The organism is Rhizobium sp. PAMB 3174, from assembly GCF_052908375.1.
On record NZ_CM128608.1, the window covers coordinates 2,578,396 to 2,803,940 of the forward strand.

Consider the following 225,545-nt stretch of genomic DNA (forward strand, 5'->3'; position numbering starts at 1 on the left):
AACTCACCTACTACAACGGCTATCTCTACAAGGAGATCGCCGAAATCCTCGGCTGCCCGGTCGGCACCGTGAAAACGCGAATGATGACCGCGCGGCAGCGCCTGCACGACATGCTGTCCGACGATCTGCCCACCTATTCGGAGAACGCAGTTGCTTGACCTTCGAAACCAGACACCCACTGACGGCCACGACGGCATCATGGAGCTGATCCCGTGGTATGTGAACGGCTCGCTGCCGAAAGACGAGATGGACGCCGTCAGGCGGCACGCGCTGACCTGCCGCGACTGCGCCGAGGAAATCGCCCGGCAACGCAAGCTCGCCGGCCACGTTGCCGCAGCAGAAACGTTTGAAGCGCCCGTTTCGCGCAGCTGGGAGACCTTGCGCGAACGGATCTCGTCCGAACGGCGTGCCACCAAGCCGGCCTTCAATCTCTGGACCTGGCTCAGGCAGCACCAGGGGGGCATGATGCTTTCCGGCATCGGCGCGGCGGCCTGCGTCATGGTCGCCGTGATGACGCTTCCGACCGATGGCGACTTCCAAACCTTGACGGCAAGCAACACAGCCGCCCACGATGTCATCAAGTTCCAGACGACACCCGGCGTCAGCACCGACGAACTGCAGACCATTCTCGGCAAATACGGCCTAGCACTCGATGGCGGCCCCTCGAAGGCAGGCGTCTACACGACGAAGGCCAAGAGCGGGGCCGATCTGGCGGCGCTTTCCAAGGCGCTGATGTCCACCCCCGAAATCATCTTTGCGGCGCCCGTCGAATGACCATGATCCGCACCACGATTGCCGCACTTCTCACCGTGACCTCCGCTTTCGGGGCGGCAGCCCAGTCGGCGCCTCCCGAGCCGCCCTATCGGCTGGTGCCGGCCAACTCGATCGTGGCGAACACGCATCTGATCCTCACCGTGCCGCTTGCCGACCGCAGCGGCATCGATGCCCTGGCGGACGCGCTCGAAGCGCAGTTCCACGTCACTCTGACGGCGGAGTGGCCGTTGTCCTCCATCGGCGTCCACTGCCTGGTGATGGATATCGACCGCAATACGGATGTCGACCGGCTGATGGCCGACCTTAGCGCCGATCCAAGGATCAGGACCGTGCAGCGCGTCCAGGATTTCGACACGTTCGAGACGCCCTATTCCGACCCGTATTTTCCCGCCCAGTACGCGCTTACCGAGATCAATGCCGCGCCCGCGCAACGCATATCGAAAGGCGCCGGCGTAAAGGTCGCGGTGGTGGATTCGGCCATCGACGGCACCCATCCGGACCTTGCCGGGCGGCTTGCCTCGTTCCACAATTTCGTCGACGCACAGCAGGCCGACGGACTGGCCGAGGCGCACGGCACGGCGATGGCCGGGATCATCGCGGCCGATGCGGCCAACGCCACCGGCATTGTCGGCGTCGCTCCGGAGGCGCAGCTCAGCGCTTTCAGGGCCTGCTGGCAATCGCAGGGCAGTCCGGGCCACTGCAACAGCTTCTCGCTGGCCCGGGCGCTGAACTTCGCGATCGTCAATGATTTCGACATCATCAACATGAGCCTCGGCGGGCCGGCCGATCCGCTTCTGGAGGAACTCGTTCAGTCGGCGATCGGCAAGGGGCTCGTTGTGGTCGCCGCCTGGGGAGACGGCAAGACGCCGGCCTTCCCGGCGTCAGGTCCCGGCGTCATCGCCGCGGGCAAATCCGCCCGCGAGGGCATCCCCGCCCCCGCTGTCGATGTCATCTCGACAGCCCCGCACGACGAATACCGCTATGTGTCCGGCTCCTCCGTGGCGACCGCGCATGTGACCGGCGTCGCCGCCCTGCTGCTCGCCGCAAATCCGGGCCTCAGCCCACAGGCGGTCAAGCAAGCGCTCGAGGCCGGCGTGACGACACGCGACGGAGCGCCGATGCTGGACGCGTGCAAGGTTCTAGCCTCGGTCATGACTGAAGCACCCGCGTGCGAGTGAACGGGCGACGGCAGGCATGGCCTGCCGCTTCCTCCTCCCATCCCGAACGGTCGATTCGCTCCGTGGCCGTCTTTCATGTACTTTTTCTTGCCCGGCAATGAACCATTCCCGGCGTAACGGGTACCTAGCTGCAGATGACGACAGCAAGGGGCGGTCGTCAGTCCATTTCCAGCGCAGGCACGGGAGGACGTTTGGTCTCGGTAGACCGGCGCCTGGGGGAAACACTGGAGGGCAGAGTGCTCAACACCATTGAAACAGAGGCGCATGAAGGCGTCAGAGGTCCGACGCAGGCATGGATCCGCGTCGAGCGCCATCCATCAACGACACGCATCCTCCACTGGGCGATCGCCGGACTGGTTCTCCTGACATGGCCCCTCGGCTTCGTCATCCAATTCATCAAGAACGAGTCCTCCCTGACCTTCTACATGGTGCATGAGAGCTTCGGCTTCCTGATCCTGTGGCTGATGCTGATCCGGGTCGGCAACAAGCTCGTGACCCGCAGCCCGGAGCACGAAGGCCCGGCCATCGAGAAATTTGCCGCGAATGCCGTACACGGTCTGCTCTATGCCTTCCTGATCATCATGCCGGTCACCGGCTTCCTGGCGACCAACGCCCACGGCTTTCCGCTGGAATGGTTCGGCCTCGTCGAAATCTGGAGCCCGATCGGCAAGACGCCGAGCATCGCCTGGACGCTTTCAGGCATTCATTACTGGAGCTCATGGATCCTGCTGGCACTTTTCGCGTTACATATCGGAGCGGTGCTGATGCACCATGTCATCAAGCGCGACGTGACGCTCTATCGGATCCTGTAGGAAAGCACCTTGGCGATGCAGTCCATCGACATGACAGACGAGACCTGGGACCGGCTCCTTGCCATGAGGCAAGGGGCCGCCATTGGTTCGCCGTCACACGATCCGGCCTTTGCCGTCTATGGCCCGATCGCCGAGGCCAAGGGTCGCTTCGTGCTGGCCCAGGTCGGCCAGTCGCTCGACGGCCGCGTCGCAACACCTTCGGGAGACGCCCGCGACATTTCCGGGCCGGACGGGCTCATGCACCTGCACCGCTGCCGGGCGCTGGTGGATGCCGTCATCGTCGGCGAGCACACGGTTACCGCGGACGATCCGCGGCTGTCCGTGCGCCTCGTTCCCGGCCCCAGTCCGGTGCGCGTGGTGATCGACTGTCACGGCCGGCTGACGGGCTCGGAGGGCTTATTTTCCGACGGCGGGGCGCCGGTGATCGTGTTTCGCAGCGCCCATGCCGAAGGCAAGCCGCTCGGCAATGCCGAGGTGATCCGCCTCTCGCCTTGCGAAAACGGGCTCGCGACCCACGACATCCTGAACGAACTTGGCAAACGCGGTCTCGACCGGATCCTCGTCGAAGGCGGCGCCAGGACGATTGCCCGCTTCATCGAGGCGGGGCTCGTCGACCGCCTGCATGTCGCCGTGTCGCCGATCATTATCGGCTCGGGACCGAGCGGCATCAGCCTGCCGCCGATCGAGCGCCTGTCCAGCGCGCATCGACCGGCAACCAGCGTCTACAGCCTCGGCAGCGACATCCTGTTCGACTGTCAGCTGAAGCCGGAAAACCCCTCAGCCCGGAAAGGCGATCAGGTCGAGGTGACCGACTTCGCATAGGCTGCCGGGCCTGCCAATCGCCTCGATGCGGAAGGACAGCCAGTCCTCGATCTCGGCGGTCGACTTGCCGGACATTTCCGTGAGCGGCTGGTGGAAGCCGAGTAGGAAGGCCTCCTGCAATGCCGCCGACGATGCGTCCATCCGCCAGGGGCTCGGTCGCGTGAAAGCCGCGTAGCCGCTTGCGCCGAGATGCTTTTCCAGACACGCCGTCGCCCCTGGCCCCAAAGCCGGACCAAAGCCCTTGTCGGTCTGCTGGTGCCGGTTGAAGGCGGCGACCATGTCGGCATCGAGCGGATGGGCATGCGACCAGGAAACGACGCCATCATAATTCAACGCCGCGTAGAGACCGCAGCCGTGACCGGCCAGACGCTCCACGAAGGCCGCGCAAAAATCATCCGACACCAGGTCGAACAGGGCCGAGGCGGTGACGACTGAAATGCCTTCCAGAGGCAGTCCGTCGAGATCGGTGAGGTCGAACTGCCGGTAGCCAACGGTCCCGTCCACGCCGATCCGGCGCTGCGCTTCGTCCAGCAGCAGCGGATCGTGGTCGAGCAGGAGCCAGCGGGTGCCGGCCGGCAGGTGCTCATTGAGGCTGCGCCATGTGGACCCCGTGCCGCAGCCGATATCGAGAATGGCCGGGTCTTCGGCCTCGTGCAGGCGACCGGCGAGCATGCCGATCAGCACCGGGTCGCGGGCGGCCATGTCCACCGGCTCGCGCAGGGCGAGCCAATCCTTGTCGAAGCCGCTCATATCTGCGCCTCCAGTGTTTGGGAGATGATCCGCGCCGTCTCCGGCCAATCGGGCAGTTTCTCACCGGTCCGCCAGGCGGCATCGGCCATACGACGGCGCAACGCGCCATCGGACAGCAGCGTGCGGAGAGAGCCGGCGAAAGCTTCGACGTCGTCGGCAGAGGTGAGGAAGCCCGCCTCCTCCGGCACGACCTCGGGAATGGCGCCGGCACGGCAGGCGACGATCGGCAGGCCCTGCGACAGGGCTTCGGCGAACACCATGCCGTAACCTTCATAGCGGCTCGCCAGCGCGAAGATGTCGCCGGTCGCCATCAACTGGCGAATGTCGTCGCGTTCGCCGACGAGCGAGACGCGATCCAACAGGCCAAGTCTTTCAATCTGCGCGGCAAGCGCATCTGCCGTCTTGGGATGTAGCGTCTTGTTGCCGGCGATCGTCGCCCACCATGGCAGGTCTTCCACCCTCTTCAACGCGTCGATGAGCACGTCATGCGCCTTGCGCGGCGTCAGCGTGCCAACGCAAACGATGTGCGGCGGCTCACCATTTCCCGAGGCGATCGTGGCCGGCCTGGTACCGGGCGGCGCGACGGTGATCCGCTCCGGCTCGACACCGAAATTGGCGACGAGTTCGCGAGCCGTGCCGTTGGAGGTGACAACGACATGGCGGACGAAGGAGAGCGCCCGCCGCTCGCTTTCATGCAGGCGTGCCTGCGTTTGCGCATCGATACCGCTTTCAAGCGCCAGCGGATGGTGAACCAGGGCGACGATGTTCAGCCGGCCGGTTTCGCGCTCGGCCCACTCGTCGAGGACCCCGAAGGCGAGACCGTCGATCAGCACCAATGCGCCATCGTCCAGGGACGACAGCCGGCTTTCGGCTTCACTCTTTGCCTCAGGCGACGGTGACGGAAACCCTTCGCCGAGCGCAAGCAGCGTCACGGACCAGCCGAGCGCCTGCAACCCGGCGATCATTTCCCGGTCATAGCCATAGCCGCCGGTCTTCAATTGCAGGTCGCCGGGATAGGCGAAGACGAGCGTCCGGCTCAAAGCTCGGCCTCGTACCAGCCGCGGGCGACATGGGATTCATGCAGGGTGACGCGGATCTTGGCGATGCGGTGGCTGCCGGGGCCGAGGCGCTTTTCGCCAACCGCCTTCTTGAGCTCGTCGAAGATGTGCTTGGCGATCACTTCCGTCGTGGACACCTTTCCCTTGAAGGCCTCGACATTGTCGAGGTTCTGGTAGTTGAGCGGCTTCACCACCTCGCCCAGCACCGTCGTCGCCGCGCCGATGTCGACGGCAAGCCCGTCCTCGTCGACGTCAGCTGTGAAGAAGGCGGCGTCGACGACGAAGGTGGCGCCGTGGGTTGCCTGGGCGGGGCCGAATACGGGACGGGGAAGGCTGTGGGCGATCATGATGTGATCACGAACTTCAACTGCAAACATGTCTCTTCTTTCTTCAATAGCGGATGCGATGGCACAGCGTGCCGGGGTCGGACAGGATCTTGGGGTAGGCTTCGGCGATGTCCGCGAAGGCGGTTTCGCCGGAAACGAGGGCGTCGAGGCGGTTGTCCTGCAGCAGCTCCAGCGCCTTGGAAAGCCGCCTTGCGAAAGTCCAGCGGCCGCGCCTTGCCGGCGGCACGGCGCCGACCTGCGAACTGACGAGCGACAGCCGTTTGGAGTGGAAAGCACCGCCGAGCGGCAGCGACACCTGCGCATCGCCATGCCAGCTCGCCTCGACGATGCGCGCCTCGAAGGCCGCATGCTCCAGCGCCTGGGCGAGTGCGGCGGCGGAGGCCGATGCGTTGACCAGGACGTCAAAATCGCCGTCCAGCGCGGCGCCTTCAACGAAGGTGAGGCCAAGCTTTTCGGCAAGATCGCGCCGCGCCGGATTGCGGTCGACCAACACGATCTCTGTGCCGATGATGCGGCTTGCCAGATACGCGACCAGCGATCCGACGACGCCGGTGCCGAAGACCGCCACGCGGTCGCCGGGCAGAATGCCGGCGTCCCAGACGATGTTCAGCGCGGTTTCCATGTTGGCAGCCAGAACGACGCGCTCGGCGGGCAGATTGTCCGGAAGCGTCACGACCATATCCGCGTTGGTGACGAATGCCGATTGATGCGGATGCAGGCAGAAGACGGTCCGGCCCAGGAGATCGCTTTCTCCCTCCTCCACGCGGCCGACGAGGCAGTAGCCGTATTTGATCGGAAAGGAGAAATCGCCGGCCATATGCGGCCCGCGCATCCGCTCTTTTTCCGCTTCCGGCACCTTGCCGGCGAAGACGAGGGATTCCGTGCCGCGGCTGATACCGCTGAACAGGGCGCGCACCAGCACTTCGCCGCTTTGCGGCGGGCGGAGCGCTTCCGGGCGCAGCTCGCACGTGCCGGCTGACGGGAGCCAAAGGGCCTCGGCCTGATCTTCAATGATGCGTGCTGACAAAGTCTGTCTGTCCAACTCTGAGCCTCTCCCAATCTGATCCGTCATTGCTTTCACGTCGTAAGTACGCTTGGAGCTGAAAAAAGGTTCGGTGCAGCCGACATTTATTTGCCGGACGCGTCAAGGCGGCCCGCAAATATGCCCCGTCGCCCGGGCCGTCATCTTTTTTCGCCGACGAATGAACCTTTGGCTGGCGTACGGGCACCTATGCACGACACTATCCGCAAGACAGGATCGACATATCATGGCAATGGCTGAAAACTCTCCGTTTCAATTTTCGACTTCCGCAATGGACGTGGAGCGGGCCGTTGCGGAACTCCGGTTCGGCCGCCCGGTGATCTTGAAGGACGGCAAGCGCAGGCTGGCCGCGCTGGCGCTCGACAGCGTGGCTCCAGGTATCTACGACCAGTTCGCGGTTGCCGTCGGAAAGACGCACAGCCTTTATCTGACCGCTGAGCGCGCCGCCAAGCTGGGCGTTACCGGAGAGGGCGGCATCGCCGTGCCGCTGAAGGATGTATCCTTTGCCGATGCGTCGCGGCTGGCCTACGCACTGGATGCGAAGAAGCCGCTTTTCCATGAGGCCGGCAACGCGGCCATGGAAGCCGCGGCGGAGCTCGCCCGCACCGCGCTGCTGCTGCCGGCCGTCATCTGCGCCGACGTCACCGGGATCGAGGACCGCTTCGCCGCCTGTTGCTCTCTGGACCATAAGGCGCTCGCCGGCTCCGGCACGGCGCGCCAGCATTTCGAGATCGTCGTACGCACGCCTGTGCCACTGAAGGATCTGGGCCGAGCGGATTTCGTCGTCTTCCGCGGTGGGCTGGCGCAGAAGGACCAGGTCGCCATCGTGGTCGGCAAGCCCGACACCACCCGGCCCGTTCCGGTGCGTATCCACTCCTCCTGCCTGACGGGCGACCTCTGCGGCTCGCTCAAATGCGACTGCGGCGACCAACTGCGCAACGGCCTGCGGCAACTGAAGGAGGCCGGCGGCGGCGTTCTGCTCTATCTCGACCAGGAAGGCCGGGGCACCGGCATCGGCGCCAAGATGCGCGCCTACGGCTATCAGCATCTCGGCCTCGACACGATCGACGCCGATGCCATGCTCGGTTTTAGCGAAGACCATCGCCGCTACGAGGCGGCGATTGCCATGCTGCGGCTTCTCGGTATCGCAAAGGTCGTGCTGCACACCAACAATCCGAGCAAGATCGCCGCCTTGAAGGCCGGCGGCATCACCGTCGAGGCACGCGTCGCCGTCACCGGCGCCGTCAACGACGAGAATGTCCGCTATCTGGAGACGAAGCGGCTTCGCGCCGGCCACATGATCGACCTCCGGGCGATGATTGCGGCGGAATAGGCGGGCGGCGATGGACCAGACCTTCCCCCCTCCCCCGAATGACGGACGGCCGCCCGGCGGCGCGGCGGCGTCAGGCCTTTTCAACAACGCCGTGCTGATCCTCGCCGGCGTCTTTGCTTCCGCAATCGGGCTCTATTGCCTGCTGCAGCCGCATCTGGCGCTCGGAACCGGAGCGCTGGCCTTTGCCGGCGTGCTGACGCTTGTCATCTTCGCGCTTGTCGTGCGCGGCCTGCCACATCACCGGCACAGGGTCTTCGGCGCCGCCAATGCGGTGACCGCCGTTCGCACCGCCATCGTCAGCCTCGTCGCCGCCACCGTATTCTTTGCGATCGACATGCACGCGCCCGCCTCGGTGCTGTGGCTGCTCATCGGGCTCGTGCTGCTGGCACTCATTCTCGACGGCTTCGACGGCTATCTGGCCCGCGCGCTGGCGCAGGAGTCCGATCTCGGCGCTCGTTTCGACATGGAAGTGGACGCCCTTCTCATTCTCGTCCTGTCGGCGGCGGCGCTGTTTCTCGACAAGGCAGGTGCCTGGGTGCTGGCGATCGGGCTGATGCGATACGGCTTCATCGCCGCGCAATACGCGCTGCCGGCGCTTGGCGCGCCGCTGCCGCCATCCACCCGCCGCAAGCTGATCTGCGTCGTGCAGGTGGCAGCCCTCTGCGTCATCCTCATTCCCATCGTCCAGCCGCCGGTCTCAAGCGCCATTGCCGCCGCCGCGCTGGCTCTGCTCGCCTATTCCTTCGCGGTCGACACCAAATTCCTGCTTTCCAAGGGGGCATCACGGCCATGGAATTGAAATCGCGCCTCGATACGGCGGCCGGCCTCGCCCGGTCGCTTGCCATCTATTACGGCCAGCCCTGGCGGCGGCAGGCGCTGAAGCGCTTCTACAGCGAGCTCGTCTCGCCGCGCGACCTCGTCTTCGACATCGGCGCCCATGCCGGCAGCCGCAGCAAGACGCTCCTGTCGCTCGGCGCGCAGGTGGTAGCGGTCGAGCCGCAGCCGGTCTTCGCCGACCTGATCGAGAAGCATTTCGCCGGCCGACTGGCGGGCTTCGAGCGCGTCGCCGTCGGCGCGGAAGTCGGAGAGATATCGCTGCGGATATCCAGCCGCCATCCGACGGTCACCAGCACCTCGCGCCACTTCATCGACAGCGTGCGCGATGCCGACGGTTTCCGGCAGGTCAGATGGGACCGGGAAATCACCGTGCCGATGACCACGCTCGACCTGCTGATCGAGCGCTACGGCCGGCCGGATTTCTGCAAGATCGATTGCGAAGGCGCCGAGGCGGATATCCTTCGGGGCCTTTCCACCCCGGTCAGACTGATCGCCTTCGAATACATCCCGGCCATGCCGTCGGTGACGCGCGAGGCGATCGCCCGGCTGACGGCGCTTGGCGACTACCGCTTCAACCGCGTCGTCGGCGAGAAGCACCAGTTCGTCAACAGCGGCTGGAAGGATGCCATCGCCATGCTGAAGGAACTCGCCCAAGCGCCTCCGGCAAGCCCGTCGGGCGACATCTACGCCCGGCTGGAATCCTGATGCCGAGGCATTCCTTAAGCCTTTCCGATGCGGCCCTGCCAGATCGAGACCGCCACCGAGATCAATCCCGGTATGGTGGCACCGGTGAGCGAGAGAAGGCCGTAAGCAAGGCTTGCGGCAAGGCCATCGACGTTCGCATAGCCGAACAACGGCCAGAGCGCGGCCGCCGCCGTTTCGCGCGTACCCCAGCCGCCGATGCCGGCCGGTATCAGCATTGTCAGGAGGCACAGCGGAATGATGGTGAAGGCGGCGATCAGCGGCAGTGGCGCGCCGACGGCATCGGAGGCGATCATGAAGGCCGCTATATATCCACCGACGATCAGCACGCCGAGACCCGCCTGTACCAGCCACGCACCATCCTTCCAGAACACGGCGGCAAGGTCTGGGCCGAGACCGCGAAACCGGGCCGGCAGCCAGGCGTTCCGCATGGCAATGCCGAGGCCCAGCCCGACGACGAGGATGGCGGCGACAATCCACAGCACGATGTCGAGATTTTCCGGCAGCCGGCCACCGAGAAACAGCGGCCAGGCGATGAGGCCACCGCAGCTCATGGCAAAGAACACCAGTTGTCCGGACAGCCTCTCCAGAAAGACGGCGGCCGCCGGACGCTTCCAGCCACCCGCACCGTCGGCGCGGCTGCGATAGGCGCGCACCGCATCGCCGGCCATGCCGCCCGGCAGGACGAGGTTGAGAGCGCTGCTGACGTAATATTCGCGGATCGCCATCGACAGGCCGATCTCCTGCCCGAGCCGTCCCGCAGTGAACCGCCAGCGCCAGGCCGAAGCGACGATCTGCACCTGCACGACGACAAGCGCGGCGAGGATATGGCCGGGCGGCATGCTCCGCAAGGCGTCGATCAGCTTGGTGGTGTCGGTCGCCCAGATCAGGGCGGCCAGCAGCGCCAGACAGAGAAGGGCCGAGATGACGGCGAACTTGCGCAAATGTCTACCTTCCCCGGACTGTCGCGTGACGATGATACCGCCGACCGTCTTGCAGTCGGCCCAGCATTTGAAAGATCATGTCGATGACAAGAAATGACGCGCCGGGCAAGAGCGGCGATGCATCCATGACCAGATTGCTGTTCGCGGGCCTGTTCTTCCTCATCGTCAGCTTTGCCGCGCTGACGCTGCCGGATCATCCCGGTGCCTTCTCGCTTAGCGCCTTTCAGCGCCTGCCGCTGGAAATCCCGCTGCTGCTGCTCGCGCTGCTGCTGCTTCCCCGGCGCCTGGCGCTTGTGGTCGCTGCGGTATCTTCCATCGCCGTCTTCACCCTGCTCTTCCTGAAGATCGCCGACATCGGCGTGCAATCTGCCTTCCAGCGCCGCTTCAACCCCTATCTCGACATCAAGATGCTCGGCGACGGCTGGAATATTTTTTCCGGCTCTATCGGCAGATTACCGGCCGCCTTCGCGATCGGCGTGGTGATTGTGCTCTTCTGCCTTTTCCTTTTCCTGTTCTACCGCTCGCAATGCCGGATTGCCGGCCTGGCCGGATCCGTGAGGCGCAGCGCGATCGTCGGCGCGGCGGGCCTGCTCGTTCTCGGCACGGCGCTCTGGCTCACCGGGCCGTTGGCCGGCATCCGGGCTGATCTCAGGGCTGGTTCCTATCTCGGCAACCGGCTGGTGCTGGTACAAACGTCCATCGCCGACATGCGCCAGTACGAACGCGATCTCGTCGCCGACGATCCGGCCGCCGCTGGAACCAACCTGTTTGCCGGCATCAAGGGCCGCGACGTGGTGGTGATCTTCGTCGAATCCTATGGCCGCAGTGCGGTCGAGGATCCACGCTACAGTCCATTGATCAAACCGCGGCTGGCAGCATCCGAAGCGCAGCTGAAAGCCGCAGGCTTTGCCTCCGCGTCCGGCTGGTCGCGCTCGCCGACCATGGGCGGGCTCAGCTGGCTGGCGCACGGGACATTCCTGTCAGGGCTCTGGACCGATAACCAGGCGCGCTACGACCGGCTGATGATCAGCAAGCGGGCGAGCCTCAACAGCCTGTTCCGCCAGGCCGGATGGCGGACGGCGGCCGTCATGCCGGCCATCACCATGGACTGGCCGGAAGCGGATTATTTCGGCTATGACGACATCTTCGCCGCTAAGGACCTCGGCTACAAGGGCAAGCCCTTCAACTGGATCACCATGCCGGACCAGTACACGCTGTCGGCCTTCCAGCGTCTGGTGCGCGATCCGGCCCGCGCCAAGGGTCAGCCGGTGATGACGGAAATGGCGCTGATTTCCAGCCATGCGCCGTGGACCCCGGTCGCCAAGCTCATCGACTGGAACGACGTCGGCGACGGCACGGCGTTCAACGAACAGGCCGAGAGCGACGAGAGCCCCCGCACCGTCTGGTCGGACGGCGACAATGTCCGCCGCCATTACATCGCGACCATCGATTATTCGCTGCAGACGCTCAGCGACTACATTTCCCGCTTCGGCGACGATGCCATCTTCGTCATTCTCGGCGACCATCAGCCGGCGCCGATCGTGACCGGCCCGGATGCCTCGCGGGCCGTTCCCGTGCACGTCATCAGCCGCGATGCGGCGCTGGTCGCGCGCTTCGAAAAGGAAGGCTTCGTCGACGGCATGCTGCCCTCGCCCGAGGCGCCGGAACTGCCGATGGACACGATGCGCGACCGGCTGATCCGGGTGTTCTCGCAGACAGGTCCCTGATCAGGTCAGGAACGGCTTGCGTGTCATGCTTTCCGGCACCGGCACGCCGAGACGCGTGAGGATTGTCGGCGCGACCTGCAACTGGTCGAGGAGCGTATCGGGCGAAGGTCCCTCGCCGCCACCGAACCAGTAGAAGGCAAAGTCCTGCATCTCCTCGTCATGGCCGCCATGATGGCCGCGGTCCGTCTGGCCGTGATCGGCCGTGACGATCACCTCGTAGCCGTTGCTGCGCCAGCGCGGCAGGAAGGCGGCAAGTTGCGCGTCGATCGTGAAGCAGGCCTGATCCATCTGCGTGCAATCGTGGCCGTAGCGGTGGCCCATGCTGTCGAGCGTGCAGGTGTGCAGGATGCCGTAGTCGATCTTGTGCCGCTCCGTCAGCATGGTGAGCGTTGCAAACAGGTCGAGGTCGCTCGGCGTCATCTGGTTCTGGTGATTGTAGCCCGCCATGGTGTGGAAACGACCGTGATGAATGGGCCCTTCCGCCTCGTCGTATTCTATGTCGCGGGCCATGTCGAAGGGCGCGCGCTGGAAGAAGGTCGACCAGAAGGAATGGGTGACGGCGCCTGTCTTCCCGCCGGCCATGGCCACTTCGGAGAAGACATCCGGCTGGGAGACGCGAAACAGCGTCTCGTTCGACAGGACGCCGTGCACCTGCGGCGGCACGCCGGTGTGAATCGATGCGTAGCAGGAGGCCGAGGTGGACGGCAGGACGGAGCGCATTTTCCAGACGCGCGCTTCGCCGGCCTCGACCCAGCCCTCCAGATTGCCCATCAGCCGGCGCGCATTGCGCCAGGGCTGGCCGTCGAGGATGATCAGCAGAAGTCTGTTTTGAAGCGGCATGGTCCCGTCCTCCTGGCGGAAAGCAAGCGCGCCGGGGCAAAGCCTGGCGCGCCTTTCCGGTTGTCGATCGATGGTCGCAATCAGGCGCTGAGCCAGCAGCGCAGCGGCGCATCGGCATTCATCAGTTCGCCGGCGGGATTGTCCACCCAGCCCTGAACGCTTTCGCTGACGCCATCGATGAAATCGTTGAACATCGGGGCGATCAGGCCGCCCTCGTCACGCATGATCTCGGACATGTCGCGGTACATGGCCCGGCGCTTGGTCTCGTCCAGTTCGGCACGCGCGGCGACGACCATCTTGTCGAAGGCCTCGTTCTTGAAGCGCGTGTCGTTCCAGTCCGCCGACGAGATGTAGCCGGTCGAATACATCTGGTCCTGCGTGGGACGGCCGCCCCAATAGGAGGTTGAGAAGGGCTGGACGTTCCAGACGTTCGACCAATAGCCGTCGCCAGGCTCGCGCTTGACCTCGATCTCGATCCCGGCCTTCTTCGCGCTCTGCTGGTAGAGGACCGCCGCGTCGACCGCGCCGGGAAACGCCACTTCCGAGGTGCGCAGCAGAATGCTGCCGGTGTGGCCCGACTTTTTGAAATGGAAGGCCGCCTTCTCCGGATCGTAGGCCCGCTGCTCGATCTCCTCGAAGAGCGGATAGGCCTTGTTGATCGGCGTGTCGTTGCCAACCGAGCCGTAGCCGGCCAGAACGTGGTCGATCATCGACTCGCGGTCCATGGCGAATTTCAGCGCCAGCCGCAGGTCGTTGTTGTCGAAGGGCGCCGTATCGCAGAACATGTTGAACGGATAGAAGCCGCGGCCGGACACGTTGCGGATCTTCACCCGCGGCATGCGCTTGAGCAAGGAGACGGTCTTCGGGTCGATGCGGTTGATCATGTGGACCTGGCCGCTCTGCAGGGCGGCGATGCGCGCCGTGGCGTCGTTGATGACGACGACCTCCACCTGATCAGCGAAGCCGACATTCGCGCCGTTCCAGTAATTTTCAAAGCGGGTCGCATTGTAACGTACACCCGCATCGGCGGCGGCGATCTTGTAGGGGCCGGTGCCGATCGCGGCCTCGGGATTATCCTTGCCGCCGTTCGGCTGGATGACGAGGTGATAGTCGATCATCAGGAAGGGCATGTCGGCATTGGCTTCAGCAAGCGTGAAGACCACCGTGTCGCCGTCCGCCTTGACCGTTTCGATGCCCTTGAGGATGCCGAGAGCGCCCGACTTCGCAGCCTTGTCCGAATGCCGCTCGATGGTCGCGACCACGTCGGCCGGCGTCAGCGTGCTGCCGTCGTGGAACTGCACGCCCTTGCGAATCTTGAAGGTCCAGGTCTTGGCATCGGGAGAGGCGCTCCATTCCTCGGCGAGGACGGGCGTGGGCGTGCCGTCGGGCGCGAGCCATACCAGTGTTTCGCCCCAGAGATGGTTGACCATCGCGGTCACCTGGTTGGTGGCAAGGCCCGGATCGAGGCTGTCGGTCGAGGCTCCCCCCTGCATGCCGAGCTTGATCGTGCCGCCGCGAACCGGTCCCTCGGCCCTCGCGCTGTCGGTCAGCAGCGTTCCGGCGGCAACGAGGCCGACCCCCAGCGCGGCACTGCGCCCAAGAAAATCGCGACGTGACAGGCGGCCCTTTGCAACAAGGCCGGAGAGATAGCGCAGTTCATCCATCGAAAGTCCCCCGATAGGGCCGGAACGGCCGGGCCTGCGGCCCACCCGCCGGCTCCGTTGATTGATCGGGGATGGTTATCAGTCCGAAAGAATGCTTTATACATGTCCAGAAATCGTAAAAATGACCAGTCCACTTGTCATGGTGGAGACACACCGGATGGAGGCATGCCATCGCCCGCACGATCGACGGCGCCAGCCTGGATGGCCTGATCCTCGATGCCGAGAGCACGCGGCCGCTCTACCTGCAGCTTTATGACGGCCTGCGGGAGATGATCCTGTCAGGAGCGATCCCAGGCGGCATGCGCATTCCCTCCTCCCGCGTCCTGTCACAAAGCCTCGGCGTGTCACGCTTCACGGTGGTGACGGCGCTCGACCAGCTGGTCGCGGAAGGCTATCTCAACTCCGCGCGCGGCAGCGGCACCTATGTCGAAACCGTGCCGCGTCGCCAGGCGGGCAAGCCCGGCCCGGTCCCGAAGAGCAAGGAGGACGGATCCGACCGGTTCGACAGGCTCTTGTCGCGACGCGGGCAGGCGCTGACCTGGCGGAACTCGCTGACGCTCAACGACGGTTCGCAGCACCTGCACATGGCGACGCCGGATCACCGGCTGTTTCCGGTCAACATCTGGTCACGCCTGACGAAGGAGGTTTTCGCGGAAGGCGACTTCCGCATCGTCAACTACCGCGAGATCTCGCAACCGACATTGCTGGAAGAGCAGATCGCCCGCCGCATCGCCGTCAGCCGTGGCATTCACTGCGAGCCGGAAGAGGTGGTGACGACGCTCGGCGGCCACCACGCCGTGACACTTCTGGTCGAACTGCTGCTCAATCCCGGCGACACCGTCGCCTTCGAGGAGCCTGGAATGGCGGCGATCCGCTCCGTCTTCCAGTCGTCCGGCTGCAAGATCGAGCCAATGCATGTCGACGCCTCCGGGCCGGACCCGCACACCGTCGCCAGCCGCGACGTCAAGCTCGCCTTCGTCACGGCCGCCAAGCAGCAGCCGATGACTATCGCCATGCCGCTGAAGCGCAAGCTCGAAATGCTGCACTGGGCGGCCGACCGGGACACGCTGATCATTGAGGACGATCTCGGCAGCGAGTTCCGCTATCGCGGCGGCCCCATTCCGCCGCTCAAAGCGCTCGACCAGGCCGGCCAGGTCATCTATGTCGGGGCCTTCAGCATGACGCTGCTGCAGTCGCTGCGGGTCGGCTACATGATCATGCCGCGGCCGCTTGCGGAAAAATGCCGGCGGCTGATCCAGGTCCGCTACCGGGCGCTGCCGCAATTCACGGAGCAGATCGTCGGGCGCATGATCGAGGACGGACACTACGTCCGCCACCTTCACCGGATGCGCCGCATCTACGCCAAGCGGCAGAACCGGCTTCTGCAGATCCTCAAGTCCGACTTTGCCGACATCTTCGAACCGCCGGAGTTCGCCTCCGGCTTCTACAATCTCTGCTACTACCGGGATCAGTCGATCGATGAAGACGCGGTATTGAACCGCTGCCGGGAGGCAAATCTCGGCGTCGAGCAGCTGTCCTATTACCATGCCGACCGGAAATCTCCGCGAAAGGCCCTGCTCGTCGGCTTCGCCGCCTCCAACGAGGACGAAATCGACCTCGGGACCCGGCTGCTGAAACGCTGCATCGAGCAGCGGTAGGCGGCCGTTCGCCGATCAGAAGCGGGTTCAAGCCTCCGTGACGGCGATCTGCGGATTGCCGTCGATCATCAGCCGGATCTGCCCGCGTTCGGGGCGCTCGATGCGCACCGGACCCCCGCGCTCTTCCAGCCGGCGGCGGAGCAGGATGAGACGCGTTTCCAGATTGTCCTTGAAATCGGGGAGATTGAAGGTGCGGTCGCGGCGGATTTCGCGGTTCGAAAACTCGGCCCGTCCCGTCTCCACATAGCTGCGGACGAAATGGTAGAGTAGCCGGCCCGGCACGCCGCGGATGACATAGTCGTTGTCGATGAAGACGCCGCCGTCGCGCGGGAAGTACTGGAAGCTGAACGCCTGCCCGGGACCGGCGCTTTCCGCCGGCGCCGCGCCGCGCCCGGCCGCTTCGCTGGCGGCATCGGAAAGCTCGAAGATCGCCAGGCCGGCGGCAATCTGGCGGGCGATGATTTCGAGCGCGGCCTCATGGGCGTGGGAAAAGGCGAAGCTCTCTTCGGACTCGGCGAAGACCACGCCCGAAAGCCGGCCGTTGGCAATCATCGGCACGGCGATCTGGCATTGCGCCTGTGCGATGGCCGGCATGGGAATGTCGTCCCTGTTCAACCCCGCGGCCAGGGCGACGGCCGAGACATAGCGCTGGCTGCGGCGCATGTCGGCGATGCGCACCGTCAGGCCGCGCTCGGCGGCCACCCCGATGATGCCGTCCCCGAAGGCGATTTCCGCGCCGAAGCCATAATGCGGATAGCCGCGGCTGGCGACGGTGGACAACTTGCGCCCTTCGCCGTCGGCAACCAGGATCATCGAGTGGCGAAAGCCGCAGCGCTCCTCGAGGATTTCCAGGCTGCGGTCGAGCAGCGTTTCGGGGTCAGCGATGGCCGAAAGCTCGGCGGTGGCGGCGGCCGCATGGGCCAGCCAGTCCCGGTCGGCGGCCGGCTTCTCCGGCGCGGTTTCAAGCGGGGCGACCGGATCGATGCGCCGGCAGCGTTCGACCCGATAGATGTCGACGGCGCGCAGCTTCAGCATGTGCGACTTGCCCTGCAGGCTCGCCATCACATCGAGCTGGGCGGAGATGCGGTCAAAAATCGGGCCCGACTGCGACGAACTGACGAAGACGAGATCGAGCACGTGCTGCAGGCCCATGCGGCCGTCGAGCACGACGACGGTCGCCCGGCCATTGGCCGCCACATTGGCGGCCGTCTTGGAGAAGAACTGGTTCGAAAGCGCCACATGCTCGCTGTCCACGTAGTAGACATGCGACAGGTAGGAAAGGTTCGGAATGCCGCTCGCATCCGTCGTGGCGATGACGGACGGCATGATGCCTTCGAAACTGTCGCGGATGGCTTCGAGCGGCACGCCGGTCATGACTGGCTCCGCTGCACCCGTTCGCCGGCCTCCGGACCGGGTGTCTGGATGAAGAGATCGACCGGCCAGAAGCGGATGGCGGCGAGATCGGCGTTCGAAAAGACGGTGGAAAGTTGCAATCGGCTCACCCCGAGCCCGGCCATGATCGCCAGCATCCGGTCGAGATAATCGCCGGCATGCGCCACCTGCCGTGCCGTCGCCATCTCCACGCCGGAGATGTTTCCCTTGACCTGCATGGAACGGTAATTGTCCGGCTGACAGACGGTCATGGCGATCGGGGCGCCCTTTTTCGCGTTGGCGAAAAAGTCCGGCCACTGGCTGGAGGACACGAGCAGCACGAGGTCGCCGGCGTCCGCGTCGAAATAGGCGCCGCAGCCGCGGCCGACATGGGCGCGCAGCGCCTCGTCGCGCGTGGCGGCGATCATCATCACATTGCCGGAAATGAACGCGGCGACATCTTCCTCAAGCATCGATCCCAAAGCCCTGCCCGATCCCCGAGCACCTGTTTACCACGGTTGCATCTCTCCGGCACGCACCACCCCCGGCGATAGGAAATATTTAGGAAGGTGCGGGCGCGCTTAGCAAGCTTTTAGGAAGCCCGGACGGGCAGCCACGGCTATCTGGTTGTTCCGCCGCACCGGCAGTCGGCGCGGCCCGAAACACACCTTCAAGGAACAGATCATGACCCATGCAGACACCATGGCGCACATCCCTGCGCTCAACGGACGCTACGATATCTACGGCAACATCCACAAGGGCCTTCGCCGCACGCAATGCCTGCTGCTCGCCCGGCTGGGCGCCAACGACTTCGGCAATGCCGAGACAACCGAAAAGCTGCTGGCCGACATGCGCCGGCTTCTCTCCATGGCCGCCGCCCATGTGAAGCACGAGGACACGGAAATCCATGCCGCACTCCACCGCCGCGGCGTCGAGACCGGCCTCGTCGACGAGCAGCATGACGATCACCGCGCCGCCTTCCAGGTGCTCGAAGACAAGATCGTCGCCGTCGAGACCGCCTCCGGCGCGGCGCGGGCGGAAGCCGGACGCGGACTCTATCTCGCCATGGCCGCCTATATCGCCGACGACTTCGCCCACATGCACGAGGAAGAGACCGTGCTCTGCCCGATCCTCTGGCAGACCTTTTCCGACGACGAGCTGCTCGGCATCGAGATGCGCATCATCAGCGCCCTGCCGCCGGAGGAAAACATGGCTTTCACGCGCATGATGCTGCCGGCGATGAACCCCGCGCAGCGGCGCATGATGGTCGGCGGTATGCAGCAGAGCCTGCCGCCGGAAATCTTCAACGCCATCGTCGAGTTCGCCATCCGCCCGGCGCTGACCGATGCGGATTTCCAGGCGCTGCGCACCGATGTCGGGCTTGCCGCATGAGCGCGCCGGCAGCCGCGAGACCCCTGTCCAACGGCTGCGACGCCGACCGTTGCCGGGATTGCGCCCGGCGCGGTCGAGCTTGCCGCAGCCTCTTTCCACTTACCTTCAAGGAGAATGACCATGACCATCAAATCCCTACTGAGCGCGATCCTGATCGCCTGCCCGGCCGCGGCCTTCGCCGCCGACGCCGCCCCGAGCGGACACTATGAACAGGACAGCCCGCATACCAGCGTGACCTGGCGGATCGACCATTTCGGCCTGTCGCATTTCACCGCCCGTTTCATCGATTCCAAGGCACGGCTCGACTGGAACAGCGAGAAGCCCGAACAATCGCGGCTGACCGTCGAAATCGACCCGATGCAGGTGCGGACGGACTTTCCGTTCCCCGAGGTCGAGGACTTCGACGCCAAGATCGGCGGCGATGCGGATTTCCTCGCCGGCTCCAAGATCCGCTTCGTCTCGACGAAGGTCGTCATCGATGGCGAGAAGACCGGTCGCGTCTTCGGCGACCTGACGCTGCGCGGGGAGACTCACCCGGCGGTGATGGACGTCACCTTCAACGGCTCGATGGCCGAACATCCGATCGAGAAGATCGCCAAGCTCGGCTTTTCCGGCCATCTCGTCGTCAAGCGCTCGCAATGGGGGCTGAACTTTGCAATTCCGGCGCTTGGCGACGACATCGACGTCGCGATCGAAACCGAATTCAAGCCGGCAAAACCGAAGCGTCAGGCCTTCCTGCCGGAGGTTGTGCGCCGCAAAAGCGTCATTGACTAGGTCGGGGACGATAACGGGAAAATGCGCGCGCCGCTGGCCTTCGCGAGATGGCCGGCGGCCGGACATGAAAAAAGCCCGCTTTCGCGGGCTTTTCGGCTGGTCGGAGTGGAGTGATTCGAACACTCGACCCCCTCGTCCCGAACGAGGTGCGCTACCAGGCTGCGCTACACTCCGTGACCAGCGGCGCCTCTATAGACCAGCAATTTTGATTGCACAAGCGCCCTGACGACATTTTTGCGAAGGAATTTCAAAGCGGCCGAAACGGGGCGTTTTCGTGTCACAAATTTTTCCTGTGTGCCGTCAACCACACAAACACGCTCCGCAAAACCTGCTAAGGGACACATCACCGATTGAACCGGACTTCAAACCACAGGACCATATTCCATGCGCGTTCGCATCCTTGCCGCCGCTCTGATGACTGCAACCCTTTCCGCCTGCGCCACCACGGGGGCGGCCACCCCGATCGAAGCCGCCTGGAACGGCAAGGAAGCCGGCAAGTTCTTCGCCGCCTACGGCCCGCCCTCCTCCGACCGTTCCGAAGCAGGCCTGACCGTCTACAACTGGACCGGCGGCTACAAGACCGTGAAGGGCCGTTCCTACCGCTGCTCGGCCGTCATCAGTGTCGACAAGAGCTACACCATCCGCTCGATCCGTGTCCTCGGCGACCGCCCCGGCGTCAACGGCCCGTCCTACTGCGAGGAACTGCTGGTCGGTTCGAACTGAGGAAGCGGGCTGAGAGGCCTGTCTGATTTGATACTGGCCCGCCGGGGAAGCTCGGCGGGATCATGGATCGCCCCACAGGACGCAAGGCGCGCCTGCATGTGAGCCGACGCTGGAAACCGATACGTAAAAGTCTGAAAAACGGTGGCTGGGGTGCCTGGATTCGAACCAGGGAATGGCGGTACCAAAAACCGCTGCCTTACCGCTTGGCTACACCCCAACAGATCCGTGACGCGCACATGACTGCGAAGCGGTGACGGGCTATTAGCAAGAAGCGGCGACGGCGGCAACGGTTGATGACGGCTGCTTCCGCATTTTCTTTTCAACAGAATTCATTGGTCTATCAGCGGCGCGCTTGCTACGCCTTCGGGAGCAAGATCAGCCCACACCGGAGCCTCCCATGTCGACATTCCGCGCCAGACCGCCTGCCGTTCCGACCGTCCTTCTCGACGATGCCGTCGTGCGCGTGACGCGCTGGGACTTCGAGCCGGGGGCCGATACCGGCCATCACGTGCACGGCATGGGCTATGTGGTGGTGCCGATGACCGACTGCCATTTCCTGATCGAGGACAAGGACGGCGAACGGCGCGTCTCCTCGAAGGCCGGCGAAGTCTACCGGCGTGAAGCGGGCGTCGAGCACAATGTCGTCAATGGCGGCGAGAGCCCGATGTCCTTCATCGAGATCGAGTACAAGTAGCGGATCATAGAGGGACAATGGCAAGCGACGACATCTCCTTCGACCGCGCCTTCGAGCCTGCCTATGGCCGGGCGGTCGATGTCGCGCCCGGCGTCCAGCGGCTGACGGTCAACAATCCGAGCCCGTTCACCTTCCACGGCACGAACAGCTATATCGTCGGCGAGAAGTCGGTGGCGGTGATCGATCCGGGCCCGGAGGACGAGGCGCATTTTGAGGCGCTGATGGCGGCGCTTTCCGGCCGCGAGGTGACCCATATTTTCGTCAGCCATACCCATCGCGACCACTCGCCGCTGACACGGCGGCTGAAAGCGGCGACCGGAGCGCAGGTGGTGGCGGAGGGACCGCACCGCCCTGCCCGGCCGCTTTATGCCGGCGAAACGAACCCGTTTGCCGAAAGCTCGGACACCGATTTCGTCCCCGACCGGGCGCTTGCCGACGGCGAGACGGTGACGGGCGACGGCTGGAGCCTGACCGCCGTCCTGACGCCCGGCCATACCGCCAACCACGCGGCCTTCGCGCTCGACGGCACCGGCATCCTGTTTTCCGCCGACCACGTGATGGCCTGGGCGACCTCCATCGTCGCGCCGCCGGACGGCAGCATGGCCGACTACATGGCCTCGCTCGAGACGCTTCTGGCCCGCGACGACGCGCTCTACCTGCCCGGCCATGGCGGGCCGGTGCGCGAGCCGAGAAGCTTCGTGCGCGGCATGAGGACTCACCGCCGCATGCGCGAGCGCGCCATCCTGGAGCGGCTGAAGGCCGGCGACAGGCAGATCGCCGAGATGGTGAAGGTCATCTACCGTGAGACCGATCCGCGCCTGCATGGCGCCGCGGCGCTGTCGGTGCTGTCGCATCTGGAAGAGATGATCGAAAAGGGCGCAGTCACCACGGACGGCCCGCCACGGCTGACGGGCGTCTACCATCCCGCCTGAGGCTCGGACTATTTCGCGGCGATACCCAAGAGATCGGCGTCGAGGGCGCGCAGGAAACTGTCGGTGATGCGCGCGCCGTAGCCGAGGTCGTGCGGCCCGTAGCGCGACATGGTGCGCACATCGACGATGGTGGTGTCGAAATCCTCGCGCAGGCGGATCATCACATCGAAGGGAAAGCCGAAGACCAGCGTGCGCACGGAGCCCTGCAGCAGCACGTCCGGCGGGCGCAGCGCGGCGATGCCGGCGTCATCGCCGGAGGGCTCGGGGCGCGGCGACGGAATGGGCACGGCCGGCGTTTCCGGCTGGTCCGATGATGGCGGCGCGAAATCGGTGCCCTTGGTGGCGACGATCTCGATGCGCTCGGCGCTGGCGACCCGCATCACCGCTTCCTGGACACGGTCGAGCGCGCCTTCGTAGCGGCGGCCGTTGAGGCCGGGATAGGCGGCGATCTGCAACGTGCGGTCGCGGACGAAATCCTCCGGCGGGCGCGGCAGGGTCAGCTGGTTGGCCTCAGGCGGCTTCAGCCAGGGGATTTCCTCGACCAGCTCGGTCTGCACGTCGTAGATCGGCGGCAGCGTCACATAGGCGTAGCTTGCAGCACCTGCAGCAGCCAGCGGCAGGGCGGCATAGAGAAGCGCCTTGGCCGAGGCGACGCCGCCCTTGGCGCCCCAGTACCACAGCCGCACGAAGCCGATGGCGGCGAGCAGCACGGCGATCAGCGCCGCGGCCGCGCTCAGCATGGCGAGGAAGACGAAGTTCGGTGTCAGGATGAAGCCGAAGCGATGCAGCACGGCGACGACGACGAACAGCAGCAGGGCGAAACGGGCGACGCGCAGCGCGAGGCGCGCCGAATAGGATTGTGGCCGGTCGAAGCGGACTGTCTTCAAAGAATTCCCTGCCTTTTCCCCATTCCAAGCCGAACCGGCTTCAACCCCTGCTCCCGCAAAGTCTTAGAATTTCAACGGCAAACAGGCAAGCGCGACGGGCGACGGATCACTCCTCCGGCGCGATGTCATCCGCAGCGGACGGATCGAGCGGCACCTGCAGCGTCTGGAAGGCCGGATTTTCCACGTCACCCGGCGTCGGCAGCTGCGGCGCCGGCAGCTTGGCGCCGAGTTCCGGGGCGTACATGGCGGCAAGCTCGATGATGCCGATGACGATCAGCCAGCTGCCGATGATGCGGCCGGCAATGCGGATCCACGGGCCGGGAAACTGCCGCAGGAGAAAGGCGGGCGCGAGGATCATCCACAGGGCGGTCAGCACCGCGCCCATGGCGAACTGGAAGACGCTGGTGCCGAAATCATCGAGCCCGATGAACAGCGACAGGGAAAAGGCGATGATGGCGGCAGACGCGACGGCGAACGGAAAGCGCCGCTCGCTCGGCAGCCACATCACCGCGCCGGAAATCATCAGGGCCAAGGGTGCTACGAGAAACAGATAGCCGGATGCGCCCGTCGACTGGATCAGACTGAAGATCGGCGGGAAGAAGCTCAGCATGACGACAAGCACGCCGAAGAAGGTGAGCGCGATGCGGGCGAACTGCCGCGTCGTTGCCTGCGCGCAGACGACGGCAAGGCCGATCATCGCCAGGACGAGGTCGTAGACGGAGAAGGTGAAGAGGAAGCCGAGCTCGGTGAAGCCGTATTCGTGCGGGAAAACCTGCGAGAAGAACAGCAGTACGAAGCCGATGCCGAGGAAGCCGGCGGAGAAGCGGAAGCCGTCGCGCTGGTGCCAGGCCTTTTGCGGAATGGCGGGCATGGGCGCGGAGAGCTTCGGCCTAGGTTTCTTCGCCGGCCGGTTCTGGCTGCCCTTGCTGGTTCGTCGTGCACTCATGCGAGAAGATAATAGATGCCGGCGAGCGCGATCAAGGCACCGCCGAGACGGATGATGAGGCCGTCATAATACCGGCCGAGCAGCAGACCGATGCCGACGCCGGCGACGTGGATGAGGCCGGTCGAGACCACGAAGCCGACCGCGTAGGCCGCGGGATCGGCGGCGGCCGGCAGGAAACGGCCGTGGGCATAGCCGTGGAAGATGGCGAAGAAGGCGATGATGATGATGGCGACCGCTTCCGGCGCCTTCCAGCGTAGCGCGATGACACCACCGAGCACGATCAGCGAAATGGCGATCGCCATGACGACGATGTTGTCCGGCACGAGGCCCATCATGCCGAGCACGCCGCCGACGCACATGATCATCGGGAAGGTCGCCGGCAGGGTCCAGACCGAACGTCCGCCCATCTGCGCGCCCCAGAGGCCGACGGCCAGCATCGCCAGGAAATGGTCGCCGCCAAGTAGCGGATGTTCGAAGCCGCTGCCGAAACCGCCCATCGGCCCACCAAGCTGGTGGGCGGAGGCGGTCGTCGCCAGGGTCATGAGGACGACTAGCGGGAAAGCGCCTTGGCTGACCAGTCTTCGAAAATTCATGAGATCGGCAATTCCTCGATTCGCTCGGGGCATCATAGCGACATGGATACGCAATCAAAGGCCGGTTTCAACCGGTCACTTTTCATGACGCATCCCTCACCCCCGCTTCACCCGGATCGCCGCCTGCGCTGCGGCGAGCCTTGCGATCGGCACGCGGAAGGGCGAGCAGGAGACGTAATCGAGGCCGATCGTCTCGCAGAAATGGATCGAGACCGGGTCGCCGCCATGCTCGCCGCAGATGCCGAGCTTCATGTCGGGTCTCGTCTTGCGGCCGCGCTCGGAGGCGAGCTTCATCAGTTCGCCGACGCCGTCGAGGTCGATCGAGATGAACGGATCGTGGTCGATCACGCCCTTGCGCTGGTAGGTATTCAAGAAGGCGGCGGCATCGTCGCGGGATATGCCGAAGGTCGTCTGCGTCAGGTCGTTGGTGCCGAAAGAGAAGAATTCGGCGGCCTCGGCGATCTCATGGGCGCGAAGCGCGGCGCGCGGCAGCTCGATCATGGTGCCGACGAGATAGGAAAGCTCGGTGCCGCTTTCGGTGATGACGGCACGGGCGATCGCATCGATGCGGTCCTTGACGTAGTCGAGTTCGGCGCGAAGGCCGACCAGCGGCACCATGATTTCCGGCACGACCGGCGCGCCGGTCTCGACGGCGGCGACGACGGCGGCCTCGAAGATGGCGCGGGCCTGCATCTCGACGATTTCCGGGTGCGAGATCGCCAGACGGCAGCCGCGATGGCCGAGCATCGGGTTGAACTCGTGCAGGGCGTCGATGCGCTCGCGCATGGTGATGGCATCCATGCCCATGGCGGCGGCGACCTCTGCCACCTCCTCGTCGTTCTTCGGCAGGAACTCGTGCAAAGGCGGATCGAGCAGGCGGATCGTGACCGGCATGCCGTGCATGATGGTGAAAAGCTCGGTGAAGTCGGAGCGCTGCATCGGCAGGAGCTTGTCGAGCGCGGCCTGCCGGCCCTCGACGCTTTCGGCGAGGATCATCTCGCGCATGGCGTGGATGCGGTCGCCTTCGAAGAACATGTGTTCGGTGCGGCAGAGGCCGATGCCCTCGGCGCCGAAGGAACGGGCAGAGTGGGCGTCGGTCGGGGTGTCGGCATTGGTGCGCACCGTCATGCGGCGCACGCTGTCGGCCCAGCCCATGATGCGGCCGAAATCGCCGGAGAGTTCCGGCTGCAGCGTCGGCACGGAGCCGCGCATGACATGGCCGGACGAACCGTCGATGGTGATCACGTCGCCGCGCTTCAGGACGACGCCGAGCCCGAGCAGCACCTCGTTGCGCATGTCGACGCGCATGGTGCCGGCGCCGGTGACGCAGGGAATGCCCATGCCGCGGGCAACCACCGCCGCATGGCTGGTCATGCCGCCACGCGTCGTCAGGATGCCTTCGGCGACATGCATGCCGTGAATGTCTTCCGGGCTGGTCTCGACCCGCACAAGAATGACCTTGCGGCCCTCGTTCTGGGCGGCGACGGCTTCCTCGGCGGAGAAGACGATCTCGCCCGTTGCAGCCCCCGGAGACGCGGGGAGACCGGAGCCGATCACCGGCGCGTTGGCGCGCGGATCGACGGTCGGGTGCAGCAGCTGGTCGAGCGACGACGGTTCGACGCGCATGATCGCTTCGTCGAGGTCGATCACGCCTTCGTCGACCATGTCGACGGCGATCTTCATGCCGGCCTTGGCGGTGCGCTTGCCGGAGCGGGTCTGCAGCATCCACAGCTTGCCGCGCTCGATGGTGAATTCCAGGTCCTGCATGTCGCAGTAGTGTTCCTCGAGCCGGGTGGCGATGGCGCTCAGCTCCGCGAACGCCTCTGGCATCAGCTTTTCGAGCGACGGCTTGTCCATGCCGGAGGCGATGCGGCCGGCCTCGGTGATGCTCTGCGGGGTGCGGATGCCGGCCACAACATCCTCGCCCTGGGCATTCACCAGGAACTCGCCATAGAGCATCTTTTCGCCGGTCGAGGGATTGCGGGTGAAGGCGACGCCGGTCGCCGACGCATTGCCAAGATTGCCGAACACCATCGACTGGACGTTGACCGCCGTGCCCCAGGCTTCCGGAATGTCGTGCAGATGCCGGTAGGTGACGGCGCGCGGGTTCATCCAGCTCTTGAAGACGGCGGCGACGGCGCCCCAGAGCTGCTCCACCGGGTCCTGCGGAAAGGGTTCGCCGAGCTCGTCCTCGATCAGCGTCTTGTAGCGCGCCACGATGGTCTGCCATTCGACGGCGGTGATATCCGTGTCGTTCTCGATGCCGAGCCGGCCCTTTTCCTCTTCGAGGATGTCCTCGAAGAAGTCGTGATCGAGGCCCATCACCACGTCGGCATACATCTGGATGAAGCGGCGGTAGCTGTCCCAGGCGAAACGGGCGTCGCCGGCGTCGTGGCCGAGCGCCTGCACGGTCTCGTCATTCAGGCCGAGGTTGAGGACGGTGTCCATCATGCCGGGCATGGAGACCCGCGCGCCGGAGCGCACCGAAAGCAGAAGCGGACGCTCGGAGCCTGCGAACTTGCGGCCCGTGTCGGCCTCTATGGCGGCGAGCGCCTCGAGAACCTGGCCGGCGAGTGCTTCCGGCAGCGTATGACCGTTTTCGTAGAACCAGGCACAGGCGTCCGCGACGATCGTCATGCCGGGCGGCACCGGCAATCCCAGACTTGCCATCTCTGCCAGATTGGCGCCCTTGCCCCCCAGCAGATCGCGATCAGACGCTCCCCCCTCGGCCTTTCCGTTCCCGAACGTGTAGACCCACTTCGTCATTCCCATTTGCCTTTTGTCATTTTAAGCCGGAGCCTAATGCATTCGACTCCAAATGAAAAATCAAAACTGTGGCACAATGGTGCATCGCACAAAAAATGTTTCAGCGGTGCGACAGAAAGGTCCGCGGGCGATCAGTCCTTCGGCTTTATGGCGAGGATGGCATAGCGGTGCTGGGTGCTACGCTCGAGGCCTTTCAGGAACGAGAAATTGGCGGCCTGGGCGCGGTGGATGGGCCGCATCCCATGATCGGCCTTGACCGGGGAAAACCCGGCTTCGGCGAGCAGGGCGGCGACGGCATCAGCTCTCGCGCCTTCGGAAAAATGGACGCGCGACAGGATGCTGCGATGGGTCTTCATCATCTCGGCGCTGCGCACCGCGCCGTGGCCGTCCTGCGGACCGTTGAGCTTCGTCGCCAGCCATGAGGCGAAGCGTGCGACCAGGCCCTTGTTGACGAAGTCGCCATCGATGACGAGCAGCTTGCCGCCGGGTTTGAGCACGCGGAACCACTCGCGGAACGCTGCCTGGGGATCGACAAGCGTCCAGACGAGGTGGCGGTTGATGATGACATCGTAGCTTGCATCCTGCTCCATCGTGTTCTCGGCATCGCCGACAACGAAACGGATGCGGCGCTTGCGGCTTGCGGCCTTGGCGCGGGCCTTCTCCAGCATCGTTTCCGACCAGTCCATGCCGGTGACCTCGAAGCCAAGATCGTCCATCAGATGCGAGACGACGGCTGTGCCACAGGCAAGGTCGAGGGCCTTGCGGCCACGGCCCTCGCCGAGATGTCTGCGGATCAGGTTGTGCCAGGCGGCGCGCTCGGCCTCGGAGAAAATCTCATGGCCTGGCTGGTCATCGAAGGTCGCCGCCCGTTCGGACCAGTAAGCCTTTATTTCATCACGCAAATCGAAGTTTGCAAGCGCGTCCGTCATCGTCTCTTCCAGTGGCTGCAAGCGGCAGTTTAGAACCGCTCCAAAAGATATTTCTTGACCAAATTTATCATCTTAAATATGGCGAAACTTGAGCCTGATTATCAGCATTGATTTTTAAGGTCCAGCACAATTCCGGAGAGGAAATGATGAAATTATTGAGCCGCTCGGCGCTTGCCGCGACCCTCTACGCCACGCTTTCCACGAGCTTCGCCTTTGCCGGCGACATGACGACCCTCACAGACATCACCGGCCGCAAGGTCGAGGTCTCCGTTCCGGTGGAGCGGGTCATTCTGGGCGAAGGCCGGCAGATCTATTTCACCGCGGCACTCGACACGGACGCCCCGTTCAAGCGCGTCGTCGGCTGGCGTGACGATTTCAAGAAGGCCGATCTCGACGGCTACAACGAATACCTCCGCCAGTATCCGGAGATGGACAAGCTGCCGACCTTCGGCGGCATCAAGGACGGCACGTTCGACATTGAACAGGCCGTGGCGCTGCGTCCCGATGTCATCATCATGAACATCGACGCGAAGGCAGCCACCGAGGAAGCCGGCTACATCGAAAAGCTCGCCAAGGTCGGCATTCCGGTCGTCTACGTCGACTTCCGCGAGAAGCCGATGGAAAACACCGAGCCGAGCATGCGCCTGATCGGCAAGCTCTACGGCAAGGAAGACCGCGCCGAGGACTTCATCAAGTTCCGCGAAGAAGAAATCGCCAAGGTGACCGACGTTCTCGCCGCCCATCCGGACGAGAAGAAGCCGGTGGTCTTCATGGAACGCGCCGGCGGCTATTCCGACGATTGCTGCATGTCCTTCGGCGACGAGAATTTCGGCAAGATGGTCGAGATCGCCGGTGGCATCAACATGGCGAAGGACATCATTCCCGGCACGTTCGGCACGGTCAATCCGGAGCAGATCATCGCATCCGATCCCGACCAGGTGATCGTCACCGGCGCCAACTGGGAACTCTACGTTCCGGGCGGCAACTGGGTCGGCCTCGGCGCCGGCGCGGACCAGAAGGAAGCGGCACGAAAGCTTTCCGCCCTGATGGACCGCCCGGGCTTCACCGGCATCAAGGCGGTGAAGGAAGGCAATGTCCACGCCATCTGGCACCAGTTCTACAACAATCCCTATCAGTTCGTGGCCATCCAGCAGATCGCCAAGTGGCTGCATCCGGACCTCTTCAAGGACCTCGACCCGGACGCGACCTTCTCCGAACTGCACAAGCGTTTCCTGCCCGTCCCGTATGAGAGCGGATACTTCGTGTCCGTGAACTACGGCGGCTGACAAGACGATCACCCGGCGGGAACCCCATCCCGCCGGGTTCATTTTCTGGAGCATGACATGACATTGATCCGTTTTCTGCCGGCTGCCGCTCTGGCGGCTTTTGCGTTTCTGGCCCCCCAGTTCGCGTCGGCCAAGACCGTCACCATCGAAGATGCCGCCGGCCGCACCGTCGAAATCGATGCGCCGGCCAAGCGCGTGCTGCTTGGCGAGGCACGGCAGGTGAGCGTGGTTGCGGCGATCAAGGGCCTGCAGACCTTCGACACGATCGTCGGCTGGCGTGACGACCTGATCAGCAAGGACCTCGACACCTACAACAGCTACCTCGAAAAATTCCCGCAGATCGCCGATCTGCCGCGCTTCGGCTATGTCGGCGACGGAACCTTCAATCTGGAAGCGGCGATCGCGCTCAAACCGGATGTCATGACGCTCAATCTCGAATCCGAGAAGGCGGCGGAGGAAAGCGGCCTTGAAGAGAAGCTGGCCGCCGCCGGCATCAAGCTCGTCTACATCGATTTCCGCGCCGATCCCGACGCCAACATGGAACGCTCGATCCGCGCGCTCGGCGACATCTTCGGAAACGAGGAGCGGGCCGAGAAGCTGATCGACTTCCGCCGCGAACAGCTGGCCGTCGTCGCAGACCGCCTGAAGCAGCATCCCGACCTCAAGCAACCGTCCGTCTATCTCGAACGCGCGCCCGGCATCTACGGGACCATTGGCTGCTGCCGCACCTTCGGTCCGCTGAACTTCGGCAAGATGATCGCGCTGGCCGGTGGGCACAATGTCGGCTCCGACTATTTCAAGACCATCTTCGGCGACCTCAACCCGGAACAGCTGATTACCGCCAATCCCGACATCGTCATGGTGACCGGCGCCAACTGGACCGGCTCCTCCGACATCAACCGCTTCGTCAGCCTCGGCCCGGGCGCCGATCTCGCCAAGGCGCGGGTACGGCTTGAAGGCCTGATGGAAGACCAGCCTTTCGCGAGCCTCGATGCGGTGAAGAAGGGACATGTCTATGCCATCTGGCACCAGTTCTACGGCACGCCCTACGATTTCGTCGCCGTCCAGCAGTTTGCCAAGTGGTTCCACCCGGACCTGTTTGCCGACCTCGATCCGGACCAGACGCTGCGCACGCTGCACGAGACGTTCCTGCCGGTCGACTACAAGCCCGGCTACGCGGTTGCCCTGAAGGAAGGAACAAACGGATGACCCTTGCCAACGCAGAGGCAGATACGGCGAGCGAAAGCCGCATCCTCTATCGCGGTCTCGTCACGCGCCGGCTGCTGATCCTTGCCGGCCTGACGATCGCCCTCATCCTCTCGGTCGCCACCGACATGGCGCTGGGACCGGCGCGCTACACGCTGACCCAGGTCTTCTCGGCACTTCTCGACCCCGCCGGGTCCGACGTGCAGCTGCGCGTTGTCATCTGGGACATCCGCATGCCGGTGGCGCTGATGGCGATCACCGTCGGCGCGGCACTGTCGGCGTCGGGCGCGCAGATGCAGACGATCCTTGCCAATCCGCTCGCAAGCCCGTTCACCCTCGGCATTTCGGCGGCCGCCGGCTTCGGCGCCTCGCTGGCGCTCGTCGCCGGTGTTGCCTTCGTGCCGGGCGCGGTGGAATACATGATCCCGCTCAACGCCTTCCTGATGGCGATGGTGGCGGCGCTGTTCATCCACTTCGCCTCGTCGATGCGCGGCGTGACTGTCGAAACCATGGTCCTGCTCGGCATTGCGCTGGTCTTCACCTTCAATGCGCTGCTGGCGCTGATGCAGTATCTGGCCTCGGAACAGGCGCTTGCCGCCGTCGTCTTCTGGACCATGGGATCGCTGACCAAGGCGACATGGCCGAAGGTCTACATCACCGCCGCCGTGCTCATCGTCACCATTCCGCTGTTCATCCGCAATTCCTGGGCGCTGACGGCGCTGCGTCTCGGTGACGACAAGGCGGCAAGCTTCGGCATCAATGTGCGCCGGCTGCGGCTGCAGACAATGCTGACGGTCAGCCTGCTCGCCGCCATTCCGGTGGCCTTCGTCGGCACGATCGGTTTCGTCGGCCTCGTCGGCCCGCATATCGCCCGCATGATCGTCGGCGAGGACCAGCGCTTCTTCCTGCCCGCCTCGCTGCTCTCCGGCGCGCTCATGCTGTCGCTGACCTCGATCCTGTCGAAGATGCTGATCCCCGGCGCCGTGCTGCCGATCGGCGTCATCACCGCGCTTGTCGGCGTGCCCTTCTTCTTCTCGCTGATCTTCACCAACAGGAGACGCGCATGGTAACCCTCACCCTTACCGAAGTCGGCGCCCGCTACGGCAGGCGCGAGATCGTCTCCGGCGTGTCCGCCGACCTGCTGAAGGGCGGCGAACTGACGGCGGTCATCGGCCCCAACGCCGCCGGCAAGTCGACGCTCTTCAAGCGCATCGCCGGGCTGCTGCCCGGCGCCGGCACGGTGACGATCACCGGCGCTGCCGATCCGGACGAGGCTGCCTGCTACATGCCGCAGGACACCAGCGCCAATGCCGTGCTGACGGTCTACGAATCCATCCTTCTCGCCGCCAAGCAGAAGACCGGCGGCTGGCGCGTGGCCGACAGCGAGCTGAAGCTGATCGACATGATCCTGAAGGCGCTGCGCATCAACGACCTCGCCTTCCGCAATCTCGGCGAACTGTCGGGCGGCCAGCGGCAGCTTGCGGCCATCGCTCAGGCGCTGGTGCGCAAGCCGGAGATCCTGCTGATGGACGAGCCGACCTCCGCGCTCGACCTGTCGCGGCAGATCGAGGTGCTGACCTTCATGCGCCGTCTGGCGGCGACCGAAGGCATGGCGGTGATGATCGCACTGCACGACATCAACCACGCGCTGCGCTACTGTCACAATGCCATCGTGATTGCCAATGGCACCATGATCGTTTCCGGCCCGGTGGAGGACGTCATCACGGAACAGCTGCTGCGCGACGTCTACCGCGTCGAGGCCCGCATCGAGCGGTGCTCGCAGAACCGGCCGGTGATCATCGTCGACGGTTCGCTCGCCGCCTGACGCTTTGCGGTTGCCTCCGCACCGCTCTTGCCTATGTTGATGGTCAACGACCAGCGCCGCCCGAAGATCCCCGATCGACGGGCGGCGCGGCATCATCGCAAGGAGGAACCCACCGTGAGCCACCCCGCCATCGTTTCCGGCCAGACGGCCGTCATCACCGGCGCCGCATCCGGCATCGGTCTTGCCGCAGCCAAGGCGCTTGCCGCAAAGGGCATGGCGATCGCCATGCTCGACCTGCCCGGCGAAACGCTGGAGAAGTCCGCAGCAGCACTTTCGGCCTCCGGCGCACGCGTTCTGGCGCTCGGCGTCGATGTCTCCAACCGCAAGACGCTGGAACAGGCGGCCGAGACGATCGCCGCCGAGCTGCCGCCGGTCTCCGTGCTGATGAACAATGCCGGGATCGGCCCGGCATCCGCCTGCCTCGGCGAGGCAGGCCCGTTCGAAAGCATTCTCGGCGTCAATCTCTGGGGCGTGATCAATGGCACGCAGGTCTTCGGTCCGGCGATGAAGGCGCATGGCAAGCCCGCCATCGTCATCAACACCGGCTCCAAGCAGGGCATCACCACGCCGCCCGGCAACCCGGCCTACAACGTCTCCAAGGCCGGCGTGAAGGCATTCACCGAGGCGCTTGCCCACGAGCTGCGCAACCTGCCGGACAGCGCCATGCAGGCCCATCTGCTGATCCCCGGCTGGGTGCATACGGGGCTGACCGCCGCCAATGGCGGCCCGAAGCCCGACGGCGCCTGGACGGCCGAGCAGACCGTCGACTTCATGCTGGAAAGCCTGGAACGCGGCGACTTCTACATCCTTTGCCCCGACAACGACACGCCGCGCGTGCTTGACGAAAAGCGCATGGGCTGGGCGATCGGCGACATCATCGAAAACCGCCCTGCCCTGTCGCGCTGGCACAAGGACTGGGCGGACAAGTTCAAGGCGTTTATTGGGGGGTGACGGCTGTTTTGGGGCCGTGAGCGGGCTGTCCGATGTTTGAGTACCGAACCGCGATAGCGGACATCCGGCGATTTGGTCCGAGTTCGGCGCGAAGCGGACAAGCGAGACCGACCGTCAACGACCACTTGTTCCACGCAAAGGCGTACAAAGAGCCGACGCGTTCGAAGCCATCATTCGCGCGGACGGCCACCGGTAGCGTACAAAAGTGACTTCCGGATAGCGGCTCATGACGTTCTGCTTCTCTTCAATCAAGTTGCCATCGAGTCGGTCGTAAAGTCTGCGCGCCTGATAGTTCTCGCGTAGCGTGAGGAGATGAACAGGCATTTCCCGGCGTTCTGATGAAAAGCGACTAATGCTTTCGATGAGGAGCCTTGGGCCAAGCCTGTTTCCTTGAAAGGATCGGTCAACATACAGGTTGTGCAGGTAGGTCCCGAAATGCGTCTCCTCATCAAAAACAAAACATGTAAATCCCACCAGATCGGTGTGTACCTCTGCTAAGGTGATCGAGATCTTCTCGAACTGGATAGGAGAAGCCAGGCGTCGCTCCCAAAGCTTGGCCTTCTCATCCGGCATAACATTGGCCAAGTAGTCTGGGGGGAGAATGCCTGCATAAGCCTCACCACTTACACGAACGTGAAGGTCGGTGATGGACGAGTAGTCATTTGAAGAGGCGGTCCGGAAACCTACAGGAGCCACGACAAGTCCTCACGCTTCAGTCATTCTGGTGGCAAAACACCGCGTAGGCCATACTTTGTCAATGTCTGGTGTTGGCGCTTCTGCGACATGACGACCGTCGGCCCGTTGCGGTCATTGCAGGACGAGGCCGGATTTGATTGAAATCTCTTCATCTCTGGGGTCCACCGACACTGGTTTTAACAGGAAGGCTAATATCCCACGGCAATGAACCCGGCTCGCCTGCATCACTGCAGTGGACATTTACGCGCCGGACATGGTCAGCATCATTCCGCCAAGTGGCTTTGAGGGGGACTGCACATTCAGTCAAGACCACTTTTCTATTGACCGGCATAGCGACCAGATTGCTGCCATTCTCCACGTTTGCTGAATTTACGAATGCTTCAACGACAGTGTCGATAGCTTCCAAAGACTGCATTTCGCTACGAATCTGTCGCTGCCCCTCGGCAAATATTGCGTGACAGGCGCGCAGATTGTGCAGGCCGAAACGCGCACTGCAAAATTCGCGCATCTCATCAATGCGTTCTGCCGGTTCCATTTCAAAAATCTCAACATCGCACTCGCCACAGGCGAATGGATTTCTGACCATGATCTGAAGGGAAGGAGTTCGTTTGATAAAGGGTATCATCCTAGTTTCATGCTCGCGACGATCCAGTTCAACGCCAACGAAAAAGACGGTGAGCATCAGCAATCCAGCCGCCGCCGCGATCACTTTCAGCATGCGAGCATTGTCTCCTCAGGCGAAACCCCGGCGGGCGTCCCGGCCAAGTCGTTCCGCATTCTTTTTTCCTGAGGTTTTACAGGCGGTCTATGGTTGCCAGACAAAATTGGCATCAACGCTACTCTGTGTGGAAACGAGGCTGACTTTCCTGCCGCTACTCCTGTGGTGTTAGCTAAACGCCGCGGTGATTGGGCGTGTGCTTTGCCGCTTGAGTGACGTGGACCAGCAAGGTTCGCAGATGGGTGTTGGCGATAGAGACGCATCGATACTCCTACTTTGCTGTTCGCCCGCGAGCAAGATGATCGAGGCAGCCGGGCGCTCTGTATCTGGCCTACGGGACAGGATCGGACAACGCACCGAATCCGTCGAGCAACAAGGAGCGCGAAACTTCTTCAACTCTTGGGAATATGATCCAATATAAAAGGGAAATGCCCTAAACGGTATATCTCGAGGTCGAATTTGTCCGGAATCTGGTCGGGAGCGGGCCTGCGTGGGACGCTTGGATATGTGCCCCCTTGGCGCAAAGGCGACGAGCCTTCACTGCGAAAAATGACCGCCTTCAGAAACGGCAAGCGACCGCGCGTACCGCCGACTTGAAGACGCAAAGCACCCTCGGCCGCCCCTTAATCCACACTCGCTCAAAGCCCGTCCTTCTCCAACAACGCCTTCTTCTGCCCCTCATGCGGCTCTCCGAGGAAAATGTCGGGCTTGCCCTTCTCAAAGAGCCGCATCCAGGCTTCCTTGCCGTCGGCGGAAAACAGGATGTGCATCTGCATGCCGGAGCAATTGCCGGGCTGGCAGGTGTGGAAGAGCTGGTATTTCGTCCCGCCGATCTCGACCTCCTCCGACGGTGTGGAGACATAGTCGTTGCGGCGGATGAAATAGCGCGCCCAGCTCGGCAGGCCTGGAACACCGTAGCGCAATTTCTCCACCACCTTGCGACGGGCTTCGGACTTGTCCAGCACCTCGCCCAGGTTCTGGCCGGCGAGCGGTACCGGCTTCTCCTCAGCGAAGACCGCCCCCTGAATCATCAGCAGGCACGACACGGCGAATACGGTCTTCTTCAAAGGCCCTCTCCCGGGTGTGTTGGATGAATGCAGGATCAGGCCGGCTCGCGCAGGCGCTCGGCGGTCTGCAGGTCGACGGAGACGAGCTGGGACACGCCCTGCTCGGCCATGGTGACGCCGAACAGGCGGTTCATGCGGGCCATGGTGATCGGATTGTGGGTCACCACGATGAAGCGGGTGTCGGTCGAGCGGGTCATCTCGTCCATCAGGTTGCAGTAGCGCTCGACATTGTGGTCGTCGAGCGGCGCGTCCACTTCGTCGAGCACGCAGATCGGCGCCGGATTGGTCAGGAAGACCGCGAAGATCAGCGCCATCGCCGTCAGCGCCTGTTCGCCGCCCGACAGCAGCGTCATCGTCTGCGGCTTCTTGCCGGGCGGGCGGGCGAGGATTTCGAGGCCGGCTTCCAGCGGATCCTCGGATTCGATCAGCTGCAGTTCGGCCGTGCCGCCGCCGAAGAGGTGGGTGAAGAGACGGCGGAACTGCTCGTTGACGACGTCGAAGGCCGCCAGCAGCCGTTCACGGCCCTCGCGGTTCAGGCTCTGGATCGCACCGCGCAGCTTGCGGATCGCATCGATGATGTCGTCGCGCTCCTTGATGAGCGCCGCGAGCTTTTCGGAGAGCTCCTTCTGCTCTTCCTCGGCGCGCAGGTTGACGGCGCCCAAGCGTTCGCGCTCGATCTTCAGCCGCTCCAGTTCGCGCTCCACCTCGCGCGGGTCGGGGATCTCATCCATCACTTTGAGGCCCGTCAGGCGGAAGGCCTCGTGCGGGGCGCATTGCAGCGCCTCGCGGATCAGGTTTTCGCTGTCCTGGCGACGCTCGCGGGCGGACACCAGCCGCTCCTCGGCGCGGCCCCGCTTCTCGCGCGCTTCGGCGAGTTCGGAGAGAGCGCGCGCGGCGGACTGGTCGGCCTGGCGCTGCATGGCTTCGGCTTCGGCGAGGCGATCGGCGGCGTCGCGGCGGTTTGCCTCCGCCTTCTGCAACTCCGTCATCAGCGCCCGGCGCTTCTCTTCCATTTCCTCCGGCGCGACGTCGAGATCGGCGGCCTCCTCACGGGCCTCCTCCTCGCGGTCGCGCAGCGTCTGAATGTGCTCCTCGGCATTGGCCGCCCGCGCCTTCCAGGCGGCGCGTTCTTCGGCGATGGCGGCGATGCGCCGTTCGCGCGCCTCGTTTTCGCGGTTCAGGCTCTCGTGCCGGGCACGGGCCTCGGCAAGCACGCTGCGGCCGTTGGCGACGTCGAGTTGCTGGGCGCGCAGGGCCTCGTCCAGATCGGTGAGATCCGGGGCGCTCTCCATCTCGATGCGGGCGTCCTCCTCGCGGATGACGACCTCTTCCAGCTGCGCACGGATCTGCCCCAACGCCTCATTCAAGACGTCGCGGCGGCGGATCAGGTCGCCGGAGGCGCGTTCGGCGGCCGCCAGCGCCTCGCGGGCTTCGGCCACCCTCCGGGTCGCCAGCCGCACCGTGTCGCGGGCCGCGTTGAGCTGGCCTTCCTCGGCGCGAATACGGTCGCCGGCGGCGCGGAGAGCGATCTCCGCATCCTCGAGCACGATGCGGGCCTCGTCGCTCTCGGCTTCCAGTTCGGCAAGCCGGTTTTTCTGGGAAAGACGCAGGGCGGCGGCGCTCGGCGCATCGGCGCCGGTCACATGGCCATCCCAGCGCCAGACGGCACCGGCCTTCGTCACCAGCTTCTGGCCGGGCTGCAGAAGAGCGGCAAGCCGGGCGGCATCAACATCGGCGACCAGACCGATCTGGCGCAGGCTGCGGGTCAGCGCCGCCGGTCCCTCGACATGCTTCAAGAGCGGTTCAGCGCCCGCCGGCAGGACCGGATCGGTCTGCCCGTCGCCGTTCTCATACCAGTAGGAGGGAGCTTCGGGATCAAGCGCGGACTCAAGGTCGTCGCCAAGGGCGGCACCGAGCGCCGTCTCGTAGCCCTTGGTCACTGTCAGCGCATCGGCAACGGGTGTGAACTCGCCGGCGGCCTCGCCGGCCGACAGCATGCGGGCAATCGTGCGGGCTTCCGTTTCCAGCGCATTGACCCGCGAGCGCGCCGCCTCCACGGGCTGGCGGCTTTCCGCCTCGTGGCGGCGGGCGTCGGCAAGGCGGCTCTCGGCGTCCTGCACGGCAATGCCGGCATCTTCCAGGGCAATCTCGGCGGCTTCGACCAGTTCCTGCTTCTCGGCCGGATCAGGAAGCGCCGACATGCGCTCGGCAATCGCCGCGACTTCGGCATTCGTTTCCTGCATCTGCCGGTCGAGACGCAGCTTGCGGTCGGCGAGATCACGGATGGCGCGCTCCAGCTGATGGCGCAGCGCCGCCGCCTCGGCGCGTTCGGCCGTCAGCGAGGCAAGCGTCTTTTCCGAAGCGGCCAGCGTGTCGGACGCGGCAACGAAGGCATCCTTGACCTCCTGCGACATGCGGCCGGAATCGGCAAGCACCGCCTTCAGCTCCGCCTCTTCGGCATCAAGCCTCGCCAGGATGGCGGCATTGTCTGCGACAAGCCGGCTTTCGCGCTCGATATCCTGGGCAAGCTGCGCCAGGCGGCGGGTCAGTTCCTCGCGCCGGCGCAGGACGCGGTTGGCATCCTCCTCAAGCTGCGTGCGGGCGATCTGCAGGCGCTGCAGGGCGGCGGCCATCGCCGCCTCGTTCTCGCGCAACTCCGGCAGTTTCAGGCTCGCGACGCCTTGCGACTTGGCGGCCTCCATCTGGGCCTGCGCGCGCTCCGCGACGACCGCCGTCGTCTGATTGAGTTCGCTGGTCGCTTCCCCCTCGGCGTCCTTTGCCTGCACCCAGCGGATATGCAAGAGCATGGCTTCGCGGGCGCGGATATCGGCCGACAGAGACTTGAAGCGCGACGCCTGGCGGGCCTGGCGCTTGAGGCTCTCGATCTGGCTTTCGAGCTGCGAAGTCACGTCGTCCAGACGTTCGAGATTGGATTCGGCGGCACGCAGCCGGAGCTCCGCCTCGTGGCGGCGGGAATGCAGGCCGGAAATGCCGGCCGCCTCTTCGAGCAGCTGGCGGCGGGCCTGGGGCTTCGCCTGGATCAGCTCGCCGATGCGTCCCTGCCCGACCATGGAGGGCGAACGCGCGCCGGTGGAGGCATCGGCGAAGAGCAACTGCACGTCCTTGGCGCGCGCCTCCTTGCCGTTGATGCGGTAGACGGAGCCCTGCTCGCGCTCGATGCGGCGGGTCACCTGGATCTCGTCGGCGTCATTGAAGGCGGCGGGTGCCGTGCGATCCGAGTTGTCGAGATAGAGGCCGACTTCCGCCGTGTTGCGCGCCGGACGGTTGCCGGAGCCGGAGAAGATGACGTCGTCCATGCCGGAGGCGCGCATGTTCTTGTAGGAGTTTTCCCCCATGACCCAGCGCAGCGCTTCGACCAGATTGGACTTGCCGCAGCCGTTCGGCCCGACGACGCCGGTCAGCCCCTCCTCGATGAAGAATTCGGAGGGTTCCACAAAGGATTTGAAACCGACGAGGCGCAGCTTGTTGAACTTCATGGGGCCGGGGCTCCATGGATCAATCGAGCATGCTTGGAATAAAGACCCCCTCTGGCCTGCCGGCCATCTCCCCCACAAGGGGGGAGAACACTCGTGGCCGCGTCCCGCACAAATCGCAAATCGAGCATTCGCGTCGGGTTAAGCCCCTCCCCCTTGTGGGGAGGGGTTGGGGAGGGGTACGCGCCAAGACGCAAAAAAACGGGCGCACGGCGGTGGCCGTGGCCCGTCTTTGTCAAGACATCGGACGGATCAAAGCAGCGGGTCGATGAGCGCTGACATCTGTTCAACCGACATTTCTCCAGAATAGCGCTTCCCGTCGATGAAGAAGGTCGGGGTGCCGTTGACGCCAAACTCCGTCGCAGCCCGGTTTTTCACTGCCGTCACATCATCGAGAAGTTTCTGGTTCGTCAAGCAGGCCTGGAAGCTCTCCTGTGTAAAACCGGCGAGTTTCGACATCTGCAGCAGCGCCGCGCTCTTGTCGTCGGCGGTCGCCCAGGTGATCTGCTGCTTGAACAGCACTTCGACGAAGGGGAAATACTGGCCTTCCGGGGCGCAGCGCGCCAGCATGATGGCGGCGGCGGCGAGGTTGTCGAGCGGGAATTCGCGCAGGATGAAGCGCACCTTGCCGGTGTCGATATACTTCTTCTTGATCTCTTCGAAGACGTTGTTGGAGAAGCGCGCGCAATGCGGGCAGGTCATCGACATGTATTCGACGATGGTGACAGGCGCGTCGGCCTTGCCGACGGATTCTTCCGGCAGCGGGCCGGGCTCCATCAGCTTGGCGACGTCGACGGAGCCTTCGGCTTCGGGCACGTCCACCTTTGCCTCGGTCGCCGGCTTGTCGGTGGAAGCGGTCTCGGTCGGATCGGTCTTGGCCTGAGCCGGATCGCTGGATTTCTGCGCGCTTTCGTCCTTGCTATCCGAGCAGGCGGCGAGCGCCAGTGCTACCGCACCGACGGCGATGCCCCCGAGCAGGCGGCGCTTCGAAATTTCAAGTTCGGCTTTCGGCATATAGTCACCTATCGTGTAATCGAATTCGCGAAAAAACTGTCGGCACCCGGATATCGCGGCGACCGGCAGCTTACAAGGTTTGTTTGACCGGACTATCTTCAAACAATTGTGACCGCAACACGACCAGCACTTCATCCACGGCCAGAAGAAATATCAGCGACCGCGTTTTGCTGCCAGCACGCCGCGGCCGAGCCGCTCGATCGCCTGGCGCAGCTTGTCGTCCTCGATGCCTTCCATCATGCCGTCAAGCTTGCGGGCGGCCTCCCCACGCAGCGCCGGCAGCGGACGCCTCACCGGCGCGACGGATACCGGCTTCTGGACGATACGGATCTGGCGGATCGCCGGAAAGCCGAAGAAGCTGTTGATGCGGCCGATCAGTTCGCCCTGCGCATGGGTGAGAAACAGCGCGCGGGCGCCTTCGCAGGCGATGATCAGCGTTCCCGGCTGATAGCCGCCGCCCGTTCCGCTCTCGGAAACGCGGCGGTCCCAGGAGATCTTTTCCGGCCGGGTACAATCGGCAAACTCGTCGCCGACGATGCCGTCCCAACCAGCCAGAAGCGCGGACGAAATGCCGGCGCGCTTGGCCAGCAGCGGATCGATGATGCCGTTGGCGGCCTCGGCGATCTGTCTGGCTCCGTATTTGGCACCTTGTTTCGGCGGTCGCATCTTGCCTCGTTCGGCGTCTTTGCCTTGATCGGCGACGCACGTTCGGCCACAAGTATCGCACTTTCGCGAATCCGCCGCAAACAATGACGCCCAGGAACACCAAAATCCCCAGTTCTCCGAGATCTTCCGACCTTCTCGCCTGGTACGACCGGCACCATCGCGACCTGCCCTGGCGGGTCTCGCCGCCGATGGCGGCGCGCGGCATCAAGCCGGATCCGTACCGCGTCTGGCTGTCGGAGGTCATGCTGCAGCAGACCACCGTGCAGGCGGTGAAGGCCTATTTCGAGGTCTTCACCTCGCGCTGGCCGACCGTCACCGACCTCGCCGACGCCGACACCGCCGATGTGATGGCGGCCTGGGCCGGCCTCGGCTACTACGCCCGTGCCCGCAACCTGAAGAAATGCGCGGAAGCCGTCGCCCGCGAGCATGGCGGCCGGTTTCCCGACACGGAGGACGGGCTGAAGGCACTGCCCGGCATCGGCGACTACACGTCGGCGGCCGTGGCGGCGATTGCGTTCGACCGGCCGGCGGCGGTGATGGACGGCAATGTCGAGCGGGTAATTTCCAGGCTCTACGCCAATTCCGATCCCCTGCCCGGCGCCAAGCCGCAGATGAAGGCGAAGGTGGCGGCGCTGACGCCTTCGGACCGCCCCGGCGATTTTGCCCAGGCGATGATGGATCTCGGCGCCACCACCTGCACGCCGAAGCGGCCAAGTTGCATCCTCTGTCCCTTCAAGGAGAGCTGCCTTGCGCTCGCCGACGGCGATCCCGAGCGCTATCCAGTGAAGGCGGCGAAGAAGGCGAAACCGCTGCGGCGCGGCGCGGCGTTTGTTGCCGTAGCCGGCGACGGCACCGTCTTTCTCAAGCGCCGCGAGGATCGCGGTCTGCTCGGCGGCATGACGGAGGTACCGACGACCGAGTGGACCTCAAGGCAGGACGGCGAGACCGGCACCGACGCCGCCCCCTTTGCCGCGGACTGGCGGGCGGCCGGCGACATCAGCCATGTCTTCACCCATTTCGAGCTCAGGCTTTCGGTCTTCCGGGCCGACGTCACGCGCCGGGAGCGCAATGACGGATGGTGGGCGCCGGTTACAAATCTTGATGCCGAGGCGCTGCCGACAGTCATGAAAAAAGCAGTCGCCGCCGCTATACCGGACGCTTTCAAGGCAAAAGGATAGGACGACAGCATGACTGCAGACATTCGCCACATCGTCTTCGACATCGGCCGTGTGCTCATTCATTATGATGCCGAGTTGCCCTTCTCGCGGATCATCCCCGATCCACAAGAGCGGGCATGGTTCTTCGCCAATGTCTGCACGCACGAGTGGAACGTCGAACAGGACCGGGGCCGAACATGGGAAGAGGCTGAGGATGCCCTGATCGCGGTCTATCCGGATCATGAAGACAGCATCCGCGCGTTCCGCAAGCATTGGCACGAGATGGTGCCGCATGCCTATGACGGCAGCGTCGCCATCATGACCGGCTTTATCGACGAAGGCCGCGACGTGACGATGCTGACGAACTTCGCCTCCGACACGTTCCGGCAGGCGCAGGAGATTTTCCCCTTCCTGAAGTTGCCGCGCGGCGTCACCGTGTCCGGCGACATCGGGCTGATCAAGCCCGACCCGGCGATCTACGACCGGCACACGAAGGACTTCGGGCTGACGCCATCGGCGACACTATTCATCGACGATTCCGCCGCCAACATCGCGGCCGCGAAGGCCTACGGATGGAACGCCATCCACTTCACCGGCGCTGACAATCTCAAGGAAGAATTGGGCAAATACGGCCTTTCGGCCTGACCATCCATGATGGTTTGTGACGGAGGAAGGGAAGGCGGTTCCCTTCCTCCGTCATGCCGACCAATTGCGAGGTGGCCGGTATTCTTGTCGACGGAAATGCAAGTATTCCCGGTAACTTGCCTCAAGCTGACGTTACGTCAGCCAGTACGCCCATAAGGCAATTTTCGAAGTCCCGTGTAAAGGAAATCGTGTCGAAAAGCGGGGCCGACTTGCGGCAATTCACAAGATGTTTTTTGAGCTCGGTCCGGCGCGTCTCGTTTTCTGCCAGTTCGACTGCGATTTGCACGAATCCGTCCAGATTCGGGGCAACAAGTTCGCGCAGGCCGACAGCGGCCAGCAGGCTTTCCGTTACCCGGCCGGCGAAGTTGGTGCCCTTCCAGCCGACCACCGGCACGCCGGCCCACAGCGCGTCCGACGTCGTGGTGTGGCCGTTATAGGGGCCGGTGTCGAGCGCGATATCCGCCATGGCGATGCGCTGCAGATGGTCCGCCATCGCCACCTTCGGCGCGAAAACGATGCGCGAACGGGCGACACCCTCCGCTTCGGCGGCCCGGCACAGGAACTCCTCCGCCATCGGCGTCTGCGCCGCCAGCCAGAGAACCGAGCCCTCGACCTGCCGCAGGATCCGCATCCAGGCGCGGAAGACGGAACCGCGGATCTTCTGCGATTGGTTGAAAGAGCAGAAGACGATCACATGCTCGGGAAGGCCGTGGTCGGCGCGCGCGCCCTTTCGGACAATCTGCGGCCGGGTCGCATCGTTTGCCTGGTAGCTTCCCGGCATGCGCAGGAGCTTTTCCTGGTAGAAGGCGGCGCTCAAGTCCGGCGTGACGATCCGGTCGGTGATGGCGTAATCGATGCCGGCGCCGGCAACGCTGCCGGGAAAGCCGAGATAGGTGACCTGCACCGGCGCGGGCCGACGGCAGAAGATAGCGATCCGGCTTCCCTGCGTGTAGCCCTTGAGGTCGACGAGGATATCGAGCTCGCAATCGCGGATGGCGACGGCTGCCGCATCGTCGTCCATGTCGAGGATGTCGATGTAGTAGTCGACGCTGTCGAGGAAGCGCAAATGCATCTTCTCGTGCCGGCGGCTGCGGGCGGTGTGGCAGATGCCGTAGACCTCGAAGCGTTCGCGGTCGTGGCGATCGAGCACCCCGGCAAACAGCGCCATGGTCGCATGGTCGTGGAAGTCGCAGGAGAGATAGCCGATCCGCACCGGCTCGTCCGGTGCGCGCTGCCGCGTCGATTTCCATTTCGGCGCGACCGGCGGCAGCAGCACTTCCGCCGTGCGGCGGCTGGTGCGGGCATTGATCTCTTCATCGCCGCACCAGGTCAGATTGCGGAAGGCGTTTTCACGGATGTCGGCGACGGCCCCTTCGGCGGCATAGGCGGCTTCCAGTTCCGTCTGCAGCCGGTCGGCCATGCCGAAATCGCACAGGCAGCTGGCGCACCAGAAGGCTTCGCTCAGTGCCAGCCGTTCCGACGGATTGGCGCCGTAGGCCTTCAGGAGCAACGGATAGGCCTGGTCGTAGCGGCCAAGGCCGGAGAGGACGATGCCGGCATTCAGCCAGCCGTTGAAGTCCATGGCACGCGGCGCGACAAAGTCGGCATAGGGCAGCGCCTCGTCATAACGCCCGGCCTCGCGCAACAGGGCGCACAGCGTGTAGGCGACATCATAGTCATCCGGCCGCCTGTCGCCGGCGGACTTCAGTAGCGAGACGGCCTCATTCTGCCTTGACGCGGAGAGCAGGTTTTCCACGGCCTTGAAGATCAGCGGCTTGTAGCGGCCGGCATCGAGATCGGCGGCGCGGGCGAAGTGGCGCGCGGCGGCTTCGCCATGCCCACGCTTCTCCTCGATAAGACCCGTCAGGATCAGCGCCTGCGCATTGTCCTCTTCGGTCGCCAGCACCGTCTTCAGGGTCTGAAACGCGGAATTGTGGTCTCCGCTTTCATATTCCCGCCGCGCTTTGGCCAGAAGCATCGTCATACTGGTCATCCCATTCCAAGATCGGCCCGGCATAGATCACCGGTCTTGCCCGAGCCTGTTTTGCAAACGGGAACAAAGTGGTGCCGCTTGCGGTTGCCGATCAGGACGCCCGCCGAGATGGGGGTAATCCGGCCTTGGGAGTGGCCGGAACGCACAGGCCTCGCGATAGCAGCGCAGGCCGGCGTCAATGACAATCAAACGCGGAAAGAGCCATGAAATACAATCCAGCGCTGGACGGACTGCGTGCCATTTCGGTGCTTCTCGTCGTCGCCTTCCACAGCAACCTGCCCTTCGTTCCAGGCGGCATGATCGGCGTCGACATCTTCTTCGTCCTCAGCGGTTTCCTGATCACCGCCATTCTCCGGCAGGAGATCGAAAGGAAGGACACGCTGTCCCTGACAACGTTCTATGGCCGACGCCTGCTGCGGCTCTGGCCGCCGCTAATCGCCTTCCTTGTGGCCTTCTATCTGGCGGCGCCCTTCCTCTTCCCCAAGGACGACGCCAATCTCGAGGTGCTGCTGGCCGGCCTCTATCTTTCGGACTATTCCCATATCCTGTTTGGCATGCCTTCAGCGGTGTCGCACACCTGGTCGCTGGCGGTCGAGCAGCAATTCTACCTGCTCTGGCCCCTCGCCCTGCTCGCCTTGCGGAAGGTCTCCGTCGGGACCGCGATCGCCCTGCTGGCGGCAAGCTTTCTCTTCGCCACCTGCTGGCGCATGGCCGACCGGCTGATCTGGGACGACTGGTATCGGACCTATTTCCGCTTCGACACGCGGCTGAGCGGCCTGATCCTCGGCAGCCTCATGGCCTTCGTCGACTGGAAGCCGCGAGCGCCGCTTGCCGGCGCCATCGGCGCCCTGTCGATCTGCGTGCTGGTCGCGCTCAGCGTGTCGCTGCAATTCGGCACGACGGACTCGATGACATGGGGCAGCCTGACCGCGGATTTCGCCGCGGCCGGCCTCATCCTGTCGCTGACCGCCACGCAGGAGACGCGCCACTACCGCCTGCTCTCGCATCCGGCGCTCGTCTATATCGGCGTGATCTCCTACTCGATCTATCTCTGGCACTATCCGGTCGCGAAGGCGCTGAGAGCAGAGACCTCGCCGCTCGTGACATTCGTCGTTACCTCGGCCTTTGCGATCCTCGCCGCGATGCTCTCCTACCGGCTGATCGAACGGCCGGTGCAGGCGCTGAGACAGCGCCATGCGGTCGCGAGCCCAAGGTGAGCTCCCGCGCGGTGCATCGGCATTCGACGCATCCGCAAAAGAATGATGCCCGGGGCCTTCTCCTTCCCCGGGCATCATCAGAAAGCTCTTTCCGCAACTGGAGGTACAAAAACCGGAAAGAGCCTATGTCGCAATCTCTTGTCAGCCGGCGGCGGCAAGCTCCCGCCTGACAATTGCGCGCAACTCGTCGATCGGCTTCAGTTCGCCGCCATCCTCATAATGCCAGAACGTCCAGCCGTTGCAGGCGTCGAAGCCCTGCACCTTTGCACCGAGACGGTGGATGGAGCCGGCCTCGCCGCCGGCGGCCAATGTGCCGTCGGCGCGCACGATCGCCGAATGGCGGCGGCGGGCGTCGGTCAGCACCTGGCCGGGCTTGATCAGTCCGCTTTCGATCAGCACGTTGAAGGCGACCCGGACTTCGGCCTTCTTGCCGGTCATGACCGTCAGTTCGGCCTTGCCGAGCGGCTCGACTGCGGCGATGCGAGCGGAAGCAGCGTCGATATAGTCCTGCTCGCGCTCGATACCGACGAAGTTGCGGCCGAGGCGCTTGGCGACGGCGCCGGTGGTGCCGGTGCCGAAGAACGGATCGAGGATGATATCGCCGGGCTTTGTCGACGACATGATGACACGAGCGAGGAGCGATTCCGGCTTCTGGGTCGGATGCACCTTCTTGCCCTCGTCGTCCTTCAGGCGTTCGCCGCCATTGCAGATCGGGAACAGCCAGTCGGAGCGCATCTGCACGTCGTCATTGGCGGCCTTCATCGCATCGTAATTGAAGGTGTAGCCCTTGCCATTCTGGTCGCGCGAGGCCCAGATCATCGTCTCGTGGGCATTCTGGAAGCGACGACCCTTGAAGTTCGGCATCGGGTTGGTCTTGCGCCAGACGATGTCGTTGAGGATCCAGAAGTTGAGATCCTGCATCATCGCGCCGACGCGGAAGATGTTGTGATAGGAGCCGATGACCCAGATGGTGCCGGTCGGCTTCAGAACGCGGCGGCAGGCGAGCAGCCAGGCGCGGGTGAAGGCGTCATAGGCCTGGAAGGAGGCGAACTGGTCCCAGTGATCGTCGCAGGCGTCGACCGCCGACTGATCGGGACGGGTCAGCGCACCGCCAAGCTGGAGATTGTAGGGCGGATCGGCGAAAATGACGTCGACCGAATGATCGGGAAGAGCCTCGAGGGCCGCCACGCAGTCACCCTTGATGATGGTGTTGATCCAGGCCTTGGTGCCTTCGGCACGCTTCAGCTCGGCAAGCGGAAATACTGATGCCATCTGATACTCACTGATACGCTTACTCGGTACGGACAGCCAAGCACACCGAAAGGAGACACGCTTAACTGAGCATTAGGGTTACTGATCTTGGTTACCAAATGCTGAAAGGGGCCGGCAAAATCGCAAAATAAAAGTCGCCGGTGCCGAAACGGCAAAATGCATCCCACCGTCATTGATTGCGTTTCGAGCCGGGATCATATACGGACTGCCCCTTCCCAAGACGTTCGAAAGACCCCTATCCATGAACGGATTCGATCTCATCATTTTTGATTGCGACGGCGTGCTCGTCGATTCCGAAATCATCGCGGCCCAAGTTGAGTCGAAGCTCCTGACGGAAGCCGGCTACCCGATCAGCGTCGAGGAGATGGGCGAGCGCTTTTCCGGCATGACCTGGAAGCACATTCTTCTGGCCATCGAAAGCGAAGCCAGCATCCCGCTCTCCGCGTCGCTGCTCGACAAGTCCGAGAAGCTGCTGGACGACCGGCTGGCCCGCGATGTCCGCGTAATCGAAGGCGTCGGCCAGGCGATCATGCGGCTCAGCGGTCCTCGCTGCATCTGCTCGAATTCCAGCAGCCACCGCCTCGACATGATGCTGACCAAGACGGGCCTGAAGCCGCTGTTCGCGCCGCATATCTTCTCCGCCAAGGACCTCGGCGCGGACCGCGTGAAGCCGAAGCCGGACATCTTCCTGCACGGCGCATCGCAGTTCGACGCCAAGCCGGAAAACACGCTGGTCATCGAGGATTCGGTGCACGGCATTCACGGTGCCCGCGCCGCCGGCATGCGCGTCATCGGCTTTACCGGCGGTTCGCACACCTTTCCGTCGCATGCCGACCGGCTGATGGACGCAGGCGCCGAAACGGTGATCTCGCGGATGAGCGACCTGCCGGGCGTTGCCGAAGCGCTGGTCGGCTGGGCCGGTCTCGTCTGAGCTTCAGACCTTCAGTGCAAGCGCCGCAGGCAGTATCACGAATTCGACCGGCACGACGCCGGTCGCCTCGCCATCCGCCTCTGTCGGAATTCCGGCCGATGTGCCGTCGGCCGGTTCGACACGTACGCTTCCGGCGCGCACGATCCGGACGGCCGGATCGGTCAGATGACGACCGGCGCGGATCTGCCCGAGCAGCGAAACCAGCTTGATCCGGTTTCCCGCCGTCAGGATCACCACGTCGAAGAAGCCATCGGCAAGCTCCGCTTCGGGCGCGACATGCATGCCGCCGCCGAAATAAGCGCCGTTGCAGACCGCGACGAGATCCGCCCGCATGCGTTCCGGCACCCCGCCATCGAGGGACACCAGCAGATCCTTCGAGCTCCAGGCGAGAATGTTGGTCACCGAATGCAGGGTGAAGAGATGCCGGCCAGGGAGAATGGCCCGCAGCGCGCTGCCGTTGACCGAGCACACGACCTCGCCTGAAATGCCGGCCGTCGCCTCGTTGACGAAATGGCTTGTCGACAGCGCACCCTGAGGGCTGACGCAGGTCATCCGCCCGACATCGATCCTGCGCTCCGGGGCGTCGAGAATGTGGGCCGCGAGCCTTTCCGGGTCCGTCGGCATGGCAAACTGGCGGGCAAAGTCACACCCCGTGCCGGCGGCAGCCAGCGAGAAGGCAACGCCGGGATTTTCGGAGGTCATCAGCCCATCGACCGCACCGCCGACAGTGCCGTCGCCGCCGACGGCCACGATCAGATCGACGCCGGAATCGGCAAACGCGCGGGCAAGCCGGGCGGCATCGCTGACACCTTCCGTTTCCCGGATCTCCACCGCAGGCCCGCGGGCGCGAAAATACGCGTCAAGCCTTTCGGCAAGCGGACGCGCCGCGCCCCTGCCCGCCTTCGGATTGACGACTATGCCGATGCGCTCCAACGGATGCTTCCGGCGTCTTTACTTGGTGTTGTACGGGCCTTCGTCGAAGCCGACGTAAATCTTGGCCAGATTGCCGGCGCCGCCGGGAATGGTCACGTCGGTCTTGGTGAAGATGAACTGGGTCGTCAGCGTCGAGGGAAGCTCGACTTCGAACTTCGTCAGCTCCGAATAGAGCGTCGTCTCGCCATCGGAGGCGGCAACGCGGATCGGAAGGACGATCTTGCCGGGCTTGGCGAGCGGTCCGCCGACAAGGCGTCCCTGGGCGACGACGGTCACCGTCATGCTGTTCTGGCCAAGCGTGCACTGGCGCGTCGTGGCAGCGATCGAGGCCTGGTAGACGATCTTCGACGGATCGTCCTTGCCGCCATTGGCGTATTTGTCGAGCGAGGCGGTGCCGTCCCGCAGATAGACCTGTGGGCAGGACCCCTGAATGACGGCCGGCTGTGCCGTCTGGGCCTGATCGCCGGAGGGCTTCAGACCGTTGACATCCGTGGAGTTGCACCCTGCGATCGCCGCAAAGGCCACAACCGAGAACAATCCGCGCGAAACATTCTTGAACACGGAACTTCCCTCCCCTTCATCTGCTCGTCTTACACATGACGCCCCTTGGGGCTCAAAACGCAGCTTCAAACTGTCATTTGGGCCTTTTCATGCCCATGCCGGCTGGTCTATATCAGCCGCGCAAGAAAAAATCGATCAGGTATCTTACGTTACGTCAGATTTTCCTCCGGAAAACTGAGGATTGATAGGGCCGCCGGCGTCCTTGGCACCAAGGCGGCGATGCAAATGCTAAAGACCGCGGGCCACCCACGGTCAAAGTCAGGATTGGTGACACGTGAAGTACATCTCGACCCGGGGCGAAGCCCCTTCGCTCGGTTTCTGCGATGCCCTGATGGCCGGACTGGCCAGCGACGGCGGCCTTTATGTACCGGAGAGCTGGCCGACGTTCACCAAGAAGGAGATCAAGGCGCTTCGCGGCAAGACCTACCAGGAAATCGCCTTTGCGGTGACCTCGCGGTTCGTCGACGGTGAAATTCCGGAAGCCGACCTCAAGACGATGATCGACGAGGCCTATGCGACCTTCCGCCATCCCGCCGTCACGCCGATCGTGCAGACCGGTTCGAACGCCTTCATCCTCGAGCTTTTCCACGGCACCACGCTTGCCTTCAAGGACGTGGCGATGCAGCTGCTGGCACGGCTGATGGACCACGTCATGGGCCTTCGCGGCGAGCGCGCGACCATCGTCGGCGCGACCTCGGGCGATACCGGCGGCGCGGCCATCGACGCCTTTGCCGGCCGTGACCGCACCGACATCTTCATCCTGTTCCCGCACGGCAAGGTCTCGCCGGTGCAGCAGCGCCAGATGACGACCTCGACCGCCTCCAACGTCCACGCGATCGCCATCGAGGGCAATTTCGACGACTGCCAGAACCTCGTCAAGGCGCTCTTCAATGATGCGAAGTTCCGCAAGTCGGTGAAGCTCTCCGGCGTCAACTCGATCAACTGGGGCCGCATCATGGCGCAGGTGGTCTACTACTTCACCACCGCGATTTCGCTCGGCGGGCCGGACCGTAAGATCTCCTTCACCGTGCCGACCGGCAATTTCGGCGACATCTTCGCCGGCTACGTCGCCAAGCGCATGGGCCTGCCGATCGACAAGCTGGTGGTCGCGACCAACGAGAACGACATCCTGGCGCGGACGCTGAAGACCGGCCGCTACGAGATGCGCTCGGTTTCGGCAACGACCTCGCCGTCGATGGATATCCAGATTTCCTCGAACTTCGAGCGCCTGCTGTTCGAAGCCTATGACCGCAACGCCGCCGACGTGCGTTCGGCGATGAACGGACTGAAACAGTCCGGCGCCTTCGAGATCGCGCCATCCGCTCTCAAGGCGATCCGCAAGGAATTCCGGGCGGGCAAGGCGACCAAGGCGCAGGTCGCCAAGACCATCCGCGACACGCTGTCCGAGACGGGCTATCTCGCCGATCCGCACACCGCCGTCGGCATGCATGTTGCAAAGAAGCATGAAAAGTCCAATAGTCCCATGGTCACGCTGTCCACGGCGCATCCCGCCAAATTCCCCGCGGCCGTTAAATCCGCCTGCGGGCTTGACCCGGCGCTACCGGCGTGGCTTGCTGATCTGATGGACAGGGAGGAGCGCTTCGAAATTCTTGCCGCCGACCTTAAAGGCCTCCAGACCTTTATTGAGAAACGGGCCAGGGCAAAGGACTGAGGCGCAGAAAGAGCGAAGTATGAAAGTTGAGTGCACCCGCCTTGCGTCGGGTCTTACCGTCGTCACCGAGAAAATGCCGCATCTGGAAAGTGTTGCGCTCGGTGTCTGGATCAAGTCGGGTTCCCGCAATGAACTGGAACACGAGCACGGCATAGCCCACCTACTCGAGCACATGGCGTTCAAGGGCACGCGCAGCCGTTCGGCGCGCCAGATCGCCGAGCAGATCGAGGACGTGGGCGGCGAGGTCAATGCCGCCACCTCGACCGAGACCACGTCCTATTATGCCCGTGTCCTGAAGGACCATGTGCCGCTGGCCGTCGATATCCTCGCCGATATCCTGACCGATTCCGTGTTCGACGAAGACGAGCTCGCCCGCGAAAAGAACGTCATCCTGCAGGAACTCGGCGCTGCCGACGACATGCCGGACGACGTCGTGTTCGACAAGTTTTCCGCCGCCGCCTATCGCGACCAGACGATCGGCCGCTCGATCCTCGGCACGCCGGATACGGTAATGTCATTCACCCCGGCCGATATCCGCGAGTATCTGTCGCGCAATTACACGACGGACCGGATGTTCGTGGTCGCCGCCGGCGCGGTTGATCATGAGGCGTTCGTCCGCCAGGTCGAAGAGCGTTTTGCCGGCCTGCCGCAGAAGCCCTCCTCCACCCCGCAGATGGCCAAGGCCATCTACAGCGGCGGCGAGGTGCGCGAGACGCGCAAGCTGATGGATTCGCAGGTACTGCTCGGTTTCGAGGGCCGCGCCTATCATGTGCGCGACTTCTACTGTTCACAGATCCTGGCCAACGTGCTCGGCGGCGGCATGTCGTCGCGGCTGTTCCAGGAAGTGCGCGAGCACCACGGTCTCTGCTACTCGATCTATTCGTTCCACTGGGGCTTTTCCGACACCGGCATCTTCGGCATCCATGCCGCGACGGGCGACGAGCAGCTCCCGCAGCTCGTGCCGCTGATCCTCCAGGAACTGCGCCGGGTGGCGGAATCGGTCGACCAGAAGGAAATCGAACGCGCCCGGGCGCAGATCCGCGCGCAACTGCTGATGGGACAGGAAAGTCCCGCCGCCCGCGCCGGCCAGATGGCCCGGCAGATGATGCTCTACGGCCACCTGATCACCAATCAGGAGCTGATGGACCGGCTGTCCAACATCACCACCGACCGGCTGACCGATCTCGCCGGGCGGCTGTTCTTCGATACGGTTCCGACGCTCTCGGCGGTCGGACAGCTCACCAGCCTTGCATCGCTCGACGAGATCGCGGCCTCACTATCCACCTCGGCTCCGGTTTCAGCCGGGGCAGTCGGCTAGGCCGCCTACGCCGGTGGGTACGCCGGGGAGCACCAAGGTTTCGGCATTCGTCCGATCGATCCTGCGACCGGAACGACGGCCACTGGTCGAGAATGATACCTACCTGCTCCGCCTGCCGGAACGGAAGGACTTTGGTCAATGGGCGGCACTGAGGACCATCAGCCGCAATTTTCTCGAGCCGTGGGAGCCGGCCTGGAACAATGCCGACTTTACGGAGCGGTCCTTTCATTCGCGGGTCGACCGCAACATGGCCGAATTTACCAACGGACAAGCTATCGCTTTATTCATCTTCCGGAAAAGTGATATGGCATTGCTCGGTGGTATCACGATCGGGTTGATCCGGCGCGGCGTCGCGCAAAACTGCATGATCGGATACTGGATGGGCGAGAAGCATGCGGGGCAAGGACATATGTTCGCCGCACTTGGTATGGTTATTCAATATATCTTTTCCGAGCTGCGGTTGCACCGAATTGAGGCGGCATGTATTCCGGAAAATCATCGTAGCATCCGGCTGCTTGAAAAGTCCGGCTTCAAACGGGAAGGCCTCTTGCGCGCTTATCTGAAAATCAATGGCCGGTGGCAGGACCACGTGATGTTCTCGCTGCTGGAAAGCGATCGGCGCACCGCAGAGGCGACGTCGACATCATGATGCGCGCAATCAAAGCATCGATGCCCGGCGGTTTCAGCCCGGCCGCCCTGATGGCCGCGTTGATGGCAATCATCATGGCGGCCGCAAGCCTTCCGGCGCTTGCCGCCGAGCCCGTCAAGATTTCACGCGACGACACCGCGCTCGACCTGACCGCGACGACCGAGATCTATTCCGACCAGGGCGAAGCCTTCCAGGTATCGACCGCGGCCGGTGCCGACGGCATCCGCAGGCGCATCGAGGTGCGGTCCTCCTCGCCTGACCATCACGGCGACTGGGCCGTCTTCGCGCTCGCCAACGTGTCGGACGAACAGCTCGACCGGCTGATCGTCGCGCCGCATTTCCGGCTGGTCAATTCCGGCCTGTTCTGGCCGGACCTCGGCTCGCAGCGAATCATCTCGATCACGCCGAGCGAAGGCTTTGCGCTGGACCGGCAGCAGAGCACGGAAGCCGACGTCTTCCGCATCACGCTCGATCCGGGCGCCGTCATCACCTTCGTGGCCGAACTCACCTCGCCGGAGCTGCCGCAGCTCTATCTGTGGGAGCCGGACGCCTACAAGGACACGGTCAACGCCTTCACGCTCTACCGCGGCATCATGCTCGGCATTGCAGGCCTTCTGGCGGTGTTCCTGACCATTCTCTTCGTCGTCAAGGGCACGTCCATGCTGCCGGCGACGGCGACGCTCGGCTGGGCGGTGCTCGCCTATATCTGCGTCGACTTCGGCTTCCTGGAAAAGCTGATCAGCATCACCGCCTCCGACCAGCGAATATGGCGCGCCTGTGCGGAGGTGGCGCTCGCATCGAGCCTCGTCATCTTCCTGTTCACCTATCTGAACCTCAACCGCTGGCACATCCACCTGGCGCATGCGACCTTCGCCTGGATTCTCGGCCTCGTGCTGTTGTTCGGCGTCGCGATCTACGATCCGTCGGTGGCAGCCGGCATTGCCCGCTTCTCCTTCGCGCTGACCGCGGTCGCCGGCACCGGGCTGATCATCTATCTCGGCTTCAACCGGTTCGACCGCGCCATCCTTCTGGTGCCCGCCTGGGCGGTCATTCTCGTCTGGCTTGCCGGCGGCTGGCTGACGGTCACCGGCCGATTGAACAACGACATCATCCAGTCGGCGCTCGGGGGCGGCCTCGTACTGTTCGTGCTGCTGATCGCCTTTACCGTCATGCTGCACGCGTTTTCCGGCGGCGCCTACCAGCTGGGACTGTTCTCCGATCTCGAGCGGCAGGCGCTGGCGCTGATCGGCGGCGGCGACACCGTGTGGGACTGGGATGTCGCGCGCGACCGGGTGACCACCATCCCCGACATTTCCGACAAGCTGGGCCTTGCGCCCGGCGCGATGCATGGACCGGTCAGAAACTGGCTACCGCGACTACACGCGGAAGACCGGGACCGTTTCCGGGCCTCGCTCGACGTCCTGGTCGAACACAGGCGCGGGCGTCTCAGCCATGAATTCCGCATCCGTGCCGAGGACGGCCATTATCACTGGCTGCAGATCCGCGCCCGGCCCGTGCTCGGCGCCAATGGCGAGATCATCCGCTGCGTCGGTACCGCCGAGGACATTACCGAACAGCGCAACTCGATGGAGCGGCTGCTCAACGATCCGCTGTTCGACAATCTGACCGGTCTTCCGAACCGCAAGATCTTCCTCGACCGGCTGGAAACCGCGCTGACGCTTGCCGCGCCGAATTCGACCGTGCAGCCGACTGTCATCGTCATCGACATCGACCGTTACGCGCTGGTCAACGAGAAGCTCGGCATCGCCGCCGGCGACAATGTACTGATCGCGCTCACGCGCCGCCTGCGCCGGCTCCTGCATCCGCAGGACACCCTGGCGCGCATCTCCGGCGACATGTTCGGCCTAATTCTGCTGTCACAGCGCGACCCGGCCAAGATCGCCGAGTTCGCCGAGCGACTCAGCCACGCGATCAGCGCGCCGATTGGCTTCTCCGGCAACGACATCAACCTGAACGCCTCGATCGGCCTCGTCTCGTGGACCGACCAGAAGGAAAGCGCAAACGATCTGCTGAACGACGCCGAGCTCGCCATGTATCGCGCCAAGCGCGCCGGCGGCAATCGCGTCGAGCCGTTCCGTCCGGCCTTCCGCAACGCCAATTACGACCGCCGCCTGACCGACGCCGACCTGAAGCGTGCGCTCGAGCGCAAGGAGCTTTCGCTGGTCTATCAGCCGATCGTCCGGCTGGAAGATGGCGAGATCGCCGGATTCGAGGCGCTGATGCGCTGGGATCACCCCAAGCGCGGCAAGGTGCCGCCGTCGGAATTCATCCAGCTCGCCGAGAAGACAGGCCTGATCGAACAGCTCGGCCTGTTTGCCCTGCAACGGGCGACGACCGACCTGATGGACTGGGAATCGCGGACCACGAAGCTGCCGATCTTCATGTCGATCAACCTGTCGAGCTCCCAGCTGATCGGCAACACCTTCTTCAACGACGTCCGCAACCTGCTCGCCAAGACGCATTGCGAGCCGTCGCGCATCAAGCTCGAGCTGACGGAATCGACGATGCTCGAAAATCCGGAACAATCGCGGATCATCTTCGACAAGCTGAAAGCGCTGGGCCTCAGTCTCGCGATCGACGATTTCGGCACCGGATACTCATCGCTGTCCTACCTGATGGACCTGCCTTTCGACACGCTGAAGATCGACCGTACGCTGATTGCCGGCAATACGACGAAGCACGAAGTGCTGCTGAAATCCGTGCTCGCCATGGCGCAGGAACTCGGAATGACGGTGGTCGCCGAAGGTGTTCAGGACGAGGAACAGGCGATCCATCTTGCCGAACTCGGCTGCCAGCTGGGCCAGGCCAACATCTTCGGACCGCCGATCGGATCCGATTCGGTGCTGAAGCTCTTGAAGGAACGGTTCGTCACGGAGCGCCGCCGCGGCATCAACAAGGAACCGAATTTCTCCTGAGCCTTCGAGACGCCGCGCCTCAGGCGTGGCCGGCCTCACGGGAAAGCGCAACCGGATTGACGCCCATCAGCGCCAGCGCGCGCTCGTATTTCGTGTCGAAATTGGCGTCGAAGATCAGCTCCTCGCAGGCCGGGCAATTGAGCCAGCCATTGTTGGCGATCTCGTCTTCGAGCTGGCCCGGCGACCACCCGGCATAGCCGAGCAGCAGGGCCGCCCGCTTCGGCCCCTCGCCCTGGCTGATCGCCCGGATGATGTCGAGGGTGGCCGTCAGCGAGATCTCGTCACTGATCGGAATGCTCGACCCGCAGGAAAAGTCGTCGGAGTGGAGCACGAACCCCCTGCCCGTCTCGACGGGGCCGCCTGTATGGATCGGCAGATCGCGCACGGGCTTGGGCAGCATCAGGCGCGCAGTCTCGTCCATGATGTTAAGATGGGCGAGAATATCGGGAAAGGCCAGGTCCTGGGTCCGATTGATGATGAAGCCCATGGCGCCCGCGGGCGAATGGGCGCAGATGTAGACCACCGACCGGGCGAAGTTCGTATCAGCCATGCCGGGCATGGCGATCAGAAACTGCCCATCGAGGAAACCGCGTTCGCGGTCACTGCTCAGCGCCGAAATAGTCATGCATCCTCCTCACTCGCGCCATTGTCCTCGGGGCGGGGAAATGACGGTATCGGATTTGAGTTGACCACAGACAGGATGGGCCAATGTCACGTATCAATCAACCGGAAATGAAGACGATCAGGAAAGCGTGACTGGAAAATCGCTCCTTGTCCAACTAGATCTCAATGTATGAAAATCAAGCGCTTCCTACAGCAACCCGCTCTTCTTGCTTGCCTTCTCGCCATTTCTCTATCGGCGGGTGCAAAGGCGCAGGCCGCTGAAACCGAATGGGCAACCAGCGAAGGCGGCCGCATGCGGATCGTCACCCTTGCCCCCGGCGACAAGGGCATCGTCCAGGCCGCACTGCAGGTCGACCTCAATCCCGGATGGATAACCTACTGGCGGGAGCCCGGCGGCAGCGGCATTCCTCCGCAGATCACGCCGGCGGCAGGCAGCAAGACGGAGGTCACAGGCATTGATTTTCCCGTACCCAAGCACATCAAGCTGGGAGACATCGACGACATCGCCTATGACACGCCGGTGACCCTGCCCTTCAAGATCGCGCTCAACGGAGAGAAGGGCACCATCGACCTCAGCGCCTTCATCGGGGTCTGCCGCGAAATCTGCGTGCCGTTCCAGTCGGAATTCCCGGTCGCCATCCCGGCGTCGGGCGATGACACGTCGGACGCGGAAGGCATCATCCGGGAGGCCGACGCGAAGATGCCGGGCGCACCTGGTCCCGACTTCGACATCAAGAGCCATGCGCTGTCGGCCGACGGCAAGTCGCTGCACCTCAGCATCACCCTGCCTGCCGCGACCACGGACGCCCCGGAGATCATCGCGACCGGGCCCGCCGGCTACGTCTTTGCCGACGTCCGCAACGGCCACCACGACGGTAAAACCTATACAGGCGACCTGAACCTCGACTACCTGCCCGACGGATACGAGTTCAAGGGCAGCCAATGGCGCGTGCTGATCAAGTCCGGCGACCGCGCCATCGAGACATCGCTTGCCTTCCCGTAGACAGCCCATATATTTCCAACCGGTTCCCGTGCCCTACGGAGAACAGGCCCACATTTCAGGAGTTACACATGTCGATTGCCGAAGGCGAGAAGCTGCCCGCCGCTACCCTTATGGAAAAGACCCCCGACGGCCCGGCCAAGCTTTCCACGGATGAGCTGTTTGCCGGCAAGAAGGTCGTCCTCTTCGCCGTTCCCGGCGCATTCACCCCGACCTGCTCGCTCAACCATCTGCCGGGCTTCCTCGAAAACCGCGACGCGATCCTCTCTAAGGGCATCGACGACATCATGGTGGTTTCCGTCAACGACTGGCACGTCATGAACGCCTGGGCGGACAAGACCGGCGGCGCCGGGAAGATCCGCTTCCTCGCCGATTTCGACGCGTCCTACACGAAGGCGCTCGGCCTCGACATGGACCTTTCGGCTGGCGGCCTCGGCGTGCGCTCCAAGCGCTACTCGATGATCGTCGACGACGGCGTCGTCCAGAAGCTGAACGTCGAGGAGCAGCCCGGCCAGGCGGTCACCTCGGGTGCTGCCGCCATCCTCGAACAGCTCTGAGGCTCAGCCTCGGTTGTAACGGACAGACGCGCACAGGCACCGGATGAGCCTGTGCGCACACTATTAACTATGGCATCCGAATTATCTCCGGGAACGGCATACGGCCTCGCCTGCCACCAGAACTATTCAAACAAAATCAACGTATTCCCCTCGAAAGTCGGCACGCCACACTTCGGGGAATACAATCTTGAGCGTCATCACTTGCATTACGGGCCAACACAATCTCTGGCTCGTCGGTCTGGCGGCTGTGATCTGCGCCTTCGGCAGCTTCATCACCTTTCGCCTCTTCCTGCGCGGATCGGATGACAGCGGCCTCCTGAAGCTCGGATGGCAGTTCCTCGCCTCGATGGCGGCGGGGTCCTCGATCTGGTCCACCCATTTCATCGCGATGCTCGCCTATAAGAGCGGCGGTCCGGTCTTCTTCGAGCCGGTGCTGACGATCGTCTCTCTGCTCGTGGCCATCTGTGGCATGTTCATCGGCCTGACGGTCGCATCCCTCAAGTCGCCCCTGGCTTCGGTCGCAGGCGGGGTACTCTGCGGCGGCGCAATCGTCGCCATGCACTATACGGGCATGATGGGCTACCGCATCGATGGCCTGCTTGCCTGGAACACCAACTACGTGGTCGCGTCCATCGTGCTCGCGATCACTATCTCGCCCCTGGCCTTCCTTGCTGCAAACTCCGAGACACTAAACCGAAAGACCGTCGTCGCGACGGGCCTTTTCGTCGTCGCGATCATCGCGCTGCACTTTACCGGCATGACCGCGCTGGAAGTCACCCCGATGGTGCTGCGCGCTCCCACCGCGCAAGGCGGCACACTGGTCGCCATGGCCTTCGCCGTCGCGCTGGCCGTCTTTGCCATCGTCGGCACCGGCCTCACCACCTTCGTCCTGGACGATCGCAACCGCCGGGAATCCTTTCGCAGGATCAATCATCTTGCCCATTACGACAGCCTCACTGGCCTCGCCAACAGGCAGAACTTCAGTGACCATCTGGAGATGGAGCTGAGCCGTGCCCAGGATGACGGCTCGCGATTCGTTCTGATCACATTCGACCTGGACCGGTTCAAGGAAATCAACGACATCCGTGGACATGGCGCAGGCGATGAACTGCTTTGCGTGCTCGGCGACCGGCTGAAGAGATTTGTCGATGAAGACCACTTTGTCGCGCGCCTGGGCGGCGACGAGTTTGCTGCCATTGGGCGGCTCGACAACCAGAAGCTCGCCTATGATTTCATGGCGCAGATCAAGGCGGAAATCTGCAAGCCGGTTCGATTGCAGGGAGGAACCGATGTATCGGTCAATGTCAGTCTTGGAGCGGCGTTTTACCCGGCGGACGGCGACAGCAGCCAGGATCTTGTCAACAATGCCGACCTCGCGATGCGCCGGGCCAAGTCCGACATCACACGCTCCATCTGCTTCTACGACGCGTCCATGGATGAGGCCGTGCGTAACCGCAAGGAGCTGATGGCCAACCTCCGCCAGGCCATAGAGTTGGAGCAGTTCGAAGTCTTCTATCAGGTCCAGACCTCGGTCTCCACCGGTGCCGTGCGGGGTTACGAAGCCCTGCTTCGCTGGAAACACCCTGTGCGCGGCTACGTGCCCCCCAGCGAATTCATCCCCATTGCGGAAGAGAGCGGCATGATCCTCGCCATTGGCGAATGGGTACTTCAGACGGCGTGCCAGCAGGCGGTTACATGGCCGGCGGCGGCCAAGATCGCCGTCAACCTGTCGCCATTGCAGTTTGCCGACCGCAAACTGCCGGCAACCGTCGCAGGCATTCTGCAAAGGACGGGTCTTCCCGCCGAACGGCTGGAACTGGAACTGACGGAGACCACCATCGTGCAGGACCGCCAGCGCACGCTGGATATGCTGAAGGAAATCAAAGCGCTTGGCGTGACGATCGCGCTTGATGATTTCGGCACCGGTTATTCGTCACTCGAAACCCTGCGGGCGTTTCCCTTCGACAAGATCAAGCTCGACCGGTCCTTCATGAGCGAAATCGAAAGCGACCAGCAGGCGCGCGCCATCATCCGCGCCGTCCTGGCGCTCGGCAAAAGCCTGGACATTCCGATCCTTGCCGAGGGTGTCGAGACCAGGAACCAGCTGGACATCCTCAACCACGAAGGCTGCGACGCGGCGCAAGGGTATCTGCTGGGCCGCCCCGCCCCGATGAACAAGATTCGGCAGGACGACGCCGCACGCGCCCGGACAATCGATGAGCAGATCGAGAAGCTGCAAGACGTGCTCGCCGAAGATCGCAAAGCTGTGCCTGTGAGAGCGGCCGGCTGAAGTCGGCCGATCATTTCACCGACGCTTGAAGGGCTCCATGCCCATGCGGGCAAGTTCGTCGGCGCGTTCGTTTTCCGGATGGCCGGCATGGCCCTTGACCCAGTGCCACTTGACCTTGTGGCGCTGGTTGGCCGCGTCGAGCTGCTGCCAGAGTTCGCCATTCTTGACCGGCTTCTTGTCGGCCGTCTTCCAGCCGTTCTTTTTCCAGCCGAAGATCCACTTGGAAATGCCGTCCATGACGTATTTGCTGTCGGTGTAAAGATCGACCTCGCAGGCGCTCTTCAGCGCCGTCAGTGCCGAGATCGCCGCCAGGAGCTCCATGCGGTTGTTGGTCGTCTCCGCCTCGCCGCCCGACAGCTCCTTTTCGGTTTCGCCGTAGCGCAGAATGGCACCCCAGCCGCCCGGACCCGGATTGCCCGAGCAGGCGCCGTCGGTGAAGATATCGACATGTTTCATCAGCGTGTCAGTCCGTATTCAGCGGCATTGCGTATCTGGCGGTGGAAGCGCAGCTTCTTCAGATATTCGAGCGGATCCTTCTTCACGACCAGCGCGCCGGCCGGCGTCGTCAGCCAGTCGTAGAGGCGGGTGAGGAAGAAGCGCAGCGCCGAGCCGCGGGCGAGGATCGGCAGGGCCGCGGCCTCCGCCTCGGAGAGCGGCCGCACGCTCTCATAGCCCTGCAGCAGCGCCATGCCCTTGGTAACATTGAAAGCGCCGTCCTTTTCGAAGCACCAGGCATTGAGGCAGATGGCGACGTCATAGACGAGCAGGTCGTTGCAGGCGAAATAGAAGTCGATCAGGCCGGAAAGCCGGTCGCCCAGGAAGAAGACGTTGTCCTGGAAGAGATCGGCATGGATGACGCCGGTTGGCAGGTCGGTCGGCCAATTGGCCTCGAGGTCATCGAGTTCGGCCGGGATTTCCGCGCCAAGCCCCTCTTCCACCTCGTCGGCGCGCGCGGCCGACTTCTCCCAAAGCGGACGCCAGCCGGAGAGCGACAGGGCGTTCTCGCGGCGGATCTCGAAGCCGTCGCCGGCGACATGCATTTCAGCCAGCGCCCGGCCCACCTCGCGGCAATGGCGCGCCTCTGGCTTGCGAAGCCACATGCCTTCGAGGAAGGAAATCAGCGCAGCCGGACGGCCGGAGAGTTCTCCCAGCAGCTCGCCATCCTTGCGCGGCAGCGGCAGCGGGCAATTGAGCCCGCGCTCGTAGAGATGATGCATCAGCCCCAGGAAGAACGGCAGGTCGTTGCGATCGACGCGCTTTTCATAAAGCGTCAGGATCAACGGGTCCTTCGAGGTGTGCAGCAGGAAGTTGGAATTCTCGACGCCCTCGGCAATGCCCTTATAGGAGAGCAGTTCGCCGACATCATAGGCGGCAAGAAAATCCTTGAGCTCGTGTTCGTTGATATCCGTATAGACTGCCACAGCTTTCGTCCCGCATCTTGAATGGATGCAGCCATATATCGGGTGGAAGGCTGGTTCCAGTCCCGAAACGACACGGGGCACAGGAAATGGCATATGGGGCAATGCTCGGGCGACGATCATGTTGTTCCAGGTGCTCAACCCTTGGCATGCCCGCAGCCGTCTTCATCTCCCTCTGCAACTTTACCTTTCTCTAATGTTCATTCCTTATTCTGGAGTGGTGTATAGAGGACTGGATGTGAACTGATGATGTATGCAGAGGGGCGGCAACTGGCAGATCACTTCGCTAGGGCGATGCATCTTGCCCTGATCGTGGCGGATCGGTCCGGCATTATCCGCTTCGCCAATCCGGCCTTCTGCGACATGTTCGGCTATGACGCGGACGAAATTGTCGGCAAGCCCATTACAGTCATCATTCCAGAACGCATGCGGGGTGCACATACCGCAGGGATGTCGAATGTCGCGGCAGGGTCCAAGCCTGGCCTCGTCGGCAAGGCGGTCGAGGTGTCGGCCCTCAAGCGGGACGGCAGTGAGTTGCCGATCGAGATTACCCTCGCAATATGGAACGACGACGGGGAGTTCTGGGCCGGGGCAACGATACGGGATATTTCCGAACGTCGCGAGCGGGATGCGCGGCTGATGCGGCTTGCTTCGCATGACACCCTGACGGGCCTGCAGAACCGTCATGAGTTCATGAGCCTTCTCAGCGAGAAGCTCTTGCGCGGCCAGTCCTGCTCTCTGATCCTCATGGACCTTGATGGCTTCAAGGACGTGAACGACACCCATGGCCACATGATGGGCGACAGCCTGCTGCAGGCGGTCGGCGTCCGGCTTCCCTATCTGCTTGGCGACAAAGCCTACATCGGCAGGTTGGGCGGTGACGAATTCGCGGTCCTGCTGAAGGATACCGCCGATCCGCGGATCGTGCAGCTGGAGGCATCCAGGATCATCTCGGCATTCAAGAAGCCCTTCAGCCTCGGCGGACTTGAGTTGGAAGTGGGCGCAAGCCTCGGCGTTGCCCTGGCCCCGGCACACGGGCGCGACGCCGAGGAGCTGCTGGCGTCCGCCGACTTTGCGCTCTACCGCGCCAAGGCTTCCGGCGGCCGCTCCTATCGCTTCTTCGAACCGACAATGCGCAGCGAGAGCCAGGCGAAACGTGACATGCGCGACCTGCTGCGCCGCGCCCTGCAGAATTCGGAATTCGAGCTCTACATCCAGCCGCAAGTGGATCTCGCAACGCGGGACATCGTCGGCTTCGAGTCCCTCATTCGCTGGAACCATCCGGAGAAAGGTCTGTTGCTGCCGGGCGTGTTCCTGCCCTCGCTTGAGCAAAGCTCGCTCGCCTCCGAAATCGGCTGGTGGACGATTGATGAGGCCTGCCAGACGGCATCGCAGATCAATGGCGGAAGCGGGCGCTTCCGGGTCGCCGTCAATCTCTTCGCCCAGCAGTTCCGCTCACCCCACCTGTGCGAACGGGTCACGGAAGCGCTGGAGCGTCATCAGCTGGCACCGGAGTGCCTCGAACTCGAAGTTACAGAGGAAATCGCGCTCAATGACGAAGAGGCCAGCCTTCAGACATTGAAGGCGATTCGCGATATCGGCGTCGGCGTCGCCTTCGACGATTTCGGCACTGGGTTTGCATCCTTGAGTTCCTTGCAGCGCTACCCGCTGACCACCCTGAAGATCGACCGCGGCTTCATCCGCGATATCCGCAGCCGCTCGTCCGGCGCGGCAATCACCCGAGCGCTGGTGGCGATGAGCCGCGAGATGGGATTGCGCACCGTGGCCGAGGGGATCGAGACCATGGAGCAGGAGGACCTTCTGCGCGAAATCGGCTGTCAGGAGGGACAAGGTTATCTCTACGGACGCCCCATGCGGAAGATTGATGCTCTCGCATATCTCGGGGAACCCGACATGCCTGCGGGCGAGATGAACATCGCCTGACGGCTCAGCCGTTCACCCAGGCCATGTCCGCGTGCGTGAGTTCGATCTCGCGCAGTTCGCGGTTGACGAGGAAATGCTCGTTTTCCTCCGCCGTGATCGCAAGGTCGACCTTGGCGTCGAAGCGTTCGCGGAAGGCTTCGATGATTTCGTTGACGATCACCTCCGGCGCGGACGCGCCCGCAGACAGTCCGACGGTGCGGATGTCGCCGATATCATTCCAGTCGATCTCGGAGGCACGCTGGACGAGAATCGAGCGCGTGGCGCCGGCCTTCAGCGCGACCTCGACGAGGCGCTTGGAGTTCGACGAGTTCGGCGCGCCGACGACGATGAAGAGATCGCAGCCTGGTGCGGCTTCCTTGACCGCTTCCTGACGGTTGGTGGTCGCATAGCAGATCGAATCGGCCGCCGGCGCCGTCAGGTTCGGGAAGCGTTCCGCGAGCTTGGCGATGACGCCGGCGGTGTCGTCGACGGAAAGCGTCGTCTGGGTGACATAGCCGAGATTGTCGGGATCGGCCGGCTGATAGGCCTCGGCATCCTCGACGGTCTCGATCAGCGACACGGAGCCTTGCGGCAACTGACCCATGGTGCCGATGACCTCCGGATGGCCGGCATGGCCGATCAGGACGACATGACGGCCGAGCCGCTGGTGACGCATGGCCTGCTTGTGGACCTTGGAAACGAGCGGGCATGTGGCGTCGAGGTAGAAGAGATTGCGGGCTTCCGCATCGGCGGGCACCGACTTCGGCACGCCATGGGCGGAGAAGACCACCGGCTGCTCTCGGTGTTCGGCAGGGATCTCATCGAGCTCCTCGACGAAGATCGCGCCCTTGGCCTCCAGCCCCTCGACCACGTAGCGGTTATGGACGATCTCGTGGCGGACATAGACGGGGGCGCCGTAGGACTTCAGCGCCAGCACGACGATCTGGATCGCCCGGTCGACGCCGGCGCAGAAGCCGCGCGGCCCGCACAGCCTGATTGTCAGTTCCGGTTTCGCCATTGCCAAGTCGTCTATCCCGCAGAAAGTACACAGATTGCCGCGACAAGGGCCGGCAGTCCCTGGATGAACAGGATCCGGCGGTTGGCGCTTACCGCGCCATATAGGGCGGCGACGAAGACGCAGCCAAGAAAAAACAGCTTCAGCTGGTAAGAAAAATCGGGATTGGGGTGGAAGAGCGCGCAGATCAGGCCGGCAGCGAGAAAGCCGTTATAGAGCCCCTGATTGGCGGCCATGACCTTCGTCGCCTCGGCCTGCTCCGGCTTCATGCGGAAGGCCTTCAGCCCCTGCGGTTTGGTCCAGAGAAACATTTCCAGGACGAGAATGTAGACGTGCAGCAGCGCCACGAGGGCCACCAGAACGGATGCGATGATGCTCATGGTTCCTCCTTCTCTTGCTTGCGCCTGCCGCCGTCGAAAAAGCGGATGGCGGTGACGACGACCAGCACGGCGGCCAGTCCGTACCAGGTGAAGGCATATTGCAGGTGATCGTTGGGCAGGTCGATCTGGGTGACGCCCCCGACCGGCAGGCCGCCGGGATTGGGCGTGGCATCCACATCGACGAACAGCGGCAGCACTTTCGACGGATCCAGGCCGGTGCTAGATGCCATGGCGTCGAGATCCTTCCAGTAGAAGATGTCCTTGGCGATGTCGTTGTCCGGAACCATCCTGGACGGCTTCTCGGCGAGCTTGGTGCGCGCCAGCCCGGTGACTGTCTGCACGCCCTCCAGTTCGCCCTCCCGGCGTTTGCCAGGCTCCTTGAGGTCATAGGGGACGAAGCCACGGTTGACGAATACGATGCGGCCGTCGGCCATCGTCAGCGGCGTGTAGACGTAGAAGCCGCTGGCGCCGTCATGGGTGGCGAGGAAGTGGCGTTCGCGGCTGTTGTCGAAGGTCCCCGTCAGCGTGACAGTCCGGTATTCGATGTCTTCGCCGGCCTTCACCATGGCTTCGATCGCGTCGATCGAGACGGGCGGGGCATGGCGGCGCGATTCGATGTCGGCGAGCAGACCTTCCTTCCAGTGCAGCCGCTCCACCTGCCAGGTGCCGAGCGACAGGAGGACGGCGAGCACCAACGCCAGCAGCAGCGCCGGAACGAGGCGTATGGATCTTCCGGCGATTTCAGCCACGGTCGATGCGGCCCTCTGCTGCCTTGTGCTTGTATTGCAGCGAAATGAGGATGCCCTTCAGCGCCCGCAGCAGATAGAGCGACAGGCCGATGGTCAGCGGAATCCACAGGAGCAGATGCAGCCAGAAGGGCGGGTTGTAGGTGACCTGCATCCACAGCGCCAGACCGACGACGACGAAGCCGACGATCAGGATGACGAAGACCGCGGGGCCATCGCCGGCGTCCGCGAAGGAATAGTCGAGCCCGCAACTGGCACAACGCGGCTTGACGGCGAGAAAGCCCTGGAAGAGCTTGCCCTGGCCGCACCGCGGGCAGCAGCCTTTCAGCCCGGTCTTGATCGGATCGACCGGCGGAAAATGCGCCGTGTCTTCATGCTGTGCCGGATTGTCGCTCATGCCATCTTCCTCGCTTTGTCTTTCTTCCTTAGGATATCCGCAATTGGCAGGCAAATTTTTCTCTCGACCCCTCAGAACGATGGAGTGACGAATGGAAAAGCATGAGCCTCTTGGACAGATCATCATCCTCAATGGCGCGCCCCGATCCGGCAAGACGTCGATCGCCCGCGCGATCCAGACCCACTGGGACGGCATTTGGATGAACATCGGCGTCGATGGCCATATGCGCATGCTGCCGGAGCGTCTGCGTCCGGGGATCGGGCTTCGTCCGGGCGGCGAGCGGCCCGACCTGGAAGCGCATCTGCCGGCGCTCTACGGCGCCTGGTTCGACGCCATCGCCGCCCACAGCCGCCGCGGCATCAACGTCGTCGCCGACTTCGGCATCCATGACGGCCATGCCGGATCGCTGCACCTGATGGAAAATTGCCGCAAGCAGCTTGAAGGCTTGCCGCTGCTCGTCGTCTGCGTGACCTGCCCGCTTGGCGAAATCATGAAGCGCCGCGCCGCCGACAGCGATCCTTCGCACCACTACACCAAGGCCAGCGCCGACGATCCGGTGCCGCTGCCGGTCGCCCGCTGGCAGGAATATATCCGCCGGGCCGACACCTACGATCTGACGCTCGACACCAGCGTTCTCACCCCGCTCGAATGCGCCGACATCATCGAAGACCGGTTGCAGGGCGTGGCGATCACGCCGGCCGCCGTGCGGAAGCGGGCTAGCGTCCGCTGATCACGTCGCTCCATTCGGGATGGCGCGCCAATTGCGCCTTGAAGAACGGGCAGAGCGGGATGATCTTCCAGCCCCCTGCCCGCGCCTCCTCGACGGCGTGAACGGCGAGCGCCTGACCGACGCCCTTGCCGCGCAACGCATCCGGTATGCCGGTGTGATCGATGATGATCAGGTGTGCGGACGCCCGCGAATAGGTCATTTCGCCCTCATGCCCCTCGACGGTTGCCACATAACGGCCGCCGGATTGGCCCTTTTCCTCGCGAATATCCATGCGCATCCCTCTCAAATGAAAAAGGCGGCGGTGATGTCACCGCCGCCCGTCTGTTTCAGCGTCCGATCAGCCCGCGAGCGGCGCACCCCAGCCGCCCCAGATGTAGATCGAGAAGAACAGGAACAGCCAGACCACGTCAACGAAGTGCCAGTACCAGGCAGCCGCCTCGAAGCCGAAATGCTGCTTGGCCGTGAAGTCGCCGCCCATGGCGCGGAACAGGCAGACCAGCAGGAAGATGGTGCCGACTAGAACGTGGAAACCATGGAAGCCGGTCGCCATGAAGAAGGTCGCGCCGTAGATCGACTCCTTGAAGGCGAACGGGGCGTGCATGTATTCGTACGCCTGCACGCAGGAGAACAGAACGCCGAGCGCCACGGTGAGCGTCAGGCCGGAGATCAGGCCCTTTCGGTCGTTGTGCAGCAGCGCGTGGTGCGCCCAGGTGACCGTCGTGCCCGACAGGAGCAGAATCACGGTGTTGTAGAGCGGCAGGTGCCAGGGATCGAGAACCTCGACACCCTTCGGCGGCCACTGACCGCCGGTGAACTCGACGCGGGCGGCCTGGATGGCCTCGGCCGGGAACAGGCTGGCATCGAAGAAGGCCCAGAACCATGCCACGAAGAACATGACTTCCGACGCGATGAACATGATCATGCCATAGCGCAGATGGAGGGAGACGACCCGGGTGTGCGCACCCTCATGCGCTTCCTTGATCGTGTCGGCCCACCAGGCGAACATGGTGTAGAGCGTCAGGAGAAGGCCGATGAAGAACAGCCACGGATTGGCAAGCTCGGCACCGAACAGCTTGATCGAACCGCCGTTCAGGTAGCGCATGTAGCATACGCCGCCGAAGGTCAGGATGAAGGCGCCCACGGAAGCCAGGAACGGCCACGGGCTTGGGTCGATGATGTGGTAGTCGTGATTTTTCTGATGCGCATCGGCCATATCAGCTATCCCCGAATGTCAAACTTTCCTCTCGAGATTACCGCCGGAGCGGAACCCCATTCCCACTATAACTGCGCTGCGTCCTTTTTCCCGCCCTTGACCGGAGCTGTCGAAGCGACCGGCTTTTCCCTCTCGTGCGGGTACATGGTGTAAGACAGCGTAAGCGTTCCGATGCCCTTTGTCTCGACCTCGTTGACGATATCGGGATCGATGTAAAAGACGACGGGCATTTCCAGCGTTTCACCCGGTTCCAGCGTGGTCTCGGTGAAACAGAAGCATTCGACCTTGTTAAAATAAGCACCGGCCGCCTGCGGCGTGACGTTGAACGTCGCCTGGCCGGTCTGCTCCTTTCCGGAATTGTTGGTCGCGATAAAGCGGACCTCGACGGTTTCGCCGATCTTCGGATCGACCGAACGCTGAACCGGCTTGAACGACCAGTCGAGACCGGGCGCCATGTTGGCGTCGAAGGTGACCTTCATGCGCTTGTCGAGAACGCGGTCGGCGTATTGTTCGACGCGCTTCGTGGTGCCGCCGTAGCCGGTCACCTGGCAGAAAATCTTGTAGAGCGGCACGGCGGCATAGCTCATGCCGATCATGCCGAACACGAAGGTCAGGCAGACGACGACCACCGCACCATTGTTGCGGGTCTTCCTTTCTGCCGTTACCTTGTTCGTCTCCTCCGCCACATCGTCCTCCTTCAGTGCGCGCCGCCGGCGATCTTCACCACCGTCACGACGTAGAACAGAATGACGAGACCGCCGAGAACGAGGCCGAGCGCTATGTTGCGGCCGCGCCGCGACTTCTTCTGTTTCTCGTTGAGTTCGACCGTATCCATTACAGCAGACCTCCCTGCGCCAGACCGTAGGCGATTGCCAGGTGATCGACCATCAGCGCCAGGAAAATGACGAAGAGATACATGATCGAGAAGGCAAAGAGCTTCTTGGCCGGCAGCATGCGTTCGTCGCCATCGGCCATCCGCAGCACGCCGGCGGCGTACCACACAAAGGCGAGACCGAGACAGAGCGAGGCCGCGCCATACCAGACGCTCGACAGACCGATGACGACCGGCACGACGCCGGTGAGCGCCGTCAGGACGGCGTAGAGCGCAATCTGACGCTTCGTCGTCGCCTCACCGGAGACATTCGGCAGCATCGGCACGCCGACGGCACCGTAATCGCGCATCTTGAAGAGCGCGAGCGCCCAGAAATGCGCCGGAGTCCAGAGGAAGATGATGAGGAAGAGAACGATGCTCTCGACCGATACGCCGCCCGTCACACAGGCCCAGCCGATCATCGGCGGAAAGGCGCCGGCGGCTCCGCCGATGACGATGTTCTGGGGCGTCGAGCGCTTCAGCCACATCGTGTAGACGACGGCGTAGAAGAAGATGGTGAAGGCCAACAGTCCGGCCGAGAGCCAGTTGACGGCGAGGCCGAGGATGGCGACCGAGAAGGCCGACAGCGTGATGCCGAAGGCCAGCGCCTCTTCCGGCGCGACCTTACCGGCCGGAATGGGACGGGTGGCCGTGCGGCTCATGACCGCATCGATATCGGCGTCATACCACATGTTGAGCGCACCCGATGCGCCCGCGCCAACGGCTATGCACAGAATGGCGATCAGGCCGATCGCCGGATTGATGTGACCGGGGGCAACGACCAGGCCAGCGAGAGCCGTGAACACGACAAGCGACATGACCCGCGGCTTCAGAAGCGCGAAGTAGTCGCCGGCGCTCGCCTCGGACAGGCGGACGCCCGCTTCCGTTGCTACACCGTCGTGATGATCCATGACACTCATTGCGAATTCCGCACTCAATCTGACAGGACGGGCCGCCCAAAGCTGCGGGCGGCCCAATTTCGTTGTTGCGACCGAAGCTTACTTGATCTTCGGCAGCTGTTCCCACTGGTGGAACGGCGGCGGCGAAGACAGCTGCCATTCGAGCGTTGTTGCACCTTCGCCCCACGGATTGTTGCCGGCGACGCGCTTCTTGGAGAAGGCTTCCCAGACCGTGAAGAGGAAGACCAGGACACCGATGGCCGAGATGTAGGAGCCGTAGGACGAAATGCGGTTCCAGTCGGCGAATGCATCCGGATAGTCGATATAGCGGCGCGGCATGCCTGCGAGACCCAGGAAGTGCTGCGGGAAGAAGACCAGGTTCACGCCGACGAACATGACCCAGAAGTGCAGCTTGCCGAGGGTTTCGGAATACATGTAGCCGGTCATCTTCGGGAACCAGTAGTACCAGGCCGCGAAGATCGCGAACACGGCGCCGAGCGACAGCACGTAGTGGAAGTGAGCCACGACGTAGTAGGTGTCGTGCAGCGAGCGGTCAAGGCCGGCATTGGCCAGCTGAACGCCCGTCACGCCGCCGACGGTGAACAGGAAGATGAAGCCGATCGCCCAGACCATCGGCGTGCGGAACTGGATGGAACCACCCCACATCGTCGCAATCCAGGAGAAGATCTTCACGCCTGTTGGAACCGCGATGACCATCGTGGCGAACACGAAGTAGCGCTGCGTGTCGAGCGACAGGCCGACCGTGTACATGTGGTGCGCCCAGACGATGAAGCCGACGGCGCCGATCGCGACCATGGCATAGGCCATGCCGAGATAGCCGAACACCGGCTTCTTCGAGAAGGTCGAGACGATGTGGCTGATGATGCCGAAGCCGGGCAGGATCAGGATGTACACTTCCGGGTGACCGAAGAACCAGAACAGGTGCTGGAACAGGATCGGGTCGCCGCCGCCTTCCGGTGCGAAGAAGGTCGTACCGAAGTTGCGGTCGGTCAGCAGCATGGTGATGCCGCCTGCCAGAACCGGCAGCGAAAGCAGCAGCAGGAACGCCGTGATCAGAACGGACCAGGCAAACAGCGGCATCTTGTGCAGCGTCATGCCCGGAGCGCGCATGTTCAGGATCGTGGTGATGAAGTTGATCGCACCGAGGATCGAGGATGCGCCGGCGACGTGCAGCGAGAAGATCGCCAGGTCGACGGCCGGTCCCGGCTGCCCAGAGGTCGAGAGCGGCGGATAGATCGTCCAGCCACCACCGACACCCCATGCGCCCGGCGCGCTGTCGACGAACATCGAGAGCACGAGGAGCAGGAAGGCCGGAACGATCAGCCAGAAGGAGATGTTGTTCATGCGCGGGAAGGCCATGTCCGGCGCGCCGATCATGATCGGCACCATCCAGTTGGCGAAACCGCCGATCAGTGCCGGCATGACCATGAAGAAGATCATGATCAGGGCGTGCGCGGTGGTGAACATGTTGTACATGCTCTTGCCCGCGTCGATGGCGGAGTCGCCGTCGAGGCCGTACATCATGGAGGCAAGGCCGTGGAAGATCTGGATGCCCGGCTCCTGCAGCTCCATGCGCATGAAGACGGACAGCGTTCCGCCGACGATGCCGGCGAAGATCGCGAAGATCAGATAAAGCGTGCCGATATCCTTGTGGTTCGTCGAGAAGAACCAGCGGGTAAAGAAGCTCGGCTTGTGATCGTGGTGATCAGTATGGGCGGCGTGTTCGCCAGCGGCAGGTCCAGCCATCGTCCTCACTCCCCTCAGTTCGAAGCGTTGTCGGCGACGTCGACGGTCTTCACGCCATCGACAGCGGCCATAAGATCTTTGTTTGCCTTGTCGAGGTCGTTTGCGGCCTCGGCGAGCCAAGCATTATACTTGTCTTCGGACACGATACGGATACCGATCGGCATGAACGCATGGTCCTTGCCGCAGAGCTCGGAACACTGGCCGTAGAACATGCCCTCACGCTCGGCCTTGAACCAGGTCTCGTTGAGACGGCCGGGAACGGCGTCGACCTTGATGCCGAAGGACGGCATGGCGAACGAATGTATGACGTCGGTCGGCGCAGCGGTCACGAGGACGCGCACGGTCTTGTTGACCGGCAGCACCAGCTCGTTGTCGACGGCCAGCAGTCGCGGATAGGCCTTGAGGTCCTCCTTGCCGGCGGCGGAGCGATCACCTTCCTTCAGCATGTAGGAATCGAACGAGACCGGATTGTCCATCTCGTATTCGTAGTTCCACTGCCACTGGGTGGCGGTCGCCTTGACCGTGATGTCCGGATTGGCCGGCATCACGAGTTCCGAGGACAGCAGGTTGAACGACGGAATGGCAAGGAACAGCAGGATCACGACCGGACCGACGGTCCAGACAACCTCGATCGCAGTGTTGTGGCTGGTCTTCGACGGCACCGGATTGGCGCTCTCGCGGAACTTGACGACCACGACGATCAGCAGCAGCAGCACGAAAAGCGTGATCGGAACGATGAACCAAAGCGTGTACTGCTCGAACCAACGAATTTCATGCATGACCGGCGTGGCGGCCGGCTGCAGACCCATCTGCCACGGCGCCGGCTGGTCAGCAAAGCCAGCAGAAGCAAAGAGCAGACAGGCCAGACCGGCCAACGCTGCAAAAGCCCTCTTTGTCACAATTAAATCTCCCCTCAGCGTTTGACCTAAGTCAAACAGAAAAAACAGAATCCTGCTATTCGTGTTGCTTAAAATCACAGTTTCCCGCTGGCTGCAACACCTGCGCCTATATGCCGGTGCGGCATATTCACGCAAAACCGCTTGCGGACCTTTTCTTTTCCTAAAAACCCTCCTACAGGAGCAAGTCGCCCTTCCGAAAAGGCCGGCGCGACGGCCTGCGTGAGCGTCCTTCCTGGCTCTCCATTCTAATGGTCTGCCGGGCTGCGTCAAAGAGATTTGCTTGCGCGCGACAATCATGCCAAGGTTTTTGCGTCCGCGATGTCCGGGGCTTGCCGCATGGCGCAATTTTGCCTGCATTGCCTTGAATAAGCGGTCCCAGATGCAACGCCTGCAGGCGGGCGCGGCGGCTCGGGCTTTCCATTTGCAGGCGAAGGCTTCAAGAATGGCCTGACTGATTCGAATGCTAGAGGGTTTTTGATGGGTCTCATCTCCCGATCGCGCGTGGCGCTGTCCACCGCTTTGCTCGCCACTGCGCTGCTTTCCGTTCAACCGGCGTCCGCCCAGCAGGCGGGGACTGTGAAGGCGACCTATGGCGCCTGGTCCGTGCTCTGCGACAAGCCGGCCGGCGCGCAGGCGGAGCAGTGCGTGCTGATGCAGAACGTGCTTGCCGAGGACAGGCCCGAAATCGGGCTGTCCGTCGCTATCCTGAAGACGGCCGACCGCAAGTCCAAGATCCTGCGGGTACTGGCGCCGCTTGGCGTGCTCCTGAGCCCGTTCGAGCCCTATCGCGGCGGCCTGGGCCTGACGATCGACGACAAGTATATCGGCCGCACCGAATTCGTCCGCTGTTTCTCCGACGGCTGCTATGCCGAGGTCAATCTCGACGAGGATCTCCTGAAGGTGCTGCGCAACGGCAAGACCGCCGTGTTCTCCGTCAAGGAATCGATCGACGAGGAAAACGGCATCGGCATCCCGGTCGATCTCAAGGGGTTCGGCGAAGGCTACGACAATCTGCCCTGAGGGCGTTGCCTTGCTCTTACCGCTGCCGCGTCCTAAATGCGTGTGCAAACACCAATTGCGGAGCCTCAGCCCATGAATGACGATCTACTCACCCTGTTCGATGCAGACGAAGCAGAGGTTCGCGCCGTCATCGCCGATGCGCTGAAGCACGCCGACGACGGCGAGCTCTACATCGAGCACGCCCAGGCGGAATCGCTGTCCTTCGACAATGGCCGCCTCAAGGGCGGCAGCTTCAACACCGACCAGGGCTTCGGCCTGCGCGCTGTTGCCGGCGAAGCCGTCGGCTTCGCGCATGCGGGCGACCTGTCGGTAGCGGCCCTCAAGCGGGCTGCCGACGCGGTCGGGGCCGTCACGCGCGGTTATTCCGGCACCTATGCCGCAGCACCCCAGCGGACCAACAAGAAGCTCTACGGCGACGAGAACCCGATCGGCCAGCCGACCTTCGAGGAGAAGGTGAAGCTGCTGCAGGACATCGACGCCTATCTGCGCGCCAAGGATCCGAAGGTCCGCCAGGTCACGGCGTCGGTCTCCGCCAGCTGGCAGGTGGTCGATATCCTGCGCGCCGACGGCCACCGGGTGCGCGACATCCGGCCGATGACCCGCCTCAACATCTCCGTCGTCACGGGCGACGGCGACCGGCAGGAGTCCGGTTCCTTCGGCCAGGGCGGCCGGGTCGGCTTTACCGAATTCCTGACCGAAGAGAACTGGCAGCACGGCGCTGACGAGGCGCTGCGCCAGGCGCTCATCAATCTCGACGCCATCGAGGCGCCGGCCGGCACCATGGACGTCGTGCTCGGCAATGGCTGGCCCGGTGTCATGCTGCACGAGGCCGTCGGCCACGGGCTGGAAGGCGATTTCAACCGCAAGAAGACGTCCGCCTTCGCCGGACTGATGGGCGAGATGGTCGCGGCTCCGGGCGTGACCGTCGTCGACGACGGCACGATCGAGAACCGCCGCGGTTCGATCAGCATCGACGACGAAGGCACGCCGTCGGCCTACAACGTGCTGATCGAAAACGGCAGGTTGGTAGGCTACATGCAGGACCGCCAGAACGCCCGGCTGATGGGCATGAAGCCGACCGGCAACGGCCGCCGGCAGGGCTACTCCTCCGTACCGATGCCGCGCATGACCAACACCTACATGCTGTCGGGCGACAAGACGCCGGAAGAGATCATCTCCTCGGTCAAGAAGGGTCTCTATGCCGTGTCCTTCGGTGGCGGACAGGTGGACATCACCTCCGGCAAGTTCGTTTTCGGCTGCACCGAAGCCTACATGATCGAGGACGGCAAGATCGGCGCGCCGGTCAAGGGCGCGATGCTGATCGGCAACGGCCCGCAGGCGATGAAGCGCGTCTCGATGATCGGCAACGACATGTCGCTCGACACCGGCATCGGCAATTGCGGCAAGGGCGGCCAGTGGGTGCCGGTCGGCGTCGGCCAGCCGCATCTCAGGATGGACCAGGTGACCGTCGGCGGCACCAGGACGTGACCAGCGCGAACGCGCTCGTTCCCGAGCTTGCGGTGACGGATTGCGCCGCAAGCCTTTCCTTCTATTGCGACCTCCTGGGCTTCAATGTGCTCTATGAGCGCCCCGAGGAAGGGTTCGCCTTCCTGGCCAGGGGCGAAGCGCAGCTGATGCTCGACGAGATCGGCAAGGGCCGCACGTTCGAGCCCGCTCCCCTCACCCCACCGCTCGGCCTCGGCGTCAATTTCCAGATTCTTGTTACAGATCTGGCGGCAATCCTGGACAGACTGCAGAACGCAGGCGTCGATCTTTTCCTGCCACTGGAGGAAAAGTGGTATCGGCGCGACGATCACGAAGTCGGCAATCGGCAGTTCATCATCGCCGATCCGGACGGCTATCTGCTCCGTCTTTTCGAGGATTGCGGCGAGCGGCCGCTTGCGTCCTAGCCGTCCCCGTCACCCCGGAGCGGCACACGTCGCCGGACTTTGCGCGCGGCGCTTAAGAGTTTATCCATAGAGAGAGGGGATTTTTGGCAGTCCACGCTGCGGGGTGCAGCCGGACTTCAGGAATGCAGGCGGGGGATAGCCTTGTTCACGATTATCAGGAACAGCGCCAAGCGGGCGATCAAGCGCGCCGTCATCACGGGTGGCCTGGAGGCGGCAGCCGTTGCCGCGCGGCTCGGGGGACGCATTCGCGCCCGTGGCATCATTTTCACACTTCATCATGTGCGGCCCAAGACGGAACACGACTTCGACCCGAACGCGCATCTGGAGATTACCCCGGATTTTCTGGCGGACGCGATTGAGCAACTTCAACATGACGGTTTCGACTTCGTCCGCCTCGACGAGATCCCCGCGCTTCTCGCCGGAGGTGACCGCGACAGGCCCTTCGCCGCCTTCACGCTGGATGACGGCTACCGCGACAACGCGCGCTATGCCCTGCCGGTGTTCGAGGAGGCCGATGTCCCCTTGACCGTCTTCGTGACCAAGGGCTTTGCCGAGCGCAGCCAGACGATCTGGTGGGAGACGGCGGCAGCCATGCTGCAATATGCCGACAAGTTCCAGTTCGACTTCGGCCAGGGCCGGGAGACGGTCGAAATCAGGACCACCGCCGGCAAGATGGCGGCATTCAACAGGCTCGAGGGCGCGGCGTTTTGCGAAGACGAAGCCACCTTCGTGCGCAAGATCGACCAGGCCGGCCGGGCGCTCAACGTCCACCCGCAGTCGATCGTCCACGACGAGACGATGGATGCCTACGAGCTGAAACGCTTCGCCGCGCACCCCCTGGTCAGTCTCGGCGCCCATACCGTCACGCATCCGGCGCTGGCGCTGCTCGACGAAGAGGCGGCGCGCAGCGAAATGATCGAAGCCGCCGACTATGTGGAAAAGATCACCGGCAGCCGGCCGACGACGATCGCCTATCCCTACGGTTTCGCGAAGGCGGTTTCCGCCCGCGAGCACAGGCTGGCAGCCGAAGCCGGCTTCGCGCTGGCGGTCACCACGTCACCGGGCCTGCTGCGCGGCGGCGGGCGCGACAATCTCTTCGCCCTGCCCCGCGTTTCCCTGAACGGTCTCTACCAGAAGCCGCGCTATGTCTCGGCGCTGGCCTCAGGCCTGCCGTTCCTGCTCTGAACCTCTGCCGGTCAGACCTGCAAACCCGTCAGGGATACATCCGCGTCTTGGTCCAGCCGCCTTCCGGCGTCTCGCGGGCAAACTCGATGCGGTCGTGCAGGCGAAACTTGCGGTCGTGCCAGAACTCGATCGAAACCGGACGGATGCGGAAGCCCGACCAGTAGGGCGGTCGCGGAATGTCGCCGATGGCATAGCGCGCCGTATATTCGGCGACGGACTTCTCCAGCGCGAAGCGGCCTTCCAGCGGACGGGACTGCTTGGACGCCCAGGCGCCGATTCGGCTGCCGCGCGGGCGGGAGGCAAAGTATTCGTCGGCCTCGGCATCGGTCACGACCTCGACCGGACCGCGAATACGCACCTGCCGGCGCAGGGATTTCCAGTGAAAACACATCGCGGCCTTCTTCTGGCCAAGAAGTTCCTGCCCTTTCCGGCTTTCGAAATTCGTGTAGAAGACGAAGCCGTTGGTATCGAACCCCTTCAGCAAAACCATGCGGACATTGGGCATGCCGTCTGCATCGACCGTTGCCAGCGCCACAGCGTTCGGATCGTTGATCTCGGAGGCCTGCGCGTCCTTCAACCAGCTGTCGAACAAATCGACGGGGTGTTCAGCCTCGGTAAAGTCACCGCTTGTTAACTCATCTTGCGACATATTGATTAAAATGCCTCTTTTTCCAGTTCTGTAGCGCGTAGGTAACAGGTTTCGTTTTGATTCATCCAGCAAGACCATCTTTCAAGACAACAGGCCGGGTTCGCAAATCCGTTCTGCTTCTGGCGATGGCCGTCGCTCCGGTCGTTTTATCCGGTTGCTTCGGTGCTGGACAGGATTATCTCACCAGCGCAGCGACGGACAATTCGATCAATACCCGATCGATCAGCGATGTGCGCGCCAAGACGGTCAATTCCGACGAGACGACGGTGGGCAATGCAGTCACTTCCGCCGACCTCGGCAAGCTTGGCAACGATCCCCTCCCCTGGGCCAACACGGCCACCGGAAGCTCCGGCGTCGTGACCTCGATCGCCGAGCAGATGGCCGAAGGCATGACCTGCCGGCAGTTCACGACGACGCGTCATTCCTACGCCGGCATTGCCAAGTTTTCCGGTCTCGCCTGCCTCAGCAGCGACGGCACATGGCGCGTATTGCGCTTCGAGCAGCTGTAACCGCCGGTTTTTCAAACATCGGTTCGAATTTTCACGATTTCCTTCAAGCGAACGTAACGACTGATTAGCGAGTCTCCGCGCATACTCTCGGTTCACGATTTGCCGGCCCCCAAAAGTACCGGTCAAAGGATTCATTCGCGCCTGGGAAAGACAGGCCGTCCATAAGCGGGTTCAAGAAGAATGCGCGACCCTTACGCAGTGCTCGGCGTCGACAGCAATGCCAGCGAAAAAGAGATCAAGTCGGCCTGGCGGTCGGCCGCCAAGGCGTTTCATCCCGACCGCAACCGCGACAATCCGGATGCGGCCTCGCAGTTTGCCGAGGTCGGCAAGGCCTACGACATGCTGAAAAACCCCGCCAAGCGCGATCTGCTCGACCAGGCGCGCGGTGCCGTCCAGGGCAAGGACGGCGAGCCTACTTTCATGCAGAAGCGCGAAGAGGCGCGAGCCGCAGCCAAACGCGAGGCCGAACGGCAAGCCCGCGAGGCCGAGGCACTCGCCGAAATGGCACGCCAGGCCAATGCGAGCGCCCGTGCAGCCCAGTCCGAGACTGCCGCAAAGCCCGGCGCCACCTCCGGGGCTTCGCCCTCCTCGCCCAAGGCCGGCACCGCCGGCAAGACGGACAACCAGAGCGGCAAGCCTTCCGACGCGGCATCGCCAGACTTCGAGGAGCAGCCGGAAGGCGGATTGGAAAACGCCAAGGCCTCGGCATCTGCCAACAGGCTGAAGCTGCAGGCCGCCGAACTGCTCGTCTCCTTCTACCGCCGGATCACCGGCTACCGCCCGCCGCCCGAGCAGGCGCCCGACTATCACCTCGACAAGGAAGTCACCATTGGCGAACTGCTTTCCGGTCGCTGGACGACGGTTACGACGCCGGACGAGCGCGACGTCGGATTCTACCTTACTCCCGGCATGACCGAGGGATATGTCGTCGAGCTCAAGGGCCATGGCTCGCGGCTGACGGGCATGCGCAACGGCGACCTGTTCGTCACGCTTCGCGTCGCCCGCGACATCGCCTTTTCGGTCGAAGGCCATGACATCCGCACGGTACTGCCGATATCCCTGGAGGACGCCGTCCTAGGTCTGCAGACCGAAGTCGAGGGGCCGCAGGGGTCCATTCCGGTCACGGTCGAGCCCTGGTCCGGCTCGGAAAAAACCATCCGTATTTCCGGCCACGGGTTGAAGACCGAGGATGACGGACGAGGCGATCTCATCGTCGAGTTGCGCATTTTCCTCGGCGAAAAACCGGACGAAAAAGTCACCGACCTGATGCGCATCATGCGCCAGGGTCTTTATCTCTAGCCAGGTGTTCGCTCCAAGCCCTTGGAATCCGGCCCACCGGCCGGTGGCGCACTGTTTGTTACGGTTCCTAACAGTTCCTGATCTCGGTGAAGCTTGAACCGCCCGTCACGCTATGCCATAGGCAAATTCGCAATTCTTGATCTTGGGAGCATAGCATGGCTGAAGTAACCGGCCTCATGAGCGGCAAGCGCGGCGTCATCATGGGTGTGGCCAACAATCGATCCATCGCCTGGGGCATTGCCAAGGCCTGTGCGGATGCCGGTGCGGATCTGGCGCTGACCTGGCAAGGCGACGCCCTGAAGAAGCGTGTCGAACCGCTGGCACAGGAACTTGGCGCTGTCATGGCCGGCCATTGTGACGTGACCGACCTTGCCTCCATTGACGCCGTCTTCGAGACGCTCGAAAAGGAATGGGGCAAGATCGATTTCGTCGTGCACGCCATCGCGTTTTCCGACAAGGACGAACTGACCGGCCGCTACATCGAGACGAGCCGCGAGAACTTCGCCCGCACGATGGACATCTCCGTCTATTCGCTGACCGCCGTGGCCAAGCGCGCCGAGCGGATCATGAACGATGGTGGCTCGATCGTGACGCTGACCTATTACGGCGCCGAAAAGGTGATGCCGCATTATAACGTCATGGGCGTCGCCAAGGCCGCGCTCGAGGCGAGCGTGCGCTACCTTGCCGTCGACATGGGCGACCGCGGCATCCGCGTCAACGCCATTTCCGCCGGTCCGATCAAGACGCTGGCCGCCTCCGGTATCGGCGACTTCCGCTACATCCTGAAGTGGAACGAGTACAACGCGCCGCTGAAGCGCACCGTCTCGATCGACGAAGTCGGCAATTCGGCGCTCTACCTGCTGTCGGACCTGTCGACCGGCGTGACCGGCGAAGTGCACCATTGCGATTCCGGTTACCACACGATCGGCATGAAGGCGGTGGACGCTCCGGACATCGTCGTGTCCAAGGACTGACGTCCCTTCAGACAAGGAACACGAACGGAGCCGGTTGGCTCCGTTCGTATTTTAAGCTCCCGGTCCATTCATTTTTCGAGGCTCTCTTCTTGATCATCTACGTCGTTCGCCATGGCCAGACAGACTGGAATGCGGAATTGCGCATGCAGGGGCAGAAGGATATCCCGTTGAACGACAGGGGGCGGGCACAGGCGCGCGGCAATGGCCGAGCCCTGAAAACAATCCTGGGAGACGAGACGGACATGTTCGACTTCGTCTCCAGCCCGCTTGGCCGAACCCGCGAGACCATGGAACTCCTGCGGACGGAAATGGGGCTGGACCCCAGCGCCTACAGGACCGACGAGAGACTGGTGGAGGTCTCCTTCGGCGACTGGGAAGGGTCCACGCTTGCCGAACTCGAGGTGCGCGTACCGGAAAGACTTGCCGCGCGTGCGGACAACAAATGGGACTTCATCCCGCCGGGCGATCACGCGGAAAGCTACGAGATCCTGTCGTGGCGCATCGGCTCCTGGCTGCAATCGGTCAACCGCCCGACGGTGTGCGTCTGCCATGGCGGCGTGATCCGGACGTTGTTCCGCCTGATCGACAACATGGACAAGGAAGAAGCCGCCACGATGGGCGTGCCGCAGGACCGGCTCCTCAGGATCGACAGGCAGCAGAACGTCATAGAGTGGATCGGCGGGACATCGCCGTCGCTTCACTCCCCCTTCTGAGGGCGTCACGGACCGGCGCAAAAGAAAGCGGCCGCTACGGATTTTTCCGTAGGGCCGCAGAGTACATCAGGTGCTGAACAAACGTACTGATTAAGGCATATAGGCAGCTACTGCGCGATTTCCAGGTCATCAACGACGCGCTTGCCGTCAACGACCGTGTAGAACACGGTGACCTTCACGCCGGCGGCGAGACCGTCGAAGTTGAATTCGGACGGCACCTGGTAGGTCTTGCCGTCATCCAGCGTCAGCGTCAGGTCGGATGTATCGACCTTGGTGATCGTTGCCTCGACGTCGGCGCTCTGCGCGAAGGACGCGAGCGGAGACAGGAGGCTGGCAACAGCAATCAACGCAGCAAACAGATAATTCATGTGGCGCCTTTCGGTCTGGATCATATGCATCGTCCTTCGCTGGCCATGGAGCACTTCGAATGTGGCGGATTTTTTGCCCTCGCCGGGCGGTTTTGCGACTGGATTGATGATCTTTTTTCCTGGGTTGGCAAGTGAAACTTTGGCGACCCCGCAGCGTGCACCCGAAAATGGCCATTGTCGCAAAGAGACGCTGCGACGGAGCACAAAGGAATTTGCCTTGCGCCGTTTTTCCACTATGAGTGACGCGCCTTAGACAAACGGCCGTCACGGCAGCCGCCAAGCCTTACGGACAGAACCATGTCGCATAACACATTCGGTCACCTTTTCCGCGTCACCACCTGGGGTGAAAGCCACGGGCCGGCGCTCGGCTGCGTCGTCGATGGTTGCCCTCCCGGCATCCGCTTCACGCTTGCCGAACTGCAGGCCTGGCTCGACAAGCGCAAGCCCGGCCAGTCGCGGTTCGTGACCCAGCGGCGCGAGGACGACCTCGTCAAGGTGCTCTCCGGCGTGATGCTGGACGAGGACGGCGAGACGATGATTTCCACCGGCACGCCGATCTCGATGATGATCGAGAACACCGACCAGCGCTCCAAGGACTACGGCGAGATCGCCAAGCGCTACCGGCCGGGGCATGCCGACTTCACCTATGACGAAAAATACGGCATTCGCGACTATCGCGGCGGCGGTCGCTCATCGGCCCGCGAGACGGCGGCGCGGGTTGCTGCCGGCGGCATCGCCCGCAAGGTCATCCCCGGTGTTACCATCCGCGGGGCCCTCGTGCAGATCGGCAAGCACAAGATCAACCGCGACAACTGGGACTGGGATCAGGTCGGGGAAAACCCCTTCTTCGCGCCCGACCCGGCGATCGTTCCGGTCTGGGAAGAGTATCTGGACGGTATCCGCAAGGCGGGTTCGTCCGTCGGCGCCGTGGTCGAAGTGATCGCCGAAGGGGTTCCAGCCGGTCTTGGCGCTCCGATCTACAGCAAGCTCGACCAGGACATCGCCTCCGGCCTGATGTCGATCAACGCGGTCAAGGGCGTGGAGATCGGCAACGGCTTCGAGGCCGCCGAGATTACCGGCGAGGAAAATGCCGACGAAATGCGCATGGGCAATGACGGCAAGCCGATCTTCCTGTCGAACCATGCCGGCGGCGTTCTGGGCGGCATTTCGACCGGCATGCCGGTCGTCGCCCGCTTCGCCATCAAGCCGACCTCGTCGATCCTGACCGAGCGCCGCTCGATCGATTCCGACGGCAACAATGTCGATGTGCGCACCAAGGGCCGCCACGATCCGTGCGTCGGCATCCGCGCCGTGCCGATCGGCGAAGCCATGCTCGCCTGCATCATCGCCGACCATTATCTCAGAGACCGGGGCCAGACCGGCAAGACACGCTAGGACAGTTTCCATGGCATACGATCAGAAGCGCGTCGTCGACGCCATCCGCGCCTTCGAGGCAGGCGAAATCGTCGTCGTCACCGATGACGACGACCGCGAGAACGAAGGCGACCTGATCGTCGCCGCCGTCCACTGTACCCCGGAAAAGATGGCCTTCATCGTGCGCCACACGTCGGGCATCGTCTGCGCGCCGATGCCGCGCGAGGAAGCCAAGCGGCTGAACCTCAACGCCATGGTGGCGGAAAACGACAGCGCCCATACCACCGCGTTCACGGTGACCGTAGACTTCAAGCACGGCACGACGACCGGCATTTCGGCCGAAGACCGGACGCTGACGGTGCGCAATCTCGCCAATCCGAATGTCGGGCCCGCCGATTTTGTCCGTCCGGGCCACATCTTCCCGCTGATCGCCCGCGAAGGCGGCGTGCTGATGCGCTCCGGCCATACGGAAGCCGCGGTCGACCTCTGCAAGCTGGCCGGCCTTCCGCCGGTGGGCGTGATCTGCGAGATGGTCAATGACGACGGCACCGTGATGCGTGGCCCGCAGGTGGCGAGCTTTGCGCAGACGCATGGCCTTAAGCAGGTTTCGGTTGCCGACCTGATTGCCCACCGCCAGCGCAAGGAGCGGCTGATCGAGGAGATCGCCACTTTCAATATCGAGACGCCCGTGGGCCCCGCCAAGGCGCATACCTATTCCCTGCCCTGGGATCCGATGCAGCACATGGCCGTCGTCTTCGGCGACATTCGCGACGGCGCGAACATCCCGGTGCGCCTGCATCCGGAAAACGTCGCGACCGACGTCTTCGGCAAGTTGCCGGCCGTGCTGCCGCACATGCAGCGCATCGCAACCGAAGGCCGCGGCGTCATCGTCTATCTGCGCGAGGGTTCGGTCGGCGTCGGCCACCACGATACCGGTCGCAAGGGTCGCGAAGGGCATGACACCGCGCGGTCACGGGAAAGCGAATGGCTGGAGATCGGCCTCGGCGCGCAGATCCTGAAGGACCTCGGCGTCGAATCGATCAAGCTTCTGAGCTCGCGCGAGCGTCACTATGTCGGGCTGGAAGGCTTCGGCATCACGATCAGCGAGACGATCGTCTGCTGATCCATCAGGCGGCCGCGACCGTGCCGTCCTTGTAGGCTCTGACGGCGGCACCGAAGGCGTCGAACAGGGCGCGGTTGACCGGATTGCGCTCCGGATCGTATTCGGCGTGCCACTGGACGCCGAGCGCGAAGCCCTTGGCGTCCCGGAAACGGATCGCCTCGATCGTGCCGTCATCGGCGATGCCCTCGGCGGCGATACGGTCTCCGACGACGAGAATGCCCTGGCCGTGCAATGAATTGACCCGGATCGTGTCGCTGCCGAAAATGCGCGCGAACACGCCACCGGATTCGAGCTTGACCGAATGCCGGTCGGCGAAGACAACCTCGGGATCCGGATGGATTTCGCCGGTCTCCAGCCGCGGCATGCGGTGATTGATCCGCCCCGGCAGTTCGCGAATTTCCGGATGCAGAGAACCGCCGCCGGCGACGTTCATTTCCTGAAAACCCCGGCAGATGCCGAAAAGCGGCACGCCGCGCTCGACGCAGGCATCGATCAGCGGCAGGGCGACGGCATCGCGGGCCTCGTCATAGGGTTCGTGCTTTTCGCTGGGTTCGGTGCGGAAGCGGCTCGGATGTACATTGGCGCGCGCCCCGGTCAGGAGCACGCCGTCGACGACGGAGAGAAGATCGTCGATGTCGGTGAGAGCCGGGTCGCCGGCAAACATCAGCGGCAGGGCGCCGAGCACGTTGGCAACGGCGTTCAAGTTGCGCTCCCCGACCATCTGCACCGAGAAGCGGTCCTCCACACGAAGGGCATTTCCAATGATGCCGATCACGGGTTTCGTCATGTATGTCCTGCCGTCCCTTGCTCGAATGTTGCAGCGCACTGCAGACTCAACATTCCCATAAGGGGTTCGAAGGAGCAACCGGCTCATGATCAAAAATATTGATGAAGCGCAAAGATGGCGCGATCAGCCGGTCATCCAGCCGTCGTCATAGGAAACCCGATCGACGCCCACAAACCGCGCGACGCGGGCGAGCTCGGCCTCAAGCTTCTCGAGACGACCGGCCGAGGCGCGCACCTTCGGTTCGAGCCACAGGCGGCGGACGTTCAAGGTCCCCTCCTTGCGGTCCGTCTTCATGTCGATCCGGCCGATCATCCGGTCGCCCTCCAGCAGCGGAAAGACATAATAGCCGTATTCCCGCTTCGGCTCCGGCACGAAGACCTCGATGCGATAGCGGAAGCCGAACAAGCGTTCGGCGCGGTTGCGGTCGCGCAGCAGCGGATCGAAGGGGCTCAGGACACGGACACGGCCCGGCGGCTCCGGCCAGTCATCCGGATGGGCGGAGAAATCCATGAGGCAGTAAGAGCTGCGCGGCTTGCCGCCGTCGACCGTCTCGATCTCCACCTCGTCCAGCCGGTCGCGGTTCGCCTTCACCCAGTCCCGTGCCTCCTCCGGCGAGATCAGGTCCCAGAAGGCGGCGATCTCGCCATGGGTGGCAAAGCCCAGCCGCTCCAGCGCGCTCAGACAGGCCCAGTCGACGAAATCCTCGTGCGACACCTCGGCCTTGAGAATATGGCCGGGGATCACCCGCTCGGTCAGGTCGTAGGCCTTCTGGAAATTCTCGCGGTGGCAGATCGAAAGCTTGCCGGTGTGCCAGAGGAATTCCAGCGCGGTCTTCGACGGATGCCATTCCCACCAGCCGCCGGACTTGTGATCCTCGGCCTTCACCTCACGGGCGAAGATGGAACCGCCGGCCGCAATCCGCTCATAGGTTTCATCGAAGGCCTTGTCGAAATCCTGGCCCTGCCACTTGGCCCAGCGCTCCCGGATCCCCGCCTCCCGGCGCCTGAAGCGATGTTTCCAGTAAGGAAAGAAGGCCGTCGGCAGAATGGCGGCGTCATGTGTCCAGTGTTCGAAGAGCGCCCTGTCCTTCTCGAGAAGCGCGCGCAGATGCTCGCGCTTGAAGGTCTGGTTGCGTGAAAACAGGATCTGGTCGTGGGCGCGCGTCACGGTCTGGATGCTGTCGACCTGCACGAAGCCGATATCGTGGATCAGCTGCAGAAGGTCGTCCTTCGACATGGCACGCGACGGCGTGGCCGAAAGACCCTGCTTTGCGAGGAAGATCCTGCGCGCGTTCGAATTGGAAACCGGAATCGCCATGGCCTATCCATGCACACGTTCCTGATTTGTTCAAGCGCCTTTATTAAAACCGATACTGGACACAGGAAATCAGGACGACGGCCACAGCAACGTGTCGGCAAAGCTGTCGGCGGCAATATCATTGCAAAACGCCTTCCACCGGCAGTTGGTACAGGCGGCCCGGATCGAACCTTCGACAAAGGCTGCGCGCAGGGCGGCGGCGATGTCCGGGGTGATGAAAAACTCGCCTGCCATTCCGCCGGGAAAGAATGGCTCGACCGCCTTGAGCGCAAGGTCGTCGATCATCATTGTCTCGACCCGGAAGCAATCGTGATCGCAGGCAACGCGGTCTTCGGCGGAGAGTGCGCCGCAAATGTCGTCCGGTCCGCTGACCAGCCGGACGGGTCGCCCGGAATTGATGGCTGCGGCTATGGCGGACATGTTATCCACGAAGCCCGGCGTATAGCCGTATCCCTTGTAGGTCAGCAGACAGAGGAAATGGTGTCCGCGAAGAGCCATGGCGGCTTGATCGTCCACCGTGTTGCCAGCCATGCGATACGCCTCCCCTCGCCTTCGGCTTCAACGCTGCCGTGCGTTTCCCTTTGGCCGCGCTTGGTCTATAGAGCCTGCCGGTAGCACACGGAGCAAAACTTTGGAAATCCGCTTTTCCGGCGCATCTGTCACCTTCGGCAACCGGACCGCGCTTCAGCCTTTGACGGTGACGCTTGCGGAGCGGCGCATAGGCGTCGTCGGGCTGAATGGTTCCGGCAAGACCACCTTCGCCAAGCTGATCAACGGGCTCGTCAAACCGACGGCCGGCAGCGTGACGGTCGACGGGCTCGACACCGTCAAGGATGCCGGCGCGGTGCTGCGCAAGGTCGGCTTCATCTTTCAGAACCCGCAGCAGCAGCTAATCATGCCGATCCTGAAGGACGATATCGCCTTCGGCCTCAAGGCGCATGGCGTTGCCAAGGAAGATGTCGCCGCGCGGACCGCCGACATCCTGGCCCGGTTCGGCATCGCGCATCTGGCGGAGCGGCGCGTCCACGAGCTTTCCGGCGGCGAAACGCAGCTGGCGGCGATCGCCGGCGTCACGGTCACCGGCCCCGGCCTCCTGATCTTTGACGAGCCCGCCAACCAGCTTGACCTGAAAAACCGCAAGCTGGTGAAGGAGACGATCGCAAGGCTCGAGCAGCAGGCCGTCGTCATCAGCCACGACTTGCCCTTCATCGAAGACTTCGACCGCGTGCTGCTGTTCCACGAGGGCCGGCTGGAGGCAGACGGCGCGCCGGCCGACGTGATTGCCCGCTACCGGGAGATCGCCGGATGCTGAAGAGCCTCTATGTCGAGGGCGACACGCTCTTTCACCGGCTTTCGGCACGGGTGAAGCTGATCGCGCTCCTCCTTCTCGGGATCGTGCTGTTTCCGATCAGCAGCTTCTGGGTTCTGGTTCCCGTCTTCCTTGTGGCGGCTGCGATCTATTTCAGCCTTGGCCTGACGGTTCGTGACGCACTGTCGCGCATCGGCTTCGTGCTCTTCACCATTTTTGTGCTGATGCTCGTCAATCTCTATATCGGTCCGTGGCACGAGGCGGTCGCGACCACCTTCCGGCTGACTGCTGTCGTCCTCTTTGCCGCCGCGGTCACAGCGACGACCACGATCGACGCCTTCATGGACGAGATCACGGTGCTGCTGACGCCGCTGGAGCGCATCGGACTGGTGAAGGCCCATGACGTCAGCCTGGCGCTCGGCCTGGTGCTGCGATTCGTGCCGGACATCTTCGCCCGCTACCAGACGCTGAAGGAGGCGCATGAGGCTCGCGGCATCAGAGTTCGTACGCGAACGATCCTTGGCCCCCTGATTATTTTGACCCTCAAAGACGCCGACATGATCGCCTCCGCCATTGACGCCCGTGGCATTCGCGGTCAATGAAATCCCCATATTTCGAGTGGGGAGACACATCGATGAACAGCAGGGACCTGGTTCTCATTGCACTTTTCGCGGCGATCGTGGTGGTGCTCGGCTTCATTCCGCCGATCACGCTCGCCTTCATTCCGGTGCCGATCACGGCGCAGTCGATGGGCGTCATGCTGGCCGGCTGCATCATCGGCGCCAAGCGCGGGGCGCTCGCCTATGTCCTGTTCGTGCTGATGGTCGCCATCGGCCTGCCGGTGCTGTCGGGCGGACGCGGCGGCATGAACATCCTGATGGGGCCGACCGCCGGCTATATCTTCGGCTGGATCGTCGGCACCTATGTCACCGGCCTGATCGCCGAGCGCTTCGTGCGTGACGGCCAGTCGGAAGGCCGCCAGCTTGCCGCCTTCTTCGCGGCCTCCGTCATCGGCGGCATCGGCGTCGTCTACCTCATGGGCATCGCCTGGCTGAAGATCTCCTCCGGCACCGACCTCATGGCGCTGATCTCCGGCAACCTGACCTTCATCCCCGGCGACCTCGTCAAGGCGGTGATCGCGACGCTTGCCGGGCGCATCGTGCTGTCGGGCTACCCGCTGCTGCACTCGCGCGCCTGAAACGGCCGACCGCAACCCAATACCTTCGAGCCCCGGTCCAAAACCGGGGCTTTTTCATGCGCTGTTGAAAATGACCGCGCGATACGCCATTTGCATGGACGACAGTTTCCTCGATCAGTAGGGTCCGGACATGACGACGCGCCTCTACGAGCACACGATCTTCCTTGAACACGAGACACCACCCGGCCATCCCGAACGGATCGACCGGCTGCGCTCGCTGAACGTCGCGCTCGAACACCCCTTCTTCGCCACTCTCGACCGCAAGCCGGCCCCGCAGGCGAACGAGGACGCCGTGCTGCTCGCCCACCCGGAAGCGCACCTGTTCTCGGTCATGCGGCAGATCCCCGAGGAAGGCATCCATCAGATCGAAGCCGATACCTATGCGAGCCCGAAAAGCCTGCAGGCGGCGCTGACCGGCATCGGCGGGGCGATGGCCGCGGTCGACGACGTGTTTTCCGGCGCGGCCGACAATGCCTTCGTCGCCTGCCGCCCACCCGGCCACCACGCCGAGAGGCAGACGGCCATGGGCTTCTGCCTGTTCAACAACGTGGCGATTGCCGCACGGCACGCGCAGAAGGTCCACGGCGCCGAACGCATCGCCATCGTCGACTGGGACGTCCACCACGGCAACGGCACGCAGGACATCTTCTGGGACGACCCGAACGTACTGTTCTGCTCGACCCACCAGATGCCGCTCTATCCGGGCTCCGGCGCCAAGAACGAGACGGGTGCGCACAACACCATAGTCAATGCACCGCTCTCGGCAAACGACGGCAGCGACCATTTCCGCGAGGCGTTCCGGTCGCGGGTGCTGAGGGCGGTCGACGACTTCTCGCCCGACCTCATCCTCGTCTCGGCCGGCTTCGACGCCCACCACCGCGATCCGCTGGCGCAGATCAACCTCGTCGGCGAGGATTTCGACTGGGCGACGGCGAAACTGATGGAACTTGCCGACAAGCATGCCGGAAACCGCCTCGTCAGCGTGCTGGAGGGCGGCTATGATCTGGAGGGACTCGCCGAGTCCGCCGGAATGCACATCTTGAGACTGATGAAAGGATGACCATGAGCGACAAGACCAAGGGCGACGACATCGCGGGCCTGCCGTTCGAAAAGGCGGTCGCCGAGCTCGAGACGATCGTCGGCCGGCTGGAGCGCGGCGACGTGGCGCTGGAGGAATCGATCGGCATCTACGAGCGCGGAGAGGCGCTGAAGAAGCATTGCGAGAAACTTCTGACCGCCGCCGAGAAGCGCATCGAGAAGATCCGCCTCGACCGTTCCGGCCAGCCGCAGGGCGTCGAGCCGCTCGACGCGGAGTAAGCGGCTCTCCTTTCCTTCCTATTCCAGGGCGATCTCGATCGCCTCTTCCTGATCGCTGCTGCGGCCTGTCTTTGCAGGCTTCCGCAGAAGGAAGATCAGCGGCATCACCGCGATCGACATCAGCATCAATAGCTTGAAGTCGTCGGCATAGGCAATGATCGTCGCCTGCAGCGTAACGATACCGTCCAGCGTCGAGATGCCGCTCACCGTATGCGGGCTGAGGGCAGCGGCGGCCGGCGCGTCGAAGGCATGGTTGAACGGCGTGACGAAGGCGGCAATCTGCGCGTGGTTGATCTGCGTGTTCTGGACAAGAAGAGCCGAGACCACGGCAATGCCGACGCTGGAGCCGATGTTGCGCGACAGATTGTAGAGACCCGTTCCGTCGCCGCGCATATCGGCGGGCAGCGTCGCAAAGGCGATCGTCGTCAGCGGCACGAACAGGAAGCCGAGGCCAGCGCCCTGGACGAAGCCGACCCAGATGATCGTCCACTGGGAAATGTCCGGCGTCCACATGGTCATTTCGTACATGGCCCAGGCAGTGACGCCGAGGCCGATTAAAAGCAGATAGCGCGTGTCGACCTTGCCGATCAGCCGTCCGACGATGAACATGCAGGCCATGGTGCCGAGCCCGCGCGGCCCCATGACGATGCCGGCGGTGATGACGGGATATTCCATCAGCGTTTGCAGATAGGGCGTCATCAGCGCCAGCGAGGCGAGATAGGTGACACCGATGACGAAGATGAACAGGATGCTGATCGCGAAATTGCGGTCCAGAAACAGCCTCGGATTGACGAAGGTCTTCTCCGCCGTGAAGGTGTGGACCAGAAACAGGTAGAACGCTCCGCCACAGACGATCGACTCCAGGATGATTTCCCCCGACGAGAACCAGTCGAGCTGCTGGCCTCGGTCGAGCAGGAGCTGCAGCGCGCCGATGGCGACGCTCAGCATGCCGAAGCCGAACCAGTCGAGCCTCGCCTTGGCGTCCACCTTGGTTTCCTTGACGAACATGCCGATGCCCATGAAGGCAAGGATGCCGATCGGGACGTTGATGTAGAAGACCCAGCGCCAGCTGAGGTGTTCGGTCAGCCAGCCGCCGAGCACGGGTCCCAGAACCGGGCCAACCATGACGGAAACGCCGAACATGGCCATGGCCGAGCCTCGCTCCTCGACCGAATAGATGTCGAGGAGGATGCCCTGCGAGAGCGGCACGAGCGAGGCGCCGAACAGGCCCTGCAGGAGACGGAAGCCGACGATCTGGGTCAGCGATTGCGCGAGGCCGCAGAGAACGGAGGCGGCCACGAAGCCGAAGATTGCCGTCGACAGCACGCGCTTGCGGCCGAACCGGGCGGCAAGGAAGCCCGACGGCGGCGTCATGATCGCGGCGGCGACGATATAGGAGGTCAGGACCCAGTTGATCTGATCGGCGCTCGCTGCGACGCTGCCCTGAATGTAGGGAAGCGCGACGTTGGCGATCGTGGTGTCGAGCGCCTGCATGATGACGGCGAGGATGACGCAGGCGGCGATTGCGCCGCGATTTACGACCGGCTCCTCCACTGCTGCCATGGTGGCGGCGTTACTCATTGGCGTAAGCGGGCCTCTTGCCGATGAGGTTGTCGACGAACTGCGGCAGACCGCGCGCATGGCCGGTGTCGATGTCGACTTCCGTGCTCATGCCGGCGCGCAACGGCGGCTTGCCGTTGGTCTCGTCGATCGAAATGCGCATGGGAATGCGCTGAACGACCTTCACCCAATTGCCGGAGGAATTCTGAGCCGGAAGCAGCGAAAAGCTCGACTCGGACGCCGGGCTGACGCTTGCGACCTTGCCGGTCCACTGGGCGCCCGGATAGGCATCGACGCTGATCGTCACCGGCTGACCCGGCTTCACATAGGTCAGCTGCGTTTCCTTGGGATTGGCCGCGATCCACATGTTCTCGGTCGAGACCAGCGAGAACGCCGCCTCGGCCGCGTCGAGATAGCTGCCGACCTGAACGGCGCTGACATTGGTCGCGATACCGTCGAAGGGGGCGCGCACGACGGTGTCGTCAAGCTGCCGCTTGGCGTCGTCAACGGCGGCCTTCGCCTGAAGGTAGACAGGATTTTCCTCGACCGGCGTATCGGCGTCGCCGCCGAGCTTGGCGAGCATTTCGGCTGCCTGTGCCTCGGCTACCATCACCTTCTGTTTCGCCGCGTCGAGATTGTGCTTGGCCTGGTCGAACTCGGCATGGGAGGCGGTGTTCATGGACACCAGCTTCTGCTGCCGGTCGAAGGCCGCCTGGTAATAGGGAAGATCGGCCTTGGCCTGGGCCGTTTCCGCCTGTGCCTGGCGGTAGCTGGCCTGAAGGGTCAGAAGCTCGTTGCGGGCGGATTCGAGTTTTGCCTTCGCGCCTTCGAGCGCGATCTGGAACGTCTCCGGCTTCAGGCGGAAGAGGACATCGCCCGCCTTCACGTTCTCGTTCTCGTGCACCTCGATCGACTGCACCGTGCCCGCCACGTCCGTCGACACGCCGACAATGTTGGCGGCGACATAGGCGTTGTCCGTGCTCACCTCCTGCCCGCCGGTGACGTAGACATAGCCGCCAACGACGAGGGCGACCGGCAGCAGCGCGAACAGCACGCGGCGGCGCGTATTGCGGCGCGGCTTGTCCGCGGGGCCGGACTTTGCGGGCTCGGCAATGGCTGCAGCCGGTGCCTCGTCGGTTTCCTTGTTTTCATTGGCGGTGGGACGCAAAGCGGTCGGTTCGCTCATGTCAGTTTTCCTTGTCGGCCGAGCACCGGCAGGCCTCGACGAGATTGGACTTCATCGTTTCGAGCATCTCGAAGAGCCTTTCACGATCTGCCGGGGATATGGATTTCAGGGCTTCGTTGCGCGTGGCGTCGCCAATGGCGCGCATGTCGCCAAGCAGGTGACGCGCCTCCTCCGTCATGAAGAGCAGCCAGATGCGCCGGTCGGTCTCGTGACGCCGACGCTCGACCAGGCCGCGCTCCATCAATTTCTCGATGATCCGCTGCAGGGTGATCGGTTCGACGTCGATGATTTCCGCGAGCGCCTTCTGGTGGATGCCCTCGTTGCGCGAGAGGTAGGCAAGCGTCTGCCACTGAGACCGTGTCAGCCCAATATGCCGCGCCTGCTGCTCAAAACGTTTGCGCAGCAGGCGAGCGACATCATGCAATAAAAATCCGAGTGTCGGATTGCTGCTCAATGTTTACGTCCTGAAAAAGGTAAGCTTCCTTATGATAAGTAAACCTATATAATAATCACCCGATGTCTGGCAAGTGGAACGGCGTTGAAGACTGTCAATTTTTCAGAGGAACAGCGTTCGGTTTTTCGCCCTATGCCGCGACACGAATGACGGGTAGCGTTCGGCATCGACATTGAGAACGGAGTGAGCCCCATGTCCTTCTTTCCCGGAAAGGATCCCGTCGCGGGAGACGCATTTGCCTGCGACGCCATCGAGCAACTGATCATCCCGCGCACCAGCGACATCGGCGGGTTCGAAGTGCGCCGCGCCCTGCCGACAGCCAAGCGCCGACTGGTCGGCCCGTTCATCTTCTTCGACCGCATGGGACCGGCCGTGCTGCGCGCGGGCGACGCCCTGGACGTCAAGCCGCATCCGCATATCGGCCTTTCGACAGTCACCTACCTGTTCGACGGCGAGATCAAGCACCGCGACAGCCTGGGCACGGAAATGGTCATCGAGCCCGGCGATATTAACCTGATGACGGCCGGCCGCGGCATCGTCCACTCCGAGCGCACGCCGGAGAAGCTGCGCGGCGACGCCTTCTCCATCTCCGGCCTGCAGACCTGGCTGACGCTGCCGGACAACATGGAGGAGATCGACCCCGCCTTTGCGCACACGACCCGCGGCGATATGCCCGAGATCAATGCCGACGGCGCGCATGCACGTGTGGTGATCGGCAATCTCGAAGGCCTCGCCTCGCCGGTGAAGGTCTTCTCCGACACGCTTTATGTGGACCTGACGCTCGAGTCCGGCGCACGCTTTCCCTTTGCGGCGCAGGCGGAGGAGCGCGCGGCCTATATCCTGTCCGGCGACGTCGTGATTGCCGGTGACCGCTTTGCCAGCGATCAGCTTCTCGTCTTCCGTCCCGGCGACGCGATCACGCTGCAGGCCGGCGAACGCGGCTGTCACCTGATGCTCTTCGGCGGAGCAGCGATGTCGTCCAAGCGCTATATCTGGTGGAATTTCGTCTCCTCCTCGAAGGAACGCATCGAACAGGCGAAGGAAGAATGGCGCACCGGCCGCTTCGATATCGTGCCTGGCGACGAGGAGGAATTTGTGCCTTTGCCGCAGGGTTGAACAGGAAATGGGAGACGGCACGGGGCGGCTTGTGCTAAGGCGTCTTATTGAATATCGCTTCCGGCGCACCAGATAACGCTAAACGAGACCGCCGCAATTGACCGAAATAGACACGCCTCTTCTGGACAGCATCAACATTCCCGCCGACCTCAAATCGGTGGAGGATGCGGCACTGCCGCAGCTCGCCCGCGAAGTGCGCGACGAGATGATCGAGGCCGTTTCGCGCACCGGCGGCCACCTGGGCGCCGGCCTTGGCGTCGTGGAATTGACGATTGCGATCCACAAGGTCTTCAACACGCCTGAAGACCGGCTGATCTTCGACGTCGGCCACCAGTGTTATCCGCACAAGATCCTCACCGGCCGGCGCGACCGCATCCGCACGCTGCGCCAGGAAGGTGGCCTCTCCGGCTTCACCCGCCGGGCCGAAAGCGAATACGATCCGTTCGGCGCCGCCCATTCCTCGACGTCGATTTCGGCCGGCCTCGGCATGGCGGTCGCCGCCGAACTGGACCACAAGGACCGCAAGGTAATCGCCGTCATCGGCGACGGCGCGATGTCGGCGGGCATGGCCTATGAAGCGCTCAACAATGCCGGAGCGCTCGATGCACGGCTGATCGTCATCCTCAACGACAATGACATGTCGATTGCGCCGCCGACCGGCGCGATGAGCGCCTATCTTGCCCGCCTCGCCTCCGGCCGGACCTATATGGGCTTTAGGGAATTCGGCAAGAAGCTGACCGCCTATCTCGGCAAGAACATCGACCGGGCCATCACCCGTGCCGTCGAGCACGCCCGCGGCTACGTGACCGGCGGCACCATGTTCGAGGAAATGGGCTTCTACCACATCGGCCCGATCGACGGTCACTCCTTCGATCACCTGCTGCCAGTGCTGCGCAACGTGCGCGACAACCAGAAGGGCCCGGTCCTCATCCACATCGTGACGCAGAAAGGCAAGGGCTATCCGCCGGCCGAAGAGGCTGCCGACAAGTATCACGGCGTCAACAAGTTCGACGTCATCACCGGCGCGCAGGCGAAGGCCAAGCCGAATGCGCCGAGCTACACCTCCGTCTTCGCCAATGCGCTGGTGCAGGAAGCGGGCCATGACGACAAGATCGTCGGGATTACCGCCGCCATGCCATCGGGCACCGGGCTCGACAAGCTGGCCGAAGCCTTCCCGACCCGCTGCTTTGACGTCGGGATCGCCGAACAGCACGCCGTTACCTTTGCCGCCGGCCTTGCGGCCGAGGGCTACAAGCCGTTTGCCGCGATCTACTCGACCTTCCTGCAGCGCGCCTATGACCAGGTCGTCCACGATGTGGCAATCCAGGGCCTGCCGGTGCGTTTCCCGATCGACCGTGCCGGCTTCGTCGGCGCCGACGGGCCGACCCATGCGGGCTCCTTCGACACGACCTTCCTCGCCACCCTGCCGAACTTCGTGGTGATGGCTGCCGCGGACGAGGCGGAACTCAAACATATGGTGCGCACCGCGGCCGCCTTCGACGAAGGCCCGATCTCGTTCCGCTATCCGCGCGGCGAAGGCGTCGGCGTTGAACTGCCGGAGCGCGGCCAGATCCTGGAGATCGGCAAGGGCCGCATCATCAAGCAGGGCGCCAAGGTCGCCCTCCTCTCCTTCGGCACGCGACTGGCCGAATGCTTGCTGGCTTCCGAAGAACTGGATGCCTCCGGCCTGCCGACGACGGTTGCCGACGCCCGTTTCGCCAAGCCGCTCGATCACGACCTGATCCGCCAGCTGGCCGCCCATCACGAGGTCCTCGTCACCATCGAGGAAGGCGCAGTCGGCGGCTTCGGCAGCCATGTCGCCCATTACCTTGCCAATGAGGGACTGCTCGACACGGGCCTGAAGTTCCGCTCCATGGTCCTGCCGGACATCTGGATGGAACAGATGAAGCCGGAAACCATGTACAGCCGCGCCGGGCTCGACAAGGCCGGCATCGTCTCGACGGTGTTCAAGGCGCTCGGCCAGGACCGCGTGGAGAGCGGTTCGCGGGCCTGACGGCCAGCCGAACTAACCTCTTGGAAACCAAAGCCGTTCGCCTTCAACTAACCAGTTTCCTTGGCGTTTTCTGAAATTTTTCCGGTTATTTTCCCTGTCAACAAAAAGAAATGACAGGGAAATTCAGACCATGCTGAAACGGGGATTGCTGATCGCCGGGGCGGCGCTTGCCGCCGCTCCGGTCTTTGCCGAAGACTTTCCGGACCATGATCCGATGCTGGAACGCATCATGATCGAACGGCTGCAGCCGAAGCTGCCGGAGCTGCGCCCGACCTTCGGGATTCACGAACGGGCCCGCCTCGTCCACGCAGCCGCGCAGCGCAAGCCGACCGGTCTGCACGCGCTGGCAGAAGAAGCCGAACCCGCCTATTACGGCCGCATTTCCTGGCTTTGAAGACGGCAACCGTCAGGGCTGCGCCGAGCGGACTAAAAACAATACGTCCAGATTCTTCTCCGGATAGAAATCCTGTTTCGTCATTTCGAAGGTCGTCGGCCCGGTCTTCTTGACCCCGTCGCCACAGAAGCTGACGTAATTTTCCGGTTGCCCCTTGTCGATCGTCAGATGGAACTGGCCGATCGGGCCGTTCCAGTTCGCCCCGGTCGTCAGGATGTAGGACAGCCACTGCTCGGTGTAGAAAGGCTTGCCGGCGTTCATGTCGGCGAGCGACTTGCGGCCTATCTTCTCGAATGTTTCGTCGATGCAGAACTTGTCCTGGTAACGCCGGAATTCCTCGCTACGCGTACCGTCATAGTGCAGATAGGCGACCTGCACCGTGCCACCGACGCTCGGACGATACCGGTGCGAGACATGCACGTCAGCGCCGGCCGGAAAGGTCGTGTTCCACCAGTAGGTGGTCTTCAGCGTCCAGCTCGGGGTCAGGTGCACCTTCATGCCGGTGCCGTCATTGTCGTATTCGTCCGGCACGATCAAACCCCTGGCGAGCCAGTCCTCCTGCGTCTCCTTCGGCAGCGCTTCCAGTGCCTTGAAGGTGGCATCGGCAAAGGGAAGAAGCGGAACGCCTTTCGACTGCAGCTCCTCCGTCATGTCGATGCCGGCGACATAGGCGCGCTGCTGCAGGGTAGCCTCGATCGGCTTGCCGTCTTGGGTCACGGAAAACTGCAGGAAGTTGGCGTCGTCCGTATCGTTGAGCGCGACATTGGCGTCGATCCCGCCTTCGATATCCGGCATCGGAAAGGCGACCATGCTGCGCACGTCCTTGTCCGAGCCGTTGTGGAAGGTGTAGTCGACGCGCACTTCCTCCTGCGAGATGAACAGATCCTCGCGGGCCATCGTCACGTCATAGCTTTTGACGAAGGTCAGGCCACCGGCGCCGAGTTCGCTCATGGAATCGTTAGCCTGCGCGGTTCCGCCGCCCACCACGAGGCCCGCCAGCAGCAAGGCATGTCCGATCCGTCGCATAGCACCCCCTCCATCCGAAATCGCTGCGGCGACCTTATCCAATCAAGGCCAACCGCAAAAGGCGCAATTCCAGCAGCGTCGTGGCGACGATGGCAACCGGCTAGCGACGGCGGTTGCCGGCTGAAGCGGCCATCGGTGCGAACGCTTCGCCACCGTGGGATTGCGACCCGGCTCCGGCAATCCGGAAATGCGAGATCATTTCGCGCAGCCGCGTCGCCTCGCTGGCGAGGCTCATGCTGGCGGCGCTTGCCTCCTCGACCATGGCGGTGTTCTGCTGGGTGACCTGGTCGAGGCTGCGGACGGCCTTGTTGACTTCGCCCAGTCCCGTCGACTGCTCGTGGGTATTGGCGGTAATCGCGTCCATGTAGCCATTGATCGAGACGATCAGCTCACCGATGCCCGTCAAGGCCTGGCCGGCATCGCGAACAAGCGCGACGCCGCCCTCGATCTCGGCCGACGAATTGTCGATCAGCTCCTTGATCTCGCGGGCGGCCCTCGCCGACCGGCCGGCCAGTTCGCGGACTTCCTGCGCGACGACGGCGAAGCCCTTGCCTGCATCCCCTGCCCGCGCCGCCTCGACGCCGGCGTTCAGCGCCAGCAGGTTCGTCTGGAAGGCGATCTCGTCGATCACGGAGATGATCGAGGCGATCTTGCCGGAGGATTCCTCGATGCGGCGCATGGCGTCCTCGGCATTGACGACGACACTTGCCGACTGGCGGGCGTTCTCGTTGGCCTGCTTGGAGACCGCACGGGCCTCGTCAACGCGCTTGGCGGACTCCGAGACATTGCCGGTGATCTGCTCCAGCGCCACCGTCGTCACGTCGAGCGACGATGCCTGATGTTCGGTGCGCTTCGACAGATCCGCGATGCCGTCGGCGATCTCGCGGCTGTGATTGTCGATGTTGCCGGAGCTCTGGTAGATCACCGAAAGCGTGTCGCCGAGCTGGCGGACCGAGGCGTTGAAGTCGCCGCGCAGCTCTTCGAATTCGGGCGCGAAGCGCTCGTTCAGCTGATAGGTAAGATCGCCTTCGGCCAGCTTCTTCAGTCCGGCGGCAAGGCCGGACGTGGCGATGCGAAGGCGCTCGGCGGCCTGGCGTTCGGCCTCCTCCTCGGCGGCGCGGCGCTGCTCCTCGGCGTGCAGGCGATGATCCTCGGCCTCCTCCTCCAGACGCTTCTTGGCAATCACGGCCTCGCGGAAGATACCGAGCGAGCGGGCCAGCGCGCCGATCTCGTCCTTGCGTTCGGCGCCGGTCACCGCCGTATCGGCATCGCCCCTGGCCAGCCTCTCGGTGACCTCGCTGAGACGCCGCAGCGGCTTCAGCGTATTGGAGCGCAGGAGCGTGATGATCAGCAGGGCGGCGACCGTCAGCGTGCCGAGGCCTGCCAGCACCTTCAGCATGATGCGGCTTTTCCAGCTGGCGATCTGCGGGGCAAGATTGATCGATGCGGAATAGGTGCCCATGACCTCGCCCGGCTCGATGTTCATCAGCCCGGTATGGCAGCCGGCGCAGCGCTCGTCGGCGGCATCGCCCTGGCCGAGGACGACCGGACGCGACAGGCGGAGCTTTTCGCCCTCGACTACCGACTGCCTGGCAAGCGACGCCATTGCCGCGGTATCGACCGCATCCTTCGGCGGCAGGATGGTGCCGCCGTTTTCCTTCTGGAAGGCCTCGATCTTTTCCGCCATCACCACCCAGATATCGACGTCGCCGTTGGCCTCGGAAAACTGCTTCATCGCCCCGTCGAGCGTCATGACGGCGGGGTCGCCGTCCTCGATCTGGCCGCGGTTCAGCATCGCCTGGATGTGCATCGCCTCCAGCAGATCGAGCGCCGCATTGCCGCGCATCTCGCCGCTCTCTCGAATCCGCGCCCAGTCCTGGCTGATATCGTAGGCGACCTTGGCGCTTTCGCCGACCATCAGGACGACGACGACGCTGAGCACGATCTGCACGGTGAGCGGGATGCGCTTGAGATATGAAAACATGTGAAGCAACCAAGAGAATGTCCGCAGAGGCGGACTGCACTGAAATTCGATCTCAGGCAGTTAAGAAAAAGCCGGTTAACACCCCGCTAACAAACTCGACTGTTCATAAGATATCATGAATAAACACGCAGACGCCGAGGCTATTCTTGATGACTGTCAATAATAGTCGAAATCCGCCGCCTGCGCCCGCTGCCATTTCCCCCCTTGCGCAATCGGCCCATGCAGGTCATGGACAGGGCATGACTGCCGACGACAAGACACCGCAGCGCCTGGATCAGCTTCTGGTGAACCTGGGCCACTTCGAGACGCGCTCTCGCGCCGCCGACGCGGTGCGCCGGGGCACAGTGTCTGTCGACGGCCGGAAAGCGGCAAAGCCGGGCCAGACGGTCCCCTCATCGGCAGCGATCGCGATTGACGATCCGGCGCATGCCTATGTCTCGCGCGCGGTGCTGAAGCTGATTGCGGCACTCGACCATTTCGGCCTCGATCCGGCCGGGCTCCACTGTCTCGACATCGGTGCCTCCACCGGCGGCTTCACGCAGGTTCTCCTCGAACGCGGGGCGGCCCATGTGACCGCCGTCGATGTCGGCCACGGGCAGCTGCACGAACGGATCGCGGCCCACCCGAATGTGACGAACCTCGAAGGCTTGAACGCGCGCAATCTTTCGGCCGACGATATCGGCGGCCGTCCGGTGCAGGCGGTCGTCTCGGACGTCTCCTTCATTTCGCTGAAGCTCGCCCTGCCGCCGGCTCTGTCGCTTTGCGCAGCGGGCGGCTTCTGCGCCCTGCTCGTCAAGCCGCAGTTCGAGGCGGGCAAGGCGGCAATCGGCAAGGGCGGGCTTCTGAAAGACCCGACGACTGGACCGGCAATCGCGGCCGACATCGAGACGTGGCTCGAACAGGAACAGGGCTGGACGAGCCTCGGCTTCATAGCCTCGCCGATCGCTGGCGGCGACGGCAATCAGGAATTTCTCTTGGCAGGACGGAAAAGATGAGCACCGAAACGGTCACCATCAGCAAGCTTGGCGCACAGGGCGACGGCATCGCGCACACCACCGACGGGCCGGTCTACGTGCCCTTCGCGCTGCCCGGCGAAACGGTCGCGATCGCACGCGTGAAGACGCAAGGGACAGTGATGTCGCTGGAAGCGCCCTCGCCCGACCGGCGCGCACCCGCCTGCCGGCATTTCGGCCCCGAGGGCGAGAACGGCACCTGCGGCGGCTGCACGCTGCAGCATTACGCCGACGAACCCTACCGCGCCTTCAAGCGCCAGCTGGTCGTCGACGCCCTGAAATCGAAGGGGCTGACGCCGACCGTCCACGAACTCGTGCCGGCCCATCCCGGCGAGCGGCGGCGCATGGTGATGACGGCCCGCGGCACCGAAAAGGGCCTGCTGCTCGGCTTCAACCAGGCCGGCTCGCACCACATCGTCGCCATTGCCGAATGTCCCGTCGCGTCGGCCGGCATCACCGGCCATCTCGACGATATCCGCAAGATCGCGGCGGCGGTGGCGCAGGGCGCCAATCCCTTCCGCGTGACCGTTCTCGAGACGCTGACCGGCCTCGACATCGCCTTCGACGAGTTGAAATCGCTGCCCGACGACATCCGTGCGCGCACGGTCGAAGTCGCGCTTGCCTGCAAGCCGGTCGCCCGCGTTTCGGTCAATGGCGAAATCCTGATCGAGATGCGCAAGCCGCTGCTCGACTTCGAAGGCGCCGGCGTGAGCCCGAATCCGGGCGGCTTCACCCAGGCGACGCGGGCCGCCGAAGAGGCGATGGCACGGCTCGTCGCCGACAATCTCGGCAAGGCCAAGCAGGTCGCCGATCTCTTTGCCGGCGCAGGAACCTTCACCTTCCGGCTGGCCAGGAAGGCCAAGGTGCATGCGGTGGAAAGCGACGGCGCGGCGCTGAAGGCGCTCGACCAGGCCGTGCGCAACACGCAGGGTCTGAAGCCGATCACCACCGAGCGCCGCGACCTCTTCCGCCGGCCGCTGCTCACCAAGGATCTCTCGCGCTACGACGCCATCGTCTTCGACCCGCCCCGCGCCGGCGCCGAAGCCCAGTGTCGCGAGCTTGCCAAGGCGAAGACGCCAAAGGTGATCGCGGTCTCCTGCAACCCAATCACGCTCGCCCGCGACCTCGCGCTGCTGGTGGACGGCGGCTATAAAATCGAAAGCGTGACGCCGATCGACCAGTTCTTGTGGTCGGGGCATGTGGAGGCTGTGGCTGTGCTGGGGAGGTAGGTTTGGGGATGAGCCTAGCAGCTTCCGGCCAGTTCGAAGCGAAGGGCAACAGAGGCAAGCGGCTCTTCGAAACTCGCTTCTTTTGCGTAGACGGCGGACATGGTCGTTCCTTTCAAACCGGACCGGGAGTTTGGTGGTGCGCGGTGGCATCCATCGCTTACCATCATCCGCATACCGACGCCCGTCCTTCCATGCGGAGGGCGAGCGCCGGGAGGCACCCTCAGATGGTGCGGATGGTCCCTCCATCGATCACGAACTCGGCGCCATGGATCGCGGCGGCACGATCGGCGGCAAGATATGCGATGAGGTCGGCCACCTCTTCGGGCTCGGCTGCCCGCCCGATGGAGATCCCTCCCAGGGCATCAAGCACGGACTGACGCGCCTCTTCAGTCGTTCCGCCATTGGCAACCCGAAGTGTTTCGAGAAAGTCTCCGGCGGCCTCTGTCATGATCCAGCCGGGTGAGACGGAATTGACTCTTACGCCCTTGGGGCCGAGCTCCTTCGAAATCGACTTGCTGTAGGTCCTCAGCGCGGCTTTGGCGGCGGCATAGCCGGTTGTGGATTCTGGCAGCGGCAGGACGGACTGGATCGAGGTGATGTGCACCACAATGCCCTTCCCCCGCTCGAGCATCTGCGGGATCAGCAGCCGATCGAGCCGGACCGTCGCCAGCAGATTGAGGCTCAGCTCGGCGAGCCAATTGTCGTCGGTCAGCGCAACGAAGCCGCCCGCCGGCGAAACCGAACCGCCTATGACATGGGCGAGAATGTCGATGCCGCCCAGCCGCTCAAGCGCCGCCTTGGCCAGCGCTTCGCCGCCCTCCGCAGTGGTGAGGTCCGCCTGGACATATTCGACGCCCTCGATAGGATCCTTGATCGTGCGGGCGGCGGTAACAACACGGGCGCCGCCGGCCAGAAAGCGCTCGACAGTCGCGCGGCCCAGACCCTTGGTGCCTCCGCTGACAAGCACGCGTTTGCCGGCGAATTCGGTGGGATCTGCCTTGAGGTTCATACCGTGACCTCCAGGGTCTTGATGGCACCGTGGGCCAGCGTGAAGCGATAGGTGAAACGGAGCGGGCTGCCCGGGAAATCACCATGCGCGGGACCTTCGACGACGACATCGCCGTCTTCTTCCCGAACCGTGTCAGGCACGAAGATGGCCTTCACCGGGATCACTTCTTCTTCGACCAGTTGCCGGATTGCCGGCTGCCCCTCGAAATGCTTGCCGTTGTCGATAAAGACAGCGTCACGCAGGAAGGGCTTCAACATGCCGTCGATATCGAGACAAGCATTTGCTTCGACATAGTCAGCGATTGGTTTGGGTAGGTGCATTGACATTTTCATCTCCTCGATGGTGACAAGACCTAAATAGCGATTGACTTCTCTCCTGATAATCGAGACAAATCAGCATACCGTGTTACGGAAATCGGGATAATGACGCGCCATTCGCTGATCGAACTCGAGGCGGTTCTTGCCATCGTTCGGTGCGGCTCGTTTCGGGCAGCGGCGCTCGATCTCGGCATGTCGACCACGGCCATCAGCAATGCGGTCGGCAAACTCGAGCGGGAGCTTGCCGTGCGATTGTTCAATCGCACCACACGCAGCGTCTCACTCACCTATGCCGGGCGAATTTTCGTCGCACAGATCAAATCTGCGCTCGAGGACATTCAAAAAGCGATGGACACGGCGCGCTCCCAGCAGGAGACGCCGTCCGGTACCTTGCGCATCAATGCCTTCGCCACGGCGGCGCGTGAAATCATGGCGCCGCTGGTCCTGAGCTATTTGCAGCGCTATCCGCAGGTTCATATCGACCTGGTCACCGAGGGGCGGCTTGTTGACGTCGTGGCGGCGGGCTTCGATCTGGGAGTGCGCAGCGCGGATTTGGTGCCCAGCGACGCGATTGCCATACCGCTGGGCCAGATGCGACGCATGGCGGTTGCCGCATCTCCAGCCTTTTTCAAAAGCAGGGATATTCCCCAGGTGCCACAAGAGCTACTCACCTACCCTTGTGTCCGCGTTCGGCTTCCCAATGGCGCCTTGTTCCGCTGGCGGTTCGAGAGGGACGGCGAGGAATTGCAACTCGACGTCGAAGGCCCGATCACGCTCGACGAAGCCTCCCTGGCCCGGATCGCGGTGACGAACGGCGTGGGGATCGGCTATTTCATGGAAGCCGATATACGCGAAGACATCGAGGCTGGACGGCTCGTGCGCATTCTCGAAGACTGGACGCCGCCCCTTGTGCCGCTGTGCCTCTACTATTCCAATCGGCGCAATTCATCCGCGGCCTTCCAAGCCTTTGTAACGCTCGCACGCGACTTCGCAGCCGGACGACTCGCAGAGCCCTAGAAGCGGACATCACAATAACTGAGCGGAAGACCGGCTTAGGTCGGAGGCGATCGGCTGCTCTGCCTGCTGAGGAACGGCCGGCTTCCCGTGACCATAATCTGAAACCTGCCAGTCCGCCGCCCCCGAATCACCACCCCTCCTCCCATTTTCAAATTGACGTTTACGTAAAAATCAATTAGCCCATGGAAATGACACCATGCGCGCTCAGGCTGCGCGTGGAATGCTTGAGCGTCCAATTCGTCTGTTCGGAGGAGGAACGGAATGTACAAGGCACCGGTCGAGGAGATTCTCTTCACCCTGAAACACGTCGCCGGGCTCGATGAGGCGATCGACAAGGGGCTCTTCGACGACCTTTCCGACGATCTGGTGGATGCGATCCTGACGGAAGCCGGACGGTTTGCGAGCGAGGAACTGGCGCCGCTTGGCGAGATCGGCGACACGCAAGGCGCGACGCTCAAGGACGATGCCAGCGTGAAGACGCCGGATGGGTGGAAGGAGTGCTACCGCCACTGGATGGAAGGCGGCTGGAACTCGCTGACCGGCAGCCCCGACCATGGCGGCCAGGGCCTTCCCCATATGCTGAATGTCGCGACGCTGGAAATGTGGAACGGTGCCTCCATGGCCTTCGCGCTCGGCCCGACTTTGACGGAGGGTGCGGCGGAAGCGCTTTCCGCCCATGGCTCGGACGAGTTGAAGGCGACCTACCTGCCGAAGATGATTTCCGGCGAATGGATGGCATCGATGAACCTGACGGAGCCCGGCGCCGGCTCCGATCTCGGCGTGATGAAGACGCGCGCCGAACGGCGTGACGACGGCACATACCGCATCTTCGGCCAGAAGATCTTCATCACCTATGGCGAACACGATTTTACCGACAACATCATCCATCTGGTGCTGGCCCGCCTGCCCGATGCACCGCCCGGCTCGCGCGGCATCTCGCTCTTCCTGGTGCCGAAATTCCTCGTCAACGAGGATGGTTCGCTCGGTGAGCGCAACGATGTCTTCTGCCATTCGCTGGAACACAAGCTCGGCATCCACGGCTCGCCGACCTGCACGATGATCTACGGCGACGGCCGCTTCGGCGACGAAAAGGGCGCCATCGGCTGGCTGATCGGCGAGGAGAACCGGGGCTTGAACTGCATGTTCACGATGATGAACAACGCCCGCCTGGCGGTCGGCATGCAGGGTGTGGCGATCTGCGAAGCCGCCACCCAGAAGGCGACCGAGTACGCCCGCGAGCGCACCCAGGGCAAGGCTCCGGGGTGGACGGGAGCGGGCATGAGTCCTATCATCGAGCATCCGGACGTCGCCCGCATGCTTTTGACCATGAAGGCGCTGACACAGGGTTCCCGGGCGATCAGCTATGCCTGCGCGCATGCGATTGACCTCTCGCATAGGCTGTCGGGAGCAAATGCCAGTCATTGGGGCGAGCGCGCCGCCCTTCTGACACCGATCGCAAAGGCGTTTTCCACGGATGCCGGCGTCGAAGCCGCGTCGCTCGGCATCCAGGTGCATGGCGGCATGGGCTTCATCGAGGAGACGGGTGCCGCCCGCCTCTACCGCGACGCCCGCATCGCGCCGATCTACGAAGGCACAAACGGCATCCAGGCGATCGACCTCGTGACCCGCAAGCTGCCGCTGTCAGACGGCGAGCAGGTGCGCGGCTTCATCGCCGAACTGAGGATGATCGCGTCTGCGGTCCGGGCCTCCAACATCGGTGGTTTCGGCCATACGGCGGAGGCGCTGAGCGCCGCGCTCGACGACCTGCAGGCGGCGACCGACTGGCTGCTTGCGGCGCTTGCCGCGGGCAAGGTGGAAGACGCGCTTGCGGGCGCCACGCCCTATCAGCGGCTGTTCGGCCTTGCGCTGACCGGCTGCTATCTCGCCAAGGGCGGACTTGCAGCAACCGACGACGGCAAGCAGGACAACCGCATCGCGCTCTGCCGCTTCGCCGCCGAAAACATGACTGGTGAAACCTCGGCATTGAAGCATCGCGTGATTTCCGGTGCGGCGAGCCTCGCCGCCGCCCGCGCCTGCCTGTGAGAACGACCATGACCGACCATATCCTCGTCGAACGTCCCGAAGCCTATCCCGGCGTCCAGGTGATCCGCTTCAACCGCCCGGAAAAGAAGAACGCGTTCACGCGGGACATGTATGCCCGGATGACCGATGCGCTGCACACGGCCAATGGCGAGGAGCGCATTCGCGTTACCGCCTTCCTTGGAACCGATGGCTGCTTTTCGGCGGGCAACGATGTCGCCGATTTCCTCGCCGTCGCCATGGGCGGCAACATGGGCACGGAGGTGCTCGACTTCCTCGCCGCCCTCGTCCATTCGGAAAAGCCGCTCGTCTCGGGCGTCGACGGACTGGCCGTCGGCATCGGCACGACGCTGAACCTGCATTGCGACCTGACGCTTGCCACGCCCCGCAGCCTGTTCAAGACGCCTTTCGTCGATCTCGGCCTCGTGCCGGAGGCTGGATCGAGCCTCATCGTGCCGCGCGTCGCCGGCCATCAGCGGGCCTTCGCGTTGCTTGCCGCCGGCGAAGGCTTTTCGGCAGACGAGGCGCACATGGCCGGCCTGATCTGGAAGATCGTGCCGGAAGCGGACATCGAGACGGCAACGCTGACGATGGCCGCAAGGTTGGCGACAAAGCCGCCGGAAGCCCTGAAGATCACCCGCGGCCTGCTGCGCGGCGACAAGGCGGCGCTGTCGCAGCGCATCCACGAAGAGGCCAGGCATTTCGGCGAACGGTTGAGAAGCGCCGAGGCGCGCGCTGCCTTCGAAGCCTTCATGCGACGCTAGGCACGCCGCGGCCCCAAACCGATCGCTGTTCGGGGCCTAACCCACCGATTTCATGACCAAAACTCCCATATCTGACAGTCCGTCTCAGCCAATTCTTAACATTTGCTCGTCAAAGCTGCGTATCCTAAACCGGTTCACGACCTGATCGCGGTTTCCGGTTCACGGCACAACGAGCAAGGGCCTTATGCACAGCACGTCGCTGAACACCAGCACAGCACAGACCACCTCCCTGTCGTCCCCTCGCATCCTGCAAATCTGCGAAGCGCTCATGTGGATCAGCGCCGCACTCTGCGCTGCCTGGTTCGTGCTATACATGACCCTCGGATACCGGGTCGCCGCGGTCAGCGTTGGGGTTCTGGGCCTGGCGATGGTCACCTCCCTTCTGATGCTGAAGGCAGGCATGGTTCAAGCCGGGCTCCTCTTTTCGCAAATCACCAGCTACATCTTCGTCTGCCATTTCGCCCTGTGCTTCGACATTCCGGACGCGGACACGCCGCGCATCCTGCATATCTACCTGCTGGTGATCGCCCTTGTCGGCTACGTCAATTACCAGCGACAACGCTCATGGCTGCAGATCGGCATCATCGCGGCCTGCCTTGCCGGCTTCGTCTTTTTCGCGAGCAGCAATTTCAGCATCCCGGCTGCGACCCCAATCTCCGGCACGGTTCGCGGCCCCCTGGCCATCATCAATGCCGGAATCCTGACAACGCTGTTTTCCGGTATCGTTGTGGTCCTGCAGACGAACGCCGCCGAACAAGGCGGCCTTGTGCGGGAATTGCTGCTCGGCGTCAGTCGCGGCGAGTTCGAACTCTTCTACCAGCCGCAGGTCGACCGCGGCGGCCGGACAATCGGGGCCGAGGCCCTGTTGCGCTGGCAACATCCCAAACGGGGCTACATCTCCCCGGCCGAGTTCATTCCGCTCGCCGAGCGCAGTGGCATCATGCCGAAGATCGGCAGCTGGGTGCTGAAGGAAGCGTGCCAGACGTTGTCGGCGTGGAACGCCAACGCCAGCACAAGGCACCTGACGCTGGCGATCAACATCACCGCCGACCAGTTTCTGCTGACGGATTTCGTGCAACTGGTGGAGGGTACCGTCAGGACCTATGGCGTCGATCCTAAGCGGCTGAAGCTGGAGCTGACGGAAAGCGTGTTCGTCGCCGATGTCGAAGGGCTGGCCGCCAAGATGACGGCCCTGCAGGATATCGGCATCGGCATTTCGCTCGACGACTTCGGCACCGGCTACTCGTCGCTGAGCTATCTGCGCAGACTGCCGCTCACGCAATTGAAGATCGATCGCAGCTTCGTACGCGGCGTGTCGGAAAACGAACTCGACGCCTCGCTTGCCAAGACCATCGTCCAGATGGGGCACGATCTGAGCCTCGACGTGCTGGCGGAAGGCGTGGAGACGGAGGCGCAATACCGCTTCATGCTCGACTGCGGCTGCAGCGCCCTCCAGGGCTACTATTTCGGCCGTCCGATGACTTTGGCCGATTTCGAGCTGCGGGTGCCGACGACCATCTGACGGTCCAGCCGGCTCCGCGCTGCTCGAAGTTGATCGAGGCCTTTGTCAGGCCTCGATCTCGACATCCGTCAAGGGACGCGAGCAGCAGGCGAGGATGTAGCCCTCGTCGATCTCGTCGTCGAGAATGCCGCCATTGTGCTGCATATCGACCTTGCCCGACAGGCACTTGACCCGGCAGGTGCCACAGATGCCGGATTCGCAGGCCGCGCCGATGCGCACGCCGTTGGCACGGGCCGTCTGCAGCACGGTAAAGCCCGGCTGACACTCGACATTCTTGCCGCTGTCGGCGAAGCGCACCTTGAACGACGGTTCCTCGTCCTTGTCCTCGTTGACGACGATCGGCATGTCGGCGATCGGGGCGGCCGTCGCGAAGGCCTCCTGGTGATAGCGGCTCATGTCGAAGCCGGCGGTCTCCAGCGATTCCCGCACCGTCGCCATGAACGGCTCGGGTCCGCAGCAGAACACCGTGCGGTCAAGGAAGTCCGGCGCCAGCAGCGCGATCTTGGCCTTGTCGACCCGGCCCTTCAGGCCCGACCAGAACTGCGAACGCTCCAGCTGCTCGACGATCAGGCCGAGCGAGAAGTTCGGCATGTAGCGCGCCTTGTACTCCAGCTCCGAGCGGAAGATGATGTCGTTCGGCGAACGGGCGCAGTGGATGAAGGCGATGTCGCTGTCCGGTTCGCGGTCGCCGAGGTCGCGGGTCATCGACATCATCGGCGTGATGCCGGAGCCGGCCGAGATGAACAGGTACTTCTCGCCCGGATGACGGACATAGGAGAAATCCCCGCGCGGACCGTGCGCCTTGATCTTCATGCCCGGATAGAGGCTTTCCTGCATCCAGCGGGTACCGATGCTGTCCTTCTGCGCCTTGACCGTGACGGCCAGCATGAAGGGCCGCGACGGGCTGGACGACAGCGTGTAGGTGCGCAGCACCGGTTCCGGTCCGACCGGCAGTTCCAGCGTGACGAACTGGCCGGGCAGATAGCGGAACCAGCGGTTCTCCTTGTCCGCCCGGAAGGTGAAGGTCATCGTGTCCGGCGCTTCCGGCGTCCAGCCAACACATTCCAGCATGTCTTCATTGTCGCTCCAGGGGAGCATTTCGTCGACATGCTTGAAGGGAGCTTTTTTCACGCTGCTCATTACGCGACAACCGACAGCTTGGTCTGATCGCCCTGCAGGCGGTCGATCATGAAGTTGGTGTACCACTCGACGAACTGCATGACGCCGCCTTCATGGTCGGGCGAATACGGACCGGGCTCATAGGCCGGCGAACGGATGCCGAAGGCGTTTTCCTCGACGATGCGACGGTCCTGGTCATTGGTCTCGTTCCAGACGTGGGTCAGCTCCTCGAGGTCGTAGTCGACGCCCTCGACGGCATCCTTGTTCACCAGCCACTTGGTCGTGACCATGGTCTCTTCCGGACCAAGCGGCAGCACGCGGAAGGAGATCGCGTGATCGCCCAGCATGTGGTTCCAGGTGGTCGGATAATGGAACAGCAGCATGGTGCCGATGTTGCCGACGGTGACGTCAGAGGACAGCGGCTTCTTGACTGCCGGCTTGCCGGACATGGTGTAGCTGACGGCGCCTTCGATCAGTGGCATGCGGGCGGCGCGGAACTGGCCGCTGTCATGCATCTTGAACTGGCTCGGCAGGCCGGCGTCCTCGCAATGCTTCCAGTGGGCAGCGATGACAGGGTCATCGCCCGCGCCCTGCGTGCCGGTAACCGACGGGGCTTCCGGGTATGTGCGGCAGAGCTCCGGATGGTTGCCGGCGCAGTGGTAGCATTCGCGGTTGTTTTCCCAGACGAGCTTCCAGTTGCCCTTCTCGATAATGGTCGACTGGTGGGCGATCTTGGCTTCCTTGAGACGGTGCGGCCCGACATAGGCATCGACCATTGCGCGGACGGGTTCAAAGTCGGGAGCGACCTTGGCGAGACAGACGAAGATGTAGCCGGCCACCGTTTCGCAATGCATTTTCTTCAGCGAAAACTGCGACTTGTCGAAGTCGTCACCCATCTGCCGGGCAAACAGCAGCGAGCCGTCGAGTTCGTAGGTCCACTGGTGGTACGGGCAAACGAGCTTGGCGGAGGCGCCGCGCTCGGTGTTGCAGACGCGCGAACCGCGGTGACGGCAGGAATTGTGCAGGGCGCGGATGACACCGTCGCGGCCACGCACGACGACGACCGGATAATCGCCGACCTGAACGGTGAAGAAATTGCCTGCCTTCGGGATTTCGCAGTCATGGCCGATGAAGAGCCAGTCGCGATACCAGATCGTTTCCATATCCAGCTTGAAATAATCCGGATCGGTGTAGAAGGCCTGCTCCAGGCTGAAGCCTTCGCGACGGTTGTTCAATTGCCGCAGCACAGTGTTACGAATATCCATGACCCATCCTCATGCGCCAAAAAAAATCAGTGATGCAGACAACCGACAGGTCACGGCCGGCTGGGAGCACCGACAGTTGGAGACCCCGGCCGGTTGCTGCGGCCAAGTTTCAAAATCCATGCTTCAGGCTGGTTTCCGGGCTGAAGAGCCTCCCGTCGCTGCGGGAACTGGCCGTTCCGGACCATGCCGGTGGTTCTTGCGCCAGTTTCAAGCTCTTATACCGTTGCTAGGCAGCGCCGGATTTTCACCGGCTTTCCCAATTTTCCGCCCTCCCTAGCAGGGCGAGACCTTGAGCCTGAACACACTATAGTTGGGAACCGATGTCGCAGACACGCTGCCAGCGACACGCGACACGACAATTGACGACACGCAAGAACGTCGCAGACGGGACAGGCAAGCGGTCGAGGACGGCTCTTAACCGGCGGTTAACCACGTTTTGCGACGATGATGGACCATAGCGGAGCCCTGCACGTGTCCGAAGCCATGAAGACCAGATATTACCAGGCAGCGGAGAAAAAGCCGAAGCTTCCCGGACAGGCGGTTCACTCCGAGTTCCTGCGCACCGGCCGCATCGTGCGCAGCAAGGAAAACTGGCTGGAAGAGGAACGGCGCTACCTCACCTACGAGGAGGTCGCCCAGCGCACGGGCAAGATGCTGATGTCCGCCGGCGAACGGACCCATGAACGGTTGAACCGGTTTCACAAGTCGATCCAGTTTCCGAAGATTATCTTTCACCGCACGTTCGAGCAGAGCCCGCATCTCGGCTATTGTCACATCACGGCCGCGCGGACGAACCATCCGCGCTTCAACGAGGTCATCTGGGCCTTCTACATCGCCAACTTCTTCTCCGAAATCGGCGGCACGGACGCCTTCTTCGGGCGTCTGAACCTCAAATATCCGCGCATGTACTTCGCCGTGGCGGTCAACCAGAACCAGCCGGTCCCCGCAGAAAGGCCGGCGCAGACCAAGCCACGGACGGCGATGGCACAGCTGCCGGCGCCGCCACGCCTGCAGATCGACCGCAGCATCAACAATGGCGGCATCCTCTTCCAGACGCACGAGAAGAAGGAAGCGGTCAAGAACGTCCTCCTGCTCGGCGCCCGCGACGAGGCACTGAGGCGAATCATTCAGGCGCTCTGACGCACCCGGTTCCCCTACCCTGCTCCGATCGGACGCAGTTGAACACCCGGCCGTTCCGGGCTAAGGACATGCGCATTCCGAAGACCGGTGAGCCATGGCCCGCATTATCGACATCACCCGAAATCCCGACGAGGCGATTGCCGCGGCCCTGCCTCTGCTGGAGGCCGGCCGGCCGATCGCCATGCCGACCGAGACGGTCTATGGGCTGGCGGCGGATGCGACCAACCCAGCGGCCGTCACCGCCATATACGAGACCAAGGGCAGGCCGCGCTTCAATCCGCTGATCTGCCACATGGCCGACAAGGCGATGGCGGAACGCTATGCGACCTTCGACCCCGTTTCGGCGCAACTGGCGGACGCCTTCTGGCCCGGGCCGTTGACGCTCATCCTGCCGCTGAAGGAAGGCTCCGGCGTCCATCCCCTCGCAACCGCCGGGCTGGAGACCGTCGGCGTGCGTGTCCCGCGCGGTTTTTCCGCCTCGCTGATCAAGGCTTTCGACCGTCCGCTCGCAGCCCCCTCGGCCAACACGTCCGGCAAGATCAGCCCGACGACCGCCGTCCATGTGGACGAGGATCTCGGCGAGAGGATCGATCTCATCCTCGACGGCGGCCCCGCGAAGGTCGGGCTGGAATCGACCATCGTCAAGGTCGACGGCGACGTCATCCGGCTGCTGCGTCCGGGCGGCATCAGCGCCGAAGAGATCGCCGCGGCGACCGGCCTCGAGGTCGTGCGCCATGACGGCACGAATGCCGAGATCGAAGCGCCGGGCATGCTGCTCTCCCATTATGCGCCGGGCGCCTCCATGCGGCTGATGGCAGACATGCTGCTGCCGGGCGAAGCGTTGCTGACCTTTGGCGGCAAACGCCTGCCCGGCATCGAATATGCGCTCGGCATCTTCGACTTGAGCCCGTCCGGCGATCTTGCCGAGGCGGCGGCGAGCCTGTTCGGCATGATGAAGGAAGCGGACGCGACGGGCGCGAAGACGATTGCGGTTACTGCCATCCCCGGCCACGGGCTCGGCGAAGCGATCAATGACCGCCTGGCACGCGCCGCCGCGCCGCGCACGCCCGAAACCACAGGAAAGACGCACGATGACCAGTGAGCCCCTTTCGCCCGCGCTCCTGAGCCGTTTTGCGGCCATCGTCGGCGAGCGCCATGCGATCACCGAGGCTTCGGACATCAAGCCGTTCGTGACCGAAGATCGCGGCCTCTATTTCCGCAAGTCGCCGCTGGTGCTGCTGCCGGGCTCCATCGAGGAGGTCTCGCAGATTCTGGCGCTCGCCACGCAAACGGGAACGCCGATCGTGCCGCAAGGCGGCAATACCGGGCATGTCGGCGGCCAGGTGCCGGCGACCGACGGACGCGAGGTCATCCTGTCCTTGAAGCGCATGAACCGCATCCGCGATATCGATCCGGTGGCCAACGTGGTCGTTGCCGATGCGGGCGTCGTGCTCGACGACCTGCATGCCGCGGCGACAAAGGTCGATCGCCTGTTCCCGCTGTCGCTCGGCTCGCAGGGCAGCTGCCAGATCGGCGGCAACCTTTCCACCAATGCCGGCGGCACGGCCGTGCTCGCTTACGGCAACATGCGCAATCTCTGCCTCGGCCTCGAGGTGGTTCTGCCGACCGGCGAGATCTGGAACGGGCTCAGGCGGCTGAAGAAGGACAATACCGGTTACGACCTTCGCGATCTCTTCATCGGCGCGGAGGGCACACTCGGCATCATCACCGGTGCCGTGCTCCGGCTCTTCCCGCGCCCGCTCGGCCATCAGGTCGCGCTTGCGGGGCTGAATTCGGTGGAAGACGCGCTTCGCCTGTTCGAGATCGCTGGCGGCGTCTGCGGCGCCTCCCTGACCGGCTTCGAGCTGATGCCGCGCATCGCCGTCGAGTTCGCGGTCAGGCATATTCCCGGTGTCCGCGATCCGCTGGCATCGAGCCACAAATGGTACGCGCTGATCGACGTGTCCACCTCCGACACCAGCGAAGCGGCGACCCGCATGATGGAAGCGCTCCTTGAAAAGGGTCTCGAAGGCGGGCTGGTCGAGGACGCGGTGATCGCGAGTTCGGAGGCGCAGGGCCAGGCCCTGTGGCACATGCGCGAGAGCCTGTCGCCGGCGCAAAAGCCGGAAGGCGGCTCGATCAAGCACGACGTGTCGGTTCCGGTTTCCGCGATCCCGGCCTTCATGCACGAGGCGGACGAGAAGGTTTTGGAGATGATCCCCGGCGCGCGCATCTGCGGCTTCGGCCACATCGGCGACGGCAATATCCACTACAACATATCCCAGCCGGTCGGCGCAAACCGCGATGCCTTCCTTTCCCGCTGGGACGAGGTCAACGACGCCGTGCATGCCATCGTGCTGAAATATGGCGGTTCGATTTCCGCCGAGCACGGTATCGGCCAGTTGAAGCGCGACAAGCTCGCCGCGGTCCGGTCCGAGATCGAGATGGACCTGATGCGGCGCATCAAGCGCGCCTTCGACCCGGCCGGCATCATGAACCCCGGCAAGGTCGTCAGGGTCGACTAGCCGCCGGTATTGAGCTGGGCGAGCGACAGCAGCGTATCCGCGCTGATCGAGCCGCCCGACCCGGAGAGAATCGAGACGGCGGCATTCGATGAGCCGTCGTCGTTCTGCAGGTCGTACATGGCGATGAAGCGCTGGACGAACTTGCGGAGCTCGTCCGGATCGTCGAGATCTTCCAGATTCATCGTCTTCTTCACCAGTGCCGCCTGCTTGTCGATGTCCATCGAGCTGATTTCGGAGGGCAGATTGTAGGCGGTGCGGAAGACTTCCAGAAGCGCGCTGTCGCCGAGGATGTCGTAGGCCGAGGTAACCGTCGGCGCCATGCGTTCGAAATAGAGCGCCAGGCGTACGCCGGCATTGTCATCGCCCTGCTCCTCCTCCAGCGACTGGTGCAGATAGAGATCCTGCGTTTCCTTCACCGCGCCACGCTGCTGGATCGTGCCGAGCGTTTCCCGGGTCAGCTGACCGTTCTGATCGAAATTGAACGAGGCGACGATTTCGGCGAAGCGTTCATTGCTCTGCTGGTTGACGAAGCTTTTCGGATCATCCAGGTCGGAGGCAAACATTTTCTCCATATCGTCGGAGCTGACCGACTCGGGATCGATACCATTCGCCTCCAGCAGGAAGTCCACCAGCCGGCTGTCGGACAACAGCTCCTTTGCGCTGGTGATCTTGGTGATGTTCTCCTGGTAGTATGTCGCTTCCGCCTCGGCCTCCTTCTTGATCTGGTCCTTTTCCTCGGCATCCGCGAACTTCGTCTTGGCGACGATATAGTCCTTGGCCGTGCTGGTGATCGACGCTTCCGATTGCGCCAGCAGCGGCGCCGTTGCATCGCCCTCGCTGTCAAAGTTGAAGTCCCGGGCGAGCTTGACGAAGCGGTCGTCCTTGGCCTTGTTGGCAAAGCTCGCCGGATCGGACAGGTCGCTCGTCAGGATCTTGCGCAGCTCGCTGTCGCTGATCTCGTCTTCGCCGATGCCATAGGCCTTCAGCACCATGTCGTGGATTTTCTTGTTGCTGATCAGCTCGTCGGCGGACTCCAGGCGTTTCATGTTGGTGGAATAATAATCCGTCAGATCTGCGAGGGTTGCCTGATCCTCGTCGTCATAGGCCGTCATGTATTTGTTCATGATCGCCTTGATGTTGTCGTCGGTCTGGGCGGTTTCGCCGCTGGCGACCGAGCCGTCCGTCTGAAAATTGAACATCTGGGCGATCTGGACGTATTTTGCCCCGCCAAAGGTCTGGGCGTAGTTGTTCGGATCCGAGAGGTCGCTGGTGACGATGTTGGCGAAGGTCGACTTCAAGGTGAACTGGTCGAGCCCGAGGGCCGTCTTGACGATGCCGAAAAGACGCGAATCCGAAGTCAGCTCGTCGACCGACGTGATGTTCTTGATCTGCTCCTCGAAATATTCCTTGTTCATCTCGGCGGCTGCCGGGATCGTGTAGGACGGCACGTTGAAGGTATAGGCCTGGACGACGGTGTGCTGCTGCTCTTCGGTCTGCACGGAGGAGCCGGTCATGTTGCCGCTAGCGTCGAAGGAGAAGGCCGCAGCCATTGCCTTGAAATTCGATTTGCCGGTCTTGTTGGCTACGCTCTCAGTGTCGCTCAGATCGCTGGTCAGGATGGAGCGCAGATAGTCGTTGGAATAGTAATCCTTCTGGATATCGAAGGCGTCGAGCACATAGTTCTTCAGCCGCGCATTGCCCAGGAGATCGTCCACCGAACTGATGCGGGTGATCGTATCCTTGTAATAGGCCGTCTCATCGGCAACGGACGTGGCCTCGTCGGCAAGCGACTGCTTGTAGAGGCCGATCGTGTCCTCTTCCTGGGCATCCGACTGGACGTCGGCGGTATCCGGGGTGAAATTGAAGGAGGCGGCGAAGTTGCGGTAACGGTCGTCGCTGAGCTTGTTCGCGTAGCTGTTCTCGTCGGAAAGGTCGCTCTCCAGGACCTTCTCCATGAAGGCCTTGGCGTAGGTCATATCCTCCAGGCCATGGGCTTTCATGGCGTAGGAATAGAGCCGGTAGTCGTCCATGAACTCCTTGACGGAGGTGACGTTTCCGATGTTCTCCTCGTAGTATTTCGCATCCCGGCTGACATTCGGATCGGAGGCGACGCGATCGAGGCTCGCTTTCATGTCACGCGTGACGAGATTGTAGCTGAGGAAGGTCGAAATCATATCAATTCGCGATCGGCAGGAGGCGGATGACGGAGCTTGTGTGATTGTCTCACTCCAGCCTTGCCTCAGGCTGTGACGCCGTATTCGACCGTGACACACCTTGGCGTGCGCCGTTCATTTTTTCGCAACCCTGCTCCGTTGGGTTTTGATAACCATCTGACAGTTCAAGCCTTTTTTAACCGAACCTCTTAAGCGGTCCGGAAAGGAAAATCCGTACTCTACCCTCAGAACAAGGGACAAAAGTCCCGACGAGAAGACTGGAAAACCGGCTCTCAGGATAAAACAGGGTAGTAATGACGATGACAACAACGGTTCTGAAACCAATCTGGGCAGGCACCACGCTTCGGCTCGATCCGATGCGCTTTCCCCAGCAGGTAACCTACGCCCCCTCGGGTTCCACGAGCACCGTGACCATCAGCCTCGACGAACGCGGCGCGGTGCTCCGCAAGGTGCTCTCGGGCAGCGGCCTGCCGATCTCGGTCGCCCTGCCGTCGCGCGTCTTCACCGGCGTCGCGGCCCGCGCCATCGACCACGGCGACGGCCATGTGACCGTCACCCTCGAGCTCCACCATCCGGATCCGGAACTCTGCGTTCCGCTGCTGGTCGCACACGACCTCTGCGACATCGCCGCCGATTGGCGCGGCTGGGCGCAGGCCTACGGCATTCCGATGCTGATGGTCGAGGCCGACGGCGTCGCACGGCCGCTCGACGATCACCTGACCGGCTTCCAGGTCGGCCCGCCCCGCCAGCGTCGCCGCCACTCCTACTTCGCCAACCGTCGTCCACGCTTCCTCGTTCGCCGCCAGACGGGCAAGCTGGGCGTGACGATGAAGATCGACGGCAAGGAAATCATCGCCCGCAACTGATCGGGCGCCCCAAATCGGGAGGACAGGCCCGGCTCCGGAAACGGTGCCGGGCTTTTCTATATGGCCGTCGGGATAGCGATCAGCATGCCAAGGAAGATGACCGCGCCGACCTTGTTGTTGAACTTGAACAGCTTCAGGCACTGCTCGCCATCGTCGATGTCGATGACGGCGATCTGCCAGGCGAGAAGCCCTGCGCCGACGATGAGGCCGAGATAGACGATGAAACCGGCGCCGGCGAGAATGCAGGCCGAAGCAATCAGGACCACGGTCGCTCCATACAGTCCGACAAGCCAGAGGCGCGTGTTTTCGCCGAACAGGCGGGCGGTGGAGCGCACGCCGATCAGGGCGTCATCCTCCTTGTCCTGATGGGCGTAGATCGTGTCGTAGCCGATCGTCCAGAAGATAGCGGCCGCGTAGAGAACCAGCGGCGCGGCCGACAGCGAGCCGAATGCGGCCGCCCAGCCCATCAACGCGCCCCAGGAAAAGGCGAGCCCGAGAAAGAATTGCGGCCAATCGGTGAAGCGCTTGGCAAAGGGATAAATCGCGATGACCACCAGCGAGCAGACGCCAAGGATCACCGTGAACCAGTTGAACTGCAGAAGCACGAGCAATCCGACCAGCGCCTGAAGCGCGATAAAGGCCTTCGTCTGCATGCGCGTCACCCGGCCGGACGGCAGAGGCCGCGAGCGGGTGCGCTCGACCTTGGCATCGATCCGGTGATCGACGAGATCGTTATAGGCACAGCCGGCGCCGCGCATGGCAACCGCGCCGATGAAGAACAGCACCAGATGCCAGACGAGCTGGCTGCCGGAAAACGTGTGAACCGCGGCCTTGGCATTGGCGGCAAGTGCCGCCGACCAGAAGCACGGCCACATCAGGAGCTGCCAGCCGATCGGCCGGTCCCAGCGGGCAAGCTGGGCATAGGGCCAGAGCCACGGCGGCAGCAGCCGGTAGACGAAATTGTCGGAAGGCGCATCAGAGACGCGCTGCGTGTGTTGCATCTCACTCATGCCGAAGCAGTACCGCCCGCGCGGCAGCGCGGTCAAGCTGCGCTCCGGCCGAGGCCTCAGAATTCCACTTTCTCCAAAGGCGCGCGTGTCGCCTCGAAGCCTTTCAGGCTCGTTTCGCGCTCGGCGATGTAGTTGCGATTATTGGGAACCGCATATTGATTGCAGGAAATCTGCATCTGGAAGACGAAGAGTTCGTCGTAGCGGAAGGCGATCTCGGATCCGGCGAGATAGAATTCCCACATGCGTACGAAGCGTTCGTCGTAGATGGCGGTCGCCTCTTCCCGGCGGGCGAGGAAACGCTCTCGCCAGGCCTTCAGCGTATCGGCGTAATGCAGCGGCAGGATTTCCACGTCCTTGACCAGCAAGCCGGCCTTCTCGACGCTTGGAAGCACCTCGCTTAACGCGGGGATGTAGCCGCCCGGGAAGATGTACTTCTCGATGAACGGGTTGGTCGCATAGGACGGCTTCGGCCGGCCGATCGAATGCAGGAGCATGACGCCGTCCTTGTCCAGCAGTTCGGCGCACTTGCGGAAGAAACCCGCATAATTGGCGACCCCGACATGTTCGAACATGCCGACAGACACGATGCGGTCGAAGCTCCGGTCCTTGTAATAGCGGTAATCCTGCAATTCGAATCGGACGCGGTCGGCGAGACCGCGCTTTTCGGCCCGGCGACGGGATACATCGAGCTGCTCGTGCGACAGTGTGATGCCGGTGACGTCCGCGCCATAGGCTTCGGCCAGATACATCGCCATTCCGCCCCAGCCGGACCCGATCTCCAGCACCTTCTGTCCCTCTTCCATCAGGAGCTTGGCAGCGATGTGGCGCTTCTTGGCGACCTGCGCCTCCTCGAGGCTGATGCCAGCCGGTTCGAAATAGGCGCAGGAATACTGCCAATCCGGATCGAGGAAGAGATCGAACAGCTTCGCCGAGAGGTCGTAGTGATGCGAGACGTTGCGCCGGTTGTGATTAACCGGCAGCCGGGCAAGCGCCTGAGAAAGGCCCATGCGCCAGAACAACCGCGCCATCATCAGCGGGCTGAAGACCTCGTTGACCGTGTTGCTCTTGACGAGCGCCAGGAAGGAATAGATGTCGCCTTCATCGAAGACCATGCGGCCATCCATGTAGACTTCGCCCAGTCTCAACGGCGGATCGGCTGCAATTTCCGCCGCGGCCTTGTCATCCACAAACCGGATGGCGACCGGCACCCCCGAACCGTCACCGAAGGTCACCTTCTTTCCGTCCGAATGCTGAACCCTTAATGTGCCGACACGTATGATCTGCCGGACTAAAGCATTAAAATCCAATGCCATTTCTGCCCTCGCACGCTCAAACTTTCATGCCTAAAAAATTTGCATGAAAAAAATTAGCGCGTTCAAAAGCAGAAGCAAGCGGCAGATCTGGCCTGTTCTGGTGCAGAAAACTGGCGTGTTGCACGCCTGCATCACCCGTCATGGATGCAGGCGTGGCCAAACATGAAATCCGGTCGATTTTTCCGTTACTTGCGCTTCATGGCCTCGGCCAGGGCGGCGCCGAGACTGCCCTGCTGGGCGGGCTGCGGCTTGCGCGCGTCGCGGGCCGGCGGCCGACCCGCATTCGGCTGGGGAGGCCGGGCCGCGCGTTCGGCTGCCGCGCCGCCATCGTCCTTGCGCATGGTCAGGCCGATGCGCTTGCGCTTGACGTCGACCTCGACGACGCGGACCTTGACCACGTCGCCGGCCTTGACCACCTCATGAGGATCCTTGACGAAGCGATCGGCGAGCTGCGACACGTGGACGAGACCGTCCTGATGGACGCCGATATCGACGAAGGCGCCGAAGGCCGCGACGTTGGTGACAGTGCCTTCCAGCAGCATGCCGGGCTTCAAGTCCGTGATTTCGTCGATGCCGTCGGCGAAGGTCGCCGTCCTGAACTCCGGGCGCGGGTCGCGGCCGGGCTTTTCGAGTTCGGCGATGATGTCCTTGACTGTCGGCAAGCCGAAGGTCTCATCGACGAACTTGCGCGGATCGACCGCCTTCAGCGCCGCGCTGTCGCCCATCAGCGTGCGCAGATCACGGCCACAGGCAGCGACAATCTTCTTGGCGACTCCATAGGCTTCCGGGTGCACGGCGGATGCATCAAGCGGCTCCTTGCCGTTCGGAATGCGCAGGAAGCCGGCGCATTGCTCGAAGGTACGCTGGCCAAGGCGGGCGACATCGAGAAGCTGGCGGCGGCTGGCGAAAGCACCATTGGTGTCGCGGTGCAGGACGATCGCCTCGGCAATCGACGGACCGAGGCCGGACACGCGGGCGAGCAGCGGCACGGAGGCCGTGTTGAGATCGACGCCGACGGCATTCACCGCATCCTCGACGACGGCATCGAGCGAGCGGCCGAGCTTCACCTGATCGACATCGTGCTGGTACTGGCCGACGCCGATCGACTTCGGCTCGATCTTCACCAGTTCGGCGAGCGGGTCCTGCAGGCGGCGGGCGATGGAAACGGCGCCGCGCAGCGACACGTCGAGGCCGGGGAATTCGGTGGCCGCGGTTTGCGACGCGGAATAGACCGACGCGCCGGCCTCCGACACGATGACCTTGGTTGGCTTCGGCGCAGGCAGGGCAGCGAGCATGTCGGCCACCAGCTTTTCGGTCTCGCGGCTGCCGGTGCCGTTGCCGATGGCGATCAGCTCGACCTTGTGCTTGCGGATGAGCGAGGCGAGTTCGGCCTGCGTGCCGCGCACATCATTCTTCGGCGGAAACGGATAGACGGTGGTGGTATCGAGCAGCTTGCCGGTGCCGTCGACGATCGCGACCTTGACGCCGGTGCGGATGCCCGGATCGAGCCCCATTGTTGCCTTGGAGCCGGCTGGAGCAGCGAGCAGCAGGTCCTTCAGATTGCGGGCGAAGACGTGGATTGCCTCCTCCTCCGCGCGCTCGCGCAGTTCGCGCATCAGGTCGAGCGAGAGCGACATGGAGAGCTTGACCCGCCACGTCCAGCCGGCGACCTCCATCAGCCATTGATTGCCGGCACCCTCGCCGCGGATTTCATATTCGGCGGCGATCATCCGCTGGGCGGGCTTGATCGGTGCCGGATCGTCTGCATCGACATCGATGGTCAGCGTCAGGAACTCCTCGTTCCAGCCGCGCAGCATGGCGAGCGCACGGTGGCCGGGCGCGGTCGCCCAGCGCTCGGAATGATCGAAGTAATCCGAGAACTTCATGCCCGCGTCCTGCTTGCCGTCGACCACACGGGCGCGCAGCATGGCCTTGTCCTTCATGTAGTTGCGCAGCTTGCCGAGAAGGTCGGCATTTTCGGAAATGGCTTCGGCGACGATGTCGCGGGCGCCGTCGAGCGCCGTCTTCACGTCCGGCACATCGGCGGTGATGTAGCCTTCCGCAAGTTTTGCCGGATCGGCCATGCGGTCGGCAAGGATTGCGTCTGCCAACGGCCCGAGGCCGCGCTCGCGGGCGATCTCGGCGCGGGTGCGGCGCTTCGGCTTGTAGGGAAGATAGATGTCTTCCAGCTCGGCCTTGGTCGTCACACTGGCGATCTTGCCGGCAAGATCGTCGGTCAGCTTGCCCTGCGACGAGATGCTGTCGAGGATCGTCTTCCGGCGAGATTCGAGTTCGCGCAGGTAGACGAGGCGTTCGGACAGCGTGCGCAGCTGGCCGTCATCGAGACCGCCGGTCACTTCCTTGCGGTAGCGGGCGATGAAGGGAACGGTCGCGCCGCCATCCAGAAGGTCGACTGCCGCAGTCACCTGCTCTGGGCGGGCGCTGATCTCAGCGGCGATGAGGATGGCGAGTTTCCTGTTGTCTGCTGTCATGGTCTTCCCGGTTTCTGCAAATCAGAGGCGCGACCATAACGAGACTTCAAACCATGGCAACACGAAGGCCTGCCGCGCTCCACAGAAATGCGCCTACAACCCCGCCGCCTTGCGCAGGGCTTCGTTGATGCGCGATTGCCACCCCTTGCCGGTCGCCTTGAAGTGATCGAGAACATCCGCGTCCAACCGCAGCGAGACATGCTTGCGGGGATTGTCGACCGGCGGCCTTCCGCGCGAGCGCTGAATGCTCTCGTGAAGGTCCGGAAAGACTTCGGCGAACGGACGGGCCTTTGCTAGCTGTTCGTCCGTAGCCTCAGGTGCATCAGGATCCAGCGCAATTGCTCTTTGAATTTCCGCTTCCTCTTCGTCCGTGAGCGGTCGAAGATGTTTCAGTTTGCCTGTCATAATATTCTCCTTTCCTTTCGGCTCGCAGGGCGCATGGAAACAATCGAAATCGCCTCGCTGCCAAGCACCGAGAAGACGACGGTGATCGCTGCCGAACGGAATAGTCCGACCGCCATGAACCGCCCTTTCTCCACCGGGAAGGTGGTTGCCGAACCGAAGAAGTCCAGATCGAGATCGGCGAAGTCGAACCCGTGTTTTTCCACGTTCGCTTTCCGCTTGTTCTCGTCGAAGACTATCTCCATGACATTAATGTAGCACATTTATTCCATGGACCGCCATCCGCAATTGCGTCGGCCCTCCAAGGGCTTTCCGCTTGACCTTTCCGGCCTCTGTCGCTACGCGCGGGGCACGTTTAAAAACTCTTCGGGAGCAGGCGATGAAAGTTCTTCTGATCGGATCCGGCGGACGCGAGCATGCGCTTGCCTGGAAACTGGCGCAGTCGCCGCTGATGGAAGAGTTCTATGCCGCTCCGGGCAATCCCGGCATCGCCGAACACGCGACGCTCGCCGATATCAACATCGACGACCATGCCGCCGTCGTCGCCTTCTGCAAGGACAAGGCGATCGACTTCGTCGTCGTCGGCCCGGAAGCCCCGCTCGTGGCGGGCATTGCGGATGCCCTGCGGGCCGCTGATATCGCCGTCTTCGGGCCGTCGGCCGGTGCGGCGCAGCTTGAAGGCTCCAAGGGTTTCACAAAGGACATCTGCGCCCGCTACAACATTCCGACAGGCGCCTATCAGCGCTTCAACAACGCCCCGAAGGCCAAGGCATACGTCCGCGCTGAAGGCGCGCCGATCGTCATCAAGGCCGATGGGCTTGCCGCCGGCAAGGGCGTGACAGTGGCGATGACGGTCGACGAGGCGCTCTCCGCCATCGACGACTGCTTCGAAGGTGCTTTCGGCGACGCCGGTGCGGAAGTCGTGGTCGAGGCGTTTCTCGATGGCGAGGAAGCAAGCTTCTTCTGCCTGTCGGACGGTAAGACGGCCCTGGCGCTCGCCACCGCCCAGGACCACAAGCGCGTCGGCGACGGCGACACCGGACCGAACACCGGCGGCATGGGCGCCTATTCGCCCGCCCCCGTGATGACCGACGAGATGGTATCGCGGACGATGAAGGAGATCATCGAGCCGACCATCAAGGGCATGGCCGAGAGCGGCTATCCGTTCTCCGGCATATTCTTCGCCGGCCTGATGATCACCGAAAAGGGTCCGGAGCTCATCGAATACAATGTCCGCTTCGGTGATCCGGAATGCCAGGTGCTGCTGATGCGGCTGAAAAGCGATCTGCTGCCGCTCCTCTACGCCTGCTCGAACGGCACGCTCGACCAGGTTTCCGCCGACTGGAGCGACGACGTGGCGCTGACCGTCGTCATGGCCTCCAAGGGTTATCCAGGCTCCTATGACAGGGGCACGCCGATCGCGGCGCTTCCCGAAGCCGGCGACGACGGCAAGGTGTTTCATGCCGGAACCGCCCTCAAGGACGGCCAGCTGGTCGCAACCGGCGGGCGCGTGCTGAACGTGACGGCGACGGGCAAGACCGTGGCGGAAGCGCAGGCGAAGGCCTATGCGCTGGTCGACCGTGTGAAATGGGACAACGGCTTCTGCCGCCGTGACATCGGCTGGCGGGCGATTGCCCGCGAACAGGGCTGATTAAGAGAGAATTCTTCCCGGAATCGCACGAAAACGGTGCGATTCATTCAAATTTTACCTAATCCCCTGACGGGATGGAAATAATCGCGCGGTACTCTCCCCTTAAAGAATGACGGGAGATGATCCTATGCGTTACTTCGTTTTGACAGCCGCCATGACCGCCCTCGCCTTCCAGGCGCAGGCCTCCTCCATCGTGGACATCAAGACCAAGCCGCTCGCGGAAAGCCGCAGCGTCGAGGCGATCACCTGCACGACCTGCCGGACCGCCGATCCGCAGATCAACATGCTCTACAAGGTGCCGGTCCTGACAGGCGAAGCCCAGAAGCTGGAGATCCGCAACATCAACGGCGAGAAGAAGCTGGTGCGCACCGAGGCGATGATGGGCGGTTCGCCCGTCGAGCTCGTCTCCACGCCGACACCCGATATCATGTCGGCTCTCGCCAATGCCACCATTTCCGACAAGACCCTCGCCGAAGCCGGCAAGGACGGCGTCGACGGGATGATGACGACGGCCGTCGGCGCGCCGAAGATCGCCCCCGGCGAGCCGGTCGCGGCCAGCATCGCCGACCTCGCGGGCCCTGCGGAAAAGCCGGTGAAGGAAATCAACCCGGAGAATTTCCAGCTGCGCATGAAGTGATGTGACCCAATCCCTGCCCCCACCAACTTCAACGAGTTGACGGGCCGTCGCCAGTCCCTGGGCGACAAAAAAGCGCTCCCGAGAGAAGACGGGGGCGCTTTTCTTATGTGCGCTTTTCAGGCGCGAAGAGACGTCGATCAGCCGCTGATCTTGGAGAAATCCGCGACGGTTCCGATGGCTTCGCGGATAAGCTTCAGGAGCGCGAGGCGGTTGGCGCGGATCGCCTCGTCCTCGTCGTTGACGAGCACTTCGTTGAAGAAGCGGTCGACTGGGGCGCGGAGCTTCGAGAGAGCCTCCATCGCCTCGCGGAAATCCTCGCGCTTGATCGCTTCGGAGGCTTCCATCGCTGCGACGCTGACGGCGGCAAACAGCGCCTTTTCGGCCTTTTCGGTGAACAACTCGTCATCGACGGAGCTTGCGACCTTCGTGCCCTTCTTCTCTTCGGCGGCGAGAAGCTGGGTGGCGCGCTTGGTGCCGGCGAGCAGGTTGATGCCGTCCTCGGAGGTGATGAACGCCGTCAGCGCTTCTGCCTTGCGGGCGACCATCAGCAGATCGTCGGATTCCGGCGTCAGCACGGCGTCGATGATATCGTGGCGGGCGCCGAGATCGCGGAGATAGACCTTCAGTCGGTCATGGAAGAAGGCGAGGAGGTCGATGCTTTCCTCAAAAGCCTGTTTCGTTGGCAGGTTTCTTTTTGCGAGTAGCTGGACGCTCCCTCCAACTTTTTCCTGTCTCCTCAAATGCTCATCAAAGGCGGGAAGCAACGCCACTCGGATATTCCCCTTCTCCAGCAGCATGCGTATGACGCCCAGCGCCGCGCGTCTCAGGGCATAGGGGTCCTTGGAGCCCGTCGGCTTTTCGTTGATGAACCAAAAGCCGACGAGGGTGTCGAGCTTGTCGGCGAGCGCGACGGTGGTCGCGACGGCGTTCGACGGCAGGTTGTCGGACGGGCCCTGCGGCTTGTAGTGGTCTTCGATGGCAATGGCGACGGCATCGTCCTCGCCCTGCAGGACGGCATATTTGCGGCCCATGATGCCCTGCAGTTCCGGGAACTCACCGACGGCTTCGGTGCGCAGGTCGGCCTTTGCCAGCACCACGGCGCGGTCGACGAGCTTCGGATCGGCGCCGGTCACCTTGGCCAGTTCTGCGGCGAGCGCACGAATGCGCGTCACCCGCTCACCCTGAGAGCCGAGCTTGGCGTGGAAGGTAACGTTCAGGTGGTCGAGCTTGGCCATGCGCTGGTCGAGCGGCTTCTTCAGGTCGAGGCCGAATTTTTCGGCGGACGCGGTCAGTTCGCCGAGGTCCGGCAGGTCCGACTGGTCGCGCTTCCAGAAGTGCAGCGCGTCGGAGAGACGTGCGCGCACGACCTTGCCGTTGCCGTGCATGATCTCCTTGCCGCCGTCCTTCGCCTCGATGTTGGAGACGAGGATGAAGTGGTTGGACAGCCGCTCGCCGCCCTGCTTGCGGCAGACGAAACATTTCTGGTTGGTCTTGATCGTCAGGCGGATGATCTCGTCCGGGATCGTCAGATACTCTTCCTCGAAGGTGCCGAGCAGGACGTTCGGATATTCGACGAGGCCGGACACTTCTTCCAGCAGGCCCTCGTCCTCGACCATGTCGAGACCGTTGGCGAAGGCCAGATTGCGGGCGTCCTGGGCGATCATTTCCTTGCGGCGCTCGGCGTCGAGCACGACCTTGGCGGCGGCAAGGCTTGCGACATAATCATCGAAGCGGCGCACGGTGATGGCGTCCGGCGCATGGAAGCGGTGGCCATAGGTGACGTTGCCGGCGACGAGACCGTCGATTTCGAACGGGATGACCTGCGTTTCCTCGTGCTCCGGTCCGAACAGGCAGACGATCGACTGCAGCGGGCGCACCCATTGCAGCGAGCCGGGCTTTGCCGAGGCTGCGCCCCAGCGCATCGGCTTCGGCCAGGGGAAATTGCGAATGATGCCGGGCATGATGTCGGCGATGATCTCTTCCGCCGGGCGGCCGGGCTTGGAAATGACGGCGACGTAGAACTCGCCCTTCTTCGGATCGCTGACGACCTGAGCCTCGCTGACGGAAGAAAGCCCCGCGCCGCGCAGGAAGCCTTCGATCGCCTTTTCCGGCGCGTCGGTGCGCGGGCCCTTGCGCTCCTCGCGGCTGTCGGCGGAACGCGCATTGAGGCCGCGGATATCGAGCGTCAGGCGGCGCGGCGTCCAGTATTCGCGTGCGCCTTCATAGGTCAGGCCCGCCTCGACCAGTGCGTCGGTGACGAGTTTCTTCAGGTCGCCCGCCGCCTTGCGCTGCATGCGGGCTGGGATTTCCTCGGAGCGGAGTTCAAGCAGAAGATCGGGCATGGGTATGAGACTTCATGATTGTCGGAAAAAGCAGGTGCGCGGGACTTAGCAAGGAGACGCGGGCTTGTCACCAGAAAAGCCGGAGATTTCTTGGCCTCCGCCGGCTTCAGCCGCGACGGGAACCGAGACGGCGGATGGCCAGCACGATGACGACCAGCACGGCAAGACCGCCGAGCGCGAAGGGGAAAACAGCATGGCCGGCCTCCGGCGAGAACAGGACGCTCCAGAGCATTTTCAAAAGCGCACCCGCCGCGGCAACGGCAAGCCCCAGCACCCATGAGCGCCTCCAGAAGGCGGCGGCGAGTGCGACACAATAGGCGATGACTGCAAGGGCGCCGAAGACGGTCTGCGCCGTCCAGCCCTGCGAAAGCAGGCTCCGCTCCATCGCCAGGAATTCCGTGACCTCGGCGTTCGGTTCTGTTGGCGGCGGGAACCAGAACATCGAACTGAGGATCGCCAGCACCGAAGCCATCACGCCGGCAAGCGACCGGCGCCAGGCGAAATAGCAGAATGGCAGCACAAGCAGCGGACGGACGACCCAGGAGGCGGTGTTGCGATGGCGCTCGAAGGCCCAGTCGAAGAACGTCTCGCTGGTGAAGAACACCGCCAGCAACACCACGATGAACACCGCAAAGACAATGGCCAGCAGCCTGTCTGCCCGTTGGCTCATCACCCCTTACCAGCCGCCGCCGCCGCCACCGCCGCCGCCGCCGCCGGAAAAGCCGCCGCCGGACGAAAAGCCCGAGGAGGAGGACGATGATTTCGGTGCCGGGATGGTGGAGGCGACCGTCGAGGCCATGGCAGAGGGGAAGCGGCTGAAGCTGTCACCGAAGCGGCCGCCGTCGAAACTGCCACCGGAATACCAGGCGGGATGATAGGCGGCGGATGCGGCACCTGCGGCAACGGCTGCCGCAAGCCAGGCGTCGAAGGTCCGCGTCCAGGGTTTTTCCACGCCGAGCGCCACGGCATAGGGCAGCAGTTTTTCGAAATGCTGCGGCGACATTTTGGGCGCGCCCTGCATGTTCAGCCGGTCCTTTTCGGCGAGCGTCAGGTACATCTTCAGTCCCTCAATGCCATCCATCATCTTCGTCCCGAGCGGGGTCGGCGCACCCATCAGGAAGAAGAAGACGACATTGGTGACGACGATGCCGCCGATCGCGAAGAACACCGGCAGTTCCTGCATCTCGACGAACGAGGTGGAGAACGTGCTGAGGATGCTGGTCAGCATGGTGAGGCCAAACGTGCCGATGAAGCCGAGCGCAATCACCGAGGCCACCTTCTGGGCCAGCGACCGGGCGCTGATGAGGTTGCGGCCGATGACGGCGGCGAAGACGCCGAGCACGGTGGAGGCGATGCCGAGGCCGAACAACGCGCCGAGCGTGTCGCTGTCGAAGGTGCCGAAGACAACCAGGATGACGATCGACAGGACGGAGAGAATGACGCCGGCGGCGATGTAGCCGGTGTTGAACTTGTAGTAACGGCCGCGATGCTCCTTCTCGATCGCGGAGCGGAAGCTTGAGCCCCGGCTCTGGACGGCGGGGCCGTTCGCCTTGTTGATCTGGAATTCCTGCCCTTCGCGGCTCAGCCCCGTCAAAAGCACCTTCTCGCCAGCCGGAAGCACCTCATCCACCGGCTTTGCCGTGCGGCGGATGATGATCGAGCTCTTGAGGTCGTCGAGGATGACGTACCCCTTGACCGCAAGATTGATGGCGGCGGCGGAAAAGGCCTGCCAGCCGGCACCCGAAAAGCCCTTGTTGTCGATGTAGTTGACGAGAGCGGGAGAAATGCCGTCAGGCGCGTCCCAGCGTGGTACGACGACCCCGCGTTCCGGGTCCTTGCCGACCTTTGTCCAGGATTTGAAATAGAAGCCGAGGACAAGGATGAGCCCGCCGAAGGAGAAGATATAGTTGCGGTTGTCCTTCAGGAACCACCAGGCCTCATCTTCCTGCGAGGGCGCGTCGAGCACGCCCTTGGGAAGCTTGACGCCGATCGTCAGGCCTTCCTCCGATCCGAGTGGCCTTGTGGTGCGGAACTCGACCACATTGCCGGACACGGAGGCGCGGGCATCCCTTTCCGTTTCGCCATAGGCGCCGGTGAAGGCGACGGTGTCTTCCACCTTGGCATCTTCCGGCAGGGTGACTGTGGCGCTCGCCTGCTGGATCGGGAAGATCCAGCCATTGCCGGTCACGTTCCAGTAGAGTTCGTCGTGATCGTCGAAATAGCGGACCTGGCGGCTGGTCTCGTAGGTGAAGACATAGGAATGGGCGCCGTAGTCGAGGAACACGTTCGGATCGCCGGCATAGATGCGGATGCCGTCGCTGATCGATTCCGTATGATACGGCTCGTCGTGACCGTCGCGGGTGACCGAGATCAGGTCGAATTCGACGCTGACCTCGCGGCCCTGATCATCGAGGAAGGTCAGCGGAAAGTCGCGGAAAATGCCGCGGCGGATCTGGTCGCCCTCGGCAATGACGTCGATGTTCTCGCGCACGAGCATCGTTCCGTCCTGGTCGAGGGTGATGTCCGAATGGAAGTTGGTGATGACCTCGTTGGCCATGGCCGGCAGGGCGAAAAGCAAGGTGAGGAGAACGACGCAAAGCATCTTTGCCCCTCCCCAACCTCTCCCCACAGGTGGGAGGGGCTTCTTTGCACGCCGTCGCTCATCGGCAGGCTGGACGCCACGGCACATGTTCTCCCCCCTTGTGGGGGAGATGGCCGGCAGGCCAGAGGGGGAATTTCGTCTTATCTGATCGAAAAATCGCAAAACTGCCATCCTGTTCCCCCTTTTATGCATCCCCCTACCCCTCGAACTTGACCCCCAGCGAGCCGAGCGCATCCCAATAGGCGGGATAGGTCTTGGCGACACAGCCGGGGTCGAGAATGGTGACACCCTCGATCTTCAGGCCGGCCAGCGCGAAGCTCATGGCGATGCGGTGGTCGGCGAAGGTGTCGATATCCGCCGGCAGGCGCTGTCCGGCAAGGGCCGGGTCCGAATTGACGACGAGATCGTCGCCCTCTTCGACCGCGAGGCCCGGGCGGATGTTGTTCAAACCGGTCGAAAGCGCGCGGATGCGGTCGCATTCCTTGACCCGCAGGTTCTCGATGCCGACGAAGCGCACCGGCGTCTCGTTGAAGGCGGCGAGAACGGCGAGCGTCGGAATGGCGTCCTGCATCTGGCTGCCGTCGATTTCCTCCGGCATATAGGGGAACTTCGCCATGAAATCATGCGACTTGGCGTCCGGCTGGGTGAAATCCGCCGTCGCCGTGCCGATGTCGATCCGCCCGCCGGTCAGCACTTCGGCAGCCCAGAGATAGGTCGCGGCGGACGCGTCCGGCTCGATGTGATAGTCGGCAGCCTTGTAGCCGGCCGGCAGCACGCGCCAGGTGGACGACGTCGGCTGTTCGACGCTGGCGCCGAAGGCCTCCATCGAGGCGATCGTCAGGCCGATATAGCCGCGCGCACCGATGGCGGTTCCGGCAAGCTCGATGTCGAGCGGGCGGCTACCGCAGGCAGCGGCCATCAGCAGGGCCGATACATATTGGCTCGACAATCCGGCATCGATGACCACGCGGTCGGCCTTGAAGCCGCCGGCGGCCTTGACGGTGACCGGCGGGCAGCCGGTCGGCGCATCGGCCTCGACGCCGAGCGCGTTCAACGCTGCCACCAGCGGCTTGATCGGGCGCTTGCGCATATGCTCATCGCCATCGACCACGAAGGTGCCGTCGAACATAGCGACGGCGGCCGTCAGGAAGCGGGTCGCCGTGCCGGCATTGCCGAGAAAGAGCGGGTTTGCGGGCGCGTTCAGCTTGCCCGACGAGGTGACCACGAAGGTCGTCGCATCCGGCTCCTCGACGGTAACGCCCATGGCGCGCAGCGCTTCGGCCATGTAGCGCGTGTCGTCGCTCTTCAGCGCGCCGGTCAGGCGGCTTGTGCCCTTGGCGAGGCCGGCGAGCAGGAGCGCACGATTGGTGATCGATTTCGAGCCGGGAGGGCTCACCTTGCCGGAAAGCGGATGGCCGGGCGGGATGACGGTCAGACGGTCCTTGTTCATTCTCTTCTCTTGCATGGCCAGGCGCTCAAGCCCGGCCTTCTTCTGTCTTAAAACTTCACCTGCGGCACGGCGCGGTCGGCCGGATCGGCGATCTCGAAATAGCCGGCCTTCTGGAAGCCGAACTGGTTGGCGATCAGGTTTGAGGGGAAGCTGTCGACCTTGACGTTCAGCTGGCGGGCGGCGCCGTTGTAATAGCGCCGCGACATCTGGATCTCGCCCTCGATTTCGGCAAGCGACTTCTGCAGCTCCAGAAAGTTCTCGTTGGCTTTCAGGTCCGGGTAGGCTTCGGCGATCGCCATCACCCGGCCGAGCGCCTGGGAGAGCATGCCTTCCACCTGCGCGCGGCCCGCCACATCGCCCGACGGCATGGCTTGCGCCTTGTTGCGCAGCTCGACGACCTCTTCGAGCGTCGACTTCTCGTGCGCGGCATAACCCTTGACGGTCTCGATCAGGTTGGGGATCAGGTCGGCGCGGCGTTTGAGCTGCACGTCGATTCCCGACCATGCCTCTTCCGTCATCTGCCGGAAGCGCACAAGGCCGTTATAGGTCATCATGACGTAAAGCCCGACGACAACGATGATGGCAATGGTCACATACATCGAATTCCCTCCGCTCGGATCGGGCCCGGCGCCTGTCATGCCGATCGCCCCCGTTCAAAGCCGCATACATCATTTGTGAGCCGGAGACGAGTGCAAAGCTGCGGCGCGAAACTCCGCAACCCGAACGCCGGATGAACGGCTGCTTCAGCACGGGTTCAACGGCGATGCTCCAGGATCATCCCAGTTCAACAGCGCAATCCGGCAAGGGAGCCCGGAAAGCGTGGATGGCCGAGGGGGTCACGGACATGCTGCCGCTCATCAAGACGATCAATGCCGCCGCGCTGATGATCCTGTTCGTCGACTACGCGATCGCGATGCAGACGGTCGAGCCGATGGGCATGCGGCGCTGCCTCCGGACGATGGCAAAGCAGGTGCCGACCGGCGCCTATCCGACGCTAAAGCCGTCATGGGAACTTGGCGTGACGGTGACGGATAAAGTCAACTGACCCGTCAGCGGCCAGACTTCAGGCAGCCTTGTTCCAGTTCGCACCACCGGCATCGGTCAGCAGGAAGGCTTCGCCGCAGGCTTTGGCCAGCGTGCGCACCCGCAGGATATAGCTCTGGCGCTCGGTGACCGAAATCACGCCGCGGGCATCGAGCAGGTTGAAGACGTGGCTGGCCTTGATGCACTGGTCGTAGGCCGGAAGCACGCATTTGTGCAGCGCGCCGGGTTCCGACGGGCTGCCGGCGGCAAGCAATGCCTGGCATTCCTTCTCGGCGTCGATGAAATGCCGGTGCAGCATCTCGGTGTTGGCGAATTCGAAGTTGTGGCGCGAATATTCCTGCTCGGCCTGCAGGAAGACCTCGCCATAGGAAATCTTCTCGTCGCCTTCGCGGCCGTTGAAGTTGAGGTCGTAGACATTGTCGACGCCCTGCACATACATGGCGAGGCGTTCGAGACCATAGGTCAGCTCGCCGGCAACCGGCGCGCATTCGATGCCGCAGACCTGCTGGAAATAGGTGAACTGCGAGACTTCCATGCCATCGCACCAGCACTCCCAGCCAAGCCCCCAGGCGCCGAGCGTCGGGCTTTCCCAGTCGTCCTCGACGAAGCGGATGTCATGCAGCAGCGGATCGAGGCCGATTGCCGCCAGCGAGCCGAGATAAAGTTCCTGCAGGTTCGACGGGTTCGGCTTCAGGATCACCTGATACTGGTAATAGTGCTGCATACGGTTCGGGTTTTCCCCGTAGCGGCCGTCCGTCGGGCGGCGCGAGGGCTGCACATAGGCGGCCTTCCACGGCTTCGGACCGAGCGCACGCAGGGTCGTTGCCGGGTGAAAGGTACCGGCACCGACTTCCATGTCGTAGGGCTGCAGAACCGCGCAACCCTTGTCCGCCCAGTAATTGTGGAGCGTCAGGATCAACGCCTGGAACGAGCGCTTCGGGTTCATGTGGTCGGGAAGATCGGACGTCGCGGACATGGCAAAACCGGTGATTTATGGCTGGATTTCTGGCTGCGGTCAGTGCCATGGCCGGCCGCCGGGGTCAAGTGGCGCTGTCTTCCGAGGGACGCCCTGCCTGCCTGCGGAAGGGATCGACAATCCGCAGCCGGCCCCTGATCACCAGTCCGTCGTGCAGGTCCTCGGAATAAAAGAGCTCGCATCCCGCTTCCAGCGCGGCGGCCAACATCAGCGCGTCGTAGAACGGCAGTTGGTGTTCCTCGGACAAGTCCAGCGCCTCGAAATGCGTCGCCGGGCCGATCGGCAGAATGACATCCGCGAGCGTCTCGAACGCCTGTGTCAGCGCGCGGATCTCATGCCATCGCAGTCCCTGCTTGCGGAATGCGACATTGGCGAATTCATTCAGCCCCTGGACGCTGGTCACGAACGGCGCAGCGAGCAGCCCTTGCGCCACCTCCGCACGGTTGTCGTCGGTGATCGAATAGACGAGGATGTTGCTGTCGAGAAAGGGAGCGGCCATTCAGCGCTCGTTTGCGTCCTCGCGGCTGAACGTCCAGCCGGCGGGAAGCGGTTTCCGGAAGGACCGGATAAGCTTCAGAGCATTTTCCCGCGACGGGTCGAGGGCGATCTCGAACGTGCGTTCTCCGGCAATACGCACTTCGATATCGTCACCCTCCTTCAGCTTCAGCGCCTCCGCGACCGAAGCGGGAATCCTGATCGCGAGACTGTTTCCCCATTTGGAAACCTGCATGGATCGCCTCCATTGATATACATTCGAATAGTATATCAACTGTCAAAGTTAGGTGCAATCTCAAGCCAGTTGAGCCAGGGTCAACCGGCCGTATCAAATAGCTCCGTCAGTCGTCGCTCTTCTTGTCCGGCAGCGAACTGCGCTTGGTCGAGGCCAGCTCTTCCAGTTCCTTTTCCGTCATGCTTTCGTACATCTCGCGCGAAGCGCCCTTCAGCTCGGACTTCTTCGCCTCACCGCGCTTGGCCGCAAGCGCCGCGCCTGCCGCCTTCTGCTGTGCCTTGGATTGTGCGGGCATCGCCGTCTCCTTCCGTTATTCACGAAGGATAACCGGATTGAGGGCGGTTCGGTTCCGCCGCCTACTCGTCGTCGCGCTTGACGCGGTATTCGCCGGTCACGGGGTCTTTCACCAGCGTGCCGTCGGCGCCGTTCTTCTGTTCCTTGCGGACACGCTTGTTCTTCTCGGACAGCTTTTCGGCGTCCTTGACGAACTTCTTGTAGAACAACCACCCGGCAACGCCGAAGAGAATCCAGAATAAGAGAACCGGCATTTCCGTTCAAACTTTCGAATTATAACCCGTACCGGCCCCACAATGCCTTTTCTTCTGCCGTTTCGGCAAGTGCCGCGATGGCGGAAGCGCCGACGCGCTCCGCGGCGCCGTCAAGAATAGAGGCGCCGGGCTGGCGGCGGCCGAAGATGTCGCGCGGGGCGGTGATCAGTTCCAGCTTGGCCTTGTCGCCGAAGCGGCGGCGGATTTCGGTCCGCATATCGGCAAGCCCGTCGATCAGGCCGAGGTCGAGGCCGCGCGTTCCGGTCCAGAACAGGCCGGAGAAGATCGTCGCGTCATCGGCGAGCTTGCCGACGCGGCGCTCCTTCACCATGTCGATGAAAACCTTGTGGATTTCGAGCTGAAGCGTCTTCAGATACTCGATGTCGCTTTCCTTTTCCGGCTGGAACGGATCGAGGATCACCTTGTTCTCGCCGGCCGTATAAACGCGCCGCTCGACGCCGATTTTCTTCAGAAGTTCCGGGAAGCCGAAGCCGCCGGAGACGACGCCGATCGAGCCGACGATCGAGGTCGGGTCGGCGAAGATCTCGTCACCGGCGAGCGCGATCATGTAGCCGCCGGACGCCGCCACATCCTCGACGAAGATCAGCACCTTCTTGTTCTTCTCTGCCGCAAGCGACCGGATGCGCTGGAAGATCAGCCGGGACTGGACCGGCGAGCCGCCGGGCGAATTGACCGAAATCGCGACAGCCGGCGCATCCTTTTTCGAAAATGCCTTCTCCAGCACGCCGGCGGCGCTCGCGAGATTGAGCGCGGGTCGCAGCTGGCTGCCGCCCGCCATGATCGTGCCGTGCAGGCGCACGACCGGGATCACCGTTTCGTTGCTGCGGAAGCGTTTGGGAAGAAGGCGCTTGATGAAGCGGGCCATAGAGAAAACCTCTGATATTTCGAAATCCGTTACCGCTGATTTATGTATCCGGCCGGCAAACGCAATGGCTGCAGGCCGAAATCAGCTGCCTTTTCTTGGGTACGCCGCCCGGCCGTTGTTCAGGTCGTCGACGAAGGCGGAGAACTTGTGCGTGCCTTCGTCATGCATGACGAGCGGCATGCGGATGTTGAGCCGCGCCCGCGATCCCTTGATGGCGGTCACGAGGATGCGCACTGCATTTTCGCCCTCGCGCGGATGGATGGGCGTGATCTCGATGCCCCCGAAACGCCGGCCACAGGCGGCGATGATCTCGCCAACCGATTGCGGCCTGGCGATCAAAGACAGCTGGCCGCCGGGGATCATGATGGCGCCGGCGGTGCGGATCCAGCGCTCGAAGAGGTCGTCGGTCATCGCATGTGCCTCCGCTTTCAGCGCATCGGGCGTCCTGCGGTCGCCGGCATCGTTGAAGGGCGGGTTCATGATGACGTGGTGGAAGACGTCGTCGGCAAGACCGGCGGCAAGCCGCGCCTTGCCGGTCAGCGTCACGTCCGCCTCGATGACCTCGACGCGGGAGGCGAGATGGACATTTCCCGGCAGGCCGAGGCTTTCCCGGGCGTAATCCGCCATTTCCGCGGACCGCTCGAACAGCGTGACGCTCGCTTGCTTGAGCCTGGAGGCGACGGCCATGCCGGCTGCACCCGCTCCCGCGCCGAGATCGGCGACGCGGCAGGCGCCGTGATGGTCGACCAGCGAGGCAAGCAGCATCGCGTCCATGCCGGAACGGTGGCCCCTGCCCTTCGGCTGGACCAGGTGGAAACCACCGCGGTGAAACGCGTCGACAGTGCGCTCGACCCGCTCCGGCAAGCCCGTCATCGCTTCAGTCCCCGCTGCGCAATTCTGCGGCGAGACCGGCATCGATGCAGATGCGGCGCGCCTCGTCGGCCCTCTCCTCGTCGACAAGAAGACGGCGCGGCAGCATGCCGAGCGAGCCTTCCAGGATGCTCATGCCCTGATCGGCGACGAAGCATTGAATGCCGGCATCCTTCATCAGACTCTCCACGAAGGACAGCACAACGGCATCATTGGTTCTGATAAGTTCATACATATGGTCGATTTCTCGCCTATTTTCCGGGAGATGGACAATTCGCCTCTTGCCGCCACCATGCCCCCTTTCTATTGTCTTTTTCGAAATTGGAATAGGAGTCCGGTGCGTTGGGCGTCGTCATACCGCTTGAAGAAAACAAAAACAAACAGGCTTCCATCAAGCCGCTGGTCGACCTGACCAAGGCAGACATGGAGCGCGTCAACCAGCTTATCCTGTCGAAAGCCGGTTCCGACGTGCAGATGATCCCGGAAGTTGCCCGCCACCTGATTTCGTCGGGCGGCAAGCGCCTGAGACCAATGCTGACACTCGCCTCGGCGGCCATGTTCGAATACCAGGGCGAGGACCATATCAAGCTCGCCACCAGCGTCGAGTTCATGCACACGGCGACGCTCCTGCATGACGACGTGGTCGACGAAAGCGATCTTCGCCGCGGCAAGTCGACGGCGCGGATGATCTGGGGCAACCAGGCAAGCGTGCTCGTCGGCGACTTCCTGCTCGGCCAGGCCTTCCGCATGATGGTCGAGGTCGGCTCGCTCGATGCGCTCGACGTGCTGTCGACCGCGGCCTGCGTGATTGCCGAGGGTGAAGTTCTGCAGCTTTCCGTCGCCAAGCACATGGAGACGACGGAAGACGACTATCTGGAAGTCATCAAGGCAAAGACGGCGGCGCTGTTTGCGGCCGCTGCCGAAGTTGGCCCGATCGTCGCGCGCACCGGCAAGTCGGAGCGCAACGCGCTGAAATCCTACGGCATGAACCTCGGCCTCGCCTTCCAGCTGGTCGACGACGCGCTCGACTATGGCGGCAAGGCCGCCGATCTCGGCAAGAATGTCGGCGACGATTTCCGCGAGGGCAAGATCACCCTGCCGGTCATCCTAGCCTACCGTCGCGGCACGGCGCAGGAACGGGCGTTCTGGAAGGACGCCATCGAGAACGGCCAGAACGGCGATGAGAACCTCGGTCAGGCGCTGGCGCTGATCAACAAGTACAACGGCCTCAGCGACACGATCGCCCGGGCCCTGCACTACGGCGCGATTGCCCGCGACGCACTGGCGCCGCTGCCGGATTCGGCCTGGAAATCCGCCCTGATGGATGTCATCGACTTCACCATCAGCCGTGTCAGCTGACCGCTCCCCGGCATTTTAGTCGAATTTTAACCCTGTTGGGCCGGCGCGCGGGCGAACGGCCGGGTGTGCTTGCGACCAGAGCGCAAAAAAGCCATTCTATTGTGAATGAGTGGGTGAATCGTCCCGCCTGATGCACCTGATGAAAGGTCCTTCTACATGCAGCATAGACTGACGTTGCGCCTCCTGTCCCAAGCGGCCTTCGCCGCGGTCCTGCTCCTTGGCGCAGCGACTGCCAAAGCCGAGACCCAGGCGCCGACGGAGGACGCCGGCCAGCTGGTGAAAGCCGATACGATCAACACGTTTTCCGGGGCTTTCCTTGCCGCGCGCACGGCCGATGTCGATCAGGACTATGCCAATGCGGTCATCCTCTACAAGCGGGCGCTCGATTTCGACGCAGAGAATACCGACATCGAACAGCGGCTGATGATCTCCTATCTGCTGAATGGCGACTTCAAGGACGGCGCCAGGCTGGCGGAGAAGCTCAAGAAGGACGATTCGATCGAACGGGTGACGACCGTCATCCGCGGCCTGAACGCGATCAAGGGCAAGGAATACAACGCTGCCAAGCAGATCCTGAAATATGAAGGCCCGAACGATCTCGACAAGATGATGAACGAGCTGCTGATCGCCTGGGCGGAAGCCGGGGCCGGCAAGCCGAAGGAAGGCATCGCGCTCATCAACAAGATGAAGGGGCCGAAATGGTACGGCATCTTCAAGAACTACAATGCCGGCGCGATGTCGCTGGTCGCCGGTGATATCGCCGGCGCACGCAAATACTGGAACGACGCCATTCTCGACCGCCCAGGCGGGGCAACGGCGCCGGATACCTATTTCCGCTCCGTGCTGGCACTGGCGGCGCTGGAAGCCGGTCAGGGCAACACCCGCAAGGCGCTCGACGCCATCTCCGTCGGCGACGATTTCTTCAACAATTACGCGCCGCTGAAGGCGCTGCGTGACGAAGTCACCAAGGGCGGCAAGCCGGCCCAACAGATCACCAACGCGACCGAGGGTGCTGCCGGCGTCCTGTTCAGCATTGGTGGCGCGCTGAACCGCGGCGGCTCGGAGGACATCGTCTCCCTCTACCTGCAGGCCGCACGCGCGCTTGACCCGAAGAGCGCCGACACGCTGATCCTGCTCGGCGGCATTGCCGAGGACCAGAAGAAGACCGCGAAGGCGATCGCCTATTACAAGGACGTGCCGGAAGGCTCTCCGATGCGCCGCCTGTCCGAACTGCAGCTGGCGCTGACGCTTTCGAGCACCGGCGAGGTGGATCAGGCCAAGCAGCACATGGACAAGCTGATTGCGGCCGATCCGACCGATATCCGCAGCTACCTGACCTATGGCGCGATCCTGTCTGACGCCAAGGACTACAAGGCGATGGCCGCCAATTACGACAAGGCCGTCGAGGTTATCGGCCCGGTGCCGCGGCAGAACGACTGGCAGGTCTTCTTCCAGCGCGGGATCGCCTATGAGCGCCTGAAGGAATGGCCGAAGGCCGAACCGAATTTCCTCAAGGCTCTTGAGCTGAGCCCGGAGCAGCCGCAGGTGCTGAACTATCTCGGCTATTCCTGGGTCGACATGAACATGAACCTCGACAAGGGCCTGGAGATGATCCAGAAGGCCGTCGACCTCAGACCGGACGACGGTTACATCGTCGACTCGCTCGGCTGGGCCTATTACCGCATGGGCCGCTACGACGACGCCGTCAACGAACTGGAGCGCGCCATCCAGCTGAACGCTTCCGACCCGACGATCAACGACCATCTGGGCGATGCCTACTGGCGTGTCGGGCGCAAGCTCGAGGCGATCTACCAGTGGAACCAGACGCTGGCCTTCAAGCCGGAAGAAGGCGAGATCGTCAAGATCCAGAACAAGATCGCCAACGGCCTGCCGCCGATCCAGGACGAGGATGCGCAGTCGTCAAGCACGCATGACGCGCCGACCCCGCCGCCGGCCGAAGAAGACGTGCCGGGCAAGAACAAGTCCTGAGGGGCGCCATGCATGCCGCAACAGGGGAAGAACCGCTCGTCGAACACGCGCGGGCAAAGCTGAACCTCGCCCTGCATGTGACCGGCCAGCGCCCCGACGGCTATCACCTCCTGGAAAGCCTGGTGGTCTTTGCCGAGGCAGGAGACCGGCTTACCTTCACCGGCGCAGCTGGGGACAGCCTGACGCTGTCTGGTCCGTTTGGCGCCTCCCTGCCCCCGCCGGACGGAAATGACGGCAACCTGGTGACGCGGGCCCGCGACCGGCTGCGGGCATTGCTGGCGGACCAAGGCACGGCCACACCGCCTGTTGCCATCCATCTGGAAAAGAACCTGCCGGTCGCCTCCGGAATCGGCGGCGGCTCGGCGGATGCGGCGGCCGCGATCCGCGGGCTCATGCGGTTCTGGAACGGCGACGCCTTGGACCCGGCACGCCTTTCGCAACTGGCGCTTTCGCTCGGTGCCGACGTGCCGATGTGCCTTTCCGGCCGTCCGCTGGTGGCGCGCGGGATCGGCGAGGACATCGAGACGCTCCGGGACTTTCTCACGTTTCATCTCGTCCTCGTCAATCCACTGAAGGAAGTGTCGACGCCGGCCATCTTCCGGCGTCTGACGGAAAAGAACAATCCGCCACTGCCGGCGCTACCGAGCGCCGCCCCCGCAGACGCGAAGGCGTGGATCGACTATCTCGCGGCCTGCCGCAATGACCTGCAGCCGCCGGCCGAAGAGGTTCTGCCGGAGATCGCAAACGTGATCGCGATGCTGACCGAAGGCGGTGCGCTGCTTGCGCGCATGTCCGGCTCCGGCGCGACCTGCTTCGGGCTCTACGCCGATCAGCAGGCGGCACAGCGGGCAGCAGACGCCCTTCGGCAAGCGCGGCCGGAATGGTATGTTGAGGCAACGCAGACAACGGAAGACCGGACATGAGCACGACGCAAACCGAACGCCCCTTCATTCCCGTCGGCATCGCCGTACTGACGGTATCGGACACGCGCACGCTTGCCGATGACCGTTCCGGCGACACACTGGTGGCGCGGATCGCTGAGGCCGGACACCGGCTGATCGACCGGGCGATCGTGCCCGACGACAAGGACCGCATTCGCGCGCAGGTGGAAGCCTGGACGCTGTCCGCAGACATCGACGTGGTCATCACCACAGGCGGTACGGGCTTTACCGGCCGCGACGTGACGCCGGAAGCGCTGGAGCCCCTGTTCGAAAAGCGCATGGACGGTTTCTCGGAGGTCTTCCATCGCATCTCTTTCGACAAGATCGGCACGTCGACGATCCAGTCGCGGGCAACGGGTGGAGTGGCGAACGCCACCTTCATATTCGTGCTGCCGGGATCGCCCGGCGCCTGCAAGGACGCCTGGGACGGCATTCTGAAGGCGCAACTCGACTACCGCCACATGCCCTGCAATTTCGTGGAAATCATGCCGCGCCTGGACGAACACCTGCGCCGTAGCTGACGCACAACTCATGGCGAACAGTCAGGCCGCCCGGGCAGCCCTGGCCACCCATGAAGGGATGACTTCGCTGCTCAGCGTCTTCGCCTTGCTGCTGGCGGCGACCTCGGCCAGATGCTTGCCGGACCGGACAAGGTCCAGCGCCTGGCGCTTTGGAATGAGGAAGCCGTATTCCAGCGGCTTGCGGCCGCGCCGAAAGCGCTTGAGGAACGGCAGGCGGTAATTTCGCGAAGGCGAGAAGCGGGCCGGCAGCTTGTTCAGCGACAGGTATTCGAGCAGTTCCTCGACCCAGCCGGTCTGCGGCCGCGCACCCGGCTCGAGCAGGAGTATCCACTCGCCGCGCGCCTTGCTGACCACCTCGCCCAGATCCCAGTCTTCATGATAGCGACAGCCTGCCGCCTCGGCCACCCGGGCCGACCCGTCCTGCGACCCCCGGTCGAGCACCACGACGTCGCTGACCAACCCTTCAACAGCTCCGGCGACCAGCACTGACAGGGTCTGCGCCAACTCCGGTTCCTGATCCTGGCATTCCATGATGACTGTCAACATGGGGTTATGATTATCGCGCCGCACAACCGAATGCCACAAAAAAATAAAGTTCTGTACTTGCTTTGTTCTCATTTCCCCGTTACGAATTGGAACAGAGACGAGGGAACAAGCAGATTCCCTTAACGGAGAAGTCCCAATGGCAAGCTTGAACCATTCGGGGCAGGACGCTTTTGCGCCTGCCAATACGGCTGATATTGCCAATTCGCTGATCAAGACGTCTGGCTTGCGGATCGACATCGATCGCCGCAAGGGACGCGGTGCAGGGTTGAACCCTGGCGGCCGCTTCGAGAAGCATGAGACCGTCAGCTTCGACGACGGCTGGAGCACGCTGGAAGACCTGCCCGTCTTCAAGACCGATGTGCAGGTGGAAAAGCCGCGCTCGATCATCACGCGCAACGAATCCCCCGACATACCCTTCGACCGTTCGATCAATCCCTATCGCGGTTGCGAGCACGGCTGCATCTATTGCTTCGCCCGGCCGACGCATGCCTTCATGGGGCTTTCACCGGGGCTGGAATTCGAGTCCAAGCTGTTTGCCAAGCCGGATGCCGCGAAGCTTCTGGAGCGGGAGATTTCCAAGCCCGGCTACCGTCCGCGGACGATCGCCATCGGCACCAATACCGACCCCTACCAGCCGGTCGAGAAGGAATGGCGGATCATGCGCCAGATCCTCGAAGTGCTGCTGGCCGCCAGCCATCCCGTCGGCATCGTCACCAAGTCGGCGATGGTGATGCGCGACATCGACCTCTTGTCGAAGCTCGCCGAGAAGGGCCTCGCCAAGGTGACGATCTCCGTGACGACGCTCGACAGGAAGCTGGCGCGGGCAATGGAACCACGGGCCGCGACGCCGGCCAAGCGGCTGGAGACGATCAAGGCGCTTTCGGATGCCGGCATTCCGACGGGCATCCTGACGGCGCCGATCATTCCCGCGCTCAACGACCACGAGATCGAGCGGCTGCTCGATTCCGGCAAGGCGGCGGGCGCGTGCGAGGCCGGCTACGTGCTGCTGCGCCTGCCGCTCGAAGTCAGCCCCCTCTTCCGCGACTGGCTGCTGCAGCATTACCCGGACCGCTACCGTCATGTCATGTCGCTGGTGCGCTCCATGCGCGGCGGCAAGGACTACGACGCCGAATTCGGCAAGCGCATGAAGGGTGCCGGTCCCTATGCCTGGCAGATCAGCCGGCGCTTCGAACTGGCGACCAAGCGGCTGGGTCTCGCCCGCCGGCAGATGCCACTGCGCGACGACCTATTCGTGCCGCCGGACGGCGGCGGCGTGCAGCTGTCGCTGCTCTAGACTTGAAGCTTTCCGGGAGGTTCCGCCTGCCTCTCCTCCCGGATAGCCCCCGGATGCCGCCAGGATGCGTTCCCGTTCCACCCGCCCTTGTGCGGGAACGCTCCCTCGGGCTGCGATATGACTTCCAGCCCGATCCGGGGGCTTGCAGGAAATCGAGGCGGCGTGCAAACGTCCGCGTATGAAACGCCGCACGCCGCCCGATTCTCCTGACCTTTTTCCGCCAGCCGCCGGTCCCGACTTCGATCTCGAGATGCGCAAGAAGAAGGCCGGCCACTGGCCTGTCGCCGGCGCCGACGAAGCCGGCCGGGGGCCGCTCGCCGGTCCGGTGGTGGCAGCCGCGGTGATCCTCGACCCGGACAATATCCCGCTCGGCCTCAACGATTCCAAGAAGCTTTCGGCTGCCAGACGCGCGGCCCTGTTCGAGGAGATCCTGACCTCGGCGCTTTCCGTCGGCATCGCCTCATCCGGACCGGCGCGCATCGACCGGACAGACATCCTGAAGGCCAGCCTTGATGCCATGCGCCGCGCGGTCCTGGGCCTCACCCTCAAGCCGGCCATGGTGCTGGTCGATGGCCGCGACGTGCCGAAGGGCCTGCCCTGCGCCGGCGACGCCATCATCAAGGGCGATGCCCGCAGCCTGTCGATTGCCGCTGCCTCCATTGTCGCCAAGGTGACGCGCGACCGGATGATGGAAGAAGCCGACCGGATCTTTCCTGCCTATGGCTTCGCCGGCCATGCCGGCTATGGAACGGCCATCCACAGGGCCGCAATCGAACTTCACGGCGGTTGTCGGCTTCACCGCATGAGCTTCCGGCCCCTGCGCAAGGACTGACCACAAGGACCAGATCCACCACGAACGAAAAAGGCCGGGTCAGACCCGGCCTTTTCAATATCTGTTGGCTTGAGGCCAGGCCTCAGTTCAGGCGCGTGCGAACCTGTTCGACCGACGCGTTGAACAGCTTTTCCTTGACGCTGCCATCCACCTTGTCGGCCAGAACCTTCTCGGCGGCGGCAATGGCCAGATCGACGGCTGCGGAGCGAACCGCGTTGACGGCGTCGGTCTCGGCCTGCTTGATCTTCTGCTCGGAAAGCGCGTTGCGACGGGCGACGTAGTCTTCCGTCTTCTGCTTGGCTTCCTCGGCCAGCATCTTCGCTTCGCGCTCGGCGACGGCGACAATGCTTGCGGCTTCGGCTTCGGCTTCCTTGCGCTTGCGCTGGTATTCGGCCAGCAGGTGCTGAGCCTCTTCGCGCAGGCGCTTGGCTTCCGCCAACTCGTCACGGATCTGGCCGGCGCGGTCGTCGAGCGACTTTGCCAGCATGCCCGGAACCTTCAGGTAGACGATACCGACGATGAAGATCAGGAATGCGACGAAAGCGAAAAATGTTGCATCAAAATGCATCGTGTTACGCTCCCTTGCCCATCGACAGGCCAGCGACCGCAGCCGTGGCATCTGCCTGGTTGCCGCTGACGCCGATCAGTTCGTCGACGATCGTCGCCGCGGTTTCCGCAGCAATCGTGCCGACGTCATTGAACGCCTTGGCCTTGATTTCGGCAATGCTTGCTTCTGCGGCGGCAAGCTTTTCGGCAAGGCTTGCCTCCAGCGCGCTGCGCTCGGCATCGGCCTTGGCCTGAGCCTCGTCACGTGCCTTCGAAGCAATGGCGCCTGCCTTGGCCTTGGCGTCCGCCAATTCCTTTTCATAGGTCGCGATGGCCGCGTCGGCATCGCCCTTCAGGCGAGCCGCTTCGTCGAGATCCTGGGCGATCCGGTCGTGCCGGTTTTCCAGGATGCCGCCGATCTGCGGAACGATGACCTTCTGCATCAGCAGGTAGAAAAGGCCGAACGTAATCGCCAGCCACAAGAGCTGCGACGGAAACGTCGTATGATCGAATGGCGGGAACACACCGGTTTCGTGACCGGCCTCTTGGGCTACGCCGGTCTCGGTATGCACCTCGCCTGCGGCCGGTGCCGTCTCGGCATAAGCCGGGGTCACAAACATGCTCACCTCCAGGTGTCCTGCAAATGCAAAGGATCACGGGAGAGGCATGAAGCCCGCCCGTGATCCGGAGCTTTACGCTGTATTAGACAGCGAACAGCAGGAGGAGAGCGATGAGCAGCGAGAAGATGCCCAGAGCTTCCGTAACGGCGAAGCCGAATACGAGGCGGCCGAACTGGCTGTCAGCTGCAGACGGGTTACGCAGAGCGCCGGACAGGTAGTTGCCGAAGATGTTGCCGAGGCCGAGAGCCGTGCCGGCCATACCAAAGCAAGCCAGGCCTGCGCCGATGTACTTTGCTGCTTCCGCTTCCATGTGTGAACTCCTTCGAAATGGTTGTTGCGGCATTTTAGGTGCCTGACCAGGCACCGATGACTTCAATTCTCAGTGCCCGCCGGGATGGATCGCATCATTGAGATACATGCAGGTCAGAACGGCGAAGACGTAGGCCTGCAGGAAGGCGACGAGAAGTTCGAGGGCGGTCAGGGCAACCGTCATGGCGAGCGGCAGGATTGCCCCGCCAACACCGAGTGCACCGAGAGCGCCAAGCGAGGCAACGAAGCCCGCGAAAACCTTGAGCGTGATGTGGCCGGCCAGCATGTTCGCAAACAGACGAACCGACAGCGAAACCGGACGCGACAGGAACGAGATGATTTCGATCGTTATCACCAGCGGCAGGAGCGCGCCGGGCACACCCGACGGCACGAAGAGCTGGAGGAACCCGAAACCATGCTTGTAGAAACCGTAGACCAGCACCGTGCCGATGACGAACAGCGCCAGCGCGAAGGTGACGACGATCTGCGCGGTCACGGTGAAGAAGTAGGGCACGAGGCCGAGAAGGTTTGCCGTCAGAACGAACATGAACAGCGAAAAGACGAGCGGGAAGAACTTCATCCCGTGGCTGCCCGCCCCTTCCCTCAGCATCGAGGCGATGAATTCGTAGGACATCTCTGCTGCGGACTGCATGCGCGTCGGGATCAGGCCGCGGCGCGTGGTCGACAGGTAGAGGAAACCGGATGCTGCAGCGACAGTCGCCACCATGAACAGCGAGGCGTTGGTGAACGAGAAATCAATTCCACCGATTTCGATCGGAACAATCTTCTGGATCAGGAACTGGTGGGTCGGATCGTTGGACACCTTGAGCTCTCTCTCACGTTGCCCGCCTGAAAGCGGAAGCCTGTTTCATTTCACGGATGCTTTCAGCCCGGGGCCGAAGCACACTTCTTATTTATGTACGTCACGGTCGATCGGATGCGGTGTCGTCACCTTCCCGCTCGCCCGCAACACGTTCAACACACCGGCACAGAAGCCAAGCAGGAGCAAGACGATAAGCCCCCATGGCGACGTACCGGCCAGCCAGTCGAGAAGATAGCCCAGCAACCCGCCGACGATGATGGCAGAAATGAATTCGCTGGAGAGTTTCACGGCCATCGCGTAGCCTTTACGGCTTTCCTCGGCCCTGATTTCCCCCGCCTCATCCATCTCCGCATCCTTGCGCACGGAAGCGATTTCAGCTCCCAGCCGCTTGCGGCGTTCTTCCAGACTCTCGTCGCGGTCTTCGGTCATCCTACCCATCCCAATCCGGCCGGGGCCCCCGCCCCTTCTGGACATTCAAATGGCGTGGGTCGATACCTTCTGGCCCGTTTTGAAGTCGCGCGCAACATAGTTTTAGGTTTCCGCATAGTCAAGGCGTAGACCATGCTCAATGCACGACAAAAATACCTATGAAAATCATGCATTTAAATCGCGACCGCAGCGATATAGCGAAAGTTTGGCACAAAAACGCGCCAGACTGCCGGTGGAATGTCCCGACCGGCAGTCTGTGAAGTCTGTCTTTATATAAGGAACAGGGCCGAAGTCCGTGGTCAGCTCCAGCCGCCGCCATACGTGCGGTAGAAGACATGCAGTCCGATGCGGCCGACCTTCTCCATCGTCTTTGCCCAGCGCGGCCGGACGTAGACGGCATGATAGTGCGTCGCCGATCCCACTTCCGGCAGCCAGATCTTGCCTGACGTGGTCGCCATCGCCACTTCGCGGGCGACCTTCCAGTGGTAGGTGGAGTTGATCCGGTCGCGGATGTTGTCGCAGGCAAACGAGAACTGGCAGCGGTTGCGCCAGTCCTTGTTCTGGTAGACGACGCCGCAAACCGTATCCGGATAGGCGGGATTGCGCACCCGGTTGAGGATCACCTGGGCGACGGCGGCCTGCCCCTTGACGGATTCGCCGCGGGCTTCGAAGTAGATGCCGGACGCCAGGCATTGTTGTTCTCGGGCAGAAAAGACGCCTTCGGGCAATACGGTCGCCACCCAGGCATGGTCACCGGCTTCCTTCGGCGGCACGAAGCGGCCGGGATCCTTCGGCTCCTTGCGCAGGATCGAATCGAACGGCGAGGCCCTCGTGTAATCCGGCTTCGACGGCGCGTAGGCCGAGGCAAGCACATCGCCACTGTCATGGTTCATCAGCGCGACAAGGGCCGCGGGCGGTGCAGGCAGTTCCGAGTTCGTCTTCTTGTCCTTGCGGAACACCGACGCGATCTGCGTCTGGTGTTCGCCCTTCTTCGGCTTCAGGAACGACGTGCGCTTGTTGCCGGCCGCGACCGGCGAGAAGAACAGCTTGACCCGGCCGCTGATCGAGCCAGCGGTAAACTCCTCCGGCGGCAGCATCGGCGCGACGGCGACGATACGGCTCTTCTTGTCGGCGCGCATGACACGGTCTTCGTCAGGCGTGTCCGATTTCGGCTTGGCTGAATTGCGGATGGCGACCTTTTCGCCATTGGGGAGAATAATGCCGGCATCGTGGCCGATCGCGCCGGTGATGATCGGATCGTTGAACGCCAGTTCGGCGTCATGGACCGAGCCGGACGGCGCCTTTGTCAGCACCATGTTCCAGCTTTGCGGGCCGCCATCGACCCCGCTCAGCAGACCGGCCAGATCCGCATAGGCGGCGACGGACGGAAAGGAAAGCCAGGCGGCGATGCCGAAGACGACCGGCGAAACCCAGGCTCCCTTGCGGCGCCGGTACGAGTACTTCCTACGCAACACGCTACTCCAACAAAACTCTCTACACGGGGAAAAATATCTCTCATTAACCTTGATGAGCGGTTAACGCCGGAGAAAGCATGCGGAAGACCGCCCCGAAAAGGCGCGGATTGGCGCCATTTCGGGTAAACGCCGGCAGGCGAAAGCGGTGCTAGATGATGACCTGGGTACCGAGCTCGACGACGCGGTTGGCCGGTAGGCGGAAGTAATCCGAGGGGTCGGCCGCGGTGTTGGCTATCGCGATGAACAGCTTGTCCTGCCAGAGCGGCATGCCGTGCTTGGCGTCCGGCACGAGCTTGCGCCGGCCCAGATAGAAGGAGGTCGACATGATGTCGAACTTCAGGCCGGCCTTGCGCAGATAGCCGAGGGCCTTAGAAACGTTCTGCGTCTCCATGAAGCCGAAATGCAGTTCCACCCGCCAGAAGCGCTCCGAGATCTTGTCGAGGACGTAGCGGTCCTCCTCCCTCAGCCGCGGCTTGTTGATCGTGCGGATCGTCAGGATGATGTTGCGCTCGTGCAGCACGTGATTGTGCTTCAGATTGTGCATCAGCGCCGGCGGCGGCGTGTCGGGATCGGATGTCAGGAAGATCGCCGTGCCGGGCACCGAGACCGGAGCATGGTCGCTCTTGCGCTCGATCGACTGCAGGAACGGCATCAGCCGCAGGTCCTGCTGGGCGATCTTCGACGAAATCAGCCGCGAACCGCGCCACCAGGTCCACATGATGAGCGTGAAGAAGCTGGCGAGCAGCACCGGCACATAACCACCCTCATGGATCTTCAAAAGGTTGGCGCCAAGGAAGATGAGTTCCAGGCAGAAGAGCGGCAGAAGCACGAGGATGGCGACCGGCGTCGGCCATTTCCAGCGCACGCGGGCGAATTCGAAGAACAGGATGGTCGTAACCACCATGGCGCCGGTGACGGAGAGACCGTAGGCGGTGGCCAGCCGGTCGGAACTCTCGAAGCCGAGGACGAGAACGGTGACGCCGAAGAGAAGCACGGCGTTGACCGCCGGCAGATAGATCTGCCCGGTATTCGTCTCGGAGGTAAAGAGGATGTCGAGGCGCGGCAGGAAGCCGAGGTGGATCGCCTGGCGGGTCAGAGAAAACGCGCCGGTGATGACCGCCTGGCTGGCGATGATGGTCGCCGCCGTCGCCAGAAGCACCACGGGCAGCAGCGCCCATTGCGGGAACATCAGGAAGAACGGATCGCTTGCGGCTTCCGGCGTCTTCAGGATGAAGGCACCCTGGCCTAGATAGTTCAACGTCAAGGCCGGGAAGACGACGACGAACCAGGCGAGCTGGATCGGCCGCCGGCCGAAATGGCCGAGGTCGGCATAAAGCGCTTCCGCCCCCGTCACCGTCAGGAACACCGCGCCAAGCACGATCAGGCCGAGCGTGCCCTCGCGCAGCAGGAAGGAGACGGCATGGACCGGATTGAACGCCTGGAAGATCGCCGGATCGTCGAAGATGTGCGACACGCCGCCGGCCGCCAGCACGATAAACCAGATCAGGGTGATCGGCCCGAAGAAGCTGGCAACCGTGCCGGTACCCCGCGACTGGATCGCAAAGAGGCCGATCAGGATGCCGAGCGAGATCGGCACGATGAACTCGGACAACCCGGGCGCCGTCAGCTTCAGGCCCTCGACCGCGGACATGACGGAGAGCGCCGGGGTGATCATGGCATCGCCAAGGAACAGTGCGGCGCCGGCCAGGCCCATGAACATCAACAGCGCCGTGTGGCCGTTGCCGGTCTTCATCAGCAGCGCCAGCAGCGAGAGCGTCCCGCCTTCGCCGTCATTGTCCGCCCTCAGGAGCACAAGGACGTATTTGATCGTCACGATGATCGTCAGCGACCAGATCATCAGCGAAACGAGGCCGATGATTTCCGCGCGGGCGATGCCGTCGAACGCGATCGGGCGCAATGCCTCGCGGAAGGCATAGAGCGGACTCGTGCCGATATCGCCGTAGACGACGCCGATGGATCCAAGTGTCAAAGGAAGAAGTTTGCGCGCGCCCTCATCTTTCGGGCCGTGCGCCGCATACTCAGTGAAATCAGTCATCAGAGTGCAACAGGTGGGAGGTCCTGCCTCATGTCTAGGGAGCCGCAACATAGTGAAATTGCCAAAGACACGCCAGCCCCCTGCGCTATTCTGACGCCATCATCAGATTGAAACGTGCTTGAACTTCGCAGAGAAGCCATAATTTCCGCTGCGAAATTCAAATCATTTCATCATCAAAACAATGGGATAGTCTGAACTTAACCTTTCCGCCCGATTGGGCGGTCGGCTTTTACTCGTCAAAGACGATGGACGGCGCGGCCGGCTGGCGTTTTTCTCCGACCGACTGCCAGACCTTCTCGGCGATGGCGCGGTAGACCTTGGCATGCGGGCCGTCAGGCGCGGAGACGACGACCGGCGTTCCGGCATCCGAGTTCTCGCGGATTTCCATGGTCAGCGGCACCTCGCCGAGGAACGGCACGCCGATCTTTTCGGCTTCGGCGCGAGCGCCGCCATGGCCGAAGATATCGTGGCTGGTCCCGCAGTTCGGGCAGACGAAATAGCTCATGTTCTCGACGACGCCGAGAACCGGGATTTCGACCTTGTTGAACATGTTGACCGCCTTGCGGGCGTCGATCAGCGCGAGATCCTGCGGCGTCGAGACGATGACGGCGCCGGCGAGCGGCACCTGCTGGGCCATTGTGAGCTGCGCGTCGCCGGTGCCCGGCGGCATGTCGACCACGAGCACGTCGAGATCGCCCCAGGCGACTTCGCGCAGCATCTGCATCAGCGCCGACTGCACCATCGGGCCACGCCAGATCATCGCCGTGTCTTCCTCGACCAGGAAGCCCATCGACATGGCCTTCAACCCGTAATTTTCCATCGGCCGGATGACCCGGCCGTCGATCTGCGTCGGACGTCCGGTGATCTTCAGCAAACGTGGCACCGAGGGGCCGTAGATGTCGGCGTCCAGAAGCCCGACCTTCAGGCCGTTGGCCTGAAGGCCAAGCGCCAGATTGACGGCTGTGGTCGACTTGCCGACGCCGCCCTTGCCGGAGGCGACCGCGATGATGGCGCCGATACCCGGAACGCCCGACTTGCCGCGCGGCTGGCCCTGATTTCCTTGGCCTTGGCTTCCATGAGAGTGGCCCGCATGGCCATGGCCGGCGTGGGCAGCCTGCGGTGCCGGACGCTCAGGCGCCGGATTGGGTGTGCCGGCCTTCTTGTCTGCCGTCAGCGTCGCCAGGACCCCGGTCACGCCGGGAATGTCTTTCACCACCCGCTCGGCGGCCTGGCGCAGCGGCTCCAGCTCGCGCGCCCGCTCGGCCGGAACGGTGATGGAAAAATACACCTTGCCGTCGGCGATGAAGGCATCGGAGACCATGCCGAGACTGACAATGTCACCATCCAGATCCGGCCCGCGGACCGACTTCAGTTTCTCCATGACCTGCTGTTTGGTGATTTCGGGCATTTCAAGCTTATTCCTATTGGCGATGACACCGTATTTAGGCATCGGAGATGTTTTCGGCAAATCAAGACTGATGCAGGCGAAGAGATACCCGCGAAAATGCCGCCCTACTTGTTGGAACAATAAGGCCTTTCCATTTCAACGCCCTGGCCTTGTCTATTTTTCGCGACGCGAAAAAGATCAGCGAAAGTGGTATGGTGAACCAGATCCAGACCATCTGGCACATCGAAGCCTGCCCGTTCATCCGGAAGGTCGGCGTTGAGAACAAGCACGTAATCAAAGCGCTGGCGCCAATTTGCGAGATATTGCCAATATGTCCCGTCATAGTCGGCAGCACTCTTGCATGCCAGCCAGAAAATCGGGATCAAGTTGTCTTCCGGAACATCTATGTCCCGCCAGTCTCGACGGACCTCCAATGGCTGCTTTCCGTAGGCGGTGAAAACGGTTGGCACGAAAGAGTGGGCGATGGGCACGGCAAGCGTGGCCACATGCCTATATGTGTCGTAAGACCAAGCCATGTGTCGATAGGACTTCCAGAACGGAACTCCCGCAGGGTCAACATGCCCAGCCTGAAGGACCGCCGATCCCGCGGGAATATCCTTGACCACGGCGATGACGTCGTTGACGTCGTCCTGGTAGCGTATCCAGTTGCTGCCGACCCATGCCATCCTGCCGAAGACGGCAAGGACGATCAGCACCCATGCAAAACGATATCGATTGTTGTCCTGCATTTCGCCCGGCAGGAAGGCAGCCATCCCGACCAGCGCTGCCATGATCGGAAAGCGCCAACTGATCCAGCCGGTGGCCAGCATGTTGCGCGGTGCAATCACGGAAAAGATGCACAGAGCGGCGAACCCCAGGAGCAACCCGGCATGAGCATGTCCGCGGGCAGAGCGGCGCAAAAGCAGGAGCCCGATGCAGAGCAAGACCAGAAAGGAGTAGTCAACACGAAAGTCGTAGCTCCAGAAGGCTGATGCGATATTCAAAAGCTGGGTCTGCAACGTGTCGTTCCACATCAGTTGCAGACCGGCGTTGCCGCCGGGAACAGCCGGACCGAGGGCGAAGATCAATACGAGGGGGATTGCGCAGGCGAGTGCTGCCCAAAATATTCGTCTGGCAGCCGCTCCAGCCTTTCTCCACGAATGGAAGGGCGTGAAGTCAGAACCGAACTCGAGTGCGCCAATGATCAGAAGGAAGAAGCAGGCCGGAAAGGCGTGAACGATCAGCAACAGGCCGAATGCCACAGCCCGCCATGGCAATAGAATGATCTGCCTGCGAACGCTTATCCGGCAATCGACCCACGCAAAAATCAGAGCGAGCCCCAGCCCGATCTGAAAATTCATGAAGCCGCCTATCGATGTTGCCGACCATGCAAAGAAGAGTATCGCAAGCTGCCACGGATGCCAGCGCCCTGCCAAATGGCGATTGAGCACAATCGCGCCGAACGTTGGCAGGCTGAAGCTCAGGAACAGGGCCAGTTTTGCAATGACATCGGCGCCGAGGATGGGGCCGGCAAGGCTGGCCACAAGATCGACACCGATGTTGGTGACCGTTCGAGACCAGTCCACGCTGTACATCGATGAAAGCGGAGCTTCGTTGATCCCGCCGGCCAGAAGCCAAAACCGAACATAGTGATTTGGATAGTCCAGGACCGGCGGCACGGTAATCACCGTCACCAACAGGCCAACGGCAAGCACATGGAGGAGGATGAGCCATGGCGTCAGCGCGGCAAGGCTGTGGCGGCCCGTAGCGCCTGCCGAACCGTCGCTCATTCCTGAAAGGTTCCGCATGACGATCACAACACCATTTCAGGACACACTGCGAAAGACGAAAGCACGGTTCAGCGTGAAGCCGAAGACCAGCACCGCGAGGGTCGAGATGAGTTTCGCCACCACCGCCCCGAATGGGCTGTAGGCCAAATGGAACGTCACAGCCGACACCAGCAGGCAAAGAAGCACAACGCAGGAAAAGGCGGCAATCCGCCTCACTTCGGCGCCTGCTCCAGCGCCTTTTGCGACGGCGAAGGTGTAATGCTTGTTCATCATGTAACTGTTGACGGCACCCATTCCGAAGCCGGCCACATTTGCCAGATTGCCATCTGCGCCCAGCCAAAGGAGCACGGAAAACGTCGCGATATCGACCAGCGTGTTGGCAACGCCTGTCATGCCGTATTTAAGGAAAGTTGTAATATCGCGGCCCAGGATCATCGACGCCCGCTCCGTGATTTCGCGGATCATCACAGCAGCTCCCGATCGCCTGGCACCTTGGAATAACCGTCGGACAGTCGGTCGATACGGGTATGAGAGATCGTCCTGGAAAACCCGTCCGCGACGATCTGGTCAACCAAATAGAGCGGCCGCGACTTGCTCTGTTGCACGAGGCGTCCAAGATACTCGCCGAGAATTCCGAGCGTCAGCAGCTGCACCGCGCTGAAGCCGGTTATGACGACCATAAGGCTCGACCAGCCGACAACCGTGTCGCCTGCCATCCATCGGGCAATCGTGTAGAGCAAGAGACCGACTGCGGCCGCCGCCGAGAAGACGCCGCACCATGTCGCAATCCTCAGTGGGCGGGTTGAAAACCCTGTAATCGCATCGATGGCAAGCCGCAGCATCTTGGTCAGTGGGTAGCCCGTGGTGCCCGCATAACGTGGATCCCGTTCATAGAGGATCGGTGCCTGTCGCCCCCCGATCCAGCTGACCATGCCGCGAAGGAAGCGGTCCTGCTCCGGCATGGAAAGGAGAATGTCGACAACCCTGCGGCGCATGAGGCGGAAATCACCGGTGTCCTTGGGGATATCGGTCTTCGCAAGCCATGGAAGTATCCGGTAAAATGCCTTCGCGGTCGCGAGCTTGAACCAGCTCTCGCCCTTGCGCTCCCTCCGCTGGCCGTAAACAACATCCAGCCCTTCATTCATCATGGCCATCATTTGGGAGACAAGTTCCGGGGGATCTTGCAGGTCGGCATCGATCAGCAGCACAAACTCTCCCCTGGAATTTGCCAGTCCCGCGGTCGCGGCGAGTTGGTGACCGTGATTGCGCATCAGCTTGATCGCCACGATTTCCTTTTGCTTTTCGGCAAGGTCAGACAATTTGTCCCACGTCGCATCCCGCGAGCCATCATCGACAAGCAAAAGCTCGAACGAATTGCCAGCTACATCGCGCGCGGCAGCGCTCGCGCGGCGGCAGAACTCCAGGATACCTTCGGCCTCGTTGTAGCAAGGTGCGACGATCGAGAGAGTGACTGGGCGATCAGCAGACATGAGGGGCTCGCGGCTCATATTCGGAAATTGCGAACCAAAATGACGCGATTGTCTGAAACAAGATTTAACGACAAACGCCGGCCTGGCGCAGCGGCTCCAGCTCGCGCGCCCGCTCGGCCGGTACGGTGATGGAAAAATACACCTTGCCGTCGGCGATGAAGGCATCGGACACCATGCCGAGACTGACAATGTCACCATCCAGATCCGGCCCGCGGACCGACTTCAGTTTTTCCATGACCTGCTGTTTGGTGATTTCCGACATTATCCCCGAATCTCCATGCTGAAAGGCGGCCTTATCCAGGCCGATATAAGCCAGGGCCACGACAGTTGCCAGTCAACGGCCATATGGGGCGCGGATTACGGTTTGTCGACTGCGATTCTTTTCAACATAACGCGGCCTAAGTCATTCTTAACAGTCAGGTCGATACTCTTCTGCTCATGCTGGCCGCGGGCGCCGGCTCAAACGGGAACATGCTGTCGATGCTCGAAACCATTGCAAGCGGGATCTGGCTGACCGCGGATCGCAGACGCGGCTATGGCTGGATATGCATCGTCTTGATGGTTGCCGGCATGACCTGGCTTCTCGCCACTTCCAACGGACTTGTTGCCTGGGACGGGAAGCCGCTCGGAACGGACTTTTCCAACGTCTATGCAGCAGGCCGCATGACCCTGCGCGGCGACGCCGCCAATGCCTATGACTGGTCATTGGAACACGCCGAAGAGCAGAGCATTTTCGGCAGGCCCGATATCCCATTCTATGGTTGGCACTATCCTCCCTTTTTCCTGCTTCTTGCCGCTGGCCTTGCAGCGCTGCCGTATCTGGCAGCACTGGCAGTCTGGCAGGTTTCCACATTCATTCTATATCTCCGGACAGCCTACGCCATCATTCCATCAAGGGAGATGCTTTTCCTGGCTGCCGCCTCGCCAGTCGTCTTCGTCAATGTCGGGCACGGGCACAATGGCTTCCTCACGGTATCGCTTCTTGCCGGCGCACTTATCCTTCTTGATCGGCGGCCGGTCGTTGCCGGTATCCTGATCGGACTTCTTGCCTACAAGCCGCAATTCGGACTGTTGATCCCGCTGGTGCTGATGGCAACCGGGCGGTGGAGAACCTTCATGGCCGCCGCGGCAACCGTGATTTCCATGGTGCTTCTGGTAACGGCCGTTCTCGGCATCGACGTCTGGCTTTCCTTCTATGCAAGTCTCGCGCTGACAAAGTCCATCGTTCTTGAGGCGGGATCAACCGGCTGGGAGAAAATACAGAGCATATTCTCCGCCGTGCGCATGTGGGGTGGTTCGATCCCGCTGGCGCACGTCCTCCAGACCCTTTTCACGATCATCATTGCGATGTGGACGGTACGGCTCTGGAGACGACCTGTCGCATTCGATGTCAAGGCTTCGGCTCTGTGCAGCGCCACCCTGCTCGCTACACCCTATGTGCTGGATTACGACATGGTCGTGTTGGGCGCAGCCGTCGCATTTCTCGTGCGCAACGGTATGCGTTCCGGGTTTGCCAGATACGAAATTTCGCTCCTCGCTGCTGCTTGGCTGGTTCCTCTGCTGGCGAGAACCATCGCATCCTACACCATGGTGCCGATCGGACTGATGGTCACCACGCTCCTGTTCGCGGCCGCTGTCAGGCATGACGGATCACGAGGCTCCATCACGCGGTCGGAACCCGCATCGGTCGGGCCATAACTGCGTCGGCAAGGTCCTTCAGCCCCAAGAGAAGTGGGGAACGGACTGCGAAGCCTCCGCCCGGGCCACGTCTGCGAACACCCGGCCAACCCCAATCAATACCGGCTCATCGACGCCGATTTCCTGCATGGCGGCGCCGAGGCCACCGAGCGTGCCCGTCCAGCGGCGTTCGTTGCTGCGGGAGACGGAGGACATGATGACGATGGGGGTTGAGGCCGAAAGGCCGGCTCCGACGAGGCGGGCCTCGATCTTGGCGGCGGTGCGGCCGCCCATGTAGAAGATGGTCGTGGCCGTCGGGTCGCTCAGCGCCTTCCAGTCGATATCTTCCGGCAATTCACCCTTCTTCGAATGACCGGTCACGAAGCGGACCGATTGCGCGCAGTCGCGGTGGGTCAGCGAGACGCCGAGCCTTGCGGCCATGGCGCTGGCCGACGTGATGCCGGGCACGATATCGACGGCAATTCCCTCACTTTGCAGACGCGAAATCTCCTCCCCAGCCCGACCGAAGATCACCGGGTCGCCGGCCTTCAGGCGCACGACGCGCTTGCCGGCCCGGGCAAAGGCCACCATCATGTCGTTGATGTCTTCCTGACGGCAGCTTTCGCGGCCGCCGCGCTTGCCGACCAGCATGCGTTTCGCCTCGCGGCGGGCGAGTTCCAGCACCTCCGGCGACACCAGATCGTCGAACAGGATGACATCGGCGGCCTGCAGCGCGCGCACCGCCTTCAGCGTCAGCAATTCTGCATCTCCCGGACCGGCGCCGACGAGCGTGACGCGGCCGATGGCGCCGGCGGCCGTTTCCAGCCGCGCAAGATCCGCCATCAGCCGCGCATCCTCGTCCTCCCGAGGCTTGTCATTCGTTGTCAGCGCCCGGTCGGTGAAGCGCTCCCAGAAGGCGCGGCGCGGCGCACCGGGCTTGAGGCTCTCGTTGACCTTTTCGCGCAGCAACTGTGCGAGCGCCGCCCAATCCTTCAGCGCCGGCGGCAACAGCGTCTCGATCCGCCGGCGGATCGCTTGGCCGAGGATCGGCGCCGCGCCATCCGTCGAAATGGATACGACGACCGGCGAGCGGTTGACGATCGCGCCAAACTGGAACTGGCAGAAGACAGGCTTGTCGATGACGTTGACCGGAACGCCTGCCGCCCTGGCCGCATCGAAGAATTCTGCCGCTTCTTCCTCGGTTTCGCAGTCGGCTATGGCGATCGCCATGCCGTCGAATGCGGACCCGCTCCAGCCAGCCTCATGAAGCACGAGCGAGGCGGCGGTGTGGACCGGCGGATTGCGGAGGAGAGCGCCCATGGCCTCGCCAAGCTCGCCTTCCGGTGCCCAGACGTGAACTTCGGCACCGCAGGCCGCCAGAAGCTCGGCTTTCCAGGCCGCAGCGTCCGACCCGCCGGCAACGAGCACCGGCTTTCCTTCCAGAGACCAGAAGACGGGCAGCTTGGCGAGCGGCGCCATGCGGGCCGGCGCCGGGCGCGTCGGCATTTCATTCAGCGGCAGCGACATGGCATCCATCGATGACCCCCCTGATTTCGGCGCGGCAGGAGCCGCAATTGGTTCCGGCGTTCAGGCATTTGCCGATGGCCTCGACGGTGGCATTGCCGGCCTGCACCGCCGCAACGATCTGGTTGACGCCGACGGAGAAGCAGGAGCAGACGGTGGCGCCGGGGTCGGGACGATCGGCTCCGGGTCTGCCGGCGACCAAAGCATTGCGGGCGGCGGGATCCGCATGGACCTCCGTCAGTTGCGCAACCATCCAGTTGCGCGACACCGCGACCGGCTGGCGCGCCACGAACAGCGCCGCGACGAGACGGTCACCGGCAAAATAGGCAAGGCGGACATGGCCGCTGTGACGGTCTTCATAGCCGATGCATTCGGCCGTGTCCGGCACCCCGAGAACCTTGCGGCACCAGGCGTCAACGTTCTCGACCGGATCGGTGAAGGCGAACTCCATGCGCCAACCGCCTTCGGCACGCGCCAGCGCCCAATAGGCGCAGTCGGGCTGTTCCGGCTTTGTGGCGCTGACGGCGAAGCCGAAGGCCGTTGCCGGAAAGGCGGAGGCACGGATCGCAACGTTCTTCGATGCCGGCTGGCCCGACACGGGATCGGTCAACGGCGCGACCAGGGCGTCAATGCGGGCATTGGCGGAATACTGGTCGGTCCAGTGCATCGGGACAAAGATGCTGCCGCGGTGCTGGCGACGGGTCAGCAGGGCGCGGACAGCGACCCGCCCATGCGGACTTTCCAGCTGGACGAGGCCCGCATCGCGGATGCCGATCTTCAGCGCGTCTTCCGGATGAATTTCGGCGAAGGGCTCGGCAATATGGGCCGAAAGGCGGGCGCTTTTGCCGGTCCGCGTCATGGTATGCCAATGATCGCGGATGCGGCCGGTGTTGAGCAGATAGGGAAAGTCACCGTCGGCGCGCTCCGGAGTCACCGTCGCGACCGCAATGAAGCGGGCCTTGCCGTCCTGGTGGTAGAAGCGGCCGTCGGCAAAGAAACGGGTCTCCTGCCGGTCCATGCCTTTGGGCTGCGGCCACTGGAAGGGCTGCATGGCATCGAACGTCTCTCTGTCGATTTCAGCATAGGCGCCGATATCGAAATCCCGGTTGCCGCGGTTCTCATGCGCCGACAGCGCGGCGTGTTCGGCGAAGATCTCTGCCGCTGTCGTCCAGGCAAAGGCATCGGCAAAGCCCATGCGCTTTCCGACTTCGGCAAACTGGCGCCAGTCGGCGACTGCCTCGCCCGGCGCTTTCAGGAAACGGCGCTGCCGGGAGATGCGGCGCTCTGAGTTGGTCACCGTGCCGTTCTTCTCGCCCCAGCCTTCCGAGGGCAGCAGCACATCGGCGAGTTCGGCCGTGTCGGTGGTCTTCAGGATGTCGGAGACGACGACGAACGGGCAGTTGCGGATCGCCTCGCGAACCCGATCGGCGTCCGGCAGCGAGACGACCGGATTGGTCGCCATGATCCACAGCGCCTTGATGCGGCCATCGGCGACGGCCTCGAACATGTCGACTGCCTTCAGGCCGGGTTTATCCGGCATTGCCGGTGCGTTCCAGAATGTCTGGACCAGATCCCGGTGTCCGGGATTTTCGATCGCCATGTGCGCGGCGAGCATGTTGGCGAGGCCGCCGACCTCGCGGCCCCCCATGGCGTTCGGCTGGCCGGTCAGCGAGAACGGCCCCATGCCGGGCCGGCCGATACGCCCCGTCGCCAGATGGCAGTTGATGATGGCATTGACCTTGTCGGTGCCGGCAGACGACTGGTTGACGCCCTGGCTGTAGCAGGTGACGACCTTTTCCGTGGCTTCAAAGAGGTTGTAGAACGCCTTCAGCGTCTCCTCGTCGATCCCGGTGGCATCGGCCACGCTGGCGACGCTCAAGGCCCTGGCCGCGGCCAGAGCGTCGGCAAAGCCATGCGTATGGGCCGCGATATAGGCCGTGTCGAGGACGGGACTGCCGGCGAGATGGGCAAGCAGTCCATTGAACAGCGCCATATCGCCATCCGGGCGGATCGCAAGATGCAGGTCGGCGATATCGGCCGTCATGGTGCGGCGCGGATCGATCAGCACCACCTTCATGTCGGGACGCTTCGCCTTCGCCGCCGCAATGCGCTGGTAGATCACCGGATGGCACCAGGCGAGGTTGGAACCGGTCAGGATGACGAGATCGGCCAGTTCGAGGTCCTCATAGGTGCCCGGAACCGTGTCCGATCCGAAGGCCCGGCGATGACCGGCAACCGACGAGGCCATGCAGAGCCTGGAATTGGTGTCGATGTTGGCGGAACCGATGAAGCCCTTCATCAGCTTGTTGGCAACGTAATAGTCTTCCGTCAGAAGCTGGCCCGAGACATAGAAGGCGACCGAATCCGGGCCGTGCTCGGCGATCGTTTCCGAGAAGGTCTTCGCAATGAGATCGAACGCCTCGTTCCAGGCGGCGCGCTGGCCGCCAATTTCCGGATTGAGAATGCGGTCGTCGAGGTCGAGCGTATCGGCGAGCGCCGATCCCTTGGAGCAGAGCCGCCCATAATTGGCCGGATGATCCGGATCACCCTTGATGGTGACGGCCCCATCATCGGCAACCGTCGCAATGACGCCGCAGCCGACGCCGCAATAGGGGCAGGTTGTCTTGACGTCACAGGCCATGGTTCACCGCGCTCAATCGATCCGTTTCCTTGTCTTCCCTTCCCCGACCCCGGGAAAAGGTGCGTGGCCACTGCGGACCACGCCAGTTTCCCTCCCAAGACGTATATTCCTTGGCAGGTTGGGGAACTTCTTCCCGACGGCTATTCCGCCGCCATCATCAAGCTTTCGAGGGCAATGGAGAGAGCGCCCTCGTCGTTTTTCACCGGTACGGTCTTGACCGCGCCCTCGTCCGCACCGAGCGCCTTGCCGGTTTCGAGCGAGATTACCCAGTTGTGCAGCGGGCATGTCACGTCATGGCCGTGAACGATGCCCTGGGAGAGCGGGCCGCCCTTGTGCGGGCAGTGATCCTCGATCGCGAAAACGTGGTCGTCCATGGTGCGGAAGACCGCGATCTTGCCGTGAGGGGTTTTCACGCAGCGCGCACCGCGGCGCGGAATGTCCTCGAGTCTGCCGATTGAAATCCAGTTCATGACGTTTCCCCTTATTCGGCGGCTGCGGAATAGCCGACGCTCGCCATCGGCTTGAACTCATGCTTGTCCTTGCCGGACACGCGTTCCGACCAGGGGTCGACCTGCGCGAATTTCTGGCTGAAGACGAAGCGGTCGAAATAGGCCTTGCGCTTTTCGGCATCGTCCATGATCTGGCGGCGGACCTCATCGTAGCCGATGCGTTTGGCCCACTTGTAGATGCGCTCGAGATAGTGGCCCTGTTCGCGGTACATCTGCGTCAGGGCAACGATGTATTCGAGCGCCTCCTCCTCGGTTTTCACGAGGCCCAGGACTTCCGTGCCCTTGATGTCGAGGCCGGCAGCACCGGCGAAGTGGATTTCGTAGCCGCTGTCGACGCAGATGACGCCGACGTCCTTGCAGGTCGCTTCCGCGCAATTGCGCGGACAGCCGGAAACGGCGAGCTTCACCTTGGCCGGGGTCCAGGAACCCCACATGAATTTCTCCAGCCGGATGCCGAGCCCGGTCGAATCCTGCGTGCCGAAGCGGCACCAGTCGGAGCCTACGCAGGTCTTCACCGTCCGCAGGCCCTTGGCATAGGCCTGGCCGGAGACGAAGCCGGCCTTGCCGAGATCGGCCCAGACGGCGGGCAGGTCTTCCTTGTGGATGCCCAGCATGTCGATGCGCTGGCCGCCAGTGACCTTGACCGTCGGGATGTTGAACTTGTCGACGACATCGGCGATGGCGCGGAGTTCAGCCGACGAGGTCACTCCGCCCCACATCCGCGGAACGACGGAATAGGTGCCGTCCTTCTGGATGTTGGCGTGGACGCGCTCGTTGATGAAACGCGACTGGTAGTCGTCGGCATATTCATCCGGCCAGTCGCAGACGAGGTAGTAGTTGAGCGCTGGCCGGCACTTGGCGCAGCCGCAGGAGGTCTTCCATTCGAGCTCCTGCATGACGGCCGGGATCGTCTTCAGCTTCTTGGCGACGATCAGCCGGCGCACGTCGTCGTGGCTGAAGTCGGTGCAGCCGCACATCGGCTTGACGGCCTGCGGATTGTAGCTGTCGCCGAGCGTGACGGCCATCAGTTGTTCGACGAGATGGGTGCACGAGCCGCAGGAGGCCGACGCCTTGGTGTGGGCGCGGACTTCGTCGAGCGTCGTCAGTCCCTTGGCCGTGATCGTGCCGGTGATCTTGGATTTGCATACGCCGTTGCAGCCGCAGATTTCCGCATCATCCGGCAAGGCTGCAACGGCCGCCGTAGGGTCCAGCGGGGCACCGCCCTGGTAAGCCTGGCCGAAGATCAGCGTGTCGCGCATTTCAGTAATGTCGACCTGGCGTTTCATCAGGTCGAAGAACCAGGAGCCGTCGGCGGTTTCGCCGTAGAGAACGGCGCCGATGATCCGGTTGTCCTTGAGGATCAGCCGCTTGTAGACGCCGGCATTGGCATCGCGCAGCACGATCTCCTGGCGGTCGTCGCCATCAGCGAAATCACCGGCCGAGAAGAGGTTGATGCCGGTGACCTTCAGCTTGGTGTTGACGACCGAACCCTGGTATTCGCCGCTGCCGCCGGTCAGGCGATCGGCGAGCACGCGCGCGCTTTCGTAAAGCGGCGCGACGAGACCGTAGCAGACGCCGCGATGTTCGGCGCATTCGCCGAGAGCGTAGACGTCCGGATCGGAGGTCATCATGCCGTCGTCGACGACGATGCCGCGGTTGACGGCGATGCCGGCGTCCTTGGCAAGGGCGGAGGCCGGGCGGATGCCGACCGCCATGACGACCATATCGGCGTCGATGACGCGCCCGTCTTCCAGCTCGATGCCGGTGACCTTGTCCTCGCCGATGATGCGCTTCGTGTTAGCCTTGGTGATGATCTCGATGCCGCGTTCGGTCAACGCCTTTTCGAGAAGATAGGCCGCGGCCGGATCGAGCTGGCGTTCCATGATCGTCGGCATCAGGTGGATGACGGTCACTTCCATGCCCTGGCGCTTGAGACCATAGGCCGCTTCCAGGCCGAGCAGGCCGCCGCCGATGACGACCGCCCTGCCCTTGCGCGCCGCGATGTCGAGCATCTTCGACACGTCGTCAAGGTCGCGATAGGCGAGAACGCCGGGCAGATCGTGGCCCGGTACCGGGATGATGAAGGGCGAGGAGCCGGTGGCGATCACCAGCTTGTCGTAGGAAGCGGTGACACCGTTTTCGGCGGTCACCGTCTTGGCCTCGCGATCGATCTTCGCGACCTTTGCGCCCTTGTGCAGCGTCACACCGTGCGCGGCATACCATTCATCCGTGTGGATGATGATGTCCTCATAGGCCTTTTCGCCGGAAAGAACCGGCGAGAGCATGATGCGGTCGTAATTGACGCGCGGCTCGGCGTTGAAGATAGTGACGTCGTAGAGACCGGGCGCCTTTTCGAACAATTCGTCCAGCATGCGGCCTGGCGCCATGCCGTTACCAATGATGACAAGCTTCTTTGTCATGAGTTTACTCCGCAGCTTCCATGGCCGCCGCCTTCTGACGGGCGATGCGGGCGGCGCGTTTTTCCTGAATTGATTGCAGTTGCTCGGCGCTGGGATCGGCGCCGCCTTCATAGGCTTCCAAAAAATCGAGGAGTTCCTCGCGATAGGCGTAGTAGTCGGGATGGGCGAGCAGCGCCTTGCGGGTGCGCGGACGCGGCAGGTCGACTTCCATGATGTTGCCGATCCTGGCATTCGGACCGTTCGACATCATCACCACGCGGTCGGCGAGCAGGATCGCCTCGTCGACGTCATGGGTGACGCAGATGGCCGTGACCTTGGTGCGTTTCCACACGTCCATCAGCACTTCCTGCAACTCCCAGCGCGTCAGGCTATCGAGCATCCCGAAGGGCTCGTCGAGCAGGAGGAGCTTGGGCGACAGCGCAAAGGCGCGGGCAATGCCGACGCGCTGCTTCATGCCGTTCGACAGATCGGCGGCATGACGATGCATGGCGTCGCCGAGGCCGACGCGGTGGAGATAGTATTCGACGATGTCCTTGCGCTCGGCAGGCGTGGCGTCCGGATAGACCTTGTCGACGCCGAGGGCGACGTTCTCGCGCGCCGTCAGCCACGGCATCAGCGACGGCGCCTGAAAGACCACCGCGCGGTCCGGTCCGGCGCCGCTGATTTCCTTGCCGTCCAGCACGATGCCGCCCGAGGAAATCTTGTTGAGCCCCGCGACCATCGACAGGACGGTGGACTTGCCGCAGCCGGAATGGCCGATGATCGAGATGAACTCGCCCTTGTCCATCTTCAGCTCGAAGCCGTCGACAACGGTCAGCGGCCCCTTCGGCGTCGGATAGACCTTCTTGACGTCGTAGAATTCGACGAAGCGCTTCTCGGTGACGGTCTGGGCCGCCTTCTCGTAGGCGGCAGGCAGCTTTTCGGCCGCGGGCTTCTGGGTGATCGGAACGACATTCGGCAGGACGATGTCGTTTTCCGTCTCGCTGCCGCGTTTCGTGCCCAGATCCATGAGATATTCGGTGACCTCGGCACGGATGCGGATGAAATCCTCGTCGTGGTTCATCTCGGCGCGGGCGCGTGGCCGGGCCAGGTTGACCGCAAAGCTCTTGCCCAGGGTGGCCTTCGGGCCGGGCGTCAGGGCAATGATGCGGTCGGCAAGCAGGATGGCCTCGTCGACATCGTTGGTGATGAGGACGATGGTCTTCTTCTCGCGCTCGCAGATCTCGGCGAATTCGTCCTGGAGCTTGGCGCGGGTCAGCGCGTCGAGCGCCGACAGCGGCTCGTCGAGCAGCAGGATTTCCGGCTGCATGGCAAGCGCCCGGGCGACAGAGACACGCTGCCGCATACCGCCGGAGAGTTCGGCCGGTCTGCGGTCGACGGCGTGACCGAGGCCGACCATCTCGATGTACTTTTCCGCCAGGGCCCGGCGCTCGGACTTGCCAAGGCTCTTGTGGACGCTGTCGACTGCCAGCGAAACGTTGCCCCAGACGGTCAGCCACGGCATCAGCGCGTAGGACTGGAAAACCACGCCGCGTTCCGGATCGGGACCGGTCACTTCGCGACCCTTGAAGAGCACCGCGCCGCTGTCCGGCCGCGACAGGCCGGCCAGAAGCGAGATCAGCGTCGACTTGCCGGATCCGGAGAAGCCGACGATGGCGATGAATTCCCCTTCGGCCACCTTGAGGTTGACGTCGTCCAGCACATCGTTGCGGGTCTTGCCCGAGCCGAAGCTTTTCGACGCGCCGGAGATTTCGAGAATGGTCATTATACCCTCCCCTACCGGTTCGACGAGAAGGTGAAGGCCTGCTGGAGCGCATACATGATGCGGTCGAGCACGAAACCGATGATGCCGATGGTGAAGACGGCGAGCATGATGCGGGCGAGCGAATCCGAGGAGCCGTTCTGGAACTCGTCCCAGACGAACTTGCCGAGGCCCGGGTTCTGCGCCAGCATTTCAGCGGCGATCAGCACCATCCAGCCCACACCGAGGGAGAGCCTCAGACCGGTGAAGATCAGCGGCAGCGCGGACGGCAGCACCAGCTTGCGCACCGTCGTCCAGGTGGAGAGCTGCAGCACCTTGCCGACATTGACGAGGTCCTTGTCGATGGAAGCCACACCGAGCGCTGTATTGATCAGCGTCGGCCAGAGCGAACAGAGCGTCACGGTAACGGCGGAGATGACCAGAGACTTCGGCATGAAATCATACGGATTCTCGTAGGTCGCGGCGACGATCATCGTGACGATCGGGAGCCAGGCGAGCGGCGAGACCGGCTTGAAGATCTGGATCAGCGGATTGATCGCGCCGTTGAAGGTGCGCGACAGGCCCGATGCAATGCCGAGCGGTACGGCGATCAGGGTGGCGATGAGGAAGCCGAGGCCGACGGTCAGAAGCGAGGTTGTAATCTGCGAGATATAGGTCGGCTGGCCGGTGTAGGTGCGATACTTGATCCGGTCGAGCTTGCCTTCTTCCTTGTACTTGGCATTGCGCTCGTCCTGGCGGGCGTAGAATTCATCGGCCTTCAGCCCTTCCGCCTTGTAGTCGGCCCACATCACGCCGGCCTGCTCCCAGACGGCGAGCGGACCCGGAATGGCGCCGAGCGAGGTCTTGACCTGCGGCGCCAGCACGGACCAGGCGCCCAGGAACAGGACGATACCGACAAGCGGAATGATGAGGACGCGCTTCAGCTCCTGCAACTGCTCGGCAATGTTGTCGCCGGCGGCGATCTTCAGGAGCGGCGTGACGAAGGCCAGTCCCAGCGCGTCCAGCCAGCGGCCCAGCCTGTTGATGCGCTGAAAAGCCCTTTCGCGGCGTTCGGCGCGGCGGCTATCGCTTTCGTCGAATGCAATGGTGGCATCGGCCATGGTTCAAAACCTCGATCTTGCATGCAGTTGGTGAGATTGGGTCCGGCCGCAGCATCCGCTCCGGCCGGACAGCGGTTGTCAGCCGTTGACGATGTCGGTGCCGTCGACGATCTGGTGGTCCTTCAGGCCGATCTTCATGGCATCGATGTAGGCGTTCGGCTGCTTGCCATCGTAGGCAATACCGTCGATGAAATCGGAGGCCGGGACCGGTGGGCGGTAGCCGTCGGAACCGAAGGGGAAGTCTTCCTTCTTCGCCTTGCCCTCATCGATCAGGAGCTGGGCTGCCTGCATGTAGATGTCCGGCTTGTAGACGGACTTGGCGGTATCGGCGTACCAGCTGTCGTCCTTGTATTCCGGAATCTGGCCCCAGCGGCGCATCTGGGTCAGATACCAGATGGCGTCGGAGTAGAAGGGATAGGTGGCGTTGTCGCGGAAGAAGACGTTGAAATCCGGAACGTCGCGCTTGTCGCCCTTCTCGTATTCGAAGGTGCCCGTCATGGAGTTGGCGATGACCTTGGCGTCGGCGCCGACATATTGCGGCTGCGACAGGATCTGCACGGCTTCTTCACGGTTGGCGTTGTTGTTTTCGTCGAGCCACATGGCGGCGCGGATCAGCGCCTTGGTGAGCGCCAGTACGGTGTTCGGGTTCTTCTCGACGAATTCGGCAGTCATGCCGAAGACCTTCTCCGGATTGTTCTTCCAGATCTCGTAGTCGGTGATGACCGGAACGCCGATGCCCTTGAAGACAGCCGCCTGGTTCCACGGTTCGCCGACACAGTAGCCGAGGATGGTGCCGGCCTCCAGCGTCGCCGGCATCTGCGGCGGCGGGGTGACGGACAACAGCGCGTCGGCCTTGATCTGGCCGGAAATGTCGGTGGTCGAATAGAAGCCCGGATTGATGCCGCCGGAGGCCAGCCAGTAGCGCAGCTCGTAATTGTGGGTGGAAACCGGGAAGACCATGCCCATGTTGAACGGCTTGCCTTCCGTCTTGTACTTGTCGACGACCGGTTTCAGCGCATCCGCCTTGATCGGGTGCACCGGCTTGCCGTCGTCACCGACCGGAACGTGCTCCTTCATCATCTCCCAGATGGCATTGGAAACGGTGATCGCGTTGCCGTTCAGGTCCATCGAGAAGGGCGTGACGATATGGGCCTTGGTACCGAAGCCGATGGTGGCGGCGAGCGGCTGGCCGGCCAGCATGTGGGCGCCGTCCAGTTCGCCGGTAATGACGCGGTCGAGCAGAACCTTCCAGTTGGCCTGGGCTTCGAGCGTCACGAACAGGCCTTCGTCCTCGAAGAAGCCCTTTTCATAGGCGATCGCCAGCGGCGCCATGTCGGTCAGCTTGATGAAGCCGAGCTTCAGTTCGTCCTTCTCCACGTCCAGGCTCTCGGCCCTGGCGCGCGCCGACGGCATGACGCCCGGCAGCAGGCTGGCCGCCGCAACGACCGAGCCGAATTTCAGGACGGTTCTTTTCGTAACTTTCATTTCCCTGCCTCCGATGTGCCGATGGTGGGAGTTCCAACGGCCGAGTAAGATTGAAGAGAACAAACGAAAAAGGCTGCCGAACCAGTCTCAACAACTCCCGTGGAGTGTGGAAACGGTTTGGCAGCCTTGCCTTCGAGCGCCCGACGCTGGACGCAGATGTTATCTGTTTTTTGTGGCCCCCTCTGGACCTGAACTTATACAAGCAGGAATCATGCCAGTTGGCAATATGAAATTTTTATACTTTAAAAACAATCAGATAGCTTAAATGGCGCAAATATGAGCAATTCTCAGCCTCCACACCGAAGGCGTAATTATAGGCAATGCACAATATTTGGACGTGACCCTGATTTAATTTTCAACACGCCGCTGGCTGGCAATGTAGGCATCCAGCATGTCCGGATCGAAGGTTCGCCCGTCGAAAAAGCCGTCCGGGCCCAGCACCAGCCCGGCATTCGATGCGCCGACCGGCGTGGCGGCGGAGAGCGCGCCCTCGACCTTGAGATTGGCGCCGGGCAGCGGCGCAAAGAGAGGGCGCAACGCCTGACGGTAGATGTCGGGCCGGTAGCTGTCCCTGGCGATCAGCACATTGTTGGCGGAATGATTGCAATGCCCCCAACGCACCATCTGGCTGTAGAACCACAAAGCGTGGCTCTGCCATGGAAATGCCGCCGCCTTCTGGTGCAGCACGAAGAAGTCGTCGATCTCGATCAGGGTCTTCGGGCCGACCACAAGGCTGTCGGTCAATGCCGGCAGCAAAAGCCGCTCCTCGATGCCGAGCCATCGCGGGTCCGACAGGATCGAGGCCAGTTCGACCGCGTTTTCCGGTTTCGCGCACCACTCGCCGGCCCGGTAGAGGGCCCGCAGAAACGCTTCCAAAACGGGCCGGTTGTCGTCGGCCCATTTCCTGGCGACGCCGAGAACCTTTTCCGGGCTGTTGCGCCAGATGCGCGCCTTGACGGTGGCGATCCGGCCAATGCCCTGATCGACGGCAATCGTGTTCCAGGGTTCGCCGACGCAATAACCGTCGACACGGCCGGAACGCAGGGCGTCGGCCATCAGCGGCGGCGGCACGACAGCGATCTCGACGTCCCGGTCCGGATCGATGCCACAGGCCGCGAGCCAATAGCGCAGTTCGTAATTGTGTCCCGAGAACGGGTGGACGACGGCGAAGCGGGGACCATCGCCGCCCGCCGCCCGCCGCTTGGCGATGACAGATTTCAGCGCCGCGCCGGCGGTGGCCGGGTCGAGGTCACCTGAGCAGCCCTCCTCCTCCATCGCCTTGAACAAGGCATTCGACACCGTCACCGCATTGCCGCCGAGCCCCAGCGCCATGGGCGCGATCAGGGGAACCGACAAGGGCGAAAGTCCGAGGTTGGAGCTGATCGGCATTGGCGCCAGCATGTGCGCCGCCTGGAAATGTCCGACCGCGATCCGGTCGCGGATATTGGCCCAGGAGCTTTCCCGGACGAGATTGGCGACGACGTTCTCGTCGCTGACGAAACCTTTTTCCACCGCGGCGATGAGGACGGCGCTGTCGAGCAAAGGCATGAAACCGACGGTGATTTCCGGAAAATCCCTCATGCCTAACCCTCCAGCAGTCCGGCCGCGACGATCAGGCTCTGCGCGATATCGGAAATCTTGCGGTTCTGGTTCATCGCCGTCTTTCTCAAGAGCTTGTAGGCCTCGTCTTCCGACATTCCGCGCGACTTCATCAAAATGGACTTGGCGCGGTCGACGATCTTGCGGCTCTCAAGCTCCGTGCGCGCCTCTTCAAGCTCCCGCGCCATGCGCGAAAACGCATTGAAGCGGCTGATCGCCATGTCGAGGATGGGCTTGACCCGTTCCTGGCGCAGGCCATCGACCACATAGGCCGAGACGCCGGCATCCACCGCCGCCTCGATCATGCCGTCGTCGGACCGGTCGACGAACATGGCGATCGGGCGCCTGACGGAGCGCGACAACTGGAACATGCTTTCGAGCATGTCGCGATTCGGGTTTTCCAGATCGATGACGATCACGTCCGGCTGCACGCGTTCGATTTCGCGCGCGACACCGATGACCTCGTGCAGGACGGTGACATTGTCATGCCCGGCAGCCCTCAGGCCTGCCTCGATGATCGACGCACGCAAGGTATTCTCATCGATGACGAGGATGGCCAAGGCTTTGCTCTGCATGCCGGGACCATCCAACAGTTCGCACTTTTTCGCAACGCAAAAAAGGTCATTGCGGCCTGCATCGTGACGGTTAGCGGATAATCCCCGTGCGCATCGCCTTGACCACCGCCTGCGTGCGGTTGACCGTGTCGAGCTTCTTCGTCGCACGGTTGAGGTAGTGGTTGATGGTATGCTCGGACAGGCCGAGGATTTCGGCGATCTCGGCACTCGTCTTGCCCGCCGCGGTCCAGGTCAGGCAATCGATCTCGCGGTCCGTCAAGGTTTTCGAGACACGCTCGTCGGTCGTCCGGATCGCCGCCATGTGGTCGTAGATCAGCGTGGACAGATAGGCGAGATCGCGCATTTCGCCATCGGTGAAGGGCGTGCGGTCGCCCGAAAAGGATATCGCGCCGCGGGTGCCGGAAAATTCGTGAACAGGGAAATAGGCACCACGGGCCAGCCCGTGGCGAATGAACAGGTTGCGGGCGATCAGTTCCTTGCCGTCTGCGCGGTCGGTGTTGATCTCGTTGACATCGTAACGAAACGGCACCGTGGAGGTGCGCAGCCTCCGGATTACCGGGCTGTCCTTCAGCATCCCCTCGGCATCATAGGACGCCAGGAGCTCGGCCGGCCAGTTGGTGATCACCGAATTTGCCGAGAGGTTCGACGACACCGCCTCCGGCATATTGAGCACGAGGAAGCCTCGGGCACCGAAGCCTTCCGTGATCCGGCGCATCAGACGAAAGATATCGAACTGGGTCTTCAATGCCGGGATTTCCGCGGCAAATTTCTCGATCCCCGTTTCAGGATGAGCAGTGTCTGACATTAATCCCTCTCAAACAGTCCGCTGCGGCGATGAGCGGAATGATTTGCCACCGATAGCCCAATCCCCAGTTGCATGGCAGACGCAATTCCAGACACAACTGAAAAAACTTTGCAACATGCGGGTTCCGGACAGGCAAGCACCGACCGTGGAACGACCTGGTTGCCTTAGCTGGTCAAGACCTTCCTGCCTGCGCAGCAAACAATCATTATATAATATTTGACTAAAATATAAGAACTATGCCGTTCGATGCCGCCTGTCCCCACCGACGACACAACCGATTCGACATCACAGCATAACGAGATATGTGACCGTGTCAGGTCCTTATTCTGAGTGACGGATAAACGGACTGGCTCATGCCCGCATCATGAAGGTATCGCAAGGTATCGGCGGCCGTCATCGGCCTTCCGTAGAAGTATCCCTGCCCCATGCCGCAGCCAAGGGACTTAAGGATTTCCGCTTCGGCGGCGTTCTCGATTCCCTCCGCCACCACGTTCAGCTCGAGGCCGGCGCACATGGTGACGATCGCCCGGACGATATGCTCGGAGGCCTTGTCGGTCGCGATGCAGGACACGAAAGCCCGGTCGATCTTGACCTTGTCGAAGGAAAACTCCCGAAGCCGCCCGAGGCTCGACTGCCCGGCACCGAAATCGTCCAGCGAAATGCCGACGCCCGCAGCGCGCAGGCTGGTGATGATCTTGTGTGCCGTTTCGGCCGACGTCATCATCGCCGTCTCGGTGATTTCCAGCTCCAGGCGATGCGGATCGAAGCCGATTCGCCCAAGGATGGAGAGGATCGTTCGAGTCGTGCTGGTATCGGTCAGCTGCGCGGAGGACAGGTTGAAGGACAGGAAGAGGTCGCGCGGCCAGCCAAGCGCGGCTTCCGCCGCCTTGCGCAGCAGGGATTCCGAAAGGGCATCGATAAAGCCCCGCTCCTCGGCGAGCGGAATGAAGACGGCCGGGGACACGAAACCGAGCTCCGGATCGTTCCAGCGGGCCAGCGCCTCGAAGCCGACCACCGTCTCGCTCGCCAGATCGACGATCGGCTGGAAATAGGTATCGACGGAATCCGCGATGATGGCGTTGCGAAGCGCCTGCTCGAGCTGGGTGGCGCGGCGCATCTCCTCGGCGATCTCTTCGGAATAGACCGTGACCTGTCCGCGGCCACGGCGCTTGGACCGATAGAGCGCCGTCTCGGCATTCTTGAGGAGTTCGGCATAGCCCTCGCCGGCAAACGGATGGACCGAGAAGCCGAAGGAGGCCGACAGACGGACATTGCGTCCACCAAGATCGTAGGGCGCCGAAAGCACGTCGCGGATCATGCGTCCGACCTTCTGCGCGCCGGACTGCTCGAAGACGAGCGGCAGGACGAAAGCAAAACTGTCGCCGTCGTGCCTGGTGACGGTTGCGCCGTCGGGCGCGCAGGCCTTCAGGCGATGGGCGACCTGACACAGGATCTCGTCGCCGGCGGCGGCGCCGAAGAGGTCATTGATCGGCTTGAAGCCGTCGAGATTGGTAATACCGATGGTAAAGGGTGCGGGATCGGCGGCGCGCTCGGCAGCAAGCTGGCACACCTTGTCGTAAAATCGATTGCGGTTGCCAAGACCGGTGAGCGCATCCGTGTAGACGGTCTGCTGCAGCTTCTGCTCCCCCGCGGCATTCGTATCCGACAGCACGGCTTTTCCAATCATTTTTGTATCTGACGCGGTCGGATGTGCATCCTGCCGATCCATCTGTCCAAAAATGATATGGATATATTAACAAACCCATAGTGAGGGCCGCGCCCGCCCTACAGGTTATAATCCCCCATTTTATATAGGTCTGCGGCAGATAAGCCGCTCAGCCGGTTGCCGAGAACCCGTCGCGCCGGCCGTATTGTGCCAGCAGACCGGCGATGACCGCCGGACTCAACGGCTTGCAGATGCTGCCGTCCATGCCCGCCTCCATGCAACGCCTCTCATCACTCTCGGACACATGCGCCAGGACTCCGATGATCGGCGTGCGAACCTCCTCGCCCTCCTCCAGGACGCGGATCTGCCGGCAAGCCTCGAACCCGTCGATGTCGGGCAACGAAATGTCCATCAGGACCAGTGACGGCCGGTGCTCGTTCCACAGGCTTACCGCCTCCACGCCGTCACCGGCGAGGACATAGGCACAGCCGATCCCCTCCAAAAGGTGCCGGAAGACGATGCGATTGACCTCGTTGTCCTCGACAACCAGCACCTCAGCCCCGCCCGTGCCGGCATCTGTCGAGATTTCCCAGTCCCCGTCGTCGAGATCTTCCCCCGCCGCATTGCCCTCGTTGCAGAAGTGGCGGGCGACGAGGCTCGGCAGGTTCGCGTCGAACTGCAGCAGATCACAGCCGATCGCCGGAATACCGAAGTTTTCCGCCATCTCCAGATATTCGATGCCCAGATCACTGTTGACGACAACAATATCGATCTGGACGCCGCTGTTGGCCGCCATGTCGAGAAAGAGCTCGAGTTCGCCGAGCGTGTCGACGCAGCAGGCCTCCGCCTCCATCGCCCCGAGTTGCTCGATGGCGATCGCCTGCATGCTGCCGCACCCGACAAGCAGGATCTTCCTGCCTTTCAGGCGGCTGCCATCGCCACCGTCCATAATCGGCCATATCGCCGGGTCCGCGCGGGTCATGCCGGAATTGTCGATCCTGGGCCAGTCGACGTCCAGCTTGAACGCCCCTTTTCTCGCGACACCGTCCGGCGTCAGGAAATCGGACAGATCCTCGAGCACCGTCACCAGCAGGTAGCGTCCGGGCTTGCCGACCCTGATCTTGCGGGCAAGAACCGGCAGCTCGTGCCCTTCGGCACTCAAAAGTCGCTGGTGCTGGTTATGGGCGGTGCCGCTGTCCATGACATAGCGGTCGGCCGCATCGATGATCTCTGCGTGATGCAGCGGCAGGAAATCGGACACATGCCTGCCAATGAGCTCTTCCGGCGACCGGCCCTGCAGCCGGCAAAAGGCCCGGTTGGCGGCCACGTAGATGAGGTCCTTGTCCTTGACGCAAAGGGGGAAGGGAAAGCTGTCGAGAATTTCCTCGGTAAGCTGCACGCGCTCGAGATCGGCGCGCCACTGTTCCTCGCGATTGTGATCTTCGGAGACATCGACGATGACCGCAACGCCATAGCCGTTGGCGAGACGCCGCTTGGTCCAGCGGATCCAGCGGCCGTTGCCCAGCCCCTCCTCCGTTTCGTACCGCTCGCGCCAATGCAGCGCCAGGCGTTCGGCCACCCATTCCGCGCGGCTGAGCGCAGGGTCGCCGTTTGCCATGCGCCAGTCCGCAGTCGGACGGCTGTCGTAGATTGCGCCAAGGAAATCGCGCAGCCTTACGCCGCCCTTCATGATCTCGTCTGAGAGGGGAAAGAAGTTGGTGATCTGTGGCCCGACAAAGGCAATATGGTCGTTCTTGTCGCACAGGATGACGGCCATCGCGGTTCCATCGAAAACCGCCTTCATCACATCAGCACTCAAGCTCTGGACCTCTGGTCCGTCACTCGTCATGACGCATATCCTGTCTCGAATCCGGTCGGCATCCGGACCACTCCTGACGCATTGCAATCAATTTCGCGGCACGAAAATCTGCCCGCAGAAAGGGAAAAAAGTTGGGGGAACATGCTGGTGCAAGAGTTGAAAAGGCATGGTTCGGTCCATCTTTGGAGACGACCAGCCTGTCTCCATGGATCTTTCCGGCGAAGCCGGCTGCCTTCGGTCATTTCAACCCAAGCGAATTCTTCCCATGATAGTCTTAAAGCTGCCTTAATTGTCGATTGGCAGTTCCGGCACCATTTTCAGCGACTTCTCGTCCAGCAAAGACGAGCGGCGAATTGCGGGCCGCTTTGCGCCCAACAGCGAATCCGGATAAATGCGCGGATGGCAATCAAACAGCTGACAGAAACCCTGATCAACCAGATCGCCGCCGGCGAGGTCATCGAGCGTCCGGCGAGCGCTGCGAAGGAACTGATCGAGAATGCGATCGACGCCGGGGCGACCCGCATCGAGATCGCGACGGCCGGCGGCGGCAAGGGTTTGCTGCGGGTCACCGACAATGGCGGCGGCATGAGCCCGGCAGATCTTGAACTGGCGATCCGCCGGCACTGCACCTCGAAGATCGATGACACGCTCGATGACATCCGCACGCTCGGCTTTCGCGGCGAGGCGTTGCCGTCGATCGGCTCGGTCGCCCGGCTGTCGATCACCAGCCGCAGCCAGGGTGCCGCCGAAGGCGCGGCGATCACGGTTGCCGCCGGCAAGGTGTCGCCGGTCCGCCCCGCGCCCGCCAATCCCGGCACCGTCGTCGAGGTGCGCGACCTCTTCTTCGCCACGCCGGCGCGGCTCAAATTCCTGAAGACGGAACGGGCGGAGGCAGGCGCGATCACCGAGATGGTGAAGCGCATGGCCATCGCCTTTCCGCAGATCCGCTTCGTGCTCTCCGGGTCAGACCGGTCCACGCTCGAACTCGCCTCGACCGGCGACGACCGGCTGGCCCGTATCGCGCAGATCCTCGGCACCGAATTCAAGGACAATGCCATTGAGCTCGACGCTGCCCGCGAGGACGTGACGCTGACCGGATTTGCCGGCGTGCCGACCTTCAATCGCGGCAACTCGGCGCATCAATACACCTTCGTCAACGGCCGGCCGGTGCAGGACAAGCTCATCCTGTCGGCGATCCGCGGCGCCTACGCCGAAACGATCCCGCACGGGCGCTATCCGGTCGCGGTTCTTTCGATCGGCATCGACCCGGCGCTGGTCGACGTCAACGTGCATCCGGCCAAGTCCGACGTGCGCTTCCGCGATCCCGGACTGATCCGCGGCCTGATCGTCGGCGCTGTACGGGAGGCGCTGAGCCGCGAGGGCGACCGCGCCTCGACGACCGGAGCGAGCGCGATGATGCGGTCCTTCCGCCCCGGCTTCCAGCCGCAGACACCGGCACAGCCTTGGAGCCCGCAGACCTCGCCGAGCCGGCCCTTCTCCGCGCCCGCCGCCTCGTTCGGCTTTGCAGAAAGCCGGCAATCAGCCTTCGACGCTTTCGCCCAGCCTTCGGCGCGGGCGGAAACACCGCTCGCGACCGCCGAGATGGCGCCGTCCGTCGAAGCGGCGGCCCAGCAGTTTCCGCTCGGCGCGGCGCGGGCGCAGGTGCACGAGAACTATATCGTCGCGCAGACCGCGGACGGCCTGGTGATCGTCGACCAGCATGCGGCGCACGAACGGCTGGTGTTCGAAGCCATGCGCAAGGCGTTGCAGGACCGCAGGCTTCCCTCGCAGGCCCTGCTCATTCCGGAAATCGTCGACCTGCCGGAAGAAGACTGCGACCGGCTGATCGCCCATGCCGGCGAGTTCGAACAGCTTGGCCTGGCGATCGAGCGTTTCGGCCCGGGCGCAATTGCGGTCCGGGAAACGCCAGCCATGCTCGGCGAGATGGATGCCGCCGGCCTTGTCCGCCAGCTTGCGGACGAGATCGCCGAGTGGGATACTGCCCATGGTCTGGCGGCGCGGCTCGACTATCTCGCGGCGACAATGGCCTGCCACGGTTCGGTCCGGTCCGGCCGGCGCCTCAGGGCGGAGGAGATGAACGCGCTCCTGCGCCAGATGGAAGCGACGCCCGGTTCGGGCCAGTGCAATCACGGGCGTCCGACCTATATCGAGCTGAAGCTGGCGGATATCGAACGCCTTTTTGGCCGCAGTTGAATTGAGATGGCCGCAGGTTTATGAGAACATCCAGACTGTTCAGGAGAAGATCATTGATGAACCGGTTTGAAGGCGGCGGTAATCGCGAAGCGAAGATCAAGTATCTTGGCGCCGATTTTCAGATTCTGATGCCCGGTTCGCATGTCGTGTGCGCGGTGACCGGAAAGATCATTCCTATCGACGAGCTGCGTTACTGGAGCGTTGCCCGGCAGGAAGCCTATGTCGACGCCGAAGCGTCCCTGGAAGCCGAAAAGCGCGCCGGCACCCTCCCCGTTCAAGCCAAGGGCTGATCCTTTACTCTTTCGAATTCACCGTCGCGTCAGGCCGTGACCACGTTTGCTTGCGACCGCACGAAGCGGAAGGCGAGCAGCCAGCCGACCAGGGCGAACGGCACGGCCGACAAGAAGACGAAGGTGCTGACGCGCGCCGCCTCGGCTGAATCCATTCCATCCGCAAGCCCGCCCAGATGCGCGATGATGCCGGAGAATGCCGCACCGATCGCGTATCCGAGACGCGTCATCGTAGGCAGCGCGCCGGCCATGCGTTCCGTATCGCCGGGTCCGGCGACGGCATTGGCGCGACGGCGCACGAAGCCATAGGCCATGCCGAAACCGCCTCCGTCGAGCGCAGCACAAGCAGCAATTCCGAACACCGAACCGTGCGGCACGAAGAAGACGTAGCCGGTCGTCGCGACCGTCACCATCGACAGCCCGATCAGGATGAACTTGCCGTCCTCTGATTCCGGCCGACCGGAGACGGCGATGGCGGAGAATGTCCAGGCAATCGAAGTGCAGGCAATCGCGTAGCCGGCCTCCACCGCCGAGATGTCATGGATCAGCTTCATCGCCAGCGGCGCGTAGATCGCCAGCGGAATGGTGGCGAAGGCGAAGAAGAACAGGAGGCCAAGACAGGCACCCGCCTGTGTGGACAGCCGTGTCACACCATCCGGCAGCAGCCTGCGCTCGCCAGACGCCGCATCGAGTTTCAGGAAAAGGGCGACCGCACCGATACCGACGAGAAGGCTGACGATCATCAGCGGAGCGGAAATGCCCGTTCCGGCAAATGAGACCGAAATGATGCCGAGCCCCAACAGCGCAAGACGCCGATAGGGAATGTAGGCTTCTTCGGGCTTGAGCTTCGGCGGTGGCGCCACACGGGCGACGAGCGGAATGGCGGCGGCGAGAAGCAGCGCCTTGGCGCCGAACAGAAGGAAGCCGCCGCGCCAGCTCAGATATTCGGCAAACAGGCCGCCGATCAACGGACCGAGAAAGGACGAGATGCCCCAGATCGCCGACATGACTGCAATCGCCCTGACCGACAGGCGCGGCGGGAAGAACAGGACCACCGCGATGTAGGCCAGCGACAGCAGGCCGCCGCCGCCGAGGCCCTGCAGAAAGCGGCCGAGGAGGACCACCCACATGGCCGGCGCAATTGCCGCGATGCCGCAGCCGGTCGCGAACACCAGCGCGGCGATCGCCATCGACTTGCGGATGCCGTAGCGCAGCGACAGGAGCGCGGCGGAGGCACCGGCGATGATCGAGCCCAGCTGGTAAAGCGAGAACAGCCAGGAGATCAGCCCCGCGCCGCCGATTTCGCCGACGATCGAAGGCGACATGGTGGCCACCAGTAGCTCGTCGGCGGCATGCAGCCAGACGCCAAAGCAGATGAGGACGAGTGGCGCCGTGTAGCGCGGGGTCAGGATTTCGCTCCAGGCGACGCCTTCGTTTTCGCTCTTGCCCATGGCCGATTGATCCGTTATTTTTAAAAGCAATTACTTTCAATAATCCTTCGCTTTGGAAAATGTCAACGGCCAGTGAAACGAATACCGAGGTTCGCATTCTCGACCTGTTGAAGACAGCGGGACCGCAGACTTCCGACGAGACCGGCAACGCGCTCGGCATGACCGCGCCCGGCGCGCAGCAGCATTTCGCCAGGCTGAAGGCCCGCGGTCTGGTGATCGACGAGCCGCGGCGGCAGGGCCGTGGGCGACCGCGCAAATACTGGCAGCTGACGGAGGACGGACATGGCCGGTTTCCTGACAGGCATGCGGAACTGACCGTCGACCTCATTGCTTCCGTGCGAGCGCTGTTCGGGAAGGACGGGCTCGACAGGCTGATCTCCCATCGCGAGGCCGAAAGCCTCAGCCACTACCGGGACGCGCTCAGGCAACAGGAGACGCTGGGAGAGAAGATCGCGACACTTGCGGCGCTGCGCACGGCGGAAGGCTACATGGCGGACTGGCAGCCGGTTTCTGCGGACGAATACCTGTTCTTCGAGAATCACTGCCCGATCTGCGCGGCCGCGAAGTCCTGCCAGGGCTTCTGCCGGTCTGAACTGGAAATCTTCCGCACAGCCCTCGGCGAAGGCGTCATCGTCGAACGCGAGGAGCACATCGTCACCGGCGCGCGGCGCTGCACCTACCGGATCAGCGCTTCGGCGTCTTAGAGGCCTTCTTGGCCTGCTCGGCCTTTTCCGCCTTCTTCATCTCGGCGCGGCGCTCGGCCTCCGTTTCCGCCAGCCGCCGCTTGCGGAAATTGACGATGGTCTGGTCGATGATCTTGCCCGGCGCCCGCTGGTCGTCGAACAGCAACTCGATATCGACGACATGGCTTTTTTCGGCCAGTTCGTGCGCGCGGCCATGGTGGCCGGCCAGGCGAACGTGATCCTTCGAGGTGGTTGCGAGCAGGTAGCCGTTCGCCTCCGCATGATCGAGAAGATCGGCGATCTCGTCGTCCTGCAGATGCTGGTGGTCACCGAATTCGCGACGCACGCAGATTTCCGCGCCGAGCGCTTCCAGGGTGCGGAAGAACTTGGCCGGATCGGCGATGCCGGCGTAGGCGAGCACCTTCTTCCCCGACAGTTCGGGGTTCGGCAGCGGGCGCGAATGGGCGAGATAGGCAGGTCGACCGGCGCGGGCGGCGCGGCGGATCACGTCGTCAGCGCCATGGCCGTTGCCGACGACCAGCAAGGCGCTGGCCATGCGCAACTGCTGACCGAGCGGCGCGCGCACGGGGCCTCCAGGTAGCATGTGGCCATTGCCGATGCCGCGCATGGTGTCGACGACGACAAGCGCAAAGTCGATCGCCAGGCGGGCGCTCTGGAAGCCGTCATCCATGATGATCAAGTCGACGCCCATGTCGGCCAGAATGCGGGCGCCGTCGATGCGGTTGCGGGAAATGACTGTCGGCGCCTCGCGCGTCAGCAGCAGGGGCTCGTCGCCGACGTGAGCGGCCAGATGATGGGCGGGATCGACGAGGGTCGGCACGTCGATCGAGCCGCCATAGCCGCGGCTCAAGAAACCCGGTTTCAGCCCCATCGCCTTCGCCTGACGGCAGAGCGCGATCGCGGTCGGCGTCTTGCCAGCCCCGCCGACGGTGAAATTTCCGACGCAGAGGACCGGAACGGGCACCGACTTGCGTTTCGTCCGGCGCATGCGCGCGCCAGCGACGACGCCGTAGAGATAGGAAAAGGGATAGAGGCCCCAGGCACGCCAGTCCGCTTTTTGCCACCAGAAGGGCGGCGCTTCCGAAATCATGGACGCTCCCGTGTCTCTGCCTCAGCCGTCATCAAGGACCTAGCTAGCATCGAAGCGGCCCTTCCGGAAGGCCGCATCCTGCAAACGACCCTTCAGGCCGGCTGTTTTGCCGGCAGCAGATCGAGAATGTCGACGATGCTCGCAAGGCAGAAATCGGCGGCGGCAGACAGGCTGTCGCGCGATCCGGTGCCGGTCAGCACGCCGATCTTCATGCCGGCGCCGGCATTGATGCCCATCAGCATGTCGTGATTGTTGTCGCCGACCATCGCCACATTGGCGGGCGCAATGCCCATCGCCTCGCAGAATCCGAGCAGCATGCCCGGCGCCGGCTTGCAGCCGAAACCGCTGTCGTAGCCGGCGATATAGTCGACATGACGGGCAAAACCGAAACGCTCCGTCAGATTGCGGATGGAACGTTCGTTGTCGCTGGAGGCGATGCCGAGCTTCAGGCCGCGGCCATGCAGTTCAGTAAAGAATGCGGCGAGATCCGTGACGGGGACCGAGAAGGCGGTGGCGTCGGCAAACAGTGCGTCCAGCTTGCTGATGAGTTCCTCTGCCGGTACCGGCGAGCCGGCGGCGATAAGGCCTTCCGTAATCTCATGGGTGTTGCCAGCGGCGAGCAGGCTGTCCGGCACGATCGCCCCGGTCACCGGATCCATGCCGCAGGCGAGCAGCAGGCGATCGGCAAGCGCGGCATCATCGCGCGAGGCGATGCGGGCAAGCTCGCGATTGACCGGCAGCCAGCTCTGGTCGTAGTCGAGCAGCGTGCCGTCCTTGTCGAACAGAATTCCGGCAATATCCTTCATCACCCCTCCCCGGGCATGCGAGACGATCAGCTGGCGCGCGGCATCAGCCGGGCCTGAACGGCGAGCGGCGTGATATAGGGCGTCAGCCCCTTGATCGTCGCCGGCAAGGCGCCGCGCATGCGCTGCACCGTCTCGTGTCCGGCCTCGATCATCTTCTGGCGCGCCGGCTCATTGTTCAAGAGATAGTTGACCGCCTTCGTCAGCATCTCGGTGTCACGGACGAGGCGGGCTCCGCCGGACTTGACCAGTCTCTGGTAGGCGTCGCGGAAATTCTGCACATGGGCGCCGGAGAGAACCGCACTGCCGAGCATGGCCGGCTCAAGCGGGTTCTGGCCGCCTTCCGCATAGAGCGATCGACCGACGAAAGTGACCTGCGTGAGACGCAGATAGAGACCCATCTCGCCGATCGTGTCGCCGAGAAAAATGTCGGTCTGCGGCGTGATCACATCGTTACGGCTGCGGCGGGCGACCGTCAGGCCCTTGCCAACCAGCATGGCTTCGACGGCATCGGCGCGGTCCGGATGGCGGGGCACGATGATCGACAGCTGGTTGTTTCTCGCACGAATGGCCAGATGCACGTCGGCGGCGGCGGCTTCCTCGCCTTCGAAGGTGGAGATCGCCGCCCAGGTCTTCCGGTCGCCGATCTGGGCACTGTAGGTCTCGAACAGCTGCTGGTTGACCGGCGGCGCATCGGTATCGACCTTGAGATTGCCGGAGACGATGACGTTCTGGACTCCCAAATCATGATAGCGCTCGGCGTCGATGTCCGATTGCGCGATCGCCAGCGAGATGCCCTCGAACAAGAGTTCGGCGATCGCCGGGCGCCGTCTCCAGCGATCGAACGAGCGGTCGGATATGCGGGCATTGATGAGGATTTGCGGGATCTGACGGCGCTTGAGCTCCGTGCAGATCACCGGCCAGATCTCGGATTCGGCGACGAGTGCCGCGTCAGGATGCCAGTAGTCGAGGAAGCGGCGCACGGCCGGCTTCATGTCGAGAGGCACGTATTGATGGATGACCTCATCCTTCAGCCGGCTCGCGATCAGGGCCGCGGATGTCGTCGTTCCCGACGTCAGCACCACGTGAATGTCGCGGCGGCGCAGTTCCCGGATCAGCGGGATGATCGCCAGGGTTTCGCCGACGCTGGCGGCGTGACACCAGACCAGCGGCCCCTGCGGCCGGGGCGCGCTGGCAAAACCGAAGCGCTCGTTGCGGCGGGCAGCGTCTTCCTTGCCCTTGCGGGCGCGGTAGGAAAGATAGGGACCCATCACCGGATAGGCGGCCGAACCCGCCCATTGGTAGGCCGACAAGAAAAGCCGAGCAAGAAGCGCCGTCATGGGCCAAGGCTCCGGACTGTCGTCGGAATGAATGCAAATGCCCTTTTCAACGCATGCTACCTTAGAAACGGGTTCTTGGAATTGGTCAGATGACTTTAATTATGATTACGGTCAAATGAAGTCGCTCAAAAATTGCTGAGCGGTACGGTCCGGCAAATCCCGTTCCAATGCAACACGCAATCGACATCAAACCCCTGAAAAAATCGGCGAATAGCCGGATTTTCTCACTTGGGCGACGCCGGGTCGAGAAGACGGTGCATGTGTACGATGAAATAGCGCATATGGGCGTTGTCGACGGTCGCCTGAGCCTTGGCCTTCCAGGCGGTCAACGCGGTGGCGTAATCCGGGAAGATTCCGACGATGTCCAGGTCGTCGAGATTGCGGAACTGAACCTCCTGGAGGTTGTCGAGCTCGCCACCGAAGACGAGATGCAGGAGCTGCTTTTTGTTTTCCGTTTCTGCCATATCCGGCCCTTTCCGTGGTTAAACGCCTCCCGTGGCATCCCTGTGAGGGATTTCGCCCGAAAGGTCAACTGCGACGAATGCTCGACAAGAGCTTGGGCAACAGCCAATCGGAGGCGGCGTAGAGCTCACCGTGGCTGACGCTGGCCCCGTTGTAGCGGACCGGCTCGCCTTCCAGCGTCACCAGTTGTCCACCGGCCCTTTGCAAAATGAGGTCGGCCGCTGCGAGGTCCCAGTCGTGCGAACTCCTCATGACCAACGTACCGTCTATCCGCCCGGCGGCGATCATCGCCAGCCGGTAGGCAAGCGACGGCACGTGATCGACGCGCTCGACGTCGGCTGCGAAATCATCGGCTAGGCGGGCGAGCATTTCCGAGCCCGTGGCGAAGCGTACCGGCCCGCCCGGACGGCTGGCATCCACCGTGATCGGCGAGCCGTTCAATGTTGCCGGCCCGGAAGGTCCGGCGACGAAGGTTTCGCCGAAGGCCGGGGCATAGAGGACGCCGGCGACGGGCCGGCCGTGATGGACGACCGCAACGCTGACGCACCAGGTGCGCCGGCCGGCAAGGAACGCCCGGGTGCCGTCGATCGGGTCGACGACGAACAGCGTGCTGGCGGCAAGCCGCGCCGGATCGTCCTCCGATTCCTCCGACAGCCAGCCATAGCTCGGACGTGCGGGACGAAGCCGCGCCTCCAGCACCTCGTTGGCGGCGTAATCGGCGGCGCTGACGGGCGAAACGCCGCCATTCTTCCACCAGACCTCCGGGGACTGGCCCCAGAAGGACCGCGCGACGTCCCCCGCTTCGCGGGCGGCCTCGACGATGAGGTCGATATCCTGCTGCCAGTTTTCCGATGTCACCTGTTCCATCAACACCTTCAACGCCCGGCCAGCGTCATGCCTTCGATCGCGATCGTCGGCGCGGCGGTGCCGAACTTGCGGTCGATGTCGTTTGCAGGCGTCAGGCGCATGAACATGTCCTTGAGGTTGGAGGCGATGGTGACTTCCGACACCGGGAAGGTCAGTTCGCCGTTCTCGATCCAGAAGCCGGTGGCGCCGCGGCTGTACTCGCCGGAGATCATGTTGACGCCCTGCCCGATCAGTTCCGTCACGTAGAAACCGTTTCCGACCGAGCGGATCAGGTCCTCCGGGCTGATGTCGCCCGGTTCCAGCGCCAGGTTGGTCGAGGTCGGCGAGACGCTGGTGCCGCCGCGTGCGCCGCGGCCATTGGTTTCCAGTCCCAACTCGCGGGCGGCCGAGGACGACAGGAACCAGTGCTTGAGCACCCCGTCCTCGATCATCGTCATCTTCTCGCCCTTCACACCCTCGCCATCGAAGGGGCGCGAGGCCGGTCCGCGGACGATCATCGGATCGTCGGTGATGTTGAGGCCGGCCTTCAATACCTGCTGTCCCATGCGGTCGCGCAGGAAGCTCGTCTTGCGGGCAACCGACGCACCGTTGATCGCGCCGGCGATATGACCGACGAAACCGCGGGCAATACGGGGATCGAAGACGACCGTGAGGTTGGAACCGGTATCCACCTGGCGCGGATTGAGCCGGCGCACCGCCCGCTCGCCGGCGCGTCGGCCGATCTCGCCTGCGTCTTCGAGTTCGGCGAAGAACAGCCGGCTGTCGAAATCATAGTCGCGTTCCATCGCCGTGCCCTCGCCGGCGATCGCGCTGGCGGAGCGCGAGTAGCGCGAGCCCATGTAGCTGCCGGAAAAGCCGTCCGAGGTCACCAGCACGAGCCCGCCCATGCCGGCGGACGCCGATGCGCCCGGGGAATTGGTGACGCCCTCCACGGACAGAACCGCCGCTTCGGCGGCCAGCGCCGCTTCCGTCAGTGCCTCGGCGCTGACCTCCGTCGGATCGTAGAGATCGAGATCGGGAATGGAGGTGGCAAGACGGGCGGGATCGGCGAGGCCCGCATAGGGATCTTCCGGCGAAACCCGGGCCATGGCGACGGCGCGTTCGGCAAGCGCCTTGAGGTCGGCGCCGGGATTGGCCGAAACGCTAGCGACCTTGCGTCCGATGAAGACACGCAGCGAGAAGTCGTCGCTCTCGGCGGCGCTGGTGCCTTCCACCTTGCCGTTACGAACGCTGACAGAATGGCCATAGCTGCGGACGACGACGGCGTCGGCGGCATCCGCTCCGGCGCGGCGCGCCATGTCGACGAGTTCGGAGGCGCGGGCAAGGAGTGTTTCGGAATTGATTTCTGAGGACATTGTGGACCTTTCCTTTGCGCTCCATTTATTGTGCAGTACACAAAGCATCAAGTGTCGCCACGCCAATCCACCGCTGACTGGAGCCGGGTGCGACGATAATTATCGTTTCAACCACCGGAGCCGCAATGAGCGACGCACATGCCTTGCTGACAGACACCATCGTTTTGTTGGGTGGAGCAACGCTTGCCGCTCCGATTTTCAAGAAACTAGGGCTCGGCACCGTTCTCGGCTACCTCGCGGCCGGTGTTCTTCTCGGACCGGTGTTCGCGCGCATCAGCGACGGCGAGCAGATTCTCTCCGTCGCCGAACTCGGCGTCGTGCTCCTTCTCTTCATCGTCGGGCTGGAACTGAAGCCCTCCCGCCTGTGGCAGATGCGGCGCGACATTTTCGGTCTCGGCTCCGCGCAGGTGATCCTGAGCGGCCTCGTCATCACCGCAGTGCTGATCTGGGGCGGGTTTCCCGGATGGCAGGGCGCTGTGATCGCCGGGTTCGGCCTGGCGCTTTCGTCCACCGCCTTCGCCCTCCAGATCCTCGACGACGACGGCGACACCAATACCCGATACGGCCAGAGGTCTTTCTCCATCCTCCTCTTGCAGGACCTCGCCATCGTGCCGCTTCTGGCGCTGATCCCGGCATTCGGCAGCGGCGGAGGCGAAGAGCACACGCCGGCGCTCGTCAGCCTCGGCATCGCCGTTCTCGCCGTCGGGGGACTGATCACGGCCGGCCGCTACCTGCTGACGCCGCTGTTCCAGACGATCGCCAGCACCGGCGCGCGCGAGGCGATGATCGCGGCCGCCCTGTTCGTGGTGCTCGGTTCGGCGGCGCTCATGCAGTTTGCCGGCCTCTCCATGGCCATGGGCGCGTTCCTCGCCGGCCTGATGCTGGCCGAATCCTCCTACCGGCACGAGCTGGAAGCCGACATCGAGCCCTTCCGCGGTATCCTGCTGGCGATCTTCTTCATCGCCGTCGGCCTGTCGCTGAAACTGGAGGTCATTGCCGATCACTGGCTACTGATCCTCGTCTCGGTGCCGCTGCTGATGGCCGCCAAGGCCGCGACCCTCTATGTCACCTGTCGGATTGCCGGCTCGGCGCACGAGGACGCGGTGAAGATCGCCGCGCTGTTGCCGCAAGGCGGCGAATTCGGTTTCGTGCTGTTCACCACGGCGGCGGCCGCCGGGCTTTTTTCCGAGAACGTCGCCTCCACGATGATCGCCGTCGTCACCCTTTCCATGGCGCTGACGCCGCTGACCGTACGCCTTGCCGGACGCTTCATCGCGCCGCCGCAGGACGAGGTGATGGACGAGGATTTCGAGGGCGCGGGCGCCGACGTGCTGATGATCGGCTTTTCGCGTTTCGGCCAGATCGCCGCCCAGGTGCTGCTCGCCGGCGGCAGCGAGGTCACGGTTCTCGACACGTCCGCCGAGCGCATCCGCCAGGCCGCCCGGTTCGGCTTCCGCATCTATTTCGGCGACGGCCAGCGCAAGGACGTGCTGATTTCCGCCGGCATCGAGAAAGCCAAGATCGTCGCGGTCTGCACGCAGAAGAAGGAAACCACCGATCAAGTGATCGACCTGATCCAGTCGGAGTTTCCGGACGTACGCATTTTCGCGCGCTCCTACGACCGCGTGCACTCCCTGTCCCTGAAGGCGCGCGGCGTGGAATACGAGCTCCGCGAAACGCTCGAATCCGGCCTGAAGTTCGGCCGCAAGACGCTGGAAGGTCTCGGACTCGGCCAGGAACAGGCGATGGCGATCGGCGACGACATCCGCCGGCGCGATGCGGAACGCCTCGCCATTCAGGCGGCGGAGGGCATCTCAGCCGGAATGCACATGCTGCATTCGCAGCCGGTCCGGCCGGAACCGCTGACGAAGCCCAAGCGACAGGTCGAAGAGATCGAGGACTAGTTGGAAGCGCCTCGCTGATTCAGCCCAAGGGCAACAGCCAGGTGTGAGTTCGTCCCGGCGCTAGACGTCAAGCCCGTAAATGACAACACGAATGTCAGAACGGCCTTCGTAGAGGAGCACGTTCAGATCATAGCGCTGCCAGCCGACAACGGGGTGAAACAGTTCCTTGGAGCTATCCCCGATCCGCACGGCTTCCGGGTCTTTCCACCATTCTTGAGCGATGGGGAATTCTTGCATCACCTTGTCGAGAAGGCTGCGAAGGATCGGGTCCTTGCCGGCGGTGAGGTAGTCGTGCCGGGCTTTGAGAAATATCTGCCGGGCCGCTCGCTCCCACTCTCGGACGATAGTCCGATAGGCTTCGCTAAAGAACACGATCCCCAGCATGTTCGGATCTCGCTCGCGCAAGGCCGGGAAAAGCCGTTCGGCCTCGCTGTTGAATTCCAGCACGTCCCACCGCAGGTTCAAGATGTAGGCGGGATTTGGGAGAGCGGTGATCATCGCGACAAGAGAGGCGGGAACATCGGAGCGCCCATCCGCATGTGGTTTGATATCTCGCCCTGCAAGCGCGTAAAGATACTCCTGCTCGGCACGATCAAGCTTCAACCCCCGCACGAAGCGCCCGAGGAAATCGTCAGACACGTGAATGTCTCGTCCCTGTTCGAACCAGGTGTACCAGGTTAACCCGACCCCGGCCAGGGTCGCCACCTCCTCACGCCGCAGCCCTGCCGTCCGCCGGCGCCCACCTACCGACAGCCCGAGCTTCTCAGGCGAAGCCTGCTCCCGGCAATACCTTACAAATTGCGACAGTTCCCGCCTTTCGGGAACACGGGTCAGACGGGATGACGTCATGGTCTCCTCCTGAAGACCTGTTACTTCAGCAACAGTATAAAAGTCATATGGCAACAGGATAATTCAACCCTTATCGTTTTCGCAATAAGGAGATAGCGCATGTCAGTATCATTGATCGGACTTGGGAAAATCGGGACTGCGATCCTCCCGCACTTACTGCCTCTGGGCGAAGACGTAAAAATCTGGAACCGGTCAGGTGCCGCCATCGACAGGCTCATCAAGCCCGGCGTGACGCCGGCGTCCGATATTTCCGACGCATTCGCGGCCGATATTGTCCTCTCCGTGCTTTTCGACGACGAGGCGGTTCGCTCGGTCGTCACCGCAGAACGGCTTCAAGGAGCCTCCGACCGCGGTTCGCTGCACATCTGCCTGTCCACCGTCAGTCCCGATCTTACGGAAGAGCTCGAAAATCTGCACGCCTCGCTGGGGGTTGGCTACCTCGCGGCACCACTTTTTGGTCGTCCCGAGGCAGTCGAACGGCGTGAGGCAAACATCTGCGTCGCAGGAGATGACGACTGCATCGAACGGGGCCGACCCTATCTTGAATGTTTCGGACGTGTCTGGAGGGTCGGTGAAAAGCCCCGCCAGGCAAGCGTGGCAAAGCTCTGCGGGAACTTCATGATCGGCGCCGCGATCGAATCCATGGCGGAGGCGGCAAGCCTGATCAGCGCGGGCAACGGCGACGCCGCAGCATTCATGTCGCTGATGACGGAAACGTTGTTTTCGTCTCCCGTCTACCGGAACTACGCTGCCTCCGTCCTCGGAACGGCTACCCTTCCGCCAAGTGGTTTGGCGCTGCCGATGAAGGACATGGCGCTTTTGTCCGCCGTCGCCAGAAACGCCTCTCTTCATACGAAGGTTCTGGACGCATTGCGCGCAAACCTGTCCAGCGCAGATGCCGCTGGCCTCGGAGATCAGGATTGGTCCGTAGCATTGGGACAATCAGCCCGACGCGTCATGACCGCCTAGCCCCGACATTGGACCATTGAGACGTTCCCGATGCAGGCCCCCGCTGTCGAAGTAGTTACTGTCGGCATACGCCCGGTCTAGGAAATCAGGCGCCGCTCGATTTCGCGGTCGATCGCGAACTTTACCTCTTCCTTCAGGGCGCGGGAGCTTTCCAGAACCTCGCCGGCCTTCATGAAATCGAGAACGTGAAAGCGGCCGACGGCCGGGCGCAGGAAGATGTGCGGCTTCTGCTGACTGATCTTCAGCGCGATGATCGCCTGCATCATCAGCTGGCTGGCCCCGAACAGGCTGTCGATGCGGGCCGGGATCTGGTCGGCCTCGCCTTCCGGTCCGCCGACCACGTCGACGCCGATGACGATGTCCGCCTTGCCCATCAGATAATCGAATGGCACGGGATTGGTGATGCCGCCGTCGATCATCACCCGGCCGTTGATGGTGACCGGCATGAACACGGCGGGAATGGCCGCAGAGGCTGCGAGCGCCTGAAAGAGATCGCCCTCCGACAACACCACTTCCTTCTGGCCGTAATAATCGGTCACGCAGATCGTCGTCGGGATGGTGAGCGCAGAGAAGTCTTCGGGAATTTCTCCGGGAAGAAAGGCGCGCAGGATGCGCTCCAGATTGTACTGGCCGAAGCGGAAGCCGTTCATGACGTCGCGCATCGTCGTCGGGCGAAGGCTCCAGATGCGGTTCATCACCTCGCCGGGCTTGCCGACGGTCGCGAGCGTATGGTCGCGGATCGCCTCACCCGTCAGGCCCGCAGCCATGGCCGCGCCCATGATCGCGCCGATCGAGGAGCCGGCAATCGCGACGGGGCGAATGCCGAGTTCGTCGAGCGCCTCGATGACATGGATGTGGGCAAGCCCCCGCGCGCCGCCGCCGCCGAAGGCGACCGCGACGGTCGGTGTCGAGCTGTTGGTGGGAGCGTCCGTCATGCAGGCCTCACGCCGGCTGGTAGCGATAGAAATGCATCCGCGTGTCGCCGAAGGTGCGCGTCTCGACGGTCATGAAGGTTGCCGGAAGGATCGGATCGACATCCGCGCGTTCTTCCAGGATCACCAGTGCGCCGGGCTTGATCCATCCACCCTCGCCTGCGCCGGTGAGCGCCTTTTCGCCGAGCCCCTTGCCATAGGGCGGGTCGGCGAAGATGAAATCGAAGGGTTCGATGGTGCCCGGCTTGCCGATCTGGGTGGCGTCGCGGCGCAGGATGCGGGCGCGGCCCTGCAGGCCGAACGCCTCGATATTGTCCCAGATCAGGCCGCGGCCTTCGACGCCGTTCTCGATGAACAGCGCGCTGCGGCAGCCGCGCGACAGGGCTTCGATGCCGACGGCGCCGGTGCCTGCGAAGATGTCGAGGATGCGGCCGCCATCGAGCACGTCCGCATAGGCGTGAGCCAGGATGTTGAACAGGCTTTCGCGCGTCCGGTCGCTGGTCGGACGGATCGCATCGGATTTCGGAGTGGCCAGCGAGCGGCCACGGAATTCACCGCCGACGATCCGCACCGCCGCCCCTCTTTCCTCCCGAAGGGCCGCTCGGGCGACCGCCCGGCTTGCCGCCGCGCCCTGCTCCATCCCTCGGGCCGCCGCGGCCTTCGGATGCGCTGTCACGCTTCGGTCCGCGCGCCGAGGCGGGCCTGCCGCCTTCTGGCCGTCCGCCGTCCGATCGTCCACCTTCCGGCTTGCCGGAGCGCGGCTTGCCCGGGCCGCGGAACGGTGCCTCGCCACGGGCTTCGCGCTGGGCGCGCTTGCGGGCTCTCTCCTCGGCCTTTTCTATGGCCTTGGGGCCGAGCGGCTTGGCGCCGGGCGCCATCCAGACATTGGCCGTGCGCTTGCCGGCGGCAGGCGCCTTCTTCTTCTTGAAATCGTCCTTGTCGTCGCGCTTGCCGAAGCCGCCGGCCTTGGAAAAGCCACCCGGCTTCTTGGTGTCGAGACGGTCACGGGCGCGCTCGCGGCGGTCGCCTTCGTCACCGCGGAAGCGTTCCTCGCGGGCCGGGCGCTCGCGTTCGGGCGGAGCGCTTTTCGCCGGTGCCGCAGCCTTGGGGGCACGATCCGGCTTTTCGTCGGATTCGATGACTTCGCCGGTCTGCGTGTAGATCGGCGCATCAAAGTTGGCCTTGGCGTCCTCGATGAGACGCGGACCGAGCTGGTCGCGCAGCATGCGGCCGCGCACCTCGATCACCTTGCCTTCGCCGAGATCGCCGAGCTGGAACGGACCGTAGGAAATGCGGATCAGCCGGTTGACGTCGAGGCCGAGCGCACCGAGCACATTCTTGATCTCGCGGTTCTTGCCTTCGCGCAGGCCCATGGTGATCCAGACATTGTGGCCCTGGACGCGGTCGAGCGTCGCGTCGATCGAACCGTAGAGCACGCCGTCGACGGCGATGCCGTCCTTCAGCTTGTCGAGATCGGCCTGTTCGATTTCGCCGTAGGCGCGCACGCGGTAGCGGCGCAGCCAGCCGGTGGTCGGCAGCTCGAGGGTGCGGGCAAGGCCGCCGTCATTGGTCAGGAGCAGCAGGCCCTCGGTGTTGATATCGAGGCGGCCGATCGACATGACGCGCGGCAGATCCTTCGGCAGGCTTTCGAACACCGTCGGACGACCTTCCGGATCGGAGTTGGTGGTCACCAGGCCGGCCGGCTTGTGGTAAAGCCAGAGGCGGGTGCGCTCGATGCCGCGGATCTGTTCATCGTCGACCTCGATCTTGTCGGCGAAGGTCACGTTGACCGCCGGCGTGGTCAGCACTTCGCCGTTGAGCTTGATGCGGCCGTCGAGGATCATGCGCTCGATGTCGCGGCGCGATGCGATGCCGGCACGCGCCAGAAGCTTGGAAATGCGCTCCGGCTCCTGCTCGGCATTGAGGCTCACCTCGGAGGTCGCCTGCGGCTTGATCACCGGCTTGACATCGCGGGGCTCGCGACGCGGCGCGCGCTTCTCGTCGGACTTTGCGGCAAAGGGCTTGCCGCCATCCTTCGGGCCGCTCTTGAACGGCCGCTTCGGACCGGTGGATTTTGCGCCCGCCGGTTTCGAACCGGGACGCCTGGGCTTGTCATTGAATGCCATATGTTGTTTGCCTTGTTGCGGTTCCGCGCCAAACGGTCCGGCACACTGCCCGCACACGCAACCGACAGGGGCGCGGCAGTGCCTGTTCTTTGCGGCTCTCCTAGCAGTTCGGAGCCGCGCGGTTAAGAGGAAATATCGGGTGATCGGTACAATTCGCCATATGGAAGAGGCGCTTGAGGAGGCGCAGGCCGCGGGCGAACGTGGCGAGGTGCCGATCGGCGCGGTCGTCGTGGTCGACGGCGAGATCGTCGCACGCGCCGGCAACCGGACACGCGAACTCAACGATGTGACGGCGCACGCCGAAATCCTGGCCATCCGCGAGGCCTCCGCGAAGCTTGGACAGGAGCGGCTGACGGACGCCGACCTCTATGTCACGCTGGAGCCCTGCGCCATGTGTGCGGCGGCCATTTCCTTTGCCCGCATCCGCAGGCTCTACTACGGCGCCGAGGATCCGAAGGGTGGCGGCGTGGACCATGGCGGGCGCTTCTACAGCCAGCCGACCTGCCATCATGCACCGGAGGTCTATTCAGGGATCGACGAGCGCCGGGCGGCCGACATCCTGCGTGACTTCTTTGCCGGCAAGCGCTGAGGCACTTGATACCGTGACATCTGCGGCCGCCGCATCGTCCAGGTCGGCAATGATGCAATTGCGGCCGGCACGCTTGGCGCGATAGAGGCGCTTGTCGGCCTCACGGGCGGCGTGGGCTATATCGAAGCGCTCGGACACGGTGACGAGGCCGATGCTGACCGTCAGCGACACGGCGGCATCGTCAAGCGCGAGAGAGATCTTTTCGACCGATGCACGAATGTCTTCCGCTGTCCGACAGGCGGCGGCATGGCCGATGCGCGGCAGGAAGACCGCGAACTCTTCGCCGCCAATCCGTCCCCACAAGGCTTCCTCGTCGAGAACGGTGCGGATTGCGGCGGCAATCCTTCGCAACGCCTCGTCGCCGGCGTGATGGCCATAAGTGTCGTTGATGCTCTTGAAGTGGTCGACGTCGATATAGACGAGGCTTTCCGGTCCTCCGGAGCGGGAGCGGGCATCAACCGTGGCGAAGAAGGTCTCCCGGTTCATCGCACCGGTCATCTGGTCGATGCGCGATCGTTCGTAGAGATCACGATGGGCCTGCTTCAGGTCGGCATGGGCAATCCGCAATTCGTTGCGCATCCGCCGAAGCCGTGCCTGCTGGGAGAACTGGAAGGCGCTGACCGGCCAAGCGATCAGCAGCGGGCAGACGATCGCCATGATCAAGCCGTTGCCGTCGACGCGTCCACCCATCAGCGGCACGGCAACGAAACAGATTGCAAGCGATGCGAGCACCGAAAGGACGGCCGCAATCGATGCTTTTGCAACGATGGCTACCATGCCCGCGCCCTCCTCAATCTGGAATCATGAATTCAACCAGACCGGGCATAGCGCCAATGTGTTTACGAAATGGAAAAGCCTCACTCCGCCAGACGGAGAAGGTTTATGAAACGTGTCCGGTTTCAGCCGGATGCGAAGGTCTTCAGCGCATCGCCGGCGAGCCGGTAGCGCATCCATTCGCTCTGGGGTTCGGCGCCCATGGATTCGTAGACGCGGATGGCCGGCTCGTTCCAGGTGAGCACGCTCCATTCGAAGCGGCCGCAGTCTTCCTCGACGGCGGTCCGGGCGAGATACTTCAGGAGAAGCTTGCCCGCACCCTGGCCGCGATGCGACGGCGAGACATAGAGGTCCTCGAGATAGAGCCCCTTCTTCGCCTGCCATGTGGAATAGTTGTAGAACCAGACCGCAAAACCGACGGGCGCGCCATCGTCCTCGCAGATCGCTGCCCTCGTGACCGAACCGTCGCCGAAAATGGAGTGCGACAGGCTTTCCTCGGTTGCTTCGACCTCGTGCTCGGCCATCTCGTAGGCGGCAAGCTCGACGATGAAACGCAGGATGACAGGGATGTCCGCAGGCTCGGCGCGGCGAATGGTCAAAGCCATGCCGAAGGCCTCCGGGCGATTGACGATAGCATTACTGGCATTCTTGCTTGTCGGAATTCCACGGCAGCGAGCAGGTCCAGGGACGCTGCCGCTCTGCGACTGCTTCCTTCTTGCGGCGTTTTTCCTTGATCCTCTCGGGCTCGCCTACATCGGCCAGCACGGCAGGATCCTGGACCGTGCGAAACTTGTCCGGCGGATCGCTGAGGTAGCGGCGCTGATCCAGATAGGCGCCCTTCTGCAGCTTGCGTGCCTCGCGGTAGGCCTGCTGCTGCTCCTTCTCGGAGAGCTGCTTGGCGGTCCCGGAAGACGCGGCAAGCGGCGAGCGATAGGTCGAGCTGTCCTGATTGGCCGTCGCCTCCTCGAGCAGGCGGGCACGGGTCTCTTCCGGAGATTCAACCCAGGCCGGGTTGCTCTTCGAAGCGAGGCTCTGCTCCGGCGGTACCAGGGTTGCCTGTTCGGGGTTGGAGGGAACGACGAGCGTCGGACGCGGCTGGGCGTTGGCCAGAGCGATCTTCTGCTTTTCCTTCGCTTCCTTGTTGCTCAACGACACTGAACTTCCCAGATCGTCAACCAGCTGTTCGGCGGAGGTCTTGCCGGTTCCATAAGTCGGGCTGCCGACGCACCCCGTGGCCATGACACTGGCAACCAGCGCCGCTGCTATACCAGCGCCTACGCGAAACCGATGCGACATTACCATGCAAATCCTTCCAGCCCGCTGTTCGGACCCTCTCAAACAGCCAGTCTGCGCCTCTTAGGTGCTAAATCCGACCAATTTCAGGCAGCGTTTTAACGGATGAAAAGCATTCGCGCAATTCATCCGGTTGTTGTTACTCAGCCTTCGGCCAATTCCCTGAGAGCGGCTGCATCGCGTGCGGAAACGTCCGGATAGGCCGGATCGGAACCGACATCCCTGGTGATTTTCCACGAACGCGCGCATTTGCGGCCCTCTGCAAGCGCGGGCACCACCGAGACCTTGGCGACTTCCGGCAGGCGGAAGGCGTCGGCCGGGCCTTCGCCATCCACAACCTTGATGTCGGAGGTGATGCAGATTTCGGCGAAATCCTGGCCTTCCAGCGCCTTCAGAAGCTCCGGATCGGCGACATGGACGATCGGCGCGGCTTCCAGCGAAGACCCGATCCGCTTTTCGCGGCGTTCGACTTCCAGCGCGCCGGTGACGACGTAGCGGACATCGCGGATCTTCTTCCACTTGGCGGCGAGCGCATCGTTCTTCCAGTCCGCCGGCACATCCGGGAACTGTTCGAGATGGACCGATTCGGCGTTCGGATCGCGCGCCAGCCACGCCTCTTCCATGGTGAAGGCGAGCATCGGCGCCAGCCACGTGACGAGGCAATCGAACAGCTTGCGGATGACGAAGAGCGCCGAGCGGCGCTTCATCGACGACGGCGCGTCGCAGTAGAGCGCATCCTTGCGGACGTCGAAGTAGAAGGCCGACAGTTCGATGTTGGCAAAATCCGTCAGCGAGCGCACGACGCGCTTGAAGTCGAACTCGTCATAGCCGGTGCGAACGATCTTATCGAGTTCGGCCAGACGGTGCAGCATCAGGCGTTCGAGTTCCGGCATGTCGGAGAGCGCGATCTCCTCGCCGGTGTCATGCGCCAGCGTGCCGAGCATCCAGCGGATCGTGTTGCGGATCTTGCGGTAGCTGTCGATGTTGGTCTGGATGATCGTCTTGCCGAGGCGCTGGTCTTCCCAGTAGTCGGTGTTCATCACCCACAGGCGCAGGATATCGGCGCCGGACTGGGACATGACGTCCTGCGGGAACACCTGGTTGCCGAGCGACTTCGACATCTTGCGACCGTCTTCCGCCATGGTGAAGCCATGGGTGACGACGGCGTTATAGGGCGCACGGCCGCGCGTCGCGCAGCCTTCCAGCAGCGACGAATGGAACCAGCCGCGATGCTGGTCGGAACCTTCGAGGTAGACGTCGGCCGGCCATTTCAGGTCGGGACGGTCTTCCAAGACGAAGCTGTGGGTCGAGCCTGAATCGAACCAGACGTCGAGGATGTCCATGACCTGCGTCCACTTGTCGGCGTCATGGCCATTGCCGAGGAAACGCTCCTTGGCGCCCGGCGCAAACCAGGCATCGGCGCCTTCCTTCTCGAAGGCGTCGAGGATGCGGGCGTTGACCTCTTCATCGACGAGGACGTTGCCCTTGTCGTCCGCGAAGACGGCGATCGGAACGCCCCAGGCGCGCTGGCGCGACAGAACCCAATCCGGGCGCTGTTCGATCATGCCGCGCAGGCGGTTCTGGCCGGACGCCGGCACGAAGCGGGTGGCATCGATCGCCGATAGCGCGCGCGAGCGCAGCGTGGTGCCGTCGCCGAGTTCCTTGTCCATGTAGACGAACCATTGCGGCGTGTTGCGGAAGATGACCGGCTTCTTGGAGCGCCAGGAATGCGGATAGTCATGCTTGATGCGACCGCGGGCGAAGAGATTGTTCGCGGCGATCAGCGCCTCGATGACGCGCTTGTTGGCGTCGCCCTTCTTGCCGTTGTCGTCCATGACGCGGGCCGCGCCGCCTTCGGCCGAAGGACCGAAGCCGGGTGCATCCTCGGTATAGAAGCCGTCATCGGCGACCGTGAAGGGGATCTTGGTCGAGATACCACGGGCTTCCAGCTCGCGGGCGGCATCCATCCATGCGTCAAAGTCCTCGCGGCCGTGGCCGGGCGCGGTGTGCACGAAGCCCGTACCGGCATCGTCGGTGACGTGGTCGCCATCGAGAAGCGGCACCGGGAAGGTGTAGCCGAGATCGGCCAGCGGATGGGCGCAGGTGATGGCCGAGAGTTCCGCGCCTTCGATGTCGCGCACCAGCTTCAGCGTGACCTTCGCCTTGGCGGCGCAATCGTCGGCAAGGCGCTTGGCGAAGATCAGCTTTTCACCCGTTTGCGGACCGAAGTCATTGGTCGCTTCGGTGACTTCATAGAGGCCATAGGCGAAACGGGACGAAAAGGAGATCGCGCGGTTGCCAGGGATCGTCCAGGGAGTCGTCGTCCAGATGACGACGTAGGCACCAGCCAGTTCATCCTGCGGGTTGGCTTTCTCTCCCGTTCCGCCACGGGGTGTCGGCTCAACCAATCGGTTCGGAATCGGGAACTTGACCCAGATCGTGTCGCTCTCGACCTCGTGGTATTCCACTTCGGCTTCGGCGAGCGCCGTGCGCTCGACGACCGACCACATGACCGGCTTGGAGCCGCGATAGAGCTGTCCGGCCTTGGCGATCTTCAGGAGTTCGCCGGCGATGCGGGCTTCGGAATGGAAGGCCATCGTCGTGTAGGGCGTCTCGAAGTCGCCTTCGATGCCGAGGCGCTTGAATTCGGCGGTCTGGACGTCGATCCAGTGTTGCGCGAACTCGCGGCATTCCTTGCGGAACTCGTTGATCTCGACCTCATCCTTGTTCTTGCCCTTGGCGCGGTAGGCTTCCTCGATCTTCCATTCGATCGGCAGGCCGTGGCAGTCCCAGCCGGGCACGTAGTTGGAGTCGTAGCCGCGCATCTGGAACGAGCGGGTGATGACGTCCTTCAAGATCTTGTTCAGCGCGTGGCCGATATGGATGTTGCCGTTGGCATAGGGCGGGCCGTCGTGGAGGACGAACTTCTCGCGGCCGGCGGCCGAGGCGCGAAGTTTCTTGTAGAGGCCCATCTTCTGCCAGCGCTCGACAATTTCCGGTTCCTTCTGCGGCAGGCCGCCGCGCATCGGAAAATCGGTCTTGGGCAGATAGAGGGTGGAGGAATAGTCGACTTTTTCTGCGGTATCGCTCATGGTTTCGCCATTGGCTGGGGGCGCTGCATGTCAGCCGCCCGGATATAGGTAACTCTCAAGGAAATTCACGGTGGCGCGGCTTTTCTCCAGCGCCGAAATCCCGGACCTTCGGGCCGCTCCGGCGAGCGCCTCAGAAGGCCGGGCCAATAATTCGGGAAATGATCATCAACCGGATTACAGTCATAGCGGCGGTTGTTTAGGCGTTTTTGCCGCAAATGGAAAGAGGGAGCGGCGGAATTATGCCCTGCCGCCCGCCTCGCCGCCGGAGCGGTTGGAAAAGAAGTCGGCCTTGCCGATGATGCGGGCGATCCACATGCCGGCGAGAAGGGCTGCGACGAAGAGAAGTGCTGAGGGATGACCGAGGCCGATCGCCGGAATGGAGGCCCCGGGGCAGAAGCCGGCAATGCCCCAGCCGATGCCGAAGATGGCCGAACCGCCGATCAGCCGGGCATCGATCGCCGTCGCCTTCGGAAGCCGGAACGTCTCGTCGTAGAGCGGTCTTCGTGCCTTGCGGAAGATCAGCGCATAGCCTGGAATGGCGACCGACAGGGCGCCCGCCATGACGAAGACGAGGCTCGGGTCGAAGGTGCCGGCGAGGTCGAAGAAATTGAGCACCTTCGACGGGTTGGCCATGCCGGAAAAAATGATGCCGAGGCCGAACAGCGCGCCGGCGAGGAAAGCGACGGGATAGCGCATCAGAAGGCTCCTCCGAGAAGGTGGCGGAGGATGAACACCGTCAGGAAGGCGAATGCCATGAAGGTTGCCGTCGCGGCAATCGAGCGGCGCGAAAAACGGGCGATGCCGCAGATGCCGTGCCCCGATGTGCAGCCGGACCCGAAGGTGACGCCGATCCCGGTGATCAGGCCGCCGATAATGAGCGTCGTCGTCGAAACCGGCACGCTGTATTCGATGACGCCGCCGGCAAGCTTGACGACCAGCGGCAATCCTATCGCGCCGGCGAGGAACGCGGCTTTCCACGCCCAGTCCTTGTCGAAGGGCGGCAGCAGTCCGCCGACGATCGCCGTCATGCCGGCGATGCGACCCCAGGAGGCCATGAGCAGGACGGCGGCAAGGCCGATCAGGAGACCTCCGGCAAAGGAGGCAAGCGGTGTAAAGTCAGTCAAAGAGGCGATCCGTTCGGGGCAAATTGAGGCTCATGCGAGCGTGGCGACCGGAAACATATAGGATCGCGGCAATATTTCCATGCCTGCCGGCGAAATATCGCTCCATTGTCTGGTGATTGACCTTACGCGCGGGCTCAGAAAGCGATCTTCGCGTCCAGGTCGCCGAGTGGCGTCACGCCGGCAAGAAGCGCCCTCGCCTCCGCCTCGTCCTTCTTGATCTGCTCGACCAGCGGATCGAGACCGGAGAACTTCATCTCCTCGCGCAGATAGCCGAAGAAGGAAACGGCGCAGACCTCACCATAGAGATCGCCGGTGAAATCGAACACGAAGGTCTCGAGCAGAGCGGCGCCGTTTTCGGTGACGGTCGGGCGGAAGCCGAAGCTCGCGACACCGTCATGCAGCATGCCGTCGGGGCGGCGCAGCCTAACGGCGTAGATGCCGGGCTTCAGGGCCGATTCCGGCGGCAAGGCCATGTTGGCCGTCGGGTAGCCGAGCGTGCGGCCAAGCTGCGCGCCCTTGATGACCTCGGCTTCGACCGTATAGCGATAGCCGAGCAGCCCCGCGACCTCGGCGACCTCGCCTTCGGCCAGCAACGCGCGGATGCGGCTTGATGAAATCACCGCAGCGTTCTCGTCGCGGAAGGCATCCATCAGCGAAACGCCGAAACCATAGGCCTCGCCGGCGGCCATCAGAAACGCCGGTCCACCCTCGCGCCCCTTGCCGAAGTGGAAGTCGAAGCCGGTAACAACGTGGGATACCTGCAGCCAGTCCATCAGGATCGACTGGATGAATTCATCGGCCGAGCGGCCGGAGAAATCGAGATCGAAGGGATATTCGATGACCGCCTTGAAGCCAAGCGCTTCCAGGAGCCGCGCCTTCATCGGCGCCGGCGACAGGCGAAATACCGGCTGGTCGGGCCGGAAGACCGTGCGCGGATGCGGCTCGAAGCTCAAGACCAGCGCCGGCACGCCGCGGCTCTCGGCGATCTCGAGGGCCCGGTTGAGAACCGATTGATGGCCGCGGTGAACACCGTCAAAATTGCCGATCGCCACCACGCCGCCTTTCAGGCTGTCGGGCAGCAGCTCCTTTTTCTCGTTGCGGTGAAAGACGGTCATCGCGTTCAGGCCAGCCTCGGCATCCACCATTTGGGCGCAGCCCCTTCCCGTTCGAGATAGGCGTCCAGCGCCGCCTCGTCGATCCTGCCGTCGACGGAGTATTCACGGACGTGGATACCACCGCTGATATAAAGAAGGTCGAGGCCGTAGTTGATCGCACCGCGCACATCCGTCGGCATGCCGTCGCCGATCGCCATCACGCGCGACAGGTCGAAATCGCCGCGTGCTTCGCGAGCCTCGACAATCGCCGCCTCATAGATCGGCCGGTGCGGCTTGCCGGCGATGCGCGTCTCGCCGCCAAGTTCGGCATAGAGCGCCGCCACGGCGCCGGCGCAGGGGATAATCTTGTGGCCGCGCTCGACGACCAGATCCGGGTTCGCACAGATCATCGGCACGCCGCGGGCGAGAAAACGCATCAGCATGTCGCGATAGTCTTCCGGCGTTTCGGTCTCGTCGTCGTAGAAGCCGGTGCAGACCACACAGGTGGCGTCGGCCTCGCCGACAACCTCGACGCCCAGTCCATCCAAGAGCGGCAGGTCACGTTCGGGGCCGAGCAGGAAGACTTTCTTCGGGCCTTCGGCAATCAGGTGACGGGTGACGTCGCCCGATGTCACGATGCGGTCATAGGCATCGTCCGGAACGCCGATCATGCGCAGCTGGCTGACAACGCCCGGAAACGGCCGCGGCGAATTGGTAATGAGGACCACGGTCGCCCCCTTGGCCCGTGCCTTCGCCAGCGCTTCGGCGGCCAGCGGGAACGCGCTGATGCCGTCATGAAGCACGCCCCACACATCGCAGAGGATCACGTCATAGCTGCCGGAAACATCCGTCAGGGTCGAAATGCGGTCTGCCATGCGAGGTCCTTTGTCAGTCTGAGCCACGGCTGACATTGCAAAGCATGCGCCGATTGGCAAGGGACTTTGGTGCGGGAGGAGAAAAAATGCGCCGGGTCGCAACCGCGCTCGGGGTGACCGAATGCCACATCAAAGGGTCGGTGCCGAATGCCCATGTGTCTGCGGGAGACAGTGCGTTCGGCGGCAGGCCCAACGCCTTGAAAGCCTGCCGTTAACCGCGATGGATTTTTTGAAAATTTGAAAGCGGCCGTTCTTGACTCCAAGTCGGCCAACTCCTATCTCTCCGCCGCTAGCACTCGCACGATATGAGTGCTAACACCAATCCATACGGGCCTCGCGGCCCGTGAATGTCATTTGATCGAGGGATTAGACAATGGCAAGCACCAATTTCCGTCCGCTGCACGACCGCGTTGTAGTCAAGCGCGTCGAGTCTGAAGAAAAGACCAAGGGCGGTATCATCATTCCGGACACCGCCAAGGAAAAGCCGGCTGAAGGCGAAGTCATCGCCGTCGGCCCGGGCGCCCGTGACGATAGCGGCAAGCAGGTTGCACTCGACGTCAAGGTCGGCGACCGCGTTCTGTTCGGCAAGTGGTCGGGCACCGAAGTCAAGCTCGATGGCGTCGACCTTCTGATCATGAAGGAAGCCGACATCATGGGCGTTATCGGCTGATCCGAGCCAACCCTATCCATCTCAACTGAAATTCACCAAAGGGCTTAAAGCCCGGGAGTTTTGAACATGGCTGCTAAAGAAATCAAGTTTGGCCGCACCGCGCGCGAAAAGATGCTGCACGGCGTCGACGTCCTCGCAGACGCAGTGAAGGTAACCCTCGGCCCGAAGGGTCGTAACGTCATCATCGACAAGTCCTTCGGCGCTCCGCGCATCACCAAGGACGGTGTATCGGTCGCCAAGGAAATCGAACTGGAAGACAAGTTCGAGAACATGGGCGCCCAGATGGTCCGCGAAGTTGCTTCGAAGACCAACGACATCGCCGGTGACGGCACCACGACCGCGACCGTTCTGGCCCAGGCCATCGTTCGCGAAGGCAACAAGGCCGTTGCCGCCGGCATGAACCCGATGGACCTGAAGCGCGGTATCGACCTCGCCGTTGCAGAAGTCGTCAAGGACCTCGCCGCCAAGGCCAAGAAGATCTCCACCTCCGAAGAAGTTGCTCAGGTCGGCACGATCTCGGCTAACGGCGATACGCAGGTCGGCAAGGACATTGCCGAAGCCATGCAGAAGGTCGGCAACGAAGGCGTCATCACCGTCGAAGAAGCCAAGACCGCCGAAACCGAACTCGAAGTCGTCGAAGGCATGCAGTTCGACCGCGGCTACCTGTCGCCCTACTTCGTGACCAACCCGGAAAAGATGGTCGCTGACCTGGAAGACGCCTACGTCCTCCTGCACGAGAAGAAGCTTTCGAACCTCCAGGCCATGCTGCCGGTGCTCGAAGCCGTCGTCCAGACCGGCAAGCCGCTCGTCATCATCGCTGAAGACGTCGAAGGCGAAGCTCTTGCGACCCTCGTCGTCAACAAGCTGCGTGGCGGCCTGAAGATTGCTGCCGTCAAGGCTCCGGGCTTCGGCGACCGCCGCAAGGCCATGCTCGAAGACATCGCCATCCTGACCGGCGGTACCGTGATCTCCGAAGATCTCGGCATCAAGCTCGAGACTGTCACCCTCGACATGCTCGGCCGCGCCAAGAAGGTCTCGATCACCAAGGAAAACACCACGATCGTCGACGGTGCCGGCCAGAAGTCGGACATCGAAGGCCGTGTTGCCCAGATCAAGGCCCAGATCGAAGAAACCACCTCTGACTACGACCGCGAAAAGCTGCAGGAACGTCTTGCCAAGCTCGCCGGCGGCGTTGCCGTGATCCGCGTCGGCGGCTCCACGGAAATCGAAGTCAAGGAGCGCAAGGACCGCATCGACGACGCGCTGAACGCAACGCGCGCAGCCGTCCAGGAAGGCATCGTCCCCGGCGGCGGTACCGCTCTCCTGCGCTCTTCCACGAAGATCACCGTCAAGGGTGTAAACGACGACCAGGAAGCCGGCATCAACATCGTTCGCCGCGCCCTCCAGTCGCTGGTTCGCCAGATCGCCACCAACGCTGGTGACGAAGCTTCGATCGTTGTTGGCAAGATCCTCGACAAGAACGAAGAAAACTACGGCTACAACGCCCAGACGTCCGAATATGGCGACATGATCGCCATGGGTATCGTCGATCCGGTCAAGGTTGTCCGTACGGCTCTGCAGAACGCAGCTTCGGTTGCCTCGCTGCTGATCACGACGGAAGCCATGATCGCCGAACTTCCGAAGAAGGAAGCTGCCGGCGGCATGCCTGACATGGGCGGCATGGGCGGTATGGGCGGCATGATGTAATAGGGCCTCGCCCTGTTACCATCCATGCGGCTTGAGCCCCGCCGGGAGACTGGCGACGATTGCAAGACATCGTCGCCACATCCGGAAAGAGGCAGAAGGCATTGACGGAAAGGCGGCCCTCAGGCCGCCTTTTCTCGTTCCACCCAAAAACCTTCCGGATCGGGCACCAGAATTCCGAAGAATAATAAGCGAGCCCATATAATTGACGATAGTCAATTTTACTATTGCCAATGCCATTCAACCGGAAAGTCGAGCACACATATTCCCTTATGCTTGGCGCAAACACGCCTGATCAAATCTTTTCTACAGATAAACAAAATTCCAATTTTAACTCAAATCAAACGCAATTAATGCGAGCATCACCACAATTAAACACCTGCTTATCCTATGCAGTAAATGTAGATTTACATTGATTTATATATATCTAAATTTTGATATTATCGTCATTATAAATACATATGAATTTAATAATATTCCCTTCAACTTCAGTCCGTCGTAAATATTTTTTCATTACCCGCACTGAATTCATATACGCAAATCAATATGTATTTCTACCTTGAGAGAGCCAAGGCCGACCAACATCCTCATAGACTTCAGAAAGCTATTCTGATCCTAGCTTTGAAAATATTAAAAATATCCGGCAGAAGAGCACAGTTGCAACGCGGTTCGTTAGTACATATACATCCTATCGGCACTATCTGCTCGCATGAATTCGCAAGATATCGACGTGATACTCTGTACTTCGCCTCAGCCGACCGAACAGGCGCGAGGCGGCGCGGAGGATGACGACGGAGATGGACACCGGTATCAGACAGATCTGGCACAGAGGGACGGCTTGTTTAAGATTGCACATAACAATCTGTCGGCGTCATTCGAGCATCCCGAGCTCGCGTCCCTGAGCGAGGACATGCGCCTGCTCGGGCAGTTCTGCATATCCGAAGCCTGGACAGCCGATCTCAATCACGGCGCCATATATCTCGGGGCACATGCCGCCACGCACCATGGCATCTCGCAAGGTGAATGCGGCCTGCTGACGCTGATGCGCTGCTATGCGTCCTACGACCGCGGCCGCATTCTCGAACTGTTCGAGAGAGCCGCCATGGCCACCTCGTCCTTCTGCTATGCGACGACGATCCCGTCCTCCAAGGGCGGGGGCCAGCCGATATTCTGCATCGGCGAATCCAACGGCTTCCACGACAAGCAGTCCGGCGCCATGGCGGGCATGTTCTTCTTTCCGCTGTTCCGCGTTCACGACGATGCCGTGGCCAACTGAGGCTACCTCAGCCAGCCAAGGTCACCTCGTCATCCGCGCTTGGGAATCTCCAGACCGGCGACGCTCGCCGGGCGGTTTGATGCCCGTGCCACCCAATCCCTGACCGCCACGAAGTCATCCAGGCCCAGCACGTCGCCGGCCTTGTAGAAGACATCGAGGCCGCGCACCCAGGGAAACGTTGCGATGTCGGCAATGGTGTACTCCTCGCCCATCAGCCAGGGCCGCCCCTGAAGGCGCTCCTCCAGCACGGCAAGAAGCCGCCTCGTTTCATCGCGATAGCGCTCCATCGGATAGGGGTTGCCGGCAATCTTGTCGGCGGCGAACTTGAAGAAGTGTCCGAACTGGCCGAACATCGGGCCGACTCCGCCAACCTGGAAAAACACCCACTGGATCGTCTCGTAGCGGCCGATCGGATCGTTCGGCATCAGCCGTCCGGTCTTCTCGGCGAGGTAGATCAGGATGGCGCCGGATTCGAACAGGCCGACCGCATCGCCGTCCGGGCCGTCCGGATCGATGATGGCCGGGATCTTTCCGTTCGGATTGAGCGACAGGAATTCCGCGGACTTCTGTTCGTTGTCGGAGAACGAAACGGCATGGGCTTCGTACGGAAGCCCAAGCTCTTCGAGGGCAATGGAGACCTTCACCCCATTGGGCGTGGGAACGGAATATAGCTGAATGATCCGGGGATTTCGCGCCGGCCAGCGCTTGGAAATGGGAAAGGGTGAAAGTCTGTCCATGGGAAGCTCCGATGATAATCGGACTGCCATATAGGTGGGCGCCACAGCGGAGAAAGAGGGCCGGCGGTCACATTGACTTGAATACCGTCTTCATTTTTCGAACAATATGTAAAGCATCGTGCAGCTATTCATAACGGCCAAAAGAGGGCATCTAATTGGCGACGTTTTAAAGGCGTCGACTTTCAACCAGACGCCACCTTTTGGAGAATTCACGATGTCCTCTGCCAACAGCACCATCCTGCTGATTGCCCGCATTCTTCTGTCCTTCATGTTCATCCTGTCCGGCTTCGGCAAGCTGACCGATCCGGCCGGCACTGCAGGCATGATCACCGGCGCCGGCCTGCCGGCCGCTACGGCACTTGCCTACCTCGCCGGTCTCTTCGAGCTGGTCGCCGGCCTTGCCGTTCTCGTCGGCTTCCAGACCCGCATCGTCGGCTGGGCGCTGGCTCTCTTCTGCGTGTTCACCGCTCTCGTCTTCCATTCGGGCACCGTTGCCATCGACGGCTGGCCGGAAGGCGCGCTCGGCTGGATCAACACGCTGAACCAGATCATGCTGATGAAGAACCTGACGCTTGCCGGCGCCTACATCTTCCTCGCCACCTTCGGCCCGGGCGCCTACTCGCTCGACGCCCGCCGCGGTGCCGCTTTCGCGGCCGCCTGAGGCCAGATCCGGTCTCCTATTAAGACCCAAGACTGGAAAGCCCGCCGCCCCCTGCCGGCGGGCTTTTTCGTGTCAAACAGAAATGCAAGGCCAGATGAAATCCACGGCCGCTGTCACAGCACCGAACGGACGGCGTCCACGATCTTCCCGACCGTCGGATCGTTTTCGTGCTCCGCCTTGCGGGCGCGCACCAGGCAGGCTTCCGACTTCAGGATGACGCCGTCGGAGAGAACCTTCAGGTGGTTGGCCTTGAGCGTCGAGCCGGTCGAGGTGATGTCGACGATGATGTCCGCCTGACCGGCAGCGGGCGCGCCTTCGGTCGCGCCGAGGCTTTCGACGATGCGATAGAGCTGGATGCCATGCTGGCGCGAGAAGAACTGCTGCGTCAGACGCCAGTATTTGGTCGCCACCGTCAGGCGGCGGTGATGGCGGGCACGAAAATCGGCGGCGACATCGCCAAGGTCGGCCATGGTATCGACATCGAGCCAGATTTCCGGCACGGCGACGACGACATCGGCATGGCCGAAGCCGAGACGAGCGCAGAACTCGACCTTGTCGTCTACGGCCGGAATGCCTTCGCGCATCAGGTCCTCGCCGGTGACGCCGAAATCGACGGTGCCGTTGCCGACTTCACGCGAGATTTCGGAGGCCGACAGAAAGGCGATCTCGACATCCTCCCAGCCCTCGACGCGGCCGCGATAGGAGCGGTCATTGCCGACGGCGACGATCTTCATGCCGGCGCGCTCGAAAATCGCCGAGGCGTCGTCCTTCATGCGTCCCTTGGACGGCAGGGCGATGGTGATGGTCATTGGCCCGCTCCCGTCGGTCTGGCGGCTTCGATGCGGTCCAGCCACAGCGAGAAGCCGACGGCGGGAATACGGTCCTTCGCGCCGAGCAGGGTCAGCAGCCGGTCGAAACGGCCGCCGCCGGCCAGAACCGCGTCGCTGCCGGCAACGCTAATCTCGAAGACCAGACCGGTGTAGTAATCCAGCGGACGCCCGAAGGCCGCCTTGTAGCGGATAGCGGCAAGGTCCATGCCGGCATTGGCAAGTGCTGCAATGCGCCGGTCGAAATGATTGAGCGCGGCATCGATCTTCAGCCCGGTCGCCGCCGCGAATTGCGCGAGCGCGGTGGAGGCTTCGGCGAGCGACACATCGAGGCGCAGGAAGGTCTTGAGGATGCCGATCTGCTGGTCGGACAGGTGCGTTTCCGCGAGCGACAGCTTTTCCTTCAACCGCCTTGCGATATCCGCCGGCGCGCGCGACGCATTGGTCGAATAGCCGGTTTCCTGCATCGTCCGGTCGATATGGGCGACAAGCTCGGCGTCATCGCCGGCGGCCAGCATGGCGGCTACGTCATCGCCAAGCCCATCGACCGTTTCGGGCCGTGCCAGCTTCTTCAGCAGTCCGTCGAGCTGCTGCATGTCACCAAAGGCCTGGACGAGCCGCTTCTGCCAGCCACCCGGCAGGCCCAGGGCCTGAACCACGGCCTCGAAGACGGTCTGGTCGCCGATGACGACGGCAAGGGCCGAGGCCGGCAGCAGCGCCTTCAAGATGCGATCGGCATCGGCGATGGAACGGGCGTCGGCACTTGCTATGTCGCCCTCGCCCAGATCCTCGATGCCGGCCTGATAGAACTCATTGGAGCCCTCGCGGCGCTGGCGGAAGACCTCGCCGAGATAGGCATAGCGCTTCGGCGTACCGGTTGCGGTTTCCAGATGCCGCAAGCAGACGGGAATGGTGAATTCCGGCCGCAGGCACAGGCTGGCGCCCGTCTCGCTTTCCGTCATGAAGATGCGCCGGCGAAGGTCTTCGCCGGCAATATCCAGAAACGGTTCGGCCGGCTGGATCACCGGTGTATCGACCCGCTCGGTCTTCAGCTTTTCGAAGAGGGCGAGAAGATCATTGGAGAAGGCGGGAAGGTTGATCAGGGCCATTGGCGGTCTCCCGTGCCAAAGCCCCTCCCCAACCCTCCCCACAGGGGGGAGGGAGCGGGTTGGCGCAAGACGCCAGCCTTACAGCTGAACAAACATAAAAGCGCGAGGCGGGGCCTGAAAGCCCCTCCCCCTTGTGGGGAGGGGGTGGGGAGGGGAAAAACCCTCTCAAACATCATCGCTCAATTCCCCGATCCAGTTGAGGTCGCCCTCGCCCGGTCTTCGGCCTGGTCGGCGAGCATGGCCTTGACCTTTTCGACCAGTTCGGCTTCCGGCACGGTCACCTGGGCGACGCGGGCCTCGCGCCATTCGGCGTTGTCGGTGATTTCGCCGGAGAGGCGCTTGCCCTCGATCAGGTCCTTGATCTGCACGACGCCTTGCGAGCGCTCGTCGCCGCCCTGGATGATGGCGAGCGGGCAGCCGCGGCGGTCGGCGTATTTCAGCTGATTGCCGAACTTTTTCCAGTTGCCCTGGTACATTTCGGCGCGGATGCCTTCATTGCGCAGCGCCTGGGTGAAGCGCTGGTAGCGGCCCATGCTCTCCGCATCGCCATCCATGACGGTGATCAGCACCGGCTCGATGACCTCGGACGCGCCGAGCTTGCCGAGGTTTTTGAGCGCTGTCATCAGGCGCGACACGCCGATGGAGAAGCCCGTCGCCGGGACCGGCTGGCCCATAAAACGCGAGACGAGCCCGTCATAGCGCCCGCCGCCGCCGACCGAACCAAAGACGACCTTCTCGCCTTTTTCGTTGGTGACGTCGAAGGTGAGTTCGGCTTCGTAGACGGGGCCGGTGTAGTATTCGAGGCCGCGAACGACGGAGGGGTCGATCTTGACCCTCGTGGCGTCGTAGCCGGCGCCTGCGACCAATGCGCCGATGAAGTTCAGTTCTTCGACGCCCTCTTCACCCTTGGACGTACCACGCAGAAGCTCTGCCAGTTCTTCGGCGCTTTCAGCGTAATTCTTGATGCCGACAAAAAAGAGGACCTTGGCGATCTGCTCATCGTTCAGCCCCGCACCCTTGGTGAAATCACCGGACTCATCCTTGCGGCCGGGGCCGAGCAAAAGCTTCACGCCCTCGGGACCGAACTTGTCGAGCTTGTCGATGGCGCGCAGGACATTCAGGCGCTGTCCGGCCTTGTCGTCGCCTCCGAGACCGATGGCCTCGAGCACACCATCCAGAACCTTGCGGTTGTTCACCCGGATCACATAGTCGCCGCGCTTGATGCCGAGGGCTTCCAGCGTGTCGGCCATCATCATGCACATTTCGGCATCCGCCTGGACGCCCGGGGCGCCGACGGTGTCGGCGTCAAACTGCATGAACTGGCGGAAGCGGCCGGGGCCGGGCTTTTCGTTGCGGAAGACGTAGCCGGCGCGATAGGTGCGGTAAGGAAGCTGGATCTCGTTGAAGTTTTCCGCGACATGGCGGGCGAGCGGCGCGGTCAGGTCGTAGCGCAGGCTCATCCACTGGTCGTCGTCGTCCTGCAGCGAGAAGACGCCTTCGTTCGGGCGGTCAGCATCGGGCAGGAACTTGCCGAGCGCATCGGTATATTCGAACAGCGGCGTTTCGACCGGATCGAAACCGTAGCGTTCGTAGACTTCGCGGATCTTCGCGGTCATCTCGTTGACGGCGCGGATGTCGGCGGCGCCACGGTCGACGAAGCCGCGCGGCAGGCGGGCTTTGAGCTTCTGGGGCTTCTTGGTCTTGTCGCTCATGGTCGGAAATCCAACTGCAGGATGATACGTCAGCATCGGGTTGATTGTGGCGTTGCTGTAACGGATTGGGCTTTCGCCATCAAGCCCGGAAGGCTGGCGAGGCAGGGCCGCGACTGCTATATTCGGCCGCATTGCCAGGGATTTTGCCGATGAACAAGCGCGTCACGCTCGATATGCCGGAAGAAATGCTCCGCCTCATTGAAAAATATGCGGCCGAGGCGGGTACGAAACCCGATGCCTACATGCTGCATATCCTTGAGGAACGGCTTGAGGACCAGTATTTGCTGGCGCGGGCCCGCGAGGCCCAGCGACAGATCGAAAGCGGAGAGACAGAAGTCGTCAGTGAACAGGAATTCTGGCGTGGTCTGGACGATTGAATACAATCGCTCTGCGCGCAAGCTCGTTGAGAAACTGGATTCACAAACTCGCAAGCGTATTCGATCGTTCCTGCATGACCGTGTCAGCAAACTGGACAATCCCCGCCAGATCGGCTCCGCCCTTCAAGGAGATGAGTTGGGCAATTTTTGGCGCTACCGCGTCGGAGACTATCGGATCATTTGCGATATACAGGACCAGCGCCTGGTGGTGCTGGTGATCGAAGTCGGCCATCGAAGCGACATATACCGATAATGCTTGCCGAAGCCGCTCTCTTTGCCGCCACACTGGCCGTCAGCCCGACGAAGAACGCCGGGGCGATCCATTATTCGGTCAAACTGTGGTCGCGGGCCAAGCGTTGCCGCGGCGCCTGGCGCGAGCATGAGACGCGGACCAAGAATTTCATCCTGAAGAAGATGGCGACGCTGGAGAAGCGGCGGACCGCCGTCGTCCTCGGCTCCGGCCTGTTGCGCGACGTGCCGATCCGGCAGTTGGCGGATGCGTTCGACAGGGTGATCCTCTACGACATCGCCCATCTTGCCAGCGTGCGGCTGATGCTGAAGCTCGGCAAATACCGCAATGTCAGCTGCGTGGAACGGGATCTCTCCGGTTACGACGCCTTGAAGCATGGCCGCGATCTGAGGCCGCTCGCCTTTCTGGAAGACATCGCCGATCTCGACTTCATCGTCTCGCCAAATCTTCTCTCGCAACTCGGCACCGGCGCCGAGCACCGGCTGAAGAAAGAGCGTGATCCCATGCCCGAGGATACCGTCGCGCGCATCCTCGCCGCCCACTGGCAGGGGCTCACCGCCCTGCCCGCCAGCGCCTGCCTCGTCACCGACGTCTCCTATGCGGTGATGGACAGGAGCGGCAAGACACTCTCCGAAGTCGACCTGATGCATGGTGTCGCGCTACCGCCTGCGGAAGACAGCTGGCTCTGGCCGGTCTCGCCCTTCGGCGAGGAAAGCCGCGAGCATGAGTTCGTGCATCGGGTGATTGCGGTTTGAGTGAAAAGGACAAAGGCCCTCTCTGGCCTGCCGGCCATCTCTCCCACAAGGGGAGAGAAGACGTGTGGTGAAGACCTGCTTCAACGGAAAGGCCGGCAATCGGGTTAAGCCCCTCCCCCTTGTGGGGAGGGGTTGGGGAGGGGCAGCGTCAAGTCTCCGACCTCCCTTGCCTCTCCTTATAAACGCGCTACCTTGAACGCGAATGCCGGACCGACGGGAGCGAGTATGTCCGCCCATCACCTGACGACGATCGGTTTCGATGCCGATGACACGCTGTGGCAGAACGAACAGTTCTACCGGCTGACCGAAGGCGAGTTCATCAAGCTGCTCGGCGACTATGCGGAAGGCGAGCACATCGCCAGCCGCCTGCTGGACGCCGAGAAACGCAATCTCCAGCACTACGGCTTCGGCATCAAGGGCTTCACCCTGTCGATGATCGAAACGGCAATCGAGATCACCGAGGGCAACGTGCCGGCACGCACCATCAGCGAGATCCTCGATATCGGCCGCTCGCTCCTCTCCCACCCCGTGGAGACGCTCCCGCATGTGGAAGAGACACTCGCAGCGCTCGCCGGCAAATACATGCTGGTGCTGATCACCAAGGGCGACCTGTTCGACCAGGAACGCAAGCTAGCGCAATCGGGGCTCGGCGACCTGTTCGATGCCGTCGAGATCGTCTCCGACAAGACCGCGGTAACCTATCGCCGCATTTTCGCCGAGACCGGCGACGGGCCGGAACGGGCGATGATGGTCGGCAATTCGTTGAAATCGGACGTGGTGCCGGCGATTGCCGCCGGCAGCTACGGCGTGTTCGTGCCACACGAGTTGACCTGGGTGCTCGAACATGTCGAGCCGCCGCGCGAAGCGCCGCGCTTTCGCGAAATTTCCAATCTCGGCCAATTGCTGCCGCTGATCGCCTCACTCGACTGACCGGAGATCCACATCGCATGCGTTCCTTCCCGGAAATCTACGACCTCGCCATCCAGCGAAAGGGCAGCGCCGACGAGATCGAAGCGCATGTGATACGGCCCAGGACGTCGGCCGAGATCGCCGCCATGCCTGACGACCGCTATCTGGCGCTGATGACGAAATGCATCTTCCAGGCGGGCTTCAACTGGAAGGTCGTCGAGGCCATGTGGCCGGGGTTCGAAGCCGCGTTCGAAGGCTTCGACATCGCCTTCTGCGCGATGCTGCATGACGAGGATTTCGAACGCCTTGTCAGCGACGAACGGATCGTCCGCCACGGGCCGAAGATCAAGGCGGTGCAGGACAATGCCCGGTTTGTCGCCGATCTTGCCGAGGAGCACGGTTCGGCCGGCCGCTTCTTCGCCGACTGGCCGGCAGACGATTATGTCGGACTGCTGGACATTCTCAAGAAGCGCGGCACGCGGCTTGGTGGCAATACCGGGCAGTATTTCCTGCGCTTTGCCGGTGTCGATAGCTTCATCCTGTCGCAAAGCGTCGTCAATCGGCTGATCGCCGAGGGCGTGGTCGACAAGGCGCCGTCGTCAGCCAAGCAGCTGGCCGCCGTGCAGAAGGCCTTCAACACCTGGAAGGAACAGTCCGGCCGGTCGCTGACGGAAATCAGCCGCGTGCTGGCCGTCAGTATCGACTGACGGTCAGCCTCACGGCGTGGCTAGCGCGCGACGTGCGCCGAGCGCCTTTTCCCGGCAGCAGCAGCCTTCGATATGGTCGTTGACGAGGCCCATGGCCTGCATGAAGGCGTAGACCGTCGTCGGTCCGACAAAGGACCAGCCACGCTTCTTCAGGTCCTTTGACAGGCGCACGGAGGCCGGCGTCGTTGGATTGGCCTTCAGCGTCGCCCAGTCCATGGTCGCCGGGCGCTCCTCAGGTTTCGGCTCGAAGCTCCAGAAATAGCGCGCCAGCGTGCCGAATTCGGCCTTCAGGTCGACGGCGCGGCGGGCGTTGTTGATCGTCGAGACGATCTTGCCGCGATGGCGGACGATGCCCTTGTCGGCAAGGCAGCGCTCGATGTCGGAATCGTCGAAGACGGCGACCTTGTGGAAATCGAAACCGGCGAAGGCGGCACGGAAATTGTCGCGCTTGCGCAGGATGGTCAGCCAGGAAAGCCCCGACTGGAAGCCTTCCAGGCAGATCTTCTCGAACAGGCGGATATCGTCGGTCACCGGATATCCCCATTCCTCGTCGTGATAGCGCATGTAGTCGGGAAGACCGCCATACCAGAAGCAGCGGTGATTGCCATCGTCGCCCATGATCAAGCCGTCAGCCGACATTATCGTTCCCTCTTTGTTCGATCCATCGCCGGATTTACCACCGGTTAACGCAGTTTGCAAACCCCGCGGTAACCTTGCGCAAAGGTTTCAGCCTTCGGTGGCATTTTATGAATGGCCCTTAACGAATGCGTTGACCAAAAAGCGGCAGTATCGGGCTTTGAAGGAACCTTGGTTCCCCTGTCGCATTGAGATCATCGAGCAACAAGTAGCGAGTATCCGATGAAGAAGACCATTCTGTGTTTGATGGCAAGCGTCGCTTGCGCCATGTCCGCCCCGGCGAAGGCCGACGACCGTTACCAGAGCCGGCCGCCGGTGATCGTCAGCCCCGACCTCGCCGCCCCGTGGCTGGTGCAACTCGGCGGTCAGGGCGTGCAGCGCCCGCGGGTCTATGCGCGCCAGCCGCAGCGGGCGATCGTCTACAGCAACTCGCTCTACGGCCGGCCGATGAACCGCCAGCCCGCCGCCGGCATGCCGGTGCAGCAGGTCGCCGTGCAGCCGCAAAATCCGGCTCGCCAGCAGATCGCCCCGCAATTCCTGCCCCAGATCGTCTCCTACCAGACGAATGAAAAGCCCGGCACGATCGTCATCGATACGAACCAGCGCTTCCTCTACCTCGTTCTCGACAACGGCATGGCACGCCGCTACGGCGTCGGCGTCGGCAAGGAAGGCTTCGGCTGGAACGGCACGGAGCGGATCACCCGCAAGGCCGAATGGCCGCAGTGGAACCCGCCGAAGGAAATGATCGACCGCGAGGCGAAGAAGGGACACTACCTGCCTGCCCACATGGAAGGCGGCCTTGCCAATCCGCTCGGCGCCCGCGCCATGTATCTCGGCTCGACCCTCTACCGCATCCACGGCACCAACGCGCCCTGGACGATCGGCAACGCCGTCTCGTCGGGCTGCATCCGCATGCGCAACGAGGACGTGACCGACCTTTACGAGCGCGTTCCGGTCGGCACCAAGGTCGTCGTCATCTGACGCGGCCGTCTCGCCACTATTTCCGGCATTCATCGCAATATTCGGTCGTCTGCGGCCGGATATTGTGGTCTTGAGGCCACGTCACGCGTTCACATCTGCTTTATCGTGGCCGTCAAGACTTGAATTGCCTGCGTACATCTGCTGTTTTTTCATGATCAACTGGAGAGGGATTTCATTATGCTGAAGCTATCGACGCTGCTGGCTGCGGCCGCGTTCACCGTAACCAGCCTGTCGGGCATATCGTCCGCCAACGCCCTGACGGTATCAACGCGCACTGCAAGCCCGACGCCGCCGGCCGATGTGGTCATGGTCGCGACCAACCGCAAGGAAGTGAATCCGAAGTTCAAGAAGCAGATCGTCCGCTTCTCGACCACCGAGGCCCCCGGCACCATCATCGTCGATACGAACAACAAGTTCCTCTACTACACGCTCGGCAACAACCGCGCGATCCGCTACGGCATCGGCGTCGGCCGCGAGGGCTTCGGCTGGTCGGGTGTGGTGAAGGTGCGCCGCAAGGCCGAATGGCCCGGCTGGACGCCGCCGCCGCAGATGATCGTCCGCGAGCGCAAGAAGGGCCACATCCTGCCGGCCTACATGCCAGGCGGTGAGGACAATCCGCTCGGTGCCCGCGCGCTCTACCTCTACAATGGCGGTGGCGATTCCGGCTTCCGGATCCACGGCACCAACCAGCCGTGGTCTATCGGCCAGAACATGTCGTCCGGCTGCATCCGGATGATGAACAAGGACGTCACGGATCTCTATGAGCGCGTGGCGCTCGGCACCAAGGTGATCGTCGTCGGCCCGGGTAACCGCCAGGGCAACGTTCAATACGACGACAGGGGCGTCGACATCCTGCGCACGCTGTTCGGCGGCTAACCGCCGCTCACGCCATTCCACAAGAAATCCGAAATGCCGCGGTTTTGATTAAAACCGCGGCATTTTTGCAACCATTCCGCAAATATGGCGGAAACATGGCCAAGTCTTGCTTGCCGGTCCCAAGTTCGAATTTTAGAAATACGTAGAGATTCGATTCGCTATAATTGACGGGACAGTGCCGACGATGATGTTTTCTTCCGCTCTGCGCAAAACTCTTCCTCTTCTATGCTCCACCATGATCCTGCTGCCGGCAGGACATGCGGCGGCTGAAATGCAGTTTTCCGCTTACGGCGGCATCCAGGGCGCACTCGACAGCGACGTCGATGTCAGCGACCAGGCGGATTTCGACGCCAAGTGGGAAGGAAAGTCACTCTCGAAGCTTCCGCCCTATTGGGGTATCCGCGGCCTCTACTGGCTCGATGACTTCGGTTATTCCAACTGGGGTGTTTCGCTCGACTATACCCACGCCAAGGTCTATGCGACCGACGGCACCATGGCATCGGCTGCCGGCGACTGGACGCATTTCGAATTCACCGACGGCCTCAACCTGCTGACGGTCAATGCGATCTATCGCTTCACCGATTTCTCGCCCAGCTGGACGCCCTATGTCGGTGTCGGCGCCGGTATCAACGCCCCGCATGTCGAAGTCACCCGGAACGGAAACAGCACCTTCGAATATCAGCTTGGCGGCGCCGCTTTCCAGGTGCAGGCCGGCATCGACTACAAGTTCAATGACCAATGGTCGATGTTTGCCGAGTACAAGGGAAACTATTCGATGATCGACGTCGATATCGACAACAACGCATCGCTGAAGACCAATATCTGGACCAACGCGGTCAACCTCGGCGTGACCTATCACTGGTAAGGCACACCCGGCCTACATTGAAAGAAGCCCGTCCACAAACATGACGGGCTTTTTTTATCGCTTGGAACAGAGAAGCTTGTCGGATCGCTCGAAGATCGTCGAATAGCGCTTCAGGCGCTTCTCGTTGGTCTTGCGAATGATGACGTCATAGCTGCCGGCTATGCGCTGGCCCAGGGTCTTCGAGACTGCCACCGTGAAATCGACGATGTAGAAGGGCGAATCGCTGTAGCTTTCCTGGATGAAGCGCAGGCGCAGGTCCTTGCCGTCGAACCAGTACTGTTTCAGCAGGTTGCTTTCGAGCCGGATGGTGCGGATTTCGTCGGGCGCATTGACGGTGAAGGTGGCCGCGCCGCGCAGATGGATGAGCCCCTGCCCCGGCTCTTCCGAGAAGCCGACATCGAGCGACAGGCGCAGGTCCTTGTCGTCATTGGCACAGTTGAAGCGGTCGTCCGCAAATGCCGGCACCCGTGCCAGAACCACGCATGCGAGCAGAAATGTGATCCAGAATTTCGTCACGATTCTCGCCTCCCATCAAGTTCGAGCCTCAGAACGTAACACTCGCTATATCACGATTTTCTTAATCTTTCCGGACTTTTACCTCCATATGCCCAGTCCAGCAACTCTACCGTGTGAACGATGGGAACGTTCGCAGCAGATGCAATCTGTGTGATGCAGCCGATATTGCCGGCAGCGACGACATCCGCCTTCAAGGCCTGAAGATTACGCACCTTGCGCGCCTTCAACTTTTCCGAGATATCCGACTGCAGGATGTTGTACGTGCCTGCGGAGCCACAGCACAGATGTGCCTCGGCCGGGTCGCGCACGGCAAACCCCGCGCGCTTCAGGAGCGCCTTGGGCGCGACGGTGACTTTCTGCCCATGCTGGAGCGAGCAGGCCGAGTGATAGGCGACGGTGACGCCGGACTGCGGTTGTTCGGGAAGGTCCAGTGTCGCCAGATATTCCGTGATGTCCTTGGCAAGCGCCGAAACCCTTGCCGCCTTTTCGGCATAGGCCGGGTCGAGGCGGAGCATGTGGCCGTAATCCTTGATCACCGTGCCGCAGCCGGATGTGGTGACGATGATCGCGTCGAGCCCGCCCGCCTCGATCTCCCGCGTCCAGACGTCGACATTGCGGCGGGCATCGGCAAGGGCTGCCTCCTCGCGTCCCATGTGATGAACGAGCGCGCCGCAGCACCCCTCGCCCTTCGGCTCGACGACCTCGACGCCAAAGCGCGTCAGCAGGCGGATCGCGGCGGCATTAATGCCGGGATCGAGCACCGGCTGGGCGCAGCCGCCGAGGATTGCCACCCGCCCCCGCGTGACGCCGGCGGCGGCATGGTTGCCGCGCGGCGCGGCCGCTTGCGGCCCCGCCTCCGGCGCCAGCCGCAGCATCGCCGCCATCGGCTTCAGCGGCGCAATGCGATCGAACAGCCCGGCAAATGGGCGCGCCAGCCGGGCAAGGCTCAGCGCGGCGCGAAAGCGGGCCGGATAGGGCAGGACGAAGGCAAGAAGAGAGCGGATGAGCCGCTCCGACAGAGGCCTGCGATAGGTCTTCTCGATATGAATGCGGGCGTGATCGACCAGATGCATGTAGTCGACGCCGGAGGGACAGGTCGTCGTGCAGGCCAGGCACGACAGGCAGCGGTCGATATGGGTGACCAGTTCCTTGTCCGCCGGCCGGCCGTTTTCCAGCATGTCCTTGATCAGGTATATGCGGCCACGCGGGCTGTCGAGTTCATTGCCGAGCGTGACATAGGTCGGACAGGTCGCCGTGCAGAAGCCGCAATGCACGCATTTGCGCAGGATGGCCTCGGATTCGGCGACATGCGGATCCAGCAACTGTTCGGGCGTGAAATTGGTCTGCACGATAACTCCGGTGTTGGAGGACTGCCCTTTTCAGAGGATCCAGGCTTGCGGATTGGCGATCGGCTCATCATTGCCGGCCTTCTGCAGACCGACGACGCAACGGGCGATCATCCAGACGGCCGTCAGCACGAACAGCAGGATGCCGATGAAGACGAAGGTCAGCACCAGCGAGACGAGGCTGAACAGAAGACCGATCCAGAAGGTGCGGATCTGCCAACTGTAGTGACTCTCGACCCAGCCGCCGGCCTTGCCGCGGTTGAGATAGGCGATCACCACGCCGATCAGCGGCGTGATGCCGACGATGAAGCCGAAGAGGTAGAGAACGTAGACCAATTGCACATTGGCCTTGCCCGGCTCGAGAAGCCCCTTCGAGTCCGGGAACGCCTGTCCGTTTTCACTCATCGCAAGTCTCCCTTTCCATTGTCCATCACGCAGCTGCAAGGGCGGTCTTCAGCGCCATCTTGCCTGGATTGAAGATGCCGCCGGGGTCGAACTTCAGGCGGATCGCCTCTTCCAGAACCGCAACCGCGCTGTCGCGCGGCTCGAACGCGGCGATGCCCACGCGCATCCCTTCGGCGGCGCGCACAAGTGTCGCATGACCGCCGCCGACGCTACGAATGCCGGCACGCACGAGGTCGGCCTCGATTCCGGCCTCCATGCGCATCCAGACGAGACCGCCCTGCCAGTCGTAAAAGGCATCGATGCCCGCTTCGAGGCGAAGGGCTGCGACCAGCTCATGCCCCCTGCTCGGCGCAACGGAGACCCGCCAGACGGGTTTTTGCGAACCATCCGCATAGGGCGAGACATTGGCAATCGCCTGCCAGAGAGCAAGGCTCGGTTCACGGCCAAGCCGCCGCACAGGGCCTAGAGCGGACATGGCAGAGACGAGCTTTTCCGCCCGCGCCTCGACGGAGCTTGGGAGACCCTCCAGACGCAGGACAGTCGCGCCGCCTGACGACAGGCCGAGCTCGCCGTAGCGCCAGGCAACGGTCGGCGGCAGGTGCGCGGCGCCGGAGACTTCGACCGGCAGCGCCATGGCGGCCGCCATCGCAGCCGTCGCCTGCTCGTCGTCCAGATCGTCCACGACAATGGTTTCCACGGCCTGCGGACGCGGCAGGACCTTGAAGGTGACTTCGGTCATGATGCCGAGCGTGCCGTAGGAGCCGGCCATCGCCTTGACGAGATCGAGGCCGGTGACGTTCTTCATCACCCGGCCGCCGGCCTTGACGGCTTCGCCGCGACCATTGACGAAACGAACGCCGAGAAGCGCATCGCGCGCCGCACCGGATACGAAGCGGCGCGGACCGGAGACGTTTGCAGCAAACAGGCCGCCGATCGTCGGCTCGCCATCGGTCCCCATCAACGGGCGATGGTCGACCGGCTCGAAGGCCATCATCTGGCCGGCCTCGGCGAGCGCCGCCTCGATCTCCACGATCGGTGTTCCGGATTTCGCGGTCAGCACCATTTCCGACGGATTGTAGGAGACGATGCCGGAGAGGCCGGTCGTCGTCAGTGAGGCATCGGCGCGCACCGGATTGCCGAAACCGGAACGCGTGCCGCCGCCCCGGATCGCCAGCGTTGTCCCGCTCGCGGCATGGCTGCGAACGATGTCGGCGACTTCAATCTCGGTCGTCGGTGTCAAAGGCGCGCTCATGCCGCGCTCCTTCCATCCAGCGGGAAGACCTTGGACGGATTGAGCAGCCAGTCCGGATCGAAGGCGGCGCGCACGGCCATCTGCTGGTCGAGATCGATATCCGTATACTGGTGGCGCATGAGGTCGCGCTTTTCGATGCCGACGCCGTGTTCGCCGGTCAGGCAGCCGCCGGCATCGACACAGAGTTTCAGGATCTCATTGCCGGCCTGCTCGGCGCGGGCCGCGTCTTCGGGATCGTTGATATTGTAGAGGATCAGCGGATGCATGTTGCCGTCGCCGGCGTGGAAGACGTTGGCGACGCGCAACCCCAAGCCGTCGGTGATTTCCGAGGTCTTCTTCAGCACGTAGGAGAGCTGGCTCAGCGGCACCGTCCCGTCCATGCAGATGTAATCGGCAATGCGGCCGGTCGCGCCGAAGGCGGATTTCCGGCCCTTCCAGATCAGCGCCGCCTCGGTCGCCGACTGGCATTCCTTGACGACCTTGACGTTGTGCCGGCCGGCAATCACCACGATCTCCGCGAGCATGGCATCCATTTCCTTCTCCGAGCCCTCGACCTCGATGATCAGCAGCGCGCCGACATCGAGCGGATAGCCAGCATGGGCGAAGGCCTCGCAGATTTCGACCGCCCGCTTGTCCATGAATTCGATCGCGACCGGGATGATGCCCGTTCCGATGATATCGGCCACGCAGGAGCCCGCCTCCTCCGACGTCTCGAAGCCGAAGAGAACCGGGCGGGCGCCTTCGGGCTTTGCAATCAGGCGGACCGTCGCCTCGGTGACGATGCCCAGCTGCCCTTCCGAACCGCAAACGAGGCCGAGCAGGTCGTAGCCGCCGGCGTCGAGATGCTTGCCGCCGAGTTCGATCACGGTGCCGTCGACCAACACCATCTTGACCCCGAGGAGATTGTTGGTGGTCACCCCGTATTTCAGACAGTGCGCGCCGCCGGAATTCATGCCGATATTGCCGCCGATGGTGCAGGCGAGCTGCGAGCTCGGATCCGGCGCGTAGAAGAAGCCTTCCGCGGAAACGGCTTCGGAAATGTTGATGTTGGTGACGCCCGCCTGCACCGTCGCCGTGCGGTTGGCGAGATCGACGTCGAGAATGCGGTTCATCTTGGAGAGGCCGAGAACGACCGCGTCCTCCTGCGGGATCGCACCGCCCGACAGTGAAGTGCCGGCACCGCGCGGAACGACGGGAATGCCGTAGCGGTGGCAGTATTTCATCACGGCGGAGACCTGCTCTGTGGTCTGCGGCAGGGCGACGGCGAGCGGCACGCGGCGATAGGCGATGAAGGCGTCGGTCTCGAAGGGCACGAGTTCGCGCGCCTCGTGGACCAGACATTCCGGCGGCAGGAGATCGGCAAGATCGCCGACGATGATGTCGCGCCGCGACAGCACCGACGCCTTCGGCTCCAGAAATCCGATTGCGCCTGTCATGATCTTCCTCCCTTGTCCGTGTGCCGCAGATTGCCCCGAAGCAGCGCCGGTGACAACCGGTCAAAAGCGGCATGACCATCTACGGACAGCGATTGGTAATCTTTCTTTACCACTTCACTCAATCCTCCACAAATGCTAATCATTTATTCCAATCTGGAAAAGATGGCGGCGATTGATGACGAATCTCGAAGACCTGGACGCGTTCGTCCGTGTTGCGGCGACGGGCAGCATGTCGGCGGCAGGCCGCATTCTCGGGCTCTCGCCGGCGGTGATTTCCAAGCGTATCAAACGGCTGGAGGAGCGGCTCGGCACAAGGCTTTTCCAGCGCACCACCCGGCAGATCGCCCTGACCGAAGCCGGCAAGGGCTATCATGACCGGGTGACGGCCATCCTCGCCGATCTCGAAGACGCCGAAGCCTTCGCCTCGGGCCGGTCCAGCGAGATGCACGGCACGCTGAAGATCTCCGCGCCGACGTCGTTCGGGCGCATGCACATCGCGCCGCATCTCAAGGGCTTCATGGAACGCCATCCCGGCATCTCGATCCAGCTGACGCTGACCGACGAATTCACCGATATTGTCGGTGGCGGTTTCGATCTCGCCATCCGCATTGCCGAACTGAGCGATTCGAGCCTTGTCGCCCGCCGGCTGGCGCCGGTGCGGCGCATACTCTGCGCCTCACCGGATTATCTCGCCATTCACGGGACGCCGAAGACAATCGAGGAACTGAAGACGCATGCCTGCCTGCCGGCCCACAACAATGACAGCTGGCGGCTCGAAGGACCGGACGGCCCGGTGGTGCTGCGCCCGGAAGGCAAGCTGGTGACCAATTCCAGCGAGGTGATCCGCGAGGCGGTGATCGGCGGTCTCGGCATCGCGCTCAGATCCACCTGGGATATCGGCCCCGAACTGAAGGCCGGGCAAATCGTGCAGGTGCTGCCCGGTTACGAGAGCTCGCGCAATGTGGCGCTGTCGGCGGTCTATCCAAGCCGCGAATTCCTGCCACAGAAGGTGCGTGCCTTCATCGACTATCTCGCAGCGCTTTACGGTCCCGCGCCCTATTGGGACCGGTAAGACAGCAGTTGACCGCGACCGCGATGCTTGTCCTGACGGGGCGGAGGGACTAAACAGGGCTGGCTTTTCGCCGCGCCCCGCAGCTTATTTTTCCAGGGCGGCCCTTGCTCCGGTCGTCGCGTAAAACACGGTTCCATTTCATGCCTGCCATTCCCGATACGCTCCCGACGATCCACGCCCCTCGCGAGGGCATCTGGCTCAAGGGCGACTGGCACCTGCATTCCCGCCACAGCACGGATTCCACCAACAATCCGATCGGCAAGATCATCGCGTTTGCCGAGCGCACCGGCTTCGACTATCTGGTGGTGACAGACCACGACGTGCATGTGAACGGCGCGGTCGCCAGCCACACCTGGGCCGATCCGGAGTATCGGTCCGACCGGCTTCTCCTGCCCTATGGCGGCGAACTGACGGCACCGCGCGGCCATATCAACATCCTTGCGAGCGAGCCCTACGACCATCAGGCGGTGTTCGATGCCCGCAACGCCCGCGACTGGGATCTTCTGGCCCTGAAGAAAAAACTGGGTATTCACTTCTCCGCAAATCACCCCAGCACCAAGAACCACTACGGCTACTCCTTCGACATCGCCGATTCGGTCGAGATCTGGAACGGCAGTACCTGGCCCAAGAACATTCCGGGGGTGCGGATCTGGGACGACATGCTGCTCTCCGGCCGAATGCTCGGCGCACGCGGCGGCAGCGACGCCCACCACGGCGTTCCGGACCGTCCGGAACTGACGACCGCGCTCAGCGTCGAGGCGACCGCGAATTATGTCGGGACGCCGACCACCTGGATCTTCGCCCGCGAACGCACGAAGGAAGCCCTGTTCGAGGCGCTGGAGGCAGGCCGCGCCTCCATCAGCGCCAACCCGTTCAATCCGCGTGTCGAACTGCATGCCGACCTCGACGGTGACGGCATCATGGAACTCGGCATGGGCGACAATGTGAAGCCTTCCGGCGGTCCGGTCACATTCGAGGTACGGCTGATCGGCGGCGGCATCAGCGGCGTGCGCTATACCGTGAAGGTCATCAAGAACCGCCAGGATTTCGCCGTCCTGACCGCCGATCCGGAAACGCAGACGGTGCGCTTCGTCGACACGCCGGCTATCGGGGAGCGAAGCTATTACCGTGTGGAGATCGAAGGACCGCAGACGCCCTATCCGGACGTGCCGAACGCGATGGCGCTCAGCGGCAACAAGGTGGCGCTCTCCAATCCGATCTACTTCAACTACGATCCGGCCTTCTGACGCCTTCCAAACTCAGTGCCCGTCTTCCGCATGGCTCCGGCGAATGCGACGCACTGTCCACCAGATGAGGGCGACGACGAAGGGAACGGCAATCGCGGTGACGGTCGTGTAGTGGAACGGCGCGCCCATCTCCTCCGCGCCCTTGGCGAGATAGCCGACCAAGCCGATGACATAATAGGAAACGGCGGCGACAGAGAGGCCTTCCACCGTCTGCTGCAGGCGAAGCTGCAGGTTGGCCCGCCGGTTCATCGAGGCGAGCAGGTCGCTGTTCTGGCGCTCCAGTTCGACATCGATCCAGCTGCGCAGGAGCCCTGTGGCGCGGTAGAGCTTGTTGGAAATGCTTTCCTGGCGGTCCTCGACCGAGCGGCAGGTCCGCATGGCCGGCGCGAGCCGCCGTTCGAGAAAGGACCCCAGCGTCTCGAAACCGGAAACCGGCGTTTCGCCGAGTACCTTCGTGCGCTCCTGCACGATGCCGTAATAGGCCTTGCTGGCGCCGAAGCGATATAGGCTCAGCGCCGAATTCGCCTCGACCTCGGAGGCGAGCCGCGTGATGTCGCCGAGCATCTGGTCGGCCTCCTCGCGCGCATCTGTCTTCATGCGCTGCGTGATCTGCGTCAGCTCGTCCTCGATGCGGCGGATATCGCCCGACAGCGACTGGGCGAGCGGCAGGCCGAGCATCGCCAGCGTGCGGTAGGTCTCTATATCGAGGAGGCGCTGGACCAGCGCGCCGCGCCCTGCCTCCGTCAGCCCCTTGTCGATGACCAGGATCTGCGTGAGGCCGTCTCCGTTCTGGTGAAAATCGGTGAGGATCGTCGCCTGCCCGTCCTTGACCTCACTGTGGCAGAGGCTCGCGGGATCGAAGATCGCCAGCGCCTGCTTCAGAGCCTCGCCTTGCGGGCGAAGCTCCAGACGGATGCCGGAAATCAGCGAACCGGGTGCCGTGAAGCCGTCGCCGAACGGATGAACCGGAACATCTGCGCCAAACGACTCCGGAACGGGACAGTCCCAGAACCAGGTGGAAAACTCCGTGTGCTTCTCCCAGCGCAGCGTCCCCTGCCCCCACGGCATCGAATAATGGCTGGCATCACGCACCGGCGGCGTCGCCCCGCGGCTCTTGGCAAGCTCGCTCAATGCCGTGTGATGAACGACCGATCCGCCGTCCATCATGAAGGCGAGCTGGAAGATCACCCGTGGCGAGCTGACAAGTGCGTATGGCCGGGCGTGAATCTCGCCCAGAGCCCTGGCACGCTCCGGCGCGGCTGGAAAGGCAAACTTGCGATCGGCCATGAATTTCCCCTCATCGGCTCTTTCATCCTCCTACTACAAACCGACGCCGGAACAATTGTCGATCTCGGGATCTTTATTATTGCATATATATAATTTTCAATATCTATTGGAGCCAGACACTGCAACACCGCGCTGCATCGCCGGCACCTTCACGGTGCCAAGCTCGACAAGGGAGTTCCTATCATGAGAATTGCACAGCTTGCCATTGCGGCTCTATTGCCGGTGGCGTTGTGGAGCCCGGCGCTCGCCAATGACTTTACCGATTTCGAAGCGGCGATGCGCACCGCCTATGGCGACTACAGGACAGCATTGTTCATGACCAACATGGGCAAGGCTGCGGAATCAGCCAAGGCCGTCTCCAAGTTCTCGTCGGAATGGACCGCACTGAAAGACCGGCCCGCACCGCCGCAATATGCCGACGACGTGCGTTATGGCGAGACGATGTCCGCCATCGTCACCATTGCCAGCGCGGCAGAAGAAAAGATCGCGGCCGGCGCACTGCCAGAGGCCCACGAGGCCCTCGAAGGCATACGCGATCAGATTGGCGACATGCATATCCGCAACGGCCTGTTCGGC

217 protein-coding genes, 2 tRNA genes, 1 pseudogene and 1 riboswitch (2 of these 221 only partly in view) are annotated in these 225,545 nt (G+C 63.0%); of the genes and pseudogenes, 92 read left to right on the top strand and 128 right to left on the bottom strand.

Going from position 1 to position 225,545, the window contains the following annotated elements; all coding sequences use genetic code 11:
- The 5 genes from ACU5AY_RS12410 to ACU5AY_RS12430 form a co-directional block, all read left to right on the top strand.
- On the top strand, positions 1-158 hold the 3' portion of the coding sequence (locus ACU5AY_RS12410; protein WP_446826448.1) for an RNA polymerase sigma factor. The gene continues 442 nt to the left of window position 1, outside the view; the window shows 158 of its 600 coding nt (coding positions 443-600); its start codon lies off the left edge, out of view; its stop codon occupies positions 156-158.
- Positions 151-774: an anti-sigma factor family protein gene (locus ACU5AY_RS12415; protein WP_446826449.1), complete on the top strand. Its 624-nt coding sequence runs from the start codon at positions 151-153 to the stop codon at positions 772-774. Before ACU5AY_RS12410 ends, ACU5AY_RS12415 begins: the two co-directional genes overlap by 8 nt.
- Positions 771-1,952: a S8 family peptidase gene (locus ACU5AY_RS12420; RefSeq protein ID WP_446826450.1), complete on the top strand. Its 1,182-nt coding sequence runs from the start codon at positions 771-773 to the stop codon at positions 1,950-1,952. The genes ACU5AY_RS12415 and ACU5AY_RS12420 overlap by 4 nt, the downstream gene beginning before the upstream one ends.
- Before the next feature lie 296 nt (positions 1,953-2,248).
- A complete protein-coding gene (locus ACU5AY_RS12425) occupies positions 2,249-2,764 on the top strand; it encodes a cytochrome b (RefSeq protein ID WP_446829011.1) in 516 nt (171 codons plus the stop codon).
- Positions 2,765-2,779: 15 nt separating this feature from the next.
- Positions 2,780-3,586, top strand: a complete 807-nt coding sequence (locus ACU5AY_RS12430; protein ID WP_446829012.1) for a RibD family protein — start codon at positions 2,780-2,782, stop codon at positions 3,584-3,586.
- Here the strand turns inward: ACU5AY_RS12430 and ACU5AY_RS12435 are convergent.
- The 4 genes from ACU5AY_RS12435 to ACU5AY_RS12450 are packed head-to-tail and all read right to left on the bottom strand — an operon-like array spanning position 3,542 to position 6,783.
- Positions 3,542-4,336 carry a methyltransferase domain-containing protein gene (locus ACU5AY_RS12435; protein ID WP_446826451.1) on the bottom strand — a complete coding sequence of 265 codons (795 nt, stop codon included), beginning with the start codon at positions 4,334-4,336 and terminating at the stop codon, positions 3,542-3,544. The two genes, ACU5AY_RS12430 and ACU5AY_RS12435, sit on opposite strands and share 45 nt — an antisense overlap.
- Positions 4,333-5,376, bottom strand: a complete 1,044-nt coding sequence (locus tag ACU5AY_RS12440; protein WP_446826452.1) for a glycosyltransferase family 4 protein — start codon at positions 5,374-5,376, stop codon at positions 4,333-4,335. The genes ACU5AY_RS12435 and ACU5AY_RS12440 overlap by 4 nt, the downstream gene beginning before the upstream one ends.
- Positions 5,373-5,771, bottom strand: a complete 399-nt coding sequence (locus ACU5AY_RS12445; protein ID WP_446826453.1) for a 6-pyruvoyl trahydropterin synthase family protein — start codon at positions 5,769-5,771, stop codon at positions 5,373-5,375. The genes ACU5AY_RS12440 and ACU5AY_RS12445 overlap by 4 nt, the downstream gene beginning before the upstream one ends.
- 13 nt (positions 5,772-5,784) lie before the next feature.
- Positions 5,785-6,783 carry a zinc-dependent alcohol dehydrogenase gene (locus ACU5AY_RS12450; protein WP_446826454.1) on the bottom strand — a complete coding sequence of 333 codons (999 nt, stop codon included), beginning with the start codon at positions 6,781-6,783 and terminating at the stop codon, positions 5,785-5,787.
- Positions 6,784-7,009: 226 nt separating this feature from the next.
- Between ACU5AY_RS12450 and ribA the strand changes: the two genes are divergently transcribed.
- From ribA to ACU5AY_RS12465, 3 genes are read left to right on the top strand one after another with little or no spacing between them, the layout of a single operon-like run.
- Positions 7,010-8,116, top strand: a complete 1,107-nt coding sequence (gene ribA / locus ACU5AY_RS12455) for a GTP cyclohydrolase II RibA (protein ID WP_446826455.1) — start codon at positions 7,010-7,012, stop codon at positions 8,114-8,116.
- Positions 8,117-8,126: 10 nt separating this feature from the next.
- The gene (locus ACU5AY_RS12460) at positions 8,127-8,915 is read left to right on the top strand and encodes a CDP-alcohol phosphatidyltransferase family protein (protein WP_446826456.1); all 789 of its coding nucleotides are present in this window, start codon (positions 8,127-8,129) and stop codon (positions 8,913-8,915) included.
- Complete coding sequence (locus ACU5AY_RS12465) at positions 8,906-9,658, top strand: FkbM family methyltransferase (protein WP_446826457.1); 753 nt, start codon at positions 8,906-8,908, stop codon at positions 9,656-9,658. The genes ACU5AY_RS12460 and ACU5AY_RS12465 overlap by 10 nt, the downstream gene beginning before the upstream one ends.
- 14 nt (positions 9,659-9,672) lie before the next feature.
- Here ACU5AY_RS12465 and ACU5AY_RS12470 read toward each other — a convergent pair whose 3' ends face one another.
- Entirely contained in the window at positions 9,673-10,599 is a 927-nt protein-coding gene (locus tag ACU5AY_RS12470) for a lysylphosphatidylglycerol synthase transmembrane domain-containing protein (RefSeq protein ID WP_446826458.1), read from the bottom strand.
- A gap of 83 nt (positions 10,600-10,682) precedes the next feature.
- On the opposite strand from ACU5AY_RS12470, the gene ACU5AY_RS12475 reads away from it, so the two are divergent.
- Complete coding sequence (locus ACU5AY_RS12475) at positions 10,683-12,326, top strand: sulfatase-like hydrolase/transferase (RefSeq protein ID WP_446826459.1); 1,644 nt, start codon at positions 10,683-10,685, stop codon at positions 12,324-12,326.
- On the opposite strand, the gene ACU5AY_RS12480 is transcribed toward ACU5AY_RS12475, so the two are convergent.
- Both ACU5AY_RS12480 and ACU5AY_RS12485 read right to left on the bottom strand, forming a co-directional pair.
- Entirely contained in the window at positions 12,327-13,166 is an 840-nt protein-coding gene (locus ACU5AY_RS12480) for an alkaline phosphatase family protein (RefSeq protein WP_446826460.1), read from the bottom strand. It lies immediately after the preceding gene.
- 80 nt (positions 13,167-13,246) lie between these two features.
- A complete protein-coding gene (locus ACU5AY_RS12485; protein ID WP_446826461.1) occupies positions 13,247-14,830 on the bottom strand; it encodes an ABC transporter substrate-binding protein in 1,584 nt (527 codons plus the stop codon).
- Positions 14,831-14,964: 134 nt separating this feature from the next.
- Between ACU5AY_RS12485 and pdxR the strand changes: the two genes are divergently transcribed.
- On the top strand, positions 14,965-16,488 hold the full coding sequence (gene pdxR, locus ACU5AY_RS12490) for a MocR-like pyridoxine biosynthesis transcription factor PdxR (protein WP_446826462.1): 1,524 nt from the start codon (positions 14,965-14,967) through the stop codon (positions 16,486-16,488).
- A 27-nt stretch (positions 16,489-16,515) separates the two neighbouring features.
- On the opposite strand, the gene ACU5AY_RS12495 is transcribed toward pdxR, so the two are convergent.
- Positions 16,516-17,862 (bottom strand): GAF domain-containing protein, encoded by a 1,347-nt coding sequence (locus ACU5AY_RS12495; protein ID WP_446826463.1) that lies wholly within the window; start codon positions 17,860-17,862, stop codon positions 16,516-16,518.
- Positions 17,859-18,332 carry a hypothetical protein gene (locus ACU5AY_RS12500; RefSeq protein WP_446826464.1) on the bottom strand — a complete coding sequence of 158 codons (474 nt, stop codon included), beginning with the start codon at positions 18,330-18,332 and terminating at the stop codon, positions 17,859-17,861. Before ACU5AY_RS12500 ends, ACU5AY_RS12495 begins: the two co-directional genes overlap by 4 nt.
- A 211-nt stretch (positions 18,333-18,543) precedes the next feature.
- Between ACU5AY_RS12500 and ACU5AY_RS12505 the strand changes: the two genes are divergently transcribed.
- A complete protein-coding gene (locus ACU5AY_RS12505; RefSeq protein ID WP_446826465.1) occupies positions 18,544-19,251 on the top strand; it encodes a hemerythrin domain-containing protein in 708 nt (235 codons plus the stop codon).
- Between the two features lie 120 nt (positions 19,252-19,371).
- Complete coding sequence (locus ACU5AY_RS12510) at positions 19,372-20,025, top strand: YceI family protein (RefSeq protein ID WP_446826466.1); 654 nt, start codon at positions 19,372-19,374, stop codon at positions 20,023-20,025.
- Between the two features lie 97 nt (positions 20,026-20,122).
- Here the strand turns inward: ACU5AY_RS12510 and ACU5AY_RS12515 are convergent.
- Positions 20,123-20,199, bottom strand: a tRNA-Pro gene (locus ACU5AY_RS12515).
- 210 nt (positions 20,200-20,409) lie between these two features.
- Here ACU5AY_RS12515 and ACU5AY_RS12520 point away from each other — a divergent pair.
- Positions 20,410-20,748, top strand: a complete 339-nt coding sequence (locus tag ACU5AY_RS12520; RefSeq protein WP_446826467.1) for a hypothetical protein — start codon at positions 20,410-20,412, stop codon at positions 20,746-20,748.
- Positions 20,749-20,890: 142 nt separating this feature from the next.
- Here ACU5AY_RS12520 and ACU5AY_RS12525 read toward each other — a convergent pair.
- Positions 20,891-20,965, bottom strand: a tRNA-Gln gene (locus ACU5AY_RS12525).
- Positions 20,966-21,145: 180 nt separating this feature from the next.
- Here ACU5AY_RS12525 and ACU5AY_RS12530 point away from each other — a divergent pair.
- Both ACU5AY_RS12530 and ACU5AY_RS12535 read left to right on the top strand, forming a co-directional pair.
- Positions 21,146-21,442, top strand: a complete 297-nt coding sequence (locus tag ACU5AY_RS12530; protein WP_446826468.1) for a cupin domain-containing protein — start codon at positions 21,146-21,148, stop codon at positions 21,440-21,442.
- 17 nt (positions 21,443-21,459) lie between these two features.
- Entirely contained in the window at positions 21,460-22,374 is a 915-nt protein-coding gene (locus ACU5AY_RS12535) for an MBL fold metallo-hydrolase (RefSeq protein ID WP_446826469.1), read from the top strand.
- 8 nt (positions 22,375-22,382) lie between these two features.
- Here ACU5AY_RS12535 and ACU5AY_RS12540 read toward each other — a convergent pair whose 3' ends face one another.
- From ACU5AY_RS12540 to ACU5AY_RS12560, 5 genes are all read right to left on the bottom strand, one after another.
- On the bottom strand, positions 22,383-23,261 hold the full coding sequence (locus ACU5AY_RS12540) for a DUF1499 domain-containing protein (protein WP_446826470.1): 879 nt from the start codon (positions 23,259-23,261) through the stop codon (positions 22,383-22,385).
- A gap of 106 nt (positions 23,262-23,367) precedes the next feature.
- Positions 23,368-24,207, bottom strand: a complete 840-nt coding sequence (locus ACU5AY_RS12545) for a hypothetical protein (RefSeq protein WP_446826471.1) — start codon at positions 24,205-24,207, stop codon at positions 23,368-23,370.
- Complete coding sequence (locus ACU5AY_RS12550) at positions 24,204-24,800, bottom strand: HupE/UreJ family protein (RefSeq protein WP_446825039.1); 597 nt, start codon at positions 24,798-24,800, stop codon at positions 24,204-24,206. The genes ACU5AY_RS12545 and ACU5AY_RS12550 overlap by 4 nt, the downstream gene beginning before the upstream one ends.
- Before the next feature lie 96 nt (positions 24,801-24,896).
- A complete protein-coding gene (gene ppdK / locus ACU5AY_RS12555; protein ID WP_446826472.1) occupies positions 24,897-27,566 on the bottom strand; it encodes a pyruvate, phosphate dikinase in 2,670 nt (889 codons plus the stop codon).
- A 131-nt stretch (positions 27,567-27,697) separates the two neighbouring features.
- The gene (locus tag ACU5AY_RS12560; protein WP_446825041.1) at positions 27,698-28,495 is read right to left on the bottom strand and encodes a class I SAM-dependent methyltransferase; all 798 of its coding nucleotides are present in this window, start codon (positions 28,493-28,495) and stop codon (positions 27,698-27,700) included.
- A 146-nt stretch (positions 28,496-28,641) separates the two neighbouring features.
- Here ACU5AY_RS12560 and ACU5AY_RS12565 point away from each other — a divergent pair, with 146 nt between their 5' ends.
- From ACU5AY_RS12565 to ACU5AY_RS12585, 5 genes are all read left to right on the top strand, one after another.
- The gene (locus ACU5AY_RS12565) at positions 28,642-29,781 is read left to right on the top strand and encodes an ABC transporter substrate-binding protein (RefSeq protein ID WP_446825930.1); all 1,140 of its coding nucleotides are present in this window, start codon (positions 28,642-28,644) and stop codon (positions 29,779-29,781) included.
- A gap of 57 nt (positions 29,782-29,838) precedes the next feature.
- Positions 29,839-30,990, top strand: coding sequence for an ABC transporter substrate-binding protein (locus ACU5AY_RS12570; RefSeq protein ID WP_446826473.1), 1,152 nt, complete (start codon positions 29,839-29,841; stop codon positions 30,988-30,990).
- Complete coding sequence (locus ACU5AY_RS12575) at positions 30,987-32,057, top strand: FecCD family ABC transporter permease (protein ID WP_446826474.1); 1,071 nt, start codon at positions 30,987-30,989, stop codon at positions 32,055-32,057. The genes ACU5AY_RS12570 and ACU5AY_RS12575 overlap by 4 nt, the downstream gene beginning before the upstream one ends.
- Positions 32,051-32,812 (top strand): ABC transporter ATP-binding protein, encoded by a 762-nt coding sequence (locus tag ACU5AY_RS12580; RefSeq protein WP_446825044.1) that lies wholly within the window; start codon positions 32,051-32,053, stop codon positions 32,810-32,812. Before ACU5AY_RS12575 ends, ACU5AY_RS12580 begins: the two co-directional genes overlap by 7 nt.
- Positions 32,813-32,926: 114 nt before the next feature.
- Positions 32,927-33,763: an SDR family NAD(P)-dependent oxidoreductase gene (locus tag ACU5AY_RS12585; protein ID WP_446826475.1), complete on the top strand. Its 837-nt coding sequence runs from the start codon at positions 32,927-32,929 to the stop codon at positions 33,761-33,763.
- Between the two features lie 114 nt (positions 33,764-33,877).
- Here ACU5AY_RS12585 and ACU5AY_RS12590 read toward each other — a convergent pair whose 3' ends face one another.
- The 6 genes from ACU5AY_RS12590 to ACU5AY_RS12615 all read right to left on the bottom strand — a co-directional run bounded on the left by ACU5AY_RS12590 (position 33,878) and on the right by ACU5AY_RS12615 (position 41,418).
- A complete protein-coding gene (locus ACU5AY_RS12590) occupies positions 33,878-34,459 on the bottom strand; it encodes a GNAT family N-acetyltransferase (RefSeq protein WP_446826476.1) in 582 nt (193 codons plus the stop codon).
- A gap of 148 nt (positions 34,460-34,607) precedes the next feature.
- Complete coding sequence (locus ACU5AY_RS12595; RefSeq protein WP_446826477.1) at positions 34,608-35,177, bottom strand: hypothetical protein; 570 nt, start codon at positions 35,175-35,177, stop codon at positions 34,608-34,610.
- Positions 35,178-35,815: 638 nt separating this feature from the next.
- The gene (locus ACU5AY_RS12600; protein WP_446826478.1) at positions 35,816-36,244 is read right to left on the bottom strand and encodes an Ivy family c-type lysozyme inhibitor; all 429 of its coding nucleotides are present in this window, start codon (positions 36,242-36,244) and stop codon (positions 35,816-35,818) included.
- Positions 36,245-36,279: 35 nt separating this feature from the next.
- Entirely contained in the window at positions 36,280-39,741 is a 3,462-nt protein-coding gene (locus ACU5AY_RS12605) for a chromosome segregation SMC family protein (RefSeq protein ID WP_446826479.1), read from the bottom strand.
- Between the two features lie 249 nt (positions 39,742-39,990).
- Positions 39,991-40,752 carry a DsbA family protein gene (locus ACU5AY_RS12610; protein WP_446826480.1) on the bottom strand — a complete coding sequence of 254 codons (762 nt, stop codon included), beginning with the start codon at positions 40,750-40,752 and terminating at the stop codon, positions 39,991-39,993.
- Positions 40,753-40,905: 153 nt separating this feature from the next.
- Entirely contained in the window at positions 40,906-41,418 is a 513-nt protein-coding gene (locus ACU5AY_RS12615) for a DUF721 domain-containing protein (RefSeq protein ID WP_446826481.1), read from the bottom strand.
- A gap of 83 nt (positions 41,419-41,501) precedes the next feature.
- Here ACU5AY_RS12615 and mutY point away from each other — a divergent pair, with 83 nt between their 5' ends.
- Together mutY and ACU5AY_RS12625 are read left to right on the top strand one after the other, a co-directional pair.
- Positions 41,502-42,596: an A/G-specific adenine glycosylase gene (gene mutY, locus ACU5AY_RS12620; RefSeq protein ID WP_446826482.1), complete on the top strand. Its 1,095-nt coding sequence runs from the start codon at positions 41,502-41,504 to the stop codon at positions 42,594-42,596.
- 9 nt (positions 42,597-42,605) lie between these two features.
- A complete protein-coding gene (locus ACU5AY_RS12625; protein ID WP_446826483.1) occupies positions 42,606-43,220 on the top strand; it encodes an HAD-IA family hydrolase in 615 nt (204 codons plus the stop codon).
- A 121-nt stretch (positions 43,221-43,341) separates the two neighbouring features.
- Here ACU5AY_RS12625 and ACU5AY_RS12630 read toward each other — a convergent pair whose 3' ends face one another.
- On the bottom strand, positions 43,342-45,204 hold the full coding sequence (locus ACU5AY_RS12630; RefSeq protein ID WP_446826484.1) for a tetratricopeptide repeat protein: 1,863 nt from the start codon (positions 45,202-45,204) through the stop codon (positions 43,342-43,344).
- Positions 45,205-45,416: 212 nt separating this feature from the next.
- Here ACU5AY_RS12630 and ACU5AY_RS12635 point away from each other — a divergent pair, with 212 nt between their 5' ends.
- A complete protein-coding gene (locus tag ACU5AY_RS12635; protein WP_446826485.1) occupies positions 45,417-46,430 on the top strand; it encodes an acyltransferase family protein in 1,014 nt (337 codons plus the stop codon).
- Positions 46,431-46,571: 141 nt separating this feature from the next.
- On the opposite strand, the gene ACU5AY_RS12640 is transcribed toward ACU5AY_RS12635, so the two are convergent.
- On the bottom strand, positions 46,572-47,702 hold the full coding sequence (locus ACU5AY_RS12640; protein WP_446825055.1) for a DNA methyltransferase: 1,131 nt from the start codon (positions 47,700-47,702) through the stop codon (positions 46,572-46,574).
- A gap of 241 nt (positions 47,703-47,943) precedes the next feature.
- Between ACU5AY_RS12640 and ACU5AY_RS12645 the strand changes: the two genes are divergently transcribed.
- Positions 47,944-48,633, top strand: coding sequence for an HAD family hydrolase (locus tag ACU5AY_RS12645; protein ID WP_446825056.1), 690 nt, complete (start codon positions 47,944-47,946; stop codon positions 48,631-48,633).
- Positions 48,634-48,636: 3 nt separating this feature from the next.
- Here ACU5AY_RS12645 and ACU5AY_RS12650 read toward each other — a convergent pair whose 3' ends face one another.
- Positions 48,637-49,566, bottom strand: a complete 930-nt coding sequence (locus tag ACU5AY_RS12650; protein ID WP_446826486.1) for a diacylglycerol/lipid kinase family protein — start codon at positions 49,564-49,566, stop codon at positions 48,637-48,639.
- Between the two features lie 18 nt (positions 49,567-49,584).
- Positions 49,585-50,127 (bottom strand): hypothetical protein, encoded by a 543-nt coding sequence (locus tag ACU5AY_RS12655; protein ID WP_446825058.1) that lies wholly within the window; start codon positions 50,125-50,127, stop codon positions 49,585-49,587.
- A gap of 331 nt (positions 50,128-50,458) precedes the next feature.
- On the opposite strand from ACU5AY_RS12655, the gene thrC reads away from it, so the two are divergent.
- Genes thrC through ACU5AY_RS12675 form a run of 4 tightly spaced genes read left to right on the top strand, consistent with a single transcriptional unit; the run spans position 50,459 to position 56,702 of the window.
- Positions 50,459-51,799, top strand: coding sequence for a threonine synthase (gene thrC / locus ACU5AY_RS12660; protein WP_446829013.1), 1,341 nt, complete (start codon positions 50,459-50,461; stop codon positions 51,797-51,799).
- A gap of 19 nt (positions 51,800-51,818) precedes the next feature.
- Positions 51,819-53,117 carry a M16 family metallopeptidase gene (locus ACU5AY_RS12665; protein ID WP_446826487.1) on the top strand — a complete coding sequence of 433 codons (1,299 nt, stop codon included), beginning with the start codon at positions 51,819-51,821 and terminating at the stop codon, positions 53,115-53,117.
- Between the two features lie 58 nt (positions 53,118-53,175).
- The gene (locus ACU5AY_RS12670; RefSeq protein ID WP_446829014.1) at positions 53,176-53,766 is read left to right on the top strand and encodes a GNAT family N-acetyltransferase; all 591 of its coding nucleotides are present in this window, start codon (positions 53,176-53,178) and stop codon (positions 53,764-53,766) included.
- A complete protein-coding gene (locus ACU5AY_RS12675; RefSeq protein WP_446826488.1) occupies positions 53,763-56,702 on the top strand; it encodes an EAL domain-containing protein in 2,940 nt (979 codons plus the stop codon). The genes ACU5AY_RS12670 and ACU5AY_RS12675 overlap by 4 nt, the downstream gene beginning before the upstream one ends.
- A gap of 19 nt (positions 56,703-56,721) precedes the next feature.
- On the opposite strand, the gene ACU5AY_RS12680 is transcribed toward ACU5AY_RS12675, so the two are convergent.
- Positions 56,722-57,327, bottom strand: coding sequence for a YqgE/AlgH family protein (locus ACU5AY_RS12680; protein WP_446825062.1), 606 nt, complete (start codon positions 57,325-57,327; stop codon positions 56,722-56,724).
- Between the two features lie 291 nt (positions 57,328-57,618).
- On the opposite strand from ACU5AY_RS12680, the gene ACU5AY_RS12685 reads away from it, so the two are divergent.
- The 3 genes from ACU5AY_RS12685 to ACU5AY_RS12695 all read left to right on the top strand — a co-directional run bounded on the left by ACU5AY_RS12685 (position 57,619) and on the right by ACU5AY_RS12695 (position 61,173).
- Positions 57,619-58,329: a protein-disulfide reductase DsbD domain-containing protein gene (locus ACU5AY_RS12685; RefSeq protein WP_446826489.1), complete on the top strand. Its 711-nt coding sequence runs from the start codon at positions 57,619-57,621 to the stop codon at positions 58,327-58,329.
- Positions 58,330-58,397: 68 nt separating this feature from the next.
- Complete coding sequence (locus ACU5AY_RS12690) at positions 58,398-58,883, top strand: redoxin family protein (RefSeq protein ID WP_446825064.1); 486 nt, start codon at positions 58,398-58,400, stop codon at positions 58,881-58,883.
- 187 nt (positions 58,884-59,070) lie between these two features.
- Positions 59,071-61,173 (top strand): putative bifunctional diguanylate cyclase/phosphodiesterase, encoded by a 2,103-nt coding sequence (locus tag ACU5AY_RS12695; RefSeq protein ID WP_446826490.1) that lies wholly within the window; start codon positions 59,071-59,073, stop codon positions 61,171-61,173.
- Between the two features lie 15 nt (positions 61,174-61,188).
- Here ACU5AY_RS12695 and rnhA read toward each other — a convergent pair whose 3' ends face one another.
- Positions 61,189-61,629 (bottom strand): ribonuclease HI, encoded by a 441-nt coding sequence (rnhA, locus tag ACU5AY_RS12700; protein ID WP_446825066.1) that lies wholly within the window; start codon positions 61,627-61,629, stop codon positions 61,189-61,191.
- Positions 61,629-62,594 (bottom strand): homoserine kinase, encoded by a 966-nt coding sequence (locus ACU5AY_RS12705; RefSeq protein ID WP_446826491.1) that lies wholly within the window; start codon positions 62,592-62,594, stop codon positions 61,629-61,631. The genes rnhA and ACU5AY_RS12705 overlap by 1 nt, the downstream gene beginning before the upstream one ends.
- Before the next feature lie 243 nt (positions 62,595-62,837).
- Here ACU5AY_RS12705 and ACU5AY_RS12710 point away from each other — a divergent pair, with 243 nt between their 5' ends.
- Positions 62,838-64,535 carry a putative bifunctional diguanylate cyclase/phosphodiesterase gene (locus tag ACU5AY_RS12710; RefSeq protein WP_446826492.1) on the top strand — a complete coding sequence of 566 codons (1,698 nt, stop codon included), beginning with the start codon at positions 62,838-62,840 and terminating at the stop codon, positions 64,533-64,535.
- Between the two features lie 4 nt (positions 64,536-64,539).
- On the opposite strand, the gene ispH is transcribed toward ACU5AY_RS12710, so the two are convergent.
- From ispH to ACU5AY_RS12730, 4 genes are read right to left on the bottom strand one after another with little or no spacing between them, the layout of a single operon-like run.
- The gene (ispH, locus tag ACU5AY_RS12715; RefSeq protein ID WP_446829015.1) at positions 64,540-65,532 is read right to left on the bottom strand and encodes a 4-hydroxy-3-methylbut-2-enyl diphosphate reductase; all 993 of its coding nucleotides are present in this window, start codon (positions 65,530-65,532) and stop codon (positions 64,540-64,542) included.
- An 11-nt stretch (positions 65,533-65,543) separates the two neighbouring features.
- Positions 65,544-65,909: a DUF1304 domain-containing protein gene (locus ACU5AY_RS12720; RefSeq protein ID WP_446826493.1), complete on the bottom strand. Its 366-nt coding sequence runs from the start codon at positions 65,907-65,909 to the stop codon at positions 65,544-65,546.
- A complete protein-coding gene (locus tag ACU5AY_RS12725) occupies positions 65,906-66,658 on the bottom strand; it encodes an SURF1 family protein (RefSeq protein WP_446826494.1) in 753 nt (250 codons plus the stop codon). The genes ACU5AY_RS12720 and ACU5AY_RS12725 overlap by 4 nt, the downstream gene beginning before the upstream one ends.
- The gene (locus tag ACU5AY_RS12730; RefSeq protein WP_446825071.1) at positions 66,651-67,052 is read right to left on the bottom strand and encodes a DUF983 domain-containing protein; all 402 of its coding nucleotides are present in this window, start codon (positions 67,050-67,052) and stop codon (positions 66,651-66,653) included. Before ACU5AY_RS12730 ends, ACU5AY_RS12725 begins: the two co-directional genes overlap by 8 nt.
- A gap of 91 nt (positions 67,053-67,143) precedes the next feature.
- Between ACU5AY_RS12730 and ACU5AY_RS12735 the strand changes: the two genes are divergently transcribed.
- Entirely contained in the window at positions 67,144-67,782 is a 639-nt protein-coding gene (locus tag ACU5AY_RS12735) for a chloramphenicol phosphotransferase CPT family protein (RefSeq protein ID WP_446826495.1), read from the top strand.
- Here the strand turns inward: ACU5AY_RS12735 and ACU5AY_RS12740 are convergent.
- From ACU5AY_RS12740 to coxB, 7 genes are all read right to left on the bottom strand, one after another.
- Positions 67,769-68,053 carry a GNAT family N-acetyltransferase gene (locus ACU5AY_RS12740; RefSeq protein WP_446825073.1) on the bottom strand — a complete coding sequence of 95 codons (285 nt, stop codon included), beginning with the start codon at positions 68,051-68,053 and terminating at the stop codon, positions 67,769-67,771. The two genes, ACU5AY_RS12735 and ACU5AY_RS12740, sit on opposite strands and share 14 nt — an antisense overlap.
- A gap of 66 nt (positions 68,054-68,119) precedes the next feature.
- On the bottom strand, positions 68,120-68,995 hold the full coding sequence (locus ACU5AY_RS12745; RefSeq protein WP_446825074.1) for a cytochrome c oxidase subunit 3: 876 nt from the start codon (positions 68,993-68,995) through the stop codon (positions 68,120-68,122).
- Between the two features lie 65 nt (positions 68,996-69,060).
- The gene (locus ACU5AY_RS12750) at positions 69,061-69,681 is read right to left on the bottom strand and encodes a cytochrome c oxidase assembly protein (protein ID WP_446826496.1); all 621 of its coding nucleotides are present in this window, start codon (positions 69,679-69,681) and stop codon (positions 69,061-69,063) included.
- Between the two features lie 11 nt (positions 69,682-69,692).
- Positions 69,693-69,830 (bottom strand): hypothetical protein, encoded by a 138-nt coding sequence (locus ACU5AY_RS12755; protein WP_446825076.1) that lies wholly within the window; start codon positions 69,828-69,830, stop codon positions 69,693-69,695.
- Positions 69,830-70,786 (bottom strand): heme o synthase, encoded by a 957-nt coding sequence (locus ACU5AY_RS12760; RefSeq protein ID WP_446825077.1) that lies wholly within the window; start codon positions 70,784-70,786, stop codon positions 69,830-69,832. Before ACU5AY_RS12760 ends, ACU5AY_RS12755 begins: the two co-directional genes overlap by 1 nt.
- Positions 70,787-70,864: 78 nt before the next feature.
- Positions 70,865-72,532, bottom strand: coding sequence for a cytochrome c oxidase subunit I (ctaD, locus tag ACU5AY_RS12765; protein ID WP_446826497.1), 1,668 nt, complete (start codon positions 72,530-72,532; stop codon positions 70,865-70,867).
- A 14-nt stretch (positions 72,533-72,546) separates the two neighbouring features.
- Positions 72,547-73,431, bottom strand: a complete 885-nt coding sequence (gene coxB, locus ACU5AY_RS12770; protein ID WP_446825079.1) for a cytochrome c oxidase subunit II — start codon at positions 73,429-73,431, stop codon at positions 72,547-72,549.
- A gap of 477 nt (positions 73,432-73,908) precedes the next feature.
- Here coxB and ACU5AY_RS12775 point away from each other — a divergent pair, with 477 nt between their 5' ends.
- The 4 genes from ACU5AY_RS12775 (at position 73,909) to ACU5AY_RS12790 (ending at position 77,546) form a co-directional block, all read left to right on the top strand.
- Positions 73,909-74,451 (top strand): invasion associated locus B family protein, encoded by a 543-nt coding sequence (locus ACU5AY_RS12775; RefSeq protein WP_446825080.1) that lies wholly within the window; start codon positions 73,909-73,911, stop codon positions 74,449-74,451.
- 72 nt (positions 74,452-74,523) lie between these two features.
- The gene (gene tldD / locus ACU5AY_RS12780; RefSeq protein WP_446826498.1) at positions 74,524-75,939 is read left to right on the top strand and encodes a metalloprotease TldD; all 1,416 of its coding nucleotides are present in this window, start codon (positions 74,524-74,526) and stop codon (positions 75,937-75,939) included.
- Positions 75,936-76,361 (top strand): bleomycin resistance protein, encoded by a 426-nt coding sequence (locus ACU5AY_RS12785; protein WP_446826499.1) that lies wholly within the window; start codon positions 75,936-75,938, stop codon positions 76,359-76,361. Before tldD ends, ACU5AY_RS12785 begins: the two co-directional genes overlap by 4 nt.
- 141 nt (positions 76,362-76,502) lie before the next feature.
- The gene (locus tag ACU5AY_RS12790) at positions 76,503-77,546 is read left to right on the top strand and encodes a polysaccharide deacetylase family protein (RefSeq protein ID WP_446826500.1); all 1,044 of its coding nucleotides are present in this window, start codon (positions 76,503-76,505) and stop codon (positions 77,544-77,546) included.
- A 28-nt stretch (positions 77,547-77,574) separates the two neighbouring features.
- On the opposite strand, the gene pdxH is transcribed toward ACU5AY_RS12790, so the two are convergent.
- Positions 77,575-78,195, bottom strand: coding sequence for a pyridoxamine 5'-phosphate oxidase (pdxH, locus tag ACU5AY_RS12795; RefSeq protein ID WP_446829016.1), 621 nt, complete (start codon positions 78,193-78,195; stop codon positions 77,575-77,577).
- 125 nt (positions 78,196-78,320) lie between these two features.
- On the opposite strand from pdxH, the gene ACU5AY_RS12800 reads away from it, so the two are divergent.
- The 4 genes from ACU5AY_RS12800 (at position 78,321) to ACU5AY_RS12815 (ending at position 81,690) form a co-directional block, all read left to right on the top strand.
- On the top strand, positions 78,321-78,704 hold the full coding sequence (locus ACU5AY_RS12800; RefSeq protein WP_446826501.1) for an RT0821/Lpp0805 family surface protein: 384 nt from the start codon (positions 78,321-78,323) through the stop codon (positions 78,702-78,704).
- Positions 78,705-78,884: 180 nt separating this feature from the next.
- Positions 78,885-80,003 (top strand): DnaJ C-terminal domain-containing protein, encoded by a 1,119-nt coding sequence (locus ACU5AY_RS12805; RefSeq protein WP_446826502.1) that lies wholly within the window; start codon positions 78,885-78,887, stop codon positions 80,001-80,003.
- 155 nt (positions 80,004-80,158) lie between these two features.
- Positions 80,159-80,977 carry an enoyl-ACP reductase FabI gene (fabI, locus tag ACU5AY_RS12810; RefSeq protein WP_446825086.1) on the top strand — a complete coding sequence of 273 codons (819 nt, stop codon included), beginning with the start codon at positions 80,159-80,161 and terminating at the stop codon, positions 80,975-80,977.
- Positions 80,978-81,066: 89 nt separating this feature from the next.
- A complete protein-coding gene (locus ACU5AY_RS12815; RefSeq protein WP_446826503.1) occupies positions 81,067-81,690 on the top strand; it encodes a histidine phosphatase family protein in 624 nt (207 codons plus the stop codon).
- A 107-nt stretch (positions 81,691-81,797) separates the two neighbouring features.
- Here the strand turns inward: ACU5AY_RS12815 and ACU5AY_RS12820 are convergent, their stop codons facing one another.
- Entirely contained in the window at positions 81,798-82,058 is a 261-nt protein-coding gene (locus tag ACU5AY_RS12820; protein ID WP_446825934.1) for a DUF1344 domain-containing protein, read from the bottom strand.
- Between the two features lie 297 nt (positions 82,059-82,355).
- On the opposite strand from ACU5AY_RS12820, the gene aroC reads away from it, so the two are divergent.
- Positions 82,356-83,453: a chorismate synthase gene (gene aroC / locus ACU5AY_RS12825; protein WP_446826504.1), complete on the top strand. Its 1,098-nt coding sequence runs from the start codon at positions 82,356-82,358 to the stop codon at positions 83,451-83,453.
- 10 nt (positions 83,454-83,463) lie between these two features.
- On the top strand, positions 83,464-84,555 hold the full coding sequence (gene ribB, locus ACU5AY_RS12830) for a 3,4-dihydroxy-2-butanone-4-phosphate synthase (protein WP_446826505.1): 1,092 nt from the start codon (positions 83,464-83,466) through the stop codon (positions 84,553-84,555).
- A gap of 4 nt (positions 84,556-84,559) precedes the next feature.
- Here ribB and ACU5AY_RS12835 read toward each other — a convergent pair whose 3' ends face one another.
- The 3 genes from ACU5AY_RS12835 to ACU5AY_RS12845 all read right to left on the bottom strand — a co-directional run bounded on the left by ACU5AY_RS12835 (position 84,560) and on the right by ACU5AY_RS12845 (position 87,190).
- A complete protein-coding gene (locus ACU5AY_RS12835; RefSeq protein WP_446826506.1) occupies positions 84,560-85,342 on the bottom strand; it encodes a gamma-glutamyl-gamma-aminobutyrate hydrolase family protein in 783 nt (260 codons plus the stop codon).
- A gap of 123 nt (positions 85,343-85,465) precedes the next feature.
- A complete protein-coding gene (locus ACU5AY_RS12840) occupies positions 85,466-86,659 on the bottom strand; it encodes a winged helix-turn-helix domain-containing protein (protein WP_446826507.1) in 1,194 nt (397 codons plus the stop codon).
- A 69-nt stretch (positions 86,660-86,728) separates the two neighbouring features.
- Positions 86,729-87,190, bottom strand: coding sequence for a DUF1284 domain-containing protein (locus ACU5AY_RS12845; RefSeq protein WP_446826508.1), 462 nt, complete (start codon positions 87,188-87,190; stop codon positions 86,729-86,731).
- A 100-nt stretch (positions 87,191-87,290) separates the two neighbouring features.
- Here ACU5AY_RS12845 and ACU5AY_RS12850 point away from each other — a divergent pair, with 100 nt between their 5' ends.
- From ACU5AY_RS12850 to ACU5AY_RS12870, 5 genes are all read left to right on the top strand, one after another.
- A complete protein-coding gene (locus tag ACU5AY_RS12850; protein ID WP_446826509.1) occupies positions 87,291-87,971 on the top strand; it encodes an energy-coupling factor ABC transporter ATP-binding protein in 681 nt (226 codons plus the stop codon).
- Positions 87,965-88,570: an energy-coupling factor transporter transmembrane component T family protein gene (locus ACU5AY_RS12855; protein ID WP_446826510.1), complete on the top strand. Its 606-nt coding sequence runs from the start codon at positions 87,965-87,967 to the stop codon at positions 88,568-88,570. The genes ACU5AY_RS12850 and ACU5AY_RS12855 overlap by 7 nt, the downstream gene beginning before the upstream one ends.
- Positions 88,571-88,602: 32 nt before the next feature.
- Complete coding sequence (locus tag ACU5AY_RS12860; protein WP_446825095.1) at positions 88,603-89,166, top strand: biotin transporter BioY; 564 nt, start codon at positions 88,603-88,605, stop codon at positions 89,164-89,166.
- Positions 89,167-89,296: 130 nt separating this feature from the next.
- Entirely contained in the window at positions 89,297-90,226 is a 930-nt protein-coding gene (locus ACU5AY_RS12865; RefSeq protein ID WP_446826511.1) for a histone deacetylase family protein, read from the top strand.
- 2 nt (positions 90,227-90,228) lie between these two features.
- Complete coding sequence (locus ACU5AY_RS12870; protein ID WP_446826512.1) at positions 90,229-90,483, top strand: exodeoxyribonuclease VII small subunit; 255 nt, start codon at positions 90,229-90,231, stop codon at positions 90,481-90,483.
- An 18-nt stretch (positions 90,484-90,501) separates the two neighbouring features.
- Here the strand turns inward: ACU5AY_RS12870 and ACU5AY_RS12875 are convergent, their stop codons facing one another.
- The 3 genes from ACU5AY_RS12875 to ACU5AY_RS12885 are packed head-to-tail and all read right to left on the bottom strand — an operon-like array spanning position 90,502 to position 93,683.
- A complete protein-coding gene (locus ACU5AY_RS12875) occupies positions 90,502-92,064 on the bottom strand; it encodes a DHA2 family efflux MFS transporter permease subunit (protein WP_446826513.1) in 1,563 nt (520 codons plus the stop codon).
- On the bottom strand, positions 92,057-93,229 hold the full coding sequence (locus tag ACU5AY_RS12880; protein WP_446826514.1) for an HlyD family secretion protein: 1,173 nt from the start codon (positions 93,227-93,229) through the stop codon (positions 92,057-92,059). Before ACU5AY_RS12880 ends, ACU5AY_RS12875 begins: the two co-directional genes overlap by 8 nt.
- A 1-nt stretch (position 93,230) precedes the next feature.
- On the bottom strand, positions 93,231-93,683 hold the full coding sequence (locus tag ACU5AY_RS12885; RefSeq protein ID WP_446825100.1) for a MarR family winged helix-turn-helix transcriptional regulator: 453 nt from the start codon (positions 93,681-93,683) through the stop codon (positions 93,231-93,233).
- 192 nt (positions 93,684-93,875) lie between these two features.
- Between ACU5AY_RS12885 and ACU5AY_RS12890 the strand changes: the two genes are divergently transcribed.
- The 3 genes from ACU5AY_RS12890 to ACU5AY_RS12900 all read left to right on the top strand — a co-directional run bounded on the left by ACU5AY_RS12890 (position 93,876) and on the right by ACU5AY_RS12900 (position 97,207).
- Positions 93,876-94,799: a pirin family protein gene (locus ACU5AY_RS12890; RefSeq protein ID WP_446826515.1), complete on the top strand. Its 924-nt coding sequence runs from the start codon at positions 93,876-93,878 to the stop codon at positions 94,797-94,799.
- 97 nt (positions 94,800-94,896) lie between these two features.
- On the top strand, positions 94,897-96,813 hold the full coding sequence (gene dxs / locus ACU5AY_RS12895) for a 1-deoxy-D-xylulose-5-phosphate synthase (protein WP_446826516.1): 1,917 nt from the start codon (positions 94,897-94,899) through the stop codon (positions 96,811-96,813).
- A gap of 130 nt (positions 96,814-96,943) precedes the next feature.
- Positions 96,944-97,207, top strand: coding sequence for a hypothetical protein (locus ACU5AY_RS12900; protein ID WP_446826517.1), 264 nt, complete (start codon positions 96,944-96,946; stop codon positions 97,205-97,207).
- A 12-nt stretch (positions 97,208-97,219) separates the two neighbouring features.
- Here ACU5AY_RS12900 and ACU5AY_RS12905 read toward each other — a convergent pair whose 3' ends face one another.
- On the bottom strand, positions 97,220-98,233 hold the full coding sequence (locus ACU5AY_RS12905) for a DUF4424 domain-containing protein (protein ID WP_446826518.1): 1,014 nt from the start codon (positions 98,231-98,233) through the stop codon (positions 97,220-97,222).
- A gap of 100 nt (positions 98,234-98,333) precedes the next feature.
- Positions 98,334-100,217 carry a methyl-accepting chemotaxis protein gene (locus ACU5AY_RS12910; RefSeq protein WP_446826519.1) on the bottom strand — a complete coding sequence of 628 codons (1,884 nt, stop codon included), beginning with the start codon at positions 100,215-100,217 and terminating at the stop codon, positions 98,334-98,336.
- A 239-nt stretch (positions 100,218-100,456) separates the two neighbouring features.
- On the opposite strand from ACU5AY_RS12910, the gene ACU5AY_RS12915 reads away from it, so the two are divergent.
- Entirely contained in the window at positions 100,457-101,212 is a 756-nt protein-coding gene (locus ACU5AY_RS12915; protein ID WP_446826520.1) for a TlyA family RNA methyltransferase, read from the top strand.
- On the top strand, positions 101,209-102,459 hold the full coding sequence (locus ACU5AY_RS12920) for a class I SAM-dependent RNA methyltransferase (protein WP_446826521.1): 1,251 nt from the start codon (positions 101,209-101,211) through the stop codon (positions 102,457-102,459). Before ACU5AY_RS12915 ends, ACU5AY_RS12920 begins: the two co-directional genes overlap by 4 nt.
- A 220-nt stretch (positions 102,460-102,679) precedes the next feature.
- On the opposite strand, the gene ACU5AY_RS12925 is transcribed toward ACU5AY_RS12920, so the two are convergent.
- A complete protein-coding gene (locus tag ACU5AY_RS12925) occupies positions 102,680-103,468 on the bottom strand; it encodes an SDR family oxidoreductase (RefSeq protein WP_446826522.1) in 789 nt (262 codons plus the stop codon).
- Positions 103,465-103,794, bottom strand: coding sequence for a nuclear transport factor 2 family protein (locus ACU5AY_RS12930; RefSeq protein ID WP_446826523.1), 330 nt, complete (start codon positions 103,792-103,794; stop codon positions 103,465-103,467). Before ACU5AY_RS12930 ends, ACU5AY_RS12925 begins: the two co-directional genes overlap by 4 nt.
- A 96-nt stretch (positions 103,795-103,890) precedes the next feature.
- Here ACU5AY_RS12930 and ACU5AY_RS12935 point away from each other — a divergent pair, with 96 nt between their 5' ends.
- The 4 genes from ACU5AY_RS12935 to ACU5AY_RS12950 all read left to right on the top strand — a co-directional run bounded on the left by ACU5AY_RS12935 (position 103,891) and on the right by ACU5AY_RS12950 (position 109,128).
- The gene (locus tag ACU5AY_RS12935; RefSeq protein ID WP_446826524.1) at positions 103,891-104,802 is read left to right on the top strand and encodes a LysR family transcriptional regulator; all 912 of its coding nucleotides are present in this window, start codon (positions 103,891-103,893) and stop codon (positions 104,800-104,802) included.
- Positions 104,803-105,063: 261 nt separating this feature from the next.
- The gene (locus ACU5AY_RS12940) at positions 105,064-106,845 is read left to right on the top strand and encodes an acyl-CoA dehydrogenase (protein WP_446826525.1); all 1,782 of its coding nucleotides are present in this window, start codon (positions 105,064-105,066) and stop codon (positions 106,843-106,845) included.
- Between the two features lie 8 nt (positions 106,846-106,853).
- Positions 106,854-107,606 carry a crotonase/enoyl-CoA hydratase family protein gene (locus ACU5AY_RS12945; protein WP_446826526.1) on the top strand — a complete coding sequence of 251 codons (753 nt, stop codon included), beginning with the start codon at positions 106,854-106,856 and terminating at the stop codon, positions 107,604-107,606.
- A 184-nt stretch (positions 107,607-107,790) separates the two neighbouring features.
- A complete protein-coding gene (locus ACU5AY_RS12950; protein WP_446825113.1) occupies positions 107,791-109,128 on the top strand; it encodes a putative bifunctional diguanylate cyclase/phosphodiesterase in 1,338 nt (445 codons plus the stop codon).
- A gap of 45 nt (positions 109,129-109,173) precedes the next feature.
- Here the strand turns inward: ACU5AY_RS12950 and ACU5AY_RS12955 are convergent, their stop codons facing one another.
- Complete coding sequence (locus ACU5AY_RS12955; RefSeq protein WP_446826527.1) at positions 109,174-110,268, bottom strand: 2Fe-2S iron-sulfur cluster-binding protein; 1,095 nt, start codon at positions 110,266-110,268, stop codon at positions 109,174-109,176.
- Positions 110,268-111,512: an aromatic ring-hydroxylating oxygenase subunit alpha gene (locus ACU5AY_RS12960; RefSeq protein ID WP_446825115.1), complete on the bottom strand. Its 1,245-nt coding sequence runs from the start codon at positions 111,510-111,512 to the stop codon at positions 110,268-110,270. The genes ACU5AY_RS12955 and ACU5AY_RS12960 overlap by 1 nt, the downstream gene beginning before the upstream one ends.
- 109 nt (positions 111,513-111,621) lie before the next feature.
- Positions 111,622-111,819: riboswitch (cobalamin riboswitch) on the bottom strand.
- A 176-nt stretch (positions 111,820-111,995) separates the two neighbouring features.
- Between ACU5AY_RS12960 and ACU5AY_RS12965 the strand changes: the two genes are divergently transcribed.
- From ACU5AY_RS12965 to ACU5AY_RS12975, 3 genes are all read left to right on the top strand, one after another.
- Entirely contained in the window at positions 111,996-112,652 is a 657-nt protein-coding gene (locus tag ACU5AY_RS12965; RefSeq protein WP_446825935.1) for a DUF6656 family protein, read from the top strand.
- Positions 112,653-112,746: 94 nt separating this feature from the next.
- Positions 112,747-113,754, top strand: coding sequence for an L-threonylcarbamoyladenylate synthase (locus tag ACU5AY_RS12970; protein ID WP_446826528.1), 1,008 nt, complete (start codon positions 112,747-112,749; stop codon positions 113,752-113,754).
- On the top strand, positions 113,744-115,177 hold the full coding sequence (locus tag ACU5AY_RS12975) for an FAD-binding oxidoreductase (RefSeq protein ID WP_446826529.1): 1,434 nt from the start codon (positions 113,744-113,746) through the stop codon (positions 115,175-115,177). Before ACU5AY_RS12970 ends, ACU5AY_RS12975 begins: the two co-directional genes overlap by 11 nt.
- Here ACU5AY_RS12975 and ACU5AY_RS12980 read toward each other — a convergent pair.
- Positions 115,174-117,351 carry a DUF1217 domain-containing protein gene (locus tag ACU5AY_RS12980; RefSeq protein WP_446826530.1) on the bottom strand — a complete coding sequence of 726 codons (2,178 nt, stop codon included), beginning with the start codon at positions 117,349-117,351 and terminating at the stop codon, positions 115,174-115,176. The genes ACU5AY_RS12975 and ACU5AY_RS12980 overlap by 4 nt on opposite strands.
- A 299-nt stretch (positions 117,352-117,650) precedes the next feature.
- Between ACU5AY_RS12980 and ACU5AY_RS12985 the strand changes: the two genes are divergently transcribed.
- Entirely contained in the window at positions 117,651-118,217 is a 567-nt protein-coding gene (locus tag ACU5AY_RS12985) for a DUF6101 family protein (protein WP_446829017.1), read from the top strand.
- Between the two features lie 56 nt (positions 118,218-118,273).
- Here ACU5AY_RS12985 and ubiA read toward each other — a convergent pair whose 3' ends face one another.
- The 5 genes from ubiA to ACU5AY_RS13010 all read right to left on the bottom strand — a co-directional run bounded on the left by ubiA (position 118,274) and on the right by ACU5AY_RS13010 (position 123,640).
- Entirely contained in the window at positions 118,274-119,227 is a 954-nt protein-coding gene (ubiA, locus tag ACU5AY_RS12990) for a 4-hydroxybenzoate octaprenyltransferase (protein WP_446826531.1), read from the bottom strand.
- Between the two features lie 56 nt (positions 119,228-119,283).
- Positions 119,284-120,540: a class I SAM-dependent methyltransferase gene (locus ACU5AY_RS12995; protein WP_446826532.1), complete on the bottom strand. Its 1,257-nt coding sequence runs from the start codon at positions 120,538-120,540 to the stop codon at positions 119,284-119,286.
- Positions 120,541-120,725: 185 nt separating this feature from the next.
- On the bottom strand, positions 120,726-123,032 hold the full coding sequence (locus tag ACU5AY_RS13000) for a Tex family protein (protein WP_446826533.1): 2,307 nt from the start codon (positions 123,030-123,032) through the stop codon (positions 120,726-120,728).
- 93 nt (positions 123,033-123,125) lie between these two features.
- Positions 123,126-123,437, bottom strand: a complete 312-nt coding sequence (locus ACU5AY_RS13005; RefSeq protein ID WP_446826534.1) for a BrnA antitoxin family protein — start codon at positions 123,435-123,437, stop codon at positions 123,126-123,128.
- The gene (locus tag ACU5AY_RS13010) at positions 123,434-123,640 is read right to left on the bottom strand and encodes a BrnT family toxin (RefSeq protein ID WP_446826535.1); all 207 of its coding nucleotides are present in this window, start codon (positions 123,638-123,640) and stop codon (positions 123,434-123,436) included. The genes ACU5AY_RS13005 and ACU5AY_RS13010 overlap by 4 nt, the downstream gene beginning before the upstream one ends.
- 173 nt (positions 123,641-123,813) lie before the next feature.
- Here ACU5AY_RS13010 and purD point away from each other — a divergent pair, with 173 nt between their 5' ends.
- The gene (purD, locus tag ACU5AY_RS13015; protein ID WP_446826536.1) at positions 123,814-125,085 is read left to right on the top strand and encodes a phosphoribosylamine--glycine ligase; all 1,272 of its coding nucleotides are present in this window, start codon (positions 123,814-123,816) and stop codon (positions 125,083-125,085) included.
- A gap of 127 nt (positions 125,086-125,212) precedes the next feature.
- A complete protein-coding gene (locus ACU5AY_RS13020) occupies positions 125,213-125,722 on the top strand; it encodes a plant virulence effector HPE1-like domain-containing protein (RefSeq protein ID WP_446826537.1) in 510 nt (169 codons plus the stop codon).
- A 137-nt stretch (positions 125,723-125,859) separates the two neighbouring features.
- Here ACU5AY_RS13020 and glyS read toward each other — a convergent pair whose 3' ends face one another.
- From glyS to ACU5AY_RS13045, 5 genes are all read right to left on the bottom strand, one after another.
- Positions 125,860-128,064, bottom strand: a complete 2,205-nt coding sequence (gene glyS, locus ACU5AY_RS13025) for a glycine--tRNA ligase subunit beta (RefSeq protein ID WP_446826538.1) — start codon at positions 128,062-128,064, stop codon at positions 125,860-125,862.
- A 106-nt stretch (positions 128,065-128,170) separates the two neighbouring features.
- The gene (locus ACU5AY_RS13030; protein ID WP_446826539.1) at positions 128,171-128,734 is read right to left on the bottom strand and encodes a hypothetical protein; all 564 of its coding nucleotides are present in this window, start codon (positions 128,732-128,734) and stop codon (positions 128,171-128,173) included.
- Positions 128,735-128,740: 6 nt separating this feature from the next.
- Entirely contained in the window at positions 128,741-130,693 is a 1,953-nt protein-coding gene (locus ACU5AY_RS13035) for a DUF2207 domain-containing protein (protein WP_446826540.1), read from the bottom strand.
- Between the two features lie 169 nt (positions 130,694-130,862).
- The gene (locus tag ACU5AY_RS13040; RefSeq protein ID WP_446826541.1) at positions 130,863-132,116 is read right to left on the bottom strand and encodes a 3-phosphoshikimate 1-carboxyvinyltransferase; all 1,254 of its coding nucleotides are present in this window, start codon (positions 132,114-132,116) and stop codon (positions 130,863-130,865) included.
- A gap of 47 nt (positions 132,117-132,163) precedes the next feature.
- Positions 132,164-132,715 (bottom strand): LemA family protein, encoded by a 552-nt coding sequence (locus ACU5AY_RS13045; RefSeq protein WP_446825130.1) that lies wholly within the window; start codon positions 132,713-132,715, stop codon positions 132,164-132,166.
- 224 nt (positions 132,716-132,939) lie between these two features.
- Between ACU5AY_RS13045 and ACU5AY_RS13050 the strand changes: the two genes are divergently transcribed.
- Positions 132,940-133,161, top strand: a complete 222-nt coding sequence (locus ACU5AY_RS13050) for a hypothetical protein (RefSeq protein WP_446826542.1) — start codon at positions 132,940-132,942, stop codon at positions 133,159-133,161.
- Positions 133,162-133,179: 18 nt separating this feature from the next.
- Here ACU5AY_RS13050 and ACU5AY_RS13055 read toward each other — a convergent pair whose 3' ends face one another.
- The 8 genes from ACU5AY_RS13055 to ACU5AY_RS13090 all read right to left on the bottom strand — a co-directional run bounded on the left by ACU5AY_RS13055 (position 133,180) and on the right by ACU5AY_RS13090 (position 137,405).
- Positions 133,180-134,136 carry a glycine--tRNA ligase subunit alpha gene (locus ACU5AY_RS13055; RefSeq protein WP_446826543.1) on the bottom strand — a complete coding sequence of 319 codons (957 nt, stop codon included), beginning with the start codon at positions 134,134-134,136 and terminating at the stop codon, positions 133,180-133,182.
- A 64-nt stretch (positions 134,137-134,200) separates the two neighbouring features.
- Complete coding sequence (locus ACU5AY_RS13060) at positions 134,201-134,635, bottom strand: PIN domain-containing protein (protein WP_446826544.1); 435 nt, start codon at positions 134,633-134,635, stop codon at positions 134,201-134,203.
- Entirely contained in the window at positions 134,636-134,866 is a 231-nt protein-coding gene (locus tag ACU5AY_RS13065; RefSeq protein WP_446826545.1) for an AbrB/MazE/SpoVT family DNA-binding domain-containing protein, read from the bottom strand.
- 106 nt (positions 134,867-134,972) lie between these two features.
- Positions 134,973-135,161, bottom strand: coding sequence for a DUF3008 family protein (locus ACU5AY_RS13070; RefSeq protein WP_446826546.1), 189 nt, complete (start codon positions 135,159-135,161; stop codon positions 134,973-134,975).
- A 61-nt stretch (positions 135,162-135,222) separates the two neighbouring features.
- Positions 135,223-135,414 (bottom strand): hypothetical protein, encoded by a 192-nt coding sequence (locus ACU5AY_RS13075; RefSeq protein WP_446826547.1) that lies wholly within the window; start codon positions 135,412-135,414, stop codon positions 135,223-135,225.
- A gap of 19 nt (positions 135,415-135,433) precedes the next feature.
- Complete coding sequence (locus ACU5AY_RS13080; protein WP_446826548.1) at positions 135,434-136,300, bottom strand: S49 family peptidase; 867 nt, start codon at positions 136,298-136,300, stop codon at positions 135,434-135,436.
- 81 nt (positions 136,301-136,381) lie between these two features.
- A complete protein-coding gene (locus tag ACU5AY_RS13085; protein ID WP_446826549.1) occupies positions 136,382-137,173 on the bottom strand; it encodes a tRNA1(Val) (adenine(37)-N6)-methyltransferase in 792 nt (263 codons plus the stop codon).
- Positions 137,174-137,177: 4 nt separating this feature from the next.
- Complete coding sequence (locus tag ACU5AY_RS13090; RefSeq protein WP_446825139.1) at positions 137,178-137,405, bottom strand: putative signal transducing protein; 228 nt, start codon at positions 137,403-137,405, stop codon at positions 137,178-137,180.
- A gap of 107 nt (positions 137,406-137,512) precedes the next feature.
- Here ACU5AY_RS13090 and ACU5AY_RS13095 point away from each other — a divergent pair, with 107 nt between their 5' ends.
- From ACU5AY_RS13095 to moaB, 4 genes are all read left to right on the top strand, one after another.
- On the top strand, positions 137,513-138,529 hold the full coding sequence (locus tag ACU5AY_RS13095) for a polyprenyl synthetase family protein (protein ID WP_446826550.1): 1,017 nt from the start codon (positions 137,513-137,515) through the stop codon (positions 138,527-138,529).
- A gap of 156 nt (positions 138,530-138,685) precedes the next feature.
- A complete protein-coding gene (locus ACU5AY_RS13100; RefSeq protein WP_446826551.1) occupies positions 138,686-140,518 on the top strand; it encodes a tetratricopeptide repeat protein in 1,833 nt (610 codons plus the stop codon).
- A gap of 8 nt (positions 140,519-140,526) precedes the next feature.
- The gene (locus ACU5AY_RS13105) at positions 140,527-141,441 is read left to right on the top strand and encodes a 4-(cytidine 5'-diphospho)-2-C-methyl-D-erythritol kinase (RefSeq protein ID WP_446826552.1); all 915 of its coding nucleotides are present in this window, start codon (positions 140,527-140,529) and stop codon (positions 141,439-141,441) included.
- Positions 141,438-141,980, top strand: a complete 543-nt coding sequence (moaB, locus tag ACU5AY_RS13110; RefSeq protein WP_446825143.1) for a molybdenum cofactor biosynthesis protein B — start codon at positions 141,438-141,440, stop codon at positions 141,978-141,980. Before ACU5AY_RS13105 ends, moaB begins: the two co-directional genes overlap by 4 nt.
- A gap of 21 nt (positions 141,981-142,001) precedes the next feature.
- On the opposite strand, the gene ACU5AY_RS13115 is transcribed toward moaB, so the two are convergent.
- The gene (locus ACU5AY_RS13115; RefSeq protein WP_446825144.1) at positions 142,002-142,526 is read right to left on the bottom strand and encodes a glycosyl transferase; all 525 of its coding nucleotides are present in this window, start codon (positions 142,524-142,526) and stop codon (positions 142,002-142,004) included.
- A 136-nt stretch (positions 142,527-142,662) separates the two neighbouring features.
- Between ACU5AY_RS13115 and ACU5AY_RS13120 the strand changes: the two genes are divergently transcribed.
- Entirely contained in the window at positions 142,663-143,820 is a 1,158-nt protein-coding gene (locus tag ACU5AY_RS13120) for a PA0069 family radical SAM protein (protein WP_446826553.1), read from the top strand.
- A gap of 178 nt (positions 143,821-143,998) precedes the next feature.
- The gene (locus ACU5AY_RS13125; protein ID WP_446826554.1) at positions 143,999-144,652 is read left to right on the top strand and encodes a ribonuclease HII; all 654 of its coding nucleotides are present in this window, start codon (positions 143,999-144,001) and stop codon (positions 144,650-144,652) included.
- An 82-nt stretch (positions 144,653-144,734) separates the two neighbouring features.
- On the opposite strand, the gene ACU5AY_RS13130 is transcribed toward ACU5AY_RS13125, so the two are convergent.
- The 12 genes and pseudogenes from ACU5AY_RS13130 to ACU5AY_RS13185 form a co-directional block, all read right to left on the bottom strand.
- Entirely contained in the window at positions 144,735-145,220 is a 486-nt protein-coding gene (locus ACU5AY_RS13130; protein WP_446826555.1) for a F0F1 ATP synthase subunit B, read from the bottom strand.
- Positions 145,221-145,224: 4 nt separating this feature from the next.
- The gene (locus ACU5AY_RS13135; protein WP_446825148.1) at positions 145,225-145,818 is read right to left on the bottom strand and encodes a F0F1 ATP synthase subunit B; all 594 of its coding nucleotides are present in this window, start codon (positions 145,816-145,818) and stop codon (positions 145,225-145,227) included.
- 82 nt (positions 145,819-145,900) lie between these two features.
- Positions 145,901-146,128 (bottom strand): F0F1 ATP synthase subunit C, encoded by a 228-nt coding sequence (locus ACU5AY_RS13140; RefSeq protein ID WP_006466154.1) that lies wholly within the window; start codon positions 146,126-146,128, stop codon positions 145,901-145,903.
- A 69-nt stretch (positions 146,129-146,197) separates the two neighbouring features.
- Entirely contained in the window at positions 146,198-146,950 is a 753-nt protein-coding gene (locus tag ACU5AY_RS13145) for a F0F1 ATP synthase subunit A (protein ID WP_446825149.1), read from the bottom strand.
- Positions 146,951-147,037: 87 nt separating this feature from the next.
- The gene (locus tag ACU5AY_RS13150; RefSeq protein ID WP_446825150.1) at positions 147,038-147,379 is read right to left on the bottom strand and encodes an AtpZ/AtpI family protein; all 342 of its coding nucleotides are present in this window, start codon (positions 147,377-147,379) and stop codon (positions 147,038-147,040) included.
- 299 nt (positions 147,380-147,678) lie between these two features.
- Positions 147,679-148,851: a cell wall hydrolase gene (locus ACU5AY_RS13155; RefSeq protein ID WP_446829018.1), complete on the bottom strand. Its 1,173-nt coding sequence runs from the start codon at positions 148,849-148,851 to the stop codon at positions 147,679-147,681.
- A 151-nt stretch (positions 148,852-149,002) separates the two neighbouring features.
- Positions 149,003-150,910 carry a potassium transporter Kup gene (locus tag ACU5AY_RS13160; protein WP_446826556.1) on the bottom strand — a complete coding sequence of 636 codons (1,908 nt, stop codon included), beginning with the start codon at positions 150,908-150,910 and terminating at the stop codon, positions 149,003-149,005.
- 229 nt (positions 150,911-151,139) lie between these two features.
- Entirely contained in the window at positions 151,140-152,318 is a 1,179-nt protein-coding gene (gene apbC / locus ACU5AY_RS13165; RefSeq protein WP_446826557.1) for an iron-sulfur cluster carrier protein ApbC, read from the bottom strand.
- A gap of 104 nt (positions 152,319-152,422) precedes the next feature.
- Positions 152,423-154,087 (bottom strand): hypothetical protein, encoded by a 1,665-nt coding sequence (locus ACU5AY_RS13170; RefSeq protein WP_446826558.1) that lies wholly within the window; start codon positions 154,085-154,087, stop codon positions 152,423-152,425.
- Positions 154,088-154,123: 36 nt separating this feature from the next.
- Positions 154,124-154,552: a GtrA family protein gene (locus tag ACU5AY_RS13175; protein WP_446826559.1), complete on the bottom strand. Its 429-nt coding sequence runs from the start codon at positions 154,550-154,552 to the stop codon at positions 154,124-154,126.
- A complete protein-coding gene (locus ACU5AY_RS13180; RefSeq protein ID WP_446826560.1) occupies positions 154,552-155,577 on the bottom strand; it encodes a glycosyltransferase family 2 protein in 1,026 nt (341 codons plus the stop codon). The genes ACU5AY_RS13175 and ACU5AY_RS13180 overlap by 1 nt, the downstream gene beginning before the upstream one ends.
- A gap of 79 nt (positions 155,578-155,656) precedes the next feature.
- A pseudogene (locus ACU5AY_RS13185) lies at positions 155,657-155,839 on the bottom strand (iron-sulfur cluster assembly protein); the annotation flags it as partial.
- 218 nt (positions 155,840-156,057) lie between these two features.
- On the opposite strand from ACU5AY_RS13185, the gene ACU5AY_RS13190 reads away from it, so the two are divergent.
- Positions 156,058-157,275: a glycosyltransferase family 87 protein gene (locus ACU5AY_RS13190; RefSeq protein ID WP_446826561.1), complete on the top strand. Its 1,218-nt coding sequence runs from the start codon at positions 156,058-156,060 to the stop codon at positions 157,273-157,275.
- An 18-nt stretch (positions 157,276-157,293) separates the two neighbouring features.
- Here ACU5AY_RS13190 and cysG read toward each other — a convergent pair whose 3' ends face one another.
- From cysG to ACU5AY_RS13250, 12 genes are all read right to left on the bottom strand, one after another.
- Complete coding sequence (gene cysG / locus ACU5AY_RS13195) at positions 157,294-158,790, bottom strand: siroheme synthase CysG (RefSeq protein ID WP_446826562.1); 1,497 nt, start codon at positions 158,788-158,790, stop codon at positions 157,294-157,296.
- Complete coding sequence (locus tag ACU5AY_RS13200; protein ID WP_446826563.1) at positions 158,762-161,419, bottom strand: nitrate reductase; 2,658 nt, start codon at positions 161,417-161,419, stop codon at positions 158,762-158,764. The genes cysG and ACU5AY_RS13200 overlap by 29 nt, the downstream gene beginning before the upstream one ends.
- Before the next feature lie 140 nt (positions 161,420-161,559).
- Positions 161,560-161,889, bottom strand: coding sequence for a nitrite reductase small subunit NirD (gene nirD, locus ACU5AY_RS13205; RefSeq protein ID WP_446826564.1), 330 nt, complete (start codon positions 161,887-161,889; stop codon positions 161,560-161,562).
- Positions 161,890-161,900: 11 nt separating this feature from the next.
- Complete coding sequence (gene nirB / locus ACU5AY_RS13210) at positions 161,901-164,348, bottom strand: nitrite reductase large subunit NirB (RefSeq protein ID WP_446826565.1); 2,448 nt, start codon at positions 164,346-164,348, stop codon at positions 161,901-161,903.
- Between the two features lie 4 nt (positions 164,349-164,352).
- Complete coding sequence (locus ACU5AY_RS13215; RefSeq protein WP_446826566.1) at positions 164,353-166,113, bottom strand: ABC transporter ATP-binding protein; 1,761 nt, start codon at positions 166,111-166,113, stop codon at positions 164,353-164,355.
- 11 nt (positions 166,114-166,124) lie between these two features.
- On the bottom strand, positions 166,125-167,210 hold the full coding sequence (locus ACU5AY_RS13220; RefSeq protein ID WP_446825158.1) for an ABC transporter permease: 1,086 nt from the start codon (positions 167,208-167,210) through the stop codon (positions 166,125-166,127).
- Between the two features lie 78 nt (positions 167,211-167,288).
- Complete coding sequence (locus ACU5AY_RS13225) at positions 167,289-168,695, bottom strand: CmpA/NrtA family ABC transporter substrate-binding protein (protein WP_446826567.1); 1,407 nt, start codon at positions 168,693-168,695, stop codon at positions 167,289-167,291.
- 348 nt (positions 168,696-169,043) lie between these two features.
- Positions 169,044-170,276, bottom strand: coding sequence for a CmpA/NrtA family ABC transporter substrate-binding protein (locus tag ACU5AY_RS13230; protein WP_446826568.1), 1,233 nt, complete (start codon positions 170,274-170,276; stop codon positions 169,044-169,046).
- Positions 170,277-170,278: 2 nt separating this feature from the next.
- On the bottom strand, positions 170,279-170,869 hold the full coding sequence (locus ACU5AY_RS13235) for an ANTAR domain-containing response regulator (protein ID WP_446825161.1): 591 nt from the start codon (positions 170,867-170,869) through the stop codon (positions 170,279-170,281).
- Between the two features lie 70 nt (positions 170,870-170,939).
- Positions 170,940-171,674: a helix-turn-helix transcriptional regulator gene (locus ACU5AY_RS13240; RefSeq protein WP_446826569.1), complete on the bottom strand. Its 735-nt coding sequence runs from the start codon at positions 171,672-171,674 to the stop codon at positions 170,940-170,942.
- A gap of 313 nt (positions 171,675-171,987) precedes the next feature.
- Positions 171,988-173,361 carry a putative bifunctional diguanylate cyclase/phosphodiesterase gene (locus ACU5AY_RS13245; protein ID WP_446825163.1) on the bottom strand — a complete coding sequence of 458 codons (1,374 nt, stop codon included), beginning with the start codon at positions 173,359-173,361 and terminating at the stop codon, positions 171,988-171,990.
- Between the two features lie 148 nt (positions 173,362-173,509).
- The gene (locus tag ACU5AY_RS13250; protein WP_446826570.1) at positions 173,510-175,189 is read right to left on the bottom strand and encodes a response regulator; all 1,680 of its coding nucleotides are present in this window, start codon (positions 175,187-175,189) and stop codon (positions 173,510-173,512) included.
- A gap of 369 nt (positions 175,190-175,558) precedes the next feature.
- Between ACU5AY_RS13250 and mutL the strand changes: the two genes are divergently transcribed.
- Together mutL and ACU5AY_RS13260 are read left to right on the top strand one after the other, a co-directional pair.
- A complete protein-coding gene (gene mutL, locus ACU5AY_RS13255) occupies positions 175,559-177,373 on the top strand; it encodes a DNA mismatch repair endonuclease MutL (RefSeq protein ID WP_446826571.1) in 1,815 nt (604 codons plus the stop codon).
- Between the two features lie 56 nt (positions 177,374-177,429).
- Positions 177,430-177,663 carry a DUF2093 domain-containing protein gene (locus ACU5AY_RS13260; protein WP_446825166.1) on the top strand — a complete coding sequence of 78 codons (234 nt, stop codon included), beginning with the start codon at positions 177,430-177,432 and terminating at the stop codon, positions 177,661-177,663.
- Between the two features lie 29 nt (positions 177,664-177,692).
- Here the strand turns inward: ACU5AY_RS13260 and ACU5AY_RS13265 are convergent, their stop codons facing one another.
- Complete coding sequence (locus tag ACU5AY_RS13265; protein WP_446826572.1) at positions 177,693-179,114, bottom strand: MFS transporter; 1,422 nt, start codon at positions 179,112-179,114, stop codon at positions 177,693-177,695.
- Positions 179,115-179,173: 59 nt separating this feature from the next.
- Here ACU5AY_RS13265 and ACU5AY_RS13270 point away from each other — a divergent pair, with 59 nt between their 5' ends.
- Positions 179,174-179,818, top strand: a complete 645-nt coding sequence (locus ACU5AY_RS13270; protein WP_446826573.1) for a helix-turn-helix transcriptional regulator — start codon at positions 179,174-179,176, stop codon at positions 179,816-179,818.
- On the opposite strand, the gene lpxK is transcribed toward ACU5AY_RS13270, so the two are convergent.
- The 6 genes from lpxK to ACU5AY_RS13300 form a co-directional block, all read right to left on the bottom strand.
- Complete coding sequence (gene lpxK / locus ACU5AY_RS13275) at positions 179,799-180,908, bottom strand: tetraacyldisaccharide 4'-kinase (protein ID WP_446826574.1); 1,110 nt, start codon at positions 180,906-180,908, stop codon at positions 179,799-179,801. The genes ACU5AY_RS13270 and lpxK overlap by 20 nt on opposite strands.
- 92 nt (positions 180,909-181,000) lie before the next feature.
- Positions 181,001-181,714 (bottom strand): HAD family hydrolase, encoded by a 714-nt coding sequence (locus tag ACU5AY_RS13280; RefSeq protein WP_446826575.1) that lies wholly within the window; start codon positions 181,712-181,714, stop codon positions 181,001-181,003.
- 26 nt (positions 181,715-181,740) lie between these two features.
- Positions 181,741-183,051 (bottom strand): lipid IV(A) 3-deoxy-D-manno-octulosonic acid transferase, encoded by a 1,311-nt coding sequence (gene waaA / locus ACU5AY_RS13285; RefSeq protein ID WP_446826576.1) that lies wholly within the window; start codon positions 183,049-183,051, stop codon positions 181,741-181,743.
- Between the two features lie 224 nt (positions 183,052-183,275).
- Entirely contained in the window at positions 183,276-183,515 is a 240-nt protein-coding gene (locus ACU5AY_RS13290; RefSeq protein ID WP_446825172.1) for a DUF4170 domain-containing protein, read from the bottom strand.
- Between the two features lie 64 nt (positions 183,516-183,579).
- Positions 183,580-184,380, bottom strand: coding sequence for a 3'(2'),5'-bisphosphate nucleotidase CysQ (locus ACU5AY_RS13295; protein ID WP_446826577.1), 801 nt, complete (start codon positions 184,378-184,380; stop codon positions 183,580-183,582).
- Positions 184,381-184,388: 8 nt separating this feature from the next.
- The gene (locus ACU5AY_RS13300) at positions 184,389-185,735 is read right to left on the bottom strand and encodes a TldD/PmbA family protein (protein ID WP_446825174.1); all 1,347 of its coding nucleotides are present in this window, start codon (positions 185,733-185,735) and stop codon (positions 184,389-184,391) included.
- A 125-nt stretch (positions 185,736-185,860) separates the two neighbouring features.
- Here ACU5AY_RS13300 and ACU5AY_RS13305 point away from each other — a divergent pair, with 125 nt between their 5' ends.
- Positions 185,861-187,639 carry a monovalent cation:proton antiporter-2 (CPA2) family protein gene (locus tag ACU5AY_RS13305; protein WP_446826578.1) on the top strand — a complete coding sequence of 593 codons (1,779 nt, stop codon included), beginning with the start codon at positions 185,861-185,863 and terminating at the stop codon, positions 187,637-187,639.
- 60 nt (positions 187,640-187,699) lie between these two features.
- Here ACU5AY_RS13305 and ACU5AY_RS13310 read toward each other — a convergent pair whose 3' ends face one another.
- Positions 187,700-188,488, bottom strand: coding sequence for a helix-turn-helix transcriptional regulator (locus tag ACU5AY_RS13310; RefSeq protein ID WP_446826579.1), 789 nt, complete (start codon positions 188,486-188,488; stop codon positions 187,700-187,702).
- Positions 188,489-188,587: 99 nt separating this feature from the next.
- On the opposite strand from ACU5AY_RS13310, the gene ACU5AY_RS13315 reads away from it, so the two are divergent.
- A complete protein-coding gene (locus ACU5AY_RS13315; protein ID WP_446826580.1) occupies positions 188,588-189,457 on the top strand; it encodes an NAD(P)-dependent oxidoreductase in 870 nt (289 codons plus the stop codon).
- Between the two features lie 77 nt (positions 189,458-189,534).
- On the opposite strand, the gene ACU5AY_RS13320 is transcribed toward ACU5AY_RS13315, so the two are convergent.
- From ACU5AY_RS13320 to ACU5AY_RS13330, 3 genes are read right to left on the bottom strand one after another with little or no spacing between them, the layout of a single operon-like run.
- Positions 189,535-190,392 (bottom strand): patatin-like phospholipase family protein, encoded by an 858-nt coding sequence (locus ACU5AY_RS13320; protein WP_446826581.1) that lies wholly within the window; start codon positions 190,390-190,392, stop codon positions 189,535-189,537.
- A 7-nt stretch (positions 190,393-190,399) separates the two neighbouring features.
- Positions 190,400-190,960, bottom strand: coding sequence for a 16S rRNA (guanine(966)-N(2))-methyltransferase RsmD (gene rsmD / locus ACU5AY_RS13325; RefSeq protein ID WP_446825179.1), 561 nt, complete (start codon positions 190,958-190,960; stop codon positions 190,400-190,402).
- Positions 190,941-192,515, bottom strand: a complete 1,575-nt coding sequence (locus tag ACU5AY_RS13330; RefSeq protein ID WP_446826582.1) for a pseudouridine synthase — start codon at positions 192,513-192,515, stop codon at positions 190,941-190,943. Before ACU5AY_RS13330 ends, rsmD begins: the two co-directional genes overlap by 20 nt.
- A gap of 160 nt (positions 192,516-192,675) precedes the next feature.
- Between ACU5AY_RS13330 and ACU5AY_RS13335 the strand changes: the two genes are divergently transcribed.
- The gene (locus tag ACU5AY_RS13335; RefSeq protein ID WP_446829019.1) at positions 192,676-193,104 is read left to right on the top strand and encodes a nucleoside deaminase; all 429 of its coding nucleotides are present in this window, start codon (positions 192,676-192,678) and stop codon (positions 193,102-193,104) included.
- Here ACU5AY_RS13335 and ACU5AY_RS13340 read toward each other — a convergent pair.
- The 8 genes from ACU5AY_RS13340 to ACU5AY_RS13375 form a co-directional block, all read right to left on the bottom strand.
- On the bottom strand, positions 193,042-193,881 hold the full coding sequence (locus ACU5AY_RS13340; protein ID WP_446826583.1) for a GGDEF domain-containing protein: 840 nt from the start codon (positions 193,879-193,881) through the stop codon (positions 193,042-193,044). The two genes, ACU5AY_RS13335 and ACU5AY_RS13340, sit on opposite strands and share 63 nt — an antisense overlap.
- Before the next feature lie 122 nt (positions 193,882-194,003).
- Entirely contained in the window at positions 194,004-194,483 is a 480-nt protein-coding gene (locus ACU5AY_RS13345) for an N-acetyltransferase family protein (protein WP_446826584.1), read from the bottom strand.
- A 31-nt stretch (positions 194,484-194,514) separates the two neighbouring features.
- The gene (locus ACU5AY_RS13350; RefSeq protein ID WP_446825183.1) at positions 194,515-195,180 is read right to left on the bottom strand and encodes a hypothetical protein; all 666 of its coding nucleotides are present in this window, start codon (positions 195,178-195,180) and stop codon (positions 194,515-194,517) included.
- Between the two features lie 134 nt (positions 195,181-195,314).
- Positions 195,315-198,263, bottom strand: a complete 2,949-nt coding sequence (gene ileS / locus ACU5AY_RS13355) for an isoleucine--tRNA ligase (protein WP_446826585.1) — start codon at positions 198,261-198,263, stop codon at positions 195,315-195,317.
- A 237-nt stretch (positions 198,264-198,500) separates the two neighbouring features.
- Positions 198,501-198,959 carry a DUF6691 family protein gene (locus ACU5AY_RS13360; protein WP_446826586.1) on the bottom strand — a complete coding sequence of 153 codons (459 nt, stop codon included), beginning with the start codon at positions 198,957-198,959 and terminating at the stop codon, positions 198,501-198,503.
- Positions 198,959-199,387: a YeeE/YedE family protein gene (locus ACU5AY_RS13365; protein WP_446826587.1), complete on the bottom strand. Its 429-nt coding sequence runs from the start codon at positions 199,385-199,387 to the stop codon at positions 198,959-198,961. Before ACU5AY_RS13365 ends, ACU5AY_RS13360 begins: the two co-directional genes overlap by 1 nt.
- A gap of 134 nt (positions 199,388-199,521) precedes the next feature.
- A complete protein-coding gene (locus ACU5AY_RS13370) occupies positions 199,522-200,502 on the bottom strand; it encodes a bifunctional riboflavin kinase/FAD synthetase (RefSeq protein ID WP_446829020.1) in 981 nt (326 codons plus the stop codon).
- Between the two features lie 5 nt (positions 200,503-200,507).
- The gene (locus tag ACU5AY_RS13375) at positions 200,508-201,356 is read right to left on the bottom strand and encodes a TIGR01459 family HAD-type hydrolase (RefSeq protein ID WP_446826588.1); all 849 of its coding nucleotides are present in this window, start codon (positions 201,354-201,356) and stop codon (positions 200,508-200,510) included.
- Positions 201,357-201,729: 373 nt separating this feature from the next.
- On the opposite strand from ACU5AY_RS13375, the gene groES reads away from it, so the two are divergent.
- From groES to ACU5AY_RS13390, 3 genes are all read left to right on the top strand, one after another.
- On the top strand, positions 201,730-202,026 hold the full coding sequence (gene groES / locus ACU5AY_RS13380) for a co-chaperone GroES (RefSeq protein WP_446825188.1): 297 nt from the start codon (positions 201,730-201,732) through the stop codon (positions 202,024-202,026).
- 66 nt (positions 202,027-202,092) lie between these two features.
- A complete protein-coding gene (groL, locus tag ACU5AY_RS13385) occupies positions 202,093-203,733 on the top strand; it encodes a chaperonin GroEL (RefSeq protein WP_446826589.1) in 1,641 nt (546 codons plus the stop codon).
- An 835-nt stretch (positions 203,734-204,568) separates the two neighbouring features.
- Positions 204,569-205,006 carry a hypothetical protein gene (locus ACU5AY_RS13390; RefSeq protein WP_446825190.1) on the top strand — a complete coding sequence of 146 codons (438 nt, stop codon included), beginning with the start codon at positions 204,569-204,571 and terminating at the stop codon, positions 205,004-205,006.
- A gap of 29 nt (positions 205,007-205,035) precedes the next feature.
- Here the strand turns inward: ACU5AY_RS13390 and ACU5AY_RS13395 are convergent, their stop codons facing one another.
- Positions 205,036-205,743: a glutathione S-transferase family protein gene (locus ACU5AY_RS13395; RefSeq protein ID WP_446826590.1), complete on the bottom strand. Its 708-nt coding sequence runs from the start codon at positions 205,741-205,743 to the stop codon at positions 205,036-205,038.
- Positions 205,744-205,957: 214 nt separating this feature from the next.
- On the opposite strand from ACU5AY_RS13395, the gene ACU5AY_RS13400 reads away from it, so the two are divergent.
- Entirely contained in the window at positions 205,958-206,404 is a 447-nt protein-coding gene (locus ACU5AY_RS13400) for a DoxX family protein (RefSeq protein ID WP_446826591.1), read from the top strand.
- Between the two features lie 113 nt (positions 206,405-206,517).
- On the opposite strand, the gene hisG is transcribed toward ACU5AY_RS13400, so the two are convergent.
- From hisG to hisS, 3 genes are all read right to left on the bottom strand, one after another.
- Positions 206,518-207,213 carry an ATP phosphoribosyltransferase gene (gene hisG, locus ACU5AY_RS13405; RefSeq protein ID WP_446826592.1) on the bottom strand — a complete coding sequence of 232 codons (696 nt, stop codon included), beginning with the start codon at positions 207,211-207,213 and terminating at the stop codon, positions 206,518-206,520.
- Positions 207,210-208,340, bottom strand: coding sequence for an ATP phosphoribosyltransferase regulatory subunit (locus ACU5AY_RS13410; protein ID WP_446826593.1), 1,131 nt, complete (start codon positions 208,338-208,340; stop codon positions 207,210-207,212). The genes hisG and ACU5AY_RS13410 overlap by 4 nt, the downstream gene beginning before the upstream one ends.
- A gap of 179 nt (positions 208,341-208,519) precedes the next feature.
- Complete coding sequence (gene hisS, locus ACU5AY_RS13415; RefSeq protein WP_446826594.1) at positions 208,520-210,052, bottom strand: histidine--tRNA ligase; 1,533 nt, start codon at positions 210,050-210,052, stop codon at positions 208,520-208,522.
- Positions 210,053-210,201: 149 nt separating this feature from the next.
- Between hisS and ACU5AY_RS13420 the strand changes: the two genes are divergently transcribed.
- From ACU5AY_RS13420 to ACU5AY_RS13440, 5 genes are all read left to right on the top strand, one after another.
- Positions 210,202-210,429: a DUF6290 family protein gene (locus ACU5AY_RS13420; RefSeq protein ID WP_446826595.1), complete on the top strand. Its 228-nt coding sequence runs from the start codon at positions 210,202-210,204 to the stop codon at positions 210,427-210,429.
- On the top strand, positions 210,413-210,682 hold the full coding sequence (locus tag ACU5AY_RS13425) for a type II toxin-antitoxin system RelE family toxin (RefSeq protein ID WP_446826596.1): 270 nt from the start codon (positions 210,413-210,415) through the stop codon (positions 210,680-210,682). The genes ACU5AY_RS13420 and ACU5AY_RS13425 overlap by 17 nt, the downstream gene beginning before the upstream one ends.
- Entirely contained in the window at positions 210,682-211,434 is a 753-nt protein-coding gene (locus ACU5AY_RS13430) for a hypothetical protein (protein WP_446826597.1), read from the top strand. Before ACU5AY_RS13425 ends, ACU5AY_RS13430 begins: the two co-directional genes overlap by 1 nt.
- Positions 211,435-211,659: 225 nt before the next feature.
- A complete protein-coding gene (locus tag ACU5AY_RS13435) occupies positions 211,660-212,364 on the top strand; it encodes an HAD family hydrolase (RefSeq protein ID WP_446826598.1) in 705 nt (234 codons plus the stop codon).
- Positions 212,365-212,381: 17 nt separating this feature from the next.
- Positions 212,382-213,050: a DNA-3-methyladenine glycosylase I gene (locus ACU5AY_RS13440; protein WP_446826599.1), complete on the top strand. Its 669-nt coding sequence runs from the start codon at positions 212,382-212,384 to the stop codon at positions 213,048-213,050.
- A 9-nt stretch (positions 213,051-213,059) separates the two neighbouring features.
- On the opposite strand, the gene ACU5AY_RS13445 is transcribed toward ACU5AY_RS13440, so the two are convergent.
- A complete protein-coding gene (locus tag ACU5AY_RS13445) occupies positions 213,060-213,689 on the bottom strand; it encodes a DNA-3-methyladenine glycosylase I (protein WP_446826600.1) in 630 nt (209 codons plus the stop codon).
- Positions 213,690-213,908: 219 nt separating this feature from the next.
- Here ACU5AY_RS13445 and ACU5AY_RS13450 point away from each other — a divergent pair, with 219 nt between their 5' ends.
- From ACU5AY_RS13450 to ACU5AY_RS13460, 3 genes are all read left to right on the top strand, one after another.
- On the top strand, positions 213,909-214,667 hold the full coding sequence (locus ACU5AY_RS13450; RefSeq protein ID WP_446826601.1) for a L,D-transpeptidase family protein: 759 nt from the start codon (positions 213,909-213,911) through the stop codon (positions 214,665-214,667).
- A gap of 177 nt (positions 214,668-214,844) precedes the next feature.
- On the top strand, positions 214,845-215,543 hold the full coding sequence (locus ACU5AY_RS13455) for a L,D-transpeptidase (protein WP_446826602.1): 699 nt from the start codon (positions 214,845-214,847) through the stop codon (positions 215,541-215,543).
- Between the two features lie 235 nt (positions 215,544-215,778).
- A complete protein-coding gene (locus ACU5AY_RS13460) occupies positions 215,779-216,408 on the top strand; it encodes an outer membrane protein (protein ID WP_446826603.1) in 630 nt (209 codons plus the stop codon).
- Positions 216,409-216,462: 54 nt separating this feature from the next.
- On the opposite strand, the gene ACU5AY_RS13465 is transcribed toward ACU5AY_RS13460, so the two are convergent.
- From ACU5AY_RS13465 to ACU5AY_RS13485, 5 genes are read right to left on the bottom strand one after another with little or no spacing between them, the layout of a single operon-like run.
- The gene (locus tag ACU5AY_RS13465) at positions 216,463-216,924 is read right to left on the bottom strand and encodes a hypothetical protein (protein ID WP_446826604.1); all 462 of its coding nucleotides are present in this window, start codon (positions 216,922-216,924) and stop codon (positions 216,463-216,465) included.
- Positions 216,925-216,974: 50 nt separating this feature from the next.
- Positions 216,975-218,273: a glycolate oxidase subunit GlcF gene (gene glcF, locus ACU5AY_RS13470; protein ID WP_446826605.1), complete on the bottom strand. Its 1,299-nt coding sequence runs from the start codon at positions 218,271-218,273 to the stop codon at positions 216,975-216,977.
- A gap of 30 nt (positions 218,274-218,303) precedes the next feature.
- Positions 218,304-218,675 (bottom strand): DUF4870 family protein, encoded by a 372-nt coding sequence (locus tag ACU5AY_RS13475; protein ID WP_446826606.1) that lies wholly within the window; start codon positions 218,673-218,675, stop codon positions 218,304-218,306.
- 25 nt (positions 218,676-218,700) lie between these two features.
- Entirely contained in the window at positions 218,701-219,927 is a 1,227-nt protein-coding gene (locus ACU5AY_RS13480) for an FAD-binding protein (protein ID WP_446826607.1), read from the bottom strand.
- On the bottom strand, positions 219,924-221,363 hold the full coding sequence (locus ACU5AY_RS13485) for an FAD-linked oxidase C-terminal domain-containing protein (RefSeq protein ID WP_446826608.1): 1,440 nt from the start codon (positions 221,361-221,363) through the stop codon (positions 219,924-219,926). The genes ACU5AY_RS13480 and ACU5AY_RS13485 overlap by 4 nt, the downstream gene beginning before the upstream one ends.
- Positions 221,364-221,538: 175 nt before the next feature.
- Between ACU5AY_RS13485 and ACU5AY_RS13490 the strand changes: the two genes are divergently transcribed.
- A complete protein-coding gene (locus ACU5AY_RS13490; RefSeq protein WP_446826609.1) occupies positions 221,539-222,435 on the top strand; it encodes a LysR family transcriptional regulator in 897 nt (298 codons plus the stop codon).
- A 140-nt stretch (positions 222,436-222,575) separates the two neighbouring features.
- Positions 222,576-223,682 carry a CehA/McbA family metallohydrolase gene (locus tag ACU5AY_RS13495; RefSeq protein ID WP_446826610.1) on the top strand — a complete coding sequence of 369 codons (1,107 nt, stop codon included), beginning with the start codon at positions 222,576-222,578 and terminating at the stop codon, positions 223,680-223,682.
- A 12-nt stretch (positions 223,683-223,694) separates the two neighbouring features.
- On the opposite strand, the gene ACU5AY_RS13500 is transcribed toward ACU5AY_RS13495, so the two are convergent.
- Positions 223,695-224,969, bottom strand: a complete 1,275-nt coding sequence (locus ACU5AY_RS13500; RefSeq protein ID WP_446826611.1) for a DUF3422 family protein — start codon at positions 224,967-224,969, stop codon at positions 223,695-223,697.
- 183 nt (positions 224,970-225,152) lie between these two features.
- Between ACU5AY_RS13500 and ACU5AY_RS13505 the strand changes: the two genes are divergently transcribed.
- A protein-coding gene (locus ACU5AY_RS13505; protein ID WP_446826612.1) for a hypothetical protein crosses the window boundary here: on the top strand, positions 225,153-225,545 show its 5' portion. Its footprint extends 285 nt past the window's final position; 393 of the gene's 678 nt are visible here — the first part of the coding sequence; the start codon lies at positions 225,153-225,155; its stop codon lies beyond the right edge, outside the window.

Bases quoted from the DNA above. Each gene is read 5' to 3' on its own strand.
- ACU5AY_RS12420 (WP_446826450.1), top strand. From the start codon at position 771: ATGACCATGATCCGCACCACGATTGCCGCACTTCTCACCGTGACCTCC.
- ACU5AY_RS12430 (WP_446829012.1), top strand. From the start codon at position 2,780: ATGCAGTCCATCGACATGACAGACGAGACCTGGGACCGGCTCCTTGCC.
- ACU5AY_RS12435 (WP_446826451.1), bottom strand. From the start codon at position 4,336: ATGAGCGGCTTCGACAAGGATTGGCTCGCCCTGCGCGAGCCGGTGGAC.
- ACU5AY_RS12445 (WP_446826453.1), bottom strand. From the start codon at position 5,771: ATGTTTGCAGTTGAAGTTCGTGATCACATCATGATCGCCCACAGCCTT.
- ribA (WP_446826455.1), top strand. From the start codon at position 7,010: ATGGCAATGGCTGAAAACTCTCCGTTTCAATTTTCGACTTCCGCAATG.
- ACU5AY_RS12460 (WP_446826456.1), top strand. From the start codon at position 8,127: ATGGACCAGACCTTCCCCCCTCCCCCGAATGACGGACGGCCGCCCGGC.
- ACU5AY_RS12465 (WP_446826457.1), top strand. From the start codon at position 8,906: ATGGAATTGAAATCGCGCCTCGATACGGCGGCCGGCCTCGCCCGGTCG.
- ACU5AY_RS12475 (WP_446826459.1), top strand. From the start codon at position 10,683: ATGACAAGAAATGACGCGCCGGGCAAGAGCGGCGATGCATCCATGACC.
- ACU5AY_RS12480 (WP_446826460.1), bottom strand. From the start codon at position 13,166: ATGCCGCTTCAAAACAGACTTCTGCTGATCATCCTCGACGGCCAGCCC.
- ACU5AY_RS12485 (WP_446826461.1), bottom strand. From the start codon at position 14,830: ATGGATGAACTGCGCTATCTCTCCGGCCTTGTTGCAAAGGGCCGCCTG.
- ACU5AY_RS12495 (WP_446826463.1), bottom strand. From the start codon at position 17,862: ATGACCGGCGTGCCGCTCGAAGCCATCCGCGACAGTTTCGAAGGCATC.
- ACU5AY_RS12500 (WP_446826464.1), bottom strand. From the start codon at position 18,332: ATGCTTGAGGAAGATGTCGCCGCGTTCATTTCCGGCAATGTGATGATG.
- ACU5AY_RS12505 (WP_446826465.1), top strand. From the start codon at position 18,544: ATGACCCATGCAGACACCATGGCGCACATCCCTGCGCTCAACGGACGC.
- ACU5AY_RS12510 (WP_446826466.1), top strand. From the start codon at position 19,372: ATGACCATCAAATCCCTACTGAGCGCGATCCTGATCGCCTGCCCGGCC.
- ACU5AY_RS12520 (WP_446826467.1), top strand. From the start codon at position 20,410: ATGCGCGTTCGCATCCTTGCCGCCGCTCTGATGACTGCAACCCTTTCC.
- ACU5AY_RS12530 (WP_446826468.1), top strand. From the start codon at position 21,146: ATGTCGACATTCCGCGCCAGACCGCCTGCCGTTCCGACCGTCCTTCTC.
- ACU5AY_RS12535 (WP_446826469.1), top strand. From the start codon at position 21,460: ATGGCAAGCGACGACATCTCCTTCGACCGCGCCTTCGAGCCTGCCTAT.
- ACU5AY_RS12545 (WP_446826471.1), bottom strand. From the start codon at position 24,207: ATGAGTGCACGACGAACCAGCAAGGGCAGCCAGAACCGGCCGGCGAAG.
- ACU5AY_RS12550 (WP_446825039.1), bottom strand. From the start codon at position 24,800: ATGAATTTTCGAAGACTGGTCAGCCAAGGCGCTTTCCCGCTAGTCGTC.
- ppdK (WP_446826472.1), bottom strand. From the start codon at position 27,566: ATGACGAAGTGGGTCTACACGTTCGGGAACGGAAAGGCCGAGGGGGGA.
- ACU5AY_RS12560 (WP_446825041.1), bottom strand. From the start codon at position 28,495: ATGACGGACGCGCTTGCAAACTTCGATTTGCGTGATGAAATAAAGGCT.
- ACU5AY_RS12565 (WP_446825930.1), top strand. From the start codon at position 28,642: ATGAAATTATTGAGCCGCTCGGCGCTTGCCGCGACCCTCTACGCCACG.
- ACU5AY_RS12570 (WP_446826473.1), top strand. From the start codon at position 29,839: ATGACATTGATCCGTTTTCTGCCGGCTGCCGCTCTGGCGGCTTTTGCG.
- ACU5AY_RS12575 (WP_446826474.1), top strand. From the start codon at position 30,987: ATGACCCTTGCCAACGCAGAGGCAGATACGGCGAGCGAAAGCCGCATC.
- ACU5AY_RS12580 (WP_446825044.1), top strand. From the start codon at position 32,051: ATGGTAACCCTCACCCTTACCGAAGTCGGCGCCCGCTACGGCAGGCGC.
- ACU5AY_RS12595 (WP_446826477.1), bottom strand. From the start codon at position 35,177: ATGCTGAAAGTGATCGCGGCGGCGGCTGGATTGCTGATGCTCACCGTC.
- ACU5AY_RS12605 (WP_446826479.1), bottom strand. From the start codon at position 39,741: ATGAAGTTCAACAAGCTGCGCCTCGTCGGTTTCAAATCCTTTGTGGAA.
- ACU5AY_RS12610 (WP_446826480.1), bottom strand. From the start codon at position 40,752: ATGCCGAAAGCCGAACTTGAAATTTCGAAGCGCCGCCTGCTCGGGGGC.
- ACU5AY_RS12615 (WP_446826481.1), bottom strand. From the start codon at position 41,418: ATGCGACCGCCGAAACAAGGTGCCAAATACGGAGCCAGACAGATCGCC.
- mutY (WP_446826482.1), top strand. From the start codon at position 41,502: ATGACGCCCAGGAACACCAAAATCCCCAGTTCTCCGAGATCTTCCGAC.
- ACU5AY_RS12625 (WP_446826483.1), top strand. From the start codon at position 42,606: ATGACTGCAGACATTCGCCACATCGTCTTCGACATCGGCCGTGTGCTC.
- ACU5AY_RS12630 (WP_446826484.1), bottom strand. From the start codon at position 45,204: ATGACGATGCTTCTGGCCAAAGCGCGGCGGGAATATGAAAGCGGAGAC.
- ACU5AY_RS12635 (WP_446826485.1), top strand. From the start codon at position 45,417: ATGAAATACAATCCAGCGCTGGACGGACTGCGTGCCATTTCGGTGCTT.
- ACU5AY_RS12640 (WP_446825055.1), bottom strand. From the start codon at position 47,702: ATGGCATCAGTATTTCCGCTTGCCGAGCTGAAGCGTGCCGAAGGCACC.
- ACU5AY_RS12645 (WP_446825056.1), top strand. From the start codon at position 47,944: ATGAACGGATTCGATCTCATCATTTTTGATTGCGACGGCGTGCTCGTC.
- thrC (WP_446829013.1), top strand. From the start codon at position 50,459: ATGGCCGGACTGGCCAGCGACGGCGGCCTTTATGTACCGGAGAGCTGG.
- ACU5AY_RS12665 (WP_446826487.1), top strand. From the start codon at position 51,819: ATGAAAGTTGAGTGCACCCGCCTTGCGTCGGGTCTTACCGTCGTCACC.
- ACU5AY_RS12675 (WP_446826488.1), top strand. From the start codon at position 53,763: ATGATGCGCGCAATCAAAGCATCGATGCCCGGCGGTTTCAGCCCGGCC.
- ACU5AY_RS12680 (WP_446825062.1), bottom strand. From the start codon at position 57,327: ATGACTATTTCGGCGCTGAGCAGTGACCGCGAACGCGGTTTCCTCGAT.
- ACU5AY_RS12685 (WP_446826489.1), top strand. From the start codon at position 57,619: ATGCGGATCGTCACCCTTGCCCCCGGCGACAAGGGCATCGTCCAGGCC.
- ACU5AY_RS12690 (WP_446825064.1), top strand. From the start codon at position 58,398: ATGTCGATTGCCGAAGGCGAGAAGCTGCCCGCCGCTACCCTTATGGAA.
- rnhA (WP_446825066.1), bottom strand. From the start codon at position 61,629: ATGAAACATGTCGATATCTTCACCGACGGCGCCTGCTCGGGCAATCCG.
- ACU5AY_RS12710 (WP_446826492.1), top strand. From the start codon at position 62,838: ATGATGTATGCAGAGGGGCGGCAACTGGCAGATCACTTCGCTAGGGCG.
- ispH (WP_446829015.1), bottom strand. From the start codon at position 65,532: ATGGCGAAACCGGAACTGACAATCAGGCTGTGCGGGCCGCGCGGCTTC.
- ACU5AY_RS12720 (WP_446826493.1), bottom strand. From the start codon at position 65,909: ATGAGCATCATCGCATCCGTTCTGGTGGCCCTCGTGGCGCTGCTGCAC.
- ACU5AY_RS12730 (WP_446825071.1), bottom strand. From the start codon at position 67,052: ATGAGCGACAATCCGGCACAGCATGAAGACACGGCGCATTTTCCGCCG.
- ACU5AY_RS12735 (WP_446826495.1), top strand. From the start codon at position 67,144: ATGGAAAAGCATGAGCCTCTTGGACAGATCATCATCCTCAATGGCGCG.
- ACU5AY_RS12740 (WP_446825073.1), bottom strand. From the start codon at position 68,053: ATGGATATTCGCGAGGAAAAGGGCCAATCCGGCGGCCGTTATGTGGCA.
- ACU5AY_RS12745 (WP_446825074.1), bottom strand. From the start codon at position 68,995: ATGGCCGATGCGCATCAGAAAAATCACGACTACCACATCATCGACCCA.
- ACU5AY_RS12755 (WP_446825076.1), bottom strand. From the start codon at position 69,830: ATGGATACGGTCGAACTCAACGAGAAACAGAAGAAGTCGCGGCGCGGC.
- ACU5AY_RS12760 (WP_446825077.1), bottom strand. From the start codon at position 70,786: ATGAGTGTCATGGATCATCACGACGGTGTAGCAACGGAAGCGGGCGTC.
- ctaD (WP_446826497.1), bottom strand. From the start codon at position 72,532: ATGGCTGGACCTGCCGCTGGCGAACACGCCGCCCATACTGATCACCAC.
- ACU5AY_RS12775 (WP_446825080.1), top strand. From the start codon at position 73,909: ATGGGTCTCATCTCCCGATCGCGCGTGGCGCTGTCCACCGCTTTGCTC.
- tldD (WP_446826498.1), top strand. From the start codon at position 74,524: ATGAATGACGATCTACTCACCCTGTTCGATGCAGACGAAGCAGAGGTT.
- pdxH (WP_446829016.1), bottom strand. From the start codon at position 78,195: ATGTCGCAAGATGAGTTAACAAGCGGTGACTTTACCGAGGCTGAACAC.
- ACU5AY_RS12800 (WP_446826501.1), top strand. From the start codon at position 78,321: ATGGCCGTCGCTCCGGTCGTTTTATCCGGTTGCTTCGGTGCTGGACAG.
- ACU5AY_RS12805 (WP_446826502.1), top strand. From the start codon at position 78,885: ATGCGCGACCCTTACGCAGTGCTCGGCGTCGACAGCAATGCCAGCGAA.
- fabI (WP_446825086.1), top strand. From the start codon at position 80,159: ATGGCTGAAGTAACCGGCCTCATGAGCGGCAAGCGCGGCGTCATCATG.
- ACU5AY_RS12820 (WP_446825934.1), bottom strand. From the start codon at position 82,058: ATGAATTATCTGTTTGCTGCGTTGATTGCTGTTGCCAGCCTCCTGTCT.
- aroC (WP_446826504.1), top strand. From the start codon at position 82,356: ATGTCGCATAACACATTCGGTCACCTTTTCCGCGTCACCACCTGGGGT.
- ribB (WP_446826505.1), top strand. From the start codon at position 83,464: ATGGCATACGATCAGAAGCGCGTCGTCGACGCCATCCGCGCCTTCGAG.
- ACU5AY_RS12835 (WP_446826506.1), bottom strand. From the start codon at position 85,342: ATGACGAAACCCGTGATCGGCATCATTGGAAATGCCCTTCGTGTGGAG.
- ACU5AY_RS12840 (WP_446826507.1), bottom strand. From the start codon at position 86,659: ATGGCGATTCCGGTTTCCAATTCGAACGCGCGCAGGATCTTCCTCGCA.
- ACU5AY_RS12845 (WP_446826508.1), bottom strand. From the start codon at position 87,190: ATGGCTGGCAACACGGTGGACGATCAAGCCGCCATGGCTCTTCGCGGA.
- ACU5AY_RS12855 (WP_446826510.1), top strand. From the start codon at position 87,965: ATGCTGAAGAGCCTCTATGTCGAGGGCGACACGCTCTTTCACCGGCTT.
- ACU5AY_RS12860 (WP_446825095.1), top strand. From the start codon at position 88,603: ATGAACAGCAGGGACCTGGTTCTCATTGCACTTTTCGCGGCGATCGTG.
- ACU5AY_RS12865 (WP_446826511.1), top strand. From the start codon at position 89,297: ATGACGACGCGCCTCTACGAGCACACGATCTTCCTTGAACACGAGACA.
- ACU5AY_RS12870 (WP_446826512.1), top strand. From the start codon at position 90,229: ATGAGCGACAAGACCAAGGGCGACGACATCGCGGGCCTGCCGTTCGAA.
- ACU5AY_RS12875 (WP_446826513.1), bottom strand. From the start codon at position 92,064: ATGAGTAACGCCGCCACCATGGCAGCAGTGGAGGAGCCGGTCGTAAAT.
- ACU5AY_RS12880 (WP_446826514.1), bottom strand. From the start codon at position 93,229: ATGAGCGAACCGACCGCTTTGCGTCCCACCGCCAATGAAAACAAGGAA.
- ACU5AY_RS12890 (WP_446826515.1), top strand. From the start codon at position 93,876: ATGTCCTTCTTTCCCGGAAAGGATCCCGTCGCGGGAGACGCATTTGCC.
- ACU5AY_RS12900 (WP_446826517.1), top strand. From the start codon at position 96,944: ATGCTGAAACGGGGATTGCTGATCGCCGGGGCGGCGCTTGCCGCCGCT.
- ACU5AY_RS12905 (WP_446826518.1), bottom strand. From the start codon at position 98,233: ATGCGACGGATCGGACATGCCTTGCTGCTGGCGGGCCTCGTGGTGGGC.
- ACU5AY_RS12910 (WP_446826519.1), bottom strand. From the start codon at position 100,217: ATGTTTTCATATCTCAAGCGCATCCCGCTCACCGTGCAGATCGTGCTC.
- ACU5AY_RS12915 (WP_446826520.1), top strand. From the start codon at position 100,457: ATGACTGCCGACGACAAGACACCGCAGCGCCTGGATCAGCTTCTGGTG.
- ACU5AY_RS12920 (WP_446826521.1), top strand. From the start codon at position 101,209: ATGAGCACCGAAACGGTCACCATCAGCAAGCTTGGCGCACAGGGCGAC.
- ACU5AY_RS12925 (WP_446826522.1), bottom strand. From the start codon at position 103,468: ATGAACCTCAAGGCAGATCCCACCGAATTCGCCGGCAAACGCGTGCTT.
- ACU5AY_RS12930 (WP_446826523.1), bottom strand. From the start codon at position 103,794: ATGTCAATGCACCTACCCAAACCAATCGCTGACTATGTCGAAGCAAAT.
- ACU5AY_RS12935 (WP_446826524.1), top strand. From the start codon at position 103,891: ATGACGCGCCATTCGCTGATCGAACTCGAGGCGGTTCTTGCCATCGTT.
- ACU5AY_RS12940 (WP_446826525.1), top strand. From the start codon at position 105,064: ATGTACAAGGCACCGGTCGAGGAGATTCTCTTCACCCTGAAACACGTC.
- ACU5AY_RS12945 (WP_446826526.1), top strand. From the start codon at position 106,854: ATGACCGACCATATCCTCGTCGAACGTCCCGAAGCCTATCCCGGCGTC.
- ACU5AY_RS12950 (WP_446825113.1), top strand. From the start codon at position 107,791: ATGCACAGCACGTCGCTGAACACCAGCACAGCACAGACCACCTCCCTG.
- ACU5AY_RS12955 (WP_446826527.1), bottom strand. From the start codon at position 110,268: ATGAGCAGCGTGAAAAAAGCTCCCTTCAAGCATGTCGACGAAATGCTC.
- ACU5AY_RS12960 (WP_446825115.1), bottom strand. From the start codon at position 111,512: ATGGATATTCGTAACACTGTGCTGCGGCAATTGAACAACCGTCGCGAA.
- ACU5AY_RS12965 (WP_446825935.1), top strand. From the start codon at position 111,996: ATGAAGACCAGATATTACCAGGCAGCGGAGAAAAAGCCGAAGCTTCCC.
- ACU5AY_RS12970 (WP_446826528.1), top strand. From the start codon at position 112,747: ATGGCCCGCATTATCGACATCACCCGAAATCCCGACGAGGCGATTGCC.
- ACU5AY_RS12975 (WP_446826529.1), top strand. From the start codon at position 113,744: ATGACCAGTGAGCCCCTTTCGCCCGCGCTCCTGAGCCGTTTTGCGGCC.
- ACU5AY_RS12980 (WP_446826530.1), bottom strand. From the start codon at position 117,351: ATGATTTCGACCTTCCTCAGCTACAATCTCGTCACGCGTGACATGAAA.
- ACU5AY_RS12985 (WP_446829017.1), top strand. From the start codon at position 117,651: ATGACAACAACGGTTCTGAAACCAATCTGGGCAGGCACCACGCTTCGG.
- ubiA (WP_446826531.1), bottom strand. From the start codon at position 119,227: ATGAGTGAGATGCAACACACGCAGCGCGTCTCTGATGCGCCTTCCGAC.
- ACU5AY_RS12995 (WP_446826532.1), bottom strand. From the start codon at position 120,540: ATGGCATTGGATTTTAATGCTTTAGTCCGGCAGATCATACGTGTCGGC.
- ACU5AY_RS13000 (WP_446826533.1), bottom strand. From the start codon at position 123,032: ATGACAGCAGACAACAGGAAACTCGCCATCCTCATCGCCGCTGAGATC.
- ACU5AY_RS13005 (WP_446826534.1), bottom strand. From the start codon at position 123,437: ATGACAGGCAAACTGAAACATCTTCGACCGCTCACGGACGAAGAGGAA.
- purD (WP_446826536.1), top strand. From the start codon at position 123,814: ATGAAAGTTCTTCTGATCGGATCCGGCGGACGCGAGCATGCGCTTGCC.
- ACU5AY_RS13020 (WP_446826537.1), top strand. From the start codon at position 125,213: ATGCGTTACTTCGTTTTGACAGCCGCCATGACCGCCCTCGCCTTCCAG.
- glyS (WP_446826538.1), bottom strand. From the start codon at position 128,064: ATGCCCGATCTTCTGCTTGAACTCCGCTCCGAGGAAATCCCAGCCCGC.
- ACU5AY_RS13030 (WP_446826539.1), bottom strand. From the start codon at position 128,734: ATGAGCCAACGGGCAGACAGGCTGCTGGCCATTGTCTTTGCGGTGTTC.
- ACU5AY_RS13040 (WP_446826541.1), bottom strand. From the start codon at position 132,116: ATGAACAAGGACCGTCTGACCGTCATCCCGCCCGGCCATCCGCTTTCC.
- ACU5AY_RS13045 (WP_446825130.1), bottom strand. From the start codon at position 132,715: ATGTATGTGACCATTGCCATCATCGTTGTCGTCGGGCTTTACGTCATG.
- ACU5AY_RS13050 (WP_446826542.1), top strand. From the start codon at position 132,940: ATGGCCGAGGGGGTCACGGACATGCTGCCGCTCATCAAGACGATCAAT.
- ACU5AY_RS13055 (WP_446826543.1), bottom strand. From the start codon at position 134,136: ATGTCCGCGACGTCCGATCTTCCCGACCACATGAACCCGAAGCGCTCG.
- ACU5AY_RS13060 (WP_446826544.1), bottom strand. From the start codon at position 134,635: ATGGCCGCTCCCTTTCTCGACAGCAACATCCTCGTCTATTCGATCACC.
- ACU5AY_RS13065 (WP_446826545.1), bottom strand. From the start codon at position 134,866: ATGCAGGTTTCCAAATGGGGAAACAGTCTCGCGATCAGGATTCCCGCT.
- ACU5AY_RS13070 (WP_446826546.1), bottom strand. From the start codon at position 135,161: ATGCCCGCACAATCCAAGGCACAGCAGAAGGCGGCAGGCGCGGCGCTT.
- ACU5AY_RS13075 (WP_446826547.1), bottom strand. From the start codon at position 135,414: ATGCCGGTTCTCTTATTCTGGATTCTCTTCGGCGTTGCCGGGTGGTTG.
- ACU5AY_RS13080 (WP_446826548.1), bottom strand. From the start codon at position 136,300: ATGGCCCGCTTCATCAAGCGCCTTCTTCCCAAACGCTTCCGCAGCAAC.
- ACU5AY_RS13085 (WP_446826549.1), bottom strand. From the start codon at position 137,173: ATGACGGGCTTGCCGGAGCGGGTCGAGCGCACTGTCGACGCGTTTCAC.
- ACU5AY_RS13090 (WP_446825139.1), bottom strand. From the start codon at position 137,405: ATGTATGAACTTATCAGAACCAATGATGCCGTTGTGCTGTCCTTCGTG.
- ACU5AY_RS13100 (WP_446826551.1), top strand. From the start codon at position 138,686: ATGCAGCATAGACTGACGTTGCGCCTCCTGTCCCAAGCGGCCTTCGCC.
- ACU5AY_RS13105 (WP_446826552.1), top strand. From the start codon at position 140,527: ATGCATGCCGCAACAGGGGAAGAACCGCTCGTCGAACACGCGCGGGCA.
- moaB (WP_446825143.1), top strand. From the start codon at position 141,438: ATGAGCACGACGCAAACCGAACGCCCCTTCATTCCCGTCGGCATCGCC.
- ACU5AY_RS13115 (WP_446825144.1), bottom strand. From the start codon at position 142,526: ATGTTGACAGTCATCATGGAATGCCAGGATCAGGAACCGGAGTTGGCG.
- ACU5AY_RS13120 (WP_446826553.1), top strand. From the start codon at position 142,663: ATGGCAAGCTTGAACCATTCGGGGCAGGACGCTTTTGCGCCTGCCAAT.
- ACU5AY_RS13125 (WP_446826554.1), top strand. From the start codon at position 143,999: ATGAAACGCCGCACGCCGCCCGATTCTCCTGACCTTTTTCCGCCAGCC.
- ACU5AY_RS13130 (WP_446826555.1), bottom strand. From the start codon at position 145,220: ATGCATTTTGATGCAACATTTTTCGCTTTCGTCGCATTCCTGATCTTC.
- ACU5AY_RS13135 (WP_446825148.1), bottom strand. From the start codon at position 145,818: ATGTTTGTGACCCCGGCTTATGCCGAGACGGCACCGGCCGCAGGCGAG.
- ACU5AY_RS13140 (WP_006466154.1), bottom strand. From the start codon at position 146,128: ATGGAAGCGGAAGCAGCAAAGTACATCGGCGCAGGCCTGGCTTGCTTT.
- ACU5AY_RS13150 (WP_446825150.1), bottom strand. From the start codon at position 147,379: ATGACCGAAGACCGCGACGAGAGTCTGGAAGAACGCCGCAAGCGGCTG.
- ACU5AY_RS13160 (WP_446826556.1), bottom strand. From the start codon at position 150,910: ATGACTGATTTCACTGAGTATGCGGCGCACGGCCCGAAAGATGAGGGC.
- apbC (WP_446826557.1), bottom strand. From the start codon at position 152,318: ATGCCCGAAATCACCAAACAGCAGGTCATGGAGAAACTGAAGTCGGTC.
- ACU5AY_RS13170 (WP_446826558.1), bottom strand. From the start codon at position 154,087: ATGAGCGACGGTTCGGCAGGCGCTACGGGCCGCCACAGCCTTGCCGCG.
- ACU5AY_RS13175 (WP_446826559.1), bottom strand. From the start codon at position 154,552: ATGATCCGCGAAATCACGGAGCGGGCGTCGATGATCCTGGGCCGCGAT.
- ACU5AY_RS13180 (WP_446826560.1), bottom strand. From the start codon at position 155,577: ATGTCTGCTGATCGCCCAGTCACTCTCTCGATCGTCGCACCTTGCTAC.
- ACU5AY_RS13190 (WP_446826561.1), top strand. From the start codon at position 156,058: ATGCTCGAAACCATTGCAAGCGGGATCTGGCTGACCGCGGATCGCAGA.
- cysG (WP_446826562.1), bottom strand. From the start codon at position 158,790: ATGGATGCCATGTCGCTGCCGCTGAATGAAATGCCGACGCGCCCGGCG.
- ACU5AY_RS13200 (WP_446826563.1), bottom strand. From the start codon at position 161,419: ATGGCCTGTGACGTCAAGACAACCTGCCCCTATTGCGGCGTCGGCTGC.
- nirD (WP_446826564.1), bottom strand. From the start codon at position 161,889: ATGAACTGGATTTCAATCGGCAGACTCGAGGACATTCCGCGCCGCGGT.
- nirB (WP_446826565.1), bottom strand. From the start codon at position 164,348: ATGACAAAGAAGCTTGTCATCATTGGTAACGGCATGGCGCCAGGCCGC.
- ACU5AY_RS13215 (WP_446826566.1), bottom strand. From the start codon at position 166,113: ATGACCATTCTCGAAATCTCCGGCGCGTCGAAAAGCTTCGGCTCGGGC.
- ACU5AY_RS13220 (WP_446825158.1), bottom strand. From the start codon at position 167,210: ATGGCCGATGCCACCATTGCATTCGACGAAAGCGATAGCCGCCGCGCC.
- ACU5AY_RS13225 (WP_446826567.1), bottom strand. From the start codon at position 168,695: ATGAAAGTTACGAAAAGAACCGTCCTGAAATTCGGCTCGGTCGTTGCG.
- ACU5AY_RS13230 (WP_446826568.1), bottom strand. From the start codon at position 170,276: ATGAGGGATTTTCCGGAAATCACCGTCGGTTTCATGCCTTTGCTCGAC.
- ACU5AY_RS13235 (WP_446825161.1), bottom strand. From the start codon at position 170,869: ATGCAGAGCAAAGCCTTGGCCATCCTCGTCATCGATGAGAATACCTTG.
- ACU5AY_RS13240 (WP_446826569.1), bottom strand. From the start codon at position 171,674: ATGTCAGACACTGCTCATCCTGAAACGGGGATCGAGAAATTTGCCGCG.
- ACU5AY_RS13245 (WP_446825163.1), bottom strand. From the start codon at position 173,361: ATGATTGGAAAAGCCGTGCTGTCGGATACGAATGCCGCGGGGGAGCAG.
- ACU5AY_RS13250 (WP_446826570.1), bottom strand. From the start codon at position 175,189: ATGACGAGTGACGGACCAGAGGTCCAGAGCTTGAGTGCTGATGTGATG.
- mutL (WP_446826571.1), top strand. From the start codon at position 175,559: ATGGCAATCAAACAGCTGACAGAAACCCTGATCAACCAGATCGCCGCC.
- ACU5AY_RS13260 (WP_446825166.1), top strand. From the start codon at position 177,430: ATGAACCGGTTTGAAGGCGGCGGTAATCGCGAAGCGAAGATCAAGTAT.
- ACU5AY_RS13265 (WP_446826572.1), bottom strand. From the start codon at position 179,114: ATGGGCAAGAGCGAAAACGAAGGCGTCGCCTGGAGCGAAATCCTGACC.
- ACU5AY_RS13270 (WP_446826573.1), top strand. From the start codon at position 179,174: ATGTCAACGGCCAGTGAAACGAATACCGAGGTTCGCATTCTCGACCTG.
- lpxK (WP_446826574.1), bottom strand. From the start codon at position 180,908: ATGATTTCGGAAGCGCCGCCCTTCTGGTGGCAAAAAGCGGACTGGCGT.
- ACU5AY_RS13280 (WP_446826575.1), bottom strand. From the start codon at position 181,714: ATGAAGGATATTGCCGGAATTCTGTTCGACAAGGACGGCACGCTGCTC.
- waaA (WP_446826576.1), bottom strand. From the start codon at position 183,051: ATGACGGCGCTTCTTGCTCGGCTTTTCTTGTCGGCCTACCAATGGGCG.
- ACU5AY_RS13290 (WP_446825172.1), bottom strand. From the start codon at position 183,515: ATGGCAGAAACGGAAAACAAAAAGCAGCTCCTGCATCTCGTCTTCGGT.
- ACU5AY_RS13295 (WP_446826577.1), bottom strand. From the start codon at position 184,380: ATGGAACAGGTGACATCGGAAAACTGGCAGCAGGATATCGACCTCATC.
- ACU5AY_RS13300 (WP_446825174.1), bottom strand. From the start codon at position 185,735: ATGTCCTCAGAAATCAATTCCGAAACACTCCTTGCCCGCGCCTCCGAA.
- ACU5AY_RS13305 (WP_446826578.1), top strand. From the start codon at position 185,861: ATGAGCGACGCACATGCCTTGCTGACAGACACCATCGTTTTGTTGGGT.
- ACU5AY_RS13310 (WP_446826579.1), bottom strand. From the start codon at position 188,488: ATGACGTCATCCCGTCTGACCCGTGTTCCCGAAAGGCGGGAACTGTCG.
- ACU5AY_RS13315 (WP_446826580.1), top strand. From the start codon at position 188,588: ATGTCAGTATCATTGATCGGACTTGGGAAAATCGGGACTGCGATCCTC.
- ACU5AY_RS13320 (WP_446826581.1), bottom strand. From the start codon at position 190,392: ATGACGGACGCTCCCACCAACAGCTCGACACCGACCGTCGCGGTCGCC.
- ACU5AY_RS13330 (WP_446826582.1), bottom strand. From the start codon at position 192,515: ATGGCATTCAATGACAAGCCCAGGCGTCCCGGTTCGAAACCGGCGGGC.
- ACU5AY_RS13335 (WP_446829019.1), top strand. From the start codon at position 192,676: ATGGAAGAGGCGCTTGAGGAGGCGCAGGCCGCGGGCGAACGTGGCGAG.
- ACU5AY_RS13340 (WP_446826583.1), bottom strand. From the start codon at position 193,881: ATGGTAGCCATCGTTGCAAAAGCATCGATTGCGGCCGTCCTTTCGGTG.
- ACU5AY_RS13345 (WP_446826584.1), bottom strand. From the start codon at position 194,483: ATGGCTTTGACCATTCGCCGCGCCGAGCCTGCGGACATCCCTGTCATC.
- ACU5AY_RS13350 (WP_446825183.1), bottom strand. From the start codon at position 195,180: ATGGTAATGTCGCATCGGTTTCGCGTAGGCGCTGGTATAGCAGCGGCG.
- ileS (WP_446826585.1), bottom strand. From the start codon at position 198,263: ATGAGCGATACCGCAGAAAAAGTCGACTATTCCTCCACCCTCTATCTG.
- ACU5AY_RS13360 (WP_446826586.1), bottom strand. From the start codon at position 198,959: ATGCGCTATCCCGTCGCTTTCCTCGCCGGCGCGCTGTTCGGCCTCGGC.
- ACU5AY_RS13370 (WP_446829020.1), bottom strand. From the start codon at position 200,502: ATGACCGTCTTTCACCGCAACGAGAAAAAGGAGCTGCTGCCCGACAGC.
- ACU5AY_RS13375 (WP_446826588.1), bottom strand. From the start codon at position 201,356: ATGGCAGACCGCATTTCGACCCTGACGGATGTTTCCGGCAGCTATGAC.
- groES (WP_446825188.1), top strand. From the start codon at position 201,730: ATGGCAAGCACCAATTTCCGTCCGCTGCACGACCGCGTTGTAGTCAAG.
- groL (WP_446826589.1), top strand. From the start codon at position 202,093: ATGGCTGCTAAAGAAATCAAGTTTGGCCGCACCGCGCGCGAAAAGATG.
- ACU5AY_RS13395 (WP_446826590.1), bottom strand. From the start codon at position 205,743: ATGGACAGACTTTCACCCTTTCCCATTTCCAAGCGCTGGCCGGCGCGA.
- ACU5AY_RS13400 (WP_446826591.1), top strand. From the start codon at position 205,958: ATGTCCTCTGCCAACAGCACCATCCTGCTGATTGCCCGCATTCTTCTG.
- hisG (WP_446826592.1), bottom strand. From the start codon at position 207,213: ATGACCATCACCATCGCCCTGCCGTCCAAGGGACGCATGAAGGACGAC.
- ACU5AY_RS13410 (WP_446826593.1), bottom strand. From the start codon at position 208,340: ATGGCCCTGATCAACCTTCCCGCCTTCTCCAATGATCTTCTCGCCCTC.
- hisS (WP_446826594.1), bottom strand. From the start codon at position 210,052: ATGAGCGACAAGACCAAGAAGCCCCAGAAGCTCAAAGCCCGCCTGCCG.
- ACU5AY_RS13420 (WP_446826595.1), top strand. From the start codon at position 210,202: ATGAACAAGCGCGTCACGCTCGATATGCCGGAAGAAATGCTCCGCCTC.
- ACU5AY_RS13430 (WP_446826597.1), top strand. From the start codon at position 210,682: ATGCTTGCCGAAGCCGCTCTCTTTGCCGCCACACTGGCCGTCAGCCCG.
- ACU5AY_RS13435 (WP_446826598.1), top strand. From the start codon at position 211,660: ATGTCCGCCCATCACCTGACGACGATCGGTTTCGATGCCGATGACACG.
- ACU5AY_RS13440 (WP_446826599.1), top strand. From the start codon at position 212,382: ATGCGTTCCTTCCCGGAAATCTACGACCTCGCCATCCAGCGAAAGGGC.
- ACU5AY_RS13445 (WP_446826600.1), bottom strand. From the start codon at position 213,689: ATGTCGGCTGACGGCTTGATCATGGGCGACGATGGCAATCACCGCTGC.
- ACU5AY_RS13450 (WP_446826601.1), top strand. From the start codon at position 213,909: ATGAAGAAGACCATTCTGTGTTTGATGGCAAGCGTCGCTTGCGCCATG.
- ACU5AY_RS13455 (WP_446826602.1), top strand. From the start codon at position 214,845: ATGCTGAAGCTATCGACGCTGCTGGCTGCGGCCGCGTTCACCGTAACC.
- ACU5AY_RS13460 (WP_446826603.1), top strand. From the start codon at position 215,779: ATGATCCTGCTGCCGGCAGGACATGCGGCGGCTGAAATGCAGTTTTCC.
- ACU5AY_RS13475 (WP_446826606.1), bottom strand. From the start codon at position 218,675: ATGAGTGAAAACGGACAGGCGTTCCCGGACTCGAAGGGGCTTCTCGAG.
- ACU5AY_RS13480 (WP_446826607.1), bottom strand. From the start codon at position 219,927: ATGAGCGCGCCTTTGACACCGACGACCGAGATTGAAGTCGCCGACATC.
- ACU5AY_RS13485 (WP_446826608.1), bottom strand. From the start codon at position 221,363: ATGACAGGCGCAATCGGATTTCTGGAGCCGAAGGCGTCGGTGCTGTCG.
- ACU5AY_RS13490 (WP_446826609.1), top strand. From the start codon at position 221,539: ATGACGAATCTCGAAGACCTGGACGCGTTCGTCCGTGTTGCGGCGACG.
- ACU5AY_RS13495 (WP_446826610.1), top strand. From the start codon at position 222,576: ATGCCTGCCATTCCCGATACGCTCCCGACGATCCACGCCCCTCGCGAG.
- ACU5AY_RS13500 (WP_446826611.1), bottom strand. From the start codon at position 224,969: ATGGCCGATCGCAAGTTTGCCTTTCCAGCCGCGCCGGAGCGTGCCAGG.